The organism is Caulobacter sp. 05T431 (assembly GCF_056665975.1).
Genome location: NZ_JBFTKU010000004.1, coordinates 57048 through 260124 on the forward strand (window position 1 = coordinate 57048; position 203077 = coordinate 260124).

Genomic DNA, 203077 nt, shown 5'->3' on the forward strand with positions numbered 1-203077 from the left:
CCTTAGGCCGGCGCCATCCAACCGCCGCCCAGGGCCTGGATCAAGGCCACGGCCGTGGTCTGCCGGGCCACGGTGGCGGTCACCAGGGCGCGCCGGGCGGACAGGGCCGAGGCCTGGGCCGTGACGACATCCGTGTAGCCCACTTGCCCGGCCTTGTACTGGTTCAGCAGCATCTGCTCGGTCTGGTCGGCGGCGTCCGAGCTGGTCTTCAGCAGGGCCTGGCGGCGTTCCAGCACCTGGGCCGCGGTCAATTGGTTTTCCACGTCCTCGAAAGCGGCCAAGGCGGTCTGGCGATAATCGGCCACCGAGGCGTCGTAGGACGCCCTCGCCTGCTCCACCCGCGCCTTGCGCGCGCCGGCGTCGAACAGGGTCTGGGCGGCGGTCAGGCCCAGGGACCAGGTGTTGGCCGAGGCCGAGAACAGCTTGCCGAAATCGGTGCCGCTGGCGTTGCCGGCCGCGCTGAGGCCGATGGTCGGGAAGAAGGCGGCGCGGGCCACGCCGATGTCGGCGTTGGCGGCGGCCACCCGGCGCTCGGCGGCGGCGATGTCGGGGCGGCGCTCCAGCAGGGTCGAAGGCACCMCGGCCGGGATTTCAGGCGTGCGGGCGCTCCAGGCGGGATCGGCGGCCAGGCGGAAKCCGCTGGCCGGCTCGCCGATCAGGGTGGCGATGGCGTTCTCGTAGGCGGCGCGGGTCTGGCGCAGGCTTTCCAGCTCGGCCTGGGCTCCGGCCAGCTGGCTGGTGGCCTGCAGCACGTCCGACTTGGGCGCGATGGCGGCGGCGTAGCGGTTCTGGGTGATCTGCAGGCTGCGCTGGTAGCCCTCGACGGTCCGGGTCACCAGGGCCAGCTCGATGTCGGTCTGGCGCAGGCCCAGATAGTTCACCGCCAGTTCGCCCTGCATGGACAGCCTGGCGCCGGCCAGGTCGGCCGCGCTGGCCTGCTCGCCGGCCTTGGCGCCGTTGATGCCCTGGCGGATGCGCCCCCACAGGTCCGGCTCCCAGCTGGCGCCCAGGCTGGCCTGGTAGCGCGCGGCGTTGCCCGAGCCGCCGGCCGAATTGACCGAGGCCGAACCGCCGGCCTTGGTCACCGAGCCCGACAGGTCGACCACCGGGAACAGGCTGGCCCGCTGCTCGCGCGTCAGGGCCCGGGCCTGGCGGTAGTTGGCCTCGGCGGCGGCGATGGTCTGGTTGGAGACGTTGACCTTGGCGACCAGGGCGTCCAGCGCCGGATCGCCCAGCAGGGTCCACCAGTCGCCGCGGTCCAGCAGGTCGCCGGGCGTGGCGACCTTCCAGCCGTCCAGGGCCTTGTAGGTCGCCGGCAGGGCCGTGGCCGAGGCGGTGACGTCCGGCCGCTGATAGACGGGCCCGACCGTGCAGGCCGACAGCAGGGTCAAGGCGGAGCCGGCGACGGCCAGGGACTTCAAGGACGACATCAGATGGGTTCCGGAGCCGAGGGCATGTGGGCCAGGTAGCGCTCGTCGCGCGTCTTGCCCCGCAGGCGGTCGAGATAGACGTAGACGACCGGGGTGGTGATCAGGGTCAGCAGCTGGCTGGCGATCAGGCCGCCGATGATGGTGATGCCCAGCGGGCGGCGCAGCTCGGCCCCCTCCCCGAAGCCGATGGCCAGGGGCAAGGCGCCCAGGGCGGCGGCCAGGGTGGTCATCAGGATGGGCCGGAAACGCAGCAGGCTGGCCTCGCGCACGGCTTCGAGGGCCGTCAGCCCGCGCGAACGCTGGGCCTCCAGGGCGAAGTCGATGATCAGGATGGCGTTCTTCTTGACGATGCCCAGCAGCAGGAACACCCCGATCAGGGCGATCACCGAGAACTCCATCTTGAAGACCAGCAGGGCCAGCATCGCCCCCACCCCGGCGGCCGGCAAGGTCGACAGCACGGTCAGCGGATGGACGTAGCTCTCGTAGAGGATGCCCAGCACGATGTAGATCGCCACGATGGCGGCGGCGACCAGGAACGGCTGCTGCTTGTTCTGGTCCTGGGCGCTGCGGGCGCTGCCCTGGAAGCTGCCGCGGACGTTGGTCGGCATGGCGATGTCGGCCTCGGCCTGCTTGATGGCGGCCTGGGCGTCGCTGAGCGAGACCCCGTCGGCCAGGTTGAACGACACCGTGGTGGCCAGCTCGCCGTTCTGGTGGTTGATCGAGGTCGGGGTGGCGGCCTGGGCGACGCTGGAAATCGCGGAGAGCGGCGTCATCGGCGTCACCGCCGTGTTCAGGGCCGAACCGGTCGAGGCGTCGCGCAGCGCCGGGTTCACCGCCGCGCCGCTGGTTGAAGTGGTCGCCGTCGCACCGCTGGGCTTGGTCGGCACATAGAGGTCGTTCAGCGCCTCGGGCCCCTTCGAGAACCGGCGGTCCCACTCCAGGATCACGGCGTACTGGTTGATGTCCTCGTAGATCGTGGCGACCTGGCGCTGGCCGAAGGCGTTGTAGAGCGCGTTGTCGACCGCCCGGGGCGTGACGCCCATCCGCGAGGCGCTGTCGCGGTCGATGGTGACGAAGGTCTCGACGCCGTTCTCGGACTGGTCGCTGTCGACGTCGGTCATCACGTCGGACCGCGCCTTCATCGCCTCGGCCAGCTTGGGGGCCCATTGCTTCAGCGCATCGCTGGAGTCGCTGGTCAGGGTGTACTGGTAGGTCGAGTTGCTGGAGCGCCCGCCCATCCGCACGTCCTGGACGGGGTTGAGGAAGACGCTGATGCCGGTGACCTTCTGCAGCTGGGGCCGCAGGCGATTGATCACCGCCGAGCCCTTCTCCTTGCGATCGTCCGCCCCGTCGCCCAGCGGCTTGAGGTTGACGAACAGGAAGCCGCCGCCCGCCCGGGCGCCGCCGGTGAAGCCCACCACGGTGTCGACCGCGGGGTCCTTGCGGATGATGTTGACCACCTGGCGCAGCTTGTCCTGCATGACGTGGAACGACACGCTCTGGTCGGCGCGCAGACCCGCCTGGATCTGGCCGCTGTCCTGCTGCGGGAAGAAGCCCTTGGGCATGGCGACGTAGAGCCAGCCGGTCAGGCCGATCACCACCACCAGGATCAGCACCACCAGCGGCTTGGCGGCCAGGGCCCAGTCCAGGCTGTATTCGTAGGTGCGGTGGACCCGGTCGAAGCCGGCCTCGAACCAGCGGGCGATCCGTCCCTCCTGCTTGCCCCGTTTGGGCGGGCGCAGCAGGTAGGCGCACATCATCGGCGTGGTGGTCAGCGAGATGACCAGCGAGATCATCACCGCCGCCGACAGGGTGACGGCGAACTCGCGGAACAACCGTCCCACCTGGCCGCCCATGAACAGCAGCGGGATGAACACGGCCACCAGCGAGATGCTGATCGACAGCACCGTGAAGCCCACCTCGCGCGCGCCCAGCAGGGCGGCCTTGAAGCGGTCCATGCCCTTCTCGATGTGGCGCTGGGTGTTCTCCAGCACGACGATCGCGTCGTCGACCACGAAACCCGTGGCCACGGTGATGGCCATCAGACTCAGGTTGTTCAGCGAGAAGCCCAGCAGGTACATCACCCCGAACGTGCCCAGCAGCGACACGACGGTCGCCGCCGCCGGGATGAAGGTGGCCCGGGCGCTGCGCAGGAAGGCGCTGACCACCAGCACCACCAGCACCACCGAGATCAGCACCGTCACCTCGATCTCGTGCAGCGAGGCGCGGATCGAATTGGTGCTGTCGGAGGCGACCTGGACATTGATGTCGCTGGGCAACTGGGCCCGCAGCTCGGGCAGGACGGCGCGCACGCTGTCGACGGTCTGGATGATGTTGGCGCCGGGCTGGCGGGTGACCAGGATGATGATCGCCGGCTTGCCGTTGAACAGGCCGAGCGTCCGGGTGTCGGCGACGCTGTCGGTGACCTCGGCCACGTCCTGCAGGCGCACCGGCGCGTCGCCGCGCCAGGCCACGACCAGTGGAGCGTAGTCGGCCGCCTTGCGTCCGCCGGGGCTGGTATAGACCTGGAAGCGCCGCCCCGCGCCCTCGACCTGGCCCTTGGGCCGGTTGGCGTTGGCCGACTGCACGGCGGCGCGCACGTCCTCCAGGGCGATGCCGTACTTGTTCAGCAGGAACGGATTGACCGACACCCGCACGGCCGGCAGCGAGCCGCCGCCGATCTCGACGTCGCCGACGCCCGTCACCTGCGACAGGCGCTGGGCCACGATGTTGGACACCGCGTCGTAGATCTGGCCCGGGGTCTTGGTGTCGCTGGTCAGGGCCAGGATGATCACCGGGGCGTCGGAGGGGTTCTGCTTGCGGTAGCTGGGATTGCTCTTCAGCGTGGCCGGAAGGTCCGAGCGGGCGGCGTTGATCGCGGCCTGCACCTCGCGCGCCGCGCCGTCGATGTTGCGGTTGAGGTCGAACTGCAGGGTGACCCGGGCCGAGCCGGTGTTGCTCTGCGACGTCATCTCGGTAACGCCCGGGATCACGCCCAGGCGCCGCTCCAGGGGCGTGGCGACGCTGGAGGCCATGGTCTCGGGACTGGCGCCCGACAGGTTGGCCGAGACCGAGATGGTCGGATAGTCCACCTGCGGCAGGGGCGAGACCGGCAGCACGAAGAAGGCGGCGATCCCGGCCATGGCCAGGCCGATCGTCAGCAGGACCGTGGCCACCGGCCGCTTGATGAAGGGCGCCGACAGGTTCACGACGGCGCCCCCGGGATCGGGTCGGGATCCAGGCGATCCGGCGCGACGTGGTCGTCATGCTCGCGGTGGACGCCCTTGTCGGCCGGCGCGAAGCGGTCGAAGGCCAGGTAGATCACCGGGGTGGTGAACATGGTCAGCAGCTGGCTGACCAGCAGGCCGCCGAAGATGGCGATGCCCAGGGGCCGGCGCAGCTCGCCGCCCTCGCCGAAGCTCAGCATCAGCGGGATGGCCGCGAACAGGGCCGCCAGGGTGGTCATCAGGATCGGGCGGAAGCGCAGGACGGCGGCCTGGAAGATGGCGTCGCGCGGGCTCTTGCCCTCGTTGCGCTGCGCGTCGATCGCGAAGTCGATCATCATGATCGCGTTCTTCTTGACGATGCCGATCAGCAGGATGATGCCGATGATGCCGATCACGCCCAGGTCGTTGCCGGTGATCCACAGGGCCAGCAGCGCGCCGACACCGGCCGACGGCAGGGTCGACAGGATGGTCAGCGGGTGGATGTAGCTCTCGTAGAGCACGCCCAGCACGATGTAGACGCACACCACGGCCGCCAAGATCAGCCACAGCTGGTTGCTCAGGGAGTTCTCGTAAGCCCCCGCCGCGCCGAGGAAAGTGTGCGTCACCGACACCGGCATGCCGATGTCCTTCATTGCCGCGCGGATGTCTTCGACCGCCTTGCCCAGCGAGACGCCGGGCGCGGTGTCGAAGCCGATCGTGGTGGCCGGGAACTGGGCGACGTGGGTCACCTGCAGCGGGGCGGTCTGTTCCTTGATCGTCGAGATCGCCGACAGCGGCGTGGGCGACCCGCCGCCGGTCTTCAGGTTCAGCAGGCCCAGGGACTCGGGCGCGGTCAGCAGGCCGGGCTTGGCCTCCAGGATCACCCTGTACTGGTTGGTCTCGGTGAAGATGGTCGAGACGATTCGCTGGCCGAAGGCGCTGTAGAGGGCGTCGTCGATGTCCGAGGCGGTGATCGACAGGCGCGCGGCGGTGTCGCGGTCGATGTCGACATAGGCCGCCGCGCCCGTGGCGCTGGCGTCGCTGTAGACGTTTCGCACCGACTTCACGCTGGCCAGACGTTCGGTCAGCTTCGAGGCCCATTGCTTGACCGTGGCGGTGTCGGAGCTCTCCAGCGACAGACGGTAGAGGGTCGGGCCGGTCTCGGCGTCGATGGTCAGGTCCTGGGTGGGCTGCAGGTAGAGGTGCACGCCCGGCACGGCGGCGACGCGGTCGCGCAGCCGCTGCATGATCTTCTCCTGCGAGCCGTGGCGGTCGGCCTTCAGGTTGATCAGCATCTGACCGGTGTGGAGCATGCTGTTGTTGGCGCCGTCGACGCCGATGAACGAACTGAGGCTCTCCACCGCCGGGTCGTCGAGGATGGCCTTGGCGGCCTCCTGCTGCAGCCCGGCCATGCGGTCGTACGAGACCGACTGCTCCACCTCGGTGCGAGCCTGGAGCTGGCCGGTGTCCTGGGTCGGGAACAGGCCTTTGGGGATGATCAGATAGAGCAAGGCGGTCAGGACCAGGGTGCCGACCCCGACCATCAGCGTGAGCGCCTGGTGTTCCAGGACCCAGCCCAGGCCCTTCTCGTACTTTCGCTCGACCCGCTCGAACACGGCCTGGGACTTCCTAGCGATCCGCCCCTGGTGCTCCTCCCCGGCCGACTTCAGCCAGCGGGCCGACAACATCGGCGTCAGGGTCAGGGAGACCACGGCCGAGATCAGGATGGTGATGGCCAGGGTGATGGCGAACTCGCGGAACAGCCGCCCGACCACGTCGCCCATGAACAGCAGCGGGATCAACACGGCGATCAGCGACACGGTCAGCGAGATGATCGTGAAGCCGATCTCCTTGGCGCCCTGCAGGGCCGCCGCCATCGGCTTGACGCCCTTCTCCAGGTGGCGGGAGATATTCTCGATCATGACGATGGCGTCGTCGACCACGAAGCCGGTCGCGATGGTCAGGGCCATCAGGCTGAGATTGTTCAGCGAGAAGCCCATCAGGTACATCACCCCGCACGAGCCGATCAGCGAGATCGGCACGGCCAGGCCGGCGATCAGGGTGGCACGCAGGCTGTGCAGGAAGAAGAAGATCACCACCACGACCATGACCACGGCCAGCAGCAGTTCCATCTCCACATGGTGGACCGAGCTGCGGATACCGGTGGTGCGGTCGGCCAGCACCTTGACCTCGAGGGTGGCGGGCAGCCCCTCCTCCAGCTCAGGCAGCTTGGCCTTGATGGCGTCGACGGTCTTGATGACGTTGGCGCCAGGCTGGCGCTGGACGTTGACGATGATCGCCGGCGTGTCGTTGGCCCAGGCGCCCAACCGGGTGTTCTCGGCGCTCTGAACCACCTGGGCGATGTCGCGCAGGCGGATCGGGGCCTGGTCCTTGTAAGCGACGATCAGGTTCGAATAGTCGTCGACGGTCAGCAGCTGGTCGTTGGCGTTGATCGTGTAGGCGCGGGTCGGGCCGTCGAAGCTGCCCTTGGCGCTATTGGCGTTGGCGCTGCTGATCGCGGTCTGCACGTTGGCCAGGGTGATGCCGTACGACGCCATGGCCTGGGTGTCGGCCTGGATGCGGATGGCCGGGCGCTGGCCGCCGCTGAGGGTGACCAGGCCCACGCCCGAGACCTGGCTGATCTTCTGGGCCAGGCGGGTGTTGACCAGGTTCTGCACCTCGGTCAGCGGCAGGGTGTCGGACGTGACCGCCAGGGTCAGGACCGGGGCGTCGGCCGGATTGACCTTGGCGTAGACCGGCGGGGCCGGCAGGTCGGCCGGCAGCAGGCTGTTGGCCCCGTTGATCGCCGCCTGCACCTCCTGCTCGGCGACGTCCAGGCTTTCACCCAGGTTGAACTGCAGGGTGATGATCGAGGCCCCGGCCGTGCTGACCGAGCTCATCCGCGCCAGGCCGGCCATCTCGCCCAGCTGGCGTTCAAGCGGCGCGGTGACCGTCTGGCTCATCACCTCGGGGCTGGCGCCGGGATAGAGGGTCTGGATCTGGATGGTGGGATAGTCGACCTGCGGCAGGGCCGACAGAGGCAGCAGCCGGAAGCCGACCAGGCCGGCCAGGACGATGGCCGCCATGAACAGCGCCGTGGCGACCGGCCGCTGGATGAAGGGACGCGAGGGGTTCATCGGCGCGGCCTATTCGGCCTGTTGCTGACGGCGACGGCGGTGCTCGCCGCCCTGCCCCTGACCGCCCTCGCCCGCCTTGCCGGCCCACTGGCCTTTCCCCTTGCCCTTGCCTTGACCCATGCGGCCGGCGGCCTGGCCGGGCAGCTGCACCTTGCCGCCTTCGCGCAGGCGGTCGCCGCCTTCGGTGATGACCTTTTCGCCAACCTTCAGCCCACTGACGATCGACACCTGGGTGGTGGTCGACGGGCCGGAGGTGACCTTGCGCTTGTGCACGGTCTGGCCCTCGCCCAGCACCCAGACGAAGGCGCCGTCGCTGCTCTGGCGCAGGGCCGTGGCCGGCACGACGACCGCGCCCTTGATGGTGTCCAGCTCCAGCCGGACATTGACGAACTGGCTGGGGAACAGCGTCCCGCCGGCGTTGGGGAACCGGGCCTTGGCCTTGACCGTGCCGGTGCCCGTGTCGACCAGGTTGTCCAGGGTCGAGAAGGTCCCCTTGTCGAGGGTGGTAGTCCGCGTACGGTCCAGGGCGATCACCGGCAGCGCGCCGCCGCCGTTGGCCCGGCTCGCGATGCGCGGCACGTCGTCTTGCGGGACGGTGAACTCGACGTCGATCGGCGAGACCGTGGTGATCACCGCCACCCCGCCGGCGTCGCCCGCCCCGATGTAGTTGCCGGCGTCCACGACCCGCAGGCCGACCCGGCCGCTGACCGGGGCGACGATGCGGGCGTAGCCGACGTTCAGCCTCGCCGTGCCGACGGCGGCGCGGTCGGCCATCACCGAGCCCTGCAGCTGCTTGACGGTGGCGGCCTGGGTGTCGACGTCCTGGCGGGCGATGGAGTCCTGGGCCAGCAGGGTCTGGTAGCGGGTCAGGGTGACCCGGGCGCTGGCCAGCTGGGCCTCGTCACGGGTCAGGGCGCCCTGGGCCTGCAGGAGGTCCATCTGGAACTGGCGCGGATCGATCTGCACCAGCGGCTGGCCGGCGCGGACCATCTGGCCTTCCCTGAACATCACCTGGGTGATCACGCCCGAGACCTGCGGCCGGACGGTGACCGTCGCGGCGGGCTTCACGGTGCCCAGGGCCTCGATGATTACCGGCAGGTCGGCCTGGGTGGCCGTGGCCACCGCCACGGTGCTGGCCGGACCGCCGCGCCGTCCGCCGCCGAAGCCGCCGCCCGGGCCTCCGGGACCGCCCGCCCCGCCGCCCTCGCCCTTGGGCGCGTGCATCAGGGCCCAGGCCAGCCACACGATCCCGACCAGAACCGCCAGGGCGATCGCGCCGCCGATGATTTGAGCCCTGCGGCTGACATGACGGATCGGCGGACGGGGTTCGGTCATCGAGATCTCAGGCGCGCGAGGCAAGGGACGGCGGAGCGCCGCCGCGGCGTCCGCACCATCAAACGCCACAATGGCGAAACGGATGCTCGGACGGCCGCGAGGGAGATCACGCCTAGGCTTACTTGCCCGGCCACGTTTGCCTGAACATTTCAGGCGCGAAACTTGTCGCGCCGCAACTTCGCCTCACTGGATTGGCCCGCGCCCGGGCCTGAAGGGTCAGGCCGCGTTCAGTCGCCAGGCGAAACGCGTGGCGATCGACACCGCGCCGTCCTTGCCGCCGGCGGGGCCGTCCAGCGTGTCGCTCTCGATGAACTGCAGGCCGGCCTCCTTCTGCGAACGCCAGACCACGCGGGTCAGGTGGATCCGCTTGGCGATGGAGTCCACGAGGAAGGCCCCCTCGGCAGGCAGGTCCAGATCGGCGACCGCGATCCGGGCGCCGCCTTCGGCGATGTCGATCAGCGAGACCTTCCAGGCCTTGCGGCCGTCGACCACATAGGCCTTGCGCTTGGTCGGCGTGCGGGGGTGGGCCCGCTGTTCGACACCTGATCTATGTTCGGCTTCGGATCGCATGGGTGCGACCCTAGCCAAGCAGGGTTAACGGATGGCGCCCGTCTCGCGGTCCAGATCGCGATTGACCAGCAGGACGTTGACGCGCGGCTGGCCGATGAAGCCCAGCAGAGGTCCCTCCTGGTGGCGGGCGATCACCGCCTCGACGGCGTCGGTCGTCAGCCCCCGAGCCTTGGCGATGCGCGGAACCTGGAAACGCGCGTAGGCCGGCGAGATTTCGGGGTCCAGGCCCGAGCCCGAGGTCGTCACCGCGTCGGCGGGGATCGCGCCGCCGGGGTTTTCCGCCCGCAGGGCCGCGGCGTCGGCCTTTTCCCGCTCGATCAGCTTGTCGTTCAGCGGACCCATGTTGGAACCGCTGGACGCCGAGGCGTCGTAGCCGGCGCCCGCCKCCGACGGACGGGGATGCAGGTATTGGGGCTTGGCGAAGGCCTGGCCGATCAGGGCCGAGCCGACGACCGTCCCCTTGGCGTCCTTGATCAGACTGCCGTTGGCCTGGTCCGGGAACGCCGCCTGGGCCACGCCGGTGACCGCCAGCGGATAGGCCAGGCCCAGCAGGGCCGTGAACAGGCCCATCGAGACGAGGGCCGGACGAAGATGCGAGAGCATGGACTTCAAATCTCCGAGCGCGCCTAGGCCAGGCCCAGGGCGGAAATGACGATATCGATCAGCTTGATGCCGACGAACGGGGCGATCAGGCCGCCCAGGCCGTAGAGCGTCAGGTTGCGCGACAACAGCTTGCCGGCGCCGACGGCGCGGTACTTCACGCCCTTCAGGGCCAGCGGGATCAGGGCCACGATGATCACGGCGTTGAAGATCACCGCCGACAGGATCGCGCTCTGCGGGCTGTGCAGGCGCATGATGTTCAGCGCGCCCAAGGCCGGCAGGGCCACCACGAACATCGCCGGGATGATGGCGAAGTACTTGGCCACGTCGTTGGCGATCGAGAAGGTCGTCAGGGCGCCGCGGGTGATCAGCATCTGCTTGCCCACCTCGACGATCTCGATGACCTTGGTCGGATCGCTGTCGAGGTCGACCATGTTGCCGGCCTCGCGGGCGGCCTGGGCGCCGGTCTGCATGGCCACGCCGACGTCGGCCTGGGCCAGGGCGGGCGCGTCGTTGGCGCCGTCGCCGCACATGGCCACCAGCCGCCCCCTGCCCTGCTCCTCGCGGATCAGCCGCAGCTTGTCCTCGGGGGTGGCCTCGGCCAGGAAGTCGTCGACGCCGGCCTCCGAGGCGATGGCGGCGGCGGTCACCGGGTTGTCGCCGGTGATCATCACCGTGCGCAGGCCCATGCGGCGCAGGTCGGCGAAGCGCGCCTTCACGCCCGGCTTGACCACGTCCTTCAGGTGGATGACGCCGACCAGGACGCCGTTCTCGCTGACCGCCAGGGGCGTGCCGCCCGAGCGGGCGATGCGGTCGACGGCGGCGGTGATCTCGGCCGGGATCAGCTTGGGGTCCAGGGCGAGCGAGCGATAGACCGCGTCCACCGCCCCCTTGCGCCAGGACATGCCGCCGGCGTCGAGGCCCGACTGGCGGGTCGAGGCGCTGAAGGCGATCGAGGTCGCACCCTCGGGGGTGTCGATGACAATCCCCTGGTTGCGGCCCAGTTCGATGATCGAACGGCCTTCCGGCGTCTCGTCGGCCAATGAGGCGCTGACGGCGGCGCGCAGGGCGGCCTCGGGCGGCACGCCCGGCGCGGCGATCACCTCGGTGGCCATGCGGTTGCCGAAGGTGATGGTGCCGGTCTTGTCCAGCAGCAGGGTGTCGACGTCGCCCGCCGCCTCAACCGCCCGGCCCGAGGTGGCCAGGACGTTGTGCTTCATCAGCCGGTCCATGCCGGCGATGCCGACCGCCGAGAGAAGCCCACCGATCGTTGTGGGAATAAGCGTGATGAACAGCGCCCCAAGCACCAGCGGATCAAGGGCCACGCCCGAGAACTTGCCCAGGCCCAGCAGCGTGACCACCGCGATCAGGAAGATCAGGGTCAGGCCGGCCAGCAGCACGGCCAGGGCGATCTCGTTGGGCGTCTTGCGACGGTCCGCGCCCTCGACCATGGCGATCATCCGATCCAGGAAGGTCGAGCCCGCCGAGGCGGTGACCCGCACCTTGATCCAGTCGGAGACCACGGTGGTGCCGCCGGTGACGGCCGAGCGGTCGCCGCCGCTTTCGCGGATGACCGGGGCGCTTTCGCCGGTGATGGCCGCCTCGTTGACGCTGGCCATCCCCTCGACGATCTCGCCGTCGGTCGGCACCACGTCGCCGGCCTCGACCAGGATCACCTCGCCGGGGACCAGCTTGTGGGCGGGCGTCGGGATGATCGTGCCGGTCTTCTCGTCGATGATCAGCTTGGCGCTGGTGGTGACGCGGGTGGCCCGCAGGCTGTCGGCGGCCGCCTTGCCCCGCCCTTCGGCGACGCTCTCGGCCAGGTTGGCGAACAGCACGGTGGCCCACAGCCACAGCGACACCTGGACGGCGAAGCCGGCCGACTGGTGGGCGGCGATCGCCGCGACCGCCGAGGCGGTGGACAGCAGGGCGACGATCCAGGTGGCGAAGATCACCGGATTGCCGGTCAGCTTGCGCGGATCCAGTTTGACGAAGGCGTCCTTGGTCGCGCGGGCCAGGATGGCGCCGGACAGGCCGCCGGCCAGGAGGCTGGCCTTGCGCCGGCCCTCCCCGGCGTGGGTTTCAAGAGTCGTCATGATCAGGTCTCTCAACGGCCGGCGACCGCGGCGAGCACCTGGAAGTGCTCGACGATCGGGCCCAGCGCCAATGCGGGGAAGAACTGCAGGCCGCCCAGGATCAGGATCACCCCGATCAGCAGCCCCACGAACAAGCCGCCATGGGTCGGCAGCGTGCCGGCCGACGGGGCCAGCTTGGGCTTGGCCGCCAGCGAGCCGGCGATGGCCAGCACCGCCACGATCGGCAGGAACCGTCCCATGGCCATCGACACGGCCAGGGTGGTGTCCCACCAGGGCGCGTTGGCGGTCAGGCCCGCGAAGGCCGAGCCGTTGTTGGCCGTGCCCGAGGTGTAGGCGTAGAGGATTTCCGACATCCCGTGCGGGCCGGCGTGCATCAGGCCCTTCAGCGCCTCGGGCAACACCGCGGCGACCGCCGAAAAGCCCAGGACGCAGACCGGGATGGCCAGCACGGCCAGGATCGACAGCTTGACCTCGCGCGCCTCGATCTTCTTGCCGAGATATTCCGGGGTGCGCCCGACCATCAGCCCGGCGACGAAGACCGCCAGCACGGCCATCACCACCATCACGGCGATCCCCGAGCCGATGCCGCCGGGCAGGATCTCGCCCAGGTGCATCAGGAACATGGCGATCCCGCCGCCCAGGGGCATCAGGCTGGAATGCATGCCGTTGACCGAGCCGTTCGAGGCCCCGGTCGTCATGGCGGCCCAGGCGGCCGTGGCCGGCGCGCCGAAGCGGGTCTCCTTGCCCTCCATGTTGACGCTGGTGTCGACATGGGCGGCGACCTGGGCCGGGGCCGGCTGGGCCTCGGCGACATAGATGCCGGCGGCCGCGGCGAACAGCAGCACGCTGGCCGCGACCACCAGGGCGCGCACGTCCCTCTTGGCCAGGACCGAACGGCCGAAGGCGAAGAAGGCGGCCCAGCCCAGCACGTTGATCGACACGGCGGTGATCAGGTTGGTCAGGGGCGTGGGGTTCTCGAACGGATGGGCCGAGTTGGCGTTGAAGATGCCGCCGCCGTTGATGCCCAGCATCTTGATCGCCTCCTGCGAGGCCACGGCGTAGAGCGAGATCTTCTGGTCGGCGCCTTCCAGGGTGTGGGCGGTGACGCCGGCGGCCAGGGTCTGGGGCAGGCCCAGGGCGACCAGCAGCACGGCCAGGACGAAGGACAGCGGCAGCAGCACGTAGAGCGTGGTGCGGATCAGGTCGGCCCAGAAATTGCCGACGCCCCCTTCCCGATTGGCCACGAAGGCCCGGGCCAGGGCCGCGGCGATGGTCGCGCCGGTGGCGGCCGAGACGAAGTTCTGCACGGTCAGCACGACCATCTGGCTGAGCGTCGACATGGTCGTCTCGCCCGCATAGCTCTGCCAGTTGGTGTTGGTCACGAAGCTGACGGCCGTATTGAACGACAGGTGCTCGGAGACCGCGCCGAAGCCCTGCGGGTTCATCGGCAGCACGCCCTGCAGGCGCAGGACGGCGTAGGTGACCAGGAAGCCGACCAGGTTGAAGGCCAGCAGAGCCCCGGCGTAGCCGTACCAGGTCTGGCCCTTCTTCGGGTCGATCCCGCAGGCGGTGTAGAAAAACGCCTCGAACGGCCGAAGCACCGGGTCCAGCCAGGTGCGTTCGCCGTTCCAGACACGCGACATGTACGAGCCCAGCGGCCAGCCGATGGCGACCGCCAGCCCAAGCGTCAGGGCGATTTCCGCCCAGCCTTGCCAATTCATGGAATGCGTTCCGTCAGAACTTGTCGGGCCGCAGCATCGCCGCGACCATGTAGACCGCGACGACGATCGCCCCGGCGCCCCAAAGCACGTTCACCAGCATGGTCAGACGCGCCTCAAACCCACGGCGAAGGCGGCGAAGGCCACGAACAGCCCCACCCCCAGCGCCAGAAACATCAGATCAGCCATGAAAGGCCTCCCGCTAAGCTGGCGGGACCAGACCATGGGGCGGCGTAAGGGCTCCATGCGGGAGGCGGCGCGAGGCATAAGGGCGCCGTAAAGGTCCGGGCGAGCCTGGAGGCTCGCCCGGCGTCTAGGAGACGTCGTCCAGCGGGACGTTGACGCTGGAGATCTTGACCAGCGGCATCGTGGCGTTCGGCAGGGTGCTGTAGAGGATCACCTCGAAGCTCAGCGTGGCGCCGATGCCCGCCAGCGGCGCGCGGTTGGCCTGCAGCCAGCCGTCCACCACCCCGGACAGTTCGGTCAGGGCCGCCGAGGTCGGCGCGGTGGGCGGCATCAGCCCGATCGGCAGGTCGATCACCGGGCTGGCCGGGTCGGTGTTCAGCGGATAGGCGGCGTCGGCGCCGATCTGGGTGGTGAGGTAGGTCGCGCCGTCCGCCCCCAGCAGCTGGCCGAAGAACTCGGTCAGATAGGCGGAGATCGCGGCCGGCGGCGTCACCGGCGGGTCTAGGGTGGTCAGGTTGTAGGCGTCGTGGCGGATCAGCGGCGTGATCGGAGTGGCGAAGGCCACCGGGATCGTCGTGAACACGAAGGCGTCGTTGGTCGTGGCCCCGTTCTCCAGGTCGACGTTGCGCTGGATCTGGATCGAGGTGTCGGCCGACTGGAAGAGGACGGCGCCGAGTTCGGGGAAGGCGATCGTCTGCGACTGGGCGTCCTTGGCTTCCCGCGTCGTCATCAGGTCGCCGGTGGTCTTGTTGGCGTACTGATAGGCCGCCATCGCCCCAGCGGGCGGCGTCACCGGCGTGGCCGTGAAGGTGTCGGGCAGCACCTGGATCACCGGTACGGGCGCGTCGGCCCCGCCGACGTTGGTGACGATGATCGTCGCGGGCGACGCGTCGGCGGCCTGGGCCACCTCGACGCGGAACTGCAGGTTCACCGGCGGCGGGCCGACGGGCGGGGCCGCGAAGAACGGCGGCGGCGGGACCGGCTTGGCCCACTCGGCGTAGGCCGTGGCGAAGCCGGTGACCAGGGTGTTCCAGGCGGTCAGCGCCGCGGCGGCGTTGATGTAGGTGGTGCTGTCCAGCTTGGTGTCCGGCGCCACCTGGGTCAGGTAGGCGTCGAAGTCGGCGAAGATCGCCGGGGCGCATCCGATCAGGTTGGCCAGGGCGACGAACAGGCCGGTCTGCGGGTCCTGGTCGCCCTTCGGCGGGTTCACCGGCGCGTTGAACGACACGGTCGCCAGCAGCGAATCCTGGGCCGCCCGCCGCGCCGTGTAGGTGAAGGTGTAGTCCCACAGCGACAGCTGGGCCGGCGTCGGGTTGGCGATCGCCGAGCCCGACCCGGTCTGGCCCTGGGCCGTCGGCGGCGGCGGCAGGGCGCGCAGGGGAACTGGGAACTGCAGCGCCCCCGAACCGATCGGATAGCTGAACGGACCGGTGGTGAAGGCGATCCAGCTGCTCTGCTTGTAGCCGTCGATCCCCGCCACCGCGGTGATGTCGTTCTGCAGGTGGGTGAGCTGGTAGCTCAGCGTCAACGGGATCGACGCCTCCAGCGTCGGGTCCGAGCAGGTGAACAGGAAGGCCATCGCCGAGTCGGTGCTGGTCGCCCCCTTGGCGTTCAAGGCGATGCTGGCCACCGACAGCGCGTAGTTGGGCAGGTCCACCGGCGGGGCGGTGTTGACCGGCGCGCCGTAGAAGGCCGGCGGACTGGCCGTGCCGGGCGGCTGAGCTTCGTTGGTGGTCGCGCCGGTGACCGGCACCACGGCCACCGAGGTGACCAGGGCGGCGTTGCCCAGCTGCTGCAGCAGGGACTGCTTCAGCTCCTCCTTGGCGGCGGCCTTCAGGGTGTTGTTGGCCGGGCCGACCAGCACGGGTTCGATCGTGCCGGAGATGGTCTCGGCCAGGGCGGCCTTCTGGGCCAGGATCTCGAACAGGTCGCCAGCCTGGTCGGGGTCCTTGCCGGCCAGGGCGGCCACGATGAAGGCCGGGGCGGCGTAGGTCGGCGACAGGAAGGTGTCGATCGCCGTCAGCGCCTGGGCGCTCCAGACGTTGAGGTCCACGCCGGTGAAGGTGGTCGCCGCCCCCTGCCCCGGGCTCAGCCCCTTGCCGGTGACATAGGCCGGCAGGGTGACCACGCCCGAGGTCTGCGACTTGGCCACGGGCTTGGGCGCGTAGAACACCGGCTCGTCGCCTGGGGTGAAAGTCAGGCCGACGGTCGAGCCCGCCAGGGCGAACCGCGTCACCCACACCGTGTAGAGCTGGTTGGCCAGGGGTTCGTCGGGATCGGCCGGTCCGGCCCCGACCCGGTATTGCCAGGCGCTGGTGACGAACGCCGTCTCCATCTGCTGGGCGAACGGCAACAGGGCGTCCTGCGAGTCCTGGGCCGTGGTCGAGTACGGCAGGATCTCGGTCTGCACGGTCACGCCGCCGTCCAGGTCCAGGAGGCGCGCGTCGACCAGACGCGGGTTGCGGCTCTGCAGCAGGAACAGGCGCAGGCGGACCACGTTGTCGGCCACCACCTGGGTGATGTCGATCGGAACGGTCAGGGTGACGCCGACCGGGCCGGTGGGCGCCGTGCCGCCCGCCGCCGCCGCGGTCGTCTGGGCGCACTGGTTGGCGAAGGCGACGAACTGGGCCGCCAGCGCCGGGTCCATGGCCTGGACCCCGCCCGTCAGGCTGTTGAGCAGCGAGAAGGTGACCGCGGGTCCGCTGACCCCGGGCACGCCCTGGCCGTCATAGTCCTGGTTGAGCTGGTAGTAGACCTGGGCGAACACCGTGGCGTCGTTGGCGGCCGCGGGGGCCGGAACGCCGCCCGAAGGCTGATAKGCGTCGGTGTTCAGAGCCAGGGTGATCTGCAGCTGAGGCGCGCCGGCGGTCCCCGTATAGAGGTAGGAGGCGCTGACGTTCGGCCACTGGCTGAGCGCGATCAGGGTGTCGGTATAGGCGATCGGCATCGGCGGGTTGTTGAGCGGCCCATTGTAGCCGGCGGGCGGCGCATTGAACGGCGTGACCGTCTGGTTGCCGAACAGGTCCAGCCAGCGGAGGCTCAGCTGGGCGACGCCGCCGACGCCCCGGTAAGGGTTCAGGGCGGCCGGCGGCAGGTTCGGCAGAGGATTGGCCGGCGCCGGATTGATTTTGCTGTTGCTGTAGACCGTCAGCGCCTGCTGGTAGGCGATCGTCGCCGAGGCGGCCTGGCTTTGCAGCATGGCGCGGCGCGACACCGGGTTGCGGATGTCGGCCCGGGCCTGGGCCGGCGCATTGGCGCGCATCAGGGCGCTCTTGCTCTTGGGCGCCGACGACGAGCCGTCGCCGGTCGGCCCGAACGGCAGGCCCGGCTGGGTCAGGCTGAAGAACTGGTTGCCCAGGAAGCCGGCGTCCAGTAGCGAGTACAGCGAGAACATGTACTGCTGGCCGTAGGTCGGATCGGTGCTGGCGCCCGGCGGGTCGAGATTGGCCCGGGTCAGGGCCACGCCGACATTGCCCACCCCGATCGACGGGTTGGACGAGAAGCTCTGCGGATCGACGTTCAGGGTCGGCGTGCCGGCCAGCAGACCGGTCTGGGCCTGGGCCGCCGCCCCCACCTGCTCCAGGGTCAGGCCGAAATAGCCGGCCACGCCCGAGACGCTGTCGCCCGCGACCGCCACATAGGTCACCTGCGGGATCATCAGCACCGCGTAGAGCCCGGCCGTGACGTTCGGGTTGTAGCCCTGCAGTTGGGCGACGGTGATCGGCTGGAGCGCGTTCTTGGAATAGTAGTTGGCGACGGTCGTCCACACGTCGCCGGTGGCGACGTCGGCCGGCGTCACTTCGTGGAACATGCCGTTCAGGATGATCTGGGCGCCCTGGTTCAGCCCGGCCTGGGGATTGTCGCGCGCCACCTCGCCGGCCGTCATGCCGTAGCGCAGGGCGAACGTGGCCAGGGTGTCGTTCGCGTCGAACACCGCGGTGTTGGGCGCGGACTCCGAGACCAGGACCAGGGTGGACCGCGTCGGGTCGATGCTGGCGCTGGTCAGGATCGAGTTGCACACGTTGCTGAGCCGCGCGCCGACCGGCGTATCGCCGGACCGGACATAGGTGACCATCAGCGTCAGGGTGGCGTAGCCCGCCGAGTCGAAGATCCCTGGCGGCAGGGCCGCGCCCTTGACCAGCTCGTCCCAGTAGAAGCTGAACCCGCCGGACTGGACGGTCGAGATCTCCCACAGCAGGCGGACGGCGTCGGACGGCTGGTTCAGCAGGTCGTTGATCAGCACCGGCGTCTCGTCCGCCTCGCCGACCGCGAGCGCGCCGAACAGGCGCGGCGGCGGCGGATTGGCCTTGGTCGAGAGATTGGAGCGGGTGATGAAGCTGTAGACGTCCGAAGCGGCGTGACCGACCAGGCCGGGGATGTTGGAGCCCTGGTCGGCATAGGCCACCAGTACGCCGTTCACGATGTCCGGCCCCAGGGTGTTCATCTCGATCAGGATGCGCTCGAGCAGCACCGCGTCGCTGGGGGTGGGACCGATCAGCTGATAGGTGTTGGGCGCCATCTGGGTGACGGGCGGCGTGTTGCCCTCTCCCGGCGGCAGCACGGTGTTGGAGTCCGCCGTCGGGGTCTGGGCGCCGGCCGCCTGCTCCAGCTTGCGGATCTGGAAGTCGATCCGAGTGCAGAAGGCGTAGTCGTCGACAGGCGTGACGATCGGCGTCTGGGTGGCGGGGTCGGTCGTCAGGGTGGCCGGGGCGAACACCGGCAGGTGCTGCACGGCCTCCGACAGCGGCATCTCTTCCGTCAGGGCCGCCTGCTGGGTCTCGATCCGGCTGAGCAGCGCGGGCGCCAGTCGCCACAGATAGGGCTGGGCCTGGCCCGAAGCGCCCGTCGTCGCCGAGGTCCCGGGCGGCGCCGTGATCTTGCCGATCTCGTCCATCCCCGAGGTGTTCCACGGCGCATAGCTGGCGGCCGCGAACTGCTGGGGCGTGAGCGCCAGGGCGGGTTCCGGCTCCAGCGTCAGGTCGGGGGTCACCGTCGGGGCGCTGGGGTTGTAGCCGTACTGCTGGGCCCAGGTCAGCACGACCTTGAGATTGGCCGCGGCCTGGGTCAGGTCGGTGTCGCCGCTGAGGTCGTCGTCGTCGTTGGCGACGCCGTTGATTTCCACCCAGCCCAGGGTGGTCTTGTCTCTGGTCAGGGTGACCTTGTAGCTCGCGCCGTAGGTGGTGACCGGGAACTGTTGGCCGGTCAGTTGGTAGAGGCCGTACTGGTCCTGGTTGGTCGGATAGAGGAAGTTCGGCGACAGAGTCAGGCCGCTGTTGTTGGGCAGGCGCAGGCCCTGGAGCATGAAGCGCGAGACCATACCGGCGGTCTGGCCCACGGTCTCGCCCGCCGCCACGCCCTGGCTCAGCTGGTCGCCCGTCAGCAGGTCCAGATTGGACAGGTGGACCAGGGGCTCCTGCTTGAGGTCGAAGATGTTGGCCAGGGCCAGGTTTTCCGGCCGCGCCACGAACGCCGTCGTGCCGACGCCGAACCGGCCCAGCAGCGCGCCCAGGGTGTCGCCGGCGACGGTGGTGTAGACCACGGTCGGGATCAGCAGCGGCGCGCCGGCCAGCAGCAGGGTGTTCAGGTCGTAGAGGCTGGTCTGGGCCGCCAGGACGTCGATCGAGACCTTCAGCGCCGCGGCCAGGCCGGCGAAGCTGTCGCCCAGCGCCGTCGTGACCGACGCCGCGCCGATCGTGATCGTCACGCCCGCCTGCAGCAGGTTGGTGGCGTTCTGGTTGCTGACGATCAGGGCCGCCGAGGTGGTCGTGTATTGCGGTCCGCTGAAGCGCGTGGCGACAGCCGACAGGGACTCGATGATCGTCGCCTTGGTCGTGTCGTCGACCCGGGTCTGGACGCTGGTCGTGACGCCGTCGAAATAGAGCGTTCCGCCGACGCTCAGCGGGTTCTGCTGGTTGCCGTTGACCAGGTCCTCGTAGGTGAAGCGCGGATTGAGCTCGCCCGTCTGAGCGAAGGCCATGATCGCATTGAGGGAATCCCCCGGCCGCAGCGCGTAGGGGAACGAGGCGTAGCAGTCGATCGCCGCCTGCAGCAGTTGCCGCGAGATCATGGCGAAGGCGTCTTCGAACAGCACCTGGGCCAGGGACTCAGGCGCCTCGTCCACCGACAGGGCCTTGGGCGCCGGCGCGTTGACCTCGTTGTTCAGCGTCGCCGCCAGCTTGTTGAACTCGGCGATCACCGCCGTGCGATAGGCCGGGGTGATCGCGGTCCAGGCCTCGAAGTCGATGGTCACCGTGCTGCTGGGCGTGGTCGGCGACGGCACGGTCAGGCTCAGGCCCGGCATGACGGGGAAGATCACCGCCCCCGCCTTCAGCGCGTCCTGCTGCGGCTGGCTGGGCGCGGTGACCAGGTTGACGGTGAAGTTGGATTTCAGGAACGCCAGGATGTCGGAGGTGGCCAGCGCCGGCTGCTGAGCCGGGTCGGCCAGGACCGCCAGGATTTCCTTCAGCGTCGCGACGCTGACCGGGGTCGAGGCCAGGGCCGGGCCGTTCGGGGTGGCCGGATGGGACTCGATCACCCAGGGCAGCAGGGCGTCGCACAGGGCGGCGAACGAGGAGCCGGTCATGTTGCCGTCGCCCGTCGCGGTCGGCGCGTCCATCGAGAACAGGGTCACGAAGGCGCCCTGCTGGTTGGCCAAGCTCAGCTGGCTCATGTCCGGCGCCAGCACGGTGAACTGCGGCGTCAGCACGATGGTCAGGGTGGGCAGCGCGTCGTCGGCCGTGGCCGTGTCGGCGCCGGCGGCGGCCGAAAGGCTGGCCACGCGCGGCGATCCGCCGAACCGCAGCGCCACCCGGGCCGGCCGCTCCAGCGCGCGGAGCGGCGCCGGGGTCTCGCCGAACGCCGCGAACATCAGCGACTTGGTCTGCGGGTCCCACGGCGCGGTGCTGTCGGAACCGATCGTCATGTCCTCCGAGATCGTCGTCGCGAAGGAGAAGCTGATGGAGAACGAGAACAGGCCCAGGTCGATCTTGACGGAGACCGACACCGAGACGGACGCCGACACCGACATCGGGATGGCGCGGTACGACTCGTAGGTGATCTGCAGCGCCAGGACGATCGACACGTTCACGCTGGCCGAGATGATCGCGAAGTTGATCGTGCCGTAGAGCTTGCCCTGGATGCCGAACTGGCCCCGGAGCCAGAAGTAGTTGTCGGCCTGGACCTCCTTGCTGGCGCCCACCAGGGCCGTGCCGCCGGCCACGGTCACGGCGTTGGAGCCGTCATAGGGGTGCCAGGGCGCGAACACGCCCTGGATGATGCCGAAGAAGGTGACCGAGAAGCCCGCCGACAAGATGCCTTTGTCGATCGAATAGCCCAGGCCCATCTGCAGGCCGATGCCGAACTCGATCACCGGGTCGAAGGTGCCCTTGTCGGTCTTGGGGATCTTGGTCGAGGTGGCGTTGCTGAGCTTGGAGAAATAGAATCCGCCCGACCCCATCACCGGGAACGGGCCGACGATGGCCTGGATCGTGAACGATCCGGAGAAGTCCATGTTGTAGGGGAAGCCCAGGTCGAACGTGAAGTCGCCGTTGGTGTAGATGGCGATGCCGATGGTCGGCAGGGTGACGTTCAGGGCCCCGAAGTTCAGTTGCCGGATCGAGCCCGGCAGCACCAGGTCAAGCTGGTAGACGCCGATCGTCGGCGTCACCTTCTTGTACATGATGTCGATGGCCAGGTCCTTGAGGACAGGGATCTTGTCGCCGTTGAAGCCCAGCCTCAAGCCGTACAGGTCCGGGTCGTTGAACACGACCATGACCTCGATCGAGTAGAGATTACTCTTGTCGTCGCCGACCCGGAACAGGCCGATGTCGGTGGCGATCAGCCAGTTGCTGTCGGCGTTGTAGCGCGGCTGCCCGTTCTGGGAGCTGGTGGGATCGACCGGGTTGGCGCCGCCCGTACCGGTGGAGGGGACGTTCTCCAGCGACTTGATAACAGCCTGGGTGCTGCTCATGTTCGCGGCGTTGATCGACACGTGCTGGCCCAGGGCCAGCAGGCGAAGGTCGAACAGCGCGTTCCCGCGGCCGGGCACCTCCGGCATCTTGGTGACGTCCTGGCCCTTGGTCGGGTCCTTGCTCACCAGCGGCTGCCACGCGGGGTCCGACGCCAGCGACGGCGGCAGCGTGCCGGAGATCGAGAACAGGATCTTCCCGGTCTTGGGATCGCGGGCGAAGTTGAAGCCGTCGATCACCATGAAGCCCAGATTGATCGGCGACGACAGCTTGTAGCCGGCGCTGACCGTCGTCGGCGCGTTGGCGGCCAGGTGGAAGGTCAAGAACAGCCCGTCCAGCGAGATCGAGTTCAGCACCGCCCACGGGCCGGACAGCGAGAAGTAGGACCGCCCGGTCAGCTGCACCAGCGAGGTGATCAGCGAGCCCAGGCTCCAGCCGTTCAGGGTGACGGTGATGGTCTCGGCGTTGCTGTCGTAGGTCCCAGTGACGCCTTCCCACTGCACGGCCAGGGTCGAGCCGCCGGCGCTGCCGGGCTGGTTGAAGGCGTAGGCGATCGAGACGGTCAGCCCCTGGACGGCGGCCACAGAGATCGTGCCGAGCACCGAGCCGGAGAACTCGCTGCCCGTCGGCCTGGAGCCGTCATAGGCCAGGGCCAGATTGGCCGTGCAGGCGATCGGCAGGCCCGGCAGGACGTCGGTTTCCCAGGTCAGGGCTCCAGAGATGTTGTACTTCGACGCCGCGCCCGTGGCGGTGGGGATGATCGCCCCGACGGCGAAGCTGTCGACGATCAGGGTCTTGGGCAGGAAGTCGGGCAGGAACTTGTCGAGGTCGGTGACCGCGAACAGCTCGCGCAGCAGCGAGCCCAGGTCCAACGGCTCGGCCAGGGCGCTCTGCAGCCGCCATTGCGGCGAAGGCCCCTGCCCTTCGTAGGCGATCAGCATGTCCAGCGCGATCGGCCCGATCGCCATCACCCCCGACATCGAGGCCGCATAGGTGGTGGACGGCGGCTTGACCGGCGGCGGCTGGGTGGGCTGGGGCGTCTGGGCCGACAGCGCCATGCGCATGCCGTCCAGCCGGATCAGCGGCTGGCCGTTCCAGGTGATGATGTCGACGGTGACGTCCACCCCGAACGAGAAGGCGTAGCTGGTGTTGGGCGGATCGATCATCAGCTGCACGTCGCTGAAGATCACGGAGATCCCGTCCGGCATGTGGACCAGGCCGCCGGTGATGGCCGGCAGCAGGTTGGCCAGCGAGACCTGGCCCTGGAACTCCGCCAGGATGACGAAGTCCTGGTCGATGGACAGCGCGAACTCGCCGCCGGGATTGCCCTGATCGTCGGTGAAGACGTTGGGCATGAAGGTGAAGGTCGTCTCGAACAGCAGCAGCTGACGGGACGCTCCCGTCGGGTTCAGCACGGTCCAGTGCAGGTCGAGAGAGGTGATGGTGAGATCGAAATTGCCCGAAGGATCGTCGATCAGCTGGTAGCTGAACCCGTCGAGGGTTCCGATCGACACCGCCGTCGAGGTGATGGTCGGGACGGTCTGGCCCTTCGGCAGCACCGTCGCGACCTGCAGCCCCTTGAACGCGATCTCGGTGAAGAAGCTCTGCAGGGGCGCCGGGACGTAGGCGATGTAGTTGGTGTTGACCCCGGCGATGGCGGCGATGTTGGCCGGCGTCAGCGGCGTGGTGGCGCCCTCCGGAGGCGCCAGGGCGATGGCGTAGTTGGCGGTGGCGCTCTGGATCACCACCGTGAATCCCAGCGCCAGGGGCGGCGTGGTGGTGGTCGTGACGACGCCGCCGAAGACGTAGCTCACGGGCTGCTCGGGCGGCGGATCATCGTCGCTCACGGGGCCTTCGGCGGGCGGCGGCGGATCGATCATGAAGCCGAAGAACGGCCCGCTGGCCTCCAGGAACAGGAAGGTGAAGGTGGCCGCCGACAACGGGGCCGTGAGGTTCATGACCGGATAGGGAACATCGTCGGTGACGCCCGACGCGTCGATCGGCCCCGACATCACCAACGGATTGGGGATCGCGGCGCCGGTCAGGTTGGCGATCTGCAGGACGGTGTTGGCGTAGACGCTCAGCTTCAGCGCGCCGACGAAGGTCATGCCGGGCGCCAGGGCCACCGTGGCGCCGCCGGGCGCCGGCCAGCTGGCCGTGCCGGTCGCCGTGGAGAACAGCAGGCTGACCTGGCTGAAGTTCAGGTTGTCGAAGACCCCGCCCACCATGAACGGGAAGCCCGTGGCGAAGGTCCAGTTGGACAGGTCGGTGCGGATCTGCACCAGCAGGTCGCCGCCGGTCGCCGGCAGGGTGAAGGTCAGGGTGACGGCGGTGTTGGCCTGCACCGCACCGAACACGCCGTTGGGCAGGCTGGCGGCGGTGATGGCGAAGCTGTCGCCCGCGACGGCGCCCACCTGTCCCTGCCCCACCGACAGCCCGGCGGCGTCGCCCAGGACGAACGCCTGCTTGAGCAGGGCGTCGAAGCCCGGCGGCGGCGTCACCCCGTTGTCGGTCAGGTAGGTGGCGTTCAGCACCACCGGCCAGGTGGCGGAAGCAAAGGCGGCCTGTAGCGTCTGGAGTGACAAAGCCGCCCCCTATCCGTTGAAGAACAAAGGAAGATGGTCGCTGGTGCTGCGGATTTTCCCGTAGACGTCCCAGCCGAGGAACCAGCCGCGGACGCCCTTGGCCAGGTTGAACTGGGGCGCGACGTCGGGCGCTTCATAGTTCGGCGCGACCCATTGCGGGTTCAGCCCCGCCCAGATCCAGTTGACTTCCTTGTTGAAGGCCTGGGTCCCTTGCGGGACGCCGCCGGGATCGGCCCCGACATTGCCGTAGGGCGAGCCGACGACGCCGTTGATGACCGTCAACTGAGGCGCGGCCGGCAGGCCGCCCACACCGGCCAGGTACAGCACGTTGTCGATGGACTCGGTGGCCGAGCCTCGACTGTCGCCGGTGTAGAAATAGCTGGGATAGTAGGCGAGCGACACGGTCTGGCTCCAGCACCGCGCGTTGCCCCTCGGCCGCATGTGGGTGGCGAAGTAGCCGCTGTAGCCGAGCAGCGGGGCCGGCGGCGCCCCGGCCGGCTCCAGCGCCACCGTGTAGGGATTGGCCAGGCCGGTGAACGGCGCGTAGCAGTTGGTGTAGGTGCTGTCGGCCACGCGCAGCAGCGAGAGGTTGAAGTCGCCCAGCACCAGTCGCAGCTCGTTCGCCGCCCCGGCGGAATTGATCGCGGCCATGGTCGTCATGGTCTGCAGGAAATTGGTCGCCCCCACGAAATTGGCCGGGGCGTGCACCGCGAAGATGTTGATGGTCCGCCCGCCCGCGTCGAGGAAGGTGGTCTGATAGGGATGGCGCACGCCGACGCCGAAATTGACGTTGGGCGGCGGCATGCCGACCAGGCCCGGGAACTGGACCCGGGCGGCGGAGTAGTTCCCCACGGGCAGGCAGTTGTTCCAGGGCGCGGGATAGGCCTGGGCCATCGGCACCGCCAGGTTCGGGACGGTCGGACCGATCCCGCCGTTCCACTGGTCCGGCCCCGTGAAGGTGACGCGGTCGGCGCGGAAATAGACCGCGACGGCCTCCTTGTTGCCCGTGATCAGGGGCGGCACCAGGCACCAGTTCGCGTCCAGCGCCTGCAGGCTGCCCAGCAGCGCCAGGACGCCGGTCGCCCCGCCGCCGCCGCACAGGACGCCACGGTTGTTGTTGTAGGGCGTCTCGATCTCGACGACGACGAAGATGTCCGGGTCCGTCTCCGTCACATGCCGGGAGATGTAGGTGAGGCGTTGCGCCGAGGACTGGTCGACCTTGATCGCCCCGCCCCGCTGGCGCTTCTTGGTGCTGGGGTTCTGGATCTTGTTGATCGCGAAGTTTTCGATGTTCCAGTACAGGACCCGGGTCATGCCGAAACTCCCTCGACGAGCGCGGTCGACTTGCCCTGGTCCTCGATCAGGGCGCCGTACCAGCCCAGGGCGCCCTTGCCGTCCGGCGAGCCGAACACGAACAGGTCGATGCTCGATCCCGACGGCAGCTTGGCGATGCCCAGGAAGCTGAGCGAGATGTCGCTGAGCCTCAGGGTGAAGGCGTCGGCCCCGCCGCCGGCCACCGGGRCCAGCGACAGCGAGATGGTGTCGACCTTCAGGTTGACGACGCCCTGCAGGCTGAAGGCGCTGGCGCCCGGCGCGGCCCCAGGCAGTTGCAGGCCGGCGAAGGCGGCGTAGCTGGTGGCGCTCTGCGGGGTCTGCGGGCTCCAGGCCATCAGCAGGGTCGAGTTGAAGCCCGCCGCCGAGGCTAGCGCGCCCGGGCCGCCCATGTTGATCAGGCACGAGACGCCGTACCAGGCCTTGGTCACGGCCGTCTGCGGCGGCGCGCCCTCGTCCAGCACCACGGGCAGGAAGCCGCGCGCGGCGGGCGTCGTGCCGGCCGCCGACACCAGGAAGGCCTGGGGCTGCAAGGTCAGGCCCGAGACCACGCTGCCCGCGCGCAGCACGCTGTTGGCCAGGTCGAACGCCAGGTTGTCCTCGACGATCGTGTAGGTGGTCACGTTGGGGCTGGCGACGGGCGAGGCCATGTCGATGTACAGGTTCGAGAACGTCAGCCCGCCGGTGGCGGTGGCCGCCGGGGCGTCGGCCGCCATGCCGTAGGACATCAGGTCGAACGCGGTGTTCTGCTGGCTCATCAGGACGGCGAAGTTGAAGCTGCCCGTGATCAGGATCCGGCTCAGGATGCTGGGCGGCGTGCCGTTGTCGTTGTTGGTAAGGGTGTTGAAGACCACCTTCGAGACCAGGACGGACCGCAGCACGTTGCTGTCGGTCACCATCACAGTCGGCAGGTCGCTCTCGAACAGGTAGGTCCCCTGCCCGCCCTCGCTCTGGTAGTAGCCGGTCAGGACCACGCTGTTGGCCGCCTGGCGCGTGGCGTTGAAGAACGAGGCGGTGACCGCCGAGCCGAACAGCACGTTGGTGGTGACCTGGACGTGGCTGCGGAAGTCGACCAGGGCGCTGTTCTCGAACAGGCTCTGCAGCTGCAGGACCGTGAAGTTGTAGGGTCCGGACGACGGCAGGGCCAGGGGCAAGGTGGGCGGCGCGCCGCCGGCCACGCTCTGGGCGAAGGCGGGCAGCTGGTAGTCCACCAGGCCGAACAGGCTGCTGGCGCCGGGGATCTTCAGGGTCGTCCCGTCGTAGCTGACCGGGCTGACCGAGACGCCGAAGTGGTGGGCGCGGAAATTGGTGAAGTTGATCCCGGCGGCCAAGCCCGCCAGCTGCGGCGGCAAGTCGGTGGGATTGATGTCGGCGCCCAGCACCAGGATGCCCCGCCATTCGGGGTTGGTGACGATGCTGGCGAAGTTGGCGTAGAGCGTGTTGCCGCCCTGGGCGGCCTTCAGCGCGATGCCGATATACTCCTTCAGGGCTTGGGACAGCACCGCGACGCCGATGTTGGGATCGGGGTTGGAGAAGTCGTCCGGGTCGGTCCAGGCGCTGGGCTTGTTGACCAGGTCGCTCAACTTCCCCTCGCAGAACTTCATGATCATGACGTTGCTGACGTTGGACGAGGCGGACTTGGCGCCGACATTGGCCTCCATCTTCCAGCCGGCGATGTCGACGACGTTGGCGAACTGGCCCAGATGCGTCGGATTGGTGATGACCGCGAACAACTGGTTGGTCTGGAACAGGCCCTGCAGCACGGCGTCGACGTTGCGGAACGACATCTGCGAGGTGGGATCGCCCAGATTGTTGGACTGGGCCAGGATCACCGCCTCGTAGTTGGCGTGGCCGCCGCTCTGGTCCAGTTGGGCCAGAAGCCCTTGCGGCGTCGTGCCGTTCGGGACGATGGGCGCGTCGGCGCCCGCGCCCAGCGCCGCCAGCTGGGTGGCGCGCAGCGCCTTGGCGGCGTGGACCTGGCCGCGCGCCAGGCTCTGCAGGGCGTTGCGCCGGGTGGCGCTGAGGACCTTGCTCTCATACTCGCTCCAGCCGGCCACGGGGATCGCCCCCGAGGCGCCGACCCAGGCGACGATCGGGAAATCCACGGCGCCGATGGGCGTGGTCGGCCGCAGGGCTCCGGCCACGGTCTTGCTGTTGGCGCTGAACGCCCCGCCCGGACCGTAGAGGGCGTTGCCTTGCGGCTGGGCGCTGTAGGTCGGCGCGTCGCCCTGCCCGGGGACCACCTGCGCCCAGCTGGTGATGTAGGTCGGGGGATCGGTGACCGGCAGCGTCGGCTGGGCCTTGCCGGTGGTCGGGTTGGCGATGTCCGACGGCGGCAGGGGGAACTGCGGCGTGTAGGCCGGGGAGATCCCGACGAACCGCAGCGCGTCCACGGACGCCGCGCCGACCGGGCTCAGGGCGAAGTTCTCGGTGCCGGCCAGGCCCGGGATCAGGACCACGGCCCCGCTCGTCCCCGCCGCGCCGGTCAGGTAGTCGCCCGCCACGGTCATGTAGACGTTCGCCTGGACCGGCAGCAGGTTGGCCCCGATCTGCAGCGGGCCGACGGGCTGGAAGATGAAGCCCCCGTCCTGGGGCGTGGGGCCCGTCGGGAGGACGGCGGCGCTGCGCGGCGTCAGGGTGACGGGGTCGTTGTTGACCGTCCGGAACAGGCTGGCCAGGGCCGAGGTCCCCGGGGCCGCGGCGATGATCGTGCGATAGATCCCCGTCGCCGGGTTCGAGGCCGGGCCGGTGCAAAACGGGTCGAGCGGGTCGAACGCCGCCACGTAGCCCAGGCTGGGCGTATTGGTCACGTCCAGCAGCTCGAACTGCTGCACCACGTCGCCGCCCGAGGCCTGGCCGTAGGCGTACTGCATGCCGATCAGGAAGCCGCCGAGCTGGCTGGAGACGGTCATGCCGCCCTCCAGCACGAAGCAGCCGGACATGTTCCCCGTCAGGGGGATGAAGGCGTAGTCGGAGGGGACGGTCAGTTGCAGCGCCTGGGGCGACCGGTAGCTGATGCCGGGATCCTGCGGGCCGTAGAACTGCAGGGCGTCGCCTGGCGCCGAGATGAAGACGCCCTGCGCGATGGACAGCCACATGTTGAGGCCGACCAGGGCGTTGAACGGGCTCTGCACCGTCCATCCGCCCGCCTGCTGCGAGAACGCGAAGGCGAAGCCGCTGGAGCCGGTCGACGAATAGGTCGGCGTGCCGAACACCGGCTGGGTCCCCGCGCGCGGCATCCAGACGAAGTACCGGCCGAAGAAGGTGTTGCCGTTTGCCAGCCAGGCCTGGACCGTCCCGACGAAGGTGTTGGCGGTGTCCGTGTCGGCGAAGCCGGGCGCCAGCGGTGCGTAGACGAACGACCCGCCGTAGACGTTCAGCGCCTCATCCAGCGAGATCGGCTTGTTGGGGTTGCCGCCAGCGGGCGGGAACATGTAGCCGCACCAGCCGGTCGAGCCGCCGCCAGCGACTTGATAGAGGTCGGACCCGAAAACTTGCTCGAATTGAACCGACATCTTTTGGATCTCCGACGATGGCGCCGTCCTGCTGCATCGGGAGCACCCCCTGAAGCGGCCAGAAGGCGATCGCACCGGTGAATCTTGTCGGCGGGATCGTCACGGACGAGAAAGTGCAGTCCAGGACGACCATGCCGTTCGATAGGTTCGAGGGCGGCGTCAGAGTCAGCTGCGCGCCCTTGTTCATTTTCAGATCGCCGATCACCAGGTCGAAAGGCGTCACGGATACATTCGACGACGGCAACAGAAAGCTGCTGTAGAGCAACGTCTCACCCGTCAAGTAATCGACTTGGGCTCCGTAACGCGCGCCGTTCAGTACAATCGTCCTGGCGCTAAGATTTCCCGTTAGATTGTAGTTGACGCGAAACAGCTCCAGATTAGCCGGCGCCGTCCAGGACACGACGTCACCCTTGAACGGAACGCTCTTGCCCGTGGCGTCCACCACGCTGAAGTCTCCGACCACGCTCGACGGGCTGGGATCCTGAACGACCGCTAGGCTGATGGCGCCGCTGGCGCTCATCCCATTGGCCGCCACCGAGAAGTTGTGCGTCGGGGCGGTGTAGGTGAGGACGGCTTCATCGACGAATTGGCCGTTCAGGGTCAGCTTGACGCCGACCTGCGCGACAGCGCCGCTGACGGCGTAGTCGATGGTCAATCCGGAGATGTCGCGCTGGCCGGACCAATCTTGAGCCCGGGCCAGCGCCCCCGAATAGAACACAAAGACCAGCGCCAGAACGCTGAAGCGAAGCATTCAAGCCGTCAGGTCGAGGTCAGGGTCCAGCTGGCGACAAGGCCGTTGTAGTCGTGCTTCGGCTCATTGGGCGCGCCGAAGGTGATGGCGGCGGCGTTGCTGCCGCCCGTCAGGGAGGTCGGCACGGTCAGGGTGAAGTTGCTGCCGGCGTAGATCACCGTGGCCGCGGCCCCGGTGCCGATGATGAGGTCACCCCCGACGACGCCGACGTTGGACGTCTGGATCAGCGTCGTGGTCCACAGGGTCTGGCCGGCGGAAATGATGTTCACGGTCGCGACGTTGTTCGTCGAACTGCCCTGGGAAGACACCACGGTCTGGATTTGAACGGTGGCGTTCAGGTTCCAATTATAAGTCGGCATTGGCTCACACCTTCTGGTTGGGTGCGCGCACTAAATCGCGGCTTAATTGTCGAGTCAATGGACAAGCGCTACTTATTCGATTATTGCAAAATCGTCACAACCTTTAGGAATCTTGTCGAAGAAATTCCGCATAAATACAAATAGTTATAAACAAGCTGCGCAATTGCCGCTCACGTCCGGGCGCGCCCGGACAGCCCTCGTGACCGCCCACGCCTCCAAGTCGCACCGGCGCGCCACTGCTCCGCTTGGGCCTGGCCAGAATCGCGACCGCCGGGACAGCGCGGACGCCAAGTTCCAAACCGCTCCCGAAAGCCTCGCGACGACACTCGGCGTGCTGGCCGCGGACCGGATTCCCACGAGAATCCGCCCCGACAGGACTGTTATTCCGAGCTTTCCGATCGCCAGACCAGATTTCGATATTGTACAACAATCTTCACATGCAGCACGACAAAACGCTTGCCGCCCTGTTCGGCGCGAAATAGGAATGAAGGCGTACGGAACTGGCAGGCTCTCGGTGAAGCGCAACGAGTCCGTGTGAGGAAACGTCTTTGGCAGCCACAGTGAAAACATCGGGCAAGTCCAAGGTGAAGGACGCGGCCGCGAGCTCGGTCCCGACCGCCGACGACCTGGCCCAGACCCTGCGCGCCCGCATCCAGAAGAGCGAGCTCGCGCCCGGCGAATGGCTTCGCGAAGTCAAGCTCTGCAGCGAATTCGGTGTGGGGCGCTCGATCGTCCGCCGCGCCCTGCGGACCCTCGCCGACGACGGCCTGATCGAGATCGAGGAGAACCGGGGGGCGCGCGTCTCGGCGACCACCGTCGAGGAGGTCTTCGACCTCTACGAGGTCCGCGCCGCGCTCTACGGCATGGCGGCGCGCTTCGCCTGCCTGCGGGCATCCGACACCCTGATCCGCGGCATGCTGACCAAGATCGACCGCCTTCTGGCCGACGCCGAGGCCAAGGCCCCGGCCGAACAGATCATGGAGGTCAGTGAATCGATCTTCGGCGACATGACCAGCTGCGCCAGCGCCGACGGCCAGCGCATGATCGAGGCCGTTCGCCGCAAGACGCGCTTCCACTTCTCGTACCTGGCCCTGGCGATCAACGCCAACGGGCCGGGCCCCTACGAGCACTGGCGGCGCGTGCGCGCCGCGCTGGTCGATCGCGACGCCGACCGGGCCAGCCAGTCGGCGCGCGACATCCTCTACTTCATGCAAGGCGAGGTCGCCCGCATCATGCTGGCCCGAGGGCCGCGCCTGATCTCCGAGACCCCGCTCGCGGAACCGGCGCCCGCGCCCAAGCGCCGCGCGCCCGCCAAACGGAAGCCCAGTTGATGCGGAACACTCTGCTCCGCCTGGTCGCGGCGACCGCCGTCTGCGCCCTCGCCGCCGGTCCCGTCGCTTGCGCGACTCCCGGCGCGGCTCCCGGCGCCGCCCCCGCGCTCCACGCAGCGGCCCCGTCGCCGGACATGCAGGCCCTGCTGGACTACCTGCACGATCACAACAGCACGGGCTTCGTCGTCATCGAGGACGGAAAGACCCTGGTCGACCAGACCTGGTCCGCTCCGCAGGACGACCGTATGTTCGCCAACTTCCTCTACGGCCCCGCGCCGGACGGGACGCTGCTGGAGGACGTCGCCTCGCAGCAGAAGAGCTTCGTGGCGATCCTGGCGGCCATCGCGATCGACAAGGGCCTGCTCGACATCCAGTCCCCCGTCTCCAAGTACCTGGGCGCGGGCTGGTCCAAGGCCACGCCCGAGCAGGAGGCGTCCATCCGGGTCATCGACGTGATGACGATGAGTTCGGGCCTGAACGAGCAGTTCGGCTACGTCGCGCCGCCCGGCTCGACCTTCTTCTACAACACGCCCGTCTACGCGATGACCAAGCGCATCGTCGCGGCCGCCGCCGGCCAGCCGCTGGAGACGATCACCCACGACTGGCTGACCGGCCCGACCGGCATGAAGGACACCGCCTGGCGCCAGCGTCCGGCGGCCCTGGCCTCGGTCGGCAACGCCACCGGCCTGGTCACCACCCCGCACGACGTCGCGCGCTTCGGCCTGATGGTGCTGCACGGCGGCGTCGCCGAGGACGGCAAGCGCGTGGTCTCCAAGGCCCAGCTGGACGCTCTGTTCACCCGGTCGGCCGCCAATCCGGCCTATGGCCGCCTGTGGTGGCTGAACGGCGCCGACTACACCCTGCGCGCCCAGGCGGGCCGCCGCGAGGGCCAGCTGATCCCGGCGGCTCCGGCCGACCTGGTGGGCGCGCTCGGCGCCTTCGACCGTCGGCTTTATGTCGTGCCCAGCCGCAAGCTGGTGGTCGTCCGCACCGGCGCGGCCACCAACGACGCCGACTTCGACCAGCAGCTGTGGCTGAGGCTGATGAAGGTCATCGGCTAGCGTCCGCGCCCAGGCGCTCCAACCCATTCTGAACCGGGAGGTCCTCCGAAGACGGAGCGGCCCATCCCCACCCCTATGCCTTGCAGGATGACGACCCAGTGATCGACGGCAGCATTCAGACCTTCTCCCTCACGCTCGACGCGATCCTCGACCACGCCGCCAAGTGGCATTGCGACACCGAGGTCGTGACGGCCCGCGAAGGCCAGGACAACGCCCGGATCACCTATGCGGGACTGCGCGAGCGCGCCAAGCAGGTCTCGGCTGTGCTCGCCGGGTTCGGCGTCACGGCCGGCCAGCGGGTCGCCACCCTGGCCTGGAACACCCAGGCGCACATGGAGGCCTGGTTCGGCATCATGGGCATGGGCGCGGTCTGCCACACGCTCAACCCGCGCCTGACCGCCGTCCAGCTGGCCTGGATGCTGGACCAGTCGGGCGCCCGGATCGTGATCGCCAGCGCCGACCTCGCCAAGCTGGCCCTGGAGGTCGCCGACCACGCCGCCGGCGTCGAGCACGTGCTGATCATCGACGGCGCGGCCGCGACCCGCCACCCGCGCGCCGTCGTCGAGACCCTGGACGACCTGCTCGCCGCCGCCGAGGGCGACGTGCCTTGGGGCCGGTTCGACGAGACTTCGCCGTCGGGCCTGTGCTTCACCTCGGGCTCGACCGGCGCGCCCAAGGGCGTGACCTACACCCACCGTTCCAGCTTCCTGCACACGCTGAAGATGCTGGCGGCCGACGTGCTGGCCGCGCGGGTCGACGACGTCATCCTGCCCGTCGTGCCGCTGTTCCACGCCAACGCCTGGGGCCTGCCGTTCGCGGCGCCGGCGGCGGGCAGCAAGCTGGTCCTGCCGGGTCGCCACACCGACGGCGCCAGCCTGGCCCGCCTGATCGCCGCCGAGGGCGTCACGGTGGCCGTGGGCGTGCCGACGGTGTTCCTGGGCCTGTGCGAGCATCTGGACGCCACCGGCGCCGCCCTGCCCTCGCTGACGCGGATCATCCTGGGCGGCGCCCAGACGCCGCCGGCCCTGATGGAGCGACTGGAGCGTCAGCTGGGCGTCACCGTCCAGAACAGCTGGGGCATGACCGAGCTGTCGCCGGTCGGCGTGTTCAGCACCCTGGGCGACATCGACGGCCGGGCCTCGGTGTCCGGTCGGCCGGCCCTGGGCGTGGACCTGATGCTGATGGACGAGACCGGCGCCCCCCTGGCCGACCAGCGCGACCAGGAAGGCCGCCTGCACGTGCGCGGCGCCGCCGTGATCGAGCGCTATTTCGGCCAGGAGCAGCCGGCGACCAACGCCGACGGCTGGTTCGACACGGGCGACCTCGCGAAAATCGACCGCAAGGGCAACCTGATGATCACCGGGCGCGCCAAGGACCTGATCAAGTCGGGCGGCGAATGGATCAACCCGTCCGAGATCGAGGCCCTGATCTGCGCCCTGCCCGAGGTCTCCTTGGCGGCGGTAATCGGCAAGGCCGACGCCAAGTGGAGCGAGCGGCCGCTGCTGCTGGTCGAGCTGCGCGATGGGGCGCAGATCACCGACCAGGCCCTGCTCGACGCCCTGCGCGGCAGGATCGCCTCGTGGTGGATTCCCGACGCCGTCGTCCGCCTGCCCGCCATGCCACTGGCGGCGACGGGGAAGATCGACAAGCTGACGCTGCGGGCGACGTACGGGAACTAACCCCCTCTCTCAAAGAGAGAGGGAGGGGCCCGCCGCCGCAGGCGGTGGGAGGGTGAGAGGTTTCTCCGCCCACCGGTAAACCCACAGCCGTTTCGCTAAGCGTCTTCAAGAGCGAAGTCGAACCTCCACCGTGGAGGCGACTGGTGTCCGCGTCAGAGCTTTATTCTGACGCGCTGTAACCACTCACCCTCCCACCGCTTCGCGGCGGGCCCCTCCCTCTCTCTAAGAGAGAGGGGATTCAGAGGCCCCTTCCTCCACCCAGTCCTCGCGCAACGGCCTCACCGCGAACAGGGCCAGGAGCGCCGCGACCAGGTACAGGCTCACCAAGGCCACCGCCGAGTAGCGCAGGGCCTCGTCGCCGAACCGCGGCTTCATGACATCGCTGATCCCGCCCAGCAGCCACGATCCGGCGCCGATGCCGATCAGGTTGTTGATGAACAGGAAGCAGGCCGCCGCCGTCGCCCGCATGGACGGCGGCACCAGGTGCTGGGCCGCCGTGGTCAGCGGCCCGACGAACAGGATGTTCAGCGCGTTGGGGATCAGCAGGAACAGCCACGCCATCACCGGCGACGGCGACATCAGCCCCGCCACGAACAGCGGCGCGGTGACCAGCCAGGCGAACGACGAGACCCGGGCGTAGGCGCCGCGATCGGCCCGGCCCAGCCTGTCGGCCAGCACGCCGCCGAGATAGACGCCCGTGGTCCCGCCCGCCAGCAGCAGCGAGCCGTAGAACCACGAGGTGGCGGTCAGGTCGAAGCCGTAGGCCTGGATCAGGATCGAGGGCACCCAGAAGGCCAGGCCATAGCCCGCCGTGCTGCTGGCCGCCGCCGCGAAGGCCAGCAACCAGAAGCTGGGCTTGCGGGCCAGGGTGGCGAACACCGCGCCCACCGGCGCGTGGCCGCCGGGCGTCGCCACGCGCGGCGGCTCCTTGACCACCAGCCGGAAGATCGGCGCGATCACGACGCCGGCCAGGCCGATGACGACGAAGGCCGCGCGCCAGTCGACCGCCTTGGCGATCGCCGCCCCGAACAGCACGCCCAGGGCCAGGCCGACCGGGATGCCCATCGAATAGACGCTCATCGCCCGCGCCCGGCGCTCGGGTGGGAAATACTGCGAGATCAACGCATAGCTGGGCGCGACGCCGCCCGCCTCGCCCACCCCGACGCCCAGGCGGAACAGGAACAGCTGCCAGAACCCGCCCGCGAACCCGCACAGGGCGGTGAACCCGCTCCAGACCACCAGCGCCCCGGTGATCACCCAGCTGCGGCTGGTGCGGTCGGCGACCAGGGCCAGCGGGATCGCCAGGGTCGAGTAGAGCGCGGCGAAGGCGATTCCGCCCAGCGCGCCGAGCTGGGTGTTGCTCAGGCCCAGGTCCGCCTTGATCACCGGCGCCAGGATGCCCAGGATCTGCCGATCCAGCCAGTTGAAGGTGTAGACCACCAGCAGCATCGCCAGCACCAGGCGGGCGTAGGCGGGGCTCGGGGTCGGCGCGCGCGTCTCGTCGGTCATGATGGTCCTCACGGTCGGGGAAAGGCGTCAGGAAGGGCTAGGCGCGGTCCTGCGCGGCCTTGGCGGCGATGAAGGCGGACCGGGCGGCCAGCCGGTCCCAGTAGGCCGAAATCTCGGGACTGAACTTGTGGTCCAGGCCCAGGTCGCTGGCGGACATCAGGGCGAAGCCGACGCACAGGTCGGCCATGGTGAAGCGCCCGGCGCACAGCCATTCGCGGTCGGCCAGGGCGCGGGTCAGATGGCGCAGACGCGACAGGAACCACTGGGCGTAGTCGTCGGCCGCCTGCTTCAGCCGGCGCTCCTCCGGCTCCAGCCGGGTGTAGCGCAGCACGATCGTCTGCGGGAACGTCAGCGTCGCCTCGCTACGATGCAGCCAGTCCAGCCACAGGCCGTAGTCGGGTTCGTCCACGCCGACGGCCAACGGCGTCGGCCCGTATCGCGTGGCCAGATATTGCGGGATGGCGGCGGACTCGGTCATCCGCACCTCGCCGTCGACCAGCAGCGGGACCGTGCCCAGCGGGTTCGTCGCCAGATAGCCGGGCGCCAGCACCCGCGGCGGGAACGGCAGCACGTGCAGACGGTAGTCCAGCTCCATCTCCTCCAGGGCCCAGAGGGCGCGGAAGGAGCGCGTGTCGACGCAATGGTAGAGTTCGATCATGCCCGGCCTGTCCCGTCCCCAAGGCTTGGCCCGGCGTCGCGACGACGGCTCGCGCGGCGCTTCTTCTTGTGCGACCAAGCCCCTTTTCATCGGCTGGCCGGAGGGCGTTGTCAAAACTTTTGTACGACAATCTTTTGCCTGTGGTGATACAAAATCCACAAGACCAAACCCGCGTCCTTCCACCTGAAGCGCCGGGCAAGAAACGTAAGGATGGGAGAGCGTTACGGATGACTTCACGCGGGAAACACGGCTTCGACGCCGCCAGGCTCGGTCGCATCGATGCGTTCCTGAAGGAACGGTACCTGGACTCCGGCAAGCTGCCCCACGCCCAGATCCTGATCAGCCGCGACGGCGAGATCGCCCACTTCAGCAGCCAGGGCGCGGCGCGCGAGGGATCGGCCAAGGCGATCGACGAAGGCTCGATCTTCCGCATCGCCAGCATGACCAAGCCGATCACCTCGGTGGCCTTCATGATGCTGGTCGAGGAAGGCAAGGTGGCGGTCGACACCCCCGTCGCCGACATCCTGCCCGAGTTCAAGGACGTGGGCGTCTATAACGGCGGCGGCGCGGGCGTGCCGTTCCTGACCAAGGCCCCCGCCGAGCCGATGCGCATGCTGGACCTGCTGCGCCACACCTCGGGCCTGACCTACGGCTTCCAGAACCGCAGCAATGTCGACGCGGCCTATCGGGCGACCAGGTCCAACGCCGGCCCCGTCGAGAACTGGTACGGCGAGCACGACCTGGACGGCTTCATCGCCGACCTGGCCAGGACGCCGCTGGAGTTCTCGCCGGGCCAGGCCTGGAACTATTCGGTCTCGACCGACGTGCTGGGCGCGGTCGTCCAGCGGGTGTCGGGCATGCCGCTGGACCGCTTCCTGGACGAGAAGATCTTCACGCCGCTGAAGATGCACGACACCGCCTTCGTCGTGCCGGAAGGCAAGGCCGACCGGCTGACCGACTGCTATGTCTGGGCCGGTCCCGACCTCGGACGGGTGATGTACGATCGGGGTGCGGAAAGCGTCTGGCTGCGCCAGCCCAAGCTGGTCTCGGGCGGCGGCGGCCTGGCCTCGACCGCCCTGGACTATTACCGCTTCTGCCTGATGCTGGCCAACGGCGGGGAACTGGACGGCGTCCGCATCCTGGGCCGCAAGACCGTCGAGCTGATGACGATGAACCACCTGCCGGGCAAGTCGGACCTGGCGAGCCTGTCCAAGTCGCTGTTCAGCGAGACGACGAACGCCGGCGTCGGCTTCGGCCTGGGTTTCGCGGTCACCCAGGACGTGGCCAAGGCGATGATCCCGGGTTCGCCCGGCGAATACTACTGGGGCGGCATGTTCACGACCGCCTTCTTCGTCGACCCGGTCGAGAAGATCCACATGGTCTTCATGACCCAGCTCAGCCCGTCGATGCTGTATCCGATCCGCCGCGAACTGAAGACGCTGATCTATTCGGCGCTGATCTAAAAGAAACGCCCGCTCGGCCAAGGCCGGGCGGGCGCAGTTCATGAGGTAAGCGGACAAGGTCCGGATCGCCGCCGCACCTAAGCTCGACGACGGCGATCCGGTCGGGGAATTACCAGCGGTAGGTCGCGCTCACGCCGAAGGTGCGCGGGCGGCTGTAACGGTTGGCCAGCGGGATATCGACCTGCTGCAGCTTCAGGATCGGGATCACCTGGTCGGTGAGGTTCTTCACGAACACCGCGATTTCCGTGCGGCGATAGTCGGCGCCGAAGCGCAGGTCGACGTTGTCGATGTCCTCCAGCGGGATGAACGGCGCGGACGCGGTCACCGTGTCCTGGCCGCCGCCGCGCGAGCCGTTGTAGGCGACGTTGACGAAGCCCGACACGCCTTGGACGATCGGCTGGCGGTAGTTCAGGTTCGCCGACATCGTCCAGTCGGGCGTCTGCGCGATCGAGCTGTTCAGGATCGGCGCGCCGGGGGCGGTCTTCACCTTGATGTACTTGGCGCTCTGGTTGGCGGCGTTGAGGCCGACCGTCAGACGACCCGGGCCGACCTTGAAGGCCGCGTCCAGGGCCGCCTCGATGCCCTTCACCTCGGCGGTGCCGGCGTTCAGGTTGAAGTTCTGGCCGGCCTGCAGGCAGGCGTTGGCGACCGTGCAGCCGTCGGAAACACTGGCGATCGCGTCGGAGGTCCGCGAGGTGTAGGCCGAGAGGCGCAGGAACACGGCGCGGGCGATCGTCGACTTCACCCCGACTTCGTAGCTGGTGGTGTTCTCGTTGTCGTAGGTCGGCTGCAGCGGGTTCGGGGCCACGGCGACGATCGCGCCGTTGTTCACGCCGCCCGCTCGATAGCCCGTGCCGGTCTTGGCGTAGGCCAGGGTCGAGGGGTTGAACCGATAGCTGACCGTGGCCGCGTAGCTGGGCGAGCTCTGGTCGAACTTGTAGGTCGAGGCCACCCCGACCGGCGTGTTCGTGTAGAGGCGATAGTCGGCCTGGGTCGCGGTCTTCTTGTCCTTGGAATAGCGCAGTTCGCCGCTCAGCGACCACGGGCCGACGTCGTACTTCAGCGAGCCGTAGATCGCCGCCGAGCGGTATTCCGACGGGACGACGCGGTGTCCGCCATAGGCCGCCGTGATGACGGCCGGGCAGTTCAGCGCCGTCGGGATCAACTTGTAGCAGATCGGCTGGGTCGGCGTGCCGCCGCAGATGCCCGAGGTGGCGGTCACCGTGCAGGGGGTGGTGACGACGTCGCKGACATAGGTGTCGTCCTGCGCCAGGAACTCCACGCCCGTCAGCCACTGCAGGGCGCCGTCGTGCAGGTCGCCCATCAGGTGGACGTCCTGGTAGAGCGTCTGGTCCTTGGCGTTGGTCGAGGTGCCGCCCAGCGGATAGAGGCCGGCCCAGCCCCTGGCCTGGAAGCTGGCCTCGGTGGCCAGGTCGACCGCGGCGGCGAAGTCCTGCATCGACCGCGAGAACGAGACCATCGAGGTCGAGGTCAGGGTCGCCCAGCCCAGCTGGTAGTTGGCGATCAACATCGTGCGCCGCTCGACCTGATGAAGGCCGTTCTTGACGTCGGAGCCGATGTCGTAGCGCGGGCCGGTGTAGCCCTGCGGCAGATAGGCGACCTTGCCGGCGGGGATCACCCACTGGTTGGCGAAGGTCGGCAGGTTCATGTCCTGCGCGTCGAACATCAGGTTGACGTCCAGAGGCCCGTCGCTGTGGCGGATTTGGGCGCGGACGATGTAGCCGTCGGTGTGGTCGTAGTATTTGTTCTGGTTGGGATTGTAGTAGATCCCGCCGCCCTGCCCCGTGACCTGGGCGCTCAGGCGGACGGCCGTGGTGTCGCTGATCTTCTGGTTGACGACGCCTTCCAGACGCACCTGCTTGAGGTCGTCGGTATAGGTGGCCGACACCCGGCCGGTGTCCTTGAACAGCGGCTGGGCCAGGACGACGTTAACGGTGCCGAATTCGGAGTTGCGGCCGTAGAGCGCGCCCTGCGGGCCCTCCAGCACCTCGATCCGCGAGATATCGAAATAGTCGATCCGCTTGAAGTTGCGGCCGCCAAGGGTGCTGCTGCCGACATAGGCGCCGTTGACGAACAGGCCCACGCCCGAGTCGGCGCTGGTGGCGCGCTGGGTGCCCGATCCGCGGACCGACACTTCCGCCAGGTTCTCGCTCTGCAGGCTGTTGAAGCGCACGCCCGGCACCAGTTGGAGCAGGTCGCCGACGCCTTCGATCGGGCTCTTGGCCTCGAGMTGGTCGATGCCCAGCGCGGTGATCGTCGAGGGCACGTCGCGCACGGCCTCCTCGCGGCGGCGGGCGGTGACGACGACGTCGCCGAAGGTGGTGACGGCGCCCTCGGTCTTGCTGGCCTCACTGGCCGCCGGAGCGGTTTGAGCGGTCGCCGCCCCTGGGGCCATCGCCGCGATGAGGGCGACAGCGGACGAGCACGCAAGCCAACGGACCATGCTTATTTCCTTCCCCGATTTGATGCCGACGTTTTTCCTGTCGGCTGAGCTGGACAATCCTCTGAGCTCGCCCCGCTGTCAACATTGTACGACAATCTTTGTCCAATTGCGTTACGTCATATGCGTTATGAGCCGCCGCGCGGCTCGGCGACCACGCGCGAAACCGGGCACCGGACAGGGCCGACCAACGGAAAGTCCTTGTTTCGTTGGGCTTGGCGCGACTCGACCGACCGTCGCGGCGTGAAGTCTCCGCCCGAACGCGCCGACATCACGATCGCCGGGTCGAGCCGATGCACCGCCGCGCCGCCGTCGTTCGTCCGGCCGGCGTAGACCTGATCGCACCGCCCAGGCGGCCCGACGCGGGCTCATCCCCTTCACTTGAGTACAATCAATATATTTTTGTCGTACAATCGATTGACACCCGCGGCGACCGGATGGTCTCTTCCCCCTGAAGCGTCATCCAGAACGCGGGGGAGTGAATGTCAGCCATGGGTGTTTCCGGCGGACGACCAAGCCTGAAGGTCGCCGTCATGGCGTCGGCCGGCGCGGCGGTCGAATGGTACGACTTCTTCATCTACGGCACGGCCGCGGCCCTGATCTTCCCCCACCTGTTCTTCCCGGCCGACCTCCCGCCCTTCGTGGCGCAGATCGCCTCGTTCAGCACCTTCGCGGTCGGCTTCGTCGCGCGCCCGCTGGGCGGCATGCTCTTCGGACACTATGGCGACCTCCACGGGCGCAAGCGCGCGCTGGTTCTGGCGATGTTCGTCATGGGGTTGTCGACGACCCTGATCGGCGTGCTGCCCGGCTACGCCCGCCTGGGAGTCTGGGCCCCGCTGCTGCTGGTGGCGCTGCGCTTCGTGCAGGGCCTGGCGGTCGGCGGACAATGGGGCGGCGCGGCCCTGCTGGCGATCGAGAGCGCCCCGCCCGGCCGACGCGGCTTCTACGGCAGCTTCGTCCAGGTGGGCGTGCCGATGGGCGTGGTGCTGGCCAATCTGGTGTTCCTGGGCGTCAGCGCCCTCAGCCCCGAGGGGGCGTTCATCGCCTGGACCTGGCGGATCGGGTTTTTGGTCAGCATCCTGCTGATCGTCATCAGCCTGGTCGTCCATTTCGGCGTTTCCGAGCCGCCGGCCGGAGCCGTCGCCGAGACGACGACGCCCATCGCCCCGCGCCGCTCGCCGTTGGCCGAAGCCGCCCTGGGCCACTGGCGCGAGATCCTGCTGGCCGGCGGCGCGTTCGTCGCCAACAACACCTGCTTCTACATCGCCATCACCTACGCGGTGGCCTATGGCGCGACGACGCTGGGCCTGGATCGCGACCTTTTGCTGTTCGCCGTGATGGCGGGCAGCCTGGTGATGGTCCCGGTCCTCCTCGTCTGCGGCGCGGCCTCGGACCGCTGGGGGCGACGCGGCGTCTTCCTGCTGGGCGCGCTGCTGTCGGGCGCCTGGGCGTTCGCGGTGTTCCCGCTGATCGAGACCGGCAAGCCGTTGGCCGTCGTCGTGGCGATCACCGTGCAGCTGGTTTTCATCGCCCTGATGTACGGCCCGCAGGCGGCGCTGTTCGCCGAGCTGTTCCCCAAGTCCGTGCGCTATTCGGGCGCGTCGCTCGGCTACCAGATCGGCGCGGTCGTCGGCGGCGGCTTCGCGCCGATCATCGCCACGGCCCTGTTCGCCCACTACCAGTCGCGGACGCCGATCTCGATCTATCTGGCGGCCATGTGCGTCGTCTCGTTCGTCAGCGTCATCCTGCTGGGCCGCCGCCTGCGGACACCGCTGGCCGACTGAACTGAACCCCTCCATTCTCGCGTCAGACCACGAAGGACATCGGCATGATCGACACCAGCAGGCGGACTCTCCTGGGCGCGGGCGCGCTGGCCTCGCTGGGCGGCGCGGCCGCCGCCGCCATGCCTGCCGTCCCTAACGTCGCCATCGAGGCGGACCTGCTGAAGTATGTCGGGTTCGGCGAGAAGCGCGCCGGCGGCGCGGGCGACAACGCCTGCGGCGAATGGCTGGCGGGCGAGCTGACCAAGGCCGGCTACGTGATCGAGAAGCAGTCGTTCCAGGCCCCGTTCTTCGAGGCGACGCAGGCCGAGCTGGTCTGCGGCGAGACCAAGGTCCCGGTCTATCCCCAGCCGATCGTCGTCCCGACCGGTCCCGCCGGGGTTTCGGGGCCGCTGGTGCGCGTCGATGCGGCCGGCCGGTTCGCGGGGTCGCTGGACGGCGCGATCGCCCTCGTCGACCTGCCCAGCGCGCGCTGGTCGACCATGATCGCCGGTCCCGCGCGCAAACCGGTCGAGGCGGCCTTCGCGGCCGGGGCCAAGGCCGTGGTGGCGATCACCAACGGCCCCACGGGCAAGGTGATCGCGCTGAACGCCGACGGCCGCAAGCCGATGTTCCCCGGTCCGGTGGCCCTGCTGGCGCCCGAGCGCGCGGCGCCCTTCCTGGCGGCGGCCTACCAACGCCAGGAGGCCCGGCTGACGGTAGACGGCAAGGGCGGGACGCGGCCCGCTTTCAACTTCGTCGGCCGCATCGATCGCGGCAAGGGACGCTGGCTGGCCGTGTCCACCCCGCGCTCGGGCTGGTTCGGCTGCGCGGGCGAACGCGGTCCCGGCGTGGCCGTCTGGCTGGACCTGGCCCGCTGGGCCGCCAAGGCCATGCCCGACCACGACCTGGCCTTCGTCTGCAACACCGGCCACGAATACGAGTACCTCGGCGCGTCCGAAGCGATGAAGCAGATCGCGCCGCCGCCGTCGGCGACCCGCTTCTGGCTGCATCTGGGGGCCAATGTCGCCGCCCGCGACTGGCACGAGATCCCCGGGCGCTGGGAGCCCCTGCCCAATGTCGACAGCCAGCGCTTCCTGTCGATCACGCCGCAGCTGATGCCGCTGGCCCGGACGATCTTCGCCGGCCAGATCGGCTTTGAGGCGCCCGTTTCCAGCGCGGTCCTGGCGGCGGGGGAACTGGAAGAGGTCATCAAGGTCGGCTACGCGCCGGCGGCGGGGGTCTTCGGCATCCATCGCTTCCACCACACGGCGGAGGACGACGAGCGCTGTCTCGACGCGCCCGCGACGCTCGCCGCGGCCCAGGGCTTCCGCAAGCTGCTGAAGGCCGTCGCCGCCTAGCGGCGTACGCCCCGCCGGGCGAAGATCAGTTCTTCGCCGGATGGGCCAGCTTGCCGCCGACGATCTTCTGGAAGGTCTCCAGCGGGCAGAGCGTCGGTGCGCCCTTCACCCCGCAGCCGGGCAGCGGGAAGTAGGCGTAGGCCGGCGGATTGGCGGCGGTCAGCGGTTGGAGCTCCCGAAGTTGGTCCATGCTCTGGGCCGTGTAGAAGGCGCGCACATAGGCCTTGCCGGCCCCGTCACGGAACAGTTCGAAGCCCATGGCCCCGCCGGGCGGCGGGTCGTCGCGCGGATAGTCGGCGGCGGTGAAGTGCGCGTCCAGGAAGCCGCGCAGGGCGGCGATGTTGGTGTCGTGGCCGACCAGCATGGTCAGCTTGGCGCCCGTGCCCTGGGTTCCGCTCAGCGCGCCCAGCACCTCCTTGGCGATCGGCGCGGCGTAGCGCTCGGCGACGTAGGGCGCGCCGACCTCGTAGTGGAACTTCACGGCGTGGAAGCGCAGCATGGCCTGGATGTCGGCCTTGGAGGCGCGCCCCCAGCCGACCTGGTCCATCGGCTTGCCCTCGACATATTCCAGCAGCACGGTCTGGCCGGCGGTGGAGGCCACCGACAGCGCGCCTTCCATCTCCGGCGTGTCGCCCTTGACGGCCTTCAGCTCGGAGGGCTTGGCGGCGAGGCCGCAGCCGGCCTTGGTCGCCGGGTCGCAGCCCAGCACGCGCTGCAGGACCGTGAAGTCGGCGGCGTGGACGCGGGGCTCGGCCGCGACGCCCGGCTTCTGGCGCAGGGCGGCCTTCAGGGCGACATCGCCGTCGATGCCCTCGGCCGGGTGGAAGATCGGGTCGTTGGCCTCGCTGTCGGGGTGGGCCACCTTCAGGCCGCAGCCCGGCTGCAGGCCTTCGACGAACATCTCGGCGGTCTTGATCGCCCGCGACTTGCCGCTGGCCCAGGCGACGATGTCGCCGGACGCCGCGCAACCGTCGCGCGACAGCAGCCCCCGCGAKGCGAGGAAGGTGTGGTAGTAGACGCCCATCAGCCGCGCGCCCTCGCCACCGTGCKGCGTCAGCTCGCCATAGGGCGTGGTCCAGCTCGACCACGGCTGGGCGGTCGTGCCCTCGGGCGTAGCCATCGCCTTGGTCGGCGGGCGGACACTGTGGCGCATGACCATGACCACGCGCTCCAGCTTCAGGTCGCCGGTAGGGCCGCCGCTCGGGGCGGCCTGGGCCGCGCTCACCGCCAGCAGCGAACCCGCCGCCATCACGGCCGTCATCAACGCGTTTCGAAGCTTGGTCATAATGCCTTCCCCGCAGCCGACAGACTCAATGCGCGGCCCTGACAGGGGTGTCTAGGTCGGATACGAGACGTAACCGTGACAAGAAGGGCGTCATGAACCGCCTGGGATCGGGGGCCGCCGCCATGGAGTTCCATAGAAGCCTGCGCGCGCCGCTGCTCTACGCCGCGGTGATCGGGCTGGTCCTGGCCTGCGCCTACCTCGCCAGCCGGCCCCACGGCGTCCATCTCGTCCAGGCCCAGGTGTTGGCCCAGGACAGCCAGGGCTATGCGCCGCCGCCGCGTCGCGTGGACTGGCGCAACATCCCCGGCCAGTGGCGGACCGTCGCCCTGCCCCATGCGCCCCGCCCCGACGTCCAGACCCGACCCGGCGAGGCGGACGCCCTGCCCACGCGCACCACCTGGTACCATTTCCAGCTCGGACCGGGTCAGTCGGCCCCGTCCGACGCCTATCTCTACATCCCGCGCTGGAAGACCGACGGCGAGATCGCGATCTATGTCGACGGCGCGCTGTTCTACCAATCGCACGCCAATCTGCAGTGGAACGGCTCGAACCGGCCGCTGTGGATCCCGCTGGAGGACGCGGCCGAGACCACGCCGCCCAAGGACATCCTGATCCGCATGCGCCACGTCCGCGGCCTGGGCGGCGCGCTGTCGACCCTGTGGCTGGGCGACTACCGCCAACTGGGCGCGGCCTACTACGTGCGCGACTTCTTCCAGATCGAGCTGCCCTATCTCAGTTCGGCGATCTTCCTGGGGACGGGCATCTTCGCCTTCCTGGTCTGGCTGGGGCGACGGCGGGAGACGCTGCTGCTGCTCTTCGCGGTGATGAGCATCGCGGCGCTGCTGCGGGTGATGCACACCTTCATGGGGACGGACCGGCTACCGATCTCGGACGCCTGGTTCGGCTGGCTGACGGTCAATGCGCTGAGCTGGATGATCCTGATCGCCCAGCTGTTCCTGGTCCGGCTCCACCACCACCGCCAGCCCCTGCTCACCGCCGTGCTCGCGACGGCCAGCGTGGTGGTCAACCTGCTGACCCTGCCGCTGTTCGCCGGCACGTTCGACGCGACGATCGTGTCGCCGATCGTCTACGTCTTCATGGGGATCCTGGCGATCACCACCTTCGGCCTCGGCTTCTATCGAAGCTGGCGGGCGCGCTCGCGGGAGGGCGTGGTCCTGGCCGCCTGGGGGCTGCTGAGCGTCCTGGCCGGCGCTTACGACCTGCTGCTCCAGAACAACCTCGTCAATATCGAGGGCCTGTTCCTCAACATCTACGCCGAGATCGGGCTGATCGTCGCCTTCTGCCAGATCATGCTGAACCGCTACCTGCGGGCGATGAGCGAGGTGGAGCGCGCCAACGCGGTGCTGGCCGAACGTCTGGCCGCCCGCGAGGCCGAGCTGACCGAAAGCCACCAGAAGCTGCGCGAGGTCGAACGGCGCGAGGTGCTGCACCGGGAGCGCCAGCGACTGATGCAGGACATGCACGACGGGCTCGGCTCGTCCCTGGTCAGCGCCCTGCGGGTGGTCGAGCACGGCAAGATCGACGAGCACGAGATCGCCCAGCTGCTGAAGAGCTGCATCGACGACCTGAAGCTGACCATCGACTCGATGGAGCCGGTCGAGACCGACCTGCTCCTCCTGTTGGGCACGCTGCGGTTCCGCCTCCAGCCGCGGCTGGAGGCGACGGGCGTCAAGCTGCGGTGGGAGGTCCGCGACGTGCCGCCGCTGGCCTGGCTGGACCAGCGCCATTCGCTGCACATCCTGCGCATCCTGCAGGAGGCCTTCACCAACGTGATCAAGCACGCCGGCGCCGGCGAGATCCGGGTCGCTACTGAGGCGCGCGACGGCTTCGTGCGGGTCAGCGTGGTCGACAACGGCCATGGGTTCGACGTCGCGACCGCCGCCGAGGGCCGCGGCCTGGGCAACCAGGCTCGTCGCGCGGCGGCGATCGGCGGCGGGGTCGAGCTGGTGTCGGGACCCGGCGGCACCACCTTCACCCTGCTGCTGCCGATCAGCGGTCAGCTCCGCGAGGCCGCCGACCTCACAACACCCTGAGCAGGACGTCGCGCAACGTCGCCGTCAGTTCGGCGATGTGGTCGGCCTCGGCGATCAGGGGCGGCGAGAGCGCGATGATGTCCCCGGTCACCCGGACCAGCAGCCCCGCCTCGAAACAGGCGACCAGCACGTCGTAGCCGCGCGCGCCCGGCTCGCCGTCCCTGGGCGCCAGCTCGACGCCGCCCATCAGGCCGATGGCGCGCACGTCGATGACGTGGGGCGCGTCGGCCAGGGCGTGCAGCGCCTGGCTCCAGATGGCCTCGAGCCCCGCCACGCGGGTCAGCAGCCCCTCGTCCCGATAGAGGCCCAGCGTCGCCAGGCCCGCCGCGCAGGCCACGGGATGGCCGGAATAGGTGTAGCCGTGGAAGAGCTCGATCTGCGGCTCGGGACCGGTCATCAGGGCGTCGTGGACCTTGCGGCTGGCGAACACCGCGCCCATCGGCAAGGCGCCGTTGGTGATGCCCTTGGCCACGGTCACCAGGTCGGGGATCACGCCGAAATAGTCCGTGGCGAACGGAGCGCCCAGCCGCCCGAAACCGGTGATCACCTCGTCGAAGATCAGCAGGATCCCGTGGCGGTCGCAGATCGCGCGCAGGCGCTCCAGATAGCCCTTCGGGGGCGGCAGGACGCCCGCCGAGCCCGCCACGGGCTCGACGATCACCGCGGCGATCGTCTCCGCGCCGTGCAGCGCGACCAGGCGCTCTAGGTCCTCGGCCAGTTCTGCGCCGTGCTCGGGCAGCCCCCGCGAGAGGGCGTTGCGGGCCGGGTCGTGCGTGTGGCGCAGATGGTCGGTCCCGTTCAGCAGCGGGAAGACGCGCCGGTTGTTGACCAGCCCGCCGACCGAGATGCCGCCGAACCCGACGCCGTGATAGCCGCGCTCACGGCCGATGAACCGGGTGCGCGTCCCCTGCCCGATCGCCCGCTGATAGGCCACGGCGATCTTCAGGGCGCTGTCGACGGCCTCCGAACCCGAATTGGCGAAGAAGACCCGGTCCAGCCGGGCCTCGGGACCGCCCGGCGCGATGGCGGCCAGGGCCTCGGCGAACTGGAAAGCGACCGGGTGGCCCATCTGGAATGACGGCGCATAGTCCAGGTCCAGCAGCTGGCGCGACACCGCCTCGGCGATCTCGCGGCGCCCGTGGCCGGCGTTGACGCACCACAGGCCCGCCGTGCCGTCGAGAATCCGGCGCCCGTCCGCGCTGGCGTAGTACATGCCTTCGGCGCCCGCCAGCAGACGCGGCGCGGCCTTGAACTGACGGTTGGCCGTGAACGGCATCCAGTAGTGGTCGAGGTTCAGATTGGTGTCGGGCATGGAAAATCCTACTCAATGGGTAGAGAAATCCACGCCGCCGCCCCGTCGCGCAATCCCCCGGCTTTCCTGATAAATCTGCGTGCCCAATCAGATTTTTTCCGCTCAGCTGAACGCCGATTAGAGAAGCTTGGCTTATCGGGAGGAAATCTCGGTTTGAATCCCCAGTCATTAAGTAGGAATTCTCGGGCGAACGAAAAACCGGCGTTTTCGCGACAATGGCGCACGCCGCAAGCGGGGATAATTCAGTGATCAAGCGTCTTCTCATCGGGACCGCCGCCGGCGCCCTGACCGCCTCCCTGGCCAGCGCGGCCTTCGCCCAGGCGACCAATAACACCGAACTGGAGCAGGTGATCGTCACTGCCCAGCGCCGGGAACAGTCGGCCCAGGACGTGGGCGTGGCCCTGTCGGTGATCTCGGGCGAGCAGCTGGTCGCGCGCGGCGTCGCCACGGTCAATCAGCTGCAGTACGCCACGCCCAGCCTGGAGATCACGCCCCAGTTCGGCAGCGGCCAGCCCAGCTTCCGCCTGCGCGGCGTCGGCTTCGACGACTATGCGTCGAACAACTCCTCGACGGTCGGCGTCAGCGTCGACGAAGTGGCCTATCCGATCCAGGCCCAGACCCAGGGCCTGCTGTTCGACATCGCCCGGGTCGAAGTGCTGCGCGGCCCGCAGGGCACGCTCTACGGCCGCAACACCACCGGCGGCGCGATCAACTTCATCACCAACCGGCCGACCACCAGCCAGGCCGCCGGGATCACCGCCGAATACGACAGCCACGACCACTTCAAGGCCGAGGGCTATGTCTCGGGACCGATCGGCGACGCCCTGCAGGGCCGCCTGGCGTTCGTCACCGACCAGGGCGGCGCCTGGCAGAAAAACCGCACCACCGGCGAGAAGCTGGGCGACAAGGACAGCACCAGCGTGCGCGGCCAACTGGCCTGGCAGCCCAGCGACAAGCTCGACTTCCTGCTCAGCGCCCACTACGGCCGCGACAAGTCCGAGCCCACGGGCCTCTACCTGTTCAATCCGCTGAGCTACAACCCGGCCCTGCCGACCATCCCGGCCGACACCGACCGCAAGGCCACCGGCTGGGGCGGCTCGTCCGCCTTCGCCGGCCTGACCGGCATCGCTACCAACGCCAAGCCGTTCCACGACACCGACAGCAGCGGCGTCAGCCTGCGCGCCCACGGCGGCAACGATGTGGTCGACGTGGTCTCGATCACCTCGTACGAGCGCCTGCACCGCAAGGAATACAACGACTGGGACGCCTCGGCCTACGCCTATGCCGGGACCTATTTCGACACCGACGCCAAGGTCTTCTCGCAAGAGGTCCGCGCCTCGTCGAAGACCGAGGGTCCGCTGCAATGGCTGGTCGGCGCCTATTATTCGCGCGAGACCCTGGACGAGGCCTTCTATTCGGACTTCTACCAGTCGCTGCTGTTCGACACCCGCACCAGCTATGACCAGAAGGTCCGCTCGGGCTCGCTGTTCGGCCAGGTCGAATACGCGCTCAGCGACAAGCTGAAGCTGATCGCCGGTCTGCGCGGCGAGGACGAGAAGCGTAACCAGGACGACTTCGTCACCGCCGGCGTCTTCGCCCCCGGCGCGCCCCCGACCAACTTCAGCCCCACGGCCGACAAGTCGCTGCACAACAAGACCCTGACCGGCAAGCTGGGCCTGGAATACCGGCCGGTCGACGGCGTCCTGCTGTACGCCAGCGCCAGCAAGGGCACCAAGTCGGGCGGCTTCACCTCGTACAACGTGGGCGACGCCTCGGCGGTCGACGGCTTCAGGCCCGAGACCCTGTGGGCCTACGAGACCGGCTTCAAGTCCAGCTTCGCCGACAACACCGTCCAGCTGAACGGCTCGGTGTTCTACTACGACTACAAGGACCAGCAGGTTCAGTCGGCGATCTACGACATCAACAACGGCCCGATCGGCGCCATCGTCAACGCCCAGAAGTCGCACATCTACGGCGGCGAGCTGGAGCTGACCTGGCGGCCGGCTCCCGGCCTGCGGATCGGCCAATCGCTGGGCTACAAGACCGGCAAGTTCGACAAGTACACCAACGACCTGGACATCGCCGCCAGCACCGCGGCCGGCCACGCCGTCTATGTCGATCGCACCGGGGCCAAGGTGGGCTTCCCGCCGCTCAGCTACGGCGGCGACGTGTCGTACGGCTGGTCGCTGGGCGATTACCAGCTGGAGGCCGAGGGCAACTACGCCTTCCACGACGAGACCAAGCCGCTGCTGCTGGGCTCGCGCTACAACGTCGACTCCTACTGGCTGGCCAACGCCAGCATCACCCTGACGCCGTCGACCGGCCCCTGGGCGGTCAGCCTGTTCGGCCGCAACGTCTTCAACGAGAAGTACGACCTGACCCGCAACTTCTTCCTGCCCTACATCGACATCGCCGCCCCCGGCGAGCCGGCGACCTGGGGCGTGCGCGCCAGCCTGAAGTACTAGCATCCAAGGCCTCCTCGCCCTCGCGGCGGGGAGGCCGACCGTTCTGGAGAGTTCGATGATCAAGATCGTGTTGTCGGTGCTGGGCGGCCTGGTCGCGCTGGTGGTGGTCGCCGGCTTTGTCGGCTGGCTGCTGTTGCGGGGGCCCGACATCCCCTACGAGAAGCTGGAAGCCAAATACGCCACGGCGGCTTCGCACTACGCCGACCTGCCGGGCGGCGTCCGCATGCACTACAAGGACGAGGGCAAGACCGACGGACCGGTGCTGGTGCTGGTCCATGGCTTCGGCGACTCGCACTTCTCGTGGGAAGGCTGGGTCGCGCGCCTCTCCGACCGCTACCGGATCATCACCGTCGACCTGCCGGGCCACGGCCTGACCCGCGCCCCGGCCGGCTATGTCGCCAGCGGCGACGGCTATGCCGACCTGATCGACGCCCTGGCCGCCAAGCTGGCCCTGCCGAAGTTCGCCATCGCCGGCAACTCGATGGGCGGCGGCGTGGCCTGGCAGACGGCCGTGCGCTATCCGAACCGCGTCGACGCCCTGATCCTGGCCGACGCCGCCGGCTGGCCCGCGACCACGCTGAAGAAGCCGCCCCTCGCCTTCAAGCTGCTGAAATATTCGTGGGGCCGCGCCTTCCTGCGCTCGATCGACAACAAGCCGCTGATCCGCTCGGGCCTGCGCGGCGAGGTCGGCGATCCGGCCGTGATCACCGACGCCTTCATCGACCGCTGGGCCGAACTGCAGCGCGCGCCGGGCCATCGCGCGATCCTGATGTCGATTCAGCCCGGCAAACACGGCCAGGCGACCAAGGCGGCCCTCTCGACCATCAAGGTCCCGACCCTGGTGTTGTGGGGCGAGATCGACCCGCTGATCGAGGTGGCCGGGGCCCACAAGTTCGCCGAGGCGATCCCGGGCGCCAAGCTGATCGTCTATCCCAAGGTGGGCCACCTGCCCCAGGTCGAGATCCCGCAACGCACGGCCGACGACGTCGCCGCCTTCCTGGCGGACGCCGGCATCCGCTAGCGTCCAGCCCCGGGACCTCTAGAGTAACCCCATGCGTACCGACTATCTCGGCAATCCGGTCAGCGCGACCTCCGACACGGCCCTGGCGGCCATCGACGATTTCGTCGATGGCTTCCTGAGCTACGAGACGCGGGCGGCGGACATCCTCGCCGCGGCCGAGGCCGAGCCGTCGAGCGCCCTGCTCAACGCCTACGCCGCCGCCCTCTGGCTGCTTCTCGAAGCGCCCGAGGCGGCGGACCGCGCGGCGCCCTACCTGGCCCGGGCCCGCGCGAAGGCCAGCGGCGCCCATCCGCGCGAGCGCCGGGTCGTGGATTTCGTCGCGGCCTGGTCCGCCGACGACATCCCCGGCGCGCTGGCGATCGCCGACGCGATCCTTGAGGCCTGGCCCCGCGATCTGCTGATCCTGAAGCTGCGCCACTACCACGACTTCAATCGCGGCGATTTCCCCGCCATGCTCCGGTCGGCCAGCCGGGCCTTGCCGGCCGCCGACGACGTCCCTGCGCTCCACGCCATGCTGGCCTTCGCCTACGAGCAGTGCCACCTGCTGGACGAGGCCGAGGCCGCCGCCCGCCGGGCCCTGGCGCTGAAGCGCAAGGAGCCCTGGGCCCAGCACGCCCTGGCCCACGTGATGCTGACCCAGGGCCGCATCGACGAGGGCGCGGCGTTCCTGGAGGGCGTCCGCGACACCTGGACGGGGCTGAACTCGTTCATGGACACGCACCTGTGGTGGCATCTGGCGCTGTTCTATCTGAGCCAGGGGCGGTTCGACGCGGCGCTGACCGCCTATGACGACCACTGCTGGGCGCAGGCCAAGGACTATTCCCAGGATCAGGTCGGGGCGGTCTCGCTGCTGGCGCGGCTGGAAGTGGCCGGACTGGACGTCGGCGAGCGTTGGACCGACCTGGCCGATTACCTGGTCGTCCGCGCCGACGACGTGGTCCAGCCGTTCCTGACCCTGCAGTACCTCTACGGCCTGGCCCGGGCCGGACGCCCGGAGGCCGACGCCCTGCTGGCGGCCGTCCGCCGCGCGGCGCTGGACGCCCCCGACCATGTCCGGGAGACCTGGCGCGAGGTGGCCCTGCCGGCCGCCGAGGGGCTGATCGCCCACGCGCGCGGCGACGACGCGGCGGCCCTGCGCGGCCTGCGCGCCGCCCTGCCCCGCCTGGCCGACATCGGCGGCAGCCACGCCCAGCGCGATCTCTTCGAACAGCTGATCCTCTCGGCCCTGCTCCGCGCCGACCGGCTGTCGGAGGCCCAGCAGGCCCTGGAGTTGCGGCGGGGCTTCGACCCCGAGGGCGTCCCGCTGAACCGCGCCCTGGCCGCCGTCTATGACCGCCTGGGCCTGCCCGGCGAGGCCGCCAAGGCCCGCGCCCGCGTCGAACGTCGCCTGGCGGCCATCGCGTGAACTTGCGCGCCCTCCTCGGCGGCCTGGCGGTCGCCCTCGCCGTGGCCCTGGCCCCGGCGGCCCAGGCCGCGCCCAAGGACAGCCTGACGATCGCCCTGCAACTGGAGCCGCCGAACCTCGACCCGACCTCGGGCGCGGCCGCGCCGACCGACGAGGTGGTCTACGGCAATGTCTTCGAGGGCTTGGTCCGGCTGGACGCCCAGGGCGCGGTCAAGCCGCTGCTGGCCACGTGGTGGGAGATGTCGCCCGACGGCCTGACCTACACCTTCCACCTGCGCGACGGCGTCCGCTTCCAGGACGGGTCTGCCTTCGACGCCGGGACCGTCAAGTTCAGCCTGGAACGCGCCATCGCCCCGGCCTCGACCAACGTCCAGAAGCAGGCGCTGAGCGTGATCCGCCGGGTCGAGGTGGTCGATCCGCGCACGGTGCGCCTGCACCTGGCCCAGCGCGACAGCGACCTCCTCTATGTGCTGGCCTGGGGCGACAGCGTGATGGTCTCGCCCCGCTCGGCCGCCGGCCTGGCGACCGCGCCCGTCGGCACCGGCCCGTTCCGCTTCACCGGCTGGCGGCGCGGCGACGCGGTGACCCTGGCCCGCAACGACGGCTATTGGGGCCAGCCGGCCCGCCTGCGTCAGGTGACGTTCCGGTTCATCGCCGACCCCGCCGCGGCGTTCGCGGCGATCAAGACCCACGAGGTCGACGCCTTCACCGACTATCCCGCGCCGGAGAGCCTGGCCCAGCTTCGCGCCGATCCGTCCCTGAAGGTGATCACCGCCTCCAGCGAAGGCGAGGTGATCCTGGCGATCAACAACCGTACGGGTCCGCTCGCGGACGTCCGGGTGCGCCGCGCCATCCAGCACGCCCTGGACCGGCGGACGATCGTCGACGGGGCGATGTACGGCTACGGCGTGCCGATCGGCAGCCACTTCCCGCCGCAGAACGCGGCCTATGTCGACCTGACGGGCCTCTATCCGCACGATGTCGCCAAGGCCAAAGCGCTGTTGGCGGAAGCCGGCTATCCGAACGGCCTGTCGCTGACCCTGAAACTGCCGCCGCCCAACTACGCCCGCCGCAGCGGCGAGATCGCCGCCGCCCAGCTGGCCCAGGCCGGGATACGGGTGAAGATCGAGAACCTGGAATGGGCCCAATGGCTGGACCAGGTCTATGGCCGCCACGCCTTCGATCTGAGCATCGTCGCCCACACCGAGCCGATGGACTACGGCATCTACGACAAGGCCGACTACTATTTCGGCTATCGCAGCGACGCTTTCCACGGCCTGATGGAGGCGCTGAAGGGCGCGACCGACGAGGGCCAGCGGACGGTGATCCTCGGCCAGATCCAGCGCCGGATCGCCGACGACGCGGTCAACGGCTTCCTGTTCCAGTTCCCCCGCCTGGGCGTCTTCGACGCGCGGCTGAAGGACTTCTGGGTCAATTCGCCGACCCAGGCGATCGACCTGCGCACGGCCTCGTTCGGCGGCCAGGGCGTCGCGGAGGGGCCCGTCGCCAAGGCCGGGCCGGCCGGCGCGATCCTCGGCGGGCTCCTGACCCTGGCCGTCCTGATAGGGTTCCTGGCGATCGCCGCCCGCTTCGGCGCGGCCTGGCTGGCTGGCCGCGCGGCGGTGATGGTCCTGACCCTGCTGGCCGCCAGCCTCGTGATCTTCAGCTTCATCCAGGTCGTCCCCGGCGACCCGGCCGCCTACATGCTGGGCCTGAACGCCAGTCCCGAAGCCGTGGCCAACCTGCGCCAGCAGATGGGCCTGGAAGGCCCGGCGGCGCAGCGCTACCTGTCCTGGGTGCTGGGCCTGCTGCATGGCGATCTCGGCGTCAGCTACACCTACCAGACCCCGGTCGCGGCGCTGGTCGCCGAGCGGATCGGCGTCTCCCTGCCCCTGGCCCTGCTGGCCATGGTCCTGTCCGTCGTTATCGGCGCGCCGATCGGCGCCCTGGCCGCCGCGCGACGGGGCAAGGCGACCGACATGGTCGTGATGGGCCTGACCCAGGTGGGCGTCGCCATCCCGAACTTCTGGTTCGCCGTGCTGCTGGTCATGGTCTTCTCGATCGGCCTGCGTTGGGTCTCGGCCGGCGGCTTCCCGGGATGGGAGGCCGGCCTGGTCCCGGCGCTGAAGGCCCTGGCTTTGCCCTCCCTGGCCCTGGCGGCGCCGCAGGCGGCGATCGTCGCCCGCGTCACCCGCTCGGCCCTGATCGACACCCTGGCCGAGGACTGGATGCGGACCGCCCGCGCCAAGGGCCTGACCGCGAGCCAGGCCCTGTGGCGCCACGGCCTGCCCAACGCTCTGATCCCGCTCCTGACCATCCTGGGCCTGCAGTTCCCCTTCCTGCTGGCCGGCGGGGTGATCATCGAGAACGTCTTCTTCCTGCCCGGGCTGGGACGCTTCGTTCTGCAGGCCATCACCCAGCGCGACCTGATCGTGGTGCAGGGCGTGGTCATGCTGCTGGTCTTCGCCGTGGTGGCGACCAACTTCCTGGTCGACCTGGCCTATGTGCTGGTCGATCCGCGCCTGCGCGGGAGCCGTGGTCGATGAGCCGGTCCCGCCTCTCCCCCGCTCTCGTCGCCGGCGGCGCGATCAGCGCCCTCTTCATCGCCGCCGCCCTGCTGTCGCTGGTCTGGACGCCCTACGACGTCGCGGCCTTCGACATCGCCCACCGCCTGCAAGGCCCGACCGCCGCCCACTGGCTGGGCCGGGACCATTTCGGCCGCGACGTCGCCTCGATGATCCTGCTGGGCGCCGGCAACGCCCTGGCCGTCTCGCTGGTGGCGGTCCTGCTGGGCGCCGGCCTCGGCGTCCCTCTGGGCCTGCTGGCGGCCGCGCGGCGCGGTCTGGTCGACGAGCTGGTCATGCGCGCCTCGGACGTCGTCTTCGCCTTCCCGGCCCTGATCCTGGCCATACTGCTCACCGCCGTCCTGGGTCCGGGCGCGATCAACGCCGTGATCGCCATCGGGATCTTCAACGTGCCGGTCTTCGCCCGCCTGACCCGCGGCGCGGCCTTGTCCCTGTGGACCCGCGACTACGTCCTGGCGGCCCGCACGGCCGGCAAGGGCGTCGCCCGCATCTCGCTCGAGCACATCCTGCCCGGCCTCGCCAGCACGCTGATCGTCCAGGCGACCTTGCAGTTCTCGCTGGGCGTCATCGCCGAGGCGGGCCTGTCCTATGTCGGCCTCGGCGCCCAGCCGCCCGCCGCCAGCTGGGGCAAGATGCTGGCCGACGCCCAGGCCCTGGTCGCGATCGCGCCCCTGCAGGCGATCTTCCCCGGCCTGGCCATCGTGGTCACCGTGCTGGGCCTGAACCTGCTGGGCGACGGCTTGCGCGACCGCTTCGATCCGCGCTTGGACGAGGCGCGCTGAGATGCTGGAGATCCGGGACCTCACGCTCACCCTCGCCGACCAGCCGATCCTCAAGGGCCTGAGCCTGACCCTGGACGCCGGCCAGGTCCTGGGCGTGGTCGGCGAGTCCGGCTCGGGCAAGTCGATGACCGCGCTCTCGATCCTGGGCCTGCCGCCGCGCGGCGCCCGGATCGAAGGGACGATCCGCTTCGAAGGCCGCAACCTGGTCGGCTTGGCCGACGCCGAGCTGGCCCGGCTGCGCGGCGACCGCATCGGCATGGTGTTCCAGGAACCCATGACGGCGCTGAACCCGGTCATGACCATCGGCGCCCAGGTCGCCGAGGTCGTGCGCGTGCACCGCAAGGCCTCGCGCGCCGAGGCCAGGGCCGCCGCCCGCAAGGCGCTGGACCGCGTAGGCCTGGCCGACATCCCCCTGGCGCGCTATCCGCACGAACTGTCGGGCGGCCAGCGCCAGCGCGTGGCGATCGCCATCGCCGTCGTCCTGTCCCCGCGCCTGCTGATCGCCGACGAACCGACCACGGCGCTGGACGTCACCACCCAGGCCCAGATCCTGGACCTGCTGCGCCGCCTGGTCCGCGAGGACGGCGTGGCGCTGATCCTGATCAGCCACGACCTGGCCCTGGTCGCCGAGGCCGCCGACCACGTGGCGGTGATGAAGGAAGGCGAGATCGTCGAGCAGGGCGAGACCGGGGCGCTTTTCCAGGCCCTGGCCCATCCCTACACCCGCGCCCTGGCCGCCGACGCGGCCCGCGCGCCGGTCCGCGCCCGCGCGCCCGATCCGAACGCCGCCCCCGTGCTGGAAGCGCGCGAAGTCGTCCGCGACTATCCCGGCCGGCGCGGGTTCCTGAAGGCCGCCCCGCCGGTCCGCGTGCTGTCGGGCGTCTCCCTGGCCATCCGCCCGGGCGAGATCGTCGGCCTGGTCGGCGAGTCCGGAAGCGGCAAGTCGACCCTGCTGCGGGCGCTGCTGGCGCTGGACCCGGTCCAGGGCGGCGAGGTCCGGCTGGCGGGCGCGCCGTTCACGCCGAACGCGCCGCGCCGGCGCCGCCGGGCGATCCAGCTGGTCTTCCAGGATCCGAACGGCAGCCTCGACCCGCGCTGGACGGTCGAGCGGCTGGTCGCCGAGCCGCTGCACCTGCTGGAGGCGAGGATCGCGCCCGCAGAGCGTCGCCGACGGGTCGAGTCCGCGCTGGCCAAGGTCGGCCTGCCCCCGGAGGCCGCCGACCGCTATCCGCACCAGTTCAGCGGCGGCCAGCGCCAACGCATCGCCATCGCCCGCGCCCTGATCGCCGAACCAGACGTCATCGCCCTGGACGAGGCGGTCTCGGCCCTGGATGTCACCGTCCGCGCCGAGGTGCTGGACCTGCTGGCTCGCCTCTCCGACGAGTTGGGCGTCGCCTATCTGTTCGTGACCCACGACATGGGCGTGGTTCGCGGCCTGACCGACCGGGTCCTGGTCATGAAGGCCGGCGAGATCGTCGAAGGCGGCCCGACCGCCGAGGTCTTCGCCGCGCCGAAACATCCCTATACGGCGCAACTGATCGCCGCGACGCCGGACCTCGACCGGGCCCTCGCCGCCCGGCGCTAGGTCCTGGCGGCGTAGACCCCGCGCGCGATGGCGCGGGCCAGGCAGTCGCCGGCCGCGGAGCCCAGGCGCGCGATCCGGTGCTGCCGGCCTTCGTCGCCCAGGTGGACCGCGCCCGAGGCGGCGGCGAACACGACGTCGCCGTCGAACGGGGTGTGGGCTGGACGGATGGCGCGCGACAGCCCGTCCTGGGCCATCATCGCCAGCCGCTTACACTCGCCCGCGTCGAGGGCGGCGTTGACGGCCACCAGGGCCAGGGTGGTGTTGGCGCCCAGCGCCGCGCCCTTGCCCGCCAGCCGTGAGTCCGCCGGCATCGGCTCCACGGCCCCGGCCGGGCCGCTGGGCGTGCGCCCGCCGTACTCGCCGTCGATCTCGAACGGCCAGGCCCAGAAGGTCTCGCCGTCGGGCATGAACACCGAGCCGACGGGATTGACGGCCGCCAGGGCCCCGACCACCAGCCCGTCGCCCAGGTCGAGCGACGCCGAACCGAGACCGCCCTTCGCCAGGCCCGCGCGGGCGCCGCGACCCGCGCCCATCGATCCCAGCGCGAAGTCCTGCCCCGCCGCGGCGAAGGCTTCCAGGCCCAGGCGCCGGTAAGGCGGATCCAGGCCCCATCCCTTGTCGCCGCCGTTACCCAGGTCGTAGAGCACCGCGCCGGCGACGATCGGCGCGCGCGGCGCGTCGGGATGCACGGCGAAGCCCTCGCCTGCGTTCGACAGCGCCGCCGTCACGCCGTCGGCCGCGCCCAGGCCGAACACCGAGCCGCCGCTGAACACCGCCGCGTGGAGCCGGGCATAGCCGTTCTCGCTGGACAGGGCCTCGGTCTCGCGCGTTCCGGGCCCGCCGCCGCGCACGTCCACACCCGCTGTCCAGCCGCCGGGAAAGCGGATGACCGTGACGCCGCTGCGCGCGGCCTCGTCCGTCGCGTTGCCGACCAGGAGCCCCGGCACGTCGGTGAGCAGGTTGAGCGGACCAGGTCGAAGCAAGGCGGAGTCCTTCAAGACGTCGCGGATCACCCCGCGCGAAGCTTGTCTTATAACCCATACAGCCGTCGGGGGACGGTCGAGGTCCTGAATCCGTTACGAGGATTTCTGGCCTGGGCGCTCAGCCCTGGACTTCGGTCTCGACGAGCTCGCGTTCGAGTCGGACAGCCCAGGTCGAGAGATCGTCGCGCGCCTCGGCCGCGGTCTGCTTGAGGTCGGCCAGGGCCGCCTCGAAGTCGTCGCCGTCGACGCCGCACGCCTCCAGTCGACCGGCCGCGTTCCCCAGGCGATGCAGGCCCAGCAGGCCGGCCGAGCCGGCGGTCTTGTGGGCTTCGGCGATCAGCGCCTCGCGGGAGGAGCACGCGAAGCGGCCCTCCAACTGGCCCTGCAGCATGGTCACGAACTTCAAGGTCGCCTCGGGACCCATCGATTCCTCGAAGGCCAGCTGCGCCTCCCGGTCGGCGTCGACCGCCCCGGCTTCATCCGCGCCCGATCTGGCGACTGGTTCGGCCCGGCCGAGGGCCGGCGGCGCCGTCGAGAACGCCCCAACCAGCGCGCGTTCCAGGTCGGCCGGGGCCAGCGGCTTGAGCAGGTGTCCGTTCATCCCGGCCGCCAGGCAGGCCTCGATCTGTTGCGGCGTGCCGCTGGCCGACAGCGCCAGGATCGGCAGGCGGTCGAAGCCGGCGGCCCGGATGGCGGCGGTGGCGGCCAGACCGTCCATCGTGGGCATGTGGACGTCCATCAGGACCAGGTCATAGGGCTGGGCCAGCACCGCCGCCACGGCCTCCGCGCCGTCGCTGGCCAGGTCCACCCCGCAGCCGTGCTGCTCGACCATGATCTGGCAAAGCTCGCGATTGAGGGCGACGTCGTCGCAGACCAGCACGCGCTTGCCGGGGAACATGGCGCGCCCGCCCGCCGCCTTCTCGTGGCCGATGGGCAGGATGCCGCGCTGCAGGACCACCTCGAACCAGAAGGTCGAGCCTTCGCCCGGCGTGCTCTCGACCCCGATGTCGCCGCCCATCAGCTCGATCAGCTCGCGCGATATGGCCAGGCCCAGCCCCGTGCCCCCGAACGTGCGGGTGATGGCCCCGTCCGCCTGGGAGAAGCGCTTGAACAGCACCCCGATCTTGTCGGCCGGAATGCCCACGCCCTGGTCGATGACCCGCACCTTCAACCCGACCGTCGCCTCGCCGAACTCCACCACCTCCAGGTCCACCGTGACCGCGCCGTCCTCGGTGAACTTCACGGCGTTGGACAGCAGGTTCAGCAGCACCTGGCGCAGCCGGTACTTGTCGCCGATCACCACGTCGCCGTGGTCGCCGGTCATCCCGAGCCGCACCCGCCTTTCCGCCGCCTGGGGCTCGACCATCGACAGCGCCTCGGAGACCATGTCGCCGATCGAGAAGGGCCTGGCCTCCAGTTCGACGGCCCGGGCCTCCAGCTTGGAGAAATCCAGCACGTCGTTGATCAGGCTGTTGAGCGCCTCGCCGGCGCCCCGCACCAGCAGCACCCGGCGACGGTCCTCCGCCGACAGGTCGGGGCTCTGGGCCAGGAGGCGCGAGAAGCCGATCACCCCGTTGAGGGGCGTGCGCARCTCGTGGCTCATATTGGCCAGGAATTCGGCCTTGGCGTTGTTGGCCGCCTCGGCCGCGTCGCGGGCGTCGGCCAGCTGGGTCGCCATGGCGGCCAGCACCTGGGCCTGCTGCTCCAGCGCTTCCTGGGCCTGGACCCGCGCGGTCAGGTCCTGCGCCTGGGCGATGAAGTGCAGCGGCTGGCCGTCGCGTTCGCGCACCAGGGACACCGACAGATTGACCCAGACCGGCGTGCCGTCGCCACGGATGTAGCGCTTGTCCATCGTGTAGCTGACGATCTCCCCCGCCAGCAGCCGATCCCGGTGGCGGAGGTCCAGGTCGAGGTCGTCCGGATGGGTGATGTCCTGGAACCTCAGCTCCAGCACCTCCGCCTCGGGATAGTCGACGATCCCGCAGAACGCGTCGTTGACCTTGCTGAAGCGGCCGTCGAGCGTGACCAGGGCCATGCCGATCGAGGCGTGGTGGAAGGCGTTCTCGAACAGCTCCATCTGCGCCTTGCGCTCGGTGATGTCCTGCATCATCGCGGTGAACTGCCAGCCGTCGGGACCGTCGATGGCGTTGATCGACAGCTCCACGGGGAAGATCTCGCCCGACTTCCGGCGGGCCGGCATCTCGATGCGCCGGTCCAGGACGACGCCCTTGTGGGTCTTGAGGAAGCGATGCATGCCCGTTTCATGCGCGGCGCGATGGTCGGGCGGGATGATCAGGTCGGTCAGGGTCGCGCCCAGCGCCTCGGCGGCGGTCCAGCCGAAGATGGTCTCGGCCAGCCGGTTCCAATCGGTGACCCGGTCATGCTCGTCGATGGTGACGATGGCCTGACGGGCGTCGGCGATGACGCGGCGAGCCCGCGCCTCGCTGGCCTGCAGATGGGCTTCCAGCGACTTCTGTTCGGAGATGTCGCGGATCACGGCCACCATTTCAGCGGGTTGGCCGGCCTCGTCACGGATCAGCCGGAAGCGCGTCTCGACCCATACCGGATGGCCGTCGCGATGCGCGGCGCGGTGCTGGACGGCGATCTCCTCGCGACCGGCGGCCATCTGGGCGAAGGCGTCCAGGATGATCGGCCGGTCCGGTTCGTAGACGAAGCTGTCGGCGGACCGTCCCGCCATTTCGAGGGGCGTGTAGTCCAGCAGGGCCTTGATGGCCGGCGAGATGTAGCTGCTGCTGCCGTCCAACCCGATGCGGGTGACCACGTCGGCCATGTTGTCGGCCAGCAGCTTGTAGCGGCTCTGGCTCCGCCGGACGCTCTCCAGCGCTTCGCGGCGATCGGTGACGTCCTGGATCACCCCGAACAGCGCCACCACCTGGCCCGCATCGTCCAGCTCGGTGGTGGCCCGGACCAGCACCTGGCGAACGGCCCCGTCGGGGCGCACGATCCGCAGCTCATGTTCGAAACCGCCTCGGGTCGCCAGGACCACGGCGACGGTGCTGGTGACCGTGGCGCGGTCGTCGGGATGGTAGAACTGCAGTCGGTCGCCAGCGTTCGGGTCGAACGTCTCGGGCTCGACCCCATGGATGCGGTAGACCTCGTCCGACCACTCCACCCTGCCGGTGCGGATGTCGTAGCGCCACTGGCCGACGCCCGAGATCGCCTCGGTGAGCGTCAGCATCCGCTTCTGCTCGGCCAGGGACCGCACATCGCGGATGTGCTCCAGACGCTCGACCACCATCCCGGCCAGCGCCTGGAGTTCCTCCAACGCCTCGGGCGCGGGGCGGTCGCGCGCAACCGTGTCGATGACGCACAGGGTGCCCAGGTTGTAGCCGTCGCGATCGGTCAGCAGGGCGCCGGCGTAGAAGCGGATATGCGCCTCGCCCGTCACGAACGGGTTGTCGACGAAGCGCGGATCCTCGAGCGCGTTCTCGACCACCATGACGCCCCGGGGCGGAAGCTCCAGAGCGTGGGTGCAGAAGGCCTCCTCGCGCGTCGTTTCGCAGATGTCGAGCCCGACCTTCGCCTTGAACCACTGACGCTTGTCGTCGATCAGCGTCACCAGGGCGATCGGCGCGGCGAACAGGCGGGCGGCCAGGGCGGTGATCTGGTCGAAGGCCGGCTCGGGCGCCGTATCGAGGATACGGAGGGCGTGCAGCGCGGCGAGGCGTTCGAGTTCCGGCATCAGGCCAGTCCTGCTTCGATCCGGGCCGGACCGACGGGCGCGAACATCCAACGCCTCGCGGGCGCGATCGGATGCTGAATCTGGCCCGGCGCGGTCATGAGGTCTTGAACCCCCTCCGCGTCATGGTCCCCCAGCCCTGGGCGCCCGTGATGAACTGCCAAGCGCCTCGGACGCGCCAGAAGTTGTTGATCTGCCGGTAGCCGAAGTTCTCCAGGACGGCCGCGCCCATCAGGATCAGCAGGCTCTTGGCGTTGGGGAACCTGCGGAGTTCGGCCTCCTCCAGCGCCAGGGCGCCGACGCTGATCACGATGCCGAACCCGAAGGTGACCGCGAGCATGGCCCAGAGGTAGTCGGCGGACAGCAGGCCCAGCAGCCAGAAGGCCGGGATCAGGACGTAGCCGAAGATCTCGATGATCGGTCCCAGCACGTCGACCAGCAGGATGTGCCCGAAACCGACCAGGCCGATCCGGCCGTAGCCCGGGTTCAGGATCATGTCGCGATGCCGGAAGAAGGTCTCCAGCGCGCCGCGGTGCCAGCGCGCCCGCTGGCGGGCCAGCACCGACCAGCTTTCCGGCGCCTCGGTCCAGCAGACGGGCTCGGGGGTGAAGCCGATCCGATAGGGCTTGCCCAGCCGGCGGAAGTGCTTGTGCAGCTTGACCACCAGCTCCATGTCCTCGCCGACGGTGCCGTGGCTGTAGCCGCCGACGTCCAGCACCGCCTGCCGGCGGAAGAGGCCGAACGCCCCGGAGATGATCGTCAGGGCCGAGATGCGGCTCCAGGCCAGGCGCGCCATCAGGAACGCGCGCAGGTATTCCACCGTCTGCAGCAGCGCCAGGACGTTGCGCGGCGCCCCCACCTCGACCACGCGCCCGAACGCGATCTTGCAGCCGTTGGCGATGCGGATGGTGCCGCCGACCGCGATCGTGCGTTCGGGATCGTCGACGAACGGGCGGACCGCCCGCAGCAGGGCGTCCGGCTCGAGCAGGGAGTCGGCGTCCATCGAGCAGACGATCGGGGCGCGCGACAGGTTCAGGGCGGCGTTGAGCGCATCGGCCTTGCCGCCGTTCTCCTTGTCGATGACCAGCAGCCGGGGCTGCTTGGCGCCGGCGTAGAGGCCGCGGATCGTCGCGCAGGGGGCGGCCAGGGGGTAGTGGCGGTGGGTCGGGGTCAGTTCGAAGGCCTCGACCAGGACCTTCAGGGTCTCATCCTTGGAGCCGTCGTTGACGACGATCACCTCGAAGTTCGGATACTGCAGGGCCAGCAGCGACCGGATGCTCTCGACGATGGTCAGGGCCTCGTTGTAGGCGGGCGCCATCAGGGTGATCGGCGGGGCGGCGTCGGCGAAGCGCCGCCAGAGCACGGCCGGAGCGCCGATCGACGGGTCCTGGGCCAGCGCCCGGGCGGCCAGCAGCAGCTGCCACAGATAGAGCGCGTTCTGCAGCAGGCCCGTGACGATGACGGCCACCGCGATGGACTCGGCGACGCCGACCAGCCAGTGGGCCGCCTCGTGCGCCAGGCCGTTCATGTCGCGTCCCCCTCGGCCAGGGCCAGCTCGGCCGCGCGGTGGGCCAGCGGACGCTCGCTTCCCGCCGCCAGGCGCAGGACCGCCTTCCCCTCCACCCCCAGGGCGAACAGCGCCTCGCCGGCCCGGAACCGGACCCACCATTCGGCGTCGCCCAACAGGCGGTCCAGCCCGGCCGCCAGGCGCGAGAAGCCCGCCGCCCCGGCCGCCTCGGCCGCCGCCGAGCGGACGGTCCAGCTCTCGTCCTCCATGGCCCGGCCGATCGCCCCCTCGCCCGCCGGATGCTGCAGCCGACCCAGGGCCCGCACCGCCGCGGTGCGGGCCTCGAAATGGGCGTGGCCCGCGAAGGCGATCAGCAGCGGCACGACCTGGTAGTCGCCGGAGAACCCCAGGGCGTCCAGCGTCAGCGCGCGCAGCTGGGGCGAAAGGTCGGCGCGCTCGAGGGCGGCCATGGCGGCCGGCGGATMGGCGGCGGCGACCTGGCGCAGCAGCTCGGCGTAGAGGCGGGACGGCTCCAGTTCGCCCCCGACCGCGTAGTCCAGCAGCCGGCCGATGCTGGGTGGATGGCCGTTGTCGGCCAGGGCCTTGACCGCGGCCATGCGGATTTCGGGACGAGGCGATCCTATGGCGCATCGCATTGCCCGCCGCGCGACGTCCCCGCCGAGGGCGGACAGGGCTTCGAGCACCGTCAGGCGCCCGGCGCGCGACCCTCGCTCCAGCCGCGCGACCAGCACGTCGACCAGGCCGATCTGGCGCAGCTGGCTGAGGACGCGCTCCTGATCCGCGCCCCGGATCAGGCCCTGGAACTCGACCAGCACGTCCGCCATCAGCCGCGCCCGATGGGCGAAGGGGCGTAGCGTGTCGATCGCGTCGGGGACGTCGCGCAGCAGGGCCGACAAGCCCTCGACCACGGCCCGGCGATCGGCGGCCAGGCGCCCTGCTCTACGTTCGGTGATCAGGCGCAGGACGATCAGGCCGCTCATCCAGCCGAGGGCCAGCGCCATGAGGACCAGGGCCGTGATCCAGATGATCGCCAGCGGGGACATCAGAACCGCGTCGTCAGGGCGATCGCCATCTCGTCGCGATCGTAGGCGTCGCGCATCTCGTGGGTGAAGCCCAGCTGGATGCTCAGCGCCTGACTGAAGTCCACCGCCGCGCCGGCCGAGGCGGCCCGGACCGTCACCGTGCGTCCGGACGAGCTCTCGGGCGCATCGGCCCAGCCGAGGTAGAGCCGCAGGTCGCCGCGCGGGCTCCAATCGCCCCGCACCGCATAGCCGCTGCGGAAATCGTCCAGCTCGTCCACCGTGAGGAAGGCGCGCGCCGTCAGGCTCACCCGCTCCCTCCAGGCCAGGACGGCGTAGGGCTGCAGGCCGCGCACGTCGCCGACCTGGTAGCGGGCCCAGCTGGCGTCCGCTCCCAGCCGGGTCGTCCATGCGCCCTTGGCGTCGATCCGCGCCGAACCGCCGCCGCGCACGCTGAACTCGGGCCGGTAGTCGGCGTCGGGCGTCCCGCCCACGGCGATCCAGGCGTCCCGATCCGGACCGAAGGCCCGCGCGCCCAGGGCTTCGAGGAAGACGTCCTCGCGTCCGAAACGCTCCGTCCGGTCCACCGACAGCACCCCGGTGTCGCGGCCGCGTCGCACGCTCACGCTGGCGATCGTCGACGACCAGTGGCCCAGGCCGTTCGAAAGCTCGCTGCGGGCGTGGGCCAGGTCCAGCCGCCAGGCCAACGGCGCGCCGGCAGCCGCCGGAGCGCCGTCGATCCGGCGCGACAGGGCCTGGACCTCGGGATCGCCGGCCAAGGTCGACGACAGGGGCGCCAACCGCTTGCGAGCCATGGCCGGATCGCCCGCGAACAGGGCCGAACGCGCATAGGCCAGGCGGGCGTCGCGATAGTCCGGCGCCAGGCGCAAGGTCGCCTCCAGCGCCCGGTCCGCGGCGTCGTACCGATGGGCGGCGATATAGGCCAGGCCGAGGTTCAGCTGCACGTCGGCGTCGGCCGGCCGCTGGCGGGCCAGCGCCTCGAGCGCCGCGATCGCCTCCTCGGTGCGCCCCGCCGTGCGGGCTTCCACCGCCGCGGCGTAGGTCGGGTCCACCGCCTGGGCCGCGACCAGCATCCACACCATCAAGCGACCTCGCTCGGCGACAGCCGCGCCAGGCGCGCGACCAGTTCGTCGGGGTTGAACGGCTTGGCCAGATAGTCCGCCGCCCCCAGCTGCAGGGCGCTGACCACGTCGTCCTGGCGCTTGAGCGCCGTGAGCATGAACACCGTCAGGTCGCGGGTCTGGTCGTCGTCCTTGAGGCGGCGCAGCACCTCGAAGCCATCGAGCACCGGCATCATGGCGTCCAGTACCAGGACCGCCGGCCGGAGCGCCCGGGCCTGCTCCAGCGCCGCCCCGCCATCCTCGGCCAGGATCACCCGATAGCCGGCCCTGGTGAGCTTGTGTTCCAGAATACTGCGAAGCAGTGGGTCGTCGTCGGCGACTAGAATAAGTCCGTTCGGCATCGGACGTCTCCTCGCGAAACAAACTTCACTATATCAGAATCGCTTTCATCACACCGATAACACACCGCGCGAGCAAACATGATAAACGCGAACTACTTGATGACGAGATAGCGCCACGACATTCGACAAACACTCAAGCTTTCCGCCTCGACGTCACAACCAAATCTAACACGGATAGGCCGTCAAACCGTCCATTGGTCCGCGCCAGCGCTCCAAGCAAACACCGGTTCTCCGGACTCGGCCTCCCCTTGAGCGCGCCCTCACGGCGTGTCGGTAGCGCTCGCGCGGGGAATGACATTTTGCATCCAAAATATTGACCGATTGCATTCATGCATTGTAGTCCGGTGTCACGCCCGCTTTCGGGCTCTGGTGACGGTGGACTGGCATGCGCGACGGCCCGATCAAGATACTGGTTCCGACAGGCTCCCTCGGGGCCGGCGCCCTGGAGGCCGAGGTCGCCTACGGCGTCGCCCAGGGCGCGCGCGCCATCGCCACGGACGCCGGCTCGACCGACAGCGGCGCGGCCTATCTCGCGCTCGGCGTCTCGAAGAACAACCGCGGCTCGGTGAAGCGCGACCTGACCATCCTGATGAAGGCGGGCGCGCGGGCGGGCATTCCGCTGATCATCGGCACCTGCGGCCAGGCGGGCGGCGACCGCAACGTCGACTGGACCCGCGACATCGTGCTGGAGGTCGCCGGCGAACTGGGCGTCAGCCCGAAGATCGCCCTGCTCTATTCCGAACAGGACAAGGCCGACCTGAAGGCCCGCAACGCCGCCGGCAAGATCCGCCCCCTGCCCCCGCTCGGCCCGCTCGACGACGCCACGATCGATTCCTGCGAGCACATCGTCGCCGCCATGGGACCCGAGCCTTACATGGCCGCGCTGCGGGGCGGCGCCGACATCATCCTGGGCGGCCGCACGACCGACACCGCCGTCATCGCCTGCTTCGCCCTGCTGCACGGCGCGCCGTCCGGCCCGTCCTGGCACGCGGCCAAGATCGCCGAGTGCGGGGCCCAGGCCACGGCCGTGCGCAACAAGGGCGCCGGGGTGCTGATCAGCATCGGCGCCGACGGCTTCGAGGTCGAACCGCTCAGCCTCGACAACTGGTGCGATCCCGAAAGCGTCTCGGCCCACATGCTGTACGAGAACAGCGACCCGTTCCGCCTGACCGAGCCGGGCGGCGTGCTGGACGTGACCCAGGCCGTCTACACCCAGGCCGACAAGCGGTCGGTGAAGGTCACCGGCTCGGTATGGGAGCCAAAGCCCTACACCCTGAAGCTGGAGGGCGCGGCGGCCAGCCGTTTCCAGACCGTCATGCTGATCGGCATCCAGGACCCCGACGTCCTGGCCGACATCGACACCTTCCATGACAACCTGCTGGAGGCGCTGAACCAGCGGGTGCACGCCACCATCGGCGCGGCGGCCGGGGACTTCCACATCTCGCTGCGCCTCTACGGCTGGAACGCGATCTCGGGCGACAAGCCGCCGAAGGGCACGCCGCCGCCGCGCGAGGTGGGGGTGCTGTTCGTGGCCACCGCCGACACCCAGGAGATGGCCTCGCAGATCGCCAAGGCCTGCAACCCGTACTTCTTCCACTATCCGCTGTTCATGGACCGTGAGCTGCCCAGCTACGGCTTCGCCTTCAGCCCAGCGGACATCGATCGTGGCGCGGTCTTCGAATTCAAGCTCAACCACGTGGTCGAAGTCGACGATCCGCTGGAGCTGGTCCGCACCGTCTGGATCGACCTTCGCAACGAGGAGGCCGCGTGATGACCACGGTCAAGGACGTCTGCCGCCATGTGCGGTCCAAGAACGCCGGCCCCTTCTGGGTCACGGTCGACCTGTTCTTCGACGGCGAGGCGAACTTCCAGCGCTACAACGACAGCGCCGCTCTCGGGCCTGACCTGTTCGCGCGCCTCTACGGCGCCGACCCGGCGCTGGTGAAGCGGTTCGCCGTACCTAGCCTGCACGTCGTGAAGATCTCCTACCCGCGCGCCGCGTCGCAGGGCGGCATGGTCGAGCGCGACATGCATGCGGGGCAGCAGTACGTACGCCTGCTGGACGTCGAACTCGACGCGGAGCCGGCCGCGTGAGCGCCCTGGCCATCGAGACCCCCGCCGACGTCGAAGCCCGCCTGCGGGTCGACCTGGCCGCCGCCTACCGGCTGGTCGCGCTGTTCGGCTGGGACGACCTGGTCTTCACCCACATCTCGGCGCGCATCCCGGGACCGGAGCACCACTTCCTGATCAATCCATATGGCTGGATGTTCGAGGAGATCACCGCCAGTTCGCTGGTGAAGGTGGGGCTGGACGGCCGGGCGATCGGGCCGAACACCGCGATGGTCAATCCGGCCGGCTTCACGATCCACTCGGCGGTGCACGAGGCGCGCGAAGACGCCGGCTGCGTCATCCACCTGCACACGGTGGCGGGCACGGCCGTGTCGTCGCAGGAAGAAGGCCTGCTGCCGCTGAACCAGACGGCCATGCTGCTGAACGGTCGCATCGCCTATCACGACTTCGAGGGCGTGGCGCTGGACCACGACGAGCGCCCGCGCCTGGTCGCCGACCTGGGCGGCAAGAACGTGATGATCCTGCGCAACCACGGCACGCTGACGGTCGGCCGCACGGTCGCCGAGGCCTTCACCCAGATGTACTTCCTGGAGCGGGCCTGCGCGATGCAGGTGGCGGCCCAAAGCGGAACGGTCCGTMTGCCCGCCGATCCGGTCCAGGCCGTCGTCGAGCAGCAGAGCCAGGGCCTGGGCTTCGTGGCCGATCTGCTGGTCTGGCCGGCCCTGCTGCGCAAGCTGGACCGCGTGAGCCCCGGCTACGCGGCATGACGAGCTCCCGACGGGTGGTCGTCACCCAGCGCTTCTTCGACGATGCGACAATCGTCTATCTGGAGGCCCAAGGCTGCGAAGTCGCTGTCGCCGACCTGCCGCCGGGCAAGGGCGACGGCGACTTCACCCAGGCCGAGCTGGAGGCCTTGCTCGCCGGCGCGGCGGGCTGGATCGTCGGCCACGCGCGCGTGACCCGCGACCTGATGGCCGCCCTGCCCGCCTTGAAGGTCGTCTCGCGCCGGGGCGTCGGCTATGAGCGCGTCGACCTCGAGGCCGCTCGTGACCTCGGCAAGGTCGTGGCCATCGCGGCCGGCGGCAACGACGCCTCGGTGGCCGACCACGCCATCGCCCTGATGCTCGCCGTTGGTCGTCGCTTCCGGGAGTCGCAGGCCAACATGCTGGCGGGGAACTGGTCGATCCTGATGGGCTCGGACCTCTATCGGAAGACCGTCGGCGTCGTCGGCGTCGGTCGCATCGGCCGCAGCGTCGTCCAGCGCCTGCGCGGTTTCGAGGCCAAGGTGCTGGTCGCCAGCAGCCGCCGCGACGAGGCCTGGGCCGACGCCAACGACGTCACCTACGTGGACATGCCGACGCTGCTGGCCAGATCGGACGTCGTCACCCTGCACGCCCCGCTGACGCCCGAGACGCGCCTACTGATCGACGCCGAGGCTTTGGCGGCCATGAAGCCCGGGGCGATCCTGATCAACACCGCGCGCGGCGGACTTGTCGACGACGCGGCGCTGCTGGAGGCGCTGAAGAGCGGCCGGCTGGGCGGTGCGGGCCTGGACACCTTCATGAGCGAGAGCGACCCGGCCTTGAAGCCGGTCACCGACGCGCTCCTGGCCCTGCCCAACGTGGTCGGTACGCCGCACGCGGCGGCTTCGTCCCGGGAAGGTCTGGACCGCACGAACATGGTCGCGGCGCGGTCCGTCGTCGCCGTCCTGGATGGAGACGATCCGCCGCCGGAATGCGTGGTGGCGGACGGGCGGACGCGCTAGCCCGCCCCAGACCGAGGATCCAAGCCGCACGCGCTGATCGTGCGGCTTTTTCCTTTCGGAAGATCAGATCGCCGCCGCGATCGCCTCGCCGCAGGCCACCGTGCCCAGCGGGCCGCCGAGGTCGCGGGTGCGCAGCTCCTGCCTGGCCAGCACCGCCTCTATAGCCGCCAGCACGGCTCCCGCCGCCTCGCGCTCGCCGAGGTGATCGAGCATCAGCGCGGCCGCCCAGACCTGCCCCACGGGATTGGCCACCCACTGCCCGGCGATGTCCGGCGCCGAGCCGTGCACCGGCTCGAACAACGAGGGGAACTTCCGTTCCGGGTTTATGTTGGCCGCCGGAGCGATGCCGATGGTGCCGGTGCAGGCGGGGCCCAGGTCCGACAGGATGTCGCCGAACAGGTTGGACGCCACCACCACGTCGAACCAGTCCGGGTGCTGCACGAAATGCGCGGTGAGGATGTCGATGTGGTACTTGTCCCAGCGCACGTCCGGATAGTTCGCCGCCATCGCTTCGACTCGCTCGTCCCAGTAGGGCATGGTGATCGAGATGCCGTTGGACTTGGTCGCCGAGGTCAGGTGTTTCTTCTCGCGCCGTTGGGCCAGGTCGAAGGCGTACTTCAGAACCCGATCGACGCCGACGCGGGTCATCACCGTCTCCTGCATGACCACCTCGCGCTCGGTGCCGGGGAAGATCTTCCCGCCGATCGAGGAGTATTCGCCCTCGGTGTTCTCGCGCACGACGTAGAAGTCGATATCGCCCGGTCCGCGTCCGGCCAGGGGGCTCGGCACGCCGGGCATCAGCTTGACGGGACGCAGGTTCACGTACTGGTCGAACTCGCGCCGGAACTGGATCAGCGAGCCCCACAGCGACACGTGGTCCGGCACCGTCTCGGGCCAGCCGACCGCGCCGAAGAAGATGGCGTCATGGCCGCCGATCTTCTGCTTCCAGTCCTCCGGCATCATCTGGCCGTGCTGGAGATAGTAGTCGCATGAGGCGAAGTCGAAATGGTCGTACTCGAACCGGCAGCCGAACTTCGCCGACACGGCGTCCAGCACGCGCAGCCCCTCGGGCACGACCTCCTTGCCGATCCCGTCGCCGGGGATGACTGCGATGCGGTAGGTGCGGTTGGCGCTCATCGGAACTCTCGGGAAACAGCGGACGCATCGATCAGGATCGCCCGGAAGTCGTTGACGTTTGTCAGGGTCGGGCCGGTGACGACAAGTCCCCCGACCGCCTGGAAGAAGCCATAGCCGTCATTGTCGTCCAGCCGGTCGCGCGCGCTGAGGCCCAGCCGCCGGGCCAGCTCCGGCGTCTCGGGCTCGAGCACGGCGCCGGCGTTGTCCTCGGAGCCGTCGATGCCGTCGGTGTCGGCCGCCAGGGCATGGATGCCGGGCAGGCCGTCCAGAGCCACCGCCAGGGCCAGCAGAAATTCGGCGTTGCGCCCGCCGCGGCCGCCGCCGCGCACGGTCACCGTGGTCTCGCCGCCCGACAGGACCGCCCAGCGGCCGCGCCGGCGCCGGGTCAGGGCCATCAGGCAATGGACCAGATCGGCGTGCTCGCCCGCGATCTCCCGCGCCTCGCCCTCGATCCGGTCGCCCAGGACCACCGGCGTGTAGCCGTGGTCGCGCGCGATGGCGGCGGCGGCCTCCAGCGACCTGGCGGGGGTGGCGATCATGCGGACGTCGGCGGGGACGTCCTCCGGTCCGGGCGTCTCGCTGCGCGGGTCCAGCAGCCAGGCGCGGACCGCGTCCGGCACGACGTCCAGCCGGCGCTCGAGGATCGCCAGGGCGTCGGCCGAGGTGGTCGTATCGCCCAGGGTCGGGCCTGAGGCGATCACCGCCGGGTCGTCGCCTGGCGCGTCGGAGATGACCAGGGTCACTACCTTGGCCGGCGTGGCCGCCAGCGCCAGTCGCCCGCCCTTGATGGCCGAGAGGTGCTTGCGCACGCAGTTGATCTCGCCGATCGGCGCGCCGGACTTCAGCAGCGCGCGGGTGACCGCCTGCTTGTCGGCCAGCGTGATCCCCTCGCCCGGCGCCGCGAGCAGCGCCGAGCCGCCCCCGGACAGCAGGCAGAGCACCAGGTCGTCCTCGGTGAGTCCCCTCACCCGCTCCAGGATCGCCTGGGCCGCCCGCGCCCCGGCCGCGTCCGACACCGGATGGGCGGCCTCCACGACCTCGATGCGCTCGCAGGGGACCGCATGCCCGTAACGGGTGACGACCAGCCCCGAGAGCGGCCCGGGCCAGTGCGTCTCGACGGCCCGCGCCATCGCCGCCGCGGCCTTGCCCGCCCCGACCACGATCGTCCGCCCGCGCGGCGGATCCGGCAGGAAAGGCGGCAGCCGCGACGCCGGCGAGGCGGCGTCGACGGCGGCGTCGAACATGGCGCGAAGAAGGACCCCGGGCTGCATCAGCACCCCGGGGCCAGGGAAGGACCGAGGCCGCGCCGATAGCGCGCGCCCGGTCCGCTCGAGGTCATGGTCAGCGGGTCCAGTTGAAGGTCACGCCGAAGGTGCGCGGCGGGGCGTAGGCGCCGAAGTTCGCGCCCAGGAACGAGCCCTGGAAGGTCCGCGTGACCTCGTTGCTCAGGTTCTTGCCCCACAGGGACAGCGACCAGCGGTCGTGCGGCTCGGTGTAGACGATGCGGCCGTCGTAGAAGTTGGTGGGCGACCGCCGCTCGGGCCCCTCGTTGGAATTGTCGTCCCAGATGCTGCTTTCGTAGCGGTAGTCGATCGCGAAGCGCACCGCGCCGCCGCCCGCCAACGACCAGTCGTACGAGGGCGACAGCACCACCTTGTGCTTGGGCACGCGGGCGATCTGGTTGCCGGCGTAGCTGACGCCCGGTTCGGCCTCGTACTCGTCGAACTTGGCGTCGGTGTAGCCGTAGGACGCCACCAGCTTGGCCCCATGGAACGGCCGCCAGCTGAGATAGGTCTCGTAGCCCTTGATGGTGGCCGCGCCGGCGTTGTCGGTGACCACGGCGCCGCTGGGCACGGTCCGACGGGTCTGCAGGTCGCTGTAGTCCATCCAGTAGAGGGTGTTGTTCCAGACCAGCGCGCCGCCCAGGAAGGTGCTCTTCTGGCCGAGCTCGTACTGGGTGGCGTGCTCGGGGTCGAACGCGTCGCCGGCCTCCTCCGCCGTCGCCGGCAGATCCTGGAAACCGCCGCTTTTGAAGCCGGTCGAGATCATCGCGTAGAACAGGTTGTCCTTGTTCGGCTGGAAGTTGACGCCGGTCCGCCAGGTCACCGCGTCGAACGAGGCCGAGGACGAGACGTCGAACGGCTCCTCGGCGCGGAACAGCGAGTCCCCGGCCAGGTCATCGACGCGGTAGTCCTTCTTGTCCTTGGAGTAGCGCAGGCCGCCGATCACCGCGAAGCGCTCGCCCAGCGGCACGGTGACGTCGCCATAGACCGCGTAGCTCTTCAGCTGGGCGTCCTGGGTGAAGACCTCGGTCCCTGCCCCGCCGATGTCCAGCACCAGGGTGTCGGTCCGGTGCGTGTCGCTGTTGAAGTTGTAGAGGCCGACCACCCAATGGACCGGGCTGTCGGGCAACGAGGAGAGCCGCAGTTCGTGGCTGGAGGCGTCGCTCGTCTCGGCGTTGCCGCCCTCGATGCCGATGAAGTTGGTCGTCGGGTTGCCGCCGTCGAAGTCGTAATAGGTGTCGTAGTCGAGGTCACGGTACGAGCCCAGATAGGTCAGGGTCGCGAACGACAGGTCCCAGTCGGCCTGGAAGCGCAGGCCCCAGGTGTCGCGGTCCTGGTGGCCGTCGATCGAGCCCGCCGAATGATCGCGATCACGATCCACCGTCCAGAAGGCCGAGTAAGGACTGCTGGTGTCGAGGTCGAGCACGTGCTGTCCCGGGCCGGTCCCACGGTCGCGCGTGCCGTCGACGCCTGCCTGGACACGGAAGGTCGGGCTCAGCTCGGCCGCCACCTGGAACCGACCGCTCAGGGTGTCCTGGTCCTCCAGCGAACCGCCGGTGAAGGTGTTGTCGACATAGCCGTCATGCTTGCGCCAGGCGGCGCTGGCGCGCACGGCGGCCTTGCCGTCGGCGAACGGCGCGTTGACGAAGCCCGCGCCCTCGAACCGGTCGTAGTTGCCGACCGTCGCCTCGACGCCTGTGTCGAAGCCGGTCAGGCTCGGACGCTTGGACACGACATTGACCGCGCCTCCGACCACGTTGCGGCCGTACAGCGTGCCCTGGGGTCCCTTCAGCACCTCGATCCGCTCGACGTCGAAGGCGTCGAAGGCGACCATGGCCGGGCGGCCCAGATAAATCTCGTCGAGGAAGACGGCCGAGCTCGGGTCGCCCGCGGCCCCGCGGTCGGTCGACCCGATGCCCCGGATGGCGATGCGCGGCTGCGAGGCCGGGAAGGCGTCGAACTCCAGGCCCGGCGTGCGGCTGGAGACGTCGTCGATCTCGCGGATGCGGGCTTCCTTCACCTGCTCGGCGCCGAAGGCGGTGACGGTCACCGGCACGTCCTGCAGGCGTTCGCTGCGGCGCTGGGCGGTGACGACCACCTCGTCGAGCATCGCGTTATCGGCCGACGCGGCCTGGGCCAGCGCGTGACCGGCGGACATCAGAGCCGTCGCGGCGACGCCGCACGCCAGCACCTTGCGCCTCATCGAGACCATATCGCCCTCCCCTGGGGTCATTATTGAACCCCGTCTCAGCGGGGATGCCGGGACGATAGACAGCCTGGATGCTGTCGGTCAACATATTGCATCCAATTTTATGTCTGTTTGAATGTGATCCTTGACGACAGCGGATGCGGGCGGCAGGTTCCCTAGCGAAGGGTAGCGATCGCCAGGATGCGCGCCTTGGTGCGGAGGACGTGTTCGATCATGAGGCGCTCGGCCCCCTCGCCGTCCCCCGCTCGGATCGCCGCCAGCAGGTTCTCGTGATCGGCTTGCGACTGGACGATGTGCGGCGGAACGGTCGCCGCGATCTGGCGTGCGCGGGGCGGCACGTGGGCCGCGACCGTGGGCGACACCCGCACCGCGTCGCCGAACACCGGATAGAGGATCGTCATCCGCATGGCGTGGCGCAGCACCAGGTTGTTGGCGGCATGGTGGATCCGGCGGTGGAAGATCCAGTTGCAGTCGTACCACTCGTATTCGATGGCTTCGGACCACTCGCCGCGATCGACGATGGCGCGGCCGCGCGCCACCAACTCGTCCAGCGGCTGGAGCCCCTCCTCCTCCCAGCCCTGCTCGATCGACAGCCGGCAGGCCAGGCCCTCGATCCGCGCGCGCACCTCGATCGAGTCGTAGATGTCGCCCAGGGTCACGGCGCGGACGGTGTAGCCGCGGTTCATGTTGTACAGCACCAGCCCCTCGGCCGAGAGCACGGCCAGGGCGCTGCGCACCGGCGTGCGCGAGACGTCCAGCTGGGTCGCCAGGGCCTCGGCGCGCAGGCGCGTGCCGGGCGCGATCTCGCCGGTGACGATCATCTCGCGCAGCCGCGTCAGCACCGTATGCGTGGCCGGCTCGGTGTTCTGGGGATCGGCCAAAGCCTCGGCGCCGTCCGTCATCTTCGCTCCCGCCATCGCATGCTCCGAGAATCTTCCAGTCGCCCCACGGTGAGCGATCCCCCGGAGCGATACAATCATCCGGCGCCGCGCGTCCCCCTCATTCAACCATCCGCCCCCGGCCGATCGCCGACGGAGACCTGCACGTGACGCCTGACATCCTGCTGAACCCGGCCTTCCTCGGCCTAGCCATGGTCGTGACCTTCATGACGCTGATCATGACCAAGCGCATGTCGGCGATCGCCGCCCTGCTGCTGGTGCCGATCCTGTTCGGCCTGATCTCCGGCGCCGGCGCGGGGCTGGGCCCGATGATGATCAAGGGCGTCCTGCAGGTGGCCCCCACCGCGCTGATGCTGGCCTTCGCCGTGCTCTACTTCGCGATCATGATGGACGCGGGCCTGTTCGATCCGCTGGTGAGGAAGGTGCTGGCCACCGTCGGCGAGGACCCCGTGCGCATCGCCCTGGGCACCGCCCTGCTGGCGACCGTGGTCTCGCTGGACGGCGACGGCACGACGACGGCGCTGATCGTCATCACGGCCATGCTGCCCGTCTACCGCAAGGTCGGGATGAACCCGCTGATCCTGGCCACCCTGCTGGGCTCGACCAATTCGCTGATGAACTTCGTGCCGTGGGGCGGACCGTCGGCGCGGGCGGCCAGCGCCGTTCACGCCGACCTGACCCAGGTCTTCCTGCCCCTGTTGCCGGCGATGATCGCCGGGCTCGCCGGCGTCTACGGCCTGGCCTGGCTGTTCGGCCGTTCCGAGCGCCGGCGGCTGGCCGGAGCGACGCCCGGCGCGGCGACCGCCGAGCCGCTCGTCGTCGCGCTCGACACGCCCGCCGACAAGGAGGCCGAAGCCCTCCGCCGCCCCCGGCTGTTCTGGCTCAACCTCGTCCTCACCGTGGGCCTGTTGCTGGGCATGATCCTGAGCCTGGCGCCGCTGCCGGTCCTGATGATGGGCGCGTTCGCCGTCGCCGTGACGATCAACTATCCGAACCTGCGCGAGCAGAAGGCGCGGATCGCCGCCCACGCCGACAACGTCGTCAACGTGGTGGTGCTGATCTTCTCGGCCGGCGCGTTCACCGGCATCCTGAACGGCACGGGCATGGCCGACGCCATGGCCACCGCCGCCCTGTCGGTCATCCCGCCGAACATCGGACCGTTCCTGGCGCCGATCACCGCCCTGGCCAGCATGCCGCTGACCTTCGTGATGTCGAACGACGCCTACTATTTCGGCGTGGTGCCCGTGATCGCCCAGACCGCCGCCCATTACGGCATCGCGCCCGAGGCCATCGCCCGCGCCTCGCTGATCGGACAGCCGGTCCATGCGCTCAGCCCGCTGCTGGCCCCGATCTACCTGGCGTGCGGCCTGCTGGGCGTGGACGTCGCCGACGCCCAGCGGTTCGCCCTGAAGTGGGCGGTGCTGATCTGCCTGCTGGTGTTGGGCGTGGCCCTGTTGACCGGCGCGGTCCCCCTGGTCGCCAGCTAGCGGTCCGTTCCCGATATCCGAGCCCGCTAGAAGCGGACCCGGATATCGAGGCCGGCCGATTGGGCGCGGGTCCGGTCGCCGAACTCCCGGTCATAGTTGAAGCGCACCGACACGCGGTCGTCTCCGATCACGTGGAAGTCGACGCCCGCCGTATAGGCGCTGCGGTCCAGGGTCGTGCCGATCCGCGCCGCTTCGGACGCCGGATTGGCCCCGACAAGGCGGAACGGCATCTCGATCCGGTCGGTCGTATTGAACAGACCGCCGACCCGGAACGCCACCGCCGTCTGGCTGCGCACGCCCTGGCGCATCACGAAGCCCAGCGTCACCTCCGGATTGGCCGTGCCGATGAACTGGGTGTGGGAAGCGCCGCTCGCGCCCAGGCCGCCCAGGCCGCCCTCGGCGAACTTCTGCTGGTGCAGGCCGGTGGCCCAGACGTTCAGCGCCGGCCGCACGAAGAGCCGTCCGTTCTCGACCACATAGGCGAAGCGCGCGTCGGTGCGCAGATAGCCGCTCTCCGGCTGGGCCTCGCCCCGTCCGGGCGCGAAGACCTCCACCGCGCGCGTGGTGTCCATCCACTGCCAGCCGCCGGACAGCGAGAACGCCATCTCCGCCGAGCCGTGGTCGCCGCGGTCGCTGCGCTTCTTCAGGCCCAAGCCGGCGTTGAAGCCCTGCCCCTCGGCCAGCGAGCGCATGTGGTCGACATCGACTCGGTCCAGCCGCTCGTATCCGACCGCCGCGGCCAGCGACCAGTCGCCGGACAGCGGACGTTCGAAACCGCCGCGCAGGCGCCCGCCCTCGACCTTGGCGCCGAGGGTCTGGGCGTCGGCCTCGCCGCGCGAGGTGACCCGCTCGATCGTCGCCCAGGCGCACTTGCCGTCCAGGCTCGCGCCGGGGCCGGCGCAGTCGAACAGCTGGCTGGAGAAGCTGTTGGCCGAGTACAGCTGGCTGCGCAGCGGCGCCAGGTATGGCTCGGGATTGAGCTCGCCGAAGATCCGCGAATAGACCGCTTCCTGGCCGGCTTCCAGATTGCCGATCAAGGCCATCAGACGACCCATGCCGCCGGAGTCGCCGGCCTGGATCGCCGCGTTCATGTGCCGGCCCAGCGCCTGGCCGTTGCCGTTCAGGAAGGCCTGGTCGAAGTGCGGCGTGAACGCCAGCTGGACACCGGCAGAGCCCGTCTGAATCCGGTAGTCCATCGCCAGGGTGTCGGTGATCTTCAGGCCGTTGTCGACGGCCGAACCGGACGCGAACAGGGTGACCGGCTTGGCGTCCTGCAGCCAGGTGAGGGTCACCTCGCCCGTCCCGGCCACGTTGGCCGATCCCGTGACGTCCACATGGTCGGACGCATAGGGCCCGAAGGCCACGTCGAAGGCCATGCGACCCGTCGAGGTCTGGACGAAGTCGCCGTCGATCGCGACCGTGCTGATCACGCGAAGCCCGTAATAGGGATTGGAGGCCGGATCGCCCAGGTCGTCGTAGTTGGCGAACTGCGCGCCGCCGGCCAGGTCGATCGGCGTGCGCGGCGCCGACAGGCCCATCACGAAGTTGCCGCTGTTGGTGAAGGTCCCGCCCGGCGTCGCGGCCGGCGACAGCGAGAAGGCCGCCATGCGGGCCGAGGCCAGATGGGTCGTCGCCGTTTCCCGCAGGACGATCGAATGGGCGGCGATGAAGGTCGCGCCGTCCTGGTTGACGAAGCTGTTGTCGCCGCCGCCCAGATCGACGTCGCCGATGACCACGCCCCGGTTGTCGACATGGTCGTCGCCGCCCGAGGTGCGGATGGCCAGGTTCGAGGTCGCCGAGAGGTGCCCCGTGTTGACCAGGGTGTTGTCGGCCCCGCCGTCGATCACGACGCCCGCGCCCGTTCCCGAGCCGCCGCGCGTCACGCCGTCCAGGGCGATGTCGATGTCGCCCGCGCCGCTGGAGCCGTGGCTCTGGGCGAAGACGGCCACGCCGTCCGCGCCGACCGCCATGACGTCGTCGGCCAGGGTCAGGGCGATCGAACCGCCCGCCCCCTCGCCGCCGGCCGTGCCCTGGTGGACGCCGTCGATCCAGCCGCCGCCACCGCCCAGGCTCTGGACCGCGACGCCGTAGGCCCCCGCCCCCGTCGTCAACACGCCGCCGGCCTGGGTGAAGGCGATGTCGCCGCCGTCGCCCCTGTTGTCCTGGTTCAGGGTCACGCCGTCGACGCCGCCGCCCAGCACCGCCCCGCCGCCGCCGCCGATCGACTGCAGCAGCACACCGTGCGCCCCCGCGCCGGCCGTGACGATGACGCCGTCCTGGTCGAGCGTGACATCGCCGCCGTCGCCCGCCGCGCCGCCGGTCGCGCCCAGGCTGGCCGCGCCTCCGCCGGGGCTGGTCAGGTTGACCACGCCGCCGCCCGCGCCGATCGACTGGACCAGCAGGCCCGCGGCGTGATCGCCCGTCGTGACGATCGCGCCGTCGAAGCGGGCCGTGACCGCCCCGCCCGACAGGTCCGTCCCGCCGGTCGAGCCCAGGCTCAGGGTCGGGGCGACCGTCGCCGCGTCCGCGCCCGTGACGACGACGTCGGCCACGCCGCCGCCGCCGCCCACGCTCTGCAGGATCGCGCCCGCGCCGAGGGCGCCCGTGGTGGTGATCCGGCCCTGGTGGTCGCGGACCACGGCGCCCCCGCCCTCGTCGGTCCCGTTCTGGCCGCCCAGGGCCACGGACACCGATCCGACCGAGGCGCCCTGCGCCACGTCCACCGTGACCACCGCCCGGCCACCGCCGCCGCCGATCGACTGGTCCAGCACGCCCGGCGAATGGGCGCCGTTGGTCAGGATGTCGCCGGTCTGGTTGTTGTCGAGGTCGCCGCCGAGATTGCGCGCGCCGTCGATCCCGCCCAGGGCCACGTCCACCGCCAGGGGCATGGCCTCGCCGCCGACCTCGGCCGTCGGGTCGACCGCCAGGGCCGACAGGGTCGACACCTCGTCCTGGGGCGTGGCCGCGACCTCCAGATTGACGCGCAGCACGCCGCCGCCGCCGCCGATCGACTGGTTGAAGATGCCGGCCGCGTTGGCGCCGCCCACCTGGTACGTGCCACTCGAGACCAGGAACACCGAGCCGGCGTTCATGTCGGTCGCGCCCTCGGCCCCCGCCCGCGCGGAGACCCGCGGATCCGCCGTCGCGGCGGGGTCGTTGGAGCCGCCGACCGGCAAGCCCTTGCGGCCGTAGACCTGCGTGATGTCGAAAGCCAGTTGGCCGCCGCCGCCGTTGATGCTCTGGAGCACGATGGCCTGCGAGCCCTCGCCCAGCGTGGTGATGTCGCCGGACTGGACGACCGCGACCTCGCCGCCCTGGCCGCCGTCGCCGGTCCCGACCGCGCCGAGCACGGCGTTGACCAGGCCCGACACGGCGATGACCCCGGCGTCGATCGAGGCCGAGATCGCCGCGCCGGCGTTGCCGCCGCCCCCGCCGATCGATTGGGCCACGATCCCGTCGGCGTTGTCGCCCAGGGTGACGATCGAGCCGGCGTTCTCGACCAGCACGTCGCCGCCGTCGCCCCCGTCGCCGCCGATCCCGCCCACCGAGATCGCGGGCGAGGACGTTTCCTTGCCGAAGTCCAGTCCCAGGGTCAGCACCATGCCGCCGTTGCCGCCGCCGCCGCCGATCGACTGGGCCAGGATTCCGTGCGCCCCGTCGCCGCTGGTGCCGATGACCCCGTCGTTCTGGACGGTCACTTCGCCGCCGGTGTTGCCCGAGCCGCCCGCGCCGCCGATGTTCAGCGACGCGGCAGTGGTGCCCTTGCCGCCCGTGATCAGGTTGACCGATCGGATCGAGCTGCCGTTGCCGCCGCCCCCGCCGATCGACTGGGCGAAGACTCCATAGGACTCCTTGCCCTCGGTGACGATGAGGCCGGACTGGTCGTCGTCGGCGACCGGTCGGTTGGTGACGGTGACGTCGCCGCCCGTGCCGCCGCTCCCACCAGAGCCGCCGATGTTCAAGGCCGTGCGCGTCGTCGAGCGCTCGCCGGACGAGATCGAGCCGCCGTCGTTCATGATCCCGGCGTCGCCGCCGCCGCCGCCGATGCTGTTGGCCGAGACGCCAGACGAGTAATCGCCCTTCGTCCAGATCAGGCCGGTGTTGACGACGTCGACCGTCCCGCCCGTGCCGCCGGTCCCGCCCGAGCCACCGATGTTGATGAACGCCGAGATGCGCGAGGCCGTCCTGGCGCCGCCGGCGCCTTGGGTCGTGTCGGACGACGAGCTGAGCGTCGCGCCGCCCACGCCGCCGCCGCCGCCCACCGATTGGGCTCGTATGCCGTCGGCGAACTGGCCTTCGGTGGCGATCTGGCCCTCGTTGAGGACATCGACCGCGCCGCCGACGCCGCCCGCGCCGCCCGAACCGCCCAGGGCGATGCTCATGGCGCCGGCCGAGGAGTCGCTCCGGGCGGCCTCCACCGGCCTGGCGATGGTGACGGTCGCCCCGCCCACGCCGCCGCCGCCGCCCACGCTCTGGGCCAGGACGCCGTCGGACCGGTCGCCCGAGGTCCAGACCAGGCCGCTCTGGGTCAGGCCGACCGCGCCGCCGTCGCCGCCGGTCCCGCCATCGCCGCCCAGCACGACCTTGCCGGTGAAGGTGCTCATGATCAGGTTCAGCGCCATGCCGCCCGCGCCGCCGCCGCCGCCGACCGACTGGGCCAGCAGGCCGCGGGCCTCGTCGCCGCGCGTGACGACCTGGGCGTCGCTGGTCACCACGATCCGGCCGCCGTCGGCGCCCTGGGCGCCTTGCAGGCCGATGGTCATGCCCGCTTCGTAGACCTGTCTTTCGGCGTCGCTGCCGGTCGCGGTCTGGGCCCCGACCGAGATCGCGCCGCTCTTGCCGCCGCCGCCGCCGATCGACTGGGCGTAAAGGCCGCCGGAGCGGTCGCCGGTGGTGTCCAGCGCGCCGCTGATGTCGATCGACAGATCGCCGCCGGCCCCGCCGGTTCCGCCCTCGCGACCGATCGCGATGGCCAGCTTGTTGCTGGCTCCAAAGGCGAAGTTGCTGTTGAGCATGGCGTTGCCGCCGCCGCCGCCCAGGGACTGCACGATGATCGCGTCGGAATCGTCGCCCTTGGTGACGATCGAGCCGTCCTGGACCAGGGTGATGTCGCCGCCGTCGCCGCCCGAGGTGGGGTCGCCGCCCAGCGCCAGGGCCAGGGCCGTGGTCTTGGGGAAATAGCCGGCGCCGATGTTGTAGTTGGCGTTGCCGCCGCCGCCGCCCTGGGACAGCACCACCAGGCCGTCGGAATTGGCCCCGTCGGTCGAGATGTCGCCGCGGTTGGTCACGTTGACCTCGCCGCCGTCGCCCGAGGCGCCGCCGTTGCCGCCGATCGCCATCGACACAGCCAGGCTCTTGCTGGTCGCGGTGTCGGCGTCCACGCCCGCGGTGGAGAGGCCCAGCACCGCGTTGACGCCCGCGTCGCCGCCGCCGCCGCCCGTGGACTCCACGTAGACGCCGGTCGAGTTGTCGCCGAACGTGACGACCGAGCCGGCCCGGACTTCGTCGTCGTCGGGATCGCCGCGCACGACGGTGATGTCGCCGCCGTCGCCGGCCGCGCCGCCCGAACCGCCGACGCCGATGGTCAGCGGGCTGCCCGACAGGGCCACCACGCCCGTGACGTTGATCCCGCCCGAGCCGCCGCCGCCGCCGATGGCCATCACCGACACGCCCTTSGCGCCGCCGGTAAAGGTCGCGGACGCCAGGCGGGTCTTGCCCGCGGCGTCGGTCACCGCCTTGGCGTTGACGATCACGTCGCCAACGCTGACCAGTGAGATGTCGCCCGCGTCGGCCCCGACCCCGCCGTTGCCGCCGATGCCGACGCCCAGGGCGTAGCCGCGTTCCTCGCTGCTGCCGTTGGTGGCCGAGAGCGTGACGTTCAGGCCGCCGTCGCCGCCGCCGCCGCCGATCGAGCGCACCAGCACGCCGCCGGCCTCGACGCCCTGGACCCAGACGTCGCCCGTCTGGACCACCGAGACGTCGCCCGCGACGTCGCCGTTCCCACCGCCGCCGCCGACACCGAACGCGATCACCGGCTCCGAGCTGTCGGAACCGCCCTTGATCCCCCCGGCGATGTTGATGCCGCCGTCGCCGCCGCCGCCGCCCAGGGACTCGACCAGCAGGCCGCGCGAACGCCAGCCGTGGGCCGAGAGGTCGGCGTCGACCGCCGCCGTGACGTCGCCGCCCTTGCCGCCGCCGCCCCCGAAGCCGCCGACACCCAGCGTGGCCGACCCGTCCAGCGCGAAGCTGCCCGCGACGTTGATCGCCCCGCCGCCGCCGCCGCCACCGATGCTCTGGATGACGACCGCCGATTCCGTATCGCCCTTCGAGGTGATGACGGTGCGCTCGTCCTGCGTGCTCGCGATGGTCGTCGTGACGTCGCCCGCGTCGCCGCCAGAGCCGCCGAAGCCGCCGATGCCGATGGCCGCCGCGCGGCCGGCGCTGTCGGAACCGCCGTTGATCACCAGATCGCCGGTGACGTTGATCCCACCCGAACCGCCGCCGCCGCCCAGCGACTGGACCATCACGCCGCTGGAGCCCATCCCGTTGGTCTCGCCCACGACCCGACCTTGCGCATCACGGACGTAGCCTGTCGTGACGTCCTCGCCGGTGGTGACGCTGCCGGTGATCGTCGCCGTCACGTCGCCCGCATCGCCGCCGCCGCCGCCGAAGCCGCCGACGCCCAGGCCAAGGCCCAGGGAGTCGCTCTCCAGGCTGACCGAGATCGTGCCGGTCACGTTCAGCCCGCCCGAACCGCCCGAGCCGCCCACCGACTGGACGCTGATCCCGTCCGAGCTGTGGCCGTCCGTCTGGGTCAAGCCGGTGTGGGTGACGGTGACGTCACCGGCGTCGCCGCCCACGCCGCCGAAGCCGCCCAGGCCCATCGCCACCGTGCCCGCGTCGCCCGAGGCGATGTTGATCGCGCCGGTGACGTTGATCGCCCCCGCGCCGCCGCCGCCACCCAGCGATTGGATCAGCGCGCCGATGGCGTCGTCGCCCTCGGTATGGATGTCGCCCGTGAGGCTGGCGGTCACCGCCGCCCCGTCGCCGCCGCCGCCGCCGAACCCGCCGACCCCGACGCCGATCAGGCCGCTCTGCACCTCGGCCGCCGTCACCGACAGGCCGCCGGTGACGTTCATGCCGCCCACGCCGCCGCCGCCGCCCTGGCTGACCACGGCCACGCCCTTGGCCGCGTCGCCCTTGGTGTGGACGTCGCCGACCAGGTCGGCGACCACCGCGCCGGCGTCGCCGCCGCCGCCGCCGAGACCGCCGATCCCGACGAGCACCGAAGCCGCGTCGGTGGCGACGGTGATCCCGCCGCTGACGTTGAAGCCGCCCGCGCCGCCGCCACCGCCCTGGCTCTGCACCAGCAGACCCACGGCCTTGGAGCCCCGGGTGAAGACGTCGCCGGTGACCTCGGCCGACACCGCGCCCGCATCGCCGCCGTCGCCACCCGAACCGCCGACACCCACGCCGACATTGGTGGCCGTGTCGGCCGCGATCGACAGCTGGCCCGCGATGTCGAAGCCGCCCGAACCGCCGCCGCCGCCCACGCTCTGGGCCACCACGCCGCGCGAGCCGTAGCCCTTGGTGTAGGCCACGTAGTTGGAGTCGCCCGTCGCCGAGGCCGCGTTGCTGGCCAGGACCAGGGCCACGTCGCCGCCCGAGCCGCCGTCGCCGCCCGAGCCTCCGACGCCCACGCCGATATTGGTCGCCGCGTCGGCCGTGATCGACATCTGGCCGGTGGCGTTGAAGCCGCCCGAGCCGCCCCCACCGCCCACGCTCTGGGCCATGACGCCGTCGCTGTCGCCGCCCTCGGTCAGGATCTGGCCGATGATGTCGAGGTCGACGCTCCCGCCGCCGCCGCCGTCGCCGCCGGAACCGCCGACGCCCACGCCGATCGAGGCGCCGCCGGCCGCGGCGATCGTGGTCGTGCCGGTGACGTTGAACGGCCCCGCCCCGCCGCCGCCGCCCACGCTCTGGGCCGTGACGCCGGCCGAGCCGCCGCCTGCCGTCTCGACATCGCCGCGGAGGGTCGCCTGGACGCTCCCGCCGTCGCCGCCGTCGCCGCCCGAACCGCCCACGCCCACCGCGACGCCGGCGCCGGACTGCCCGGTGACCGACAGCGCCCCGGMGATGTCGAAGCCGCCCGAACCGCCTCCGCCGCCCGCGCTCTGGGCCAGCACCCCGCGCGAAGCCGCGCCTTCGGTGTGGGCCAGGACGCCGCTGTCGCCCGTCCCCGACGCCAGCTCGCTGGCGGCCGTCAGGGTCACCGACGCGCCGTCGCCGCCGCCGCCGCCCGAACCGCCGACGCCCACGCTGACGCCGCCGCCGCTGCCGGTGGACGCGTTGACTGTACCCGAGACGTTGAAGCCGCCGTCGCCGCCCCCGCCGCCCACGCTCTGGGCCACGATGGCGTCGCTGAAGCCGCCCTGGGTCGAGGCTCCGCCGGCGACCTCGAGCGATACCGCCCCGCCATTCCCGCCGTCGCCGCCCGAACCGCCGACACCGACCGAGACCGTGGCCGCCGAACCGCCCGAGGCGCTGAGGCCGCCGGCCACGTCGAATCCGCCGCCACCGCCGCCGCCACCCACGCTCTGAGCCTTGATCGCGAAGGCCCGCTCGCCCAGGGTCGTGACCTGACCGGTCAACGCGGCGATCACCGCCCCGCCGTCGCCGCCGCCGCCGCCCGAGCCGCCGACGCCCACGCTGACGGCGCCCGCCACCGAGCCCGAAGCGCCCAGCGCGCCCGAGACGTTGAAGCCGCCGCTACCGCCGCCGCCGCCCACGCTCTGGGCCAACAAGCCGTGCGAGAGGTCGCCCTCGGTCTGGATGTCGCCGATGATCGCGGCCAGCACATCGCCGGCCGAACCGCCGCCGCCGCCCGAGCCGCCCACGCCGACGCTGACCGCGCCGCCGCCGTMGCCCGCCGCACCGAGCGTTCCGGCCACGTTGAAACCGCCATTGCCGCCGCCCCCGCCCACGCTCTGGGCGGTCACCGCGTCGGCGTCGCCGCCATAGGTGGCCGCCGCCCAGGCGGCTTCGGGATCGCCGCCCGCCGCCGCGCCGCTCTTCATCGCCAGGGTCACGTCGTCGGCCGCGCCGCCGCCGCCGCCCGAACCGCCCACGCCCACGCTGGCCGCGAAGGCCGCCGTGCCGGCGACGCCCAGGTCGCCCGAGACGTTGAAGCCGCCGTCGCCGCCGCCGCCGCCCGTGCTCTGGGCCAGCACCGCCTCGGCGCCGTCGCCGAAGGTCAGCACCACGCCGGTCACGCCCAGCTTCACCTTGCCGCCCGCGCCGCCGCCGCCGCCCGAGCCGCCCACGCCCACGCTGGCCGCCCCGCCGATCCCGCCGCTCAGGGCAGCGTCGGCGCTGACGTTGAACGCGCCCGAACCGCCGCCGCCGCCCACGCTCTGGGCCACGACGCCCGCGGAGTCATCGCCCAGGGTGGCCACAACGCCGTCCACCTGCCCCTCGACCGCACCGCCGTCGCCCCCGCCACCGCCCGAGCCGCCCAGCCCCACGCTCAGCGACGCCGCGCCCGTGCCCGAGGCCGCCAGCGCGCCGGAGATGTCGATTCCGCCCGAGCCGCCGCCGCCGCCCACCGACTGCACKACGACCGCGTCGGAGCGGTCGCCCAGAGTGGTGATCAGGCCCGACAGCGTCGCCTTGACCGTTCCGCCCGCGCCGCCCTGGCCGCCCGAGCCGCCCAGGCCCACGGTCAGGGCGTTGGCCGAGGCGACCTCGGCCGAGGCCGCGCCGGAGATGTTGAAGCCGCCGCTGCCGCCGCCCCCGCCCACGCTCTGGGCCAGGAAGCCGCCCGACTGGTCGCCTTCGGTGTGGATGTTGTGGGCCGTGGCCTCGACCGCGCCGCCGGTCCCGCCGCCGCCGCCCGAACCGCCCAGGCCGACCGCGACGGCCAAGCCGCCGCCGGTCCCGATATCGACGCCGCCGCTGATGTTGAAGCCGCCCGAGCCGCCGCCGCCGCCCACGCTCTGTACGATCACGCCGGTMGACTGATCGCCGTAGGTGACCACGTCGTCCCCAATGTCGGCGACCGCGCCGGCCCCGTCGCCGCCGCCGCCGCCCGCGCCGCCCAGGCCCACGCCGATCGCCCCGCCGCCGCCGGTCGACAGCGACAGCGCGCCCGAGACGTTGAAACCGCCGCTGCCGCCGCCGCCGCCCACGCTCTGCACCAGCACGCCCACCGACTGGTCGCCGCCGGTGGTGACCACTCCGCCGGTCGAGCCATAGGCGTCGCCGCCGTCGCCCCCGCCGCCGCCCACGCCGCCGACCCCGACGCCGACCGCCCCGCCGGACGCCGCCGTGGAAAGCGCCCCGGCGACCGCGAAGCCCCCCGCCCCGCCGCCGCCGCCGACCGACTGCACCACCAGGCCCGTCGAACGGTCTCCCGAGGTGGTGATGTCGCCCCCGACGTAGCCCGACACCGAACCGCCGGCGCCGCCTGTTCCGCCTGTCCCGCCGACGCCGGCCGCGCCCGCGCCCGCGTCGCCGACCGCCAGGACCACCGCGCCGCTGATCGCGTAGCCGCCGTCGCCGCCGCCGCCGCCCACCGACTGGATCAGTGCGCCCTTGGAATCGTCCTCATGGGTGGTGATCTTCCCCTCGAACGCCGCGCCGACATTGCCGCCGTCGCCGCCCGCGCCGCCTTGGCCGCCCACGCCCACCGACGCGGCCACCGCCGCCGCGACGCCGCCCGCCCCCGAAAAGGCCAGGGCGTAGCCGCCGGTCCCGCCGCCGCCGCCCACCGACTGGGCCACCAGGCCCGTGGAGAACCGCCCGTCGGTGTCGATCGAACCGCCCGACAGGATATCGACCTGGCCGCCGTCACCGCCACCGCCGCCTTGCCCGCCGATCCCGACCGCGAAGGCCGTGCCCGCCGGTTGGCTGGCCGCGACCGCCAGGCTCAAGGCGTAGCCGCCCGCGCCGCCGCCGCCGCCCACGCTCTGGGCGAAGATGCCTTCGGCGCTGTCGCCCCTGGTGGTGATGCTGGCGTCGCCCTCGATCCAGACCCCGCCGCCCTTGCCCCCGACCGCGCCGTCGCCGCCGATCGCCGCGCTGGCGGCGCCGCCGTAGCCCACCGTCAGGGCGCTGGCGAAGCCGCCCGCGCCGCCGCCCCCACCCACGCTCTGGGCGAAGATCCCGCGCGAGCGGTCGCCCTTGGTGTCGATGGTCGGATCGACGTCCACCGTGGCCCCGCCGACCGCGACGGAGATCGGGACCAGGTTGACGGTCACCGCGCCGCCGTCGCCGCCGCTGTCGCCCTGGCCGCCGATCGCCGCCCCGGCGAACACCGAGATCGAGGACGCCGTGCCGCCGCTGCCGCCGCCGCCGCCGATCGACTCGGCGAAGACGCCGTTGGAGTCGTCGCCCGCCGTGTGGATCGCCCCGCCGTGGGTGACGGTCACCGAGCCCGACTTGCCGCCGATGTCGCCTGAGCCGCCGATGGTCAGGAACACCCCGCCCGACGAGCCGCCGTCCCCGCCGCCCCCGCCGATCGACTGGGCCTGGATGGCGCTGGAATGGTCTCCGGAGGTGTTGATCGCGCCGGTGTTGGTCACCGACACGTCGCCGCCGTCGGCCGCCGCGCCGCCGTTGCCGCCCAGCGAGACCAGGCCGCCCGCGTCGCTGCCCGCGCCGCCGCCGCCGCCGATCGACTGGGCCAGCACGCCGCGCGCGAAATCGCCCTCGGTGGTGATCCAGCCGGCGTTCTGGACGGTCACCGCCTTGCCGTCGCCGCCCGAACCGCCCTTGGCGCCCAGGGCGACCAGGCCGATCGAATAGCCGCCGGCCCCGCCGCCGCCGCCGATCGACTGGGCCAGGATGCCCGTCGCGCCCTTGCCGTAGGTGTGGATCGACGAGCCCGAGCCAGTGACCACCGTCACCGTCCCACCGTCGCCGCCGGCCCCGGCCACCGTGTCGCCCAGCGATACGATGCCCGCGCCGTCGCCGGCCGAGCCGCCCGAACCGCCGATCGATTGGGCGATGATCCCGTAGGCGTCGTAGCCGCTGATGTCTTCGCCGGCGGCGTTGAAGTCCCAGCCGGACTCGTCGCCCGTCACGATGGCGCCGTTGTTCTCGACATAGACGCCGCCGGCGTTGCCGCCGGTGCTGCCCGACGCCGCGCCGGCCACGATGCCGTAGCTGGAGCCGCCCGTACCCGCCCCGCCGCCCAGGCTCTGGGCCGAGATGCCCGCCGAGCCGTAGCCCACCGTGTGCAGATAGCCGTAGTTGTAGACCCTCACGTCGCCGGACTCGGCGGCCGCGCCGCTGACCGCGCCGTCGGTCAAGCCATAGCCGTTGCCGCCATCGCCGCCCTTGCCCGCGCGGCTCTGGGCGAAGATCGCCGCCGCGCCCTTGCCGGTGGTCACCACCTCGGCCTGGTTAGTCAAGTTGACGTCGCCGCCCGCGCCGGCCTTGCCGCCCGTGCCGCTGTCCACGTAGCCATAGCCGTTGCCGCCCATGCCGCCGTCGCCGCCCTGGCTGATGGCGAAGATGCCGGCCAGCTTGTCGGTCGAGGTCTTGATCGGACCGTCGGCGGCGTAGACGGTGGCCGTGACGGTCTGGCCATTGCCGCCGTCGCCGCCGTTGCCCGGCTCCTTGCCGACGGTGACGCAACCGAACCAGCCGAAGCAGATGCGCACGCCGCCGCCGTCGGCGCCGTTCTTGCCGTTGGCGCCGATGCTGGAGAAGATCCTGTTGCCCACGTCGCCCGCGCCGCCCCACGAGGTCAGCGCGCCGTTCGGGTCGGTGGCGCCCGTGGAGCCGGCCGGCGGGTTCACCAAGGGCGTGACCAGGTTGAAGGCGACGACGTTGTTGGACGCGTCCTTGACCTTCAGCTTGGGATGGGCCGGATCGGTGTTGTCGACCGACACCACGGTATAGGTCTTGCTGGTCCCCGCGGGATCCGGCGTGCCGTCGTCGGCGTGGTTCCCCGTGCCCTGGTCGGCGACGGTGAAGGTGGTGCCCGCGGCCATCGGCACCAGGATCAGGTTGCCGCTTTCGGTGCGGACCGTGATCGCGTTGACGATCTCGGCGATCTCTTCCTGCTGGCCCGTGGCCGGGTTCGTGATCAGGTCGTCGACGTGATACGAGGCGGTCGGATTGGGCGGCGGGGCCGGATCGGCCGCCGCCAGGGTCGGGGCGGCCACCGCCACCATCGCAGCCACGGCCACGGCCAGCCGGCGCAGGTCGCGGCTCATCCGCTTGCCGATCGTGTTTCGCCCACCGACGGGCGCGAGGCCCGGCGCGGCGACCTCGATATCGGACTCTACAGGGATCAGCGCCAGTCCCGCGGCCAGGGCCAGGAAGCCGTCATGCAGCGCGATCAGGTCCGGGTTGCGGCTCTGCGACAGCAGGCCGGCGATCTCCAGCACCTGGGTCCGGGCCGAGGCGCGGTCGGCGTTGGACAGGTCGCGCGCGGCGGCCAGCTTCTCCAACCCGCGCAGCATCAGGGCGAGCTTGGCGCACGCCGCCTTCGGAGCCGCGGCCATGCCCACCATGGCGTCGTTCTCGTTTTCAGGCGTCGGCGCTTGCACTGTGTCTACCTTCCGTTGCGCGCGGAAATCTTCCGCCGGCGCGCGCGGCCGGAAGCGGTCGTTCGACACGCTTCACCTTTCAGGAGTTGGGTGGGGTTCGGGCCTGACGGTCGGCCGCGAGAGAGGTCAGGCCCGCGATCTCGGACGCAACCTTCGCGGCGGCCCGCGCGAGGGCGCGGGCGCAAGTGTTCGCGGGACGACCATCTTTGCGGGGCTCAGTACTGGGTCGGGCGGACCCAGGAGCGGATCGGTGTTAAGGTCAAAGCGTTCCCCCACAAAAGTGTTGACGGAATTTAACTACTTGTGGTTACGCGAGTTGGCATGCTTCAGCTTACCCATTGCGTGTTTTTTCCGGTGACACCGGCGCCTGGCCTCCGCGTCGTCCGACAGGGACGCCGCGCGTGAGCGCCGCATCGCCGACCTCTGTTCCGACGGGCGCGAGCCAGGACCTTCAGCCTTGGGCGGTCGCCCGGGCGTCCCTCGCGTTCATCCGCGACGTCGTGCGGATCACCCGGGGAGATCGCCATTTCCTCGACGCCCTGATCTTCACCGTCGCGCTGGACGCGAACATGACGCCGGTGACCCGGGACCGAAGCCTGTTGGCCGCCTATGGCGGTCCCGAGGTCTCCACGCCCGACGAATTGCGACGCCCCGTCAGCATCAATGCGGTGGCCGCTTCGCTGCGACTGCCCCTGGAGACCGTGCGGCGACGCTTCCTCAACATGGCCCGCGCCGGCCTCTGCGTGATCGGCCCGCAGGGCGTGATCATCCCGCGCGAGGCGGTGACCTCGCCCACCTATATCGCCGAGCAGCGCGCCCGCTTCGCCCGCACGCGCGACTTCTACCAGGCGATGAAGGCGGCGGGCGCCCTGCCTGACCGAGCCGCGCGCGAAGTCACGCCGCCCACGGGCGAGCCGCTGGTGCGGGCCGCGAACTGGGCGGTCTCGGAATATGCGCTGCGGATCTGCACCGACCTGATCGCCCTCACGGGCAGCGTCGTCAGCAGCATCGTCCTGCTGGACCTGGTGCTGGCCAATATCGAACAACTGCCCCCTTCTGCGCTGCCGGACTGGGGCCATGACCCGGAGCGCCTGGGGCGGCCGGTCAGGATCGGCGCGCTGGCGGGTCCGCTGCGGGTGTCCGGCGAGACCATCCGGCGTCACCTGCTGACCTTGGAGACGATCGGCTTCTGCCGTCGCAGAGCGGGCGGCCTGGTCGCGGTCGCCCCCGACTCCGCCCGGCCGCAACTGGCCCGCATCGTCGAGACCAACAGGACCAACAGCGCGCGCCTGTTCACCCGCCTGGACCAGCTCGGCGTCCTCGACGGCTGGGACGCCGGCCAGGCGGCGCCTGGCCGATGACCAGCAGCGACTAGCGGGCCTCCAAGGCGTCGGCCGGACGCGGCGCGCGGCCGTAGCGCCAGATCAGAGACGGCAGCAGGACCAAGCTGGCGATGGTCGAGGTGATCAGGCCGCCCAGGATGACGATGGCCATCGGCCCCTGGATCTCGCGCCCGGCCTGGCCGGTCTGGATGGCCAACGGCAGGACGCCCAGCGCGGTGACCAGGGCGGTCATCAGGATCGGCGTCACCCGTTCGCGCGTCGCCTGGGCCAAGGTGGCCAGCGACCAGTCGTGGCCCTCGACCGTGATCAGATGGTCCAGGTGCGAGACCAGCAGGATGGCGTTGCGGGCCGCCACGCCGAAGAGGGTCACGAAGCCGACCAGCGAGCCCAGCGACAGGCTGCCGCCGGTCAGGGCCACGGCGACCACGCCGCCGACCAGGGCGAACGGCGCCGAGGCCAGGATCAGGCACACCGCGCGCCCGTCGCCGAAGGTAATGAGCAGCACGGCGACCACGGCGACCAGGGCGATGGCGACGTTGAACAGCAGCTGGCGCTGCGCGGCCTGGGCGCCGGCGGCCGTGCCCTGGTAGTCGACATAGACGCCCGGCGGCAGCTTGACCTGGGCGCCGATGGCCGCTTCGACGGCCTTGGTCACCTTCGCCGCGTCCTTGGGCGGCGGGTTGGTGGTGATCACCTGCCGCTGGCGACCGCCTTCGTGCGAGACGCTGGTGCGGCCGTCGGTCAGGTAGACATGGGCCACCGTCTTGAGCGGCACGACCTGGCCGCTGGCCCCGCGGATCAGCAGCTCGCCCACCGCCTCGGGGTCCTGGCGGCTGTCGGGCGTGGTGGTCACGGCGATGTCGAGGGCGCGGCTCTCCTGATAGACCTGGGCGGCGACCGAGCCCTGATAGGCGGTCTGCACCGCGTCCAGCACCTCGGCCGGGGCCAGGCCGTAGCGGGCCATGGCCGGCAGGTCGAGATCGGCGCGGACCACCGGCGTGCTGGGCGGCGTCTGGATCTTCACGTCGACCGCGCCGGGCACCTTCTCCATGACGGCGGCGATCTGGGCGGCGGTCTTGTCCAGGGTGTCGAGGTCGGCGCCGTAGACGCCGACGGCCAGGGCGGCGGTCTCGCCCGAGAGGGACTCGCCGATCCGGTCGCCCAGGAAGGTCAGGACCTCGGTCTCCAGGCCGGGATAGGAATCCAGCGTCTTGTGGATCTCCTCCTGGATGCGATCCTGGTCCTTGCCCGACAGCTTGGGCTTCAGCTCGACGTGGAACTCGCTGCGCTCCGTGCCCCAGGTGTCCTCGCCGCCCGAGGCGCGGCCGATGGTCTGCTCGACGCTCTGGACGCCGTCGATGGCCAGCAGGTCCTGGGTGATCCCCTCGCCGTACTTGCGCATCACGGTCAGGGACGTGCCGGGCGGGCCGGCGACGCCGAGCACGAAGTGGCCTTCGCGGAAGCTGGGCAGCAGCTCGGAATTAAACAGCATCAGGCCGGCGACGGTGACGAGGGTCGCCAGGATCGCGCCGATCACGGCCAGCACCGGACGGCTGGCGGCGCGCACCAGCACGGTCTCGTGCCAGGCCTTAGCCCGCAGGATCGCGCCCGGCTCGTCCGGCAGGCGGGTGCTGGACAGCAGCAGCAGGCACAGCGGCGGGGTGACGACGATGGCGACGGCTAGCGAGGCGACGGTGGCCAGGATGAACGAGGCCGCCAGGGGCGAGAAGAACGCCCCTTGCAGACCGCCCAGCATCAGCACCGGCGTCAGCACCAGGGCGACCACCAGGGTGGCGTAGATCACCGGCGCGCGCACCTCCAGCGAGGCGGCCAGCACCGTGGCGGCGGCGGGCTCGTCGCCGCGCGCGCGCAGGCGGCGGACGATGTTCTCCACGTCGATCACCGCGTCATCGACCACCACGCCCAGGGCCACGGCCAGGCCGCCCAGGGTCATGGTGTTGATCGTCCAGCCCATGGCGTCCAGCACGATCACGGCGGTCAGCAGCGACAGCGGGATCGAGACGAACGACACCAGCACCGTGCGCAGGTTGCGCATGAACAGCAGCAGGACCACGGCGATCAGCACCGCGCCGATCACCAGGTCCTCGGCGATGCCGCCGAGGGCGGCGGCGATGAAGTTGGCGGGCCGGTGCAGGCCGGCGTCGACCTTCACGCCCTGCGCGTCGAGCGCCGGCTTCAGCTCGGCCAGGGCGGCTTCCACGGCATGGGTCGCGTCCAGGGTGTTGGCCCCGTACTGGCTGGACAGGTTCACCAGCACGCCGGRCTTGCCCATGATCAGCGCCGTGCCGGTGTCGGGCGCCGGGGCGTCGACCACGTCGGCCACGTCGCCCACCCGCACCGGCGCGCCGCCGGTGGTGCTCGGGATCGGGGCGGCGGCGACGTCGGCGGCGGTCATGGCCTGGCCGCGCGCGTCGATCAGGATGCGCTGCTGGGGCGTGTCGATATAGCCGCCGCCGCTGACCCCGGTCGACGCCTTCACCGCCGCCACCATGTCGGCCAGCGACAGATCGCGCGCCGCCAGGTCGTCGGGCCGCACCCGCACCTCGAACCGACGCATCTCGCCGCCATAGACCGTGGCGCGGGCGACACCGGCGGCGGCCAGCAGGCGCGGCCGCACCGTCCATTGCACCAGGTCGCGCAACTGCATGGGGCTGAGCTTGTCGGAGGTGAAGCCGATCTTCAGCAGATCCATGGTCGACGAGGTCAGGGGCGCCACCTTGGGCGGCTGGACGCCGGCGGGCAGATTGCCCTGCACCTCGCCCAGGGCCTCGGCCACCACCTGGCGGGCGCGGTAGGGCTCGGCCCCCTCGGCGAAGGTGACGCTGACGATCGAGATGCCCTGGATGGATTCCGAGCGCACCGTGGCCACGCCCGACGCGCCGTTGACCGCCTGCTCGACCGGCCGGGTCACCAACTGCTCGACCTGCTCGGCGGTCAGGCCGGGGGCCTCGGTCTGAATCTCGGCCTGAGCCGGCACGAATTCGGGGAAGACGTCGAACTTGGCGTGGGCCAGCACGATGCAGCCGTAGAGGAACAGCAACAGGGCGGCGACGGCGACCAGGCGCGGCCTGGCCAGCGACCAGCGGACGATGGCGCTGAGCATGGGCTAGTCCCCGGCCTTGGGCGCGGTCTCGGCGGCCAGCAGGGCCGAGGCGCCGGACACCACGACCGGCTCGCCGGGCGCGAAGCCGCCGGCCGAGAACAGGCCCTCGGGTTGCGACGTCGGGGCCACCAGCGCCCGCCGCTCGAAATGGGTGGCGTCCTTGCGGACATAGGCGAAGGTCTGGCCGGCCGTCCGGATCAGGGCCGAACGCGGCACCAGCACCCCTGACCCGCCGGCCGCCCCCGACAAGGTCACCGGCGCCGACATGCCCACGCCCAGGCGCGCGGCGACCGGGCCGCGCACCACGCCCACCAGCCCGCCTGTCTGGACGCGCGGGTCGGCCGTCCGGGCCGGGCCGAGGATCGCGACGTCCACCGTCTCGCCGCTGCTCAGCTGCATCCGAGCGCTGCGGGCGCCGCCGGTCCCGGCGGGGGCGTCGATCCGCACCAGGACCGCCCGCCCCGCGACGAGTTCGGCGATCAGGCGCGAACGGGCGGCGTCGCTGGCGAAGGCGGGGCCCCATTCGAGGCCGACGCGGCGACGCAGCAGGGCCAGCTTGGCGGCGTCGGCGGCGGCCTGGGCCTGGGCGGCCTGGGCGACCTTCAGCGAGACGGTGGCGTCGGCGGCGGCCAGGGTCTTGGTCCGGGCGGCCTCGACCCGCGAAGCGGCGGCGGCGGTGGCGGCGGTGACCAGGTCGCTGTCCAAAGTGGCCAGCGGCACCGGGTCCAGGACACGGGCGAAGCCGGTCGCGGAGGCCTGCCGCCGGGCGGCCGCCAGGGGCGCGACGGTGACGCCGAGCCGCTTCTGGGTGGCCGCGTCCACCTCGACCTCGGCCGCCTGGGCCAGGCCGGTCCAGACCAAGCCGGCCGCGAGGGCCAGCACCGCCAGCTTGTTCATGGTTGGCCTCCAAGCGCACGCGACGCGGTCTGCAAAAGGGTGGTCTCTGCGGGGTCGAACGGGACGCGCAGGGCGCCTTCCAGGTCGACACCGGCGGTCAAGGCGGCGCGGCGGGCGTCGAGCACGGCCAGCTCGGCCTCGATCTGGGTCGCCTGGGCCCCCAGGTCGTCGACACGGTCGGCCTCGCCAGTCCCAGCGCTGATCGCGGTCGCGGCGGCGAGACGCCGGGCGATGGGCAGGTCGCGCTCGCGGGTCGAAGTCTCGGTGATCCGCGCCGCGCCCAAGGCGGCCCAGGCCTGGTCCACCGCGCCGAGGGCGGCGGCCTGGACCGCCTCCAGCGAGCGGCCCGCCTCGGCGCGCTTGGCCTCGGCCTGGGCGATGGCCGAACGGTTCAGGTCCATCGGCGGCAGGACCAGGCCGAGGTTGAATGGCAGCTTGGCGACGCCGTGGTCGTAGGTGTAGCCCGGCCCGACGTGGATCTCCGGATACTGCTTGGCGACCTCCAGCCGCAGGGCGCTTTCGGCCAGGTCGTAGTCGACCACCGCCCTGAGGACGTCGCGCCGGGTAAGGGCGGCGTCTCGGCGGGCCTGGGTCAGGTCCAGTCCTTCCGGCGGCGAGGTGACCGGCGCCAGCGACAGGTCGGTGACGGCGGCGGACGGCACGCCAAGCGCTTGCGCCAGGGCGGCGTCGGCCTGGACCCGGCGGGCCCGCGCATCGGCCACGCGACGGTGGGCCGCGGCCAGGTCGGTTCGCGCGGCCAGGGCCAGGCCACGATCATCCTCGCCGGCCGCCACGCGGCGGTCCAGGCGATCGGCCCGGGCCTGGCGAACGGTCTCCAGGCGTTGGGCCAGGACCATCTCGGCGTCGGCCGATAGGCGATCGGCGCGAGCCCGGGTCAAGGCGATGCGGACGGTCCACACCGCCTCGCCATAGTCGTAGAGCGCCTGGACGGCGGCGAGGTCGGCGGCGTTCAGCCGCGCGCCGCGCCGCGCGCCGATGTCCAGCGGGATGTCGGAGGCGACGCCGTACAGCCACGGCTTGGGCTCGCTCCTGGCGTATTCGGCGGTCAGGGTCAGGGTCATGCTCGGCGCGACGCGCGAGGCCTTGGCCGCCGCGACCGCCGTCCGGTACTTGGCCGCCGCCTCGGCGACGGCGGCGTTGCGCGCCAGGGCGGCCGCCAGCAGGTCGGCGCCGCTCCAGGTCGCCCCCGGCGGCTTTTCGTCCAGCCGGCGCGCCTCCATCGCTGTGGGATAGGCGTCCAGATGGACCGGCGCGGGAACATAGGTCGTGCAGCCGCCCAACAGGAACGCGACGCCGGCGAAAGCGGAGGTGACGGCGGCGAGACGGACGGCGGGCATGCAAGGCTCCTGAGCGGACCTGACTTAGCGACGGCGAACTGACGAGGTCATGACGGCCACATTGCGAATTCCCAACCTGGCGCCGCGCTGCTCATGAACCGGGGAAGCTGACCCGCGCCTCCAGACCCGGCTGAGCGTCGTGCAGTCGCACCTCGGCGCCGTGCAGGCGAGCCACGGCGGCCACCAGGGCCAGGCCCAGGCCGCTGCCCGGCGCCGAGCGGCTGTGTTCCAGGCGGTAGAAGCGATCGAACAGCTTCTCGCGCTCGGCCGCCGGCACGCCGGGGCCGTCGTCGGCCACCCACAGGACCGGCGCGCCCTGTACTCGTCCGACCCCGACCCGGATGGACGCCCCCTCCCCCGCGTGACGCAGGGCGTTCTCCACCAGGTTCACCAGCATCTGGGTCAGCAGTTCGGGGTCGCCGTCGATCGTCAGCGCAGGTTCGCCCTCCAGCCGCAGGGTCTGGCGGGCGTCCTCGGCCGAGGGTGCGAAGGCGTCGACGACCGTGCCGGCCAGTTGGGCCAGGTCGGTGGCGCGGAACGCCGCCCGACGGGCGCCGCCCTCGACCTGGGCGATGCGCAGCAGGGCCGCGAAGGTCTCGAGGATGGTGTCCAGGTCGCCCAGTGCGCCCTCGATGGCCTCGCCGCGCTCGGCCTCGCGGGCCAGGCCCGCCTCCAGCCGCTGGCGAAGCCGGGTCAGAGGCGTGCGCAGGTCGTGGGCCACGTCGTTGGACACCTGCCTCAGGCTCTCCATCAGCGTCGTGATCCGGTCGAGCATGCGGTTGATGGTCTCGGCCAGGCGGTCGAGATCGTCGCCCGAACCGCGCACCGGCACGCGGCGGCTGAGGTCGCCGTCGATGATCGCCTCGGCCGTGCCCGAGATCGCCGCCAGCCGCCGGTGGACGTCGCGGCTGAGCGCGAAACCGCCGGCCACGCCCAGGATCACCACGCCAGCGAAGGCCCAGGCGAAGCCGCGCAGCACCGCCCCATCCAGCGCCTCGATCCGCTCCTCGTCGTCGCCGACCAGCAGGCTGTAGCCGCCGGGCAGCGCCACGGTGAACACGCGGATCGGCTCGACCTCGCCGTCGCGCTGCGCGGTCTCAACGGTGGACCAGCCGGGCGCCGCGCCGCTGACCGCCAGGCGGCCGGCCAGGGGCTTCTTGTCGGGCCCCACCAGGCCGTAGTCCAGCGCGCCGGGCGTACGGTCCCGCTCGCGGACGGCCTGCACCACCCCCTCCAGGCCCTCGCTGTAGAACTCCTGGGTCAGGGCCACGGACTCGGACTGGATGCGGGCGTTGAACTGTTCGGACAGCGCGCCGCGCGTCGTGAATAGGGTGATCGCGCCCAGCGCCACCACCGACAGGGCGAACACGGCGGTGTAGAGGGCCGCCAGGCGCAAGCTGGTGGAGCGGAACATCTAGTCCGGCTCGCGCAGGCAGTAGCCCGCGCCGCGCACCGTGTGGATCAGCTCCTGGCGCTGACCGCGATCGACCTTGGACCGCAGGCGGCTCATGTGGGTCTCGACGATGTTGGTCTTGGGGTCGAAGTGGAAATCCCAGACGCTCTCCAGCAGCATGGTCCGGGTCACGACCCGGCCAGCATGGCGCATCAGATATTCCAGCAGCTGGAACTCGCGCGGCTGCAGCTCGATCCGGACGCCGCCGCGCGTGACGGTGCGCTTGAGCAGGTTCAGCGTCAGGTCGGACACCTGCAGGGTGGTGGGAACCTCCTGCGGCGGCGGACGGCGGGCCAGGGCGTTGACCCGTGCCTGCAGCTCGGCGAAGGCGAACGGCTTGACCAGATAGTCGTCGCCGCCCGCCTCCAGACCTTCCACGCGGTCGTCGATGCCGCCCAGGGCGGTCAGCAGCAGGACCGGCGTCTTGACCCCCGACGCCCTGATGGTCCGCAGGATCGCCAGGCCGTCGATCTGCGGCAGCATGCGGTCCAGCACGATCACGTCATAGGTCTCGGCGGCCGCGAGCATCAGGCCCTCGCGGCCGGTGGCGGCGTAGTCGACCGTATGGCCGGCCTCGGACAGGGCCCGCTTCAGATAGGCCGCGGCTTCCTTGTCGTCTTCGACCAGCAACAGTTTCATGCGGCCAACCTGCCTCGATTTGCCAGGCGAGGAAATCGCCTAGTCAGGGTTCTTGCCCTCGGCCGCGTTCTCCAGAACCTTGCCGTCGGCCGCGTCGACGCCGACCTCGTACGTCTTGCCGCCGGCGACGATGTCGAAGCTGTAGCGCAGGCCGCTGCCGCCGGGCTCCTTCTCCAGCTCCTTGTCGGTGACCTTGCCCGGCCGCGCCTTCAGGGCGATGGCCTGAGCCTGTTCGACGGTGATGTGCGCCGACTTGGCCAGCTCGTGGCCCGTGTAGGGCTTGGCGGCGGCCAGGACGGCGACGGGCGCGGCGGCCATCAGGGCGATGGCGACGATCAGGCGTTTCATGGTGGTTCTCCGGTTGGATGTCCCTGAAGACCACCCTGCCCGCCGCGACCTTTTGGGACGATGGCCTCCGGATTACCGATCGCCAATGGAGACGGCGTTCTCGCGGGCCCGCAGGTCGGCCTTGGCGGCGGCGACATAGTCGCGCGTCAGCGGGGCGCTCTCCTGTCGCCGGGCCAGCTGCAGCTGGAACACGACGACCTGCTCGTAGCGGAAGGCCGTTTCCGACATCGCCAGATAATATTCCCACAGACGGCAGAAGCGCTCGTCGAACAACGCGGCCGCCTCGGCGCGGCGAGCCATGAAGGCGGTGCGCCAGGCCCGCAGGGTCTCGGCGTAGTGCAGCCGCAGCACCTCGATGTCGGCGACCACCAGGCCCGACCGCTCCACCGCCTTGAGGATGTCCGACAGCGACGGCAGGTGGCCCCCCGGGAAAACGTAGCGGGTGATCCAGGGGTTGGTGACGCTGGGCGCGTCCGAGCAGCCGATCGTGTGCAGCAGCATCACCCCGTCGTCGGCCAGGCGCTCCCGGCAGGTCCGGAAGAACGTCTCGTAGTTGCCTAGGCCGACATGCTCGAACATGCCGACCGAGACGACGCGGTCGAACCGCCCCTCGACCGCGCGGTAGTCGGTCAGGGCGAACCGCGCCCGGTCGGCTAGCCCGGCCGCCTGGGCCCGATCGCGGGCGCGGGCGATCTGCTCCTCGGACAGGGTGACGCCCAGCACCTCGGCCGCGTCGGCGACGCCGGCCAAGTACAACGCCAGCCCGCCCCAGCCGCAGCCGATGTCCAGCACGCGATGATGCGGTTCCAGCAGCAGCTTGGCGGCGATGTGGCGCTTCTTGGCCAGCTGGGCGTCGGCCAGGCTCTGGCCGGGATGCTCGAAATAGGCGCAGGAATATTGCCAGTCCGGGTCCAGGAACAGGGCGTAGAGGTCATCGCCCAGATCGTAGTGATGGGCGACGTTGCGGCGCGAGCGGCCCGGGTCGTTGCGCTGGCGCCAGAGCTGAGTCGCGGTGCGGAAGCGGTCGAAGGCCTGGACGATCGGCGATGGGTTCTCCTCACCATCGTTGTCGAGGATCAGGCTGAGGAAGTCGTAGATCGAGCCCTGCTCCATCACCAGCCGGCCGTCGGTGAACAGCTCGCCGGTCCGCAGGTCGGGATCCAGCAGCAGCGCCCGGACGGCCGCGTTGTCGGTCAGGCGGGCGACGACCGGCGCGCCCGCCCCGTCGCCGAACGCCAGGCGCTCGCCGGACGGCGTGACCAGGGTCAGGGCGCCGCGCCGGACCAGCGGCCTCAGCGCCTTGCCCAGCGCCCAGGTCTCCAGGCTCACGAGGCGGGGCTCGCGATCGCCTGGACCTCGGCGTCGCGTCGGACGGGCAGCCGGGCGAAGATCTCCGCGCCCGCGGCCGCGAACCGGGCCTGGCCGAACCGTTCCAGCACGCGCGCCCGCGCGGTCTCGCCCATCCGCGCCAGTTTACGCGGCGAGCTCAGCAACCGCTTCAGCGCCTTGGCCAGTTCCTCGGGATCACAGGGTGGGACGACGCTTCCGGTCAGTCCGTCCACCACGCTGTAGGGCATCTCGCCCACGGCGGTGACCAGGGCCGGCAGGCCCGCCTGCATCGCCTCATGCACCGCGATGCACAGGCCTTCGCGCCGCGACGGCTGCAGGTACAGGTGCAATCCGGCCAGGAAGTCACGCGGCGCGTCGCGGAAGCCGACGAGCCGGACGTTGTCCAGACCGGCCTGGTCGATCATGGCCTGCAGATGCTCGCGCTGGGCGCCCTCGCCGGCGATCTCCACCTCGAACGGCGCGGGCGCGACGAAGCCCTTCGCACGCAGAAGCGCCAGGGCCTTGATCAGGACGTCATAGCCTTTGGCGGTGTGGAGCCGTCCCAGCGCGCCCAGGCGCAGGGTCTCGCCCGGCCGCCAGGGCGTCGCCTGGGGCGCGGTCGCGTCGGCGGCGAACAGCGGCCAGGTGGTCAGGCGGTCGGCCTTCACCTTCAGCCGCGAGGCGGTCAGGGCCGTCACGCTGTGGGAGTCGCCGATCCACAGGTCCGACAGCCCCTGGGTCGCCCGCAGCAGCAGGCGGTTGGCGGTCTTCAGATAGGCGCTGTGCTGCCAGCTGACGACCGGCACGCCGCGCCGCAGGCCGACGATCTGGCCCAGCAGGGTGGCGCGGGTCAGGGAGGTCCACAGCAGGTCCGGTTGCGCGTCGGCCACCATCCGGTCCAGCCAGGCCAGGGCCGCGGCGTGGTCCTTCTCGCCGCCCTCGCGGACATGGACCTCAAGCCCCTGGCGGGTCATCGGCGGCAGGGCCCGGCCGTCGCGGCGGGTCAGGGCCAGGATCTCGACCTTCGCGCCCAGGGTGGTCAGCACCTTGGCCACGGCCGGCACGGGCAAGGCGGCCCCGCCGCCCTCGACCGAATTGATCACGTAGAAGATGCGCATCAGAACGCCTCCGTCCCGGTCCGCACCGTGTCGCGGAAGGCGGCGGCCGGGGGATCGGGCCAGGCCTGTCCGGCGAACCGGGCCACCGCCCGCGCCGCGCGCTGCGCCGAGGGTTCGTCCGTCAGATCGAAGCTTTCGTCGAACAGGGCCTCCTGCACGGGCCGCCAGACGCCCCCGTGCTCCCGGCGGGACCGCTCCATGGCCGCGCCCAGGTCGGCGACGTCCTCGATGACCGGCCCCGTGCGCCAGTGGCCGAAGTTGGGATCGCCGGTCCAGGCGAAGCGGTGGGTGTTGAGGAACACGCACGGCCGCGGCTTGAGCAGGAACTCGTAGACCTGGCTGCTAACGTCGCCGAGATAGAGGTCGGCGCGCTGAGTGTAGGCCATGGTCGTCGAGGCCCGGCTGCCCAGGTCGATATGGATGTTGGGCGCGCGCAGATAGCGCTCCTCGATCCGCCCGGCGCGGTCCAGCCGCAGCTTGTCTATCGTCGCCACGAACGGCCGCTCGAACAGCATGACGTGCGGCGCGAAGATCAGGTGATGGTCGTCGTGCTCGACGAACCAGTCCAGCACCTGTCGGCCCGCCTCGTACCAGGACGACAGGTGCGGCGAGACGTGCGGGTTGTAGAGCGTCACCGGCCGACCGTCGTCGAGCAGAGGATGGGTCGTCGCCTTCGCCGACAGCAGGTCGAACTTGGGATAGCCGACGATCGAGATCCTGGCCGGATCGACGCCGGTCTCGTGGATCAGGCGATCGCGGATCTTGCGGCCCGAGACCAGCACGTGGTCGAAGCCGGCGCTGGCCTTGTCGAAGCCGATGGCGCGGTCGCCGGCCCCGTGTCGGGTATGGACGATCTTCAGGTCCTTCAGCCCGTAACGGGTCTTGAGGATCAGAGAGGTCTTCTCGGCCACCACCAAGATGTCCAGCGAGCGGAAGAAGTCGAGGTTGTCGCTGTAGACCAGCAGCTTGGTGGCCGGCAGCACGGCCTCGGTCGTGGCGGCCAGCAGCTTGGACGAACGCTTGGTCAGGCCAAGCTCGACCAGGCCGACGCCGTGGCCGATCAGACCGCCGCCCAGCCGGATCACCTCGGCGGTCAGCCGCCGGTTGGTGGTGGCGACCACGATCTCCAGATCGCCGCCGCCGCGCGCCAGGGCCAGGGCGATCGGCAGGCTGTGCGCCACCTGATGGACCTGGTCGTGATTGAAGAGGAATCCGATCCGCATGGTCCAACGACGCCAGGCCTCGGAAAACCCCTCATCGATTTTTCAGGCCGCCCGGCGCGGCAGGCTGGCGGGTCGGACCACACGCGCCTTGAGCCGATCCATCAAGGCCCCCAGCGTGACGCAGTCGGCGCCGACGAGGTCGTCGATCTCGACCTGGAAGTGATCCTCGATCTCGACCAGCACCGCCTCGTAGGCCTCCAGCGGAAGCCGCAGGTCACAGATCCGGGTCGGGCGCTGCAGCATGTAGCGGGCCAGGCCCGCCTTGGTGGAGATCAGGTTGGCGACGTCGTCGTCGGTCAGGAAGGCGTGGGCGAAAAGGGCGTCGGTCATGGCGCGAAACTCCCAGGGAGGGTCTGGTCCAATGACGCCGGGCGGCCGCCTCCCCCTCACCGATTTGCCTCGAGGAAACACCGGGGCTCAGGCCAGCATCCGACCGTCTTCCATCCGCAGGACCTGGTCGGCCAGGTCGGCCAGGCGCGCGTCATGGGTCACGCACACGACGGTGGCGCCGCTGGCGTGCGCCTCGGCCCGCAGCAGGGCCGCGATCTGCCGGCCGTTCTCGGAATCCAGGGCCGAGGTCGGCTCGTCGGCGAAGATCAGGGCCGGCCGCTTGGCCAGGGCGCGGGCGATGGCGACGCGCTGCTTCTCGCCGCCTGACATCTCACCCGGCCGGTTCGACATCCGCCGCTCCAGCCCCACCGCCGCCAGGGCCTGGGCGGCGCGGGCCTTGGCCTCCCGCGCCGAGGCGCCCAGACGCCGCAGCACGATCTCGACCTGCTCGCTGGCGGTCAGGGCCGGCAGCAGGTGGAAGCCCTGGAAGATGAAGCCGGAATGGGCCAGCCGGAAGCGATCGCGCTGGTCGGCGCTCATCGGCGCGAGGGCGCTGCCCAGGGCCTCGACCGATCCGGCGTCGGGGCTGAGCAACCCGGACAGGATCGCCAGCAACGTCGACTTCCCCGACCCGGACGGCCCCGTGATCATCACCATCTCGCCGGGTCGCAGGTTCAGGCTGACCGGATGCAGGGCGTCGATCCGCTGGACGCCCTCGCCATAGTGTTTCCGCACCGCTTCGGCGCGCAGGGAAAGGCTCATGTGGCGCGTCCGCCCAGGGCCAGCAGCAAGGCGACATAGGCCTGGGCGCGGGCGGCCTGGGCGTCGGTCAGCGCCACGTCGGCGTCGACGGCGCGCGCCTCCAGCGCCGCCAGGGCCATGCCGTCGATGTCGCCGTCCTCATGTCGGGTCTGGCCGGCTCCGAACGCCCGGACCGCCTGGGTCCAGGCCCGGTTCGCCACCGCCTCGGCCGCGGCGGCGTCCTGCAGCGTCGCCAGGTTCAGCCGCGCCTGGCCCCAGGCCTCGCCCACCGCCTTGCGGTAGGCCAACTCGGCCAGCCGCGCCTCGGCCTCGGCGCCGCGCTTGCGGGCCTTGGCCGCGCCACCGTCCAGCAGCTCGTGCGTCAGGCCGCCGGCGACCGCCCAGGCCAGGGCCCTCACGTCGAGGAGATAGAGCAGGTCGGGATCGCCGGACCCGATGCCGGCGGTCAGCACGAACCGGGGCCGCGACGCGGCGACCGCCTCGGCCCGACGGGCGTCGGCCGCCTTCAGACGGGCGAAGGCGGCCTGGATGTCGGGGCGCGCCTGGACCGCCTCGGACGAAACCATCGGCGCCGACGGCGTGATCGGGATCTCGTCGCCGGCATAGGCCGGCTCGTCGATGGGGCCGTCCTGCCCAAGCAAGTGGCCCAGTCGCATCCGATCGCCCTCCACCGCGTGCGCGGCGCGCTGGACCTCGGCGCCGGCCTGGGCGGTCGCCAGGCGCGCCGTCGTCAGGTCCTCTTCCCTGGCCGAGCCCTCCAGGACGCGGCGGCCAATCAGGTCTTGGGTCCGCCGCGCCACGTCCGCCCGGACCTCGGCCGCGGCCCGGTGCTCCTGGTCGGCACGCAGCGCCACATAGGTGCGGGCGACCTCGGCCAGCACCAGGTGACGGGCGGACGCGGCGTCCTGCAGGGCKGCGGCCTCGTCGGATCGAGCCGCGTCGACCCCGTGCTTCAGGCGATGGAAGAGGTCGACYTCGTAGCCGCCCGACACCGGCGCGCCGGCTCCGACGCTGCTCGACGAGAAGTCCGCGCCGCCCGCCGCGGCCTCGACGCCGATCGTCAGGTGCGGCCGGCGCCCGGCGCGGGCCAGATCGACATCGGCGCGCGCCCTCTCCAGCCGCGCCAGGGCCATGCGGATGTCCAGCGATCCCTGGTCGGCCCGCGTCAGCAGGTCGGCCAGCACCGGATCGTCCAGGGTGGGCGACCACGGAGCCGCCGCCTGCGGCGCGGCGGTCTGAGCCGTYGCGGTTCCCGCCATCGCCGGCGTCGTCGCCAGGAGGGCGGCCAGAAGAAGACGCCCGATCATCCGCCGATCCTCGCCAGCACGCGTTGGCCCAGGCGCAGGTTGTTCGGTTCGTCGAACGCCAGGACCAGACGCAGCACCCGGCCGTCGGCGCGACCGCCCGGCTGATCGTCCAGGGCCGCGGCCTCGAACGACGGCGAGATCCGCAGCACCCGCGCCTTCATCACCCGCCCGCCGCCGGCGGCGTCGGTGACCCAGGCGACGGCGCCGGGCATGACCCGGCCGACGAAGGCCTCGTCCAGTTCCGCGCGGACGATCCGGGGACCATCCGGGGCCAGCACGAACAGCGGCGTTCCCGAGGCGGCCACCGCCGCCGCGCCCACCGCCGCCGTCCGGCGCAGGACCAGGCCCGATACCGGCGCACGGACGGTGCGGGCGGTCTGTTCGAGGTCGGCCAGCCGCTGGCGGGCGCGCGCCACGTCGACGGCGCGCGCCGCMTCGTCGGTCTGCGCCGCCGCCACGGTCGCCGCCTGCCTGGCCTGTTCGGCTTCGCGCCGGGTGGCGGCGTCCGCCGAGGCCAGCCGGCCCAGGCGCGCGGCCTCCTGCTGGGCGGCCGCCGAACGCGCCTGGGCCTMGCGCCAGGCGGCTTCCTGCTGGGCGGTCTCCGCGGCGGCCTGCGCCGCCAGCAGGGCGTTGCGATCGACATCGAGCTGGGCCAGGACCGCGCCACGATCGACGTGGGTGCCCTCCTCCACATTGACCTGGGAGATCAGGCCGTCGCGCGGCGCGGCGACCGGGATCAGCCCGCCCTCGGCGGCGACCACGCCTCTGGCGACGGCGGCCGGCGCCGGACGGTTCTGGGCGCTGGCGGCGTCGGGTCCCTTCTGGCAGGCGGCCAACAGCGTCCCCGCCGCCAGGAGGACCGGGATCAGGACGCGACCGTTCGGCGCGTGGCGAAGCATCATCGAGAACCTCACAGAAGCAACGCGGCCGGATCGGCCCGCGCGACACGGCGCAGCGCCCACAGGCCCGAACCGAAGGCGACCACCGCGACCAGGCCGATCGCGCCGGCGACCATCGGCGCCGTCAGGATCAACGGCGTGGCGCCCAGCCGCGCCACGGCCGCCAGGATCGCGGCCAGCAGACCGGCCAGCAGCACGCCCGCCGCCGCGATCCACGCGGTCTGGGCCAAGACGATCACGCGTAGCGCGCCGATGGTGAAACCCAGGGCCCGCAAGGCCGCGTAGTCCTTGAGCGAGGCGGCGACGGCGGCCGCCAGGGTCTGGCTGGTGACGATCACCGCCACCAGGATCGCCACGGCGCTGCCGAAGACGAAGGCCACGCCCGCACCGGACTCTGCCAGCCAATAGCGCACGCTGCGGTCGGCGAAGGCCTGGCTGGTCATCGGCTCGAAGCCGCGCTGGCGGCCCACCTCGCGCAGGTCGGCGACGGCGGCGCGGGCCTGAGCCGGATCGACGAGCCGGGCGGTGAAGTAGGCGGCCCCCTCCCCGACGCCGATCGCCGGGTCCAGCCGCCGGGCCGTGGCGGCCGAGGCGATGACATTGACGCCGCCCAGGGCGCGCAGGCCCTCGGTCACGCCGACGATCCGCACCCGCCGGCCGTTGATCTCGGCCAGGCCGCCGACGCTGGTCTCCAGCTTGCCGAGGTCGGCGCGATCGATCAGTACCGAGTCCGGCTCGGCCAGGGCGGCGCGCAGGGTGCTCGGGAGCGCGTCGGACAGCACCATGGCGCCGGGCGTGGGGTCCAGGCCGACGATGTAGACGTTGACCATGCCGTGGCGGCTGGTGCGCCATTCGCCCGAGCCCCAGTAGAACGGCTCGACCTGGGCGACGCGGGGGTCGGCGCGCAGGAACAGCTCGGTGGCTCCGCCGATCGGCCGGCCCAGGTCGATGCTCTGCACGCCCGGGAACCCGACCCACAGGTCGGCCGACGATCGGGTCACATAGACGCTGGCCAGCGAGAACACGCCCAGGATCAGGCCCGCCTGCAGCAGGACCAATAGGCCGGAGAACCCGACGGCCACGGCGGCCGGCGCGAACCGTCGCCAGTCGAACAGCAGGGTCTTGAGCGCGACGCCGGTCATGCGACGGGTCCCGGCGGCGTCTCGCGCCCGCCGCGTCCGATTAGCCAGACGCCGGCCAGGATGGCCAGGCTGCCCACGACCTGCAGCAGGCCGACAGGCTCATGGAACACCACCGCGCTGGCGGCGATGATCAGCACGTAGCTGACCGCCGACAGCGGAAAGGCCGCGCTCAAAGGCATCTCCGACAGCACGGTCATCCACGCCACGAAGCTGGCGATCTCGCAGACCAGCAGGACCTGGACGCTGGGCAGGCGCGCGGCGGCCAGCAGCCACTCGGCGTCGAACCGCATGTCCACCAGGTGCGCGGCCGAGGCCTTGGCGGCGATCTGGTACCCCAGGGTCAGCAGCGGCAGGACGGCGAACAGCACCATGGGCGCCAGGCGGCGGCGGGGCGCGGGGGCGACGGCGGTCATGCGGCCAGCCCTTCGGCGGGATCGCCCATGACCAGCGGCGCCAGGGCGCGCAAGGCGCCGTTCAGCAGGTTGTTGCGATGGCGGAAGTACATCGTCGAAGGGGTCAGCCGGCTGCCCAGCCGGACCTTGTCGGCGAGGTTGGCCTGTCCGCTCCGGTAGCGCTTCAGGCCGCGCTGGAGACAGCGCTCCAGATTACAGAACCAGCTGAGGAAATAGAGGTTGTGGGCCCGGCCGCGCTCGGCCTCCATGCAGAAGAACTTGTCGAGCAGGACCTCGCCGTCCTCCAGCAGCAGGTTGAAGGCCAGCAGGTCGTCGCCCGCGTAGTACAGCGCGAAGACCGCCCGGCCGGGCAGGCGCGCCGCCACCTCGGTGAAGAAGGCGGGGGTCAGGGTCTCCAGCTGGGCCGAAGCCCGCGCCAGGGTCTGGTGGTACAGCGCCATCGCCCGGGGCAGATCGGCGCCGAGCGAGGTCCGCAGCTCCACCCGGACGCCGGATCGCGCGCGCAGCTTGCGCCGCATGTCGCGCCGCACGCCGCTGGAAAGGCCGGCCAGATAGGTTTCGATATCGGGGAAATTGATGTTCAGATCGGCGATCGCCTGGCCGGGCACGGGGCTGTAGCCCGCGGCGGCCGTGCCCCGCGACCACAGGTCGGCCTGGGCGAAGTCGGCGTCCTTCACGCCGGTCAGGGCGCAGTCCGCTCGGGCGGCCTCGTCCTCGAAAGCCCGGATCAGGGCGCTCAGGACGGCGGGGCGGTCGGCCTCGGGCAGCTCCGGCGCGAAGCCGGCCGTGGCGGTCTCGGTGCAGGGCGAGCCCAGGCAGGCCAGCCTGGGGGTCATCACCCCCGGCGCAAGGCGACGGATCCGCTCGGCGATCCGCCGGCTTGCCCCTTCGAACGTGGTCTCCAGGCGATAGTCAGTGACGAAGGCCGGAACCGCGCCGACCAGGCGACCGTCGCGATGGGCCAGCACGTAGCGCCACGCGAAGCCCTCCAGTCCGGCCCCCTCGATGGCGCGCAGATAGTCGAACCCCTCCAGCGCCCCGCCGAACAGGGCGTCCCACTGCCCGCGCGGCAGGTCGTCGAGCGTGGTCAGGACCCGGGTCTCAAACATGGGACCTGAGCTCCAGCTCCTCCGCCGCCTGCGGAACCTCGGCGCTGAAGAAGGCCGCGGTCATCGCCGCCACCCGGTCGCGCTCCTGGTCGACGTGGATCATGTGATAGCTGTCGTCGAGCAGGTGCAGGCGCGTGGGTCCGCCCAGGGCCTTCTCCAGGCGATAGGCGTTGCGCGGATGGCTCATGTCGTCGTCGCGGGCGTGGAGGATCAGGGTCGGCGTCTCGATCGCCTTGCCGATCCGCTCCAGCCGCCGGCCCATGCGGTACATCTGGTAAAGGGCGCCCAGCGGCAGACGGTCGATCGCGCCCTCGATCAGCCCCCCCGGCGCGCGCTCGGCCAGGCCGCGCAGGCGCTCGTCCTTCAGCCCGAACGGATGGGTCTCGGCCCAAGCCAGGCTGCGGACGCCCGGCAGGTTGGCGACCAGCTGGATCACCGGCGCGGCGACCGCGAAGCGCGGCATGTTCCAGCCGTCGTACTCGAAGGTCATCGAATAGACCGCCGCGGCGTGGACGCTGGGGCGTTCGGCCGCCAGCATCAGCCCCAGGGCGCCGCCTACGCAGATCCCGGCCACCGACACGGTGTCGACCTCGCCTGCGAACCGGTCATAGGCCTCGACCAGACCCTCCAGCCAGTCGCGCCAGGTGGTGCGCAGCAAGGTGGCCTCGTCGGCGCCGTGGCCTGGCAGCAGGGGCGCGTGGACCTCGAAGCCCCGCCGCGCCAGGCGCTTGGCCAAGGGCTTCATCTCGGCCGGGGCGCCCGTCAGGCCGTGGATCAGCATGACGCCATGGCCCGAGCGGCCGACCAATCTCAGGGGCTGGACGCTCATGGGCGCACCGCCCGTTCACGGCGATTGGCGCGGGCCAGGAAACCCAGGGCGTGGGCCGGGCCGATGACGTGGACGCCGTGGGCGGCCTGCTGCTCGACCAGCGCCCGGCGCAGGGCCGGCAGCCGGGTCCAGTGCACGGCCGGGCGGTAGTGGTGCTCGGCGTGATGGCCGTTGTTGAACCAGGTGAGGTTGTAGACCGGATCGTAGCTGGAGACGCCCCAGGCGATCGGGGTCTCGGGATCGCCGTTGAAGTGCTCGTAGTAACCGTTCAGCTGCGACAGGCATTCGCCCAGATAGTAGAACGGCAGCAGGAACAGCACCGCGCGCCAGTCGATCAGGGCCATGGCGATCGCGAAGGCCGCCACCGCGGCCAGCTCGATGCGGCCCCAGCGGGCGTCGGCGTCGCGGCCGCGGGCCTTCAGGGCCTGGTGGACAGAGCCGCCGCTGTCGCGGAAGAAGCCCAGGAACACGTAGGACCAGACGCTTTCCGGTTGGCCGTCCTTGCCGTGTCGGTAGATCGATAGCCAGTCGCGGGTCTGGCCGTCGGGACCGGGGCGGTCGCTGTTGCCTTCGTGGTGACGCAGGTGGACCCAGGTGTAGAAGGTCTGGGAAAAGCCGATGGCCACCGACTCCAGCAGCGAGAAGGCGCGGTTCAGGGCCTTGGACCGGAAGTACGGCGTGTGCAGGAAGTTGTGCGAGACGCCGTTGACGTTCCAGCTGATCGCCAGGGCGTAGCCGAGGCCGCACAGCAGTTGGCCCCACCAGGGGCGGTTGGCCGAACCGACCACGATCCAGACCACGAACGCCAGGTGGGCCACGGCGGCGGCCACCGGGACCAGGTCCCAGAGGGTCCAGGCCATCAGGCCCTTGGTGCGCTTCGGTAGACGGAAATCTCGCGGCGTCATGACGCTCGCTCCACGGTTCGAAGAGGTCACAGGCCCGACAGCCCCACGCAGGTGACGCCGGCGGCGACCAGGGCCGCGCCGGCGATCTGGATGGAGGTCAGGCGTTCCTTGAGGATCAGGGTTCCGGCCAGGGGCACGCCGGCGTAGGTCAGGGTCATGATCGGGAAGGCCAGGCCCAGCGGCGTGGTCTCCAGGACCATCACCCAGGCGACCATCTCGACGAACCAGAAGACGATCCCAACCCACAGCGTGGGCTGGACGGCCAGCGCGACCAGATAGGCCGCCTTGCCTTCGGCGCCGTCGGAGGCGGCCTTGAAACTCAGTTCGCGACCGATCTCGGTGACGATGCAGAACGCCAGCAGGCCCGCGGTGGAGGCGGTCAGGGCGGCGCTCACGACGCCACCTCCGCGAACAGCGACAACAGGCGCAGGTTGGTCGCCTCGTTGGTCCGCGCCAGGTCGCCCGGCACGCCGCCGCGCGGCTGGTCCAGGAAGGCCTCGCCGCGCTTGAGCAGGTTCGACAGCAGGTCCGGCCCATAGCGCGGGGGCGACCAGTCGCCGACCACGTCGGCGCCGATCAGCCGCGCACGGCCGGCCACGGCGCGGACCAGGCGCTCCAGCCCGTCCAGGCTGAGCTGCCCCTGATCCCAGTTGGTGACCGCGTCGTCCGGGCGCAGGACGTCCTTGTCGATGGTGACATAGATCGCCGGCGTGGTGATCCGCGAAGCCAGCAAGGCCGCGAAGCCGTCCTCGCCCATCGCACGCATCGACGGCCAGCTTTGGTCGCCCACCCGCAGGATCGGACCGCCGTCCGGCGCGCGCCAGGGATAGAGCTCGACCCGGCCTTCGGCGACCAGGTCCAGGTCGGCCCGCTTGGTCTCGGGCCGGTCGATGTCGCCGCTGCACACCCCGACCGTGATCACCCTGGCCACGCCGGGCAGCCGCGCGGCGCGACCGACCCAAGAGCCGCAGTGCAGGCCGTTCTTGAACCGCACCCAGTCGGGATGGTTGTCGAAATGGACGACCGTCACGGGCCCCGCGTCGGACGCCGCGATGGCCCGCTCGATCAGCAGCGGCGTGACGTGATGGAAGTCGCCCGAGCCGGCGAACACCAGGTCTGGCCCCGCCCCCGCCGGCGCGCGATCGCGCAGGCGGGCGGCCAGGGAAGCCAGGGCCCGGGGCCGGCTCCACAGGCGCAGGGCCGGCCCCAGGTCCTGAGCTTCGACGGTCACGGCCCGGCGGTCACGCAATGCAGATTGCGCGTCCAAGGCATTGTCCAGGCTCAGGAAAACGGGCCGCATCGGAAGCTTCAGTCGACGCAGCGGCGCAGAACGGCGTCGAGCAGCTTCAGCGCCAGGTCGATCTCGTCCTTGCTGATCTCCAGAGAGGGCGCCAGCGTGATGACGTTCTTGTAGTAGCCGCCGACATCGAGGATCAGGCCGTACTTCTTGCCGTCGATCTCGATGTCGCCCTTCATCCCCTCGGCTTCCATGCGGTTGAGCAAAGCCTTGTTGGGGGTGAAGCCGTCGGCCTCGCAGATCTCGGCGCGAAGGGCCAGGCCCAGGCCGTCCACATCGCCGATCTGCGGCCAGCGCTTCTGCAGGTCCTTCAGGCCCTCCAGGAAGTAGGCGCCCTTCTCCAGGACCTGGGCGCCGTAGTCGACCTCGCTCGTCATCCGCAGGGTCTCCAGCGCCACGGCCGTGCCCATGGGGTTGGAGTTGAAGGTCGAGTGGGTCGAGCCTGGCGGGAAGATCTCGGGGTTGATCAGCTCCTCGCGGGCCCAGACGCCCGACAGCGGGTTCAGGCCGTTGGTCAGCGCCTTGCCGAACACCAGCACGTCGGGCTGCACGCCGAAGTGCTCGATCGACCACAGCTTGCCCGTCCGGAACATGCCCATCTGGATCTCGTCGACCACCAGCAGGATTCCGTGCTGGTCGAGGATCTTTTTCAGCTCGATGAAGAAGTTGGGCGGCGGGATCACGTAGCCGCCGGTGCCCTGGATCGGCTCGATATAGAAGGCGGCGTATTCGGCCTGGCCGGTCTTGGTGTCGAGGACGCCGTTGTATTCGGTCTCGAACAGCCGGGCGAACTTCTGCACGCAGTAGTGGCCGTACTCTTCCTTGCTCATGCCCTTGGGGCCGCGGAAATGGTAGGGGAATTCAATGAACTGGGCGCGATCGCTGAAGTGACCGAAGCGGCGGCGATAGCGGTACGACGAGGTGATCGCCGAGGCGCCCAGGGTGCGGCCGTGATAGCCGCCCTCGAAGGCGAACATCAGCTGCTTGCCGTTGCTGGCGTTGCGCACCAGCTTGAGTGAGTCCTCGACCGCCTGGGCGCCGCCGACGTTGAAGTGGACGCGGCCCTTGCGGCCCCACTTCTTCTCGGCGTCCTGGGCGATCATCGCCGCCAGCTCCACCTTCTCGCGGTGCAGGTACTGGCTGGCCACCTGAGGCAGGGTGTCGAGCTGGCGGTGGGCGACGGCGTTCAGGCGCGGATTGCGATAGCCGAAATTGACGGCCGAGTACCACATCTGAAGATCAAGGAACTGGCGGCCCTGGCTGTCGTACATGAACGAGCCCTCGCAACCGTCGAAGAACTTCGGGTCGGGCAGGTAATGGACGGTGTCGCCGTAGGAGCAGTACTGGGCCTCGAGCGCGCGCAGGGTCGCTTCGTCGAGGACGGTGTGTTCGGCGTCGTACATTCGGGGGAACTCCGGTCAGATGGCGGCGCGGCGCGCCAGGCGGCCGTGGGCGGCCGCGAGCGTCGTCGTGATGGTGTGGAAGTCGGAAAACTCGTGGTGCGGCATGGCGCGCGAGCGGGCGTAGGCGGCCAGCTTGTCGCGCGCGAACAGCAGGTCGGCGCGGCCCGAGACGCAGAAGTCCGAGCGCCCGTCGCCGATGAAGACCATCAGGTCGTCCAGATCGTTGGCGTTCGCCGAGGCGACCTMGTCCGACTTGGCCGCCACTTGGCACTTRCAGACGCCTGACCCGGCGGCGCAGCCGGCGCGCGACCAGGGCTGCTCCAGGCGACGACCCAGTTCGGCATTGCCGACCAGGTGGTTGGCGATCACCGGCAGATGGTCCAGGCCGTGACGCCCCAGGATACGCGCGATGAAATGGTCGACCCCGTCGCTGACCACGGTCAGCGGCACGGCGTTGGCCTGGCACCAGGCGACGAATTCGACGAAGCCGTCGGCCAGTTCCACGCCGTCGAGCACGGCGTCCAGCGCCGCGTCGTCGCCGCCGATCAGGGCGACCTGGCCGCGCATGCACTCGGCGGCGGTGATCTCGCCCCGGGTCCAGCGCTCCTCCAGATCCTCCCAGGCCGGGTCGGCCAGACGGGTCAGGACCAGGTCGGTGGTGTCGACCTTGGCGATCGTCCCGTCGAAATCGCAAAATATCCGCATCGTACCGACTTGGCTCCAGACGCCCCCGCGCCGTTCGAGCCAATGACGCCGTGTAGGTTTCGCCCCCTCACCGATTTTTCGGCCGTGGTCCTGAAGCCTTCCACGCCTTGCCTTGAAGGCGCCGTCGCGCGATGTCTTCCTGCCTCAGCCGAGTCTCCGCAAACGGGCCGATCGTCCTCGTGATGACCACCGAAACCTCCAGTCCGCCCGTCCGCGTCCGGCCTGTCCGTGTCCGGTCCGCCCGACGCTTGACGTGGGCGCGCGGCTGACCATGGAGGACCTGCAGGACCTCTCGCCCCTCGCGGCCGCCTATCTGGAGCGGCGCGAGGACATGCGACGGTTCTTCCTGGCGCGCCTGGGCGGCCGGGGCGACGTCGAGGACCTGGTCCAGGAACTGTACCTGAAGGTCCAGGCGGTCACGGAAGAGCCGATCGAGAACCCGCCCGCCTATCTCTACCGCCTGGCCTCGAACCTGATGCTGGACCGCCTGCGCCGCGCCAAGCGGGCCGGCGCGCGCGAGAGCGAGTGGCGGCAGGCCAACCACACCACGGTCGGCGCCCTGGACGTCGCCGAGGAACCCGACGCGGAGAGCGCGGTCATCGCCCGCCAACGGCTGGAGAAGATCACCGAGGCGCTGAAGACCCTGTCGCCGGTGACCCAGCAGGTGTTCCGGCTTCACAAGTTCGAGGGCCTGACCCACGTCGAGACCGCCGCCCGGATGGGCATCTCGCGCAGTTCGGTCGAAAAGCACGTCAGCCTGGCCCTGGGCCATCTGCTCAAGAGGGTCGGGCGATGAACTGTGGCTTTTCCGCACCATCTCCCGATAACCGAGGAGGGACTTTCGCCAGCATGGCGTCATTGTGGCAAGCGCCCTCCCCGGCCCGGCGCGAAGGAAGCGCAACCCGTCGATGACTGACACCGCCAACACCGATCCCATCCAGCAAGCGGCGAGCGACTGGTTCGCGCGCCTGCAGGGTGACGCCGGTCTGGAGGACTGGACCGCTTTCCAGGCCTGGCTCGAGGCCGATCCCGCCCATGCGGCGGCCTATGACCGGGTCGAGGCGCTGTGGGTCGAGCTGGAAGACCTGCCGGCCGACGGGATTCCCGCTCCCGCCGCGCTCGACGTCACGCCCGAGAACGTCGTGCCGTTCGCCTCGCGCCCCAAGCCACCCGCGCGGCGGTGGGTGTGGACGGGCCTCGTCACGACCGCCGCCGCGGCCGCCGTGGCGGTCGCCGTGCTGCCGCAACTGACCCGCCCGACCTTCACGGACTACGCCACCAAGCGCGGCGAGACGCGAGAAGTGACCCTGGCCGACGGCTCGCGCCTGACCCTGGGCGGCGCCACCACCCTGCGCGTTCGCCTGACCCGCGCCCAGCGCGACGTCACCCTGGTGGACGGCGAGGCCAGCTTCGACGTCGCCCACCTGGAGGATCGCCCCTTCGTGGTTGTCGCGGGCGATCGCGAGGTCCGCGTGCTGGGCACCGAATTCAACATCCTCAACCACGACGACCGCCTGGCCGTCACCGTGCGCAGGGGCCTGGTCTCGGTGTCCGGCGGACAGGACGGGGCGGTGCGCCTGGCCAAGGGCCAGCAGTTGATCCACACCCGTGGTTCGGCGCCCTCGCTGGTGCGCACGGCCGATCCCGACGCGGCCTTCGCCTGGAAGTCGGGCAAGCTGGTCTATCGCGAAACGCCCCTGACCGAGGTGGTCGCCGACCTGAACCGCTATGTCGCCACGCCGATACGGCTTGATCCCAGCGCCGCCTCGGTCAAGGTGTCCGGCGTGCTCTTGGTCGACGAGGAAGCGGCGATGATCCGGCGCCTGGAACTATTCGCACCGATCGTCAGCCAGCGACGCGACGGCGAGATCGTTCTCAAGGCCAAGGCGACCCGACCCTGACCGTGCGGCGGGGGTCGTCGATCGGGCCTCGCCACGGCCGCGCCTGGCCGCTGGCGGTCATGGCCGGCCTGGCCGCCAGCGCCGCCCACGCCGCGCCGGCCCAGCGGCCCTACGCCTCGGTGCGCCTGCAGATCGCGGCCAAACCCGTCCATGCGGCCCTGATCGACTTCGCCCTGCAGGCCGAGCTGTCGCTGGGCGGCGACCTGGACGCCTGCGCCGGATCCTCGCCCACCCTGTCGGGACGGATGACGCCCCAGGCGGCGCTGGAGCGGATACTGGCCCACAGCGGCTGCGACTACGTCATGCCCGATCCGCGCACGGTGCTGATCCGCAAGGCCGCCCCGCCCAGGCCCAGACACGCCACGGTCGCCGCGCCGCCCACCAGCCTGGGCCTGGGCGAGGTCGTGGTGACGGCCCAGCGCTATCCGAACCTGCCTGGCCGTACGCCCTACGCGATCTCGGTGGTGTCGGGTTCCACCCTGTCTCGCGAGACCCTGACCAGCCTGTCCGACCTCACCGGACAGGTCGCGGGCATGACCGTGACCAACCTGGGTCCCGGCCGCGACAAGATCCTGCTGCGCGGCCTGTCGGACGGCGCCTTCACCGGCCAGGCCCAGTCGATGGTCGCGCTCTATCTGGACGACGTCCCGATCACCTACAGCGCGCCCGATCCGGACCTGCGCCTGGCCGACATCGAACGGGTCGAGGTGATGCGCGGCCCGCAGGGCACGCTCTACGGCGGCGGGTCGCTGGGCGGGGTCCTGCGGATCGCCACCCGCAAGCCCGACCTCGATCACTACGAGGCCAGCATCGTGGCCGGCCTGTCCCGGATCTCGGGCGGCGGTGGCGGCGACGAACTGGAAGGGATGGCCAATATCCCTTTGCTGCCGGGCCGGCTGGCCCTGAGGGTCGTGGCCTATAGCGACAGCCAGGACGGCTACATCGCCAATCCGACCCTGGGGCTTAAGCGCGTCAACGACTCGCAGCGGGACGGGCTGCGCGCCAACCTCCGCGCGGCGCTCTCGCCCCACTGGACGGCGACCTTGGGCGTGACCACCCAGTGGATCAACAACGCCGACACCCAGTATGGCCTGCGTCGCCTGGGCCCCTACCTGCGCGACAACCCGGTGCGCGAGCCTCACGACAACGATTTCGAACACGTCTCGCTGACCCTGGCGGGCGACGGCCCTTGGGGGCGGATGACCGGTTCGGTCGCGCGCCTGTCGCACCATTTCGACAGCCGGTACGACGCCACCACGGTGTCGACGCTCTACGGCCTGGCCGCCGCGCCCGCCGCCTTGGACGACGAAAAGGCCATCGACCTGACGGTGGCGGAGGTCACCTACGCCAGTCCCAGCGACCATCGCCTCCACGGCCTGATCGGCGCCTTCGCGTCCACCGGCGACATCCGGCTCGACACCACCCTGCACGCCGCCGTGGCGGCGGGGCCGAACGCCTACGCAGAACGCCGACGCGACAAGATCAACGAGACGGCGGTCTATGGCGAGGTCACCTTCGACGCCACCAAGCGCCTGTCGGCGACCGCCGGCCTGCGCTGGTTCGATTTCCGGTTCGACACCGACTCGCGGGTCACCCAGGCCGCAGGCCAGCGGGCGTTCAGCGGCGCGGACGACGCCACCGGCCTGTCGCCGAAGATCCTGCTCAGCTACGACGCCCGGCCGGGCCTGCTGTTCTACGCCCAGGCCGCCGAGGGTTACCGTCCCGGCGGCTACAACACCGCAGGCCGGATCGGCCAGGCCTTCGACGTCGCGGGATCTCCGGCTCGCCGCTATCAGGCCGACGAGCTTTGGAACTACGAGGCCGGCGCCAAGCTGCGGGGTTGGGACGAACGCCTGCAGGCGCGTGTCGCCGTCTTCTACGCCGCCTGGGAGTCGGTGCAGAGCGACCAGTACCTGGCCGACGGCACGGCCTACACGGCCAACATCGGCAACGGCGACAACCGGGGGATCGAGGCCGAGGCGGCGTTGCGGCTGAACGCCCAGGTCGACCTGCGAGCCGCCGCCCTGCTGAACGATCCAGAGATCACCCGCCAGAACCTCGACTTCAGCTCGCGCCACAACGCCAGCCTGCCGGGCGTGCCACGGGCCTCGGCCAGTTTCGGCGTCGACTATCATCGCCCCCTGTCCGGCGACAGGACCCTGCGACTGCAAGGCCAGGCGACCTATGTCGGATCGTCGTACCTGACCTTCGACGCCGACAACATGCACGAGATGGGCGAGTATCTGGGCCTGCGCGGGGTCGCCAGTCTGGAGACCCGCACCTGGACCCTGGCCGCCACGGTGGACAACCCGTTCGGCGCCCATCCCAACAGCTTCTCGTTCGGCAATCCGTTCCTGATCACCCGCGACCAGATCATCACCCCGCCCCGGCCGAGAACGATCGCGTTGCGGCTGTCCGCGCGGTTCTAGACCGGGCGATCAGACGCCGGGCGGCGGCTTGATGCGATGGCTCGGCGCGCCGCCCAGATGGCCCGGGTCCACCGCCCTGTTGGCCGGGCGGTTCAGATAGGGCGCATAGAGCCGCTCGGCCTTGCCGTAGGCCTTGGGGCCAAGAGCCAGGCCCACGCCGACCAGGACGGCCACGATCACGGCCCCATGCCAGGCCTCGCCCCGCGTCGCCGGGCGGTCATCGCCCGAGGCCAGCAGGACGCCCGCCAATCCGAGCGCCGCGCCCAGCGCCAGGCCCGCCAGCACATCGGAGAGCCAGTGCGCCCCGAGATAGATCCGTGAAAGCGCCGTCAGCAGGACAACCGCCAAGGCAGACGCCGCGAAGAGCGCGCGACCGGCGCCGGTCGTCGAGCGCCCCACGATCCAGGCCAGCATCAGATACAGCGCCGCGGCCGAGGTGGCGTGGCCGCTGGGGAAGCTGAAGGCGTCCGCGCCGGAATACAGCAAGGACGGCCGCGCCATGTGGAAACTGGTCTTCAGGACCGGTGTCAGCACCGCCGCCGCGATCATGACCAGGCCCAGCGCCAGAGCCCAACGGAAGCGGCGGCGCCAAAGCAGGAAGGCGACCAGCAGGATGGTCGCCGTCGTGCGCTCCAGGCCGTCGCCCAGGGCCGACATCAACATCATCGATCGGTCGAGCCAGGGCGCGCGATGGTCGAACAGCGCCTGTGCGACGAGCGCATCGCCCCTCACGACGAAGGTGTGCCCAAGGATGCCGACCGCCAGCGCCAGGACGCCGGCCGTCAGCAGCAGGATCAGCGCGCCGCCGAACAGGAGCCGCGTCGTGCGGGTGTCCAGGCCCCGCCCGCGACGCGTCAGCGCCATGAGGCCGAGGGTCAGGCTGGAGGCCAGGGTCAGCCCAAGGCAGGCCTCCGTGGCGAGCAGCGCCGAGGTCATGCCGGACGCCGGCGTAAAGTGTGGATCATCGAGCCTCTCGCGCGGCAAGGGCCGAGCGAGCGCCAGCCGAAAGACGTCAGTCTGACCGCGCGCGCATTCGCGCGGGATTGCCCTAACTATACGATTTCCCAATCCAACCGGCTCGAGGACCTGAATGCCGGCGCTTCCGCACCATCAAGAATAATTCATAAAATTCAACGCTGTGCAGCCGCCGACATTTTGCGACAAAGGCGGCTCGCGACGCGCCCGAACGCCGAGGCTCGTCCGTCCCCGCATGGATTTCCACCATGATGCACGCCGCCTCGCCATCGACGCCGCCGACGGACGCCACCCGTGTGCTCCTGATCGAGGACGAACCGGAAACCGCCGGCCACATGACCGACTGCCTGCGGCGGGCCGGGTGCCAGGTCGAGGCCGTGCGGGACGGAGCCGGCGGACTCGACCGCTCGCTGGAAGGCGGCTTCGACGTGGTCGTCGTCGATCGGATGATCCCCCATCTCGACGGCCTGTCGCTGGTGCGGCGGCTTCGCGCCGCCCAGGTCCAGACGCCGGTGCTGTTCGTGACCGCCATGGGGACGGTGGCCGACCGCGTCGCCGGGCTGGACCAGGGCGGCGATGACTATCTGGTCAAGCCCTTCTCGTTCGACGAGCTCAACGCCCGGGTCGCCGCCTTGGCGCGGCGCGCCCCCGCGCCGCTTCGCGAGCGGACGATCCTTAAGTGCGCCGACCTGGAGCTGCGCCGGCTGGACCGCACGGCTCATCGCGACGGCGTCGAGTTCGCCCTGCTGCCGCTGGAATTCAAGCTGCTGGAATATCTGATGCTCAACGCCGACCGGGTGGTGACCCGGGCGATGCTGCTGGAGAACGTCTGGGGCTTCCACTTCGACCCCCGCACCAACATCGTCGAGACCCACATCAGCCGGCTGCGCGCCAAGATCGACCTGCCGGAGCTTCCGCCGCTGATCACGACCCTGCGCGGCGTCGGCTATGTGATCCGGACCGAACCGGCGTGAGCGACCGCGCCATGAACCGCCTGATGCGCAACGCCGGGGCGCGCCTGGCGATGATCCAGATGGTGATCGTCGTGGTGGCTTTCGTCCTGGCCGGCTACCTGACCCAGCTCGCCATCCGCCGGCTGGAGCAGGAGGAGATCCGGGAGCACGTCCATGGCGAAGCGGCTTCGCTGCGCGACGAGATCCGGCAGAAGGGCATAGACCACCTGCCCTACACGGTCTCGAAACGCACGCGGCTGTGGCGCGGGTTCGAGTACCGGCTGGTAAGCCGAGAAGGCCGGCTGCTGGCCGGGCGGCTGCCCGACACCGGTCTCCTGGGCTGGACCGAGCTGGGCGGCGTGCCCTCGCATCGCGGCGAGCCCGATCACCGGTTCCTGGTCCTGACCGAGACCCTGTTCAACGGCTCGCGCCTGTCGGTGGGCCAGGACCTGGCGATCGCGGCCGGCCAGACGGCGGCGGTGAACCGCATCCTCCTGCTGTGCGGTCTGCTGGGAACCGTCTTCTGCCTGACGGCCTCGTTCCTGTTCACGCGCCAGGCCTGGCGTCGCATCGCCCAGGTCTCGAGGGCCGCTCAATTGGTCACCGAAGGCCAGCTGAGCCAGCGCGTGCCCCTGCGCCTCACCGGCAATCCCGACGACATCGACGACCTGGGGGCGACGTTCAACGGCATGCTCGACCGGATCGGCGCCCTGATCGGCCAGCTTCGCCAGGTCACCACCGACATCGCCCATGATATGCGCACGCCGCTCACCCGCCTGCGACACAAGATCGAACGGCTGCGCTCCGACGCCAAGGCCCACCCGCCCCTGGCGCGCGCCATCGGCGATCTGGACGACGACGTTGGCGAGATCCTCCGGACGTTCGACGCCCTGTTGCAACTGGCCGAGATCGAGACCCACGACGGCGCGCCGGTCTTCAGCCTGGTGGCCCTGGACGCCATCGCCCTGGACGTCGCCGAGGCGTTCCGGCCGGATATCGAGACCAGCGGACGACGCCTGCTGGCCTTCGGCGAGCCTCTGCGGGTGGCCGCGGACGGCGCCCTGCTGACCCAGGTCTGCGCCAACCTGCTGGAGAACGCCCTGCGCCATACGCCCCCGGGCACGACGATCCGGATCCGGGTCGAACGCGACGGCCAGGGCGCGCGGCTGGTGGTCGCCGACGACGGACCGGGCGTGAGCCCCGAGGATCGGCAGGAGGCGCTGAAGCCCTTCGTTCGCCTGGAGCGCAGCCGGACCACCAAGGGATCGGGGCTGGGCCTGTCGATCGTGGCGGCGATCGCCGGACGGCACGGCGCCCGGCTCGAGCTGGACGACGCCCGGCCGGGCCTGATGGTCGCCCTCGCCTTCCCGCTCGCCGTCGCGGCGCCTTCGGGAACCTCGGAGGCTGTCGCGCCGGGGTCCCCGCTTTCGCTGCTTGCCTAGGTTAGCGCCCGAGCACCAGCACGGCGAAGCTGCCGGGTTTCATCGAGGGGCGACCGTTCGGGGCGGCCGGGGCGTCGTAGTCGGCCGACGGCAGATAGACCTTGCCGGTGGCGGGGTCGACGGCGCCGGTCTTGGCCCGGACCTTGGTCGCCACCTTGTCGATCACCGCCACGTCGGTCGGGCCGCGGACGGCGATCACCGACAGCGTGCCGTCGCCGCCGCTGGGGATGTAGGCCAGGTGATGCTGAGCGTCGTAGAAGGCGGCGTCGGGCTTCTCGCCGATCGCCAGGCTGGCGGTCACCTTGCCCGTGGCCGGCGACACGACCTTGGCCGTCCCGTTGGCGCAGGCGGCGATCAGCACCTTGGCGTCGGCGGCGTAGGTCAGGCCACTGGGCTCCTCGCAGCCGGCCATCGGCCAGTGGGCCACCACCTTGCGGGCCTTGGCGTCGATCACGGCGATCTCGCCCTTGTCCTCGATATTGACGAACACCCGGCCCAGGCCGTCGGCGACGCCGAACTCCAGGGTCCCTTCCAGCGGGATCGCGCCCGCGGCGACGCCGGCCTTAAGGTCGACCAGGGTGATCCCGCCGCCGTGGCCGTTCATCACGAAGCCCAGGCCCGTGGTCGGCTCGATCAGGGCCGCGTCCGGGCTGGTCCCGGCCGGGATCGTGGCGCGGATCGCGCCGGTCAGGGCGTTGATGAGCGTGACGTTGTTGCTGCCGCCGTTGGTGACCAGCAACTCGTCGCCGCCGGGCAGCGGCAAGGCGCTGTGGGCCTTCTGCGCGGCGACCAGGGCCGGCGTGACCTTGCCGCTGTCGACGTCGATGGCGGTGACCGCCGTGTTGTGGGCCACATAGAGCCGGCGGTGGACGGGATCGAAGGCGGCGTAGTCCCACGACCCGTCGGGGCCGGCGATCCGGTCGACGATCTTCAGCGGCGCGGGCGCGTCCGCCGCCAGGACGGGAGCGGTCAGGGTCGAAAGGCCGAACGCGGCGGCGGCCAGGAGCGTCTTCTTCATCGGAAATCCTGCGGCGGCCTATGGATGGGAAACATGACGCCACGCCGCCGCCCGCCCCTCATCGAAGGCCGGACGGCGCGGGCGGCGGCCGACTATCGCGCCAGTTTGGCGGCTTGGAGCTCGGCGTGGGCCGCCGTGACCTTGGCCTGGAAATCCGGGTTCTTCAGCAGCGAGGTCACCAACGACGCCGCTAGGGCCTGGCTGGCCTGGGTGTCGGACGGATAGTGCGAGCCGCAGACCACGCGGCTGTAGGCGTAGTCGGACGCCCGGGCCATGAAGACCTGCGACTTCTCGGGGATCAGCACGGCCAGGGTCATGCCCAGCGAATAGCCCAAGGTCGAGTGGCCGCTGGGATAGGAGGTCAGCGGCTTGTCGTCGGGATCGCAGGTCTTGATCGTGGCGTCCAGGACCCAGGGACGCTTGCGTAGGAAGGTCTTCTTGGCGGCGGTGGCCGCCACCGAGGCGTCGTTCTGGACGATCGACAGCACCTCGGCCGTGGCCGGCAGCTTGGCCAGGTCGAACCCCGCGCCGACGGCGGCCGCGAACGCCGAGGGGTCCTCGTGGTCGTCGTCCCACTTGGCCTGGGCCACGCGGTCCGACGAGGCCGCCCCGATGATCCGATGGATCTCGGCCAGCTCCGCGCGGCCGGCTTCCGAACCATCAGCGGGCGCCGGCGGCAGCAGGCGGTTGGCGTCGATGTCGGCCGGCGCCAGCAGCTGCAGCACCTTCTGCGGCTTGGGCGCGTCCGGCGCGGCCTGGGTCGAAGGGGTCTGGGGCGAAGGGGTCTGGGGCGAAGGAGTCTGGGCCAGGCAGGACCCGGCGAGCACCGCCGAAAGGGCGGCGCCGAGGAAGAGGCGTCCAGTCATGGGATCGGTCCTTGTGGGGATGGAGGGGATCAGAACGCGGCCTTCAGGGTGATCTGGTAGCTGCGGCCGACCTGGTAGGTGAACACGTTKGCCGCCCCGCCCTGGGCTGAGGTCTCGGCCGGCGTCTTGGTGCCCGGCAGCAGCGCCTTGCCCTTGAACGAGGTGATGTCCTGGGTGTCGGCAAGGTTCAGGACCTGGGCCTGCAGGCTGTAGTGCCCCAGGTGGTAGGTCGCGCTGAGGTCGGCCTGGCTGAAGGACTTGACCAGTCCGGTCGGCGCCGTGGTCCCCGAAGCGGCCGTGGCGTACTGCGGCCCGATCAGCTTGTCGTTCAAGGTGACGATCAGGCTGTCGTTGGCCGTGAACAGGTCGTGCCGTTCCGAGCGGACGCCCAGCGCGGCCGTGCCCCGCGGGACCTTGGCCAGCTGGTGGCCGTTATAGCCCGGATTGAGCGGATCGCCCTTTCCCTTGGCCTCGTTGACCGAGCCGTTGGCGAACACGCTGAAGCCGTGGGGCAGCACGTAGGTCGCCTGGAGCTCGATCCCCTTGTAGGTCGCGCCGCCGAGATTGGTTTGATAGGTCTCGTTGGTGGCKAGGTCCGTCAGGGTTTGGATCTTGTGCTGGAAGTCGATGTAGTAGACGTCGCCGTCCAGGGTCAGGTGGCCCGAATTGTAGACCGAGCCGATCTGGTAGTTGGTCGACTCCTGCGGGACCAGCTTCTGCGCTCCGGGATTGTTCACGTAGAACGCGCTGATATTGGGCACCAGGAAGCCCTGGGCGTACTGTCCGTAAACGGACCAGTTGTCGCGCACCCGGTAGTTGGCGGTCAGGAACGGCAGGGTCTTGGTGAAGGTGTCCTCGATATCCAGCGGCTGGATCGAGCCCTTCACGGCCACCGCCGGCGCGTCGACATGGAGCTTGAAGTGCACGTACTTGACGCCCGGGGTCACTGTCAGCTTGTCGGTGGCGCGCCAGGCGAAGTCGACGAACGGCTGGTACTGATGCCAGCCGGAATACTCGTTGTAGGCGATGTTCAGCGGCACCTGGCAGGCGCCGTCCCAGGTCTTGCCGGGCGCGACCTGTTTGGGCCAATCCCCGCAAGGTGACGGTCCCGCGAACTGGGCGGCCTTCTCGCGATAGTCGGGACGCATGGTGAGCAGGTCGTAGTCGAACCGCGCGCGGCCGGTCTTGGCCACTTCGTACATGCCGCCGAAGCTCAGCGTGCCGACGTTGTCGAAGTCCTTGGTGAACTTCAGGATGTCGCCGCGCACCCGGTACTTGTTACGCTTGGTGTAGCCCGGCAGGCCGTTGACCTTGGCCGACGAGGGATAGCCCGCCGTGCCGGCCGGATAGGCCGCCGGCGGGTTGAGGATCACCTTGTTGGCGGCGGCCAGGGCCGTGGCGCCGATGCTCAGGTCGGCGCCGTTGTCGTTCGCCGACAAGGTCTTGTTGGAATACCAGTATTCGTAGGCGGTGTTGTCGAAGTGCAGTCCTTCGGTCAGCTCGCCGGCCAACTTGATGTAGCCGAACTCCGTCGACTTCTTGGTATAGTTATAGCCCTTGTAGGTCTGCAGGGTCGGATCGTCGGAGAGCGCGAACCGCTTGCCGTAGAGTTCGGTCTGGGCGACCGTGGCGTTGGCGCTGGCATCGCCCTGATAGTAGGTATTGTAGTTGTGCGTATACAGCGCCGTGACCGAGATCTTGTCGGTGAGCGGCACATTGACCTTGATGAACTGGTTATAGCCGTCGCTGGCGCTGTTGCTCAGATAACCGTTGGTCTTGTACTCCATGAAGTTCATGACGCCGTTGGCGCCGCGCAGCCGATCGATCGGCCCCGACGCCAGGGTGGTCACCGCCTGGACGGTCTGGAAGCTGCCTGTGGTCAGGGTCTGGCGGAACACGGGCTTGTCTTCGAACGGCAGCGAGAAGAGGTTCAGCGAACCGCCGAAATTGGCCTGGCCGAAGTCACCCGCTCGGCCCGGTCCGCGATCGATCACGATCCCGCCGATGGTCGAGGACGGGAAGAACGAGTTGGAGTGGTGCGACGGGCCGTTGGTGTCGCCCCAGGCGACGCCGTCGTAGGTGATGTTGAACTCGCCGTCCTGGAAGCCGCGCAGGGTGATCTTGGCGCCGTCCGTGGCGCCCGAACCGTTGGAGTTCGGCGTCGTGGCCATCGACGGGGCCAGGATGGTGGTGGTGGTGAAGTCGCCGACGCGCGGCGCGCTTTCCTCGATGAACTTGCGGGTGATCAGGGCCTGAGGCTGGGTCGCGGTCAGCGACGACGACACCGGCGCCACGTCGGCCGCCTTGCCCTTCAGGGCGGTGACCACGACGGCGTCGACTTCCCGTTCGGGTTCGATCGCCGGAGCATCGGCGGCGCGGGCCGAGGCGGTCAGGCCGGCGAACGTCGCCAGGGCCAGGAGGGAACCCGAGGCCAAGGCCCCCAGGCGCGTGCGATTGGTCATTGGACTATCCCCGTTTGCACCAACGGAGACGCGACCCCTGCGCGTCTCGTCGGCTTGGCCGGCGATTAGTCCGAGGGGTCGGCGAAGGCGTGCGAAGTCTTCGTGACTAAAGCATTACACTTTCATATCGACCCGGTAAGCCATTGCTTTCCATGACAAAAACGACAAGGCGACAAACCCGGCCGCCGCATTGAGATATCTCAATGTTTCGGGGCGTTGACTCGTCACCCCGCCCGGGAGACCTTGATCTTTCCCCTTGAGCGCCAGATCGACGGCGCGACCGACAGGGACCTTACCGCCCCTATACGATTTCCCAATCTAGCCGCCTCGGTGTCGACAACGCCCGCGCCGTGGCTAGTGGAGAGAGACCACGACCGCCCGCGCGTCGAGTCCTCCCATGGTCCGCTCTCTTCCCGCCGCCCGTCCCGCCAGCCCGCGCTCCCTGCGCGAGCGCCGGATCGCCGCCCTCTCGACGCCCGTCGCGAGCGCCGGGGATGACGCTCCACGGCTGCGCTGGACGCTGGACCAGCGCTGCGCCGCCCTGGGCGTTCCCCTGACCGAGGCGTGGCGAAGCCTGGCTCAGATCTTCGACGAGACCGACGCGCCCCTGTCGGTCGCCGAGGTCTGGAACCGTGCGCGGACGCTGGACCTGAAGGCCAGCCGTGCGCACGTCAATCACCTGATCAAGAGCTTGCGGGCGCTCGGCGTGCTGATCATCGCCGACGCCGGCCCGCCCATCCGTTACGCGACGCCCCTGGCCCTTCGGATAGGCCTGCTCACGCGGGCCGGCCAGGATCCGCTTCCGATCGAAGACCCCTGGCGATCGAGGCCCTGGCCGCCGCCCTGCGACGCGCGGGCCAGCGGCTGGAAGGTCGCGACATCGAGATCACGCTGGTCGAGCGGACGGTCGAAGCGCCCGTCGACGCGCTGGATCCGAACTGAAAGCCCGCCTCGCGCACGCCTGTCACGGCATCCGCCCCTGCTCGGCCGCAGCCGATTTCGCCTCGGGCGGTTCTGGTGCGCCGTGTCGCACGGCTGGCGTAGGTTGGCGCGCCCTGCTGGATTCGAACCAGCGACCGCTCGCTTAGAAGGCGAGTGCTCTATCCAGCTGAGCTAAGGGCGCTAACCCCGTGGGGAAAGCTTGCGGCGTAAAGCCTAGTGCGTCCAGGGCTGGCGGCGGCCGGCGGCGAAGTTGTCCGCGTAGGCCTTGATGATCCGCTTGGGCGTCTTGGGCTCGAACAGCTGGAACGAGATCTCGTGACGCTGGGCGTAGGCCACGGCCTCGTCGCGGGTCTCGAAGTTCAGGCGCACCTGGCCGTTCATGTCGCTCGACTGGGTCCAGCCCATCAGCGGGTCGGGACGTCTGGCCGAGGCCGGTTCGAACTCCAGCACCCAATCCTTGGTCTTGGCCTTGCCGGACTGCATGGCGGTCTTGGCGGGGCGGTAGATGCGCGCGAGCATGAGGGCCTCTCCAGGTCGATCGTCCCCCCTCGAAAGGGGGTCTAGGTGGTCGGAGCGGCAGGATTTGAACCTGCGACCCTCTGGTCCCAAACCAGATGCGCTACCAGACTGCGCTACGCTCCGAAACACCGAGCGGGTGCTCTACAGGGCTTCGCCGCCGGGGGCAAACGGAACGGACGCCCAAAACCTCGAAAGACGTCAGCCTTTCGGGAAGATTTTGTTGAGCACCCGGTCGCCGGGCAGGATGCCCAGTTGGGCGGCGCGGCCGCCGGGGATCTCGAGCACGCCCCGGATCACCCCGCCCGAGGGGATCGGTGTCTCGTCGTGCGGCACGGCGTTGCGGGCGATCGACAGCACTCGGCCGTCGGGCGCGATATAGATGATGTCCAGCGGGATCAGGGTGTTCTTCATCCAGAACGCCGCCCGCTGGGGCGGGTTGTACGGGAACAGCATGCCGCGGTCGGGGGCTAGCGACTTGCGGAACATCAGGCCCCGCTCCTGCTCGGCCCTGGTCACGGCCAGCTCGACGGTGAACCTGGCCCGTCCCCGGCTGGTCAGGATCTCGACCGTGTCGAGCTTGCCCGCGGGGGCGACCGCGGCCGGCTTGGGCTTGGCCTGCCAGGCCTCGGCGGGCGCCGCGATCGACAGGCTGGAGAACAGGGCCAGGACGACCAGCGCCAGGGCGCGTCGTCCGATCGTCGTCATCCCGATCGTCCTCATGAATGTCACGCGCGCCTCATCATCCTCGCCGCGTCCCGCGACGCGGCGATCCTACGACGTCATATCGCGATGGCGAAAGTCAGTCCTGGGGGTCAGTCCTCGCCGGCGGTGATCTCGGCCACCACCAGCCCCTTGGGGCCCTCGGCGAAACGCACCATGACATCGTCGCCCGGCTGGAGGTCCTCCAGCCCGCCGCGACGCAGGGTCTCGATGTGCACGAAGATGTCGCCCGGCTGGCCCTCGCGGACGACGAAGCCGTAGCCCTTGGTGCGGTTGAACCACTTGACCTTGGCGCGCTCGGCCGGCCCCACGGGCTCCAGCATCTGGCGGCCGCTGTCGACGCCCGAACGGAAATGGTCGCGGCGCATGCCCACGCCGTCGCTGAACGACCGCTTGGGCCGCTCCAGGGGCGCCGGCGCGGCGCTCTCGTCCAGGTCCACGACCTCGGACACCTGCCAGCCCTTGGGGCGCTTGACCACGTCGCAGACGATGATCGCGCCTTCCAGCGCCGTTTCCCGGCCGCAGCTGCGCAGAGATGTGACGTGCAGCAGCACGTCCTTCAGGCCGGTCTGACCCGGATCGTCGGGGACGATGAACCCGTACCCCTTTCCCGTATCAAACCACTTCACGCGACCGCTGATACGCACGAATTCCTCATGCGATCCCGAGTCCTCGAAATCGAAACCAGACATTCCGCCCCTCTGGCTCGCCCAGACAGCCCAGGGGGCGAGCACCACAGAATAACACTGTTCTCGCGAGAGGAGAGCCGTCAATAACCAATTGAGGCGAAAAGGCGATCACGAGACGTACGCGACATTTCGTCGCAGCGCCTAGACCGACATAAACCTGAAATGTCCGTGGTGGGTGGCAGTCCCTAGGGGAGTCGAACCCCTCTCTCCAGAATGAAAATCTGGCGTCCTAACCGATAGACGAAGGGACCACGGCGCCTGCATTAGGCGGGTATTCGCATGTAAAGTCTAAGTAGCTTCGCGGTGGCAGTCCCTAGGGGAGTCGAACCCCTCTCTCCAGAATGAAAATCTGGCGTCCTAACCGATAGACGAAGGGACCGCGTGGCCGCGAAGAGCAGGCGATATACAAAGCTTCCCCCCGGCGCGCAAGCGACGAAGAGCAGTTTTTTCAGGTCACGCGCATGCGGGGGTCCGCGACGTCCTCGATCTCCAGCTGCACGCCTTCCCGGCCCATATAATCGTCCGGTTTCAGACGTCCCACGACGTGCAGCGCGCYGCCGCCGGCCAGCAGGCGCTCGCCCAGGGGGGTCTCGGCCGAGCGCCAGGAAATGGCCTTGATTCGGTCGCCCGACGGCCCAACGAGGTCGACCCGCACGTGGCCGCCCTTCATCGCCATCATCCGCTCCGGCCGCACGCCGGCCAGGGCGAACATCGGCTCGGGGTTGCCCGGACCGAACGGCGCCAACTGCTGGAACTCGCTCCACAGGGCGCGGTTGGCGGCTCTGGGCTGGACCAGGGCGTCGATCTCGACCCCCTCGACGCCGACCGCCTCCATCTCGCCGGCCAGGCGCTCCTCCAGGAAGGCGCGGAACTCGGGAATCGAATCGGGACGGATCGACAGGCCCGCCGCCATGGCGTGGCCGCCGCCGGCCATCAGCAGGCCCGCCTCGAAGGCGGCCTGGATCGACGCGCCCAGATTGACGCCCGGCTGGCTGCGGCCCGAACCCTTGCCGACATTGGCGGCGCGGTCGACGCCGATCACCACCACGGGCTTGCGATAGCGCTCGCGCAGGCGGCCGGCGACGATGCCGATCACCCCGGGGTGCCAGTTCTCGCCCGCCACCACGATCACCGGGGCGTCGGGATTGAAGTTGCTGCCGCGCTCCAGCATGGCCGCGGCCTCCTCGACCACGGCGGCCTCGACGGCCTTGCGCTCGGTGTTCAGGCCGTCCAGCTCCTCGGCCAGGGCCTGGGCCTCCAGCGGGTCGTCCGTGGACAGCAGGCGCGCGCCAAGGTCCGAGCGGCCGATCCGTCCGCCGGCGTTGATGCGCGGCCCCAGGATGAAGCCGGCGTGGAACACCGAGGCCGGGCCCGAACCCTTGCCCACCTGGAACAGCGCCTTCAGACCCGGATTGCCCCAGCTGGACATGGTCCGAAGGCCCAGGGTGGTCAGGGCGCGGTTGAAGCCGACCAGCTGGGTGACGTCGCAGACCTCGCCCATGGCCACCAGGTCCAACCACTGGCGCAGGTCCGGCTGCGGGCGCTCGTCGGTGAACAGGCCGCGCTTGCGGGCCTCGCGGTTCAGGGCGGCCAGCAGGACGAAGGTCACGCCGGCGGCGGCCAGAACCCCCTGCCCGCTCTGACAGCCCGGCCGGTTGGGATTGACCACGGCGGCCGCGGCCGGCGGGTCCTCGCGCATCAGGTGGTGGTCGATCACCACCACTTCGAGACCGATGGTGGCGGCGCTGGCGATGGCGTCGTAGGCGGCCGCGCCGCAGTCCAGGGTGACGACCAGCTCGGCCCCGCTGTCGCGGATGGTCTTGAAAGCCGCCGGGCTGGGGCCGTAGCCCTCGGTCAGGCGGTCGGGGATGTAGATCGGCAGCTCGACGCCCATGTAGCGGAACCAGCGGACCAGCTGGGCGGCGCTGGTGGCGCCGTCGACGTCGTAGTCGGCGAACACCATGGTCGGCCGGCCGCTTTCCAGGGCGTCGATCAGGATCTCGGCGGCCCGGTCCATGTCGGTGAAGCTGGACGGGTCGGGGAACAGCGCCTTCAGGGTGGGGCGCAGATAGTGCTCGGCGGCGTCGACGCCCACCCCGCGCGAGGCCAGGGCCCGGGCCAGGGGTTCGGACAGACCGTGCATCTGCTGGTGGCTGCGGGCGATGCTCGCGTCGCCCGGCCGCTCGCGCCAGGCCCGGCCGCTGATCGACCGCTCGACGTCGAGGAAGTGGCCCGTGGCGAGGGGCGCGTGTCCGTCGGCCATGGCTTAGCCCTTCCTTGCGGGAAGACGGCCGGAAATGCGGAGCTTGGCGGTCGTGGTCATCTCCCGAGCCTACGCGCTTCGGCGGATTCGCTCCACGGGCGGGGCGAGGGTCGGAAGATAGATCGTAGGTGCGTCAGAAGCGGACGTCGCTCGGGGACATGCCCCGGTCCGGCTAGCCCGCCGCGGTTTCCGCTCCGACCACATCCACCTCGTTGGCCGAGCCCAGCACCACCGGCACGCGCTGGTGCAGTTTAGTGGGCTGCAGGTCCAGGATCGCGGTGGCGCCGTCGGTCGACTTGCCGCCCGCCCGCTCGACGATCAACGACATGGGGTTGGCTTCGTACAGCAGGCGCAGCTTGCCCGGCTTGTCGGGCTCGCGGGCGTCCCAAGGGTACATGAAGACGCCGCCGCGCATCAGGATGCGGTGGACGTCGGCCACCATCGAGGCCACCCAGCGCATGTTGAAGTTCTTGCCGCGCGGACCGGTCTTGCCCTGCAGGCAGCCGTCGATATAGCGGCGCACCGGCGCGGCCCAGTGGCGCTGGTTGGACATGTTGATCGCGAACTCGGCGGTGTCGGCTGGGATGGCGACGGTCGGGTGGGTCAGCCGCCAGGCGCCGTCGGCGTCCAGGGTGAAGCCGGCCACGCCCTTGGACAGGGTCAGGACCAGCATGGTMTGCGGGCCGTAGACCGCGTAGCCGGCGGCGACCTGGTTGCGGCCGGCCAGCAGGAAGTCGGCCTCGCTGGGGGCCACGCCGGCCGGCGCGGGCAGGATCGAGAAGATCGTGCCGACCGAAACGTTGACGTCGATGTTGCTGGAGCCGTCCAGCGGATCGAAGGTGACCAGATAACCGCCGATAGCCCCCGTGGCCTCGACCGTCTCCAGTTCCTCCGACGCCAGGCCGGCGACCAGCGGACAGCCCTGCAGCGCATCGCGCAGGATGTCGTTGGTGATGATGTCGAGCTTCTTCTGCTCCTCGTCCTGCACGTTGACCACGCCGGCCGCGCCCAGGCTGCCCGAGATCGCGCCGGAAGCCACGACCTTGCTGATCTTGGCGCAGGCCCCGGCGATCGCGGTGACGACGGCCTTCACCTCGTCGCCCGCCGGCTCGTCAGCGAGCCATCCGGCGAGATCGGTCAGGGTGGTCATGGAGGGCCTCTTGGGAATGAAGGATTCGCCGCGACCATAGCGCGCGCGGCGCGAATTCCGATCCGGCTGGATCAGCTTCCTGCTCTAGGATGTTGTTGTGACGCATTTTCCGGCGGCGGATCGGCGCCCGTCGGCCGGAAGACCGCTAGGCCTTCCGCTTCATCCGCACTTCGCGCACCGTGCCGGTCGACGAGTTCATGACCAGGGTGTGGGTGTGGACGAAGCCGTCCTTGTAGGTCACCCCGTCCAGCAGATTGCCCCAGGTGACGCCGGTCGCGGCGAAGATCGCGTCGGCGCGGACGATCTCGTGCAGGTCGTACTTCTTGTCGAGGTCGGTGATGCCCCAGCGGGCGGCGCGGGCGCGCTCGTCGCCGTTGCGGAACAACAGGCGGCCTTGGAACTGGCCGCCGACGCATTTCAGCGCCGCGCAGGCCAGGACGCCTTCGGGCGCGCCGCCGGAGCCGACATAGAGGTCGATGCCGGTCGAGGGATCGGTGGTGGCGATCACCCCGGCCACGTCGCCGTCMGTGATCAGATTGACCCGCGCGCCCACCGACCGGATGCTGGCGATGATCTCGGCGTGACGCGGACGGTCCAGCACGCAGACGGTGATGTGCTGGGGATCGACGCCCTTGGCGGCGGCCACGGCCTTGACGTTGTCGGCGGGCGACTTGTCCAGGTCGATCACCCCGGCCGGCAGGCCCGGACCGCAGGCGATCTTGTCCATGTAGGTGTCGGGGGCGTTCAGCAGGCTGCCCTTGGGCGCCCAGGCCATCACCGCCAGGGCGTTGGGCATGGCCTTGGCGGTCAGGGTGGTGCCTTCCAGCGGGTCCAGGGCGATGTCGATGGCGGGGCCCTGCCCCGTACCGACCTTTTCGCCGATATAGAGCATGGGCGCTTCGTCGCGCTCGCCCTCGCCGATCACGATCTCGCCGTCGATCGCCAGCTCGTTCAACGTGTTGCGCATGGCGTCGACCGCGGCCTGGTCGGCCGCCTTCTCGTCGCCCCGCCCCACCATCGACCACGAGGCGATGGCGGCGGCTTCCGTCACGCGAACCGCGTCCAGGACCAGCGAACGGTCCAGGGTCTTCGAACTCATCAACGTCTCCCAGCCTATGCGAGGCTCAAGTCCCGGCCGCTTGGCGCGGCTCTCAGATGCGCGCGACGCGCAAAAGGCGGGGACGCTCTAGCACGGCGTGCAGTTTTTCGATGCGACTAATCGCGTCGAGGAGATTGGATTCGGGAGTCGCGTGCGTAACGAGCACGATGGGGACGCCGCCCGCGCCCTCGACCGGCTTCTGCAGGAAGCTGTCGATCGAGACGCCGCATTCGGCCAGGGTTTCGGAGATCGCGGCGATGGCGCCGGGCTCGTCGCGGACCATGATCCGCAGATAGGCCTTGCCCACCGAACGGGCCGGATCGACAGCCACGAACGGCTTCAGCTGACCGGCCGGGGCCTGGAACACCGGGCGGCGGGCGCCGGTCATGACGTCGGCGATGTCGGCGGCCACGGCGGCGGCGGTCGGGCCCGCGCCTGCGCCCGGCCCCTGGATGAAGATCCGGCCGATCCGCTTGCCCTCGATGAAAAGAGCGTTCAGCGCGCCGCCGGCCTGGGCCAGCGGATGCTCCAGCGGGACCAGTGACGGATGCACCTTCACCGACACGCCGTCGTCGCTCTTGGCCGCCCCGGCCACCAGCTTGATGCGGTAGCCCAGGTCCTTGGCCAGCTTGATGTCCAGCAGTTCGACGTCGCTGATGCCCTCGATCTCGGCGGCGTCGAAGTCGGGCGCGCAGCCGAAGGCCAGGGCGGCCAGGATGCTGATCTTGTGGCCGGCGTCGAAACCGCCGACGTCCATGGTCGGATCGGCCTCGGCGTAGCCCAGGCCTTGGGCCTCGCGCAGCACGTCGGCGAAATCGCGGCCGGTCTTCTCCATCTCGCTAAGGATGAAGTTGCAGGTGCCGTTGAGGATGCCGGCCACGCCCACGACCTCGTCGCCGACCATGGCCTCTCGCAGCATCTTCACCGCCGGCGTGCCGCCCATGACGGCGGCTTCGAACAGCAGAGGCGCGTCGTTGGCCTCGGCCAGGGCGGCCAGCTCGGCCCCGTGCTCGGCGATCAGGGCCTTGTTGGCGGTGACCACCGGCTTGCCCAGCTTCAGCGCCGCCTCGACGGCGGCTTTCGCCGGACCGTCGCTGCCGCCGACCAGCTCGACGAACAGATCCACGTCGGGCGACGAGGCCAGGGCCACCGGATCGTCGAACCAGGTCAGGCCCGAGATGTCGACCGCGCGCGGCCGCGACTTGGACCGGGCCGACACCGCCGTCACCACGGCGCGATCGCCGGCGGGCGCGAAGTCGGGCGCCTCGGCCAGGAACTGCAGCAGGCCGCCGCCAACGGTGCCGAGGCCGGCGACGCCGATGCGCCAGGTCTTGTTGGGGGTGCTCATCGGGTCCTGCTCAATCCAAGCTTATCGTCACGTGTTTGGTATCGGTGTCGAGCGCCAGCCAATCGTCGCGCTCCTCGTCCGGAAGAAGGTCGGCGTAGCCTTCGCCTCGCACGAACGCGTCCAGAGCGCGCTCGCCGAGCCGCACGGTCATGGCGTAGCGCGTGAACGCCTTGCCGACGTCCTCGCGCTCCATGATCCAGGCGCAGCCGCGAATGACACCACCCTCGATCGCCAATGGCCGATCGGGGATGAAGTCATCCACCCAGTAGTGTTCGAGACGCGGTAGGTTCTTGTCCGCCCGGATCACGTGGACGGAGTTCCGGGCCAGACGGCCCCAGAACCACGCCTCGCTGATCGGCTCGTCCGCCATGCGCGCTTAAGCCTGTTCCATCTTGTTGTGCGCCTTGGCCAGGATCGTGTCGGCGTTGGCGATGAACTTCTTGACGTTGCGGGCGGCCTGCTTGATCCGCTGCTCGTTCTCGACGAGGCCGATGCGGACATAACCCTCGCCGTACTCGCCGAAGCCGATGCCGGGGGCCACGGCGACGCCGGCCTCCTCGATCAGCAGGCGCGAGAACAGCATCGAGCCGGCGGCTTCGAACTGCTCGGGGATCTTGGCCCAGGCGAACATCGAGGCCGGCGGATTGGGAATGTCCCAGCCCGCGGCCTTCATGGACTTGATCAGCGTGTCGCGGCGGCTCTTGTAGATGCCGCGGATCTCGTCGACGCAGTCTTGCGGACCGTTCAGGGCGGCGGCGGCGGCCACCTGCACCGGGGTGTAGGCGCCGTAGTCCAGATACGACTTCACGCGGGCCAGGGCCGCGCAGATGCGGGCGTTGCCGACCACCATGCCCACGCGCCAGCCGGCCATGGCGTAGGTCTTCGACAGCGAGTTGACCTCGACGGCGATGTCCTTGGCGCCCTCGACCTGCAGGATCGACGGCGGCGGGTTGTTGTCGAAATAGATCTCGCCATAGGCCACGTCGCTGATCACCAGCAGGTCGTGCTTCTTGGCCAGCGCCACGGCGTCCTTGTAGAAGTCCAGGTCCACCCACTGGGCGGTCGGGTTGGACGGATAGGACAGGATCAGCACGCTGGCGGGCGGCACCGAGTGCTTGGCCGCGCGGCTGATGTTGGACAGGTACTGCTCGGGGCTCAGCGCCGGCACGTGGCGGATCACGCCGCCGGCCATGATGAAGCCGAAGGCGTGGATCGGATAGGCCGGGTTCGGGCAGATGATCACGTCGCCCGGCGCGGTCAGGGCCTGGGCCAGGTTGGCGAAGCCTTCCTTMGAGCCCAGGGTGGCGATCACCTCGGTGTCTGGGTTCAGCTTCACGCCGAAGCGGCGGCCGTAGTAGCCGGCCATGGCCTTGCGCAGGCCGGCGATACCCTTGGAGGCCGAATAGCGGCCGGCCTTGGGGTCGCGGGCGGTCTCGATCAGCTTGTCGACGATGTGCTTGGGCGTGGGCATGTCGGGATTGCCCATCCCGAAGTCGATGATGTCGGTGCCCTCGGCGCGCAGGCGCGCCTTGATCTTGTTCACCTCCTCGAAAACGTAGGGCGGGAGGCGGCGGATACGGTGGAAATCGGAGGTCATGAAATGCTCATTGCGCCGCAGCGGCGCGCCGGGAGCGGATGTCGGGCATGGATAGACCCCAAGCGGGGCATAGCCAAGCCAGTTACGGGAATTTTATGCCTCCGTCGCCCTATTGGGGCTTGGACGGAGGCGCGGTAGCTCGATCGCGCGCCGCCTTTGCGAAGGCTTCGGTCGCGGCGCGGTCGGCGTCGGTGGGGATGTCGCTGGGCGGCGCCTTGCCGACCTTGCGGGCCTTGGACGCGTAACCTTCGGTGTCGGACAGGGTCCAGGTCTCGGGCGCCGTGTCGCGCTTCAGCTTGTCGGCGGCGACCTTTTCGGCGCCGACGGCCTTCTTGAACTGGACGGGCGTGCGCACGTCGGTCGGGATCGGCGGGATATCGATGAAGCGCGGCAGGTCGGCGTGCTTGGAATCCTTGGCCGCGGCGTTGGCCGCGGCGGCCACCGGCGAGTTGGGATCAGCCGGCGGCGGCGAGAACGGCGAAACGGACGACAGCGACGAAGCGCAGGCGCTCACTCCCGCCAGCAGGCCCACCAGGGCCGCGCCGCGAAAGAGTACGCCAAGACGTGCGATTTTACCGGGTTGGTCGTTCATCTTGTCTCAGGTCTTATGCGATGATCGCGGCGAGCGAAAGGCCATCCGCATCGCCGAGGCGAGATGGCCCAAGAGAAGACGGTGGAAGGAAGTTCATGGCCACGACCGAAACCTCTCCGAAACCGCGCAAAAAGCCCGCCGCCAAGGCTGACGCCGCGCCGGCGCCCGCAAAGTCCAAGGCCAAGGCCGCGCCGAAGGTTCCGCCGAAAGTCGATCCGCCGCCGCCGCCCCGCGCCCAGCACGCCGAATCGACCGTCCCGCCGTCCAGCGCCCTGCCCGACTTCGAGGCCTTCCTGTCGCCCGACCAGCGCCAGATGCTGGAGACCCTGTCGGCCAACCTGGCCCGCGCCGCCGTCACCGCCCAGGGCGCGATCGCCGAGGCGGCCCTGCGCCAGGCCGACCGTCCGGCCGCCCTCAGCCCCGATCCCTTCCACGTCGGCCCAGCCTTCAACGAGGTGATGACCAGCCTGGCCGCCCAGCCCGACCGGCTGCTGCGCGCCCAGGCCGACCTGTTCAGCCGCTACATGGACCTGTGGCAGTCGGCTGCCCGCAAGGCGACCGGCGAGGAGACCCAGCCCGTGGTCGCCCCCGCCCCCGGCGACAAGCGGTTCAGCGACCCCGACTGGGCGTCCAACCCGATGTTCGACATGATGAAGCAGAGCTACCTGCTGTCGTCGAACTGGCTGAACGACCTGGTCTCCCAGGCCCAGGGCGTCGATCCCTCGACCAAGCGCCGGGTCGAGTTCTTCACCAAGATGCTGACCGACGCTTTCTCGCCGTCGAACTTCCTGATCTCCAACCCCGCCGCCCTGCGCGAGGTGATGCAGAGCAAGGGTGAGAGCCTGGTGCGCGGCATGGAGAACTTCGCGGCCGACCTGGAACGCGGCGGCGGTCAGCTGGCCATCAGCCAGACCGACCTGGCCAAGTTCAAGGTCGGCGAGAACGTCGCCACCGCCCCGGGCAAGGTGGTCTACCAGAACGACATCCTGCAGCTGCTGCAGTTCTCGCCGACCACCGAGACGGTCCACGAGGTTCCGCTGCTGATCTTCCCGCCGTGGATCAACAAGTTCTACATCCTGGACCTGCGGCCCGAGAACTCGATGATCCGCTGGCTGACCGGCCGGGGCTTCACGGTGTTCGTGGCCTCGTGGGTCAATCCCGACAGCCACCAGGCCAAGAAGACCTTCGAGGACTACATGCTCGAGGGGATCTACGACGCGACCCAGCAGGTCATGACCCAGGCCGGCGTCGATCGGGTCAACACCGTCGGCTACTGCATCGGCGGCACCCTGCTGTCCTGCGCCCTGGCCCACATGGCCGCCAAGGGTGACAAGCGGATCAATTCGGCCACCTTCTTCGCGGCCCAGCAGGACTTCTCCGAAGCCGGCGACCTGCTGCTGTTCACCAACGAGGAATGGCTGCAGTCGATCGAAAGCCTGATGGACCAGCAGGGCGGCTACCTGCCCAGCCAGTCGATGGCCGACACGTTCAACAGCCTGCGCGGCAACGACCTGATCTGGTCGTTCTTCATCAACAACTACCTGATGGGCAAGGAGCCGCGGCCGTTCGACCTCCTGTTCTGGAACGCCGACCAGACGCGCATGCCCAAGGCTCTGCACCTGTTCTATCTGCGCAATTTCTATAAGGACAACGCCCTGACCATGGGCCGCCTGACCCTGGGCGGCGAGCAGCTGGACCTGTCGAAGGTCAAGACGCCGATCTATGTCCAGTCATCCAAGGACGACCACATCGCGCCCTACCCCAGCGTCTATCGCGGCGCCCGGGCGTTCGGCGGGCCGGTGACCTTCACCATGGCGGGTTCGGGCCACATCGCCGGGGTGATCAACCATCCGGACGCCAACAAGTACCAGCACTGGACCAACGAGCAGCTGCCCGCCTCGGTCGAGGGCTGGCGGTCCGGCGCGGTCGAGCATCCGGGGTCGTGGTGGCCCCACTGGTCGACTTGGCTGAAGGCCCGGTCCGGCCAGCAGGTCCCGGCTCGCGATCCAGCCAAGGGCGTCCTCAAGCCGATCGAGGACGCCCCGGGCAGTTTCGTCCGTGTACGGTCCGATGCGCCCGCCTGATCAGATCAGGCCCACCTCGTAGGCCAGCTCGACCGGCATCGCCTCCGCGCGGTCGATCAGCGGCTGCACGCGTTCCAGGTGCTCGGTGAAGCGCGGGTCCTGGCGGAACCGCTCGGCGTTCTGCGCCGTGTCGAAGGAGGTCACCAGGACCACCACGCCCTTGGCGGGCGACTTGAGCATCCGGGTCCCGCGCACCCCGGCGACCTGGCCCCGCACCCGCATGAACTGCTCGTGCTGCAGGGCGACGAACTCGTCGAACTTGCCGGGCTTGGTCTGGATGATGCTGACGCTGAAGACCGGCGGGTCGGCCAGGGCAGCGGCGACGGCGGCGTGATCGGGGACGGTGAGCGTGGTCATGAAGGCTCCTGAAGGGCGTTGCCGTGGAAGGAGCCTCCCGTGTAAAACCTCAACCAAAGTTGAGGTCAAGCGCCAATGTCCAAACCTGATCCGGCCTTTCCCGGCGGCACGCTCAGCGTCGGCGAAGTGGCCAAGCGCAGCGGCGTGGCGGTCTCGACCCTGCACTTCTACGAAACCAAGGGCCTGATCCGCAGTCTGCGGACCGAGGGCAACCAGCGACGCTATCCGCGCGGGATCCTGCGAAGGGTGGCGGTGATCAAGGTGGCCCAGCGCACCGGCATCCCCCTGGCCTCGATCCAGGCCGCCCTGGCCCGCCTGCCCGACGGCCGCGCGCCTACAGCGGAGGACTGGGCCGAGCTGTCGCGCGCCTGGCGGGCCGAGCTGGACGAGCGCATCCTGCGCCTGACCCAGCTGCGCGACCAGCTGGACGACTGCATCGGCTGCGGTTGCCTGTCGCTGAAGGCCTGCCCGTTGCGGAACCCGCAGGACGTCCTGGCGGGCCAGGGCGCCGGGCCACGGTTGCTGGAGCCCTAGGCAGGCTAAGGACCTGCACGCCGATCGGCCGGAACACCACAAGAGCGACCCATGTTCGCCCAAAACTCGCCGGGATTCTGGTCGAGCTTGCCGGCATGGGACTCAGCCGCCGGACAGCACTAGGGATGCTGCTCGCAACGCCGATCGTCGGCGCGGGCGACGTCCTCGCGCGCCCCGCGCCGGCGCCCAGCGGCGAACGCCTAGCCCAGGCCGCGCGCAGCCAGGTGGGTGTGACCCGGGACTATGATCCCAGCTATCGCGCCATCCCCTACCCCAACGGCGATGTCCTGCGCTCGACCGGGGTCTGCGCCGACGTGCTGGTGCGCGCGGCCCGCGACGCCTGGAGGGCCGACCTGCAGCAGCTGGTCCACGAAGACATGACCCGCAATTTCGACGCCTATCCGTCGCGGCGCGCGTGGGGGCTGAAGGGGCCGGACTCCAACATCGACCACCGCCGGGTGTTGAACCTGGAGACCTATCTGGAACGCCAGAAGGCCCTGCTGGCCCGCGCGCCCGCCAAGGCCGGCGGCGACCGGTTCGACGATCCGCTGCCCGGCGACATCCTGACCTGGCGGGTCTGGGGCGGCCGCCCGCACATCGGCGTGGTCAGCCAGGGCCCCGAGCACGTGCGCGTGGTCCACAACATCGGCTGGGGCGCCAAGGAGGAGCCGCTGTGGATGTTCAAGCTCCACACGGCGGTCGGGCACTATCGCTGGCGGGCGTGACGCGGGCGCTAGAGCCCCGCGCCTTCCTTCAGGCCCAGCATCAGGTTCAGGTTCTGCACCGCCGCGCCCGACGCGCCCTTGCCCAGGTTGTCGAGCAGGGCCACCAGGCGGACCTGGCCGCTGTTTTCCGAACCGAACACGAACAGCTTCAGGCGGTTGGTGTTGTTCAGCCCCTCGGGGTCCAGGGTCGTCAGACTCTTGGCCTCGTGCAGCGACGCCACCTCAACGAAGGGCTCGCGGTCGTAGTGGTCGGCCAGGGCTTCGTGGATCTCGTTCATCGAAACGCTGCCGTTCAGCATGCTCAGGTGCAGCGGCAGCTCCACCAGCATGCCCTGGGCGTAGCGCCCGACGGCCGGGGTGAAGATCGGCCGCGTCAGCAGGCCGCCGTGCGCCTGGATCTCGGGCAGGTGCTTGTGGTTCAGGCCCGTGGCGTAGATCCGGTACGGGACCTTGGTGTAGTGCGGCGAGGTCTCGTCCTCGAACTCGGCGATCATCGCCTTGCCGCCGCCGGTGTAGCCCGACACGGCGTTGAACGAGAGCGGCAGGTCGGCGGCGATGATGTCGTTCGAGACCAGCGGCCGCACCAGGGCGATGGCGCCGGTCGCGTAGCAGCCGGGGTTCGACACCCGCGTCGACTTGGCCACCTTGGCGCGCTGCTCCTCGTCCAGCTCCGGGAAGCCGTAGGTCCAGCCGGCCGCGGTGCGGTGGGCGGTCGAGGCGTCGATCACCTTGACCTTCGGGTCCTCGATCAGCGCCTCGGCCTCCTTGGCCGCGTCGTCGGGCAGGCACAGGATCACGGCGTCGGCGGCGTTCAGCATCGCCTTGCGGGCTTCGGGGTCCTTGCGCTTGTCCGGATCGATCGAGACCAGCTGCAGGTCCTTGCGACCGACCAGACGCTCGCGGATCTGCAACCCGGTGGTGCCCGCTTCGCCGTCGATGAAGACCTTGGGGGCCATGCGCCCTCCCGTAACCCGAACCCTTGAGGAGCGGTCCCTCTAGCGTACTCCGATCGCGAGCGAAACGGGTCTTTGGGCCGCGCCCACCGGTTTGTCGGTCGTGCAATCGGCGGAGCCCATCCTATATCCGGGGTCTCGCTCGCCATCGGATCGCGCCATGACCAAGCCCCTCAAGATCGACTTCGTCTCCGACGTCTCCTGCCCCTGGTGCATCGTCGGCCTGGGCGGGCTGGAGACGGCGCTGGAGCGGGTCGGCGACCTCGTCGAGGCCGACATCCATTTCCAGCCGTTCGAGCTGAATCCCCATATGCCGCCCGAAGGCCAGAACATCGTCGAGCACGTCGGCCAGAAGTACGGCGCGACGCCGGAACAGTCGGCGGTCAACCGCAAGGCTATCCACGAGCGGGCCGCCTCGGTGGGCTTCACGATGAAGACCAACGAGAACAGCCGCATCTACAACACCTTCGACGCCCACCGCCTGCTGCACTGGGCCGGGATCGTCGGCGGCCAGAAGGCGCTCAAGCGGGCTCTGTTCGACGCCTATTTCACCGACGGGCTCAGCCCGGCCGACCACCAGGTCCTGGTGGCCGCCGCGGAGAAGGCGGGCCTGGACGGCGCCGAGGCGCGCCAGGTGCTGGCCTCGGGCCAGTACGCCCAGGAGGTCCGCGACGCCGAGCGCCGCTGGCAGGCGGCCGGGATCAATTCGGTGCCGGCCGTGGTGATCAACGACCGCTATCTGATCTCGGGCGGCCAGCCGCCGGAATATTTCGAGCAGGCCCTGCGCCAGATCGCGGCCGAGGCCTGACCKGGCCTGACCGGCGTTCGGTCAAATTTATTTACCGAGAAGCGGAGCCTTAGTCCGGCGAGGACGTTCATTCCCCGAACGGGGATTATCCGCATGACCAATCAGACTTCGGCCCAAACCGCTTTCGAACGTGAGCTCGTCAGCCTGATCCCGCACCTGCGGGCCTTCGGCCGCTCGCTGACCGGCAACGCCAGCCACGGCGACGACCTGGCCCAGGACGCGCTCGCCAAGGCCCTGGCCTCGCGCGCCTCCTACCAGCCGGGCACCAACATGAAGGCCTGGACCTTCATGATCCTGCGCAACGTCTTCTATTCGGAAAAGCGTCGCTCGTGGCGTTCGTGCGCCCTTGACCCCGAGGTCGCCGAGCGCACGCTGGTCTCGAACTCCAACCCGACCGCCGCCCTGGAGCTGGACGAGATGCGCCGGGCGCTGGACATGCTGCCGCCCGACCAGCGCGAGGCCCTGATCCTGATCGGCGCCGCGGGCATGTCCTACGAGGAGGTCGCCGAGGTCACCGGCGCGGCCCTGGGCACGATCAAGAGCCGGGTCAGCCGCGCCCGCGATCGCCTGGCCCTGATCTTCGCCGAAGGCCGGATCACCGAGGACCAGATGCCGGCCCACGCGGCCATGGCCTCGATCTTCCGCCAGATCGACGACTACCGGTCGCGTCAAGCCGCCTAGCGAACCGCTCGCCAGGCCAACAAGGGCGGCGCCTAGTGCGCCGCCTTTTTGCTGGGGATCAGGTGGACCGCGCCGACGATCGCGCCGCCCACGATCAGGCCCACCACGGCCGAGCCGGCGGCCATGGCCAGCCAGCCGGTCACAGCCCCGATCCCCGGAACCTGGCCGGCCCAGTGCGACGCGCCCTCCACCCAGTGCGGGATCGGGGTGAGGTGGAAGTGCTCCAGGCCGTGGACGATGATGCCGCCGCCCACCCACAGCATGGCCGCGGTGCCGATCACGGTCAGGGCCTCCATGGTCACCGGCATGGCCTTGACCAGGCCGCGTCCCAGACCTTGCAGCACCTTCGAGCGTCCCTTGGCCAGGTGCAGGCCGATGTCGTCCATCTTCACGATCAGCCCGACCACGCCGTAGACCGCCACGGTCAGCAGCACGCCGATGATGGCCAGGGCCGCGGCCTGGATCGCCAGCGGCTTGTCGGCGACGTCGGCCAGGGCGATGGCCATGATCTCGCCGGACAGGATCAGGTCGGTGCGGATCGCGCCGTTGACCTTCTGGGTCTCCAGCTCGGCGCTGCTGAGGGCGAAGTCCTCGGCCTCGTCGCCGGCCACCTCGTGCTCGACGAAAGCCTCGATGATCTTCTCGGTGGCCTCGAAGGCCAGATAGGCGCCGCCGACCATCAGGATCGGGGTCACCGCCCACGGCGCGAAGGCGCTGAGGATCAGGGCCCCGGGCAGAAGGAACAGCAGCTTGTTGCGGAACGAGCCGACCGCGATCTTCCAGACGATCGGCAATTCGCGCTCGGGCGTGAAGCCCATGGCGTAGCCCGGCGTGACGGCGGTGTCGTCGACCACCACCCCGGCGGCCTTGACCCCCGCCTTGCCGGCGGCCCCGCTCACGTCGTCCAGCGAGGCGGCCGCCAGCTTGGTGATGCCGGCGATGTCGTCGAGAAGGGCGGCGAGGCCGGAGGGCATGAAGGATTCTCTGCTCCGAGGGGGTCTGGTCTAGGCGAATAGACCGGACTGCTCGCTCCGGTCGAGCCCTAACCCTTCTTGAGCACCGCGTCCGCCTTGCTGTCGATCCGCTTTTCCTCGGCCTTGGACATCCGGCCGGCCTTCACGGCCTGGCTGGCGCGGGCCTTGGCGTTGCGAGCGTGGGCCTTGTCCTCGATCGGATAGGCGCGCTTTTCCGGTTCGGCGAAGGCCTTGTCGGGCAGCCTGTCGCGTTTCTCGGTATTCAGTTCGGCCATGACGGTCAGTCCTTCGGATGGGCCACGCCCAGCGCCTCGGTCGGGCCGTCGTCCTCGTCATCGGGCGTGACGACCTCGGTCGGCTCCCTCTGCCGCGCCAGGTCGCGGGCGCCGACCCCGCCGCCGTGCTCGATGTTGAGGTTGGCCTCGACCGTGGACGGGTCGTAGGTGCTGTCGTCCTCGTCTCCGTTGGTCACGTCGAGGGTCTCGTTGGGTTCGGCCATGGGAGTTCTCCGTCTCTCCCMAAGCCAACGACGCTCGAAGGCAGGGCGTTCCCCCAGATTCCCTGCGATGCGCTTCAGAATAAAATCAGAGCCTGTGGCAGTTGCGATCGAAGCGCGGCACGCCAGATATGCCAGACGCCGACGCGGGGTCGGCGAGCCTTCCAGAGATTCTTCATGCCCACCCTGTTCGATCCGCTTGTCGTCGGCGACCTGGAGTTGCCAAACCGCGTCGTCATGGCGCCGCTGACCCGCCTGCGGGCCGGCCCCACCCAGATCCCCAACGCCCTGATGGCCGAGTACTACGCCCAGCGCGCCTCGGCCGGCCTGCTGATCACCGAGGGCGTGCCGGTCTCGCCGCAGGGCGTCGGCTACCAGGGCGTGCCCGGTATCTGGTCCCAGGCGCAGGTCGAGGGCTGGAAGCAGGTCACCAAGGCCGTGCACGACAAGGGCGGCCGCATCTTCATCCAGCTGTGGCACGTGGGCCGGGTCTCCGACCCGTCGTTCCACGACGGCGCCGCGCCGGTCGGTCCCAGCGCCATCCCGGCCAAGGGCCATGTCAGCCTGCTGCGTCCCGAACGCCCCTACCCCACGCCCCGCGCCCTCACGACCGAGGAAGTCGCCGGCGTGGTCGAGGCCTTCCGCAAGGGCGCCGAGAACGCCAAGGCCGCCGGCTTCGACGGCGCCGAGATCCACGGCGCCAACGGCTACCTGCTCGACCAGTTCCTGCAGGACGGCTCGAACCAGCGCACCGACCAGTACGGCGGCCCGATCGAGAACCGCGCCCGCCTGCTGCTCGAAGTGGCGGACGCCGTCGCCTCGGTGTTCGGCCCCGGCCGCGTGGGCGTGCACCTGGCGCCGCGCGCCGACAGCCACTCGATGGGCGACAGCGACCTGGCCGCCACCTTCGGCTACGCGGCCAAGGAGCTGGGCAAGCGCCGGATCGCCTTCCTCTGCGCCCGCGAATACGAAGGCCCCGACAGCCTGGGCGTMGACCTGAAGCAGGCGTTCGGCGGCGTCTACATCGCCAACGAGAAGTTCACCCGCGAAACCGCCCAGGCGGCGCTCGACGCCGGCAAGTACGACGCCATCGCCTTCGGCAAGGCCTACATCGCCAATCCGGACCTGGTGGAGCGCCTGCAACGCGACGCGCCGCTGAACGCCCCCGACCCGACCACCTTCTACGGCGGCGACGGCCGGGGCTATGTCGACTACCCCACCCTGGAAGCCTCCCTCGTGGCCGCGGCCGAATAGGCAAGCCGCCAGAAAGGTTGGGATTTCCACCTGAGTCCGTATCCGCTGCGCCATTTGCCGCGTTGGGTCTTCACCACGCGCCGCGCAGCGGATACAGGCTTAACCATGAGCAAGACCAACGATCACTGGAAGACCATCCTGCAACGCGGCGCCAACGCCCTGGCCTTCCGGATCACCAGCCCGCCCAGCGCCGTCAAGCCGACCATGGTCGCCGAACCCGCGCCCCAGAAGCGCGCGCTGCCGGTCGTGGTCTATCATGCCGTGGCCGCGTGCGCCCTGGTCGACGGCTGGGTGGCGGCCGGCGAAGGCGAGGTCCTGATCGACCGTCCGGCCATCCTGACCCGGCAGAAGCTGGCCAACGCCAAGGCCGCCGAACCGCCCGGCAGCATCCAGTCGCCGTTCTCGACCGGCTACGCGGCCGACTATCGATTGGAGCTGGCCCGCCTGGCCTGGCTGGCGATCATCGACGATCCCGAAGCCCGCCTCGAAACCCTGGCCGCGCTCTACACGCCGCCGGAACCGCGGGTGAAGCTGGTCTAGGAACGCCTACCAGGCGCCCGTGTTGGGCATCGAGGCCCAGGGCTCGGTCGGCTCCAGATTGCCATCCTGCAGCAGTTCGACCGAGATGTTGTCGGGCGAGCGGACGAAGGCCATGTGGCCGTCGCGCGGCGGACGGTTGATCGTCACCCCCATGTCCATCAGCCGCTGGCAGGTCTCGTAGATGTCGTCCACCCGGTAGGCCAGGTGGCCGAAGTTGCGGCCGCCCTGATAGTCCTCGGGGTCCCAGTTGTAGGTCAGCTCGACCAGCGGCGCCTTGCGGTCCTTGGCCAGCTCGACGTCTTCCGGCGCGGCCAGGAACACCAGGGTGAAACGCCCCTTGTCGTTCTCCATCCGGTACATTTCGGTCAGGCCCAGCCCCTCGCAATAGAAACGCAACGAGGCGTCGAGGTCCTTCACGCGGACCATGGTGTGCAGATAGCGCATGGAGCGGCTCCCGGAAGTGGAGAGAGGTCTGTCGAGCCGGCAGGATACAGCGGCGGCGCGGCCGCCCGCACCCCACAAATCATCCGGGAAGGCTTACTTCGCGGCCTGGACGCCCTGGCCTTGCAGCACCTGTTGGGCGCGCTCGACGGCTTCCATCAGATGGCCCAGGGCCAGGCCCTCGGGGCTGTCGGCGCGGTAGATCTCGCGCAGGGCCGGCACCCGGTCCTTGCAGGCGGCCATCGCGTCCAGGGCCCGATCGATCTTTCGCGTCAGCATGTCCGTAACCGCCAGAAATGTTCTATATTCGTTCTACAACGGCGGTTTTCGGATATCAATCGACGACCGCCCCCGCCTCGACAGGTTTCTCCCGAGTCTGTCGCCGCCACAACGCCGCGTATTCGCCGCCGGCCTCCAAAAGCGCCGCATGGGGGCCACGCTCCACAACCTTTCCACGGCGCAGGACGACGATCTCGTCGGCGTCGGCGATCGTCGACAGGCGGTGGGCGACCACCAGGGTCGTGCGCCCTTCCCGCGCCTTGCGCAGGGTCGCCTGGATGGCGGCCTCGGTGCGGCTGTCCAGGGCGCTGGTCGCCTCGTCCAGGATCAGCACGCGCGGATCGGCCAGCAGGGCCCGGGCGATGCCGACGCGCTGGCGCTCGCCGCCCGACAGCTTCAGACCCCGCTCGCCGACCTTGGTGGCCATGCCTTCGGGCAGGTTGCGGATGAACTCGCCCAGCTCCGCCGCCTCGGCCGCCGCCCAGACCTCGGCCTCTGAGGCGTCGGGACGGGCGAAGGCGATGTTGGCCATCACGGTGTCGTTGAACAGCGCCACGTCCTGCGGCACCAGGGCGACGGCGCGGCGCAGCGAGGCCTGCTTGAGCGCCTTCAGGTCATAGCCGTCCAGCGTGACCCGTCCGGCCTGGGGATCGATCATCCGCAGGGCCAGGCGCACCAGGGTGGTCTTGCCGGCGCCCGAGGGGCCGACGATGGCGACGGTGGTTCCCGGCTGGGCCGTGAAGGTCACGCCCTGCAGCCCCTCCGAGCGCGCGCCGTGGCGGAACGACACCCCCTCGAAGGCCACCGCTCCGCCGCGCCGGTCCACGGGCGGCGGCAGGTCGATGGCGTCGGCCGCGTCGGCCACGTCCGGCTGGGCCCGGCGCAGGTCGAGCATGGCCTCCATGTCGATGAACGACTGGCGGATTTCGCGATAGGCGAAGCCCAGGATGTTCAGCGGGCCGTACAGGTTGACCAGGATCAGCACGGCGGCGGTGACGTCGCCGGGCCCGATCCGCCCCGCGGCCGCCTCGCCCCCGGCCAGGATGGCCATCACGCCCAGGCCCAGGCTCATCACCGCCGACTGCACGGTGTTGAGCAGGGTCAGCGAGTTTGTCGCCTTGATATTGGCCGCGCCATAGGCCGTCAGGGCGGTGTCGTAACCACCGACCGCCCGCTCCTCGGCCCCGAAGGCCTTGACCGTCTCGTAGTTCAGCAGGGCGTCCACGGCCCGGCCGGCGGCCTCGGCGTCGGCCTCATTCATCACCCGGCGATGGCCGATCCGCCAGTCCGAGATCGTGAAGGTCACGACGCCGTAGATCACCACCGTGACGACGGCCGTCAGGGCGAAGCGCCAGTCATAGGCCTTGGCCAGCACGATGGCGGCCATGATCAGCTCCACCGCCGTCGGCGCGATGTTGAACACCAGGCCGCGCAGCAGAAAGTCCATCGACCGCGCGCCGCGATCGATCACCCGCGACAGCGAGCCCGTACGCTTGGTCTGGTGGAAGTCGATCGATAGCGACAGGGCGTGGGCGAAGGTCTCGACCGCCGCGCGGGTCTGGGCGGCCTGGGCCACCGGCGTGAACACCGCGTCGCGGGCCTGGGGGGCGACGGCGGCGATGAAGCGGATCAGGGCCCAGCCGCCGGCCAGGGCGGCGAAGGTCACCCCGACTTGCACGGCCGCCCCCTGCCCCGCCGTCAGGGCGTTGACCGCCTTGCCCAGCAGGAGGGGCGCGATCACGCCCAGGAACTTGCCCGCGAAGGTGAACACCAGGGCCAGGGTCACCCGCCAGCGCAGACCGGGCGCCTTGGAGCGCATGACCAGGCCGAATAGGTCGGCCATGGCCTTCCAGCCGTTGGTCTTGACCTCGGGGGCGGCCACGGCGCCCGCCACGGCCCCGGATCGCGGCGCCATGCCCCTCACTGGCCGCCGTCCAACAGCTGGGTGGTCTGCAGTCCGCCGCCGGGCGTCATCCAGTCGACGCGCCAGCCCATGGCCGTCAGGGTGGACGCCGCCGGCCCGTTCGTCGGCGTCGCCGGCGGACTCACCTCGACGACCACCTGCTGCTCGCCGCCCTCGCCCGCCACCTGGATGGTGTGGGCGCCGGCCGTCAGCGGCTGGTCCAGCGAGATCGAGAACCGCCCGTCCTCGCCGACCTTGCCTTCGCCGCGCGTGGCGCGGTCCACGCGGACGCCCAGGCCCGCGCCCGGCGTGCCGACGCCCGAGACGACGGCCCCGCCGCTGCGGTCGTAGTCCATCGCCAGCAGGCGCGGCGACAGCGAGCTTTGTCCCATCACCTCGGCCCCGGCACCGGCGCGCAACAGAACCGCCGCGCCGTTCGGCGCGACCATCAGATAGCCCTGGGCCTGGACGGTCCGCCCCTCCATGGTCATCGACAGGCCGTACAGCCGGGGCTCGCCGGCCAGGGGCGTCACCAGCCGCCAGGCGCCGGCCGCGTCGGCCTTGCCCACCAGGGCCTCGCCGGTCGGCGCGCCCAGCCGGACGCTGGACGAGGGCTCGGCCTGGCCCGACAGCGCCACGGCGGCGCCTTCGCGGATCACCGACACCACGCGCGGCGGCTTCAGATAGCCCGCCTGGGGCGAAGGCTGTTCGGTCTTGGCCGTCGCCGGATCGCGCCGCCAGCCCTCGTCCCCGCGGCCGCACGCCCCCAGGGCCAGAACGGCCAGGGCCGTGGCKACGCAGGCTGTGCCGAGGGGGGCCGACTTGAAACCGATCTCGCGAATCCTGATCATGGCGTATCCAACGGCCGACGACGCCCCGACGGCCTTGTTTGCTTGGGTGCTCACGTGCGGCGCGCCGACCTTGTCCACAAGGACCGGCGCGCTGTTTATTTTTCTGGAGTGGACGACGATGCCCGACCTGTCCAGCGGCCAAGCCGGCGACGCGACGTCCACCCCGGGGACCGGCAAGGCCGTCTGCGTATATTGCGGCTCGTCGAACGCGGCCGATCCGGCCTATCTCGAGGCGGCGTTCCAGATCGGCGGCGATTTCGCCAAGGCCGGGTTGAAGCTGGTCTATGGCGGCGGCGGCGTGGGCCTGATGGGCGCGACGGCGCGCGGAGCCCACGAGGCCGGCGGTCGGGTGCTGGGGATCATCCCGGAGTTCCTGCGCGGTCGCGAGCAGCCGTTCGACGACGTCGAGACCGTGGTCGTCACCTCGATGCACCAGCGCAAGATGATGATGTTCGAGCGCTCGGACGCCTTCGTGGTCCTGCCCGGCGGCATCGGCACCCTGGAGGAGATCATCGAGCTCCTGTCCTGGCGACGCCTGGACCTGCACCGCAAGCCGATCGTCTTCCACAATCCGGACGGCTTCTGGGATCCGCTGTTCGCCCTGCTGCGCCACACGATCGACCGGGGCCTGACCCCGCCGTCGCTCGAGGACGCCTGGCGGGTGGTGGAGAAGGCCAGCGACATAACGCCCACCCTACTGGCCTGGCTTGCGGAAAGCGGGCAAGAAGACGCGTCTTCAAACGTTCGTTTGTTGACTTAGTTGCCAAACGCAACGATATGTCCGCGGCCGACCTCCCCATGTCGGCCTTAGGGGATAAGGAAACAAACATGCGTATCTTCGTGACCGCGCTCGTCGCGGCCTCCGCCCTGTCGACGCTGGGTATGGCGACCAGCGCGTTCGCCGCCGAGGGCGCGGTGCTCAAGCTGAAAGCCCCCGCCAAGGCCCCGACCCTGATCCAGGACGGCGCCATGTGGCGCTGCAACGGCGTCGTCTGCGCCGCGCCCCAGGTCAAGTCGCTGCCGATCGGCCGCGCGTGCCGCAAGGTCGCCGCCGAACTGGGCGCGGTGGAGACCTTCAACTACCGCGGCGAGGAACTGGACGCCGCCGGCCTCGCCGACTGCAACACGGCCGCCAAGCCGTAAGACCCCGCTCGAACCTTTCGAGATGAAGAAACGGGGCGGTCCGCCAGGCGGGCCGCCCCTTTTTTCGCGCCCGTTTCCGGCCGCCCTACTTCCGACTGGAAGGCTTGGGCTCGGTGACCGGCGGCTTGGGCGTCTGCCTGCCCCCGACCAGCATCCCGCCGATCAGGGCGAAGGACAGCATGGCGTGGTTCATTCTCGATACGTTCATTTGGCGGCGTCTCCCAGACTCGCTTGAAAACCAACGGGGCCGTTGGGCCAGGAGACGCGCGCGGCTTACAGGGGCTCCCACCCTCCTAGTCGTCAGCGCGTCGAGTCGAAGCATGCGCCGTCGCGTCTCGAACGCAAGGAAATTAATCMGAACCCTGACGAAATCCGCGTACGGACGAATTGATTTTCCGGCCCGGATTCTCCTTGCCGGACAACGCTTCGCGCACGGAACGCCGCATCCGGACCTAGTGGAGGGTCGGCGAAATTTCGGGTTCGATCGGCGCTGGCTTGCCGGCCGCGCCGATGATCGCGGCGGCGGCGCGCAGCATGGCCTCGTCGATGCGGGCGACGTCGCAGCCGACCAGTTCGGCGGCCATCTCCGGCAGGTCGGCGCACAGCCGCAGCTGGCCCGCGATCCGTTGCAGCACAAGGCCTTCCTCGAGGTCGGGGTCGTTGGCCACCACCCCCACCACCAGGGAAAGCGCCACCTCCAGCCGGTCGGCCTTGGCCTTGGCCTCGCGCGCCTGCTCCAGCAAGAGCTGGGCGCTGGCGTCCATCGCGGTCAGGGTTTCGGTCAGGGGTCGTGGGGCGAGGTCGAGGCGAAGATCGGTCACGGCGAGGTCCAGCAGCTTGTCCTGCCGGGTTGAACGAGGCCTCGCCCAGGAACAGGGCGGACAAAACGCGCGCCGCCAAAGAAAAACCGCCCGCGACGGCGTGTCGCGGGCGGCGGAAGCTCTTTCAGACGCTTGTCCGTAGGCGGTCTAGGCCGCCTTGCCGGTCGCGGGCCCGAACGACAGCGATTCGTAACGGCGCAGATGATGGTCGACCGAGCCGAACAGGCCCTCGATCAGGGTGGCGCGCTTGAAGTAGTGGCCGATGGCCAGCTCGTCGGTCATGCCCATGCCGCCGTGGATCTGGATGGCGTTCTGGCCCACGAACTTGCAGGCGCGACCGATGCGGACCTTGGCGGCCGAGACGGCCTTTGCGCGCTCGTCGTCGCTCTCCGACAGCTTGATCGTGGCCATGTAGGTCATCGACACGGCCTGCTCCAGCTCGATGAACATGTCGACCATCCGGTGCTGCAGCACCTGGAAGTTGGAGATGGCGGTGCCGAACTGCTTGCGCTGCTTGGCGTAGTCCAGGGTGCCCTCGTGCAGCTTGCGCAACACGCCCACGGCCTCGGCGCCGACGGCGGCCGTGGCCTCGTCGATCACCTTGTTGACCAGCGGCAGCCCGCCGCCTTCCTGGCCGATCAGGGCGTCGGCGGGGATCGAGACGTTCTCGAAGAAGACTTCCGAGGCGCGACCGCCGTCCACCGTCGGATAGTCGCGGGTGACGATGCCCGGCAGGGTCTTGTCGACCAGGAACACCGAGACGCCGCCCGTGTCGCGCTGGGCGCCGCCGGTGCGGGCGGTGACCACAAGGTGGGTGGCGAACGGCGCGCCGACCACCACGGCCTTGTGGCCGTTAAGGACATAGCCCGAGCCGTCCTTCTTGGCCGTGGTCTTCAGGTCCTGCCAGGTGTAGCGGGCCTGGGGTTCGGCATAGGCGAAGGCGATGGTGGTCGTGCCGGCCACGATGCCCTCGATCACCGACGCCGCGCCGGCGTAGCCCGAGTGCTTCATGAAGCCGCCGCCGATCACCACGGTGCCGAGGTAGGGCTCGATGACCAGCGCCTTACCGAACTCCTCCATGATGATCATGTTGTCGATGGCGCCGCCGCCCAGGCCGCCCAGCTCCTCGCTGAACGAGGCGCCCAGGATGCCCAGCTCCTCGGCGAAGGCCTTCCAGTAGTCCTGGCGCCAGCCCGTCTCGGAGTTGACGATCTTGCGGCGCGTCTCGAAGTCGTACTTGTCCTGCAGGAAGCTCGCGACCGTGTCGCGGACCATCGACTGCTCTTCGGTGAAGTTGAAATCCATCCCTGGGTTCCCGTCTTTGTCTTTGCCCCCGGCGGCGCTCGGCCGGCTTCGGGGTGGCGGTGATCGTGTCGGAAGTCGCGGCGAGCGGCCCGGCCGCCCGCCTCGGTCGGCGCGCTAGAGGCCCAGCACCATCTTGGCGATGATATTGCGCTGGATCTCGTTGGAGCCGCCGTAGATCGACGTCTTGCGGACGTTGAAATAGGTCGGCGCCGCGCGGTGGGCGAAGTCGGGGCCGATCGGATGGGCGTTGTCGCCGTCCTTCGGGAAGCCACGGAAGTACGGCGCGCCGTAGTGGCCGGCCGCTTCCAGCACCAGCTCGGTGATGCGCTGCTGGATCTCGGTGCCCTTGATCTTCAGCACCGAGGATTCCGGACCGGGACCCTTGCCGGCGGCTTCACCGGCCAGGGTGCGCAGCTCGGTGTATTCCAGGGCCGTCAGGTCGATCTCCAGGTCGGCGACCTTGCGCTTGAAGTCCGGGTCGGTCAGCAGCGGCAGGCCGTCGTCGCCCAGCTCGGTCGAGGCGATCTGGCGGATGCGCTCGATGCCGCGCTTGGAGCGCGCCACGCCGGCGATGCCGCTACGCTCGTGGGCCAGCAGGAACTTGGCGCAGGTCCAGCCCTTGTTCTCCTCGTAGATGCGGTTCTCGACCGGCACCTTGACGTTCTCGAGCCAGACCTCGTTGACCTCGTGCTCGCCGCCCAGGGTGATGATCGGGCGCACGGTSACGCCSGGCGWCTTCATGTCGATCAGCAGGAACGAGATGCCTTCCTGGATCTTGGCGGCCGGGTCGGTGCGGACTAGGCAGAAGATCCAATCGCCGTGCTGGGCCAGGGTGGTCCAGGTCTTCTGGCCGTTGACCAGGTAGTATTCCTTGCCGTCATCGCCGGTGAAGCGCTCGGCCTTGGTCTTCAGGCTGGCCAGGTCCGAACCGGCGCCCGGCTCGCTGTAGCCCTGCGACCACCAGATGTCGCCCGACAGGGTCGGCGGCAGGAAGCGTTCCTTCTGCTCGGGCGTGCCGAAGGTGTAGATCACCGGCCCGACCATGTTGATGCCGAACGGCAGGATCGGCACGCAGTCGGCGCGGGCGGTCTCTTCCGACCAGATGTAGCGCTGCACCGAGGTCCAGCCCGGGCCGCCGTACTTCTCCGGCCAGGCCGGAGCCACCCAGCCCTTCTTGGCCAGGGTGCGGTGCCAGGACAGGAAGTCCTCCTTGGCCATTTCCTCGCCCTCCTCCTGCTTCTCGCGCAGGCCGGCGGGGTAGTTCTCGGCGATGAAGGCGCGGACCTCGTCGCGGAACGCGACGTCTTCAGGCGAGAAATCGAGGTTCATGGCGGACTCCCGGAAATCGGCCCTCTTCGGGGGCCGTCTTTGACTTTCGGGAGTCACCTTAGAGTTCGAACGGGCGTTTGGAAAGATGACCTTAGCGTCAACGTAAACATTGTTCAGGTTGCGCCGGAGAAGGCCCTAGCGGACCTCGCAGGCCAGCCGCACCAGGGCCAGGGCGGTCACCCCGCCGACGCCCTCCTCCTCGGCGATGTCCAGGGCGATCAGCGGCCGCTTGCCCAGGGCGTCCAGCAGGCGCGCATGGCCCTTGGCGGTCCCCACGTGGCCGGCCTGGCAGTGGGCGATCAGGGCGGGGTCGAGCGCGTGCAGCACGGCGGCGGCGGCGCAGGCGGCGTAGCCGTCCAGCAGCACCGGCACCTTCTGGACCCGCGCGGCCAGGATCGCCCCGACCAGGGCGGCGGTCTCGCGTCCGCCCAGCTGGCGCAGGGCCGCCAGCGGGTCGGACAGGTCGTCCTCGGCCGCGGCGCGGGCCACGGCGGCGGCGATCGGCTCGGGCGCGTCGCTCCAGTCAGCGGCCTCGCCGCCGAACAGGGCCAGGGCGACGGCGCCGGCGGCGCGGTCGGTCTCGGCGGCGATCACGCCGGGGATCAGGAGGTCGGGCTGCTTGGCCAGGGCCTCCATGCCGAAGGCCATGGTGGCGGCGCATTCCTTCTCGCTCATCGCCGCCTTCTGGACGGCGTCCGGCGTCGGGCGGTCGATGGCCAGGTCGAAGGCTTCCAGCCCCGCGCCCTGGACGCCCGCGATGCGGCAGACATTGGCGCCGCCGGCGGCCACGGCCTCCAGGCGCTCGCGCGCCCAGCCGCGCGGCCCCACGCCCTGGCGGGCGCCGGCATAAAGGGCGACGACCGGGCGCAGCACCGCCGGCGGCGTTTTGCCGGTCCAGTCCGTCAGCCAGGCCGAGATTTCGGCCAGGCGGTCGCCGCCCGTGAAGCTGGCGGTCGGAACGGCCGGCGCGTCGGCGGCCAGCTTGCGGATGTCGTCGAAGGGAGAAACGGTCATGGGCGCGGACTTAAGCCAGCCCGCGCCCGATGCAAAGAGCCGAGAGATCAGGCCCCGGCGGGCTGCGCGGCCGCGGCGGTCGAGGAGGCCTCGACCAGAGTCTTGCAGACGCCGTCACGCTCGGCGATCAGCGAGGCCTTCAGCTCGTCCTTGGCCTTGCCGGCCTGGGACTTGGCGTTCCGTTCGGCGGACTCGACCCGGTCCTGGACCAGCGGATCGCGACCCCGGCTCTGGGTCTTCACCAGGGCTTGCAGGGCGGTCGCGTCCGAAGCGCCCAGGTTCGCCGCCTTGGCCAAGCCCAGGCAGCGCGAGGCGCGCACGAGCTCGCTGTCGCTGATGCGGTCGGCGGCGAAGGCCGGCGCGGTCGCCGAAACGGCGAGCAGGGCGGCGGCGGTGAGGGTCAGGATACGCATGGAAGCTCCTTTGGAGGATTGGGATTACGAACGCGGTCGACGCACGGGCTCTCGCCGCGGGCCGCCCTTGCGCGACCCGCCTGGAACGGCGACATACGGGGCATGAGCTCGGCCACGCCCCCGGAAACACTGAATTCGGCGCCCCGCCCTCCCCGCCCGATCGCGACGCCTTGCGTGAAGGTGTGCGCGGTGGACGGCCAGAGCGGCTTCTGCCTGGGCTGCCGGCGAACCCTTCCCGAGATCGCCGGCTGGGCCCGGTTGAGCGACGAGGAGCGGGCCGCGATCATGGCCGCCCTTCCCCATCGCCCGGATCCGATGGCCAACCTGATGGCGGGCCAAGGCTAGAGGGCCTTAGTTCGACGTATTGACGGCCGCGCCGGTCGACGCGCCGTTCAGCCAAGCCGAGCAGACGCCCGACCGCTCGGCCAGCAGCTTGTCCTTCTTGGCGCCCTCGGCCTTGTCGCCTTCCTTCTGGGCGTCGGCGATCTTGTTCTTCGCCGAGACGCGCACCGGAAGCTCGCGGCTGGCGCCTTCCTGCCGCAGGAACGCATCGATGCTGGCGGTGTCGACTTTGCCGAGACCTTCGGAAGTGGCCAGGCCGCGGCAGCGGGCGGCTTGCAGGAACTCGAAATTAGTGGCGGAGGCGCCCGCCTGGGCGGCGCCGGCAAAGGCCGAAACAGCCACAACCGTAGCGACGATGATCTTTTTCATGGCGACGTTCCCTCGATAAGCACTGAACTTGCGAGTGGTAATTTGCCGGAAAAGTTCTGTCCTCTTAAGTTAAATCGAAGTCATCTTCAGTCATTACATAGATGTAAGAATGTCACCAACAAGTATTACAGATTTTTAACTTGCTGATCGTTTATCGATTAATTAACCAAGAGGGGTCGCGCCGGGATCGATTCACCGGTTGAAAACCCATTGCCCGCTAGTCTGCCTGACAACGGCCGTAGAAACGGCCACAAAGCCTGTATGGCGGGGTGACTTCGATGCTCAAGTTCGCGTCCATCGCGATCGTAGGCGCGCTCTCGGCGGTCGGGGCGGCGAAAGCCGTCGTGTCGCTGGACGATCTGCGCCAGCCGGACCTGCGCGGCCCCGCCCCTGTCGCGGCTTCCGTCGACGACGGCGCCGCCCAGATCGTCAAGGCCGCCGACGGCCATTTCTGGGCCGAGGCCAAGGTCGACGGCCGCGCGGTGCGCTTCCTGATCGACACCGGCGCCACCGCCGTGGCCCTCAGCCAGACCGACGCCAAGCGTCTGGGCATCGACACCAAGGCGCTGGACTACAATTACAAGGTCATGACGGCGTCGGGCGAGACCCGCGCCGCCTCGGTCAAGCTGGCCAGCGTGTCGGTGGCCGGCGCCCAGGTCCGCGACGTCGAGGCCCTGGTCGTCGAGAAGGGCCTGGAGACCTCGCTGCTGGGCATGAGCTATCTGGGCCGGCTGTCCAGCTTCCAGGCCACGCCGCGCGCCCTGGTCCTGCGCTCCTAGAGCTTAGCCCGCGACTTCCAGCGCACGCGCCTCGCGGGCGTCGACCGCCTGGCGCACGGCGGCCACGGCGCGATCCACCACGTCCAGACCCGCGCCCGCCTTGACGCCCTCGACCGTCAGGATCCGGCGCCAGGCGCGCGCGCCCGGCAGGCCGTGGAACAGGCCCAGCATGTGGCGGGTCATCGCCGCCAGATGCACGCCCGCCGCCAACTGGCCGGCCATGTAGGGCTTGTAGAGTTCGACCGCCTCGAAACAGTCGATGTCGGCGACGGCCTCGCCGAACACCCGGCGGTCGACCTGCCCCAGCAGGCCCGGCTCGTGATAGGCCGCGCGGCCCAGCATCACCCCGTCCACGTGCTCGAGCTGCTCCAGCGACACGTCCAGGTCCGGGATCCCGCCGTTGATCACGATGGTCAGGTCCGGCCGCTCGCGCTTGAGCCGATGGACCAGCGGATAGTCCAGCGGCGGCACGTCGCGGTTCTCCTTCGGAGACAGCCCCTTCAGCCACGCCTTGCGGGCGTGGACCACGAAGCTGGTGACGCCGGCCTGGGCCGACAGGTCGATCAGCTCGAACAGGGCCTGCTCGGGATCCTGGTCGTCGACCCCGATCCGGCACTTGACCGTGACCGGGACCTTCACGGCGGCGGCCATGGCGGCCATGCAGTCGGCCACCAGCTGCGGCTCGCGCATCAGGCAGGCGCCGAACCGGCCGCTCTGGACGCGGTCGGACGGGCAGCCGACGTTCAGGTTGATCTCGTCATAGCCCCAGTCCTCGCCGACCTTGGCGGCGGCGGCCAGCTCGGCGGGCTCGGAGCCGCCCAGCTGTAGCGCCACCGGATGCTGGCCGGCGTCGAAACCCAGCAGCCGCTCGCGGTCGCCGTTCAGCACCGCGCCGCTGGTCACCATCTCGGAATACAGCAGCGTCCGGCGCGACAGCACCCGATGCAGCGACCGGCAATGGCGATCGCTCCAGTCCATCATCGGGGCGACGGACAATCTGTGCGGCGGAAACGTCTGCATTCGTCAAATCGGCCCGAAGGCCTTGGAACCCGTTCAAACTGGTCTTGAGCGCGCCCTACTACGATATTTGCCCCCGCTCATGGAAGTCGCGCATTCCGTCGCATCGGTCCGGCCGCGCCTGAAACCGACTTGCAGACGACATAGCCGAAGGCCGGCGCGCTGACCGTGTAGGCGCCCGGCGCCAGGGCGCTCGCGGCGCATTGGCCCTGCAGACCCCGCCAGGTCGTCGAGGCGGTCTCGACCTGGACCTGGGCCGTCCGGGGCTCGGCGGCGGTGTTGACGGCCACCAGCACCTCCTCGCCGTCCAGCCGCCGGGAGAAGACGAAGAGGCCGGGTCCCTTGGCCTGGTAGCGGGTGATCTGGTCCCCACGCCGCAGGGCCGGCTCCTGCCGACGCAGCCGGGTCAGCTCGGCGATCTCGCGATACAGGGGATGGGACGGGTTGAAGCTGGACGTCGCCGTCGTCGCCTGCGTCCCGATCAGGCGGTTGGCGTTGTAGCTGGCCACCTGGCTGGCGAACATGTCCTCGCGCGAGTCATGGTCGCCGTCGCCCACGCCGGTGAAGCCCTGCTCGTCGCCGTAATAGAGCGCCGGCACGCCCCGCGCGGTCAGCAGCAGGGCGTTGGCCAGGATCGTCCGTTTCAGCAGTTCAGCCTCGTCGGCCTGGGGATTGGCCGAGCGGACGGTGCGGCCCAGCCGCAGGACGTCGTGATTGCCGATCAGGGTGACCAGCCGCCGCGCGGCGGCCGGGCCGCCTTCGTAGAGCGCGTCCTTGTCGAACACCTCGCCCAGTTCGGCCGTCGGCCCGTTGCGGGCCACCACGTCGACGATCGCCTTGTGGAACGCGAAGTCGTTGACCGCCGGCAGGCCGTCGACGCGCGTGTGGCGGGCCAGGATCGCCGGGTCGTCGTTCATCACCTCGCCGAAGATGTGGAAGTTGGTCACCCCGGCAGCGACCGCCCGCCGCTGCATGGCCGGCACGAAGGCGCGCCAGAACTCGGGATTGACGTGGCGGGCGGTGTCGATCCGGAAGCCGTCGACATGGAAGTCGTCGATCCAGCGGCCGTAGATGTCGATGAAGCCGGCCAGGACCCTGGGGTCCTCGGTCATGACGTCGTCCAGCCCGGCGAAGTCGCCCAGCTGCGAGCTCTCGCCCTCGAACGTGGACTCCCCGCGGTTGTGGTAGAAGCGCGGATCGTTCAGCCAGGCGGGCTGCTTGGCCTCGCGGTCGGCCTCGGGGACGTAGGGCGTATAGGCGTAGTCCGACCGCGTCAGTCGCCGGAAATTGCCCGCCGTCTGGCCGGAAAGGCCGGGGAAGCCGTCGTTGATCGGCTCGCCCTGGACGCCGCCCCGCCGCGAATAGGGATAGTCGCCCTGGCTCCGGTAGACGCAGCCGCGCGGGGCGCATTCGCGGTACTGGATGATGTCGGCGGTGTGGTTGACCACAATGTCCAGATAGACCTTCAGCCCCCGGGCGTGGGCGGCGTCGACGAAGGCCTTGTAGAGCGCGCGGTCGCCCAGGTGCGGATCCACGTCCAGGAAGTTCAGCGGCCAGTAGCCGTGATAGCCGGCGATCTCCCGCCCCGGCTCGTACTGGACGGTCTGGTTGGTGAAGACCGGCGTCAGCCAGATCGCCGTCGCGCCCAGCCCCTGGATGTAGTCGAGCCGGTCGATGACGCCCTTCAGGTCGCCGCCGTGATAGAACATCCGCGAGGTCGGATCGTAGCCGGTCTTGTCGCGGCCACCGGCCAACCCGCCTCGATCGTTGGCCGTGTCGCCGTTCTCGAAGCGGTCGGGCATGACCAGATAGATGATCTCGTCCTCGGGCAGGCGGTCGGCCGGGAAACGGGCCGGAGCCGGCGCCGCGACGGCGCTGGTCACCAGCAGCAGGGCAGAGAGCGCCAGGGGCGCGACGAGGCTGTGGCGGGGCATCGGGAAACTCCTAACGCGTGACGACGGCCAGCCGGGCCTTGAGCCGCAGGAAGGGCGTCTCAAGGAACCGGTAGGACAGATGGGCGGTCAGGCCCAGGAGCAGGATCGCCGCGACGAGACCCCCGCCCCGGCCCGCCAGGGTCTGGGAAAGGCCCGGACGCCAGCCGTCCAGCGCCGGCAGGACCTGGTGGAACACCAGGTGCAGGACGAAGGCATGGAAGACGTAGAGGCCGTACGAGATGCGGCCCGCATAGGTCAGGGCCGACGGCAGGGCTTTCCCGTCGACGCCGAGGGCCGACAGGAAGATCGCGACGGTCCCGCCCAGGACCAGCAGCCAGCCCGCCAGGGCGTGCCAAGGCGTGGGCGACTGCGGGTCCCAGCTCTTGACGCCGCAGACGCGGACCGCGACCAGCCAGGCCGCCGCGCCGGCCGCCAGCAGCGCCAGCCGGACGGGCCAGCGCCAGTTCGGGACGCGCCCCCGCAGCAGGTTGGAGAGCAGGCAGCCGACGGCGAAGAACTGGCCCTGGACGATGCCGTTGGTCCACTGCCCGTTGTCGCCGGCGGTCGGATGGACGGCGTAGAGCCAGATCACGCCGTACGAGGCGGCCAGGACCGCGACCGCCAGGACCGTGATCGCCTTACGTCCGGCCAGGGCCATGAGGATCGGGACCAGCAGGTAGAACTGCTCCTCGACCGAGATGCTCCAGAGCGGATCGACCGGACCGGCGACCCAGCCTTGGAAGGCGATATGCCAGTTGGCGTAGAACAGGGCGAAGGCGGCGAACTGATCGGGCTTGGCCGGACCGACGCCCGGCGTCCAGTGCTCCAGCGCCGTCAGCCCCAGCAGCACGGCGAAGTACAGCGGCCAGATGCGCAGGATGCGACGCCCGTAGAAGGCTCCGACGGCCACGCGGCCCTGAGCCTCCCGCTCGCGCGCCAACAACTCCGTGATCAGGAAGGCGCTCAGCAGGAAGAAGATCGGCACGCCGAACGCGCCCGTGGTCAGGACGTCGGCCAGCCAAGGCCGTCCCGCGGCGAGCGGCAGGTAGTCCGGCAGGTGGAAGGCCAGCACCAGCGCGAAGGCGAAGAACCTCAGGCCGTCCAGTTCCGGACGATCATATCGCCGCATTCGCCACCCCCACAGCAAACGGATGCAAACGTTTTACCGCGATATGCATCCCTGACGCCCTTTGGCGCTATTTTTGTGGAGCCTGTTTGCATGTGTCGACAGAACGGCGCAATGCAAATTGATGCAAATGAATGGGAACATGCCCGACACCAAAGGTCGGGAGCAGCGAACGACGCCCGGCCGGGCGTGGTGAATCTCACACCCGCGCCGTGAGCCCTCGCACCGCGACGCTTCCGAGCCGGGCGCAAGGTCGCGGTCGGAGGGGGCTCCGCCTCGAAGACGGCTCTTCGGCGAAGCATCACCTCCAGAGTGCGTCGTTCCCACAAAATCCCTAAGGTTGCGAAAAGCTCCGCGGGGAACGTTGCGCGAAAGGGGGACTGAACATGGGGCAACCCGAAATCCAAGGCGGCCGGCTCAATTGGGCCGTATCCAAGACCGTCGGCGGCATGTCCGAGATCGCCGTGCTGTCGCCGATCAAGAAGGGCTGCGTGCCGAACGAGCGCCGGACCTACGAGGAGCGGCTGCGCTCGGTGATCGACGGCCTGGCCGAGCGGCATCGCCAAGGCTTCCCGATCGACCTCAACCGCATCCCCGCCATCCATTTCGGCCGGCTGATGATCCTGCGGCCCGAACAGTATCTGGTCGGCTCCTCGGTCCGGGACGTCCGCTATTTCGAAAAGCCCGCCCCGCCCTCGCCCCCCTCGGGCCCAGGCGCGATCCAGCCGTCGGCACCGGAGGACTACCCTGACACGGCGTCCCCAGGGGACGTCCCCATGCCGTTCGACGAATTCCTGACCCTGGCGCGTCCCTCCAGTTCGGCGAGCGCGTCGCCGGCCTCGGGATTCAACAGCTTCCTCCTGACCCTGGTCGAATTCGACGGCGACCTCCGGGTCTACATGCGCGACATCGCCGAATACCTGGCCGGCTCCTTCGATCTCATCTTCGAGAACTGCGAGGATTTTCCAGGGACCTGGGACTTCGAGAAGTTCTGGCTGTGGGTCCGCCGCTATCAGGTCAACACCAGCCTGTTCTACGCGCCCTACCCGGACCTCAGCGTCACGCGGATCAAGCATCTGGAGGCGTTCAAGCAGAGCTTCGACGCCTTCGTGGCCAAGGTGCGTCCGGCCCAGGGCGGACGCGTCGCCAATCTCGACGACCTGTTCGACGAGTTCCTGCGCGGCCATCAGCAGATCGCCCACGATTTCCCTACGCCCAGCGGACTGTTCCGCCAGAGCTGATCCAACCGAGGGGGGCCGGCCATGAGCGCCGACGGAGCCATTCAGATCGACCGCCACACCAGCAAGGACGTCCAGGCCAACCTCCTGCGTCCGGCCAAACGCCCCGGCAAGAAGCCGCGCGACTGGCTGCTGTTCTTCTTCTTCCGCATCCTGGACGACGAGCAGATCGCGGCGACCAAGGCGCGCATCTCGACCTGTCCGGAGGAGCCCGCCCATCAGGAAGCCCTGTGGCTGGACTTCGCCCATCCCGCCCTGCTGCACGCCCATCGGCGCAGCGAAGAACCGGGGCCGGTCAACGTCTTCCGCGACTGGCTGAAGTTGATCGCCTGCGCCGACGCCGAGCCCCTGCTGAAGCGGCTTCGCGACCTCGCCGACGCCGCGCCGATCAAGGCGACGGCGACAGGCGAGGCGCCGGCCAACGACCCGCTGCTCGCCTGGGTCGGCAAGAGCTTCAAGGACGGCAAGCTGACGCCCCGGGAGGTCCTGGACGGCGTGACGCTGATCACCCAGATGGCCGGCGGCCCGGTCGCCGACAGGATGGCCCTGCTGGCCGCCTGCMGGCAGGCCGAGGACCAGATCGGACTCCTGCCCACCCTGACCCTGTTCGAGGTCCTGCGGCAGGCCGGCCTCTCGCTCGCCCCTGACAAGGATGACGCCCAGGCCGCCCTGCGGGGCGAGACCGMCGCCGACGGCGACGCCCCGGCCGACCGTCCCTTGCCGGTGAACCTGGCTTTCACCTTCCCGGGCCTGCGGAAGCTGCAGCTGGATCCCCTGACGCTGGCGTCCTTCCCCGACGCCTTCAAGGAAGGCATGGCGGCCCGCGCCGCCCGCCTGCACGACACCGGGCCCAGCGATCCGGGCGCGTGGGAGGGGGAACTGGGACTGCCCAGCATCCACGGCTACTTCTCGGGCGGCGGCGGCTTCACCCAGCGCGAACTGGACGAAACCTTCTGGAAGGGGGTCCGCGACGACGTCGCCGCGTTCAACGACCCCGCCGACGAGCGTGGCGAGAAGCTCCGCTACTGGATGTCGCTTCTCTTCCGCGGCCTGGGCATGGAGATCGTCCATGTCGAACTGGGCCAGGATCCCTACACGGTCGTGGAGAACGCCCCGCTCACCCAGGAGCCCCGCGTGGAGCACTTCGGCTTCCGCGACGGCCTGAGCCAGCCCTTCGTCGACCTCGGCCTGGCGCCGCCGCCGTCCGGCGGAGGACGACCGCTTGCGAACCGGAGCTGGAAGCCCGTGGAGCCGGGCGAGATCTTCCTCGACCAGTCCGACGAGCGGGGCACGCTTCACAAGCTGCCGATCAGCGCCGACCTGCGCGCCGGCTCGACGTTCCTGGTCTTCCGCAAGCTGGAGCAGGACGTGGCGGGCTTCCGCGCCTTCCTGGCCGCGCAGCGGCCGAACAACACCGGCGCCCAGATCAAGTTGGCGGCCCAGATGATGGGGCGCTGGCCCGACGGCACGCCGCTGGTCCTGTCTCCCGACGCGCCCAACGCCGGCGGATTGACGGAAGCCCAGCTCAACGACTTCCGCTACGCCGTCGGCGATCCCAACGTCGATCGGGACATCGACCCCGAGGGACGCAAGTGCCCCCTCGGCGCCCATATCCGGCGCACCAATCCGCGCGACATCGGCGGACGGGACGCGGCCAGCCGCCACCGCATCCTCCGGCGGTCGATCAGCTATGGAGGCCCCCTCCTCCCGCCGGATGCGGCGCGGAACGACGAACGGCGCGGCCTGTTGTTCGTCGCCGCCAACGCTCGGATCGACGTGCAGTTCGAGGTCATCCAGTCCGAATGGATGAACGGCGGCGAGTTCCTGGGCCAGGCCGGCCTCGGCCGCTGCCCGGTCCTGGGCGCCCACGACGGCCGGCAGGGCGACAGCTTCCTGGAGGCCGGGGCCGTCGCCCCGGTGGCCCGTCTGCCCCGCTTCGTCGTCACCCGAGGCGGAGACTACTTCTTCGCGCCGGGCGTGCCGGTGGTGAAGGCGCTGGCGGGGGGCGAGACCTTCGCGCCGAAGCCGGGGGAACTGCCCTACGAGGGGTACGCCCTGGGCGATTGCGACACGCCTGGCCTGTTCACGCCCAGGCGGCTGAGGGGCGTCGGGGTCGAGGACGACCAGGTCCCCCGCCTCCGCATCGCCACGCCCGACCCGGACAGTCCCAGCACGATGGTCTTCGTCGCCAGGCACGGCGATGTCGTGAAGATCCTGCGGGGCGACGGACAGGACTTTTCGGTCAAGCACTACCGCGAAGCCGCCCAGGTGATCGCGGGCGAGGACATGCTGGTCGCCACGGACACGGCTGACCCCACGCCGAGCAGTCGCGAGCAGCTGTCACTCCTCCTGCGGCAGGCTTGGGGCCGACTGGGGAACAGCTTCGCCGGCCAACAGATGACCCTGCCCGCCCTCCTGCGCGAAAGCACCCGGGCGGCGCTGGCCACCGCCGTAGACCGGATCGCCGACGCCCGGCGGCTCGATCTGGTCAGGGACCTGGCGGCGCCGGCCACCTACGCCGTCATGGCCAAGGTCTTCGGCGTGCCCGGCCCGAGCCGGCCGAGCGACCTGGTGGACACCTTGCCGTTCGGGCGGTTCAACCTGGCCCAGGTGCCGGAGGACTGGCTCGGCCCGGACGGCAGGCCGGACCATCCGCCCGCCGCCACCTTGCAGGTTTGGTCGGTCCTGATCCTGGCCGACCTGATCGGCAATCTTCAGGTCCAGGCGACCCTGCGGGCCTTCTCGCACCAGGCCGGCCAGGAAATGCGGAAGCATATCGATGGCTTGCTGGCGGAAGCGGCCGCGCGGGCCCGGGCGGCGCTGCGAGACAACGGACGCCTCGACGAACCGACCACCCTGCTGGAGGCCTTCGTCCACGTCGCGGTCAGCGACCCAGCCGCCTATCCGCCGGGCGGCGCGGCGGAACAGCTCTACTACCGGCAGGCCGCCACGATCCTGCTGGAGCTGGTCGGCACCAGCATGGCGACAATCCCGCTCACCTTCGCCTCGGTGATGGGCGCCCTCTTCGATTTCCGCATCGACCTGGCCAGCCTGCTGCCCCGCCTCGAAGGAGACCCGCCGACCGGTCCGCTGCCGCCGGGCGAGCCCAACGGCCTGCAGCGGTTGATCTACGAAGCCGAGCGGCTCAATCCCAACGCCCCGGTCCGCATGCGCTACTGCGTGGCCGACGCGACCCTGAGCGGCGGCGCCAAGATCAAGGCCGGCGAATGGGTCAGCTGCGTGATCCAGGCCGCCAATCTCGACGGCAAGGTGTTCGAGGACCCTCGACGCTTCTCGCTCAGCCCCTATCTGGATCCGACCGGTCCCGTCCGGGACTGGAAGAACTACCTGCTGTTCGGCGACGACGGCAGCAGCCGCAAGTGCTGGGGTCGCGACAAGGTGGCGATGATCGTGCTCGAGGAATGCCTGCGGGCCGCCGGCCGGTTGAAGCGGCTGCGCAAGCCGGCCGGTCTCGGGGGCAGGCCCGAGAAGAAGGGCAATGTGACCACCGGCCTTCCGGCGCGGTTCACGCGGGTGACGCCCGCGACGCCGACGGTCTGACCGCGCGCGCCGGGCCCGGAGCCCAGGCGACCAGCCCGGCGCGCGCGCAGATCTCGCGCTGCTCTTCGAGGTCGGCCTCGATGGCGGCCGAGCCCGGTCGCAGTTCGGCCAGCAGGCGGGACCTCAGCCCCAGGCCGTCGACCACCAGGCAGGGGCTGTCGACCGCGCGGGCGATCGCCAGGGCCTGCTCCAGGGCGACCAAGCCGCGCTCGACCTCGCCCGTCCGCACCAGGGCTTCGGCGTAGCCGACATGGAGATAGTAGACCTCCAACTGCCCGGTCCGTTCGTGCAGCCTCTGGGCCAGGCAGGCCTGGACCCGCTGGACCGCCTGGTCGGGTCGCCCCACGCGGGTCAGGGCCGTGGCGACCGCGCCGGTCAGGTTGGCCTTGATCGCGTCGTAGCCGTTGCGCTCGGCCAGATCGAGCGCCTGGTTCAGGCACGCCACCGCCTCGGCGTAGCGATCGAGGTTCACCAGGTTCCGCCCCAGCGAGCTGCGGGCCAGCACCTCCGAATAGGCGTCCTGGGCGGCGACCGCGATCTCCAGGGCGCGCTGGGCGTGATCCACGCCTTCCGCATAGCGCCCGACGGCGTTCATGAACCAGCTGAGGAAGGCGTGGACGGTGGCGCGCGGCAGGGCCGGCGCGCCCAGGCGCGCGGTCTCCAGGTCGCCGACCAGCATCTGGTCCAGCCGCTTCAGCCGCGTGATCGCCTCGTCCACGCGCCCCATGTCGTGGAGGATGTTGGTGGCCATCACCTCGTGGGCGAAGATCAGAGCCGGAGCCTCCATGCTCCGCGCCATCTCCAGCCCCCGCGTGGTGGCGTCGAGCCCCTCCTGGTAGCGCCCCTCGAACCAGCAGAGCATCCCTAGCTGGGACAGCGCGACGCAGACCTGGTCCGGTCGGCCGCGAGCGTGGGCCACCTGGACGGCGCGCGGCAGATGGGTGCTCATCTTCCCGAATTCGCCCAGCTGCAGCATCGAGGCGCAGACCATCAGCACGAAGTCGACAAAGCGGTTCTCCGCATCGGCGCCGATGCGTGTGGTCACCCGAACCGCGCGATCGAAGATCAGGTTCAGCGAGCCGCCGGCGACGCTGCGCCGCGCCTCCAGGCCCGCCTCCCACAGATAGTCCAGGGCGGCGCGATCGTCTCCGGCGCCCTCGGCGTGCAGCGCCAGGCCTTCGTAGCGGCCGGCCAGTGCGGGACCGACGCGGGCCAGGATCGTGTCCAGCGCCGCCTGGTGCAGGTCGCGGCGTCGGGAGCGGCTGATCGTGTTGGCGCAGGATTCGGCGATGATCTGGTGCCGGAAACGCGTGGTCTGACCGGCCGCCGGATGCAGGAAGGCAAAGCGCTCCAGCTCGGCCAGGTCGTCGAGCAAGGCGTCGCGATCCTCGCCCAGGATCTCGCGGGCGAAATCGATCTCGATCTCCTCGCCAAGCAGGCTGAGCGCCTCGGCCAGCCCCCTGGCCCGGGGCGAGACCCGCTGCAACCGCGCATGGATGGCCGACTCCACGCCCTGGGGGAGACGATGAAAGGCGTCGGCGCCCTCCGCGTCCACCGAGCGGACCAGCTCCTCGAGCACGAAAGGCACGCCCTCCGCCCGATCCAGCACCTGCTCCAGCAAGGTCTCGGACACGGTCGGGGTCGGCCAGAGGCAGCGGCCCAGGGCCTTCATCTCGGTCCGCCCCAGGGGCTCCAGGCGCAGCACGAGCGCGGCGATCTCGCCCGCGTCGCTCCAGGCTTCCGGACGTCCCGTCACCAGCAGCCTGAGGCCGGGCGGCGGAGCCTCGGTCGCCAGCAGCTTCAGGACCTGCCGGCTTTCGGCGTCGACCAGATGCAGGTCCTCGACCAGCAGGAGGATGGGCTCGTCGCCCGCCCGGGCGGCGAACGCCTTGGCGAAGGTCCGGGCGACCTGCAGCGGGGTCCAACGGGCCGGCGCACGCGCGTCCTCGCGACGCGCCGGCGCGGCGACGGCTTCGAGGACGGCCGCCTCCTCGTCGTCCAGCCCGCCACGCGTCGGACCGTCTTGCTCCGCGCCCAGGCGCTCGATCAACTCGCGGGCGGCGGCGAAGGGCGTCGTGCTCCTCTGGCTGTCGCCCTGGAAGGTGAGGATCCGGCTTCCGGCCGCGAGCCGCTCGTTGGCCGCGGCGGCCGCCAGGCGGGTCTTGCCGATCCCCGCCTCGCCGATCAGCGCCGCCGACGCGCGGGCGCCGCCGGTCGAGAACAGGTCGCTCAGGGCCGCCAGCTCGCCGTCCCGGCCGACCATGGGCCAGCGGTAGCGCAACGGCGCCGAGCCCGGATCGCGCCGCTCGGGCCGGGCCGCCAGCCGATAGGCGTCCACGCCCAGCTCTCTCCGCGTATCCTTATCCGTCTCGCGGACCACCTCCAGAGAACAGCGGCACAGGTCCAACGTTTCGCCGCTGATCAGGATTTCGCCGCTCCCTGCCAGCTTCTCGAGCTTGGGCGCCAGATGCACGACAGCGCCCGCCGGCTCGAAACGCGCCCGACCATGCCGGTCGATTTCCTTCAAGCTGACCAGACCCGAATGGACGCCCACGCGAAAGAACACCGGCTGTCCGTCCGGACCGGGCGCGGGCGCCACGACGCCATGCACGATATTCCACGCCGCCTGGCAGGCGCGGTCGGCGTGATCCTCGAGAGCGGCCGGCCATCCGAACATGGCGACGCCGCCGTCGCCGTCGTAGTGGGACAGCGCGCCGCCGGCGTTCTCGACAGCCGCGCTCACATGCTCGAACCAGAGCTCGAGGAAGGCGCGCGCCTCGTCGGGGTCACAGGCTGCGATATGCCGGGTGGACCCGACCATGTCCGCCGCCAGGACCGTGATGATCCTGCGCTCGGACGACGCGCTCGCCTTCTCCATACGCCCCTAGCCCCCCAGGTTCGCTATTGGCGGAACGCTATCACAGCCAAAAGTAGTATCGCCATAGGCTTTCACGCGACGGACAACCTCCCGACGAGGCTCGAGGCGGCGCCTTCGGCCAGGACAGGAACACAGCTTTCGCGCGCGAAGCACGCGCTTCGATTGCAAGGCCATGTCCGGAAAGGGTATTCTCCCCCGACTTCTGGAGGGCGGGCGGTGGATATCGAGCAGAAGAGGACCGTGGATCAGGGCCTGCTGCCCCTGATCGAGCCCACGCTGCGGGGCCAGGTCKAGGCGCGCATGCGGACCATTCGGGCGCCGAGGGGGCGGACGATCGTCAGCGTCGGCGCGCACGCCACCGACGTGCTGTTCGTCGTCGAGGGCGAGGTCCAGGTCCTGCTCTACTCCAACAACGGACGCGAGGTCTCGGTGCGCGACCTGGGCCCCGGGTCGATCCTTGGGGAACTGGCGGCCCTGGACAGCAAGCCGCGATCCGCCAGCGTCGTGGCCGCCTCGGACGTCCGCCTGCGGATGATGACCCGCGAGGACTTCCTGGCCTGCGTCGAATCCTCGCCCGTGGCCGCCCTCTGGCTTGCCCGCCGGCTGGCCCACGAGGTGCGCCGCCTGACCGAGCGGGTTTTCGAGCTCAGCGCCCTGAACGTCCAGGCCCGGCTGCATTGCGAGCTGCTGCGCATGGCCCGGGGCGACGGTGCGGTCGCCGCGCGGATCCCGCGCGCGCCCACCCACGCCGAACTGGCCAACCGCATCGGCACCCATCGCGAGGCGGTCACCCGCGAGATGCGCAGMCTGGCCCAGATGAACATCATCCGGAACCACCGTCGGTCGCTGGAATTCCTCGACATCCCGGAACTGGAACGCGCGGTCTTCAGGGCCGTCGGACAGAGCATCGAGGCCCATCCCGCCTAGGCGGGCGCCGGGTTCGAGACAAAAAAAGAGGCCGCGGAAACCGCGGCCTCTTTCTTCGGATGCAGGTCCGAAACGCTTAGCGCTTCGAGAACTGGAAGGAGCGGCGGGCCTTGGCCTTGCCGTACTTCTTACGCTCGACGACGCGGCTGTCGCGGGTCAGGAAGCCGTGCGGCTTCAGGACCGGGCGCAGGCCGGGCTCGTAATAGGTGAGGGCCTTGGACAGGCCGTGGCGGATGGCGCCGGCTTGGCCCGAGAGGCCCGAGCCTTCCACGGTGACGACGACATCGAATTGACCCAGGCGCTCGGTCACTTCCAGCGGCTGAGCGATCATCATGCGCAGCACGGGGCGAGCGAAATAGACTTCCTGGTCACGACCGTTGATCGTGATCTGTCCCTTGCCCGGCTTGATCCAGACGCGAGCGATCGCGTTCTTGCGCTTGCCGGTCGCGTAGGCGCGGCCCTGGGCGTCGATMTTGGGTTCGGCCGGAGCGGCAGCTTCCGGGTTGCTGGACAGGCTGGCCAGCGCGTCAAAGCCTTGAGCTTCAGACATGACTTAGGCGCTCCGGGTGTTCTTGGCGTTGCGGCCGGCGAAGTMGATGACTTCCGGGCTTTGCGCTTGGTGCGGGTGCTCACCGTTGTTGTAGATGAGCAGGTGGGTCAGTTGCTTGCGCGCCAGGGGGCTTTCCTTGGGCAGCATGCGCTCGACGGCCTTTTCCAGGACGCGTTCCGGGAAGCGGCCTTCCAGCAGCTTGCGCGGGGTGGTCGACTTGACGCCGCCCGGGTGACCGGTGTGGCGGTAGTAGACCTTGTCGTCCAGCTTCTTGCCGGTGAACTTCACCTTGTCGGCGTTGATCACGACKACGAAGTCGCCGCAGTCGACGTGCGGGGTGTAGTCGGGACGGTGCTTGCCGCGAAGACGCATGGCGATGAACGTCGCCAGACGACCGACAACGGCGTCCTGGGCGTCGACCACGATCCACTTCTTCTCGACCTCGGCGGGCTTCAGGGAAGCCGTGGTCTTTTGCATGGGATTGATCCGTATTCCTTGTGCGTCAGGGGCCAAGGAAGCGGCTCCGTCTGCGTGAGGGGCGGCAGGTACAGGAGCGTTCGCGGCCTGTCAACAATGCGTGCGCAAGAAACTCCGCAAACCCTTACGGAACAAGGGATTTCGTGATACGGTATTATGATACCGTATTATCACCCATCATCCTCGGACTTGTTCCGAGGACCCCTGTTTCAACCGCCGCTGAAACGCAGAACGGGGCGCCGCGAACGCAGCGCCCCGAAATGGCCGTCGATGATGAAGCGGACAGAGGGGGCCTCAGGACAAGCCCGAGGATGACGGTGCTTATTGGGCGTCGAAGCCGTAGGCGTGGCGCATCACCTGGTAGAGGAAGCTCTCCTCGACCACGCCGTGGACCAGATAGGCCCCCGGACCGTCGGCGAACACGCCCACGTCCTCGCCCKAGTGGGCGCTGCTGGGCAGGTTGGCCGTGGCGTTCTGGTGGTAGTCGACGTCGTCGGTGTCTTCCTTGGTCGGATCGCCGCGCAGGTTCGAGCCTTCCGGACCGCCGGGACCGGTGGCGAAGCTGAGCACGGTGTAGGCCTTGCCGTCGCCGGCCAGGATCGGCTCGCCCTCGTTGCCCGCCAGACCCAGGATCGGGGCGTTGCGGTTGGCGTAGCCCGAGATCACCAGGCCGTGGCTGTGGTCGGCGGTGACGATGACCAGGGTCTCGTCCAGGTTCACCTTCTCCAGCACTGCCTGGACCGCCTTGGAGAACTCAACCGTCTCGGTCAGGGTCCGCTTGGCGTTGTTCAGGTGGCTGCCCATGTCGATCTTGCCGCCCTCGACCAGCAGGAAGTAGCCCTTGGGGTTCTTCGACAGCAGGTCGACGGCCTTGGTCGCCATGGCCGCCAGGGTCGGCACGCCCTCGCCCAGGATCGGCCGCTCCACCTCGTAGGGCAGGTGTTCGTTGGCGAACAGGCCCAGCACCGGGCCGGTCTTGGCCGGGTCCAGGGCCGCCAGCTCGGCGTCGGTGGTCACATAGGCCGCGCCCGGCGTCTTCAGCCATTCGGCGGTCAGGTCGCGGCCGTCGGCGCGCTTGCCGTCCTTGGCCTCGGGCAGGAAGCGCGAGCGCCCTCCCCCGAACGCCACGTCCAGGCGCAGGCCGGCCGGGGCCTCGACCAGCTGGCGGGCGATGTCCACGCAGCCGCCCGACAGGGCGTCGGTCGGCATGTCGCTGTCGCCTTCCCAGTCGCGATAGGCGGTGTGGGCGTAGGTCCCGGCCGGGGTGGCGTGGGTGATGCGGGTGGTGGTCACCGCGCCGGCCGACAGGCCGTGGGCCTTGGCCAGTTCGGCGATGGTCTCGACGCGGGTTCCCGCCTCGCTGGCGCAGCTCTCGGGCTTGGCCGCGCCCGTCAGGCCGATGATCTTGTTGCGGGTCTTCACCCCGGTGGTGATGGCGGTGATGCCCGCGGCGCTGTCGGTGACCTGGGTGTCATGGCTGTAGGTCTTGGAGAGCGCCGTCCAAGGGAGCTTCTCGAACGACAGGGAATTGCTCTCGCCGTCCACGCCGCGCTGCTGGCCTTCGTAGATGCGGCCGGCGGTCACCGTCGAGATGCCCATGCCGTCGCCCAGGAACAGGATGACGTTCTTGGCCTTGCCGGTGCGCGGATTGACCGTGAGGGCCTTGGCAAGGGCCGCCTGGCCGGCCCGGTAGTAGGCGTCGGCGGGCGCGGCGTTGGTCACGGGCGCGGCGGCGGCCGGCTTGGCCGGCTTGGCGGCCTTCGGCGCGGCTTGAGCCTGGGCCGAAAAGGCGACGAGGGCGGCGGCGAGGAACAGGAAGGCGCGGGTCACGAGAAGCTCCAGCAGGGACGTCAGACGTCCTGTGCTGGCGTTTCGTGACAGTTCGTTGTGCGCCCCTGTGGAAAGGCTCGACTAGGGCCTTCTGACACGCCAGGCGAAGGTCGTGGCCGTGGCCAGCAGGATCGCCGCCCCGGCCTGGTGCAGCACGCCCAGCGCCAGGGGCACGGCCGCCATCAGGGTCCAGATCCCTAGCCCCGCTTGCAGGCAGACCACCCCGACCAGCACGAAGGCGGTCGTCTTGGCCTCCTGCGGCAGGCGGCGCGAGCGGCTCGCGGCCACGCCGATGACGATGGCGGCGACGAACAGGGCGTAGGCCATGAGCCGATGATGCAGTTGCACCGCCCCCTGGCTGTGGGCGATCGTGCCCCACAGGCCGTGGCCGGCGTATTCGGCCGGGACCAGGGCGCCGTTCATCAGCGGCCAGTCGTTATAGACCAGGCCCGCGTCATTGCCGGCCACCAGGGCGCCCAGCAGGCTCTGGAAGAACACCGCGCCCAGGAAGGCCAGGGCCCAGCCGCGCCAGTCGGTGCGCTCCTCGATGCGCGGCGAGCCCGACCAGGCGTCCAGGGCCGTCCACACCAGGGCGATGAACAGCACCAAGGCCAGGCCCAGGTGCATGGCCAGGCGCTCGGGGGCCACCGAGACGCGCTCCGACAGGCCGCTGGACACCATCCACCAGCCGACCAGGCCCTGCAGCCCGCCCAGGCCGAACAGCACCGCGCAGCGCCAGATCAGGCGGCGCGGGATCATCCGGCGGACCAGGAAGACCACGAACGGGATGGCGAACACGGCCCCGACCAGACGACCCAGCAGCCGGTGCGCCCACTCCCACCAGAAGATGCCCTTGTAGGCCTCCAGCGTCATGCCGGCGTTGACCAGCCTGTACTGCGGGATCTTCTTGTAGAGCTCGAAATTGGCCCGCCAGGCCTCGTCCGACATCGGCGGCAGCGCGCCCATGATCGGCTTCCACTGGGTGATCGACAGGCCGGAGTCGGTCAGGCGGGTCGCGCCCCCGACCACCACCATGCAGAAGACCAGGAAGGCCACGGCGAACAGCCAGATGGCGACGGGCCTGGAACGATCGGAACGCAAGAAGGACGTCATGACAGCCGGTAAAAACGTCAGTTGGGGGCCGAAATACGGCGAAGCCTTGCCGTACGCCCGACAGCGCCCCGCGTCCATGGCCTCATGACGCGTAAGGCGCGGCGTGCGATGATGAGGCCGGCGCTGCGGGGGCGTCCGGTCGGGACGGAGACAAGACATGAGCGGGGTCGGCGTGTTCGTGGCCGTGGTGATCGGCATCCTGGCCGGCTATGTCGCCGACCTGGTGCTGGCCCGCCGTCATGCGCTTTTCACCAAGCTCTTGATCGGCGTCGTCGGTTCGTTCATCGGGACGTTCATCGCCCAGCGGCTKGAGTTCCGGTTCGACGGCTTCCTCGGCAGCCTGCTGGTCTCCAGCGTGGGCGCGATCTTCTTCCTGGCCGTCCTCGGCATCGTATCGAGCATCTTCCGGAGACCCGCTTGAGCGCTCCCCTCATCCCCGCCCGCCTTCGCAAGCTCATCGGCGGGATCGGCATCATGGTGTTCCTGGCCGCCTGGATCTGGGCCTTCACCAGCCTCTACGACTACCTGCCGAACAATCGCGCCGTGCACCTGATCTATTTCGTCGTCGCCGGCATGGGCTGGGGCCTGCCGCTGATGCCGCTGATGTCGTGGATGGGCAAGGCGGACAAGCCGATCGGGCGCTGAGCCGCCCCTCTTCCCCCTCTGGGGAAGACGATCGCGAAGCGATCCGTAAGGGGCAAGTGTCAGCCGCCGAAACGAAAAAGGCCGCCCCGGAGGGCGGCCTTTCCATTCTTCCGGTCCCGATCCCCGCGAGGAGGAATGGTCGGAGCGACAGGATTCGAACCTGCGACCCCTTGACCCCCAGTCAAGTGCGCTACCAGGCTGCGCCACGCTCCGATCCGGAAGGAGCGCCCTTATAGGTGCGGCTTTCTCCGGGAGCAATGGGATTTGTCGCTGATTTTCGGGTGATCCCCAGCGGGGTTCGGAGCGCGCTTCAGGCGCCCCGCAAAAGCCCGTCCAGCCGGGCCTTCACGGCCTGCAGGTCGTCCAGCGCCAGGACCAGCCGCCCCCTCGCCTCGTCGGCCAACTCGACGTGCGACGGCGAATCGACGATGGCGGCGGCGACCAGGCCGTCCAGCGAGGCCGAGCCGTTGTCGCCCAGGCCGGCGGCGATCACATGGGTCAGGCCCTGCTCGCGGTGCAGCTTCTGCACGCCCTTGATGGTGTAGCCCTCGGCGTGCAGCAGGGCGCGCACGCCGCTCAGCACGGCGATGTCCTGCGGGCGGTAGAACCGCCGCCCGCCGGCCCGCTTCATCGGGCGAATGAACGAGAACTTGGTTTCCCAGAAACGCAGGACGTGCTGCGGCACGCCCAGCTCCTCGGCGGCTTCGGAAATCGTGCGGAAGGCGTTGGGCCCCTTCGCCACCGCATCGATTCCTTCTTAGCCGCCCAAGGCGCGGTCGATTCGCGCCTTCATGACTTGCGAGGCCCGGAAACCGATCACCCGGCGGGGCTCGATCTCGGCGGGCTCTCCCGTCTTGGGATTGCGGCCCATGCGGGCCCGCTTGTCGCGCACCTGGAAGACGCCGAAACCGGAAAGCTTGACCGTCTCGCCCTGCTCCAGCGCCTCGGCGACCAGATCCAGGGTGCGTTCGACCAGCCCCGCGCAATCCTGGCGGGTCAGACCGACTTCCTCGTGGACCGCCTCGCAGAGATCGGCCCGGGTCAATGTCGCGCCTTTCATGACGCCCCCTTACGCTTGATTGACAAACCCCAAGCGCCCGCTTCCGACGGGGTGAGCCCCGTGTTTCTGCAACGCGCTCTCATCAACTCAAGCCTGCATGCCGCGATTATCGCATGGAGTCAAAGGCTGAGCGCCAAGACTTGAGACGATAGCGCAAGCTAGCGGGCGAAAACAGCCAAGCTTGGCCTTAAAGTCGAAGAACGCAGGCGCCCCACGTTAGTCCGCCGCCCATCGCCTCGAGCAGCAGCAGCTGGCCCGGCTTGATGCGGCCGTCGGCGATTCCCTGGGCGAAGGCCAGCGGGATCGAGGCGGCCGAGGTGTTGGCGTGCAGGGCGACCGTCGAGATCACCTTTTCCTCGTCGATGCCGCAGCGATGGGCCACGCCGGCCAGGATGCGCTGGTTGGCCTGGTGCGGGATGAACCAGTCCACCTCGGGCACGGTCACGCCGGCCACCTGGGCGGCGGCGAAGATCGCCTCGGAGATGTTGACCACCGCGTGCTTGAAGACCTGGTTGCCCAGCATGCGCAGCTTGCCGACCGTGCCCGTGGTCGACGGACCGCCGTCCACGTAGAGCAGCTCCTGCTTGGTGCCGTCGGCGCGCAGGGCGAAACCCAGGACGCCCTGGTCGGCCGTGGTCCCCTGCCCTTCGCGCGGTTCGAGCACCACGGCGCCAGCGCCGTCACCGAACAGCACGCAGGTGCCGCGGTCGGTCCAGTCCATCAACCGGGTCATGGCCTCGGCCCCGATCACCAGGGCGCACTTGGCGTGGCCCCGGGCCACGAAGCCGTCGGCGACGCTGAGCGCATAGACGAAGCCCGAGCACACGGCCTGGACGTCGAAGGCGATGCCGACCGGCGCGCCCAGCTTGCGCTGGACGATGGTGGCGGTGGCCGGGAAGGTCATGTCCGCCGTGGTGGTGGCCACGATGATCAGGTCGACGTCGGCGGCGGTCTTGCCGGCCTTCTCCAGCGCCTGCTGGGCGGCGCGGAAGGCCAGGTCCGAGACCGGCTGGTCGTCGGCCACCATGTGGCGCTGGCGGATGCCCGTGCGCTCGACGATCCAGGCGTCGCTGGTGTCGACGGTTTCGGCCAACTGGTCGTTGGTGACGATATTGTCCGGCAGATAGGCCCCGACGCCGGTGACGGCGCTACGAATTACGCTCACTCGGAAGCTCCCTGGCCTTCGGCGCCCGACACGCCTCCAGCCGTCTCGTCTTGTGCCCCGGCATTGAGGCCGGTTTCGGTCAGGCGTTTCAGGTTGCGGTCGATCTCGGCCGAGAAGTCGCTGCGGGCCAGGTCGACCGCCACGCGGATGGCCGAGGCGTAGCCCAGGGCGTCGGCCCCGCCGTGGCTCTTGACCACGATGCCGTTCAGGCCCAGCAGCGGGCCGCCGTTGACGCGCCCCGGATCCAGGCGCCGGCGCATCTTCTTCAGCGCGCCCGAGGCGATCACCGCTCCCAGCATGGCCAGGGGTCCCGAGGTCAGGGTGGTCTTGATCTCGGCGGCGAAGAACCGGGCCAGGCCCTCGGCGGTCTTCAGGGCCACATTGCCGGTGAAGCCGTCGGTGACGACCACGTCGACCGTGCCCTTGGCGATGTCGGTGCCCTCGACGAAGCCGCGATAGTCGAAGTCCAGCTTGGTCTCCTTGAGGATGGCGTGCGCCTCGCGCACCTCCTCATGGCCCTTCTGGTCCTCGGAGCCGACGTTCAGCAGACCCACGGTCGGGCGCTGCGAGCCGTGCACCGCGTGGTGGAAGGCCGCGCCCATGATGGCGAACTCGAGCAGTTGCTTGGCGTCGCTCTCAACGTTGGCGCCGACGTCCAGCACGGCCGAGACGCCCTGCATCGTCGGCCAGCTGGCCACGATCGCCGGGCGCTCCAGATTGGCGCCCATGCGCAGGATCAGCTTTGAGATGGCCATCAGGGCGCCGGTGTTGCCGGCCGAGACGCAGGCGGCGGCCTCGCCGGCCCGGATCGCCTCGACGGCGTTCCACAGGCTGGTGCCCTTGCCCCGGCGCATGGCCTGGGCGGGCTTCTCCTCCATGGAGATGGCCTTGTCGGTGTGGCGCACCTCGCTGACGGCGCGCGCCCCCGGATTCTTGGCCAGCTGGGCGTTCAGCTGGGCCTCGTCCCCGTGCAGCAGGAAGCGGACGTCGGGCAGGCTCTTGGCGGCGAGCGCCACGGCCGGGACGATCACCGACGGACCGTGATCCCCGCCCATGGCGTCGATCGAAATGACTACGGAATCAGGCACGAGGCGCTATCGGCTCCAGAAGCGGCGCACCGCCCGTTCAAAGGTGAGGGCCAGGCGGCCGGACGATACAGCCGCGTTCATATCACGCAAGCGGAAGGAATGGGCCATTTCAGCCCTCTTCCCCGCCGGCTTCGGGGTCGCTCTTCAGCTTTTTCAGGGCCGCGAAGGGCGAAAGGTCCACGGGCTCGGGCGGCTGCTGGAACACCGCGCCCGGCTTGCGCGGGAACGGGTCCAGCTCCAGGGCCAGGTGCTCGATGACATAGCCGGTGACGTCGATGGTCTCGTCCTCCAGCACGTCGGGCGGGTCGTCGCCTTCCGGATCCAGGCCCAGTTCGCCGCCGGTGTCCTCGTCCTGGGGCGCGTACTCGCTGTCGGCCGGCAGGACGTGGACGCTGAACCGCGACTCGACCGGCTCCTCGAACTCGTCGGCCGAGACGCCGCACACCTGGGTCACCCGGGCGCGGATCAGGCCCGACACCTCGGCGCCGTCCATCCAGGGACGCAGGAAGATCTGGGCGGTCAGGGATTCCACCGCGACCAGGCCCAGGGTCTTGGCGATCTCGCGGCGGGCGGCCTCGTCCAGCTCGAATCGCAGATCGACGCCGCCGCGGCTGACCCGGCCCAGGGAGACGGCGCTGGGCCAGGGATCGATCACGCCTTCGGCCATTGGGCCTCTCCTTGCAGCAGGGTCTCGAGCGGCTGGGCCGCCAGGCCGTCGCGCGCGGCGACCACATAGTCCGTCAGGCCGGCCAAGTCGCCCTCGCCGCGCTCCTCGAACGCCGTGCGGGCCAGGGCCGCGCTCAGCACCGAGCGGTCGGGCAAGGCGTTGGCGGCCTCGTCGAACGCCTTGATGCGCCCGTAGGCGGCGCCGACCAGCTTCTTCATCTTCTTGCCGACGGCGGTGTCGGACACGCCGATCTCGCGGAAGGCGTCGTCCAGGCCGCGCGTATAGGCGTTGAAGGTCTCCTGCGAGACCTCGGCCGCCGACTCGCCCTGGCCCTTCAGCCGCTCCAGCAGCAGGGCCACGTGCAGGGTGAACAGCTCGAACCGGCCTTCCATCGAGTCGTGGACGCCCATCCGGGCGTAGAACGCCGTCGAACGGGCCTGGGCCACCGCCGAGGCATAGAGTTTGCCCCCCGCCGCCTTGGCGGGCCTGGGTTTGAGCAGCCGGTCCAGAAACATCACTTCGCCTCGATTTCGCCGCGACACGGAACTAGTTAGCCGTTCGATCCACGCGGACCATTGAACTAAGCCCGCGCGGGCGATAGGTCAAAGTCAGCCTGCTCAAGGTTCCGGAGCCTCAATGTCTCGTCCTGCCGTTCTCGCCGCCGCCGTCATCGGCCTCGCCGTCGTCGCCGGAGGTTGCACGCCGATCACGAGCTATTCCGGATTCCAGGCCATCGAGGCCAAGCCCGCCGACATGAAGATCGGCGAGGACAGCAAGTCGACCGTGACGGAAAAGCTGGGTTCGCCCTCGGCCACGTCCACCTTCGACCAGAACGCCTGGTACTACATCTCGCAGACCACCGACCGCGTGGCCTTCTACAAGCCCCGCGTGATCAAGCGCGACGTCGTGGCGATCAAGTTCAATCCGGCCGACGAGAAGGTCGCCTCGATCGACACCTACACGCTGAAGGACGGCAAGGTCATCGCCTACAACGGCCATGAGACCCCGACCCGCGGCCGCGAGATGACGATCCTTGAACAGCTGCTGGGCAACGTCGGCCGCGGCGGCATGCTGCCGCAAGACGACGACACCCCCGGCAACCGTCCGCAGGACCGCCGCTAGGCCTTTCCCGGCGGAAGCTTCACCGTACGATGCGTTAAGCATAAGCGGCTGAAATCCCGCGACAATTTGTCTATCCGTCAACGGTTTCTAAACGACGACGGATACAATCTCCGGAAGTAGGGCTGCGGCAGCGTATCGTGGCGCTGCGACTTCCGGGGGGACGACTTGTGAGTGCGCCTGATCTGCGCCCGCTGACGGTGCTCATCATCGATGACAACGAGCCGATGCGCGAGATCATCGCCACGGTCCTGAAGTCGCTGGGCATCCGCAAGATCTTCGTGGCCAGCGACGGCGTCGAGGCGCTGAAGATCGTCACCGAGCGCGAGGTCGACATCATCTTCACCGACCTGATGATGCAGCCGGTCGACGGCCTGGCCTTCATCCGCTGGGTGCGCACCTCGCCGGCCAGCAGCAATCCCTATACGCCGATCATCATGGTCACCGGCCACGCCACCCGCGCCAGCCTGGACGAGGCCCGCATGGCCGGTGTCACCGAGTTCCTGGCCAAGCCCCTCACCGCCAAGGGCGTGCTGCACCGCCTCAACGAGGTGATCAACAACCCGCGCGACTTCGTGCGCACCGCCGCCTATTTCGGCCCCTGCCGCCGGCGCAAGATCGACTACGACTATCAGGGCGAGGAGCGGCGCGGCGCGGCCGAGACCGCCAAGGCCCAGGTGTTCGCCGACGCCCACGGCCAGGTCGCCGACGAGCCCATCCTCGATCCGGAAGACTGCTACTAGCCGACGTCCGGTCGGCGGTTCGTGGCGTCGGCGCTGTCCCGCGCCGCGCCCCCGCTACATGAACCGAACATAACGACGGCCTCCGGGAACGTTCAGCCAGGGTGGCGCTTTATGGCCTCCATCGGACGCGTCGGGCGCCCGACAGGACATCGTCGGAGTAACAACATGAAGCGTACTCTTCTCGCCCTGGCCGCCCTGGCCACCGTCGCCGCCGCCCCGCTGGCCGCCCAGGCCCAGCCCTGGCAGTCGATCAACCAGCGCCAGGCCAATCTGGACCACCGCATCGACGTGGGCGTCCGCAACGGCTCGCTGACCCGCTCGGAAGCCATGCGCCTGCGCGGCGAGTTCCGCTCGATCGCCCGCCTGGAAACCAGCTATCGTCGGTCGAACGGCCTGTCGATGCGCGAGCGCGCCGACCTGGACGCCCGCTTCGATCGCCTGAGCCGCCAGATCCAGGCCGAGCGTCACGACCGTCAGGACTATCGTCGTCACGGCTAAGGCCGGCGCCGATCCCCTGAACTGAAAACGCCCCGGAGGGAAACCTCCGGGGCGTCGTCACGTCAGGCTCTCGGGTTCGATCAGATCCCGTGGGCCAGGACCGCCAGCAGCAGCAGGGCCACGATGTTGGTGATCTTGATCATCGGGTTCACGGCGGGACCCGAGGTGTCCTTGTAGGGGTCGCCGACGGTGTCGCCGGTGACGGCCGCCTTGTGGGTGTCGCCGCCCTTCTTGTGCAGGACGCCGTCCTTGTCGGTGAAGCCTTCCTCGATCACCTTTTTGGCGTTGTCCCAGGCGCCGCCGCCGCTGGTCATCGAGATGGCGACGAACAGGCCGGTGACGATCACGCCCATCAGCATGGCGCCCAGCGCGGCGAACGCGTCGACCTTGCCGGCGATGGCCTGGATCACGAAGAACAGCACGATCGGCGAAACCACCGGCAGCAGCGACGGCACGATCATCTCGCGGATCGCCGCCTTGGTCAGGATGTCGACCGCTTTGCCGTACTCGGGCTTGACCTGATAGGTCATGATGCCCGGGTTCTCGCGGAACTGGCGGCGCACCTCGGCCACGACCGATTCCGCCGCCCGGCCCACCGCCGTCATCGACAAGCCGCCGAACAGGAAGGGCAGCAGCCCCCCGAACAGCAGGCCGACCACGACATAGGGGTTGGACAGGTCGAAGGTCACCGGGCCCATGCCGTCGAAGAAGCTGCCCGGCTCGGCGTGGGCCGAGAAGAACTTCAGGTCCTCGGTATAGGCGGCGAACAGCACCAGGGCGCCCAGGCCGGCCGAACCGATGGCGTAGCCCTTGGTCACGGCCTTGGTGGTGTTGCCCACGGCGTCCAGGGCGTCGGTGGTCACGCGGACCTCGGCCGGCAGGCCGGCCATCTCGGCGATGCCGCCGGCGTTGTCGGTGACGGGACCGAAGGCGTCCAGGGCGACGATGAAGCCGGCCAGGGACAGCATGGTCGTGGTGGCGATGGCGATGCCGAACAGGCCCGCCAGGTTATAGGTCACCACGATGCCGACGATGATGGTCAGGGCCGGCAGGGCCGTGGATTCCAGCGACATGGCCAGGCCCTGGATCACGTTGGTGCCGTGGCCCGAGACCGAGGCCTGGGCCACCGACTTCACCGGACGGAAGCCCGTGCCGGTGTAGTATTCGGTGATCACCACGATCAGGGCGGTGACGACCAGGCCCACAAGGCCGCAGTGGAACAGGCCGTTGGCGGTGTAGGTGCGCTCGCCGATGGTGATGGCGGCCGGGACCAGCTGGTGGATCACGTAGTAGACGGCGGGGATCGACAGCACGCCGGTCACGATCAGGCCCTGGTAGAGGGCGCCCATGATGTTCTGCTTCTTGCCCAGGCGCACGGCGAACGAGCCGATGATCGAGGTCACGATGCAGACCGCGCAGATGGCCAGCGGCAGCAGCATCATCGAGGTCACCGCTTCGGTGCCGCGGAAGAAGATCGCCGCCAGGACCATGGTGGCGACCGTGGTCACCGCGTAGGTCTCGAACAGGTCGGCGGCCATGCCGGCGCAGTCGCCGACGTTGTCGCCCACGTTGTCGGCGATGGTCGCGGCGTTGCGGGGGTCATCCTCGGGGATGCCGGCTTCCACCTTGCCCACCAGGTCGCCGCCCACGTCGGCGCCCTTGGTGAAGATGCCGCCGCCCAGACGGGCGAAGATCGAGATCAGGCTGGCGCCGAAGCCCAGCGAGACCAGGGAGTCGACCACCACGCGGTCGGTGCCCGCATGGCCCGTCTGCAGCAGCACGGCGAAATAGCCGGCCACGCCGATCAGGGCGAAGCCCGCCACCAGCATGCCGGTCACCGCGCCGGAGGTGAAGGCCATCGACAGGCCCTTGGCCAGGCTCTCGGACGAGGCCTGGGCGGTGCGGACGTTGGCGCGCACCGAGATCAACATGCCCGCGAAGCCCGCCGCGCCCGACAGGATCGCGCCCAGGGCGAAGCCGACCGGCTGCTCCCACGACTTGAAGAAGAAGCCCAGGAGGGCGATGACCACCACGCCGACGATGCCGATCGTCGTGTACTGGCGGTTCAGATAGGCCTGGGCCCCTTCCTGGATCGCCGCGGCGATCTCCTGCATCTTCGCATTGCCGGGCGAAGCCCGCATCAGAGACGCCGTCTGCACGGCGCCGTACAGCACCGCCAGCAGCCCGGCCCCTATGGCCACGTAAAGCCAAGAACTCATCGGTAAGTCGCCCTCTTTCGCGTTTCAAATCACGAGAGGGTTCGCCGCCTCGACAGGATTACGATCGAAGAGACCGCCCCCGGCCGCACGCGGCGGGCGGGCCTATGGCCTCATGCCCCCTCGATGCTCCCTTGATGGCGTCGTGCGACGCCAAGGGCAGGACAGTGCCAGTTGACCGGCGGGTGTCAACCGGTTGCGGGAACGGCGTTCACTTGAGCTTGCGGCCGCGCGGAGGCCGCCGGACGGCCCTTTGGCGCCCCGGGGCGGCTAGGGGACCAGGTTCGGGTCGCCGGCCGGCGCGGCGCTGGGCGCGGGCTTGGCCTGGGTCCCGGGCTTGGGCGGCGGCGGGACGAAGTTGCGCGGCGTCTGCTTGACCACCGTCACCAGGGCCACCTTGCCCGGCCCGATCAGGCTGTTGACCTGGCGCAGGACCGACGCCTTCAGACGGCCCTCGTCGAGGGCGACATAGCTGTCGGGGCGGACGAACGGCTTGGCGTGGGCCTCGCGGACGATGGCGTCGCGCAGCACCGGCTCCTTCTCGTCGAAGACCGTGGTCGGCACGCCGTCCTTGAGAGTGATGGTCATCTGCACGAAGACGTAGTTGACCAGCTTGCCGTTGGCGATGACCGGCAGGGCCATCGACTGCAGCTTGATCACCGGATCGGGCGCTTCCTCGCCCTCGCCTTCCTTGCCGCCCTTCTTCTCCTTCTTGGCCGAACGCGCGAAGGCCGGCGTCGCCAGCAGAGCCAGCGAGGCGGTCAGAAAGACGCGGCGGGAGGCGGCGATCGGGCGGGTCATGCCCTGCCCTTTAGCCAAGAAGGCTTGAGGTTTGGTTTCTCCCTCTCCCGTTGCGGAAGAAGGAAGATCAGCCGTGCAGCCAGCCCAGCCGTTCGGGGGTGATGTCCTTGCCCTTGAACAGGGCGCAGATCCCCTCGCCTTCCACGAACTCGCCGATGTCGCGCACGGGGACGCCGGCAGCCATGGCGGCGGCCTGGAAGGCGGCCACGTCGGTGGGGTCGACGGCGCAGACGATCTCGTAGTCGTCGCCGCCCGAGGCCAGCGACATCCGCGCCTCGCCGGCTTCCGGCTGGGCGCCCAGCCAGTGGCGGGCGCCGGGCGACAGCGGCAGACGGTCGAGATCGACGTTGACCCGCAGGCCGCTGGCCTTGGCCACATGGGCGGCGTCGGCCAGCAGGCCGTCGGAGACGTCGGCGGCGGCGCGGGCGTAGGCGCGCAGGGCGTCGCGGATGGCCAGGCGCGGCGGCGGCAGGCGATAGCGGCGCACCAGGCCGCCGTCGGGATCCTCGACCTCGCCCCAGTGGGCCAGCAAGCCCAGCCAGCCGTCGCCGATCGTGCCCGAGACCATCAGACGATCGCCGACCCGGGCGCCCTTGCGCAGCACCGCGTCGCCGCTGGGCACCCAGCCCAGGAAGGTGGCCGAGACCACCATCGGGCCCGAGGTGGTGACCGTGTCGCCGCCCAGCAGGCTGATGTCATAAAGCTGGCCATCCTCGGCCAGGCCGCGCGCGAAGGTCTCGCGGTCGGTCAGGGTGGTGCCCGAGGGCCAGCCCACCGCCAGGAAGTAGCCGTAGGGCACCGCGCCCTTGCCGGCCAGGTCGGACAGGTTGGTGCGCAGCAGCCGCTTGGCCACCACGTCCAGGTCCTCGCCGGCCAGGAAGTGCACGCCGGCCACCATGGCGTCCTTGGTGATCACCAGATCGTAGCCGGGGCGCGAGGGCAGCACGGCCGCGTCGTCCAGCAGGTTGAGCGCCGCCTGGTCGCCGCGGGTCAGTGGCCGCAGCAGGCGCTCGATCAGGCCGAATTCGTCGACGGGCGGCGCGGCGGCGGGCGTCGCGGCCTCGTCGAACCATGCGTCGTCRACCGCCGGCGCCTGCGCCGTCGGCTCGTCGAACCAATCGTCGTCAGCTTCTGGCGTCACGCGCGATGGCGTCCAGGGCGCCGTTGATGAAACCGGATTCCGGTCCCTCGAAGAACGATTTGGCGATCTCGACATATTCGTCGATCACGACTTCCTTGGGCACGTCGGGCCGATGCATCAGCTCGTAGGCCCCGGAGCGCAGCACCGCGCGGGCGGTGGCGTCCAGGCGCTCCAGCTTCCAGCCCGAGGCCAGGCGCTTGACGATGGCCTGGTCGACGGCGGCCTGGTGGGCGACGACGCCCTTGGCCAGTTCGGCGAAGAAGGTCTCGTCGGCCTGGGCCAGGCGGTCGCCGTCAGGGCCGTCGACGTCGCGGTCGAAGCGGTGCTCGGAGAACTCGCGCACCACGGCGTCGACGCCGACGCCCGAGACTTCCATCTGGTACAGGGCCTGGACGGCGGCCAGGCGGGCCACCGAACGCGGCTGGATGCGGTCGCCGCGGCTCATCGGCCTTGCCCCAGCAGCTGACGCTTCAAGCCCACGATTTCCAGGCATTGCTGGGCGGCCTTGCCGCCGCGATCGCCTTCCGAGGCGCGCGATCGGGTCCAGGCCTGGTCCTCCTCGTCGACATTGACCACGCCGTAGCCGATGGCCAGGCGCTTGCCGAACGACAGGTCGTTGAGGCCGCGGGCGGTCTCGTTGGCCATGATCTCGGAGTGGTAGGTCTCGCCCCGCATGATGACGCCCAGCGCCACGAACCCGTCATAGCGCACGCCGACGGGCCGGTGACCGGCCTCCTCGGCCAGGGCGATGGCGGCGGGGATCTGCATCGCCTCGGACACGGTGATCACGTCGTAATCGGCGCCCTGGGCGTCGATCGCCGCCGCCGCGCCTTGCAGCAAGGCGTCGGAAAGCCCCGAATAACGCCGGGCCTCCACGATCAGCAGGCGAATCTTGTCTTCCACCATAGTCCTTAGAATTCTCCTCGACGGGACCGCTCACTTCGCACCAAACGGCGCCGTCGCCAAATCCAATCGTAGCCCCTCGACGACGGGGTCGTCGAAAACCGAATCGTAGAATGCGCCTATAGCTCGTCTTCGGCGACGTCGCTGAGGCCTTCCTGCCCTAGAAACTTTGCGAAATCGCTAGTTTCCCGGAAATCGCGATAGACCGAGGCGTAGCGGACATAGGCGACGTCATCGAGCTGCTTGAGCGCCTTCATCACCATCTCGCCCACCGCCGACGACGGCAGCTCGGTCTCGCCCTGGCTTTCCAGCTGGCGGACGATGCCGTTGACCATCCGCTCGATCCGCTCGGAATCGACCGGACGCTTCTGCATGGCCAGCGAGATCGAGCGCACAAGCTTTTCGCGGTCGAACGGCGAGCGCCGGCCCGAGCGCTTGACGATGGTCAGTTCGCGCAGCTGCACCCGCTCGAAGGTGGTGAAGCGGCCCCCGCATTCGGGGCACAGCCGACGGCGGCGGATGGCCGCGCCGTCTTCCGACGGGCGGCTGTCCTTGACCTGGCTTTCCATGTGGCCGCAGAACGGGCAGCGCATGATCTAGGCCCTCCCGCCTGATGCAGGCCTATTAGTTGTAGATCGGGAACCGGGCCGTCAAGGCCAGGACTTCCTCGCGGACCTTGGCTTCGACCGCTTCATTGCCGGCGGGACCGTTGGCGGCCAGGCCGTTGACGACCTCGCCGATCAGCTGGCCCACGCGGGTGAACTCGGCCGTGCCGAAGCCGCGGGTGGTGCCCGCCGGCGTGCCCAGGCGGATGCCCGAGGTCACGGTGAACGGCGCGGTGTCGAACGGCACGCCGTTCTTGTTGCAGGTCATGTGGGCGCGCTCGAGGCTGTGCTCGGCGTCGCGGCCGGTCACGCCCTTGGGACGCAGGTCGACCAGCATCAGGTGGCTGTCGGTGCCGCCCGAGACGATGTTGACGCCCTGCCCCTGCAGCGCCTCGGCCAGGGCCTTGGCGTTGTCGATCACTTGTTGGGCGTAGGCCTTGAAGGCCGGCTGCAGCGCTTCGCCAAAAGCGACGGCCTTGGCGGCGATGACGTGCTCCAGCGGGCCGCCCTGCAGGCCGGGGAACACCGCCGAATTGACCTTCTTGATGATGGCCTCGTCGTTGGTCAGCACCATGCCGCCGCGCGGACCGCGCAGGGTCTTGTGGGTGGTGGTGGTGACCACGTGGGCGTGCGGGATCGGGCTGGGGAACACGCCGCCGGCCACCAGGCCCGCGAAGTGGGCCATGTCGACCATCAGATAGGCGCCGATCTCGTCGGCGATCTGGCGGAAGCGGGCGAAGTCGATGTGGCGGCTGTAGGCGCTGCCGCCGGCGATGATCAGCTTGGGCTTCTCGGCCTTGGCGATCTCCTCGACGGCGTCGTAGTCGATCAGCTGGTCCTGCTGGCGCACGGTGTAGGACACCGGCTTGAACCACTTGCCCGACTGGTTGGCGGGCGAGCCGTGGGTCAGGTGGCCGCCGGCGGCCAGGTCCATGCCCAGGAAGGTGTCGCCCGGCTGCAGCAGGGCCATGAACACCKACTGGTTGGCCTGCGAGCCCGAGTGCGGCTGGACGTTGGCGAAACCGGCGCCGAACAGGGCCTTGGCCCGCTCGATGGCGATGGTCTCGATCTCGTCGACATACTCGCAGCCGCCGTAATAGCGCTTGCCCGGATAGCCCTCGGCGTACTTGTTGGTCAGGATCGAGCCCTGGGCCTCCAGCACGGCGCGCGAGACGATGTTCTCGGACGCGATCAGCTCGATCTGGTTCTGCTGGCGGTTCAGCTCCAGGCCGATGCGGTCGAAGATGTCGCGGTCGGCGGCGGCCAGATCGGCGCCGAAGAAGGCGCCCTTGTCGGCGGTGATGTTGTTGGCCGGTGCGGTCATGGACGCTCTCCTGGGGCTGGGAGATTGGAAGAAAGGACTCGGGCGGAGTTCGGTCGCGCTCTCTTTACCGCCCTTCGCGCCGCGATCAATCCGGGAACCGCGCAGCGCACCGAAGCGTTGGTCAGACGCCGGCGCCAGGACCACCTGGCGCGCCGGGCGTTTCGGCGACTTTCAAGCAGATCGACAGACAGGGCGGAACGGGTATGGCGACGGCGTACGGCGAGGCGGCGACCAACGACGAGGACGTCGACATCCTGGGCCTCAGCGCCAGCATCGTGGCCGCCTATGTCGCCCAGAACACGGTGGCGCGCACCGCGATCCCAGAGCTGATCCGCTCGGTGCACGGCGCGCTGTCGGCCCTGGGCTCGCCCTCGTCCGAACCGACGGCCGAACGCGCCAAGCCGGCCGTGCCGGTCTCGCGCTCGGTGCAGCGCGACTACATCGTCTGTCTGGAAGACGGCAAGCGCCTGAAGATGCTCAAGCGCTACCTGCGCACCCACTACGACATGAGCCCCGAGGAGTATCGGCGCAAATGGTCGTTGCCGGGGGACTATCCGATGGTGGCCCCGGMCTATGCCGAGCGTCGGTCCGACTTCGCCAAGTCCATCGGACTGGGCAAGGGCAAGATGCGGGGGCGGTAGGTCCGTTCGGAATTCGAAGAAGAAGCGTTTCCTCTAGGCCGCGTGGCCGCCCATCCGGGCGACGTTGCAGTGGGCCCACAGCTTTTCCATCGCCACGACCAGCTTGCGCATCATGTCGTCGGTGTGGAACGGCGTGGGGGTGAAGCGCAGGCGCTCGGTGCCGCGCGGGACGGTGGGGTAGTTGATCGGCTGCACATAGACGCCGTGGTCGGCCAGCAGCATGTCGCTGATCATCTTGCAGTGCACGGGGTCGCCCACCAGCACCGGCACGATGTGGCTGTCGTTCTCCATCACCGGCAGGCCGGCGGCCTTGAACATCGCCTTCAGGGTCTTGGCTCGCTCCTGGTGGGCCTCGCGGACCTCCGGGTGCTGCTTGAGATACTTCACGCTGGCCAGGGCGCCGGCCGTCAGGGCGGGCGGCAGCGAGGTGGTGAAGATGAAGCCCGAGGCCACCAGGCGGATGGCGTCGACCACCACGGCGTCGCCGGTGATGTAGCCGCCCATCACACCGAACGCCTTGCCCAGGGTGCCTTCGATGATGTCGATCTGGTCCATCAGGCCGTCGCGCTCGGCCACGCCGCCGCCGCGCGGGCCGTACATGCCGACCGCATGGACCTCGTCCAGATAGGTCATGGCGCCGTACTTCTTGGCCAGGGCCACCGTACCCGCCATGTCGGCGATGTCGCCGTCCATCGAATAGACGCTCTCGAACGCGATCAGCTTGGGCGCGTCGGCCGGCGCGGCGATCAGCAGTTCCTCGAGGTGCGCCAGGTCGTTGTGGCGGAAGATGTGCCGCTCGCAGCCGCCGTTGCGGATGCCGGCGATCATCGAGGCGTGGTTCTGGGCGTCGGAGAAGATGATCAGGCCCGGCAGGATCTTCTGCAGCGCCGACAGGCTGGCCTCGTTCGAGACGTAGCCCGAGGTGAACAGCAGGGCCGCTTCCTTGCCATGCAGGTCGGCCAGCTCGGCCTCCAGCTCGACGTGGTGGTGGTTGGTGCCCGAGATGTTGCGCGTGCCGCCCGAGCCCGAGCCGTGGTTGTCGATCGCCGCGTGCATGGCGTCCAGCACCACCGGATTCTGGCCTTGGCCCAGATAGTCGTTCGAGCACCAGACCACGATCTCGCTCTCGCCGCCGTCCGGACGGGTCCAGGTGGCGCGCGGAAAGGCGCCGCGATGGCGCTTCACATCGGCGAACACCCGATAGCGGCCTTCTTCGCGGATCTGGTCGACAGCGGTCTGGAACGCGGCTTTGTAGTCCATGGTCACTTCACCCGACGGACTTTGACGAGTCCGATCGGTCCCTTCTCAAGGCTCGGCTTTTCGCACCAGCGACGCGCCCTGTCCACATAAGGGCGTATACCTACCGACAGATATTGACCGTCACAAATGACGCCAATCGACGCGTCGCCTTCGCGAACGGACAGCTCCGCTAGAGAGAACTCTCGCCAAGGCTGTGTCAATGAAGCTCGGCAATTTTTCCGCGCAGAAGTTGCAACACCGCCGAGAAGTCCTTACCGCCGAATCCGTTGCCGTCGAACAGCGCGTACAGCGCCTCGGCCTGGGCGCCCATCGGAGTGGAGGCGCCGGCCTTGGCGGCGGCCTCCTGGGCCAGCTTCAGGTCCTTCAGCATCATGGCCGTGGCGAAGCCGCCCTCGTAGCCGCGATCGGCCGGCGTCGAGGGCCCCACGCCCGGGACCGGGCAGTAGGTCGAGACCGACCAGCACTGGCCCGACGACTTGCTGGCGATCTCGAAGAACCGGTCGGCGGCCAGGCCCAGCTTCTCGGCCAGGGCGAAGGCCTCGCAGGTCCCCAGCATCGAGATGCCCAGCAGCATGTTGTTGCAGATCTTGGCCGCCTGCCCCGCCCCATGGTCGCCGGCGTGGATGGTCACCCGCGACATCGGCGCCAGGGCGGCCTCGACCTCACCGAAGTCGGCCGCGTCGCAGCCGACCATGAAGGCCAAGGTCCCGGCCTCGGCGGCCATGATCCCGCCGGAGACCGGCGCGTCGGCGAAGCGGAAGCCCGCCGCCCTCGCCTGCCCGGCCACGGCCCGGGCGCTGTCAACGTCGATGGTCGAGCAGTCGATCAGCAGGGCCGATTTCGGCGCATGGGCCAGGACCTGCTCGCCATAGACGCCGCGCACATGCGGCCCGGCGGGCAGCATGGTGATCACCACCTCGGCGTCCTTGACCGCCTCGGCCACCGAGCCCGCCGCGTGGCAGCCGGCCGCCACGGCCTTCTCCAGCGCCGCCGCCGACAGGTCGAAGGCGCGGACGTGATGCTGGGCCTTGGCCTGGTTGGCGGCCATGCCGCCGCCCATGTTGCCCAGGCCGATGAAGGCGATGCGGGTCATGCTGGTACTCCCTGCAAATGCGAACCGCGCCTCATGGGCGCGGCTCTTATCGTTGAACTCTACTGAGAGGCTGAAGCGCTTACCGCGCCCCGGCCGGCTTGCGGAACTTGTAGATGAACTGGTCGGTCTTGCCGCGGATCGACGGGTCGAAGACGCTGAGCTTGCGGGTGTCGGACGGGTCGCGCAGCACGCGACTTTCACCTTCGAAGATGAAGCCGGCGGCGGTGACCTCCTGCTTCACCGCCTCGGCGTCGATGCGGTGCAGGGTCTCGGTGTCGCGCAGGCCCGAGCCGGGTTCGGCCGAGTGGTCCAGCACCAGATAGACGCCGCCGGGCTTCAGCGACTTGAAGACCTGGCGGTTGACCACCGACAGGTCGGCCGGCCCCATGAACTTGTCGTGCATGTCGTGGTAGTTTTGGGCCGTGAACACCAGGTCCAGCTTCTCGGGCGCGCTGAAGTTCGGCAGGGTGTTGAGGATCACCGACACATTCTTGTAGGCCGGATCGGCGGCGATAGCCTTCACGGCCGGCTCGCGCTTGGCCAGCTTGGTCAGCTCGTCGGGCACATAGGCATAGACGTGGCCCTTGGGGCCGACGGCCTTGGACAGGATGCGGGTGAAGTAGCCGCCACCGGGGATCAGGTCGGCCACCTTGGCGCCCGGCTTGACGCCGGCGAACGACAGGGTCTGGCCCGGCAGGCGGTTCTCGTCGCGGACCATGTCGGCGGCCGGACGGTTCGGGTCGGACAGGGCTGCGGCGATGTTGGCCGGGACCGCGGCGGGCGCGTCGGCGGGCGGCGGCGGCGGCGGCGCCGACGGACCCATGGGAGTCGTGGCGCAGCCCGCGAGGGCGAGCACGGCGACGAGGCTGAGTAGCGGCTTACGCATGGTATTCCTTCCGACGACGTCTTCTTGATTGCCCTCAAGCTAGCGCAGCATTCACGCTACGTCAGCGGCGACCATTCCTGATCGCTGGGTAGAGGCGCGAAAATATCATCCAGCATGGCGTCGGTGACGTCTTCAAGCGTGGCCGGGTCCCAGCGGGGCGCATTGTCCTTGTCGATGATCACGGCCCGGACGCCCTCGACGAAATCGTGGCGGCGCACGACGCGCGAGCCGATCCGGTACTCCATGGCCATGTTGTCGGCGAAGTCGGTCATCGCCGCCCCGGCCTCCAGCTGGCGGAAGGCCACCTTCAGGGTCTGGGGCGACTTGGTCTTCATGACCGCCAACTGGGCCTTGCCCCAGTCGCTGCTGTCGGCCTCCAGGAACTCGAAGATCTGCTCGACGCTGTCGCCGACGAACAGGCGGTTGAGGTCCTGCTCGAAGCCGACCAGCGAGGCCTTGCCGGCGTCGGCGCGGTACTTGCGCAGCGTCTCCTCGATGCGGCGCGGGTCGGCGACGATGGCCTTCTTCAGCCCCTCGACGGCGCCGAACTCGACGAAGTGGGTGGCGATGCCCAGGCGCAGGCAGTCCGCCCCCTTGATCCGCGCCCCGGTCAGGGCCAGCCACAGCCCCGCCTTGCCCGGCAGGCGCGGCAGGTACCAGCCGCCGCCGACGTCCGGGAACAGGCCGATGCCGGTCTCGGGCATGGCGAAGGTCGTGCGCTCGGTGGCGATCCGGAAGTGGGCCGGCATCGAGATCCCGACCCCGCCGCCCATCACCACCCCGTCGAGGACGGCGACCACCGGGGTGTCGTAAGTGAACAGCAGGTGGTTCAGCTGGTACTCGGTGTGGAAGAAGGCCCGCGCCTCGACGCCGTCGCCCGCGCCGCTGTGGGCCAGCATGCGGATGTCGCCGCCGGCGCAGAAGCCGCGCTCGCCCGCATGGTCGATCAGGACCATGTAGACCTCGGGATCGTCCTGCCAGTCCAGCAGGGCGGCGATCATCAGCTCGCACATGTTCTGGGTCAGGGCGTGCAGCGCCTGCGGCCGGTTCAGCGTGATGCGGCCGACGTTTTTCTCAACACGGACAAGGACTTCGGGGCGGTCGTTCATACTGTGTCCTTGACGCGCTCGGGGTCTTCGACGGGGGCGCAGGCGAGGCGCTCGATCGCGCCGCCGCTCAGGCGGAAGATGGCGTTCTGCGGGGTGTCCAGGGCGACGACCTCTTCGCGCGGCAGGCCCGCATAGGCGCCGCGCAGCATCCAGCCGGCGATGCCGTGGCTGACCACGATCAGCTTGCGCTCGGGCTCGGGCGCCTGCTCGGCCAGCCAGCCGGAGACGCGGCCCATGATGTCGTCATAGGTCTCGCCGCCCGGCGACCGGAACGCCCATTCCGGGTCGGACAGCAGGGCCGGGTTCTCGCGCTTGACCTCGTCGCGCAGGCGGTTGGACCAGTCGCCGACGCTGATCTCCATCAGGCGATCCTCGAATTCCACCGGCAGGCCCAGCCGCGCGCCGATGGCCTCGGCGGTGTGGCGGGCCCGGCGCAGCGGGCTGGCGACGATGCGCCAGTCGGCCGGCCGCTCGATCAGCGAGGCCAGCAGCGCGCCCATCGCCCCGGCCTGGGCGCGGCCCAGCGGCGTCAGGTCGGACTCGGTCTGACCCTGCATGCGGCCTTCGCGATTGTGGAACGTCTGGCCGTGGCGACAGAGATAGATCATCAGATTTCTTCCACCAGCGCTCGCAGCTTGTCGGCTGCGACCAGGTCGGTCGCGGCGTCACTCTCGAAGGCTTCGCTGGCGTCGATATAGCCCCTGAGCTCCCCGAGGAACGCCGCGATCTCTTCGGCCGGCTCCCGCTTTTGCAGCTTGCCGATCAGGTTACGCACGTAAGGCTCGTAGCTTTCCCGAACCGATGAGCGAACGAAAGGGTCCCAGTCGGCGGACAGGATCGCGTAGGCCGGCGTCCAGAGCGGATGGCTGCGCGTGCGAGCGTCAAACCGCGCTTTCCGTTCGGCGAGGTCTTCGGCGAGATAGTCCGGGCGGGACAGGCCGAGGTCGTCGTGCTCTTCGAACCAGTAGATGGGCTCGTCGCTGGTCAGGATCAGGGTCATCACCTTGTCGAGCGCCAGGATCAGCGCCTGGGCCGAGTCGACTCCGCCCGCGTGGGTCTGCTGGACGCGCCCGCCAGGCCAGGTCAGCTCGATCCGACAATCCCAGTCGCCTTCGGGATGCGGCTCAGGAACGAACCACCGGCACAGCAGCGGCTGAGGCTTCCCCTCGACGAGCACCTGGTACGTCCGCTCGCAGGCGACGCCGGGCGCCAAGGGAGCCTCCGGCTCCCTCACTGGCGGAACATCTCGCGGGCGATGATGACGCGCATGATCTCGTTGGTCCCTTCCAGGATCTGGTGCACCCGCAGGTCGCGGACGATGCGCTCCAGCGGGTAGTCCTGCAGGTAGCCGTAGCCGCCGTGCAGCTGCAAGGCGTCATTGGCCACCTGGAAGCCGGCGTCGGTGGCGAAGCGCTTGGCCATGGCGCACAGCTTGGTGGCCTGCGGGTCCTTGTTGTCCAGCGCGTGGGCGGCGCGGCGCACCATCAGGCGGGCGGCCTCCAACTCGGTGGCCATGTCGGCCAGCTTGAACTGCAGGGCCTGGAAGTCCTTCAGCGGCTTGCCGAACTGCTTGCGGCTCTCGAGATAGGCCTTGGCGGTGTCCAGCGCGAAGGCGGCGCCGCCCAGCGAGCACGAGGCGATGTTCAGCCGCCCGCCGTCCAGGCCCATCATGGCGAAGCGGAAGCCCTCGCCCTCCCCGCCGATGCGGTTGGCGACCGGCACGCGGCAGTCGTCGAAGTTCACCGCCGCCGTCGGCTGCGAATTCCAGCCCATCTTGCGTTCGTTGGCCCCGAAGCTGAGGCCCGGCGTCCCCTTCTCGACCACGAAGGCCGAGACGCCCTTGGCCCCGTCGCCGCCCGTGCGGGCCATGACCACATAGACGTCCGACACGCCGCCGCCCGAGATGAACGCCTTGCCTCCGTTCAGCACATAGTGGTCGCCGTCCAGCCGCGCGGTGGTGCGCATGGCCGCCGCGTCCGAACCCGAGCCCGGCTCGGTCAGGCAATAGCTGGCGATCAGCTCCATGGTCGTCAGGCGCGGCAGGTAGCGATTGCGCAGTTCGTCCGAACCGAACCGGTCGATCATCCACGAGGCCATGTTGTGGATCGTCAGATAGGCCGCGGTCGGCACGTCGCCGTAGCTCAGGGCCTCGAAGATGATCGAGGCGTCCAGACGCGACAGCCCGCTGCCGCCGACGTCGTCCTGGACGTAGATGCCGGCGAAACCCAGGGACGCAGCCTCGCGCAGCACATCAACCGGGAAGTGCTTCTTCTCGTCCCACTCGGCGGAATGCGGGGCAAGGCGTTCCGCCGCGAAGCCCGAGGCCATGTCCTGAATAGCGCGTTGATCGTCGTTGAGCGCGAAATCCATGCGCGAAATCCTCCCAAGCGGGGCAGAGTGATCCCCTCGCCTTCTTGGCGGCTGACGTGCCGCGCCCGGGCGACTGTGTCAATCATATCTCACTCGGTGACTTTGAATGACGCAGGGCGGGAAAAGCGGGAACCAAATGTCGCACTGCCCTTGAACCGGCGCGTCCTCCGTATAAATCGCGGTTATCGGAGGCGTCGTCTTTCTGTCATGCGTAAGTTCACTGCCGTTTTCGCCGCCCTCGCGGCGCTTGTCACCCTGTCGACCGCCCAGGCGGCCGACCTGGGCGTCTGGACGGGTCCCAAGGACAACGTCCGGGTCGCGATCAAGAGCTGCGGGTCCAGCACCTGCGGCACGGTGGTCTATGCCAGCCCCAAGGCCGAAGCCGACGCCCGCAAAAGCGGCCTGGACACCCTGGTCGGCCAGCAGCTGCTGCGCGACTTCGAACCCACCGGCCGCGGCAACATGCGCGGCAAGGTCTATGTGCCGACGCTGAAGGTCACCCTGACCGGCACCGCCGAGTTCGTCGACGCCCGCACCATGAAGGCCAAGGGCTGCGTCCTGGGCGGCCTGCTGTGCAAGTCGCAGACCTGGCATCGCATCGACGCCGTCACCGCCAAGAACGACGGCCCCGCCAGCTACGCGCCGTAAGCCCGGCTATTCCTGCTTCTTGAGGAAGGCGGTCAGGCCGGCGAAGTAGTTCGCCTGGTCGTCGTACAGCGCCATGTGGCTGCCGTTGGCCAGGTACAGGTACTGGCCCTTGGGCAGCTGCTTGGACATCTTCTCCATATAGGCCGGGTCCATGGTGTCGTACTTGGCCCCGATCACCAGGGTCGGCACGGTGATCTTCTTGAGGTCGTCGAACCGGTCCCACTTCTCCAACAGACCGCTGGCGCCCAGCTCGCTGGGGCCCTGGATCAGGGTGTAGAGCTCGCCGTTCAGCTGCGAGAAGGCGTAGGTCACCGGCTCGGGCCACTGGTCGGCGGGGCGGCGCAGGATGTGCTTCTCGTAGTGCATCGGGATCAGCGTGCCCATGTAGTCCGGGTCCGACGTCTTGCCCGCCGCCTCCAGCGCCTTGACCTTGGCCAGCTGGGCCTGGTCCATCTCGGGCATCAGCACCTTGTTGGCGTAGTCGTTATAGGCAGGGATCGAGGCCATCATGTTCGAGATGACCACGCACTTCAGATTGGCCTGATGCTTCAGCGCGTACTCGATCGCCAGCACCCCGCCCCAGCTGTGGCCCAGCACGCAGAAGTTCTCCGGACCCAGGTTCAGCGCCTTGCGCACCTGCTCCACCTCGTCGACGAAGCGGTCGATGGTCCACAGCTTGGTGTCGGCGGGCTTGTCCGAGCGGCCCGAGCCCAGTTGGTCGTAATAGATGTACTCGATGCCCTGGGCCGGGAAGTAGCTGTCGAAGGGCTCGAAATAGTCGTGGGTCGCGCCCGGGCCGCCGTGCAGCAGCAGCACCTTCAGCTTTGGGTTCGAACCGACCCGCTTGGTCCAGACCCGGAACTTGCCCGACGGGGTGTCGATGTCGACCATCTTCACCCCGCCCGACCAGGCGTCGGGCGCCTTGACGTCGTAGTAGCTGGCCGGCGGCGCCTGGCGCGCCAGGGCTCCCGTGGCGAAGAAGGATGTCGCGAAAAGGGAGGTCGCCAGGAACGCCATCGCCATCACAAGCCGCTTCATGGTCCGCCCCTTCGATTCAGCCCGGACGCGACCATTGGCGAGATCGCGGGCCTGGGCAAGCGCCCTTAAGCAACCAACCGCCTTGCCTCGCGCCGCCTCACGCGCGAAACCTCGCCCCATGACCACGCCTCCGCTCGCCCCCTACCCCGCCACCCGCCTGCGCCGCCTGCGCCAGGCCGACTGGACCCGCCGCCTGGTCCGCGAAACCACGCTGGAGCCGTCCGACCTGATCTGGTCGATGGTGGTGCACGAGGGCGAAGGCACGGTCCCGGTCGCCTCGATGCCGGGCGTCGAGCGCCTGTCGGTCAAGGAGGCCGCCAAGGCCGCCGTGCGGGCCCGCGAGCTGGGCATCCCGGCCATCGCCATCTTCCCGCACATCGACGGGTCGCGGAAGGACGCCGCCGGCTCGATCGCCTCCGACCCCGACGGCGTGATCCCCCGCGCGGTCAAGGCCATGAAGGACGCCGCGCCCGAAGTCGGCATCATGTGCGACGTGGCCCTGGACCCCTTCACCGACCACGGCCACGACGGCGTGGTCGAGGGCGGCCGCATTCTCAACGACCCGACCATCGAGCGCCTGATCGAACAGGGCCTGATGCAGGCCGAAGCCGGCGCCGACATCCTGGCCCCGTCCGACATGATGGACGGCCGCATCGGCAAGCTGCGCGCGGCGCTGGAGGGCGCCAACTTCCAGGACACGATGATCATGTCCTACGCCGCCAAGTACGCCTCGGCCTTCTATGGCCCCTACCGCGACGCCATCGGCTCGGCGAAGCTCAGCGCCGGCCAGGGCGACAAGAAGACCTACCAGATGGACCCGGCCAACACGGAAGAGGCCATCCGCGAGGTCGCCCTCGACATCGCCGAGGGCGCCGACATGGTCATGGTCAAGCCGGGCATGCCCTATCTCGACATCCTGCGCCGCCTGGTCGAGGAGTTCCGCATGCCCACCTACGCCTTCCAGGTCTCGGGCGAGTACGCGATGATCAAGGCCGCCGCCCAGAACGGCTGGATCGACCACGACCGCGCCGTGATGGAGAGCCTGACCGCCTTCAAGCGCGCCGGCGCCGCCGGGATCATCACCTATTTCGCGCCCTGGGCGGCGGAGAAGCTGGGCTGACACAACGGCCCAGCCGACCCAAGATCACGGCCTGGAGGGTCTTCATGAAGCGCCTGCTGCTCGCCGTCCTGATCTTGTTGGCCCCGCTGGCCGCTCAAGCCGAGCCGTCCGACTGGCCCACCGCCCCTCCGGCCGCAGAAGGACTGTCGGCCGACAAGCTCGACGCCATGTCGGCGGCGATCAAGGCCGGCGCGTTCCAGCAGATCACCAGCGTTCTGATCGCCCGCCACGGCAAGCTGGTGTTCGAGGCCTATTATGACGACGCCAAGAACGGCGGGGGCCCGGAGGCGCGGCGCAACACGCGCTCGGTGACCAAGACCGTGACCGCCATGCTGGCCGGCGCCGCCATCGATCGCGGCGCCCTGCCCGGCGTCTCGACGCCCATAAAACCCTACCTGAAGGATCGCCCGCCGGCCGCCAATCCCGACCCGCGCAAGGATCGCGTGACCGTCGAGGACCTGCTGACCATGAGCTCGATCGCCGAATGCGACGACGACAACGAATTCTCGCGCGGCAACGAAGAGCGGATGTACCTGATCGAGGACTGGGTCGGCTTCTATCTGGACCTGCCGGTGCGCGCCTTTCCCAGCTGGACGCCCAGGCCCGAGGCCTCGCCCTACGGCCGCAGCTTCAGCTACTGCACCGCCGGGGTCACCACCCTGGGCGCGGTTATCCAGTCGGCGGTCGGCAAACCCCTGCCCGCCTTCGCCGACACGGCGCTGTTCCAGCCGCTGGGCGTCGAGAAGCCCGAGTGGCAGCTGTCGCCGCTGGGCCTGGCCCAGGGCGGCGGCGGTCTGGGCCTGCGCAGCCGCGACCTGCTGAAGCTGGGCCAGCTCTACGCCAATGGCGGCCGGTGGAACGGACGTCAGGTGCTGCCCGCGACCTTCGTCGCCGCCGCCACGGCCCCGCACGCCCAGGCGCGAGACGACGCCGACTACGGCTATCTGATCTGGCTGCAGACCTTTCCGGGATCGGACGGCAAGGGCCACAAGGCCTGGGTGATGAGCGGCACGGGCGGCAACAAGGTGGTGGTCGTCCCCGACCTGGCGCTGGTGGCGGTGATCACCACGACGAACTTCAAGGTCCCCAGGCCGCACGCGATCTCGGAAAGACTGCTGACCGATCACATCCTGGCGGCCGTGACGCCCTGACTCGACTCGCCGCCGTCGCTAGGCTTGGGGCCATGACCCGCCCCAGCATCGACATCGTCACCGCCGTGATCCGCGACGAGGCCGGCCGCATGCTGGTGGTGCGCAAGCGCGGCACGGCGATCTTCATGAAGCCGGGCGGCAAGCGCGAGCCCGGCGAGGACGACCTGACCGCCCTGGCCCGCGAGCTGGACGAGGAGATCGGCTGCCGACTGATCGACGCCACGCTGCTGGGCGCCTTCGAGGCTCCCGCCGCCAACGAGCCCGGCTTCACCGTGCGCGCGGCGACCTATCTGGCCGGGGTCGAGGGCGAGATCGCCGCCCGAGCCGAGATCGAGGAACTGGCCTGGATCGATCCCGCCGCGCCGGGCGATATCGTGCTGGCCCCGCTGATGCGGGTGGTGCTGGCGCGGCTGGCCGTCTAGCGCGGCGCTCACACCTCTCGGCCATCATCATTCCTTCTACCCGCTCATCCCGGCGAATGCCGGGACCCAGATCCTAAAGCTGGGTGGCTGATTGGAATGGCTCAGCGCGCTTGGCGTCAGCCACGCAGCCATTCCATCTGGGTCCCGGCATTCGCCGGGATGAGCGGATCAAAAGCAATAATCCGGCGGCGAAACCGCGCTCCGCTAGTCTTCCAGCTCGTCCGGATCGCCCGCGGCGTCTTCGTCGGCGTCGTCCCGGGCGATCGTCTCCGACCTCGGCGGCGGCGGCGGATCGGCGGCGAAGAAGGCGCCCAGCAGCATCAGCATGCCCGCCACCGGGGCCAGCGACCGCTTGGACCTGCGCAGGGCCAGGATGGCCCAGACGCAAAGCAGGATCACGGCCGCGCCGAAGGCGATCAGGACAAGCGTGGCCTTCAGCGTTTCCATCCGTGGCATATGGCCCCGCTGAGGGCCGCCGCAAGCCGACGCCTCAGACCCGCTCGAACGCCTCGCGCAGTTGGCCGGCGCGCCGGCCTTCGGGCCGGATCATCAGGAACTTGCCGGCCCAGACGCCAGGGACCGACCACGTCCCCTCGATCTCGGTCGCGTCGTCGCTGAGCAGCCCGAAGTAGGAGACCGCGTGCGTCCAGCCGTTCGTGCCGTCGTAGGTCTTGGTGAAGTCGACGTCCTGGCCCCGGCGTGTCCCCAGCAGCGTGGCGTAGACCTCGACGTCGGCCCCGCCGTGCTCTTGGGCGATCTCGTGGATGGAGCCGCTCAGCCACGCGCCGCTTTCGAGCAGGGTCGCGGTGAAGCCGACGGGTGCCAAGGCTTGGGGATAGGAATAGAGCCCCTGCCAGATCCCCGTCAGATTGTTCGCGTCGCGGGTCATCGATCAACCTTGAGCCTTCGCGGCGCATAGGCCGCATCCAGGCCCGAGCCGTCAAGCTTGCGGGAGGCTCGCGCGAAACCGGGAACGGGCTTAGGGTGTTCCTAGTGTCGGCCCGAGGCCGCGTACGACGGCCCGGTCCGAACCTCAACGACAAGCGGAGGTGACGCATGGACGCCGATTTCAACGACACCGGAAAACCCGAACTGCTCGCCCACGAGCAGACCTATCACGGATTCAGCATCCTCCTGCGATGGTGCATGCTGGGCCTGGCCACCACCATCTCGACCCTGACCCTGTGGTTCGCCAGCCCGGCCGGCTTCTGGGGCGGCCTGATCATCGGGATCGTGGTGTTCGCGATCGGCTACGCCATCCTGGTCCGCCGCGAAGAGAAGCAGCCGCTGAGCCTGTGGGTCGAAGGGCGGTAACAGCGGGGACGCGCACTCACGACCTGGCGTCTGATGATTTCGCGCTGGGTTGAGTGTGAGTGCGTGTCCCCCAAGTCGTCCACTGAGTTGGGTGTCTAGTCCTGTTGCGCCGTGGGCGAAGGAGGGGACACGCACTCACACCACGGCCATTGATCGACCCGCAACACCTTGCCGTGAGTGCGTATCCCCGTCACCGCGGCGAACAAGTMGCTGATATCCCTGCGCTAAATCTTTATTCCCCGCAGGGTTTCCCGGCGGCCGCATAATCGTCCCACCTCGACGCGGGAAAGGGCGCATGGCCAGCGACCGATGCGGCGGCGGGGGCGATCGAGCGGGAAGCTCTGTCGGATCCGGTCCGCGTTCGGTAGGGGCCGGAACAACCTCATGTCTCTGGTGCCGGTCGGGCGTGGTCCACAGATA

At 69.8% G+C, this 203077-nt stretch carries 158 protein-coding genes, 5 tRNA genes and 2 pseudogenes; 49 read left to right on the forward strand and 116 right to left on the reverse strand.

Annotated features, from left to right (window positions below; genetic code table 11):
- Positions 1–2 precede the first annotated feature (2 nt).
- From AC1U89_RS05400 to AC1U89_RS05455, 12 genes are all read right to left on the reverse strand, one after another.
- A complete protein-coding gene (locus tag AC1U89_RS05400; RefSeq protein ID WP_479898707.1) occupies positions 3–1430 on the reverse strand; it encodes an efflux transporter outer membrane subunit in 1428 nt (475 codons plus the stop codon).
- Positions 1430–4639, reverse strand: a complete 3210-nt coding sequence (locus tag AC1U89_RS05405; RefSeq protein ID WP_479898708.1) for an efflux RND transporter permease subunit — start codon at positions 4637–4639, stop codon at positions 1430–1432. The genes AC1U89_RS05400 and AC1U89_RS05405 overlap by 1 nt, the downstream gene beginning before the upstream one ends.
- Complete coding sequence (locus tag AC1U89_RS05410; RefSeq protein WP_479898709.1) at positions 4636–7773, reverse strand: multidrug efflux RND transporter permease subunit; 3138 nt, start codon at positions 7771–7773, stop codon at positions 4636–4638. The genes AC1U89_RS05405 and AC1U89_RS05410 overlap by 4 nt, the downstream gene beginning before the upstream one ends.
- 9 nt (positions 7774–7782) lie before the next feature.
- Positions 7783–9108 carry an efflux RND transporter periplasmic adaptor subunit gene (locus tag AC1U89_RS05415; protein ID WP_479898710.1) on the reverse strand — a complete coding sequence of 442 codons (1326 nt, stop codon included), beginning with the start codon at positions 9106–9108 and terminating at the stop codon, positions 7783–7785.
- Between the two features lie 216 nt (positions 9109–9324).
- Complete coding sequence (locus tag AC1U89_RS05420) at positions 9325–9678, reverse strand: PilZ domain-containing protein (RefSeq protein ID WP_479898711.1); 354 nt, start codon at positions 9676–9678, stop codon at positions 9325–9327.
- Positions 9679–9702: 24 nt separating this feature from the next.
- A complete protein-coding gene (kdpC, locus tag AC1U89_RS05425; RefSeq protein ID WP_479898712.1) occupies positions 9703–10281 on the reverse strand; it encodes a potassium-transporting ATPase subunit KdpC in 579 nt (192 codons plus the stop codon).
- A 23-nt stretch (positions 10282–10304) separates the two neighbouring features.
- Positions 10305–12374 carry a potassium-transporting ATPase subunit KdpB gene (gene kdpB, locus AC1U89_RS05430; protein WP_479898713.1) on the reverse strand — a complete coding sequence of 690 codons (2070 nt, stop codon included), beginning with the start codon at positions 12372–12374 and terminating at the stop codon, positions 10305–10307.
- An 11-nt stretch (positions 12375–12385) separates the two neighbouring features.
- The gene (gene kdpA / locus AC1U89_RS05435; protein ID WP_479898714.1) at positions 12386–14095 is read right to left on the reverse strand and encodes a potassium-transporting ATPase subunit KdpA; all 1710 of its coding nucleotides are present in this window, start codon (positions 14093–14095) and stop codon (positions 12386–12388) included.
- 310 nt (positions 14096–14405) lie between these two features.
- Entirely contained in the window at positions 14406–24830 is a 10425-nt protein-coding gene (locus AC1U89_RS05440; protein WP_479898715.1) for a hypothetical protein, read from the reverse strand.
- A gap of 9 nt (positions 24831–24839) precedes the next feature.
- Entirely contained in the window at positions 24840–26144 is a 1305-nt protein-coding gene (locus AC1U89_RS05445; RefSeq protein ID WP_479898716.1) for a hypothetical protein, read from the reverse strand.
- Positions 26141–29677 carry a CBS domain-containing protein gene (locus AC1U89_RS05450; RefSeq protein ID WP_479898717.1) on the reverse strand — a complete coding sequence of 1179 codons (3537 nt, stop codon included), beginning with the start codon at positions 29675–29677 and terminating at the stop codon, positions 26141–26143. The genes AC1U89_RS05445 and AC1U89_RS05450 overlap by 4 nt, the downstream gene beginning before the upstream one ends.
- Before the next feature lie 759 nt (positions 29678–30436).
- On the reverse strand, positions 30437–30787 hold the full coding sequence (locus AC1U89_RS05455) for a hypothetical protein (RefSeq protein WP_479898718.1): 351 nt from the start codon (positions 30785–30787) through the stop codon (positions 30437–30439).
- Between the two features lie 560 nt (positions 30788–31347).
- On the opposite strand from AC1U89_RS05455, the gene AC1U89_RS05460 reads away from it, so the two are divergent.
- The 3 genes from AC1U89_RS05460 to AC1U89_RS05470 all read left to right on the forward strand — a co-directional run bounded on the left by AC1U89_RS05460 (position 31348) and on the right by AC1U89_RS05470 (position 34858).
- Complete coding sequence (locus AC1U89_RS05460; protein ID WP_479898719.1) at positions 31348–32118, forward strand: GntR family transcriptional regulator; 771 nt, start codon at positions 31348–31350, stop codon at positions 32116–32118.
- Positions 32118–33179, forward strand: a complete 1062-nt coding sequence (locus AC1U89_RS05465) for a serine hydrolase domain-containing protein (protein WP_479898720.1) — start codon at positions 32118–32120, stop codon at positions 33177–33179. The genes AC1U89_RS05460 and AC1U89_RS05465 overlap by 1 nt, the downstream gene beginning before the upstream one ends.
- A 98-nt stretch (positions 33180–33277) precedes the next feature.
- Positions 33278–34858: an AMP-binding protein gene (locus tag AC1U89_RS05470; protein WP_479898721.1), complete on the forward strand. Its 1581-nt coding sequence runs from the start codon at positions 33278–33280 to the stop codon at positions 34856–34858.
- A gap of 222 nt (positions 34859–35080) precedes the next feature.
- Here AC1U89_RS05470 and AC1U89_RS05475 read toward each other — a convergent pair whose 3' ends face one another.
- Both AC1U89_RS05475 and AC1U89_RS05480 read right to left on the reverse strand, forming a co-directional pair.
- Positions 35081–36367: a spinster family MFS transporter gene (locus AC1U89_RS05475; protein WP_479898722.1), complete on the reverse strand. Its 1287-nt coding sequence runs from the start codon at positions 36365–36367 to the stop codon at positions 35081–35083.
- A 37-nt stretch (positions 36368–36404) separates the two neighbouring features.
- Positions 36405–37025: a glutathione S-transferase family protein gene (locus AC1U89_RS05480; RefSeq protein ID WP_479898723.1), complete on the reverse strand. Its 621-nt coding sequence runs from the start codon at positions 37023–37025 to the stop codon at positions 36405–36407.
- A gap of 227 nt (positions 37026–37252) precedes the next feature.
- On the opposite strand from AC1U89_RS05480, the gene AC1U89_RS05485 reads away from it, so the two are divergent.
- Complete coding sequence (locus AC1U89_RS05485) at positions 37253–38488, forward strand: serine hydrolase domain-containing protein (protein WP_479898724.1); 1236 nt, start codon at positions 37253–37255, stop codon at positions 38486–38488.
- Between the two features lie 109 nt (positions 38489–38597).
- On the opposite strand, the gene AC1U89_RS05490 is transcribed toward AC1U89_RS05485, so the two are convergent.
- Positions 38598–40952 carry a TonB-dependent receptor gene (locus tag AC1U89_RS05490; protein ID WP_479898725.1) on the reverse strand — a complete coding sequence of 785 codons (2355 nt, stop codon included), beginning with the start codon at positions 40950–40952 and terminating at the stop codon, positions 38598–38600.
- 479 nt (positions 40953–41431) lie between these two features.
- Here AC1U89_RS05490 and AC1U89_RS05495 point away from each other — a divergent pair, with 479 nt between their 5' ends.
- A complete protein-coding gene (locus AC1U89_RS05495) occupies positions 41432–42733 on the forward strand; it encodes an MFS transporter (protein ID WP_479898726.1) in 1302 nt (433 codons plus the stop codon).
- A gap of 44 nt (positions 42734–42777) precedes the next feature.
- Positions 42778–44070, forward strand: a complete 1293-nt coding sequence (locus tag AC1U89_RS05500) for a hypothetical protein (RefSeq protein ID WP_479898727.1) — start codon at positions 42778–42780, stop codon at positions 44068–44070.
- A 25-nt stretch (positions 44071–44095) separates the two neighbouring features.
- Here the strand turns inward: AC1U89_RS05500 and AC1U89_RS05505 are convergent, their stop codons facing one another.
- On the reverse strand, positions 44096–45355 hold the full coding sequence (locus AC1U89_RS05505) for a histidine-type phosphatase (RefSeq protein WP_479898728.1): 1260 nt from the start codon (positions 45353–45355) through the stop codon (positions 44096–44098).
- Positions 45356–45447: 92 nt separating this feature from the next.
- Here AC1U89_RS05505 and AC1U89_RS05510 point away from each other — a divergent pair, with 92 nt between their 5' ends.
- A complete protein-coding gene (locus tag AC1U89_RS05510) occupies positions 45448–47409 on the forward strand; it encodes a sensor histidine kinase (protein WP_479898729.1) in 1962 nt (653 codons plus the stop codon).
- On the opposite strand, the gene aptA is transcribed toward AC1U89_RS05510, so the two are convergent.
- The gene (gene aptA / locus AC1U89_RS05515; RefSeq protein ID WP_479898730.1) at positions 47396–48721 is read right to left on the reverse strand and encodes an omega-aminotransferase AptA; all 1326 of its coding nucleotides are present in this window, start codon (positions 48719–48721) and stop codon (positions 47396–47398) included. The genes AC1U89_RS05510 and aptA overlap by 14 nt on opposite strands.
- Positions 48722–48966: 245 nt before the next feature.
- Here aptA and AC1U89_RS05520 point away from each other — a divergent pair, with 245 nt between their 5' ends.
- From AC1U89_RS05520 to AC1U89_RS05545, 6 genes are read left to right on the forward strand one after another with little or no spacing between them, the layout of a single operon-like run.
- Positions 48967–51186 (forward strand): TonB-dependent receptor, encoded by a 2220-nt coding sequence (locus AC1U89_RS05520; protein WP_479898731.1) that lies wholly within the window; start codon positions 48967–48969, stop codon positions 51184–51186.
- A gap of 55 nt (positions 51187–51241) precedes the next feature.
- Entirely contained in the window at positions 51242–52207 is a 966-nt protein-coding gene (locus AC1U89_RS05525; RefSeq protein WP_479898732.1) for an alpha/beta fold hydrolase, read from the forward strand.
- A 31-nt stretch (positions 52208–52238) separates the two neighbouring features.
- Positions 52239–53612 (forward strand): tetratricopeptide repeat protein, encoded by a 1374-nt coding sequence (locus tag AC1U89_RS05530; RefSeq protein WP_479898733.1) that lies wholly within the window; start codon positions 52239–52241, stop codon positions 53610–53612.
- Positions 53609–56158 carry an ABC transporter substrate-binding protein gene (locus AC1U89_RS05535; protein WP_479898734.1) on the forward strand — a complete coding sequence of 850 codons (2550 nt, stop codon included), beginning with the start codon at positions 53609–53611 and terminating at the stop codon, positions 56156–56158. The genes AC1U89_RS05530 and AC1U89_RS05535 overlap by 4 nt, the downstream gene beginning before the upstream one ends.
- On the forward strand, positions 56155–56979 hold the full coding sequence (locus AC1U89_RS05540; RefSeq protein ID WP_479898735.1) for an ABC transporter permease: 825 nt from the start codon (positions 56155–56157) through the stop codon (positions 56977–56979). The genes AC1U89_RS05535 and AC1U89_RS05540 overlap by 4 nt, the downstream gene beginning before the upstream one ends.
- 1 nt (position 56980) lies before the next feature.
- Entirely contained in the window at positions 56981–58564 is a 1584-nt protein-coding gene (locus AC1U89_RS05545; RefSeq protein ID WP_479898736.1) for a dipeptide ABC transporter ATP-binding protein, read from the forward strand.
- Here the strand turns inward: AC1U89_RS05545 and AC1U89_RS05550 are convergent.
- The 6 genes from AC1U89_RS05550 to AC1U89_RS05575 form a co-directional block, all read right to left on the reverse strand.
- Positions 58561–59547, reverse strand: a complete 987-nt coding sequence (locus tag AC1U89_RS05550; protein WP_479898737.1) for a P1 family peptidase — start codon at positions 59545–59547, stop codon at positions 58561–58563. The genes AC1U89_RS05545 and AC1U89_RS05550 overlap by 4 nt on opposite strands.
- Before the next feature lie 118 nt (positions 59548–59665).
- Entirely contained in the window at positions 59666–63250 is a 3585-nt protein-coding gene (locus AC1U89_RS05555) for a PAS domain S-box protein (protein WP_479898738.1), read from the reverse strand.
- Between the two features lie 94 nt (positions 63251–63344).
- Positions 63345–64775, reverse strand: coding sequence for a glycosyltransferase family 2 protein (locus AC1U89_RS05560; protein ID WP_479898739.1), 1431 nt, complete (start codon positions 64773–64775; stop codon positions 63345–63347).
- Positions 64772–65818: a HEAT repeat domain-containing protein gene (locus AC1U89_RS05565; protein ID WP_479898740.1), complete on the reverse strand. Its 1047-nt coding sequence runs from the start codon at positions 65816–65818 to the stop codon at positions 64772–64774. The genes AC1U89_RS05560 and AC1U89_RS05565 overlap by 4 nt, the downstream gene beginning before the upstream one ends.
- Complete coding sequence (locus AC1U89_RS05570; protein ID WP_479898741.1) at positions 65818–66897, reverse strand: YaiO family outer membrane beta-barrel protein; 1080 nt, start codon at positions 66895–66897, stop codon at positions 65818–65820. Before AC1U89_RS05570 ends, AC1U89_RS05565 begins: the two co-directional genes overlap by 1 nt.
- A complete protein-coding gene (locus AC1U89_RS05575) occupies positions 66897–67277 on the reverse strand; it encodes a response regulator (protein WP_337684346.1) in 381 nt (126 codons plus the stop codon). The genes AC1U89_RS05570 and AC1U89_RS05575 overlap by 1 nt, the downstream gene beginning before the upstream one ends.
- 385 nt (positions 67278–67662) lie before the next feature.
- Between AC1U89_RS05575 and AC1U89_RS05580 the strand changes: the two genes are divergently transcribed.
- The 4 genes from AC1U89_RS05580 to AC1U89_RS05595 are packed head-to-tail and all read left to right on the forward strand — an operon-like array spanning position 67663 to position 71112.
- Positions 67663–69048, forward strand: a complete 1386-nt coding sequence (locus tag AC1U89_RS05580; protein ID WP_479898742.1) for an acyclic terpene utilization AtuA family protein — start codon at positions 67663–67665, stop codon at positions 69046–69048.
- Complete coding sequence (locus tag AC1U89_RS05585) at positions 69048–69371, forward strand: DUF4387 domain-containing protein (protein ID WP_479898743.1); 324 nt, start codon at positions 69048–69050, stop codon at positions 69369–69371. The genes AC1U89_RS05580 and AC1U89_RS05585 overlap by 1 nt, the downstream gene beginning before the upstream one ends.
- Complete coding sequence (locus AC1U89_RS05590; RefSeq protein ID WP_479898744.1) at positions 69368–70114, forward strand: class II aldolase/adducin family protein; 747 nt, start codon at positions 69368–69370, stop codon at positions 70112–70114. The genes AC1U89_RS05585 and AC1U89_RS05590 overlap by 4 nt, the downstream gene beginning before the upstream one ends.
- Positions 70111–71112: a phosphoglycerate dehydrogenase gene (locus AC1U89_RS05595; RefSeq protein WP_479898745.1), complete on the forward strand. Its 1002-nt coding sequence runs from the start codon at positions 70111–70113 to the stop codon at positions 71110–71112. The genes AC1U89_RS05590 and AC1U89_RS05595 overlap by 4 nt, the downstream gene beginning before the upstream one ends.
- Positions 71113–71175: 63 nt before the next feature.
- On the opposite strand, the gene AC1U89_RS05600 is transcribed toward AC1U89_RS05595, so the two are convergent.
- The 4 genes from AC1U89_RS05600 to AC1U89_RS05615 form a co-directional block, all read right to left on the reverse strand.
- Positions 71176–72249 carry a tartrate dehydrogenase gene (locus tag AC1U89_RS05600; RefSeq protein ID WP_479898746.1) on the reverse strand — a complete coding sequence of 358 codons (1074 nt, stop codon included), beginning with the start codon at positions 72247–72249 and terminating at the stop codon, positions 71176–71178.
- Positions 72246–73520 carry a glycerate kinase type-2 family protein gene (locus AC1U89_RS05605; RefSeq protein WP_479898747.1) on the reverse strand — a complete coding sequence of 425 codons (1275 nt, stop codon included), beginning with the start codon at positions 73518–73520 and terminating at the stop codon, positions 72246–72248. Before AC1U89_RS05605 ends, AC1U89_RS05600 begins: the two co-directional genes overlap by 4 nt.
- A gap of 70 nt (positions 73521–73590) precedes the next feature.
- A complete protein-coding gene (locus AC1U89_RS05610) occupies positions 73591–75744 on the reverse strand; it encodes a TonB-dependent receptor (RefSeq protein ID WP_479898748.1) in 2154 nt (717 codons plus the stop codon).
- A gap of 152 nt (positions 75745–75896) precedes the next feature.
- Entirely contained in the window at positions 75897–76643 is a 747-nt protein-coding gene (locus AC1U89_RS05615) for a GntR family transcriptional regulator (RefSeq protein WP_479898749.1), read from the reverse strand.
- 143 nt (positions 76644–76786) lie between these two features.
- On the opposite strand from AC1U89_RS05615, the gene AC1U89_RS05620 reads away from it, so the two are divergent.
- Positions 76787–78127 carry a CitMHS family transporter gene (locus tag AC1U89_RS05620; protein WP_479898750.1) on the forward strand — a complete coding sequence of 447 codons (1341 nt, stop codon included), beginning with the start codon at positions 76787–76789 and terminating at the stop codon, positions 78125–78127.
- A gap of 26 nt (positions 78128–78153) precedes the next feature.
- On the opposite strand, the gene AC1U89_RS05625 is transcribed toward AC1U89_RS05620, so the two are convergent.
- Positions 78154–91686, reverse strand: coding sequence for a hypothetical protein (locus AC1U89_RS05625; RefSeq protein ID WP_479898751.1), 13533 nt, complete (start codon positions 91684–91686; stop codon positions 78154–78156).
- A 401-nt stretch (positions 91687–92087) separates the two neighbouring features.
- On the opposite strand from AC1U89_RS05625, the gene AC1U89_RS05630 reads away from it, so the two are divergent.
- Positions 92088–93047, forward strand: a complete 960-nt coding sequence (locus AC1U89_RS05630) for a hypothetical protein (RefSeq protein ID WP_479898752.1) — start codon at positions 92088–92090, stop codon at positions 93045–93047.
- Between the two features lie 10 nt (positions 93048–93057).
- Here AC1U89_RS05630 and AC1U89_RS05635 read toward each other — a convergent pair whose 3' ends face one another.
- The 22 genes from AC1U89_RS05635 to AC1U89_RS05740 all read right to left on the reverse strand — a co-directional run bounded on the left by AC1U89_RS05635 (position 93058) and on the right by AC1U89_RS05740 (position 115619).
- The gene (locus AC1U89_RS05635; protein WP_479898753.1) at positions 93058–96153 is read right to left on the reverse strand and encodes an efflux RND transporter permease subunit; all 3096 of its coding nucleotides are present in this window, start codon (positions 96151–96153) and stop codon (positions 93058–93060) included.
- Between the two features lie 3 nt (positions 96154–96156).
- The gene (locus AC1U89_RS05640; protein WP_479898754.1) at positions 96157–97050 is read right to left on the reverse strand and encodes a hypothetical protein; all 894 of its coding nucleotides are present in this window, start codon (positions 97048–97050) and stop codon (positions 96157–96159) included.
- Positions 97047–98408 carry a TolC family protein gene (locus AC1U89_RS05645; RefSeq protein WP_479898755.1) on the reverse strand — a complete coding sequence of 454 codons (1362 nt, stop codon included), beginning with the start codon at positions 98406–98408 and terminating at the stop codon, positions 97047–97049. The genes AC1U89_RS05640 and AC1U89_RS05645 overlap by 4 nt, the downstream gene beginning before the upstream one ends.
- Before the next feature lie 91 nt (positions 98409–98499).
- Positions 98500–99822 (reverse strand): sensor histidine kinase, encoded by a 1323-nt coding sequence (locus AC1U89_RS05650; protein WP_479898756.1) that lies wholly within the window; start codon positions 99820–99822, stop codon positions 98500–98502.
- Complete coding sequence (locus AC1U89_RS05655) at positions 99823–100500, reverse strand: winged helix-turn-helix domain-containing protein (protein WP_479898757.1); 678 nt, start codon at positions 100498–100500, stop codon at positions 99823–99825.
- Positions 100501–100539: 39 nt separating this feature from the next.
- Positions 100540–100848: a PepSY domain-containing protein gene (locus tag AC1U89_RS05660; RefSeq protein WP_479898758.1), complete on the reverse strand. Its 309-nt coding sequence runs from the start codon at positions 100846–100848 to the stop codon at positions 100540–100542.
- Positions 100849–100920: 72 nt separating this feature from the next.
- Entirely contained in the window at positions 100921–102177 is a 1257-nt protein-coding gene (locus AC1U89_RS05665; RefSeq protein WP_479898759.1) for a class I SAM-dependent methyltransferase, read from the reverse strand.
- Positions 102174–103295 carry a glycosyltransferase family 4 protein gene (locus tag AC1U89_RS05670; protein ID WP_479898760.1) on the reverse strand — a complete coding sequence of 374 codons (1122 nt, stop codon included), beginning with the start codon at positions 103293–103295 and terminating at the stop codon, positions 102174–102176. Before AC1U89_RS05670 ends, AC1U89_RS05665 begins: the two co-directional genes overlap by 4 nt.
- Positions 103295–104518, reverse strand: coding sequence for a hypothetical protein (locus AC1U89_RS05675; RefSeq protein ID WP_479898761.1), 1224 nt, complete (start codon positions 104516–104518; stop codon positions 103295–103297). The genes AC1U89_RS05670 and AC1U89_RS05675 overlap by 1 nt, the downstream gene beginning before the upstream one ends.
- Positions 104519–104560: 42 nt before the next feature.
- A complete protein-coding gene (locus AC1U89_RS05680; RefSeq protein ID WP_479898762.1) occupies positions 104561–104848 on the reverse strand; it encodes a hypothetical protein in 288 nt (95 codons plus the stop codon).
- A gap of 87 nt (positions 104849–104935) precedes the next feature.
- Positions 104936–105610: an ABC transporter ATP-binding protein gene (locus AC1U89_RS05685; RefSeq protein WP_479898763.1), complete on the reverse strand. Its 675-nt coding sequence runs from the start codon at positions 105608–105610 to the stop codon at positions 104936–104938.
- The gene (locus AC1U89_RS05690) at positions 105607–106917 is read right to left on the reverse strand and encodes a TolC family protein (protein ID WP_479898764.1); all 1311 of its coding nucleotides are present in this window, start codon (positions 106915–106917) and stop codon (positions 105607–105609) included. Before AC1U89_RS05690 ends, AC1U89_RS05685 begins: the two co-directional genes overlap by 4 nt.
- A complete protein-coding gene (locus AC1U89_RS05695; RefSeq protein ID WP_479898765.1) occupies positions 106914–107819 on the reverse strand; it encodes an HlyD family secretion protein in 906 nt (301 codons plus the stop codon). The genes AC1U89_RS05690 and AC1U89_RS05695 overlap by 4 nt, the downstream gene beginning before the upstream one ends.
- 8 nt (positions 107820–107827) lie before the next feature.
- Positions 107828–108958, reverse strand: a complete 1131-nt coding sequence (locus AC1U89_RS05700; RefSeq protein ID WP_479898766.1) for an ABC transporter permease — start codon at positions 108956–108958, stop codon at positions 107828–107830.
- Entirely contained in the window at positions 108955–109371 is a 417-nt protein-coding gene (locus AC1U89_RS05705; protein ID WP_479898767.1) for a DMT family transporter, read from the reverse strand. Before AC1U89_RS05705 ends, AC1U89_RS05700 begins: the two co-directional genes overlap by 4 nt.
- Complete coding sequence (locus AC1U89_RS05710; RefSeq protein WP_479898768.1) at positions 109368–110480, reverse strand: GNAT family N-acetyltransferase; 1113 nt, start codon at positions 110478–110480, stop codon at positions 109368–109370. Before AC1U89_RS05710 ends, AC1U89_RS05705 begins: the two co-directional genes overlap by 4 nt.
- Positions 110473–111309, reverse strand: a complete 837-nt coding sequence (locus tag AC1U89_RS05715) for an alpha/beta hydrolase (RefSeq protein ID WP_479898769.1) — start codon at positions 111307–111309, stop codon at positions 110473–110475. The genes AC1U89_RS05710 and AC1U89_RS05715 overlap by 8 nt, the downstream gene beginning before the upstream one ends.
- On the reverse strand, positions 111306–112214 hold the full coding sequence (locus tag AC1U89_RS05720) for a fatty acid desaturase family protein (protein WP_479898770.1): 909 nt from the start codon (positions 112212–112214) through the stop codon (positions 111306–111308). Before AC1U89_RS05720 ends, AC1U89_RS05715 begins: the two co-directional genes overlap by 4 nt.
- A gap of 26 nt (positions 112215–112240) precedes the next feature.
- On the reverse strand, positions 112241–112609 hold the full coding sequence (locus AC1U89_RS05725) for a DMT family transporter (RefSeq protein ID WP_479898771.1): 369 nt from the start codon (positions 112607–112609) through the stop codon (positions 112241–112243).
- Entirely contained in the window at positions 112606–113445 is an 840-nt protein-coding gene (locus tag AC1U89_RS05730; protein WP_479898772.1) for a hypothetical protein, read from the reverse strand. The genes AC1U89_RS05725 and AC1U89_RS05730 overlap by 4 nt, the downstream gene beginning before the upstream one ends.
- A gap of 77 nt (positions 113446–113522) precedes the next feature.
- Positions 113523–114914, reverse strand: coding sequence for an aspartate aminotransferase family protein (locus AC1U89_RS05735; RefSeq protein WP_479898773.1), 1392 nt, complete (start codon positions 114912–114914; stop codon positions 113523–113525).
- A gap of 15 nt (positions 114915–114929) precedes the next feature.
- On the reverse strand, positions 114930–115619 hold the full coding sequence (locus AC1U89_RS05740; RefSeq protein WP_479898774.1) for an MtnX-like HAD-IB family phosphatase: 690 nt from the start codon (positions 115617–115619) through the stop codon (positions 114930–114932).
- 253 nt (positions 115620–115872) lie between these two features.
- Between AC1U89_RS05740 and AC1U89_RS05745 the strand changes: the two genes are divergently transcribed.
- The 3 genes from AC1U89_RS05745 to AC1U89_RS05755 all read left to right on the forward strand — a co-directional run bounded on the left by AC1U89_RS05745 (position 115873) and on the right by AC1U89_RS05755 (position 119949).
- Positions 115873–116415: an RNA polymerase sigma factor gene (locus tag AC1U89_RS05745; protein WP_479898775.1), complete on the forward strand. Its 543-nt coding sequence runs from the start codon at positions 115873–115875 to the stop codon at positions 116413–116415.
- 112 nt (positions 116416–116527) lie between these two features.
- Positions 116528–117520 (forward strand): FecR family protein, encoded by a 993-nt coding sequence (locus AC1U89_RS05750; RefSeq protein WP_479898776.1) that lies wholly within the window; start codon positions 116528–116530, stop codon positions 117518–117520.
- Positions 117521–117522: 2 nt separating this feature from the next.
- A complete protein-coding gene (locus tag AC1U89_RS05755) occupies positions 117523–119949 on the forward strand; it encodes a TonB-dependent receptor (RefSeq protein WP_479898777.1) in 2427 nt (808 codons plus the stop codon).
- A 9-nt stretch (positions 119950–119958) separates the two neighbouring features.
- On the opposite strand, the gene AC1U89_RS05760 is transcribed toward AC1U89_RS05755, so the two are convergent.
- Complete coding sequence (locus tag AC1U89_RS05760; RefSeq protein WP_479898778.1) at positions 119959–120885, reverse strand: phosphatase PAP2 family protein; 927 nt, start codon at positions 120883–120885, stop codon at positions 119959–119961.
- A 287-nt stretch (positions 120886–121172) separates the two neighbouring features.
- On the opposite strand from AC1U89_RS05760, the gene AC1U89_RS05765 reads away from it, so the two are divergent.
- Complete coding sequence (locus AC1U89_RS05765; protein WP_479898779.1) at positions 121173–121898, forward strand: response regulator transcription factor; 726 nt, start codon at positions 121173–121175, stop codon at positions 121896–121898.
- Complete coding sequence (locus AC1U89_RS05770) at positions 121895–123319, forward strand: sensor histidine kinase (protein ID WP_479898780.1); 1425 nt, start codon at positions 121895–121897, stop codon at positions 123317–123319. Before AC1U89_RS05765 ends, AC1U89_RS05770 begins: the two co-directional genes overlap by 4 nt.
- A 1-nt stretch (position 123320) precedes the next feature.
- Here the strand turns inward: AC1U89_RS05770 and AC1U89_RS05775 are convergent, their stop codons facing one another.
- The 17 genes from AC1U89_RS05775 to AC1U89_RS05855 form a co-directional block, all read right to left on the reverse strand.
- Positions 123321–124337, reverse strand: a complete 1017-nt coding sequence (locus tag AC1U89_RS05775) for a YncE family protein (RefSeq protein WP_479898781.1) — start codon at positions 124335–124337, stop codon at positions 123321–123323.
- Positions 124338–124429: 92 nt separating this feature from the next.
- Positions 124430–125203: a phosphatase PAP2 family protein gene (locus AC1U89_RS05780; protein ID WP_479898782.1), complete on the reverse strand. Its 774-nt coding sequence runs from the start codon at positions 125201–125203 to the stop codon at positions 124430–124432.
- A 29-nt stretch (positions 125204–125232) separates the two neighbouring features.
- Complete coding sequence (locus AC1U89_RS05785) at positions 125233–127665, reverse strand: TonB-dependent receptor (protein ID WP_479898783.1); 2433 nt, start codon at positions 127663–127665, stop codon at positions 125233–125235.
- A gap of 1046 nt (positions 127666–128711) precedes the next feature.
- Positions 128712–128788: transfer RNA gene (locus AC1U89_RS05790), tRNA-Arg, on the reverse strand.
- A gap of 32 nt (positions 128789–128820) precedes the next feature.
- The gene (locus AC1U89_RS05795; RefSeq protein ID WP_165187923.1) at positions 128821–129126 is read right to left on the reverse strand and encodes an ETC complex I subunit; all 306 of its coding nucleotides are present in this window, start codon (positions 129124–129126) and stop codon (positions 128821–128823) included.
- Between the two features lie 46 nt (positions 129127–129172).
- Positions 129173–129249, reverse strand: a tRNA-Pro gene (locus AC1U89_RS05800).
- A gap of 75 nt (positions 129250–129324) precedes the next feature.
- The gene (locus tag AC1U89_RS05805; RefSeq protein ID WP_479898784.1) at positions 129325–129831 is read right to left on the reverse strand and encodes a DUF192 domain-containing protein; all 507 of its coding nucleotides are present in this window, start codon (positions 129829–129831) and stop codon (positions 129325–129327) included.
- 107 nt (positions 129832–129938) lie between these two features.
- Positions 129939–130538: a stationary phase survival cold shock domain protein CspD gene (cspD, locus tag AC1U89_RS05810; RefSeq protein WP_479898785.1), complete on the reverse strand. Its 600-nt coding sequence runs from the start codon at positions 130536–130538 to the stop codon at positions 129939–129941.
- Between the two features lie 173 nt (positions 130539–130711).
- Positions 130712–130786 (reverse strand) — tRNA-Glu (locus tag AC1U89_RS05815).
- A 53-nt stretch (positions 130787–130839) separates the two neighbouring features.
- Positions 130840–130914, reverse strand: a tRNA-Glu gene (locus AC1U89_RS05820).
- 69 nt (positions 130915–130983) lie between these two features.
- Positions 130984–132798 (reverse strand): single-stranded-DNA-specific exonuclease RecJ, encoded by a 1815-nt coding sequence (gene recJ, locus AC1U89_RS05825; RefSeq protein WP_479898786.1) that lies wholly within the window; start codon positions 132796–132798, stop codon positions 130984–130986.
- Positions 132799–132970: 172 nt separating this feature from the next.
- Entirely contained in the window at positions 132971–133948 is a 978-nt protein-coding gene (locus AC1U89_RS05830; RefSeq protein ID WP_479898787.1) for a class 1 fructose-bisphosphatase, read from the reverse strand.
- A gap of 145 nt (positions 133949–134093) precedes the next feature.
- Positions 134094–135047 carry a class II fructose-bisphosphatase gene (gene glpX, locus AC1U89_RS05835; protein ID WP_479898788.1) on the reverse strand — a complete coding sequence of 318 codons (954 nt, stop codon included), beginning with the start codon at positions 135045–135047 and terminating at the stop codon, positions 134094–134096.
- 52 nt (positions 135048–135099) lie between these two features.
- A complete protein-coding gene (locus tag AC1U89_RS05840; RefSeq protein WP_479898789.1) occupies positions 135100–136395 on the reverse strand; it encodes a homoserine dehydrogenase in 1296 nt (431 codons plus the stop codon).
- A 10-nt stretch (positions 136396–136405) separates the two neighbouring features.
- The gene (locus tag AC1U89_RS05845) at positions 136406–136765 is read right to left on the reverse strand and encodes a hypothetical protein (RefSeq protein WP_479898790.1); all 360 of its coding nucleotides are present in this window, start codon (positions 136763–136765) and stop codon (positions 136406–136408) included.
- 6 nt (positions 136766–136771) lie between these two features.
- On the reverse strand, positions 136772–137992 hold the full coding sequence (locus AC1U89_RS05850; protein WP_479898791.1) for an LL-diaminopimelate aminotransferase: 1221 nt from the start codon (positions 137990–137992) through the stop codon (positions 136772–136774).
- Between the two features lie 109 nt (positions 137993–138101).
- Entirely contained in the window at positions 138102–138584 is a 483-nt protein-coding gene (locus AC1U89_RS05855) for a hypothetical protein (protein WP_479898792.1), read from the reverse strand.
- A 95-nt stretch (positions 138585–138679) separates the two neighbouring features.
- Here AC1U89_RS05855 and AC1U89_RS05860 point away from each other — a divergent pair, with 95 nt between their 5' ends.
- Positions 138680–140668 (forward strand): class I poly(R)-hydroxyalkanoic acid synthase, encoded by a 1989-nt coding sequence (locus AC1U89_RS05860; protein ID WP_479898793.1) that lies wholly within the window; start codon positions 138680–138682, stop codon positions 140666–140668.
- On the opposite strand, the gene AC1U89_RS05865 is transcribed toward AC1U89_RS05860, so the two are convergent.
- Positions 140669–141025, reverse strand: coding sequence for an antibiotic biosynthesis monooxygenase (locus tag AC1U89_RS05865; RefSeq protein WP_479898794.1), 357 nt, complete (start codon positions 141023–141025; stop codon positions 140669–140671).
- A gap of 75 nt (positions 141026–141100) precedes the next feature.
- Between AC1U89_RS05865 and soxR the strand changes: the two genes are divergently transcribed.
- Positions 141101–141559, forward strand: coding sequence for a redox-sensitive transcriptional activator SoxR (soxR, locus tag AC1U89_RS05870; protein WP_479898795.1), 459 nt, complete (start codon positions 141101–141103; stop codon positions 141557–141559).
- A gap of 125 nt (positions 141560–141684) precedes the next feature.
- Complete coding sequence (locus AC1U89_RS05875; protein ID WP_479898796.1) at positions 141685–142284, forward strand: DUF1287 domain-containing protein; 600 nt, start codon at positions 141685–141687, stop codon at positions 142282–142284.
- Between the two features lie 8 nt (positions 142285–142292).
- Here the strand turns inward: AC1U89_RS05875 and argC are convergent, their stop codons facing one another.
- On the reverse strand, positions 142293–143240 hold the full coding sequence (argC, locus tag AC1U89_RS05880; protein WP_479898797.1) for an N-acetyl-gamma-glutamyl-phosphate reductase: 948 nt from the start codon (positions 143238–143240) through the stop codon (positions 142293–142295).
- Between the two features lie 157 nt (positions 143241–143397).
- On the opposite strand from argC, the gene AC1U89_RS05885 reads away from it, so the two are divergent.
- A complete protein-coding gene (locus AC1U89_RS05885) occupies positions 143398–144045 on the forward strand; it encodes a DsbA family oxidoreductase (RefSeq protein ID WP_479898798.1) in 648 nt (215 codons plus the stop codon).
- Positions 144046–144138: 93 nt separating this feature from the next.
- Positions 144139–144726 (forward strand): sigma-70 family RNA polymerase sigma factor, encoded by a 588-nt coding sequence (locus AC1U89_RS05890; protein ID WP_029915119.1) that lies wholly within the window; start codon positions 144139–144141, stop codon positions 144724–144726.
- 32 nt (positions 144727–144758) lie between these two features.
- Here the strand turns inward: AC1U89_RS05890 and AC1U89_RS05895 are convergent, their stop codons facing one another.
- The 3 genes from AC1U89_RS05895 to AC1U89_RS05905 all read right to left on the reverse strand — a co-directional run bounded on the left by AC1U89_RS05895 (position 144759) and on the right by AC1U89_RS05905 (position 146199).
- A complete protein-coding gene (locus tag AC1U89_RS05895) occupies positions 144759–145700 on the reverse strand; it encodes a DUF808 domain-containing protein (RefSeq protein WP_479898799.1) in 942 nt (313 codons plus the stop codon).
- 68 nt (positions 145701–145768) lie between these two features.
- Positions 145769–145975 carry a hypothetical protein gene (locus tag AC1U89_RS05900; RefSeq protein WP_479898800.1) on the reverse strand — a complete coding sequence of 69 codons (207 nt, stop codon included), beginning with the start codon at positions 145973–145975 and terminating at the stop codon, positions 145769–145771.
- 5 nt (positions 145976–145980) lie between these two features.
- Complete coding sequence (locus AC1U89_RS05905; RefSeq protein ID WP_479898801.1) at positions 145981–146199, reverse strand: hypothetical protein; 219 nt, start codon at positions 146197–146199, stop codon at positions 145981–145983.
- A 174-nt stretch (positions 146200–146373) separates the two neighbouring features.
- On the opposite strand from AC1U89_RS05905, the gene AC1U89_RS05910 reads away from it, so the two are divergent.
- Positions 146374–147450 (forward strand): alkene reductase, encoded by a 1077-nt coding sequence (locus tag AC1U89_RS05910; protein WP_479898802.1) that lies wholly within the window; start codon positions 146374–146376, stop codon positions 147448–147450.
- 105 nt (positions 147451–147555) lie between these two features.
- Entirely contained in the window at positions 147556–147990 is a 435-nt protein-coding gene (locus AC1U89_RS05915; RefSeq protein ID WP_479898803.1) for a hypothetical protein, read from the forward strand.
- A gap of 6 nt (positions 147991–147996) precedes the next feature.
- Here AC1U89_RS05915 and AC1U89_RS05920 read toward each other — a convergent pair whose 3' ends face one another.
- The 4 genes from AC1U89_RS05920 to AC1U89_RS05935 all read right to left on the reverse strand — a co-directional run bounded on the left by AC1U89_RS05920 (position 147997) and on the right by AC1U89_RS05935 (position 151464).
- Entirely contained in the window at positions 147997–148434 is a 438-nt protein-coding gene (locus tag AC1U89_RS05920; protein WP_479898804.1) for a VOC family protein, read from the reverse strand.
- Positions 148435–148527: 93 nt separating this feature from the next.
- On the reverse strand, positions 148528–148710 hold the full coding sequence (locus tag AC1U89_RS05925) for a hypothetical protein (protein WP_479898805.1): 183 nt from the start codon (positions 148708–148710) through the stop codon (positions 148528–148530).
- A gap of 55 nt (positions 148711–148765) precedes the next feature.
- Positions 148766–150700, reverse strand: coding sequence for an ABCB family ABC transporter ATP-binding protein/permease (locus AC1U89_RS05930; protein ID WP_479898855.1), 1935 nt, complete (start codon positions 150698–150700; stop codon positions 148766–148768).
- On the reverse strand, positions 150631–151464 hold the full coding sequence (locus AC1U89_RS05935) for an Ig-like domain-containing protein (RefSeq protein ID WP_479898856.1): 834 nt from the start codon (positions 151462–151464) through the stop codon (positions 150631–150633). The genes AC1U89_RS05930 and AC1U89_RS05935 overlap by 70 nt, the downstream gene beginning before the upstream one ends.
- Positions 151465–151582: 118 nt before the next feature.
- Between AC1U89_RS05935 and AC1U89_RS05940 the strand changes: the two genes are divergently transcribed.
- Entirely contained in the window at positions 151583–152224 is a 642-nt protein-coding gene (locus AC1U89_RS05940; protein ID WP_479898806.1) for an LOG family protein, read from the forward strand.
- A gap of 68 nt (positions 152225–152292) precedes the next feature.
- Positions 152293–152607: a DUF8200 family protein gene (locus AC1U89_RS05945; RefSeq protein ID WP_479898807.1), complete on the forward strand. Its 315-nt coding sequence runs from the start codon at positions 152293–152295 to the stop codon at positions 152605–152607.
- Between the two features lie 85 nt (positions 152608–152692).
- Here AC1U89_RS05945 and AC1U89_RS05950 read toward each other — a convergent pair.
- The 6 genes and pseudogenes from AC1U89_RS05950 to AC1U89_RS05975 form a co-directional block, all read right to left on the reverse strand.
- Positions 152693–152832: pseudogene (locus AC1U89_RS05950) on the reverse strand (hypothetical protein).
- A 227-nt stretch (positions 152833–153059) separates the two neighbouring features.
- Positions 153060–153428, reverse strand: a complete 369-nt coding sequence (locus AC1U89_RS05955) for a hypothetical protein (RefSeq protein ID WP_479898808.1) — start codon at positions 153426–153428, stop codon at positions 153060–153062.
- Between the two features lie 147 nt (positions 153429–153575).
- Positions 153576–154733 (reverse strand): acyl-CoA dehydrogenase family protein, encoded by a 1158-nt coding sequence (locus AC1U89_RS05960; protein ID WP_479898809.1) that lies wholly within the window; start codon positions 154731–154733, stop codon positions 153576–153578.
- Positions 154734–154847: 114 nt separating this feature from the next.
- Positions 154848–156062, reverse strand: coding sequence for an acyl-CoA dehydrogenase family protein (locus AC1U89_RS05965; RefSeq protein WP_479898810.1), 1215 nt, complete (start codon positions 156060–156062; stop codon positions 154848–154850).
- A gap of 135 nt (positions 156063–156197) precedes the next feature.
- Positions 156198–157076 carry a nicotinate-nucleotide--dimethylbenzimidazole phosphoribosyltransferase gene (locus tag AC1U89_RS05970; protein ID WP_479898811.1) on the reverse strand — a complete coding sequence of 293 codons (879 nt, stop codon included), beginning with the start codon at positions 157074–157076 and terminating at the stop codon, positions 156198–156200.
- Positions 157077–157123: 47 nt separating this feature from the next.
- Positions 157124–157489, reverse strand: coding sequence for a hypothetical protein (locus AC1U89_RS05975; protein WP_479898812.1), 366 nt, complete (start codon positions 157487–157489; stop codon positions 157124–157126).
- A 102-nt stretch (positions 157490–157591) separates the two neighbouring features.
- On the opposite strand from AC1U89_RS05975, the gene AC1U89_RS05980 reads away from it, so the two are divergent.
- Positions 157592–157834 carry a DUF1289 domain-containing protein gene (locus AC1U89_RS05980; protein WP_479898813.1) on the forward strand — a complete coding sequence of 81 codons (243 nt, stop codon included), beginning with the start codon at positions 157592–157594 and terminating at the stop codon, positions 157832–157834.
- Between the two features lie 6 nt (positions 157835–157840).
- Here the strand turns inward: AC1U89_RS05980 and AC1U89_RS05985 are convergent, their stop codons facing one another.
- On the reverse strand, positions 157841–158200 hold the full coding sequence (locus AC1U89_RS05985; protein WP_479898814.1) for a hypothetical protein: 360 nt from the start codon (positions 158198–158200) through the stop codon (positions 157841–157843).
- A gap of 278 nt (positions 158201–158478) precedes the next feature.
- Here AC1U89_RS05985 and AC1U89_RS05990 point away from each other — a divergent pair, with 278 nt between their 5' ends.
- Positions 158479–158979, forward strand: coding sequence for a TIGR02281 family clan AA aspartic protease (locus tag AC1U89_RS05990; RefSeq protein ID WP_479898815.1), 501 nt, complete (start codon positions 158479–158481; stop codon positions 158977–158979).
- 3 nt (positions 158980–158982) lie between these two features.
- Here the strand turns inward: AC1U89_RS05990 and dusA are convergent, their stop codons facing one another.
- The 3 genes from dusA to AC1U89_RS06005 form a co-directional block, all read right to left on the reverse strand.
- Positions 158983–159999: a tRNA dihydrouridine(20/20a) synthase DusA gene (dusA, locus tag AC1U89_RS05995; RefSeq protein WP_479898816.1), complete on the reverse strand. Its 1017-nt coding sequence runs from the start codon at positions 159997–159999 to the stop codon at positions 158983–158985.
- Positions 160000–160076: 77 nt separating this feature from the next.
- Complete coding sequence (locus AC1U89_RS06000; RefSeq protein WP_479898817.1) at positions 160077–161930, reverse strand: alpha-amylase family glycosyl hydrolase; 1854 nt, start codon at positions 161928–161930, stop codon at positions 160077–160079.
- A 10-nt stretch (positions 161931–161940) separates the two neighbouring features.
- On the reverse strand, positions 161941–163059 hold the full coding sequence (locus AC1U89_RS06005) for an acyltransferase family protein (RefSeq protein WP_479898818.1): 1119 nt from the start codon (positions 163057–163059) through the stop codon (positions 161941–161943).
- Positions 163060–163442: 383 nt separating this feature from the next.
- Here AC1U89_RS06005 and AC1U89_RS06010 point away from each other — a divergent pair, with 383 nt between their 5' ends.
- Together AC1U89_RS06010 and AC1U89_RS06015 are read left to right on the forward strand one after the other, a co-directional pair.
- Positions 163443–164297 (forward strand): hypothetical protein, encoded by an 855-nt coding sequence (locus AC1U89_RS06010; RefSeq protein ID WP_479898819.1) that lies wholly within the window; start codon positions 163443–163445, stop codon positions 164295–164297.
- A gap of 21 nt (positions 164298–164318) precedes the next feature.
- Positions 164319–167855, forward strand: a complete 3537-nt coding sequence (locus AC1U89_RS06015) for a cytochrome P450 (RefSeq protein ID WP_479898820.1) — start codon at positions 164319–164321, stop codon at positions 167853–167855.
- Here the strand turns inward: AC1U89_RS06015 and AC1U89_RS06020 are convergent.
- Positions 167821–170733 (reverse strand): ATP-binding protein, encoded by a 2913-nt coding sequence (locus AC1U89_RS06020; protein ID WP_479898821.1) that lies wholly within the window; start codon positions 170731–170733, stop codon positions 167821–167823. The two genes, AC1U89_RS06015 and AC1U89_RS06020, sit on opposite strands and share 35 nt — an antisense overlap.
- 240 nt (positions 170734–170973) lie before the next feature.
- Between AC1U89_RS06020 and AC1U89_RS06025 the strand changes: the two genes are divergently transcribed.
- Entirely contained in the window at positions 170974–171660 is a 687-nt protein-coding gene (locus AC1U89_RS06025; protein WP_479898822.1) for a Crp/Fnr family transcriptional regulator, read from the forward strand.
- A gap of 76 nt (positions 171661–171736) precedes the next feature.
- On the opposite strand, the gene rpsI is transcribed toward AC1U89_RS06025, so the two are convergent.
- The 4 genes from rpsI to AC1U89_RS06045 all read right to left on the reverse strand — a co-directional run bounded on the left by rpsI (position 171737) and on the right by AC1U89_RS06045 (position 175630).
- On the reverse strand, positions 171737–172210 hold the full coding sequence (gene rpsI / locus AC1U89_RS06030) for a 30S ribosomal protein S9 (RefSeq protein ID WP_479898823.1): 474 nt from the start codon (positions 172208–172210) through the stop codon (positions 171737–171739).
- A gap of 3 nt (positions 172211–172213) precedes the next feature.
- The gene (rplM, locus tag AC1U89_RS06035) at positions 172214–172687 is read right to left on the reverse strand and encodes a 50S ribosomal protein L13 (RefSeq protein WP_479898824.1); all 474 of its coding nucleotides are present in this window, start codon (positions 172685–172687) and stop codon (positions 172214–172216) included.
- Positions 172688–173008: 321 nt separating this feature from the next.
- Positions 173009–174517 (reverse strand): alkaline phosphatase, encoded by a 1509-nt coding sequence (locus AC1U89_RS06040; RefSeq protein ID WP_479898825.1) that lies wholly within the window; start codon positions 174515–174517, stop codon positions 173009–173011.
- Between the two features lie 81 nt (positions 174518–174598).
- Positions 174599–175630: a COX15/CtaA family protein gene (locus tag AC1U89_RS06045; protein ID WP_479898826.1), complete on the reverse strand. Its 1032-nt coding sequence runs from the start codon at positions 175628–175630 to the stop codon at positions 174599–174601.
- 157 nt (positions 175631–175787) lie between these two features.
- Here AC1U89_RS06045 and AC1U89_RS06050 point away from each other — a divergent pair, with 157 nt between their 5' ends.
- Entirely contained in the window at positions 175788–176051 is a 264-nt protein-coding gene (locus AC1U89_RS06050) for a GlsB/YeaQ/YmgE family stress response membrane protein (protein ID WP_029915183.1), read from the forward strand.
- On the forward strand, positions 176048–176275 hold the full coding sequence (locus tag AC1U89_RS06055) for a DUF2842 domain-containing protein (RefSeq protein ID WP_029915185.1): 228 nt from the start codon (positions 176048–176050) through the stop codon (positions 176273–176275). Before AC1U89_RS06050 ends, AC1U89_RS06055 begins: the two co-directional genes overlap by 4 nt.
- Positions 176276–176411: 136 nt before the next feature.
- Here AC1U89_RS06055 and AC1U89_RS06060 read toward each other — a convergent pair.
- The 7 genes from AC1U89_RS06060 to AC1U89_RS06090 form a co-directional block, all read right to left on the reverse strand.
- Positions 176412–176488: transfer RNA gene (locus tag AC1U89_RS06060), tRNA-Pro, on the reverse strand.
- A 97-nt stretch (positions 176489–176585) separates the two neighbouring features.
- Positions 176586–177017, reverse strand: coding sequence for a MerR family transcriptional regulator (locus AC1U89_RS06065; RefSeq protein WP_479898827.1), 432 nt, complete (start codon positions 177015–177017; stop codon positions 176586–176588).
- Between the two features lie 15 nt (positions 177018–177032).
- The gene (locus tag AC1U89_RS06070) at positions 177033–177335 is read right to left on the reverse strand and encodes an integration host factor subunit alpha (RefSeq protein ID WP_029915189.1); all 303 of its coding nucleotides are present in this window, start codon (positions 177333–177335) and stop codon (positions 177033–177035) included.
- Between the two features lie 187 nt (positions 177336–177522).
- Positions 177523–178500: a beta-ketoacyl-ACP synthase III gene (locus AC1U89_RS06075; RefSeq protein WP_479898828.1), complete on the reverse strand. Its 978-nt coding sequence runs from the start codon at positions 178498–178500 to the stop codon at positions 177523–177525.
- Entirely contained in the window at positions 178497–179588 is a 1092-nt protein-coding gene (gene plsX / locus AC1U89_RS06080; RefSeq protein WP_479898829.1) for a phosphate acyltransferase PlsX, read from the reverse strand. The genes AC1U89_RS06075 and plsX overlap by 4 nt, the downstream gene beginning before the upstream one ends.
- Before the next feature lie 109 nt (positions 179589–179697).
- Positions 179698–180255, reverse strand: a complete 558-nt coding sequence (locus AC1U89_RS06085) for a YceD family protein (protein WP_479898830.1) — start codon at positions 180253–180255, stop codon at positions 179698–179700.
- Positions 180240–180770, reverse strand: a complete 531-nt coding sequence (locus AC1U89_RS06090; protein WP_479898831.1) for a ubiquinol-cytochrome C chaperone family protein — start codon at positions 180768–180770, stop codon at positions 180240–180242. Before AC1U89_RS06090 ends, AC1U89_RS06085 begins: the two co-directional genes overlap by 16 nt.
- 121 nt (positions 180771–180891) lie before the next feature.
- Here AC1U89_RS06090 and AC1U89_RS06095 point away from each other — a divergent pair, with 121 nt between their 5' ends.
- From AC1U89_RS06095 to AC1U89_RS06105, 3 genes are all read left to right on the forward strand, one after another.
- Positions 180892–181377: an outer membrane protein assembly factor BamE gene (locus AC1U89_RS06095; RefSeq protein WP_479898832.1), complete on the forward strand. Its 486-nt coding sequence runs from the start codon at positions 180892–180894 to the stop codon at positions 181375–181377.
- 167 nt (positions 181378–181544) lie between these two features.
- Positions 181545–182117, forward strand: coding sequence for a response regulator (locus AC1U89_RS06100; RefSeq protein WP_479898833.1), 573 nt, complete (start codon positions 181545–181547; stop codon positions 182115–182117).
- A gap of 165 nt (positions 182118–182282) precedes the next feature.
- Positions 182283–182615, forward strand: coding sequence for a hypothetical protein (locus AC1U89_RS06105; RefSeq protein WP_479898834.1), 333 nt, complete (start codon positions 182283–182285; stop codon positions 182613–182615).
- Positions 182616–182695: 80 nt separating this feature from the next.
- Here AC1U89_RS06105 and AC1U89_RS06110 read toward each other — a convergent pair whose 3' ends face one another.
- The 7 genes from AC1U89_RS06110 to glyA form a co-directional block, all read right to left on the reverse strand.
- Positions 182696–184834, reverse strand: a complete 2139-nt coding sequence (locus AC1U89_RS06110) for a sodium-translocating pyrophosphatase (protein WP_479898835.1) — start codon at positions 184832–184834, stop codon at positions 182696–182698.
- 267 nt (positions 184835–185101) lie between these two features.
- The gene (locus AC1U89_RS06115) at positions 185102–185632 is read right to left on the reverse strand and encodes a hypothetical protein (RefSeq protein WP_479898836.1); all 531 of its coding nucleotides are present in this window, start codon (positions 185630–185632) and stop codon (positions 185102–185104) included.
- A 67-nt stretch (positions 185633–185699) separates the two neighbouring features.
- Entirely contained in the window at positions 185700–186848 is a 1149-nt protein-coding gene (thiL, locus tag AC1U89_RS06120) for a thiamine-phosphate kinase (protein ID WP_479898837.1), read from the reverse strand.
- A complete protein-coding gene (nusB, locus tag AC1U89_RS06125) occupies positions 186757–187218 on the reverse strand; it encodes a transcription antitermination factor NusB (protein WP_029915214.1) in 462 nt (153 codons plus the stop codon). Before nusB ends, thiL begins: the two co-directional genes overlap by 92 nt.
- Positions 187215–187679 (reverse strand): 6,7-dimethyl-8-ribityllumazine synthase, encoded by a 465-nt coding sequence (locus tag AC1U89_RS06130; protein WP_029915215.1) that lies wholly within the window; start codon positions 187677–187679, stop codon positions 187215–187217. The genes nusB and AC1U89_RS06130 overlap by 4 nt, the downstream gene beginning before the upstream one ends.
- A 116-nt stretch (positions 187680–187795) precedes the next feature.
- Positions 187796–188269 (reverse strand): transcriptional regulator NrdR, encoded by a 474-nt coding sequence (nrdR, locus tag AC1U89_RS06135; RefSeq protein WP_479898838.1) that lies wholly within the window; start codon positions 188267–188269, stop codon positions 187796–187798.
- A gap of 31 nt (positions 188270–188300) precedes the next feature.
- On the reverse strand, positions 188301–189605 hold the full coding sequence (gene glyA / locus AC1U89_RS06140; protein WP_479898839.1) for a serine hydroxymethyltransferase: 1305 nt from the start codon (positions 189603–189605) through the stop codon (positions 188301–188303).
- Between the two features lie 203 nt (positions 189606–189808).
- Here glyA and AC1U89_RS06145 point away from each other — a divergent pair, with 203 nt between their 5' ends.
- Positions 189809–190246 carry a Ros/MucR family transcriptional regulator gene (locus AC1U89_RS06145; protein WP_479898840.1) on the forward strand — a complete coding sequence of 146 codons (438 nt, stop codon included), beginning with the start codon at positions 189809–189811 and terminating at the stop codon, positions 190244–190246.
- A gap of 33 nt (positions 190247–190279) precedes the next feature.
- Here the strand turns inward: AC1U89_RS06145 and hemA are convergent, their stop codons facing one another.
- The 7 genes and pseudogenes from hemA to AC1U89_RS06180 form a co-directional block, all read right to left on the reverse strand.
- A complete protein-coding gene (gene hemA, locus AC1U89_RS06150; protein ID WP_479898841.1) occupies positions 190280–191506 on the reverse strand; it encodes a 5-aminolevulinate synthase in 1227 nt (408 codons plus the stop codon).
- Between the two features lie 196 nt (positions 191507–191702).
- Complete coding sequence (gene mmsB / locus AC1U89_RS06155; RefSeq protein ID WP_479898842.1) at positions 191703–192800, reverse strand: 3-hydroxyisobutyrate dehydrogenase; 1098 nt, start codon at positions 192798–192800, stop codon at positions 191703–191705.
- Positions 192691–193485: pseudogene (locus AC1U89_RS06160) on the reverse strand (class I SAM-dependent methyltransferase); the annotation flags it as partial. The pseudogene AC1U89_RS06160 and the gene mmsB, both read right to left, overlap by 110 nt.
- A 56-nt stretch (positions 193486–193541) precedes the next feature.
- A complete protein-coding gene (locus AC1U89_RS06165) occupies positions 193542–194594 on the reverse strand; it encodes an enoyl-CoA hydratase/isomerase family protein (protein WP_479898843.1) in 1053 nt (350 codons plus the stop codon).
- Positions 194591–195202 carry a histidine phosphatase family protein gene (locus AC1U89_RS06170; RefSeq protein WP_479898844.1) on the reverse strand — a complete coding sequence of 204 codons (612 nt, stop codon included), beginning with the start codon at positions 195200–195202 and terminating at the stop codon, positions 194591–194593. Before AC1U89_RS06170 ends, AC1U89_RS06165 begins: the two co-directional genes overlap by 4 nt.
- Entirely contained in the window at positions 195202–195807 is a 606-nt protein-coding gene (locus tag AC1U89_RS06175; protein WP_479898845.1) for a DUF6968 family protein, read from the reverse strand. The genes AC1U89_RS06170 and AC1U89_RS06175 overlap by 1 nt, the downstream gene beginning before the upstream one ends.
- 17 nt (positions 195808–195824) lie before the next feature.
- Positions 195825–196964: an isobutyryl-CoA dehydrogenase gene (locus AC1U89_RS06180; RefSeq protein ID WP_479898846.1), complete on the reverse strand. Its 1140-nt coding sequence runs from the start codon at positions 196962–196964 to the stop codon at positions 195825–195827.
- Positions 196965–197171: 207 nt separating this feature from the next.
- Here AC1U89_RS06180 and AC1U89_RS06185 point away from each other — a divergent pair, with 207 nt between their 5' ends.
- A complete protein-coding gene (locus AC1U89_RS06185) occupies positions 197172–197612 on the forward strand; it encodes a DUF2147 domain-containing protein (protein WP_479898847.1) in 441 nt (146 codons plus the stop codon).
- A gap of 6 nt (positions 197613–197618) precedes the next feature.
- On the opposite strand, the gene AC1U89_RS06190 is transcribed toward AC1U89_RS06185, so the two are convergent.
- On the reverse strand, positions 197619–198650 hold the full coding sequence (locus AC1U89_RS06190) for a proline iminopeptidase-family hydrolase (protein ID WP_479898848.1): 1032 nt from the start codon (positions 198648–198650) through the stop codon (positions 197619–197621).
- 118 nt (positions 198651–198768) lie between these two features.
- Here AC1U89_RS06190 and hemB point away from each other — a divergent pair, with 118 nt between their 5' ends.
- From hemB to AC1U89_RS06205, 3 genes are read left to right on the forward strand one after another with little or no spacing between them, the layout of a single operon-like run.
- Positions 198769–199770, forward strand: coding sequence for a porphobilinogen synthase (hemB, locus tag AC1U89_RS06195; RefSeq protein ID WP_479898849.1), 1002 nt, complete (start codon positions 198769–198771; stop codon positions 199768–199770).
- Positions 199771–199814: 44 nt separating this feature from the next.
- Positions 199815–200921, forward strand: a complete 1107-nt coding sequence (locus AC1U89_RS06200) for a serine hydrolase domain-containing protein (protein WP_479898850.1) — start codon at positions 199815–199817, stop codon at positions 200919–200921.
- 32 nt (positions 200922–200953) lie between these two features.
- On the forward strand, positions 200954–201343 hold the full coding sequence (locus tag AC1U89_RS06205; RefSeq protein WP_479898851.1) for an NUDIX hydrolase: 390 nt from the start codon (positions 200954–200956) through the stop codon (positions 201341–201343).
- Between the two features lie 204 nt (positions 201344–201547).
- Here AC1U89_RS06205 and AC1U89_RS06210 read toward each other — a convergent pair whose 3' ends face one another.
- Positions 201548–201790, reverse strand: coding sequence for a hypothetical protein (locus AC1U89_RS06210; RefSeq protein WP_479898852.1), 243 nt, complete (start codon positions 201788–201790; stop codon positions 201548–201550).
- Between the two features lie 43 nt (positions 201791–201833).
- The gene (locus AC1U89_RS06215; RefSeq protein WP_479898853.1) at positions 201834–202232 is read right to left on the reverse strand and encodes a hypothetical protein; all 399 of its coding nucleotides are present in this window, start codon (positions 202230–202232) and stop codon (positions 201834–201836) included.
- A gap of 167 nt (positions 202233–202399) precedes the next feature.
- Between AC1U89_RS06215 and AC1U89_RS06220 the strand changes: the two genes are divergently transcribed.
- The gene (locus tag AC1U89_RS06220; RefSeq protein WP_056444803.1) at positions 202400–202657 is read left to right on the forward strand and encodes a hypothetical protein; all 258 of its coding nucleotides are present in this window, start codon (positions 202400–202402) and stop codon (positions 202655–202657) included.
- Positions 202658–203077 lie beyond the last annotated feature (420 nt).

Bases quoted from the DNA above. Each gene is read 5' to 3' on its own strand.
- AC1U89_RS05645 (WP_479898755.1), bottom strand. From the start codon at position 98,408: ATGCCCGCCGTCCGTCTCGCCGCCGTCACCTCCGCTTTCGCCGGCGTC.
- AC1U89_RS05465 (WP_479898720.1), top strand. From the start codon at position 32,118: ATGCGGAACACTCTGCTCCGCCTGGTCGCGGCGACCGCCGTCTGCGCC.
- AC1U89_RS06105 (WP_479898834.1), top strand. From the start codon at position 182,283: ATGAAGCGTACTCTTCTCGCCCTGGCCGCCCTGGCCACCGTCGCCGCC.
- AC1U89_RS05945 (WP_479898807.1), top strand. From the start codon at position 152,293: ATGCGTATCTTCGTGACCGCGCTCGTCGCGGCCTCCGCCCTGTCGACG.
- AC1U89_RS05860 (WP_479898793.1), top strand. From the start codon at position 138,680: ATGGCCACGACCGAAACCTCTCCGAAACCGCGCAAAAAGCCCGCCGCC.
- AC1U89_RS06085 (WP_479898830.1), bottom strand. From the start codon at position 180,255: ATGGCCGAAGGCGTGATCGATCCCTGGCCCAGCGCCGTCTCCCTGGGC.
- AC1U89_RS05655 (WP_479898757.1), bottom strand. From the start codon at position 100,500: ATGAAACTGTTGCTGGTCGAAGACGACAAGGAAGCCGCGGCCTATCTG.
- AC1U89_RS05715 (WP_479898769.1), bottom strand. From the start codon at position 111,309: ATGAGCGTCCAGCCCCTGAGATTGGTCGGCCGCTCGGGCCATGGCGTC.
- AC1U89_RS05585 (WP_479898743.1), top strand. From the start codon at position 69,048: ATGACCACGGTCAAGGACGTCTGCCGCCATGTGCGGTCCAAGAACGCC.
- AC1U89_RS05855 (WP_479898792.1), bottom strand. From the start codon at position 138,584: ATGAACGACCAACCCGGTAAAATCGCACGTCTTGGCGTACTCTTTCGC.
- AC1U89_RS05510 (WP_479898729.1), top strand. From the start codon at position 45,448: ATGAACCGCCTGGGATCGGGGGCCGCCGCCATGGAGTTCCATAGAAGC.
- AC1U89_RS05545 (WP_479898736.1), top strand. From the start codon at position 56,981: ATGCTGGAGATCCGGGACCTCACGCTCACCCTCGCCGACCAGCCGATC.
- AC1U89_RS05605 (WP_479898747.1), bottom strand. From the start codon at position 73,520: ATGCAGCCCGGGGTCCTTCTTCGCGCCATGTTCGACGCCGCCGTCGAC.
- AC1U89_RS05575 (WP_337684346.1), bottom strand. From the start codon at position 67,277: ATGCCGAACGGACTTATTCTAGTCGCCGACGACGACCCACTGCTTCGC.
- AC1U89_RS05865 (WP_479898794.1), bottom strand. From the start codon at position 141,025: ATGACCACGCTCACCGTCCCCGATCACGCCGCCGTCGCCGCTGCCCTG.
- AC1U89_RS05580 (WP_479898742.1), top strand. From the start codon at position 67,663: ATGCGCGACGGCCCGATCAAGATACTGGTTCCGACAGGCTCCCTCGGG.
- AC1U89_RS05700 (WP_479898766.1), bottom strand. From the start codon at position 108,958: ATGACCGGCGTCGCGCTCAAGACCCTGCTGTTCGACTGGCGACGGTTC.
- AC1U89_RS05975 (WP_479898812.1), bottom strand. From the start codon at position 157,489: ATGCGTATCCTGACCCTCACCGCCGCCGCCCTGCTCGCCGTTTCGGCG.
- AC1U89_RS06095 (WP_479898832.1), top strand. From the start codon at position 180,892: ATGTCTCGTCCTGCCGTTCTCGCCGCCGCCGTCATCGGCCTCGCCGTC.
- AC1U89_RS05895 (WP_479898799.1), bottom strand. From the start codon at position 145,700: ATGCCCTCCGGCCTCGCCGCCCTTCTCGACGACATCGCCGGCATCACC.
- AC1U89_RS05595 (WP_479898745.1), top strand. From the start codon at position 70,111: ATGACGAGCTCCCGACGGGTGGTCGTCACCCAGCGCTTCTTCGACGAT.
- AC1U89_RS05420 (WP_479898711.1), bottom strand. From the start codon at position 9,678: ATGCGATCCGAAGCCGAACATAGATCAGGTGTCGAACAGCGGGCCCAC.
- AC1U89_RS05885 (WP_479898798.1), top strand. From the start codon at position 143,398: ATGACCAAGCCCCTCAAGATCGACTTCGTCTCCGACGTCTCCTGCCCC.
- AC1U89_RS05845 (WP_479898790.1), bottom strand. From the start codon at position 136,765: ATGGCGGACGAGCCGATCAGCGAGGCGTGGTTCTGGGGCCGTCTGGCC.
- AC1U89_RS05925 (WP_479898805.1), bottom strand. From the start codon at position 148,710: ATGCTGACGCGAAAGATCGATCGGGCCCTGGACGCGATGGCCGCCTGC.
- AC1U89_RS05705 (WP_479898767.1), bottom strand. From the start codon at position 109,371: ATGACCGCCGTCGCCCCCGCGCCCCGCCGCCGCCTGGCGCCCATGGTG.
- AC1U89_RS06045 (WP_479898826.1), bottom strand. From the start codon at position 175,630: ATGACGTCCTTCTTGCGTTCCGATCGTTCCAGGCCCGTCGCCATCTGG.
- AC1U89_RS06205 (WP_479898851.1), top strand. From the start codon at position 200,954: ATGACCCGCCCCAGCATCGACATCGTCACCGCCGTGATCCGCGACGAG.
- AC1U89_RS05980 (WP_479898813.1), top strand. From the start codon at position 157,592: ATGAGCTCGGCCACGCCCCCGGAAACACTGAATTCGGCGCCCCGCCCT.
- cspD (WP_479898785.1), bottom strand. From the start codon at position 130,538: ATGTCTGGTTTCGATTTCGAGGACTCGGGATCGCATGAGGAATTCGTG.
- AC1U89_RS05805 (WP_479898784.1), bottom strand. From the start codon at position 129,831: ATGACGACGATCGGACGACGCGCCCTGGCGCTGGTCGTCCTGGCCCTG.
- hemB (WP_479898849.1), top strand. From the start codon at position 198,769: ATGACCACGCCTCCGCTCGCCCCCTACCCCGCCACCCGCCTGCGCCGC.
- AC1U89_RS06165 (WP_479898843.1), bottom strand. From the start codon at position 194,594: ATGAACGACCGCCCCGAAGTCCTTGTCCGTGTTGAGAAAAACGTCGGC.
- AC1U89_RS05765 (WP_479898779.1), top strand. From the start codon at position 121,173: ATGATGCACGCCGCCTCGCCATCGACGCCGCCGACGGACGCCACCCGT.
- AC1U89_RS05900 (WP_479898800.1), bottom strand. From the start codon at position 145,975: ATGGCCGAACTGAATACCGAGAAACGCGACAGGCTGCCCGACAAGGCC.
- AC1U89_RS06090 (WP_479898831.1), bottom strand. From the start codon at position 180,770: ATGTTTCTGGACCGGCTGCTCAAACCCAGGCCCGCCAAGGCGGCGGGG.
- AC1U89_RS05610 (WP_479898748.1), bottom strand. From the start codon at position 75,744: ATGGTCTCGATGAGGCGCAAGGTGCTGGCGTGCGGCGTCGCCGCGACG.
- AC1U89_RS05660 (WP_479898758.1), bottom strand. From the start codon at position 100,848: ATGAAACGCCTGATCGTCGCCATCGCCCTGATGGCCGCCGCGCCCGTC.
- AC1U89_RS05540 (WP_479898735.1), top strand. From the start codon at position 56,155: ATGAGCCGGTCCCGCCTCTCCCCCGCTCTCGTCGCCGGCGGCGCGATC.
- AC1U89_RS06070 (WP_029915189.1), bottom strand. From the start codon at position 177,335: ATGAAAGGCGCGACATTGACCCGGGCCGATCTCTGCGAGGCGGTCCAC.
- argC (WP_479898797.1), bottom strand. From the start codon at position 143,240: ATGGCCCCCAAGGTCTTCATCGACGGCGAAGCGGGCACCACCGGGTTG.
- AC1U89_RS05720 (WP_479898770.1), bottom strand. From the start codon at position 112,214: ATGACGCCGCGAGATTTCCGTCTACCGAAGCGCACCAAGGGCCTGATG.
- AC1U89_RS06000 (WP_479898817.1), bottom strand. From the start codon at position 161,930: ATGCCCCGCCACAGCCTCGTCGCGCCCCTGGCGCTCTCTGCCCTGCTG.
- AC1U89_RS06020 (WP_479898821.1), bottom strand. From the start codon at position 170,733: ATGGAGAAGGCGAGCGCGTCGTCCGAGCGCAGGATCATCACGGTCCTG.
- AC1U89_RS05760 (WP_479898778.1), bottom strand. From the start codon at position 120,885: ATGACCTCGGCGCTGCTCGCCACGGAGGCCTGCCTTGGGCTGACCCTG.
- AC1U89_RS05680 (WP_479898762.1), bottom strand. From the start codon at position 104,848: ATGACCGACGCCCTTTTCGCCCACGCCTTCCTGACCGACGACGACGTC.
- AC1U89_RS05710 (WP_479898768.1), bottom strand. From the start codon at position 110,480: ATGTTTGAGACCCGGGTCCTGACCACGCTCGACGACCTGCCGCGCGGG.
- AC1U89_RS06210 (WP_479898852.1), bottom strand. From the start codon at position 201,790: ATGGAAACGCTGAAGGCCACGCTTGTCCTGATCGCCTTCGGCGCGGCC.
- AC1U89_RS05985 (WP_479898814.1), bottom strand. From the start codon at position 158,200: ATGAAAAAGATCATCGTCGCTACGGTTGTGGCTGTTTCGGCCTTTGCC.
- AC1U89_RS06220 (WP_056444803.1), top strand. From the start codon at position 202,400: ATGGACGCCGATTTCAACGACACCGGAAAACCCGAACTGCTCGCCCAC.
- AC1U89_RS05570 (WP_479898741.1), bottom strand. From the start codon at position 66,897: ATGGTGTGGATGCTGGTCGCGGCCCAGGCGGTGGACCCGACCTACGCC.
- AC1U89_RS05525 (WP_479898732.1), top strand. From the start codon at position 51,242: ATGATCAAGATCGTGTTGTCGGTGCTGGGCGGCCTGGTCGCGCTGGTG.
- AC1U89_RS06110 (WP_479898835.1), bottom strand. From the start codon at position 184,834: ATGAGTTCTTGGCTTTACGTGGCCATAGGGGCCGGGCTGCTGGCGGTG.
- AC1U89_RS05685 (WP_479898763.1), bottom strand. From the start codon at position 105,610: ATGAGCCTTTCCCTGCGCGCCGAAGCGGTGCGGAAACACTATGGCGAG.
- AC1U89_RS05480 (WP_479898723.1), bottom strand. From the start codon at position 37,025: ATGATCGAACTCTACCATTGCGTCGACACGCGCTCCTTCCGCGCCCTC.
- AC1U89_RS05905 (WP_479898801.1), bottom strand. From the start codon at position 146,199: ATGGCCGAACCCAACGAGACCCTCGACGTGACCAACGGAGACGAGGAC.
- AC1U89_RS05875 (WP_479898796.1), top strand. From the start codon at position 141,685: ATGCTGCTCGCAACGCCGATCGTCGGCGCGGGCGACGTCCTCGCGCGC.
- AC1U89_RS05530 (WP_479898733.1), top strand. From the start codon at position 52,239: ATGCGTACCGACTATCTCGGCAATCCGGTCAGCGCGACCTCCGACACG.
- AC1U89_RS05750 (WP_479898776.1), top strand. From the start codon at position 116,528: ATGACTGACACCGCCAACACCGATCCCATCCAGCAAGCGGCGAGCGAC.
- AC1U89_RS05445 (WP_479898716.1), bottom strand. From the start codon at position 26,144: ATGACCCGGGTCCTGTACTGGAACATCGAAAACTTCGCGATCAACAAG.
- AC1U89_RS05415 (WP_479898710.1), bottom strand. From the start codon at position 9,108: ATGACCGAACCCCGTCCGCCGATCCGTCATGTCAGCCGCAGGGCTCAA.
- AC1U89_RS05600 (WP_479898746.1), bottom strand. From the start codon at position 72,249: ATGAGCGCCAACCGCACCTACCGCATCGCAGTCATCCCCGGCGACGGG.
- AC1U89_RS06010 (WP_479898819.1), top strand. From the start codon at position 163,443: ATGGGGCAACCCGAAATCCAAGGCGGCCGGCTCAATTGGGCCGTATCC.
- AC1U89_RS06130 (WP_029915215.1), bottom strand. From the start codon at position 187,679: ATGGTGGAAGACAAGATTCGCCTGCTGATCGTGGAGGCCCGGCGTTAT.
- AC1U89_RS05960 (WP_479898809.1), bottom strand. From the start codon at position 154,733: ATGGATTTCAACTTCACCGAAGAGCAGTCGATGGTCCGCGACACGGTC.
- AC1U89_RS05780 (WP_479898782.1), bottom strand. From the start codon at position 125,203: ATGACTGGACGCCTCTTCCTCGGCGCCGCCCTTTCGGCGGTGCTCGCC.
- AC1U89_RS06190 (WP_479898848.1), bottom strand. From the start codon at position 198,650: ATGAAGCGGCTTGTGATGGCGATGGCGTTCCTGGCGACCTCCCTTTTC.
- AC1U89_RS06180 (WP_479898846.1), bottom strand. From the start codon at position 196,964: ATGGATTTCGCGCTCAACGACGATCAACGCGCTATTCAGGACATGGCC.
- AC1U89_RS05775 (WP_479898781.1), bottom strand. From the start codon at position 124,337: ATGAAGAAGACGCTCCTGGCCGCCGCCGCGTTCGGCCTTTCGACCCTG.
- aptA (WP_479898730.1), bottom strand. From the start codon at position 48,721: ATGCCCGACACCAATCTGAACCTCGACCACTACTGGATGCCGTTCACG.
- AC1U89_RS05795 (WP_165187923.1), bottom strand. From the start codon at position 129,126: ATGCTCGCGCGCATCTACCGCCCCGCCAAGACCGCCATGCAGTCCGGC.
- AC1U89_RS05650 (WP_479898756.1), bottom strand. From the start codon at position 99,822: ATGTTCCGCTCCACCAGCTTGCGCCTGGCGGCCCTCTACACCGCCGTG.
- AC1U89_RS06215 (WP_479898853.1), bottom strand. From the start codon at position 202,232: ATGACCCGCGACGCGAACAATCTGACGGGGATCTGGCAGGGGCTCTAT.
- AC1U89_RS05410 (WP_479898709.1), bottom strand. From the start codon at position 7,773: ATGAACCCCTCGCGTCCCTTCATCCAGCGGCCGGTCGCCACGGCGCTG.
- AC1U89_RS05890 (WP_029915119.1), top strand. From the start codon at position 144,139: ATGACCAATCAGACTTCGGCCCAAACCGCTTTCGAACGTGAGCTCGTC.
- AC1U89_RS06115 (WP_479898836.1), bottom strand. From the start codon at position 185,632: ATGACCCGCCCGATCGCCGCCTCCCGCCGCGTCTTTCTGACCGCCTCG.
- hemA (WP_479898841.1), bottom strand. From the start codon at position 191,506: ATGGACTACAAAGCCGCGTTCCAGACCGCTGTCGACCAGATCCGCGAA.
- AC1U89_RS05915 (WP_479898803.1), top strand. From the start codon at position 147,556: ATGAGCAAGACCAACGATCACTGGAAGACCATCCTGCAACGCGGCGCC.
- AC1U89_RS05970 (WP_479898811.1), bottom strand. From the start codon at position 157,076: ATGACCGTTTCTCCCTTCGACGACATCCGCAAGCTGGCCGCCGACGCG.
- AC1U89_RS05640 (WP_479898754.1), bottom strand. From the start codon at position 97,050: ATGAACAAGCTGGCGGTGCTGGCCCTCGCGGCCGGCTTGGTCTGGACC.
- AC1U89_RS05920 (WP_479898804.1), bottom strand. From the start codon at position 148,434: ATGCGCTATCTGCACACCATGGTCCGCGTGAAGGACCTCGACGCCTCG.
- kdpA (WP_479898714.1), bottom strand. From the start codon at position 14,095: ATGAATTGGCAAGGCTGGGCGGAAATCGCCCTGACGCTTGGGCTGGCG.
- AC1U89_RS05735 (WP_479898773.1), bottom strand. From the start codon at position 114,914: ATGTACGACGCCGAACACACCGTCCTCGACGAAGCGACCCTGCGCGCG.
- nusB (WP_029915214.1), bottom strand. From the start codon at position 187,218: ATGAGCCGCGGCGACCGCATCCAGCCGCGTTCGGTGGCCCGCCTGGCC.
- AC1U89_RS05495 (WP_479898726.1), top strand. From the start codon at position 41,432: ATGTCAGCCATGGGTGTTTCCGGCGGACGACCAAGCCTGAAGGTCGCC.
- soxR (WP_479898795.1), top strand. From the start codon at position 141,101: ATGTCCAAACCTGATCCGGCCTTTCCCGGCGGCACGCTCAGCGTCGGC.
- AC1U89_RS05940 (WP_479898806.1), top strand. From the start codon at position 151,583: ATGCCCGACCTGTCCAGCGGCCAAGCCGGCGACGCGACGTCCACCCCG.
- AC1U89_RS05500 (WP_479898727.1), top strand. From the start codon at position 42,778: ATGATCGACACCAGCAGGCGGACTCTCCTGGGCGCGGGCGCGCTGGCC.
- AC1U89_RS05455 (WP_479898718.1), bottom strand. From the start codon at position 30,787: ATGCCGACTTATAATTGGAACCTGAACGCCACCGTTCAAATCCAGACC.
- kdpB (WP_479898713.1), bottom strand. From the start codon at position 12,374: ATGACGACTCTTGAAACCCACGCCGGGGAGGGCCGGCGCAAGGCCAGC.
- AC1U89_RS05675 (WP_479898761.1), bottom strand. From the start codon at position 104,518: ATGCGGATCGGATTCCTCTTCAATCACGACCAGGTCCATCAGGTGGCG.
- AC1U89_RS05670 (WP_479898760.1), bottom strand. From the start codon at position 103,295: ATGCGCATCTTCTACGTGATCAATTCGGTCGAGGGCGGCGGGGCCGCC.
- AC1U89_RS06005 (WP_479898818.1), bottom strand. From the start codon at position 163,059: ATGCGGCGATATGATCGTCCGGAACTGGACGGCCTGAGGTTCTTCGCC.
- AC1U89_RS06170 (WP_479898844.1), bottom strand. From the start codon at position 195,202: ATGATCTATCTCTGTCGCCACGGCCAGACGTTCCACAATCGCGAAGGC.
- AC1U89_RS05485 (WP_479898724.1), top strand. From the start codon at position 37,253: ATGACTTCACGCGGGAAACACGGCTTCGACGCCGCCAGGCTCGGTCGC.
- AC1U89_RS05840 (WP_479898789.1), bottom strand. From the start codon at position 136,395: ATGAGCACCCCCAACAAGACCTGGCGCATCGGCGTCGCCGGCCTCGGC.
- AC1U89_RS06200 (WP_479898850.1), top strand. From the start codon at position 199,815: ATGAAGCGCCTGCTGCTCGCCGTCCTGATCTTGTTGGCCCCGCTGGCC.
- AC1U89_RS05990 (WP_479898815.1), top strand. From the start codon at position 158,479: ATGCTCAAGTTCGCGTCCATCGCGATCGTAGGCGCGCTCTCGGCGGTC.
- AC1U89_RS06185 (WP_479898847.1), top strand. From the start codon at position 197,172: ATGCGTAAGTTCACTGCCGTTTTCGCCGCCCTCGCGGCGCTTGTCACC.
- nrdR (WP_479898838.1), bottom strand. From the start codon at position 188,269: ATGCGCTGCCCGTTCTGCGGCCACATGGAAAGCCAGGTCAAGGACAGC.
- AC1U89_RS05475 (WP_479898722.1), bottom strand. From the start codon at position 36,367: ATGACCGACGAGACGCGCGCGCCGACCCCGAGCCCCGCCTACGCCCGC.
- AC1U89_RS05560 (WP_479898739.1), bottom strand. From the start codon at position 64,775: ATGAACGGCCTGGCGCACGAGGCGGCCCACTGGCTGGTCGGCGTCGCC.
- AC1U89_RS05615 (WP_479898749.1), bottom strand. From the start codon at position 76,643: ATGACGGACGGCGCCGAGGCTTTGGCCGATCCCCAGAACACCGAGCCG.
- dusA (WP_479898816.1), bottom strand. From the start codon at position 159,999: ATGCAGACGTTTCCGCCGCACAGATTGTCCGTCGCCCCGATGATGGAC.